Raw genomic sequence first — 174661 nt, 5'->3', positions numbered from 1 at the left:
CCGGGTACCCACGTTGAGCACGGTGCCGAGGGTGATCTGGGGCGGGATCGAGAAGCCATTGCGCTTGTCCCGCAGCCGAGCTCCCGCGACCGGGGTGTCGACGGTGAAGAAGAGGGTGTCGAAGTCGTTGGTAGCGGCGCGTTCGACCAGTTCGTAGCTGATCTCGCGCTGTTTCATCACGTAGAGCTGGAACCAGTTGCGGCCGTTCGGGTTGGCCGTCTTCACGCCTTCGATCGAGGTGGTGCCCAGCGTGGACAGGCAGAAGGGGATGCCGGCGGCACCGGCTGCACCGGCCCCGGCGATCTCGCCCTCGGTCTGCATCAGTCGGGTGAAGCCGGTCGGGGCGATGCCGAAGGGCAGGGCCGAGCGTCCGCCGAAGATCTCGGTGGACGTGTCGACGTCGGCTACGTCGCGCAGGACCTGGGGGTGGAACTCCACGTCCTCGAAGGCGCGGCGGGCGCGGTCCAGGGAGAGCTCGCTCTCGGCGGCGCCGTCGGTGTAGTCGAACGCGGCGCGTGGGGTGCGGCGCTTGGCGATCTTGCGGAGGTCGTAGATGGTCAGTGCCTTGTCCAGGCGGCGTTTGCGGCCGTTGAACTCGGGCTTCTTGAACTGCATGAGCTCGAAGACCTCAGCGGGCTTCGGGAACTGGCGTTGGACCACCGTGACTCCTCCATGGCGCGACGTTGCGCGAGAATATTATCGATAGGAGCTCCTGACCAGGAGTCCCCCGGGCGAACCAATCGCCCGGGGGACCCGCTTTCAGCGAAGGCCGAGCTTGGTGCTGAGCGGAAGTGACCGGGACGAATCGCCCACCTGCACGCGATAGGTGCCCGCGGGCGTCTGCCATTGGTGCTTCTTGCTGTTCCAGACCGACAACGGACGATCGCCCGCCTTCTCGTCGATCGTCACCGAGATCGTCTGGGCGGCTCCCGGCTTGAGGCTGACCTGGTCGAAGGCGACCAGGCGCTTACCCGGCTCCTGGGCTGCCGACGGCAGGGTCAGGTAGACCTGCGGCGTCTCGGTACCCGTCCGTTCGCCCGTGTTCCGGACCCGGAAGGTGACCTTGATGCCCTTGCCACTCACCGACGTCCTCAAGTTGTCGTACTTGAACGAGGTGTAGGACAGGCCGTGACCGAACTCGAACAGTGGGTCGATGTTCTGGCTGTCGTACCACTTGTAGCCCACGGCCAGGCCCTCGCTGTAGTCGACCTGGCGGATGCCGTTCTCGACCACTCCCGGGTACTGCTCGGGGGTGCGGGTGGGCAGGTCGGCCTCGGACTTCGGGAACGTCATCGGCAGCTTCCCGGTGAAGTTCACGTCGCCCCACAGCAGCGCGGCCAGTGCGTTGCCCTGCTGCTCGCCCGGGTACCAGGCCTGCACCACGGCCTTGACCTGCTTCAGCCAGGGCATGGTGACCGCGCTGCCGGTCTCCAGCACCGCGACGGTGTTCGGGTTGGCCTTGGCCACGGCGCTGATCAGGGCGTCGCCGTTCTGCTGCAGCGACAGGTTCGTCAGGTCGGCGAACTCGCCCATGCCGGACCAGCCGAACACGAGGACGATGTCCGCCTCCTTGGCCAGCTGGGTCGCCTGGGCGATGTCGTCGCCGTTGGAGTAGGTGACGGTGCTGCCGTTCTTCTGGGCCCTGGCCGTGATGCCTTCCAGGGGAGAGATCGGGGTGCAGGTGACGGCGGGGGTGGTGCGGAAGAGCATGGAGCAGGTGCTCTTGGCGCTGATCCCGTTGGCGTTCGGCTCGTTCGAGGCGGTCGGGCCGATCACCGCGATCTTCTGCTTCTTGCTCTTCAGGGGCAGGGCGCTGCGGTCGTTCTTCAGCAGCACCGAACCCTGCTCGACCACCCGGCGGGCGATCGCCTGGTTGGCCGGGGTGGAGGCGTCGGCGACGGGCTCGGCCGGTAGCGGGTTGTCGAACAGGCCGGCCTCGAAGTAGCTGCGGACCACCCGGAACGCGGCCTCGTCGATCTCCTTGCGGGTGGTGCTGCCGTCGGCCAGGGCGGCGTTGATCCGCTCGGGGGTGAACCAGATCGGGCGGTTGAGCTCTTGGTCCAGGCCGGCGTTCAGGCTGGCGGCGGTGGAGTGCACCGAGCCGAAGTCGGACATCACGTAGCCCTTCCAGCCGGTGTCCTGCTTCAGCTGGTCGAGGATCTCGTTCTCGCACGCGTACACGCCGTTGACCTGGTTGTACGAGCACATCACGCTGGCTGGGCGGGCCTTGAGGGCGATCTCGAACGGCAGCTGGTAGACCTGCCGGAAGGTGCGATCGTCCAGGTTGGAGGAACTGGTCTGGCGGTCGAGTTCCTGCTCGTTGGCCACGTAGTGCTTCAGCGTGGCGCCGACCTTGCCGTCCTGCTGGATGCCCTTCACCCCGGCCGCGGCCAGCGTTCCGCTCAGCAGCGCGTCCTCGCCGAGGTATTCGGGGGTGCGGCCGGAGAGCGGGGTACGGCCGCTGGCCAGACCGGGGGCCAGGAGCACGTTGCGGCGCTTGTTGAACGACTCTTCGGCCTGTGCCCGGCCTTTCTGCTGGGCGAGCTTTGCGTTCCAGGTGGCGGCCTGGGCGATCGGCGCGGCGAATGCGGTCACGCCGCCGGGGTTACGCACCGAGTCCGGGCCGTCGGAGTAGACGACCGTGGGCGTACAGGGCACCTGGACGGGGTAGGTGACGCCGTTGAACGTGGTCTGGGCGGGGCTGTTCGCGGCCTGCTCGTCCAGCCAGCGCAGGGTCTGCTCCAGGGTGCTGGCTTTCAGCAGCAGCCGGGCGCGTTCGTCGGCGGACTTGCGGGTGTTCATCCACGGGCAATCGGGTGCTGCCTGGGCTTCGGGTGCTGCTTGGGCCGGGCCGGCTGCCTGGGCCGGGCCGCTGAGGCCGAGCAGGGGAATGGCGACGAGTGCCGCGATGAGTATTCGGGAGTGACGGCGCATGGAGTGGGTCCTCTCCTCCTCGGGCCCGTCGTTGGGCCTTCACAGAAGATGTTTCGTTCCGGCGGGACGGGCCGGATAGGCCGCAAGGCGCCTGCACTAGGCCGAAATTGATCTGCCGACGAGAGGCTGGCCGTTCGGCGCGTTCCGCACCGGGGGTTTGTTGACTTGCCCGGATTGCCTACCTAGCGTGTGGAACGTTTCACTCAGGGCAGAGGGGGCTTCGGCCGTGCGGCTCGCGCAACCGCCGATAGAGAAGGTCGACGGGACGTTGGTGATCACCGACGGGTCGCCGGTGTGGTCCGGGCACTACCTGCACGAGCAGGACCACCCGGACCACACCCACAGCTTCGTCGAGATCGCGCTGGTGCTCGAGGGTTCCGGGATGCACCGATCTCCGGCCGGGCCACGCTTGCTGGAGGTCGGCGACGTGGTGCTGCTGCGGCCCGGGGCCTGGCACGGCTACGCGGACTGCTCCGGCCTGGTGCTGTACAACTGCTGCTTCTCGGTCGACCTGCTGCGTCAGGAACTGGCCTGGACCAGGGACGACCCACTGCTGGGGTATCTGCTCTGGACCGGGCCGTACGCCGATGACCGCCGCGGCATCATGGCCACCCACCTGCCCGAGCTGGCCGCCTGCCTACCGCACCTCGATGCCCTGAGCCTGCTGCGCGATCAGCCGGCCGGCTGGCACCGCGCCGAGATCATCGGCCGCCTCACCCTTCTGCTCGGCGTGCTGGCCCGGACCGTGGAGCACCCGGAGCCCGCCCGCGTCGCCCATCCGGCCGTGGCTCAGGCGCTGACCTTGCTGGAGGGCGATCCGGCGCATCACTGGACCCTCACCGAACTGGCCGCGCTGTTGCACGTGGCCCCGGCGTACCTGGTGCGGCTGTTCAAGGCCACCACCGGTCTGCCGCCGATGGCCTACCTGTCTCAGCATCGCCTGGAGAGCGCGGCCACCATGCTGGTGCGCACCCAGGACCCGATCACCTCGATCGCGCGGACCGTGGGCTGGCCCGACCAGAATCACTTCGCCCGGCGATTCCGCGCGCATTACGGGCTTTCGGCCTCCGAGTACCGGACGCGGTTCGGCCGGCCCGGCTGAGGATCAGTCGGCGGTGCGGCCGGCTTCGGTGCTGTCGGCTTCGGTGCTGTCGAAGGCGAGGGCGGTGCTGGCCAGGCTCTCGGCCCAGCGACGGGCCTTGACCAACTCGGCATCGGTGATCGGTCCGATCTTGCCCTTCACCGGGAAGGACCGGCTGTCCAGCACCCGGAGCCCGAGGCGCTGGAAGCGGCGCTCGATCGACCGGGCGGCCCGGCCCGGCAGAGAGAGGCTGACGTGCGTGTCGAAAGCGGCGGACAGCGTCCGGCCGGATTCCAGGCCGGCGAGCCACTCCCGCACACCGATGCCTTCCGAGCGGACGTGGGTCTCGGCTGCCGCGGCCATCATCTCGGCCTCACCGCGAGTGCTCGGACGGCTGAGCCCGTGGGCGTGGGTGGGTGCGCCGACCACCAGCAGATCGATGTCCGCGGCCAGGGTTTGCGGGGCTTCGCCGACTTCGCAGATCTCGGTCGGCATCACCGTGCCGATGCCTTGGGCGATTACCTCGGCCAGCTTCTCGGTGTTGCCGAACATCGATTCGTACACGACCAGCGCGCGCATCGCTATCCCTGAATCCGTTGTCTCGGGGGCGTTTGGTGGTGGTTTCAGGATCTGCCACGGATGTCGCGAACAGCAGGGGCGAACGTCCTGGGCCGGGTGTGCTCCCTCCCGGTCTCGAGGCAGTCGTTCGTCCCTGTTGTGCCTTCTCATCCCAACTTCGGGACCGCTCAGTTGCGCCCTGAGGATGAAGGCGCCACCCCGTCCTCAATGACCCCCTTGGCGCGTGCCAAGCCCGGTTCCGAGGGGCTTGCGGAGCCCACGTAGGCTCCGCCTCATGACTTTTCTCCCGACGCCGCGTGAACTGTCCCCGGCTCCGTCGCTGCGCTGGGGTCTGCTGGGCCCAGGCGGTATCGCCGCAAGCTTCGTCGACGCCGCCCATCGCCACTCCCAGCAGCGTTTCGTGAACGTTGCCTCGGGCAGCAGTCCCGAGCGGGCGGCTGCCTTCGCCCAGGCTCACGGTGTGACTCGCTCCTCCGCCACCTACGACGAGGTGCTGGCCGATCCTGAGGTCGACGCCGTCTACATCGCCACCACGCACGACAGCCACGCGAAGCTGGCGCTGCTGGCCATCGCAGCCGGCAAGCACGTGCTGGTGGAGAAACCGATCACGGTCACCCGGGCCGAGGCCGAGCAGGTGGTCGAGGCCGCGCGCGCCGCCAAGGTGTTCGCCATGGAGGCGATGTGGACGCGCTACCTGCCGCAGTCCGACGTACTGCGCCAGATCCTGGAGCGCGGTGACATCGGTGAGGTGCGGCTGGTCTCGGCCGACTTCGGTTTCCCGATGCCGTTCGACGCCTCGCACCGGCTGTGGGCGCCCGGTCAGGCCGGCGGCGCGCTGCTCGATGCGGGCGTCTACCCGGTCTCGTTCGTGTCCTCGGTGCTGGGCGCCCCCACGTCGATCCACACCGTGGGCACGCTCGCCCCGACCGGTGTGGACGAGCAGGCCACCGTGACCCTGGCCTACGAGAAGGCGCAGGGCGTCGCCTTCACCTCGCTGCGCAGCGCCTCGCCCACCCGGGCCACGGTGATCGGGTCCGAGGGCCGGATCGACGTCGAGGGCCCGTTCCTGGCGCCGAGCGCACTCTCGGTCACGCTGGGCCCGGGTTTCCCGGCGTCGGCGCAGAGCGCGCGGTTCTCCGGGGCGAACGGCCCGCAGGGCTCGGCCGCGCTGTTCTACGAGGCGGATGCGGCGGCGCGGTACATCGGCGAGGGCAGGCTGGAGTCGCCGGTACACCCGCTGGACGAAGTGGTTTCGGTGGTCGGCATCCTCGAGGATGCGCGTAAGCAGCTGGGTGCGCTCTAAATAGAGGACGCCGCCCGGCCCACCTTGGGTGGGCCGGGCGGCTTCATCCGGGTTCGGTCAGGCCTGTTCGGCCACCGAGGTGCAGGCCTCGGGGACGGTGGCCCGGGTGATGACCTCGTCCAGGCGGGCCCGGGTCTGCACGAGGTCGAGGATCTGCTGGTCGATCCGCTCGCGCTCGGCCCACAGCAGGCCCAGCGCCTCGTCGGTCGCCTCGGCGTTGTCCACGCACGGCAGGAGCACGGCGATGCTGCGGCTGGCCAGGCCGGCTGCGTACAGGCCCTGGATCATCTGCACGCGCTCGACCGCGGACTCGGGGTAGAGTCGCTGGCCGGCGGTGGTGCGCTCGGCCGGTAGCAGGTGGTGTTCCTCGTAGTACCGCAAGGCCCGGGTGCTGACGCCGGAGCGGCTGGCCAGCTCTCCGATGCGGATCATGTCTGCCTCTCACTTGCCCTTGACGCCAACGTCAGCTTTTAGCCTAGCCTGCATGCCGAACTCGCCCCTGGACCTGGAGCTGGCCGCCGTCCTGGCCCGGTTCACTTCTGATTCCCCCACGGATACCGGACCTTTGACGGTGGAGTCCATCCGCGCGTCCTCTGATCTGGCGGTTCGCACGTTCGGCGCCCTGGCTCCGGTGTTCCCGCAGGTTGAGCGCCGGGAGTTCACCATGATTGCCGACGATGGGGTGCCGGTGCGTCTGGTCTGGTTCAGCTCCACAGAAGCAGAGACGACCGGCTCGGCGGTGGTGCATGCCCACGGTGGCGGGCTGGTCTCCGGGAGTGTGGATCTCTTCGCGCCGTTCGTGAGCCGGTACGTGGCCCGATCGGGGGTGCCGTTCCTGTCAGTCGAGTACCGCCTGGTGCCAGAGGTTTCCGGTGACCGGCCGGTCCGGGACGTGTTCAACGCCCTGACCTGGCTGCACGAGCATGCTTGCGAGCTGGGCGTCGACCCGCAGCGAATCGGGGTGTTCGGGGAGAGCGCCGGAGGAACGCTGGCGGCAGGCACGGCGATCCTGGCGCGGGAACACGCAGTGCCCCTGCAGAAGCAGATCCTGGTCTATCCGATGCTGGACGACCGCACCGGGCCGAACCCGCCGATCGCGCCCTACGCGAGCTGGTCGCACGCGGGCAACGAGGTGGTCTGGGACGCGGTGCTCGGGTCGGGCGCCCGGAGTGCGCCGGTGGTTCCGGGCCGGCTCGTCGATGCCTCCGGGCTGGCGTCGGCGTACATCGATGTCGGCACCCTGGATCTGTTCTGCGGCGAGAGCATCGCCTACGCCGAGGTACTGAAGGCGGCGGGGGTAGAGGTGGAGCTGCAGGTGTACGACGGCGTGATGCATGGCTTCGACCAGGTGGCTCCGGACATCGAGGTGAGCCGGCGGGCCTTCGCGAACCGGGTCCGGGTGCTGAGCGCGCTGTGACCGGCCTTTTCGGAGTGATTTAGGGCGGTGCGGCGGGTTGATGACGTATGCCGGGATCGGGGATCGAAGATCAAGTTCTTCTTAGTGGCTGGAGAACGGCTCCCGGTGGGAAACGTGAAGATCCAACTATCGTTCGGGGTGCCGCGGGTCGGGTTCAAGGTGCTCTGTGGCATGAATAGGTTTGCTGGACAACAGTTTTCGATCAGAAGAAGCTGAATTGGACGCTTGTTCTTGAATGTCATTGGCCGGTGGTGGTTTTCCCGGACGGGTGGCGGGTGGTCACCGGATCTTCGCCGAGAGTCGTTAGGAACGGCTTAATGCCCAAACGATCTCCGGATATCCGGGACAGCGATTCGGTGGTGCTGCGTCACTGATCGGCGGCCCGACCTGCCGCCGTGAAAGCCCTGAATCGGAGGACAAGGAAATGGCTCTCACCAAGGCCCGGTGGAACACGATGACCCGCCGCCGCTGGATGTATGCCACGATCCCGGTCGCCACGGTCATCGTGGTCGGTGCTGCCCTGGTCGCCTCCCCGGCGACCGCGCAGATGGCGGGCGGCAGCGATGCCCCCGACACCACCGAGACCACGGCGCCCGCGCCGAGCAGCACGAGCACCGCCGAGACCGGCACCGAGGAGTGCGCGGTCGGCTCCGAAGGCTCCTCCGCCCAGCTGACCGACCTGCTGTCCGGCTCGCTGGGATCCCTGAACTCGCTCGGCAACCTGGGCCAGCTGACGTCGCTGACCCAGGCCGGTTGCGACGGTGACGTGGCGGTCTACTTCGACGACGCGCTGAGCCAGCTGCCGGCCGACCAGACCGCCTGGACCACGCCGTTCGCGTCCGAGGTCTTCGAGCACGTCACCACGTCGTTCGGCGGCGACTCGGCGTCTGCCCTGCCCGGCCTGTTCATGCTGCACGAGAACAAGCTCGACGCGGGCCTGCTCACCGAGGTGCTCGGTGGCCTGTCCGGCGTGGGCAGCCCGGTGGACGCGGTCTACGGCGACGCGCTCGGCGGCAACCTGCTCAGCGGGGCCACGCTCGACAGCGGGGCGGGCGCCGGCGAGGGTCTGCAGACCCAGCTGCAGGACGTCATCGTCAAGGAAGCCTGCGGCCAGCTGGTGGAGTCCGTCACCGAGCAGGCACAGCTACCGACCATCCCGGGCGTGGGCGAGGTCGGCTGGGAGAACTTCTGCGCCTTCGACTTCTACAACAGCACCGACCGCACCGAGGACGCCGACCGGATCAAGGCTGCGCTGACCGAGGCCGGCGGCACCGACGCAGCCGTGGTCAACGACTGGTTCCTGCCGCTGTCGGAACTGAGCGCGGGCACCGGCAGCGCCGGCGAGCTGTCGGCACTGACCGAGTACTTCAGCCTGACCGACGAACTGCTGCCCACCCAGGGCGACGCGAGCAAGCTCAACCTCGGCGAGCACGTGCTGTTCGCCAGCGCGGCGGCCGGTACCGACCTGACCGGCAAGGCGAAGGAAGCGTTCGGCAGCAAGTTCGACCTGGCGCAGTTCACCCAGGCCCAGAAGGACTTCCCCCAGCTCACGTTCTGAACAACGACGTTCGGCCGGTAGCCGGTCAGGGATGAAGCAGCAGCCGGCCCACGACGAGGTGGGCCGGCTGCTGCTTTGCGGGAAAAGAGTGCGGCTATGGGAGGCGAGCGCCCGCTGGGACCCGACCGCGAGCGTCCATTGGTTCATCGTTGTCCTTTCGATGCTGGTTCGCGAAGGAAGGACGACGGCCTTGACCGACCGTTCCCCAGTTGGCGCCCTGATCCACGGCAGCACCCCACCGGCCGAGCTGGCCGGGGCCTGCCGCGCGGTGGAAGACCTCGGCTTCGGCGAACTCTGGCTGGCGGAGGACTATTTCCTGCTCGGCGGCGTGGCCAGCGCGGCGATCGCGCTGCAGGCCACCCGCGAGATTCCGGTGGGCCTGGGGGTGGTGTCGGCGGTGGTGCGGCATCCGGCGGTCACCGCGATGGAGATCTCGACGCTCAGCCAGGCTTTTCTGGGCCGGTTACGGGCGGGCATCGGTCACGGGGTGCCGTTCTGGACCGGGCAGATGGGCCTGTACCCCAAGTCGCCCCTGAAGTCTCTGCGCAGCGTTCTGGAGAATGTCCGGGCCCTGCTGGACGGGAAGACGCTGAGCATCGAGGAGGGGCCGTACCACTTCGACCAGGTCGCACTCACGCATCCCGGCCCGGCCGAACTCTACGCCGGGGTGGTCGGGCCGAAGTCGCTGCAACTGGCCGGAGAACTGGCCGACGGCACCATCATGTCCGCGCTCACCTCGCCGGAGTACCTGCAATACGCCCGTGAGCAGATCGCGGAGGGCGCGGCGAAGGCGGGACGGGATCCGCAGGGCCACCAGCTGCCGACCTTCACGATCTTCAGCGTGCACGAGGACCGGGAAGTGGCGCGGGGCCGGGCTCGTTCGGCGCTGGCCTTCTATCTGCTGGCACTCGGGCCGACCGCGCTGACCGCAGTGCACGGCATCACCGAAGAACTGGCCGAGATCCTTGCTCTGCAGGACCTTTCCCAGATCGAGGCGGCGCTGCCCTCGGGGTGGGTCGATGCCTTCACCGTGTGCGGGAACCCGGCCGACTGCATCAAGCGGATCCAGGAGCTGCTTGATGCTGGGGCGACGTCCGTGGTTCTGGCGCCGTTCCCGGCCGAGGCCAACGACGAGATCCTCCAGCTGACCGCCGCGCAGATCCTGCCTCACTGGTCGAGCTGAACCTAGGAACCGGGCGGACTTCTGCGGTTTGATCGACACCACCCTTAAGGGACTGAACTCGCGATTTTTGGTGCATACCGGGCTCGAAGATGCACGGTCAGTTCTAGGATCGCGGTGTGGCTATCCCCTCGGAGTACGAGCGCGCGGCTTGGGACGACATCCAGCGGTTTCAGGGGCGCCCCCTTTCCCGGGTCATGCGGGCCGCCGGTGAGCAGGTGGCCAACGGCGCGGCGGGGATCGGCAAGCGCGCAGGCCAGTATCTGGAGAACCACTCGCGGGCCCAGGCGACCGTTGCGCGCGGACAGGCGATCGCAGCCAAGGGTGCGCAAAAGCTCGGCGCCGGCGCTCGCGGAGCTGGTGAAGCCCTGCCGGGCTGGAGCGCCAACGCGTTGCGGTCGGTACGGCAGACAGTCGGGCGGGTTTCCCGGGCCGGTCTGTCCTCGCAGCGGGTGGTGAAACTGCACCGCAAGCGGGGGCACGAGGTCGAGGTGCTGTCCGACGTCCGCCGGCTTGACCTGCAGCAGGTGGATGCGGTGCGTGGGCGAGGGGCCAGCTGGTACTACCCGGCCATGGCCGGGCTCTCCGGAGCGGGCGCGGGCCTGGTCATTTCCGGCGGTGAGCTGGCCACTGCCGTTTCGGCCGGGGCAGCGGCGGCGCCCTCGGGTGGTGCCATCGCCGGGGCGTTCATTGCCGACGCCGCCTTCGTCCTGGGGCTTGCGTCCCGGTGTGTCGGTCAGGTCTCGCTGACGTACGGCTACGACCCTGAGGAACCGGCCGAGAAGCTGTTCGTGATGTCGGTGGTCAACTTCGGCACGGCCTCAACCGCTGCAACGAAGACCGCTGCCATGTCCGACGTCTCGCGGCTGACGCAGGCGCTGGTACGGGGCAAGACCTGGGAGAAGCTCAACGAGTCGATCGTTTCCCAGGTCGCCGTGCGGTTCGCGGACGCCTTCGGGGTGAACCTGACCAAGAAGGGCCTGGGCAAGGCGGTTCCCGCGGTCGGGATCGTGGTCGGCGGCGCGCTGAACTGGACCACGCTGGAGGGCATCGTGGATGCCGCGGACATGGCCTACCGGCGCCGGTTCCTGCTGGAGAAGTACCCGCAGCTCGATTCCGAAGAAGTCGTCGTCGAGGTCGAGGATCTGGAAGAACCGGAAGAAGGTTTCAGCGTGATCGCCGAGATCACCGATGCGGGTGGCCCCGACCTTCGTTGATCCGGGTCGTCCGGCCACTCGCGAGCTGTCGGCCTGGTTTTCGGGAGGAGCGAGTACCTTGCCAGGGCTGTTCGTTCTCCGGGAAGGTGCTCACATGCATCGTCGCGCTTCCGTCGTCCTTGGCCTGGCGGCCGTTCTGCTTGCCTCGTCGATCGGTACGGGCCCGGCTCGGGCGAGTGCCGAACCGCAGGCGCTTCAGACGGCTGCGGCTCGCACCACCACGGGCAAGGCGTTGCTGGGCAAGCTCAAGGTGCAGCCCGAGCACCGGGGTGACTACCAGCGCGCGAAGTTCGGCGAAGAATGGCGCGACGTGGACAGGGACTGCCAGGACACCCGCTCCGAGGTCATGCAGCGAGACTCCAAGGTCAGGGTCACCTTCTATTCGGCCAGGAAGTGCGCTGTGCGCACCGGCAAGTGGACGTCCCCGTACGACGGCCGTACCTGGACCGACGCACAGAAGCTGGAGATCGACCACGTGGTGGCGCTCAGCGAGGCCTGGAAGTCCGGCGCCGCGAAGTGGAAGAAGGGCAAGCGCCTGAACTACGCCAACGACCTCGGCTACGTCTGGACACTCAAGCCGGTCACTCGCAGCGTCAACCAGGACAAGGGCGATCAGGACCCGGCCGAGTGGCTGCCCGCCAAGAACCGCTGCACGTACGCCCGGCAGTGGGTGGCGATCAAGTACCGGTGGGGCCTGAGCATCGACACCGCCGAGAAGCGGGCGCTGACGAAGCTGCTGGCCGGGGACTGCGGGCGGCTGAAGATGAAGCTCCCGGCCCGGGGCAAGTGATTCACATCGTGCGCGCGACCCATTCCGCCACCGGTAACCCGTAGATCTCGCCGGCGCCGCCCACACTGCCGATCGACAGGACCGAGCCGACCGAGCCGATGGACAGCACCGAGCCGACCGAGAAGGCCGACGCAAGGCTGCCGACACTGGCCACGGACGTGACGCTGAACAGCGACGCCGCGCTGAAGCTGCCCGCTAACGACAACCAGCTGAACACCGACAGCGCCGAATTGGCCGAGGCGAAGGAAGCCAGGGAACGGTGCGACTTCGGCAACCGCTCGTGGCGCTGAGGCTGACCGGCGGCTTCGGGCGAGCCGTACTCGGGTTCAGGGGTTTCGGTCATCGAGGTCTCCTCCGTGAGGTGCCGGACTGGAGAAAGTATGACCTGAGGACGTCGGCGGGCGGCTGGGCGGCTAGGGGCGGAGTTCGATGCGGCGCAGGGAAGGCACCCGCGAGGTCACCAGCATGACGCTCGCCGCCACCAGCCCGCCGCACAACGCGACGCCCGGCGCCCCGAACAACGCGGCCAGGAGCGGTGCGCTCAGCTGACCGGCGGGGAAGGACATGGTGGACCAGAACTCGTCGTGCGCGCCGACCCGGGAGAGCAGGTGCTCGGGGATGAGGGTGTTGTTGACGGTTTCCCAGACCACGGTGAAGAAGTCGACGGCGATTCCGGCCAGGAACGAAGCGGCGACCAGCGCCCAGAGACCCGCCCCGGCTCCGAGCAGGATCAGCGGCAGCGCGGCCAGGGCCATCGCGGACAGGGCTGTGCCCATCGGCCGGCGCATCATCGGCACGCGCACCAGGACGACGGTGGCGCTCAGGGCCCCGACGCCCTGCGCGCTGAGCACCAGTCCCCAGCCGCCGGCACCGAACGTGTCCTGCGCGATCACCGGTCCGAGGATCAGCCAGAAGCCGCGGTTGGTGGCGTTGAAGACGGCGAAGGCCAGAGTCACCGCCCAGATCCAGGTGTGGGAGTGGAAGTAGTGCCACCCTTCGCGTAGCTCATCGGCCATGCTCGTGGTGGTGCGATTGCTCAGGCCTGGCAGTGCGACGCGGGCAAAGCAGGCGGCCGCCAGGAGGAACGAGGCGGCATCGATCGCGACCGCCCATCCGGCGCCCACGGATGCCGTCAGGACTCCGGCGGTTGCCGGCCCGACGATGCGCCCGAGGTTACGGGCCGAGGCGAGCAGGGAACTGGCCTGCTGCAGGCCCGGCCCGCGGGCCAGGTTGGCCAGGATGCCGCGCAGGGCCGGGGTGCTCAGCCCCTGCATGACTCCGTTGACGGCGGCGAGCGGCAGGATCAGCGCCGGATGCTGGTGGGTGAACAGCAGGACGGCGATCCCGGCCTGGGCCAGGCCGGAACCGAGACTGGCCCGGGTGAGGATGGTGTCGCGGCGGTAGCGGTCGGCGATACCACCGCCGAGCAGCATGGTGGCGACCATCGGGATCAGGACGGACGTAGTGACGGCGGACAGCCAGGCGGCGCTGTCGGTCAGCTCCAGGACCCCGAAGGCGATCGCGACCGGCGACATGAAACTGCCCAGCAGCGAGACCGTGCGGCCGGCGAAGAACCAGCGGAAGGCCGTCGAGCGCAGCGGATCGTCCCCGGACACGACGTGTCACCTTGCCAGCCAGGCACGGCCCGGACAACTAGGCGTGACGCTGCGTGTGCGACTCCTGCTTAAGATCTACGGCAAGTTCGCCCCGTCGCCGGATGTGCTCCCGCTTCGTGCTGGCGCACAATGAGACTCGTGAACTTTTCCGATGCCGGACCAGCCGGTCGAGACGTCCCGGAGCCCGCCACCGGCGACGGGCTGACGGTGCGTTCGCACGAACTGAGGCACGTGTTCACGCGCTACCCCTGGATGGAGGAGGAATGGCAGCAACTGCCGGAGAGCTCCCGCCAGGCGTACGACGGGTGGGTGTCGGACAGCCGTACGAAGTACCAGGCCTCGCATCGCGCGAATGTGGTGGCCCGGCGAACCTACGTCGGCAGGCCCTGGACGAAAAGCCGTTTCGTGCGTCTGCGGCAGGGTTTCGCGGACTTCTTCAACCAATCCCCGGACACCAGTGGGAACAGTGCCATGGGTGGTGTTTAGGGCTGGCCTGATCAGGGCTGCATCCGCACCAGGGTGGCCCGGGTGGCGCGGGCGACCAGCACGTCGTCCTGGTTGTGGCCGACGTGCTCCAGGGTGACGATTCCCTCGCCCGGGCGCGAGGTCGACTCCCGCTTGTGGACGATGTTGGTGGAGGCGTAGAGCGTGTCTCCGATGAACAGCGGCCCCGGGAAGGCGATCTCGCTGAACCCGAGGTTGGCCACGAGCGTTCCCTCGGTCAGCTGGGCCACTGACAGGCCGACGATCGTGCTCAACGTGAACATCGAGTTGACCAGGCGCTGGTGGTACGGCTCCTGGGTGGCCGCAAAAGCCGCATCCAGGTGCAGCGACTGGGTGTTCATGGTGAGCGTGGTGAACAGGACGTTGTCGGCCTCGGTGATGGTGCGCCCGGGCCGGTGCAGGTAGCGCGCACCCACCTCGAACTCCTCGAAGTACAGGCCACGCTGCTCGATCTCACGCGTCACGCAGGCATCCTCAGGCCGGCCGGCGCTCGCGGCGCCAGAGACATAGGGGAGCGATCCCGACGGCTGGATCGACCCGTCCTGGTTCGCCCGTTCTGGTGATCAGGCCGTCCGTCCACGAACTCAACGGTACCCAGATCACGTTGCCGCGGGCTACATTGTCCGTGATCCGCCTCACCCGGGGGATCAACGGCACCATCCGCGGGCATCGTGACGGCCACCCCTCGTCGCGGCGCCCAGCACCAGACCTGGTGATGGATGCAGTGGAGGATGCAATGGAGCATTTTGCGCACGTCGGCGGCCAGCTACGAAGTACCGAGCCGGTCGGTCTCCTCGCCCCGGACGGTGGGCTGAGCGAGACCACGGACTGGCCCCCGGACCTGGTGCCGCATCTCGACGTCACCCCGGAACTGGTGCGTGACCTGTATCGATGGATGCGGCTGACCCGTCGGCTGGATTCCGAGGCATTCGCCCTGCAACGTCACGGCGAGCTCGGCCTGTGGGCGCCGAGCCTGGGGCAGGAAGCCGCGCAGGTCGGTTCGATGACCGCGCTCCGGGCCACCGACCAGGTCTTTCCGAGCTACCGCGAGCACGCGGCCTGCCTGCTGCGGGGCGTCACTCCGGCGCAGATGCTGGAGCAGTGGCGCGGGGTTTCCGGCTGCGGGTGGGATCCGGCCGAGCTGCATCTGAACTCGTACTCGGTGGTGCTGGGGGCGCATCTGCCGCACGCCACCGGCTATGCCATGGGTGTGCAGCGCGACGGTAGTGACGAGGTGGTGGCGGCGTACTTCGGTGACGGTGCTTCCAGTCAGGGCGATGCCAACGAGGCCTTCAACTGGGCGGCTGCTTGCGGTGCGCCGGTGCTGTTCTTCTGCCAGAACAACCAGTACGCGATCTCCACCCCGACCCGGCTGCAGATGCGTACCCCGGTGCATCAGCGGGCTCGCGGCTTCGGCCTGGAGTCGTTCCTGGTGGACGGCAACGATGTGCTGGCGGTGCACGCGGTCACGAAACTGGCGGTTGGGCAGATCCGTTCGGGGGCCGGGCCGGCGCTGATCGAGGCGGTGACCTACCGGATGGGTGCGCACACCAGTTCGGACGACCCCACCCGGTACCGGGATCAGGCCGAGAGCGATGCCTGGAAGCTGCGGGATCCGATCGCCCGGGTGGAAAAGCTTTTGGACGCTCGTGGCTGGGGATCGCCGCAATGGCGAGCTGAGCTGGACGAAGAATGTGATCGGCTGGGTGCGGAACTTCGGGACGCCTGTCAGTCGTTCGGAAACGTAGAGCTGGGTGGGATGTTCGACACTGTGCTCGGGCGGCGGACGGATCTGCTGTCGGCGCAGAAGGCTGAGTACGCCGATTTCGTGGCCAGTTTCGACAGGGTTGACGGCGCGGCCGAAGCTGAGGGGGTGGCGTGATGGCCCGGCTGAGTCTTTCGGCGGCGTTGAACTCCGGCCTGCGGCAGGTGCTGGAGGACGACCCGAAGGCGGTGATCCTGGGTGAGGACGTCGGCCCGCTGGGTGGGGTCTTCCGGGTCACCGACGGGCTGAGCAAGGACTTCGGGTCGGACCGGGTGATCGACACGCCGCTGGCCGAGTCCTCGATCGTGGGCACGGCGATCGGGCTGGCGATGCGCGGCTACCACCCGGTCTGCGAGATCCAGTTCGACGGCTTCGTCTACCCAGCGTTCAACCAGATCGTCTCGCAGCTGGCCAAGATGCGGGCCCGTACCGGTGGCCGGGTGCCGTTGCCGGTGGTGGTGCGGATTCCCTGCGGGGGCGGGATCGGCGCGGTCGAGCACCACAGCGAGTCCAACGAGGCCTACTTCGCGCACACCGCCGGGCTGCGGGTGGTGATCTGCTCGGACCCGCAGAGCGGGCACTGGATGCTGCGGCAGGCGATGGCCTGCGGGGATCCGGTGATCTTCTACGAGCCCAAGCGCCGGTACTGGGAGAAGGGCGAGGTCTCGGCCGACCTGGCGCTGGCTCCCGCCTTCGACCGTGCGGTGGTGGCCCAGGCCGGGTCCGACGCCACGGTGGTCTGTTACGGCGGCATGGTGGCCACCTGCCTGGAGGCCGCGGCGATCGCAGCCGAGGAGGGCCGGTCGCTGGAGGTCGTCGACCTGCGTTCGCTGTCACCGCTCGACCTGGACACGGTGTGTGCCTCGGTGCGTAAGACCGGGCGGTGCGTGGTGGTGCACGAGGCGCCGGGGTTCGCGGGGCTGGGCGCCGAGGTGGTCAGCGGGGTCACCGAGCGCTGCTTCTACGAGCTGGAGGCGCCGGTGCTGCGGGTGACCGGGTTCGACCTGCCGTATCCGCCGGCCAAGTACGAGAACCAGTACCTGCCGGACGCCGACCGGGTGCTGGCCGCCGTCGACAAGCTGCTGGAGTTCTGATGGGTGTGGCCACCGGTCGTCAGTTCCTGCTTCCGGATGTCGGGGAAGGGCTGACCGAGGCCGAGATCGTGAACTGGCGGGTGGCGGTCGGTGACCAGGTGAAGGTCAACGATCCGCTGGTCGAGATCGAGACGGCCAAGTCGCTGGTGGAGCTGCCGTCGCCGTACGCCGGGGTGGTGGGTGAGCTGCTGGTGGCGGCGGGTGAGCTGGTGCCGGTGGGTACGCCGATCGTGACCATCACCGAAGATGGGCAGATGGCCAAGCCCGAGAAGCCAGCTGATCCCGGTATCGGCAAGCCCGACGACGAGCGGCCGCCGTCCACGTTGGTCGGCTACGGGCCCAGCCACAGCCGCGGGCGCAGCCGCCGACGTCCGCCGTTGCCGCCCTCCCGTCAACCGCAAGCCGCCGCCCCGAGCCCAGCAGCTACGTCCCCCATTGGATCTGGACCGCAGCCTGCGGCGCAAAGCCAGCCATCCACGTCCCCTGTTGCTGCGCGGGCGGAGGGGGAGCGGCCGCGCGCCAAGCCCCCGGTCCGCAAACTCGCCAAGGACCTGGGGATCGACCTGGGAGCAGTGATGGGCAGCGGGCGCGAGGGTGTGATCACCCGGGAGGACGTGCTTTCTGCCTCCGAGCGGCCGGCGCAGGTGAACGGGTCGACGGATCTGGCCCCCAGCGATTCGGCCGAGTGGAAGGTGGAACTGCCAGCCGCGGCGCGCACCACGCACGACGACGAGCACATTCCGGTGCGGGGTGTGCGAGCGGCGACCGCCGCGGCCATGACGGCCAGCGCGTTCACCGCCCCGCACGTCACGGTCTTCCACACCATCGACGTGACGAAGTCGGTCAAGCTGGTGGACAAGCTGCGGCGGGACCAGGCGTTCGAGGGCTCACGGGTCACGATCATGCTGCTCGCCGCCCGTGCCCTGTGCCTGGTCGCACATGAGTATCCCGATCTGAACGCCACTTTCGACCAGGCCGCCAAGGAGATCGTGCTGCATCACCGGGTGAACCTCGGCGTGGCGACGGCCTCGGAACGCGGTCTGCTGGTCCCGACCGTGGAGGATGCCGGAGCGAAGGGCCTGCCGGCGCTGGCCCGTGAGCTGACCAGGGTGACGGAGCTGGCGCGGGCGGGTACGGCGAGCCCGGCGCAGTTGACGGGAAGCACCATCACGCTGACGAACATCGGTGTGTTCGGCGTTGATTCGGGCACCCCGATCCTGAACCCGGGGCAGAGCGCGATCCTGTGCCTGGGGTCGGTGCGGCGTGCTCCGGCCGAGCACAAGGGCCGGGTGGAGCTGCGCTGGACGACCCAGCTGGCGATGTCGTTCGACCATCGCATCATCGACGGGCAGCAGGGGGCGAAGGCGCTGGCCCGGATCGGGGCGATCCTGCGCAACCCGAGGCGGGAGTTGCTGCTGGTGTGAGCGCGATCAGGCTCGGGCGTCGACCACCAATGCGGACTGCTGAGGAAAGCCCAGCCGGAAGTCGGTTTCGTGCTTCACCCGGGCCTCGGCCCGGTAGCGGCCGGGCGTGCGGCCGTGAGCCCGGGTGAAGGCGCGGGTAAAGGCCGGGACCGATCCGTAGCCGACGCTCGCCGCGATGTTCTCCAGCGAGTCATGGGTATCGCGCAGGTGAACCGCCGCCAGATCCATCCGCCACACCGCCAGGTAAGCCGCGGGCGTCGTCCCCACCGCAGCGGGAAAGCGCCGGGAGAGCGTTGCCCGCGAGACCGAAATGGCCTGCGCCAAGGACGAGGTGGTCCAGGATGTGGCCGGGTCCTGATGCAGGTGCTGCAACGCCCGGCCGACGACCGGGTCGTAGAGTGCGCCGAGCCAGGTGCCGAAGCATTCCGGTGGGCTCTCAGCCAGCCAGGCCCGCAGCATCTCCACCAGCACGATGTCCACCAGGCTCTTCAGGACGGCGGCGGTACCGATGCGCGGCTGAGCCACCTCACGGGCCAGCATGCGCACGGTGTCGTTCAGGCCCGCCGTCCCGTTGTCGGCTCGCACATGCACGAGTCCCGGTAGCCTCGGCAGGATCTGGGTGAGGGTGGCCGGATCGCTGTCGTAGTGGATCGTGACGATGCGGGTGGTCGCGGGCGAGGTGCCCAGGCTGATCACGTCGCCGGAGCCTCGTCCCCGGGCTGTCGCGTACTCGCAGCCCTTGCGCCCGTCTCCCGGTTCGTTGCCGAGACCGTGCGGGGTACCGGCCGGGAGCAGGACCACATCTCCGGCCGCCAGTTCCACCGGCTCACTTTCCGGCGTGCTCAACCAGGCGCTGCCCGCGGTGATGACGTGCAGAGCCGTGCCCGGATAGTCGTCCAGCACGACGGCCCAGCTCCCGCCCGCCTCGATCCGGGTGCTCAGAGCTCCCCGGACCCCGGAGATGGCCAGGACATCGGCAAGAGGATCCACCCGCAGGAGTGTACGGCGTGAGGCAGACGATCAATTTATCGACGCTTGTGGGCATGGATGGCGTCTACGGCTGCGGCTTACGGTCCATAGGCCGCGAGAGATCGTCTCCCGCGGCCTATGGAGAAGGAGCACCACATGGACTACAACGCCTGGGCCGGAATCCACGTCACGGTGACCGACGGGGTGGCGACCGTGACGCTGGACCACCCGCCGCTGAACCTGATGGACGGGGTGCTGCTGCCCTCGCTGCGAGGCTTCGTGCACCAGGTGCGGGCCGACGCCGACGTGCGCGTGATCGTCTTCCAGAGCGCCGACCCGGAGTTCTTCAGCGCTCACGGGGACATGGCGTACGTGACGGACCCGCAGGCGCTGCCCGCTGCCACCCAGGCCGCGATCGATGCGGCGCCGGGCGCCGAGATCCCCGAAGGCATGAACATCCTCGAGGCGCTGAGCGAGGAAGTGCGCAGCCTGCCCCAGGTCACCATCGGCAAGCTCGCCGGTCTCGCCCGGGGCGCCGGGAACGAGTTCCTGATGGCCCTTGACCTGCGGTTCGCGGCCATCGGACGCTCCGGTCAGGCCCAGCCCGAGGCCCACCTCGCGATCGTTCCCGGCGGGGGTGGCACCCTGAACCTGACCCGCCTGGTCGGCCGGGCCCGCGCCCTGGAACTGCTGGTGGGCGGCCAGTTGGTCGGGGCCGAGGTGGCCGAACGCTACGGCCTGGTCAACCGTGCTCTGCCGGCCGACGAGATCGACGAGTTCGTGGACACCCTGGCGCGACGCATGGCCAAGGTGAAGCCCGATGTCGTGGCCGCGCTGAAGACGACCGTCGAGACCGTGGCCCCGGCCGTCCCGCACCAGGCCTACGCCGTCGAGAACGCCTCGCTGTACTCGCTGTTCACCGAGGACATGGTCGATCTCGCGCACCGGCACCTGGCCGCCGGGGTCCAGACCCGCGAGGGCGAACTGAACTACGAGGCAGTCGTCGACACCCTCTGACGCAGGTCGCGAGTACCGGGCCGGGATCGTGGACGCGCGAGCCCGGCCCGCTCCGCCGGGAACGGCATTGGAAAACGCTGATGCGCAGGAACTCTCAACGCCTTCGGCCAAGGGTCCGCTACGCGGCCGGTGCCGGGCGGTCTAGGCTGAGGCAGTTCGGGCGTAAGGGCGACAATGGGGGCGTTGCGGCAATGACGGACGAAGACCTTCCCGAGTGCTTTAAGGGGGCCGACCGGGCCTCGCTCGCGGGGCAGAAGCTGACGCTGCGCTACACCGCGCTGCGCCTGGGAGGAAGTCTTCTGGCCGCGCTCGGCGGCGCCGGATCGTTCGCCGCCGGTGACGTCGATCTGGCGGCGATCCTGATCCTGATCGGCTTTCTGGTGGCCGCCGGTGCTGAACTGGCGCTGTGGGCCCAGGGGCCGGAGCGCCTCTGGTACCAGGGGCGGGCGCTGGCCGAGTCGGCCAAGACGCTGGCCTGGCGTTATGCCGTCACCGCCGATCCCTTCCCGGCCGACCTGCCGGACCAGGCCGCGCGAGACCTGTTGCGGGCGCGGATCGGTGACCTGTGGCGGCAGATCCCCGATGTTCTGGTGGAGATGGCCAGCGGCCCGATGGTGACGCCGAAGATGCAGGAACTGCGCGAGGCCTCGTTCGAGCAGCGGCGTGCGGCCTACGTCGAAGGGCGCACTCAGGAGCAAGCCGCCTGGTACCGGCGCAAGGCCCGGCACAACCTCCGGCGTACCCAGGCCGCCCGGTTCGGATTGCTGGCGCTGGAGGCGTTCGCGGTGCTTTTCGCCGCGCTGCGGCTCTTCGCCGGCTGGAACTTCGACGCCGCCGGATTCGTCGGCGCGCTGATCGCCGCCGGCACGGCCTGGATGGCGATCAAGCAGTTCGGGACGCTGGCCGCCTCCTACGCCGTGGCCGCCCGGGAACTGACGTTGCAGGCCGATCGGCTGGGCGAGGTCGAAGAAGCCGAGTGGGCCGACACGGCCGCTGATGCGGAGGAAGCCATCAGCCGGGAGCACACCATGTGGCTGGCCTCGCGCAGCAGCACCGCCACCGTCTGAACAGTTCAGCCGGCCTCCTCGACCCCGGTGGCCAGGAGTTCGTCCTTGATCTCTTTCACCCACGACAGGTCGGTGTCGGTCATCAGTTCCTGCAGCAGACTGAGGGTGTCGACGGTGGTCTGGCGTTGCCAGGCCTCCGAGGGAACGGCGCAAGCGGCCGACGCGACTTCCAGGGCGCTCTCCTGATCTCCTTGGAGAACCGCCAGTTCGAGGCGGGTGGCCCTGACCCAGTAGTCGTTCGTGTCCAGGTGAGCCGCCCGCTCGACGCTGAACCGGACCACCGGCAGGAGTTTGGACTGTTCGTCCAGAGCTGATGGGGTTCCCTTGGCCAGCAGCAGGATGAGTGCGTTGATCCCGGGGTAGAAGTCACGGGGATCGGTTTCGAAGCCCTTGCGGTAGGCGTTCAGCGCATCGTCGAGCAGGCTTCCCTTTGACAGCCGATGAGCCTCCCGGGCTTCTCTCCAACGCGCCTTGTAGATCCGCCCGCGCAGTCCGTAGGTCTCCGAACTGGGGCCCTCGTCCTTCTCCACCTCTGCGAGCAGGCGCAGCGCTTCGTCTCGCTTGAAAGCACGTTCCGGGTCGTCCTGGTCCTCGGACAGCCGACCGTAGGCGAACGCGAGTAACTGCCGGGCCTTTACCTGCTGCTGAATCTCCCCGGAAAGTTTCTGGAAGACCTTGACCATCTCGGCCCAGTTGCCCAGGGAGCGATGGGCCAGGAGTAGCGCCATCGTCACTCCGTCGGGGGTTTCGTCTGGCAGTGAGGAAACTCCGAGGGCATCCAGTTCCCGGCGGGCCTGCGGTCTGGTGCTCTCTGAAGCAGCCAGCAGACGCACTCTGGTGAGAGCGTCGATGGTGGAGCGAGTGACCTCCGCCTGGGTATAGAAGCTGGCAGCGGCCTCCTCTGGCAGCTTTGCCGGCTTCCATTCTTCGATCAACTGGAACAGGGGACTGTCCAAAGCGGCCCTGCGAGCGGCACCCTTCCTGTCGATCACCGGCATCCGGCGTTGGGCTCGCTTTTCCTTGAGTCGCCGGCCGACCTCTTGCCTCAGGGCTTGAGAGGCCTCGTCACTGAACTGGTTGTCCGCGCCCAGTTCGTAGCCCAAGGAGCGCAGCGGAGCGACGTCGAAGGGCAGCGGCCTGCCCATGGCGTGGACGAGCAGGGTGCTGTACGGCCGGGCGGTGTGCCGCACCCCCAATTCGTACAGCACGTTCGCATTGGCGGCGGTCAAGTCGGCCACGGCGTAATCACAGATCAGCAACCGCTCGAACATCGGCTTGTGAATGATCCCGCCCAGGGCCTCCTCATCGGCCCGGATCGGCAACAGACCTGCGTCCTCGATCCCTGGTTTCAGGGCGCGCTCGTACACGGCGTCGAAGTCGAGTTCGGGTCCACCCGCCGGAACGGGCTTCTTTCCGAACGGCATCAGGACGAAACACAGCGGCGCCCCCGCAGGCGTGGTCTGTTCTGCATCTTTGCCGGTCATACCCCGTGACCTCCCCTGGGCAAGAAGGTCTACACCCTAGATGCCAGGTCTCCTCCCCGAGGGCAATATCGTCGTTGTATGGCTGGTATTGGCTCAGCGGTAGGAAAAGCAGCAATGCCCGAAGTGGCACAGGTGAACGACTGCGACGAGGCAGCAAGGGTGTTGTCCGGCTGGGGTGTGGCCGAGTCGCGTCCGGTGCTCGTCTGTGTCGGCGGCGCACAAGGCCTGGAAGACGAACGCCAGAACGCCGTGCGTCGTCTGCTCAGCGAGCACGTCCTGCCGGTTCTGGAGCGGCGTGGGGCCGTGGTGGTCGACGGTGGCACCAACGCGGGCCTGATGCGCCTGCTCGGAGAGGCAGCGGTGGTCAGTCGGACCGCGGTGCCCCTGATCGGGGTGGCGGCGGCCGGGACCGTGCTGCTGCCCGGCCGCCCAGCACTGATCGAAGACGCCGCTGAACCCGACCCGAACCACACCGGGCTCCTGCTCTTCCCCGGCGCTCAATGGGGTGACGAGGTCCCGTGGATCGATGACGTCGCCGCCCTGATCGCCGGAGCTTGCCCAAGCGCCACCCTCATGATCAACGGAGGCGAAATTGCCTACCGCGACGTGCAAACCAGCGTCAGCGCCGGACGTCCGGTCGTAGCCGTCGCCGGTACCGGAAGGGCCGCTGACGCCATCGCCCAGGCTTCGCGCAGCGAGCGCGAGGACGGGCCGGTGGCCGACCTGGCGGCCTCCGGTCTGGTGCGCACGGTCGGCATCGACGATCCGGAAGCGGTCGGCGTCCTGGTCGATCGGCTCCTATCGGCCTGACGCCGATCCTCCCGAGTGTTCCTGGGCCCGCCGCCGCGCGCGGTAGTACTCGTCGGCCTCGGCCTGGCGGGCCCGGGCGTCGGTCTCGCGCTGCTGGCGAGCCCGGTCGAGAGCCTGCTGGTTCAGTTTCTGGGACCGGGCGATCTTCGGGCCCAGCCAGATGCTCAGCGCCGACGTGACCGTGAAGTACCCGGCGTAGTACAGCGCCTTCCAGGCCGGCTCGTCGAAGAACACCACGAGCACGCCCCCGAACAGGGCGCCCGTTGCCGCCGCGATGGTGAGCAGGACCCAGGTGCGCCGCATTCGTCAATGATCCGGGCCCGGGCGAAGCGTGCAATCCGGGGCAGCTGTGACCAGCGTTGTCTCGTGCCGGGGCGAGTTCAGCCGATATCGTGATCAGCTCATGGACACGGACCGGCGGTTGAGGATCGCGCTGCTGTCGTATCGCAGCAAGCCGCACAGCGGTGGGCAGGGCATCTACGTGCGCCATCTGTCCCGTGAGCTGGTCACTCTGGGGCATCAGGTCGAGGTGTTCTCGTCCCCGCCGCTGCCCGAGCTGGACCCCGGCGTGAAGCTGACGCACATCCGCAACCTGGACCTGTATCGCGAGCCCGACCCGTTCCGTACGCCGCGCCTGCGCGAGTTCCGCTCCCCGGTGGATGCGCTGGAGTGGGGGCTGATGTGCACGGCGGCGTTCCCGGAGCCGCTCACGTTCTCGCTACGGGCGTGGCATCACCTGCGCTCGCGGCTGGACGAGTTCGACGTGGTGCACGACAACCAGTCGCTGGGGTACGGCCTTCTCGGTCTCCGGGAGGAGCTCAAGCGGCGGGGGATTCCGCTGGTCGCCACGGTGCATCACCCGATTACGGTCGATCGCGATCTGGAGTTGGCGGCGGCGCGCCAAGCGGGGGACCGGTGGAAGCAGCTGTCGTTGCGGCGCTGGTACGCGTTCTGCCGGATGCAGGCGCGGGTGGCCCGGCAGCTGCCCTGGCTGACCACGGTGTCGCAGGCATCGCGGGACGAGATCGTGCGGGCGTTCGGGGTGCGGGCGCAGCGGTTGCGGGTGATCGGCGTCGGGGTGGACGAGGAGACGTTCGCGCCGGGCTCGTCCGACGAGGCGGTGGCCGGCCGAGTGGTGGCGGTGGCCAGCGCGGACGTGCCGTTGAAGGGTCTGAACGACCTGATCGAGGCAGTGGCCAAGGTAGCTGCGGAGCGGCCGGTCGAGCTGGTCGTGGTGGGGGCGCCGCGCCCGGGTGGGGCGGCGGATCAGGCGATCACGCGGCTCGGGTTGAGCGGGGTGGTCCGGTTCGTTCAAGGGCTTACGGACGAGGCGCTCGCGGCTTTGTTCCGCAGCGCCCAGGCCGCGGTGGTTCCCTCACGCTACGAAGGGTTCTCGTTGCCGGCGGTGGAGGCCATGGCCTGTGGCAAGCCGCTGGTGGTGACGACGGCGGGGGCGTTGCCGGAGGTGGTGGGGCCGGACGGGCTGGCGGCGCTGCACGTTCCTTCGGGGGATGTGGATGCTCTGGCGCGTTCGATCGGAAGGCTTTTGGACGACGGCGAGCTCGCCCGGCGTCTGGGGGAGGCCGGGCGCAAGCGGGTCGTGGAGCAGTTCACCTGGCGCTTGACGGCCAGCCGGACGGCGCAGTGGTACTCCGAAGCGGTGGATTCGACGAATGGTAGGGCGGGTTAGTTGCTGACGCTGGACTACGACCGGCTGGACGTCCGGGCCGGGATGGATCTGCTGGATCTGGGCTGCGGAGAGGGCCGGCACACGTTCGAGGCGTATCGCCGCGGCGCGCATGTGGTTTCGCTGGACCTTTCGCACCGGGACCTGGCCACCACCCGCACCTGGACGGGTGCCATGGATCTGGCCGGGGAGACGCCGGCCGGCACCCGAACTGCCCCGGTCGTCGGTGACCTTCGCACCCTTCCGTTCCCCGACGCGTCCTTCGACCGGGTCATCGCCTCTGAGGTCCTGGAACACATCGAGGACGATGCGAGTGCGGTCTTCGAGTTGGCCCGGGTCCTGAAACCGGGCGGGCTGGCGGCGATCACGGTGCCGCGCTGGCTGCCGGAGCGGATCTGCTGGGCGCTGTCGGACGAGTACCACGCCAACGAGGGTGGGCACGTGCGGATCTACAAGGCCTCGGACCTGGCCGCGCTGTGCCGGGACGCCGGGCTGGAGCACACCTCGACCAGTCATGCCCATGCGCTGCACAGCGTGTACTGGTGGCTGAAGTGCGCGGTCGGGGTGAATCGGGACGCGGCGGTGGTGCGGGCGTATCACCGGCTGCTGGTCTGGGACATCGTGAAGAAGCCGGCGTTGACCAGGGTGCTGGAGTCGGCGCTGAACCCGCTGATCGGTAAGAGCGTGGTTCTTTACCTGCGTAAAGCCGCGTGAGCCAGTCGCTTCCGTCGCCGGTCGAGGTCAAGGCGACGGCCGACAGTATCGCGCTGGTCCAGCTTCCCGGTGGCGCGGTGCCCTGGGAGGACGGCGGGCACGTGGATGTCTGGGATCACGTCGAGTGCCTGATGGCGCTGGACGTGCGGGGTCACCGGACCCGAGCCCGGGCCGGGTACGAATGGCTCAAGCGGGAACAACGCGCGGACGGCAGCTGGGCGGCGCGATATGCCTCCGACGGCTCGGTGCTCGATGCGACCGCGGAGAGCAATCACGCGGCGTACGTGGCAGTCGGGGTGCTGCATCACTGGCTCAGTGGTTACGGCGACGAGTGCCTGGAAATGATGTGGCCCACCGTGCGGCGGGCCCTGGATTTCGTTCTGGGACTGGCCAATCCGGACGGGACGATCGGCTGGGCCCGTTCACCCGAAGGCTCACCGGACCCGGCCGCGCTGCTGACCGGATGCTCGAGCATTCATCACGCGTTGCGGTGCGGCGTGCGGATCGCCCTGGTGATGGGTCGTCCGGACATCGCGGGGGAGTGGGAACGCGCGGCCCACAGGCTGGCCGAGGCCATTACTGCGCACTGCGCCGGCGCATCGGTGACATCGTTCGCAAAGGTGCCCACACCGTCCGTTTTTATTGATCGTGACCGTTATTCGATGGACTGGTACTACCCGGTGCTCGGTGGCGTGCTGCGCGACAAGGATGCCGACGAACGCTTTGCCGCCCGGTGGGAACGGTTTGTTGTGCCGGGGAAGGGAATCCGTTGTGTGGACGACCGACCGTGGGTGACCGGCGCCGAGACTTGCGAACTAGCGCTGGCTCTGGCGGGGGTAGGCGATCTGGAGCGGGCGACCGAGATGGTCGCGGCCATGCAGCATCTGCGTGAGCAGGACGGTTCTTATTGGACGGGTCTGGTTCTGGAGGACGGGAAGCGCTGGCCGGTGGAGCGCAGCACCTGGACCGGCGCGGCGATGGTGCTGGCCGTAGATCTCATTCAAGGGGGTAAGGCCACCGGTGAGGTGTTTGGTCACCGGTGGGCCGAGGACGACGACCTAGGGCTTCTTGCGTAGCAGGCGCAGCGAATCGGTGCCGGGAAGCTCCTCGTAGTCACCGGTTTCCACTGCTGTCTGGTACATCCGGAACGGCGCCTGACCCCCGTCGTTGGGGTCGGGAAAGACGTCGTGAATGGCCAGAGTGCCGTTGGGAGCCAGGTGCGGGGCCCAGCAGGCGAGGTCGCGCTGGGCCGACTCGTCGGTGTGGCTGCCGTCGATGAACAGGAAGCTCAGCGGGGTGCTCCAGAGCGCAGCCAAGGTCTCGCCGCGGGTCACCACGGCGACCACCACGTCCTCGGCGTCGGCCTGGGCGATGGTGCGGCGGAAGATCGGCAGCGTGTCGATCCGGCCGGTGACCGGGTCCACCAGCTGGGGGTCGTGGTACTCCCAGCCGGGCTGGTGTTCCTCGGAACCGCGGTGATGGTCCACCGTGACCACCTGGGTCTCGCGCTGCTGGGCGGCCGCCGCGAGGTAGAGCGCGGACTTGCCCATCCAGCTGCCGACCTCGAGGAAGGGCCCGGTGACCAGGGTGTCCAGGGCGGCCTGGTAGAGCGCCCGGCCCTCGTGGGGCGGCATGAACCCAGGAGCAGCCTGAGCCGCAGCGAGCAACGCGGTGGGGGAAGCCATGGCTGTGAGGATAGGTGGCTGCGAATAGGCTTCGGCCCATGGCTGGGAACTTGACACGGGACGAAGCAGCGCGGCGTAGCCAGTTGCTCACCGTCCACTCGTACGACATCGAACTCGACCTCACCACCGGGCCTGAGGCGTTCCGCTCCACCACCGTTGTGCGGTTCGCCTGCTCCCAGCCCGGCGCGACCGTGTTCATCGAGACCACCGACGCCACCGGTCACCAGATCGACCTGGACGGCACCCCGCTGAGCGCGGACGCCGACGGCCGGATCACGTTGCCGTACCTGGCGGCCGAGAACACGCTGCGGGTGGTCGCGGACTTTGCCTACTCCGGTACCGGGCAGGGGCTGCACCGCTTCGTCGACCCGGTGGACGAGCGGGTCTATCTGCACAGCCAGTTCGCTACTGCGGACGCGCAGCGGGTGTTCGCCTGCTTCGACCAGCCCGACCTGAAGGCGCGGTACACGCTCACCGTCACCGCCCCGGCCGACTGGGAAGTGGTGTCCAACTCCCCGGAACTTGCGGTGCAGGACGTGGAGCCGGGCCGGCGCTGGAAGTTCGCCGAGACCGAGCGGATCTCGACCTATCTGGCCGCGATCGTCGCCGGGCCGTACCACGTGGTCTCCGGCGAGTACCGCGACGACCAGGCGGTCATCCCGCTGCGCGCGCTGTGCAGGCAGTCGCTGGCCCCGCACTTCGACGCCGAGGAGATCCTGGAGATCACCCGGCAGGGCTTCGGCTACTTCCACACCACGTTCGGGATGGCCTACCCGTTCGGCAAGTACGACCAGGCCTTCGTGCCCGAGTTCAACCTCGGCGCGATGGAGAACCCGGGCTGCGTCACCTTCACCGAGACGTACGTGTTCCGCTCGCGGGTCACCGACGCCGAGCGGGAGAACCGGGCCGCGACGATCCTGCACGAGATGTCGCACATGTGGTTCGGCGACCTGGTCACCATGCAGTGGTGGGACGACCTGTGGCTGAACGAGTCGTTCGCCACCTACGCGGCGGCCAGCGCCCTGGTCGGCAGCACCCGGTACAAGGACGCCTGGGTCACTTTCGCGGACAACGCCAAGGCCCGCGCCTACCGGCAGGACCAGCTGTCCACCACGCACCCGATCGCGGCCGACATCGTCGACATCCGTTCGATGGAGGTGAACTTCGACGCGATCACCTATCACAAGGGCGCGTCGGTCCTGAAGCAGCTGGTGGCCACGATCGGCCCGGACACCTTCTTCGCGGCCCTGCGCCGCTACTTCGCCCGCCACGCCTGGAGCACCGCCACCCTGGCCGATCTGCTGACCGCGCTGAAGGAGGAGACCGGCCGGGACCTGACCGGCTGGTCGGCGGACTGGCTGGAGACCACCGGGCCCAACACGTTGCGGGCCGAGTTCACGGTGGACGAGTCCGGCACCTACTCCAGCTTCGCGGTGGTGCAGACCGCGCCGGCCGAGCACCCGACGCTGCGCCCGCACCGGATCGCGGTGGGGCTGTACGAGTTCAAGGGCTCGGAGCTGCTGCGCCGGCACCGGGCCGAGGTGGACATCGCCGGGGCCCGGACCGAGCTGACCGAGCTGATCGGGCAGGCGTCGGCCGACCTGGTGCTGGTCAACGACGACGACCTGACCTACGCCAAGGTCGATCTGGACGAGGCCTCGCTGGGCACGGTGCTGGCGAGCCTGGGCCAGATCAGTGATCCGCTGGCTCAGGCGATCTGCTGGACGATTCTCTGGGACCTGCTGCGGGACGCCCGTCTGCACCCGAGCCGCTACGCCGCACTCGTGCTGCAGCACGTGGCGGCCATGCCCAACGCCACGGTTCGTCGCACCCTGCTGAACCAGGCCGTCGCTGCGGCCAAGCAGTATCTGCCGGCGGCCGAGCGGGTCGGCACGCTGAGCACCCTGGCCGATGGCCTGCTGAACCTGGCCGCTGCGCAGACGCCGGGATCACCGGAACAGCTGGCCTACGCGCGGGCGTTCGTGGCCTCCGCGACCTCGCCCGAGCAACTGGCGGTCCTCCAGGCTCTGCTCGAAGAAGGCTCAGATGCGGTGCCGGGCGTGGTGGTCGACGCCGATCTGCGCTGGAGCCTGCTGCTGCGCCTGGTGGTCACCGGTCAGGCCGCTCAGGAACAGATCGACGCTGAGCTGCAGCGGGACCCCACAGACAAGGGCCGGCTGAACGCGGCCGCCTGCACCGCGGCGCTGCCCACGCCCGAGGCGAAGGCAGCCGCCTGGCAGGCGATCGTCGGCGGGGAGCAGCCGCTGGGCACGCTGAAGGCGGCGCTCGGTGGGTTCGGGGCGCCCGAGCACGTGGCCCTGGTCGAGGACCGGGCCCAGGCGTACTTCGACGTCCTGACCACAGTGGTGGACACCTGGCCGAGCGAGCGCACCCAGTCGTTCGCCACGGCGGCGTTCCCCTCGGCGCTGGGGTCGGCGGACCTGCCGGCGATGACCGAGCGCTACCTGGCCGAGGCCCAGCCGCCGGCCTGGCTGCGACGCCTGGTGCTGGAGGGGCGCGATGAGGCGGTCCGGGCCCGGACAATCCTCGCGAACCCGGTGCTCGGCGCATAAAGGCTGGTGGGAGCCGGTTCGTACGTGCCCGTAGGCTTCGCCCATGCTGGGCAGGCTCTTGAGCAGATGGAAGCGTGCGGACCGGGTTCTCCCGGCGGTACTGACGGGGGCCAGGCCTTCGATCGATCGCCGCCCCGAGGGGGTCTGGCCGTCCGACAACCCGAACCTCACCTGGTCGGCGCCGGACAAGCCGTGGCCCGGCTGGGACGGGTACGAGCAGATCCGCTCGGAGTCGGGGCTGATCGATCCGCAGCTTCAGCTGCGCTGCATCGTCGGGCTGGCCCAGGCCGACGCCCCGCCGGGGGTGAAGGCGTTCACGTTCTACGGGTACCTGGTGGGCGCGCAGTTCGTGGAGTGCGAGGCCGAGTACGAGCAGGCCGACGGCAGTACCGGGATCTTCCTGCCGACCGTGCACTGGGGCTACCTGTACCGGCTGCGCGAGGCCCTCTACCTGCCCGGCAGCGGGGCCTGGTACTCGATCCGGATCACCGTGACCGAGGACGGCCGGTTCGAGGCGGACTACGACTACGAGCACGAGCCGACCTTCTCCGGCCCGCGCCAGCCCAGCACCTACGACTACCGTTGCGACACTGCATGGTTCACCCGTGACGACGAGCACACCCCGGACTGGCTCTGGCACCGGCTGCGCGGGCGGTAGCAGAGCGGGCGGTGACGAAGGGGTAGCCCTGCGTGCGGGCCGACCGTTAGCGTTCCTCTGGCCAAGAGTGAGTTCAGCGTCGACTCATAGGGGAACGCATGTCCGTACGCTCGTCGTCCCTCAGCGCTCTCGCCGTTCTGGCGGCGATCGGTCTGCCCCTGGTCGGGATACAGGCGCTGGACTCGCCATCGACACCACCGGCAGCCGGTCCGGGCCGTTCCGACGTGATGGCGAACCTGTTCCAGTGGAACTGGACCTCCGTGGCCACCGAGTGCACCGACGTCCTCGGCCCGGCCGGTTATGCCGGGGTTCAGGTCTCCCAGCCGGCTGACTCGCTCAAGCGCACCGAACTCGGCAACGGCAGCGACACCGTCCTTCATCCGTGGTGGGAGATCTATCAGCCGGTCTCGTACGACCTGGCCGGGCGGATGGGCACCGAGGCCGAGTTCCGGGCCATGGTGAAGACCTGCCGCCAGGCCGGGGTCAAGGTCTACGTGGACGCCGTGGTCAACCACATGACCGGGCAGGGCGCGATCTCCTACGGCGGGCGCAAGTACTCGCACTTCGAGTACCCCGGCCTGTACGACGCCGCGGACTTCCACCAGAAGGGCACCGACTGCCCGTCCACGACCGGCGGCATCGACGACTTCAACAACCTGCAGCAGGTGCGCAAGTGCGAGCTGGTGGGCCTGGCCGATCTGCGCACCGACCGGCCCAAGGTCCAGAACGAGCTGGCCGGCTACCTGAACAAGCTGATCGGCTGGGGCGTTTCCGGGTTCCGGGTGGACGCGGCCAAGCACGTCGGGCAGGCCGACATGATCGCCCTGCAGAAGAAGCTGCGCAACACCGTGGACGGCTCCCGGCCGTATGTGGCGCTGGAGATCTTCGGCGGCGGGCCCGGCTACCTGTCCCCGCAGGCCTTCACCAGCGCTGGTTCGGCGGTGCTCGGCCTGGACGGCGACATCCAGCTCAAGAACGCGTTCAAGAGCTACCCCGTCGACGCCCCCGGCAGCCTGGCCACGTTGCAGGGCTTCGGCGAGGGCTCCGGCCTGACCCCGAGCGAGAAGACGCTGAGCTTCGTGCAGAACCACGACACCGAGCGCAACGGCGACTCACTCAACTACAAGGACGGAGCCACGAACGTCCTGGCCCAGCAGTTCCTGCTCGCCTACGGCTACGGAACGCCGCAGGTATACAGCAGTTTCGCCTGGGATGCCACGGACGCCTCCCCGCCCTCGGACCAGGACGGGTACATCACCGACACGGACTGCGCCTCGAAAGAATGGGTCTGCGTGCACTCGGACCCCGCGGTCACGGGCATGGTCTCGTTCCACAATCACGTGGGTAAGGCACCGGTGAAGAACTGGTGGGACGACGGCGGAAACCTGATCGCGTTCAGCCGGGGTAACGCGGGATGGGTGGCTCTGAACAACGACAAGGTAGACAAGACAGCCACTTTCAGCACTGGTCTGCCCGCCGGAACGTACTGCAACGTCACCACCGGAGTGGCCAAGAAGGGTAAGTGCTCGGGGCCGACCGTGACGGTCGGCGCCAACGGGAAGGCCAAGGTCACCGTCAAGGGCAAGAGCGCGGTGGCGTTCACCAAGGCCGACCGGGTGTAGGGCCTGTCGGCACGGACCCGCCGGCGCGTGACGGCGCCGGCGGGTCCGTGTCCTTCAAGAGGGCTTGCGGACGCGTGCGGGCCAGATGGACGCGACCGGTACTGTTGGGCCGCGTGGTGACCGAAACAGGGGAGGCCGTACTCGTCGCGGTACTGGGCCCTGTCGTCGTCCGGGGTCCACAGGGGGAGATCCCTACCGGGTCGCCGCAGCAGGAAGCCCTCCTGGTTGCGCTCGCTCTGCGCCGAGGGAAACCGGCCGGCCCGGCCGAACTCGTCGATGAGTTGTGGGGCCCGACTGCACCCGCCACCGCCTCCACCATCGTCCGCACATACGTCCACCGTTTGCGTCGTTCGGGGTTGGCCATTGAATCGGTCGCCGGTGGGTATCGCCTCGAAGTCCGACTGGACCTCGACGAGTTCGACGCTCTGGTGCTGGCCGCCGAGCGGACCGGAGACCTGATCGCGGCCGCGCAGACCCTCCAAGAAGCGCTCGGCCGGTGGAGGGGACCAGCGCTGGCCGGAGTGGTCGGCCCCGGAGCCGAGTTGAGGCGTTCGGGGTTGGAAGCCCGGCACCGGAACGCCCGGATCGCGAAGCTTGAGATCGACCTGCGACGCAGACGGGCGCAGGCGATCGAACCGGAACTGCGCGAACTGCTTGCCGCCGAACCGCTCGACGAACAACTGTGCCGGCTGCTCGTCACCGCGCTGTACCAACTCGGGCGTCAGGCCGAGGCGCTCGCGGTGTATCACGCCTGCCGCGAGCGGATCGCCGCGGAACTGGGGCTCGAGCCCGGACCGGAGCTGCGGGAACTGTACGCCCGTATCCTGAAGGCTGATCCCGGCCTGATCCGGACGTCTCTGAAACCGGCTCAGCTGCCCTCAGAGCCAGCGGTTTTCGCCGGCCGTGACCATGAACTTCAGCAGGACGCCGGGCCGTCAGGGATCCTGATCGTCACGGGAATGGGCGGGGTCGGCAAGACGGCGCTGGCGCTGCGGTGGGCTCATCGGCAGAGCTTCCGGTTCACCGACGGTCAGCTCTACGCCGATCTGCGGGGCTACGATCCGAGCCTGGATCCGGCTGATACCGCGGACGTTCTGCATGGATTCCTGCTGGCACTGGGGGTGGCGGCGGGCGATGTCCCGCTACGGCAGGCCGACCGGGCGGCCCGGTTCCGCACCGAGCTGACTGGCCGAAAGATGCTGATCCTGCTGGACAATGCGTCCACGTACGAGCAGATTCAGGATCTTCTGCCGGGCGCGGGCGAATCCGTGGTCCTGGTGACCAGCCGAAGCACCCTGTCCGGCCTGGTCGCTCGTGCCGGTGCCCGGGTGCTGCCGCTCAAGCCACCCTCGACCGGAGAGGCCGAGAACATCCTGGCCGATCGGCTGGGCCGGGATCGGGTCGCGGCCGAGCCCGCCGCAGTGCGCGAGATCATTGACTATTGTGGACGTTTACCCCTCGCCTTGGTCGTGGTGGCCGCCCGGGCGGCGATCAACGGGCACGTTCCTCTGGCCGCGATCGCGGCGGAACTGCGCGATGCTCATCTGGACGCGTTGCGCACCCCGGACAATGTGCTGGACGTCCGCGCGACCTTGTCCTGGTCCGCAACCGCCCTCAAAGACGATACTGCTGAAGTATTCTGGAACTTGAGTGCCCATCCGGGCCCTGAAATAACCGCCCCCGCCATGTCTGCCGTGCTGGGTCGTCCGGTGGGCAGCGCCCTGGCCGAGATCGCCGCGGCACACCTGCTCGAGGAACATGCGCCGCAGCGCTACCGCATGCACGACCTGGTTCGGGCTCTGGTGGCCGAGGCCGAACCGGAACCGACGGCGGTGCAGCGGCTTCTGGACTACTACTTGCAGACGTCCTACGCGGCCGGTGTCCGTGATTTCCCGGCCCGGTATCGGGTGCGCATCGACGCTCCGGCGCCGGGGAGCGTCCTCAATGATCCTCCGGCCCGTTGGTTCGAGGACGAGCGGCCGGTGCTGCTGGCGGTTCAGGAACACGCGTTCCGGCTGGGGTTCGATCGGCATGCCTGGCAGCTGGCCTGGGTGATGCGCGATCACCTGAACCGGCGTGGTCTTTGGCATCAACTGCAGGCCACGCAGGAGATCGGGATGGCTTCGGCCGAGCGCCTCGATGATCAGGAGGCGATCGCTCACACCTTGCGGGGCCTGGCCCAGGTGGACACGGACATGCGACGTTTCGCGGCCGCGCAGGAGCGTTTGCGGCGGGCGCTGAGGATTTTCGAGGCCGCTGGGGATCGGGAGGCCGTGGCTGACTGCCGTCGTCAGATCGCGTACGTGCTTGATACGCAGGGCGATGCCGAGGGTTCGCTGGCCGAGTCCGAACGGGTGCTGGAGCTGTATCCGCGTGGCCATGAACCCCGATGGCGTGCAGCCGCTTTGAATGCGGTCAGCTACAGCCAGGCTCAGCTCGGCCGGTTCTCGTCAGCTTTGGAGAACGTCCTGGAGGCCATTGCCCTCGGGGATTCTCTCGGCCCGTACGCGTTCGCCGACACCCTGCAGACCCTCGCGTTCATCCAGGCGGGGATGGGGGATCGGGACGAGGCCGAGGTCAACTACCGCCGGGCCGCCGACCTCTACATCCCGCACGGTGCGCTCGTCCTGGCCGCGCAGGCGCTGTGCGCACTGGCCGAACTGACCGGAACCGAGCGTGCCGCCCCGATCTACCAAGAGGCGCTGAACCTGATCGAAGACGCCGACGACCCCCGGGCGCCCGCGCTGGCCGCCCAGTTACGCGGGCGTCTACAGGACGTTTACGAATTGTAGACGTCCCTACGTCCAGTCTGTCGGGATGAACGAACCGCAACCCCCTAGCGTCCTCATGAACCAGATGCTGGCCGGATTCCAGGTCTCGCAGGCGCTCTACGTCGCGGCCAAGCTCGACATCTGCACCCTGCTCGACGACGGCCCGCTGGCCGTGGACGAACTGGCCGAGCGCACCGGCGCCCAGCCCCAGCCGCTCAGCCGGCTGATCCGCACCCTGGGCATGCTCGGTCTGTTCCGCACCACCGAGGACGGCCGGGTGGCCTCGACCGAGCTGGGCGCGACCCTCTCGCGTAACCACCCGCAGACCCAGACCAACATCGCGCAGATGTGGATGGAGCAGCAGTACCTGCCGTTCAGCGACCTGCTGCACGCGGTCCGCACCGGCGAGAACGGCACCGAGCACTACCTCGGCCAGGACCCCTTCAGCTGGATCGCCGCCGACCCCGAGCGCGCCGCCCTCTTCGGCCGGGCCATGGCCGACGTCACCGGCTTCTCCCGCCGAGGCCTGTTCGACGGCTACGAACTGCCCGAAGGCAAGGTGGTCGCTGACCTCGGCGGTGCCAACGGCAGCGTCCTGGCCGAACTTCTGGCCAGCCACCCCGACCGGCACGGCATCGTTTTCGACCTGCCCGCCGTGGTGCCGCTCGCCGAGGCCGCGATGAGGGAGCGCGGCCTGAGCGAACGCGTCGAGACCGTCGGTGGTGACTTCTTCACCGAGGTCCCGGCCGCGGACGTCTACCTGCTCAGCTTCGTGCTGCACGACTGGGACGACGAGTCGGCCACCCGCATTCTGCGAACTGTCCGCCGGGCCGCCACCAACGGTTCCCGGCTCCTGGTCGTCGAGGGCATCGTGCCGGCCGACGACACCCCGCACCCGACCAAGATGATCGACCTGGTGATGCTGGGCGGAACCTCCGGCCGCGAGCGCACCGCCCAGGAGTACACCGAGCTTCTGGCCGCCGGCGGGTTCCACCTCGACCGGATCGTCGGGCGCCCCTCGCCGTTCTCCATCATCGAGGCATCCCCGATCTGAGGACCGCTCCAGGGCTGGTGAGCCCGGCCCGGGCTCACCAGCCCTGAATGCGCTCCCAGACGTTCTCGACCACCAGATCGGCCTGCGAGCTGATCACTGTGTACTGCCGATGCTGAGCGGCGGTGGCACAGGCGTGGTTGGGGAGAATCCGCAGGCGTGTGCCGATCGGCAGGTTGGGTAGAGGGTACGGGGAGCCCGGGCGGAGGCTGAGGGTGCCGTGCTCCTGGCTGGCGTCGCTCATCAACAGGTCCGGGATCAGTGTGCCGTCCAGTTCCGCGACGAGCCCGTATCCCTGGTCGATCGGCTGACGCGCAGTGCCGCGGTCCCGGGAGGTGGCCATCCAGCCTCCGTCTGTGAGGATCTGGCCGCGTGAGGTCTGGTGGCCGATCACCGTGACGACGACCGACAGCGCCAGATCATCGACCGTGCAGACCCCGATCCCGGCCATCACCAGGTCGAAGAAGACGTAGTTGCCGGCCCGGACCTCGGTGATGCCGCTCAGATCGATGTCGGTGGTGAAGGCGTGCGCGGTCGGCGTGGAACCGATGCTGACGGTCGGCACGTCCAGGCCGGCCTGGCGAAGGGTGGTGGCCGCCCGCCGGGCGACGTCTGCTTCGTTGACGGCCGCGGCCTTCAGCTCCTGCGGGGTGTAGGCGAAGTAGGACTCACCGGCGTGCAGCAGAATCCCGGCCAGAGAACCCGATTCGGTCAGGACCTGGCCGATCTGAGCCAGTTCGTCACCGGTGGCTGAGACTCCGCCTCTATGACCGTCGCAGTCGACCTCGATGAGCGCTGGAATGCCGGCCACGGCCTCGGCTTGCTCCACGCTGTCGAGAAGCACGGTCACTACGACGCCCCGTTCCTGCAGAGCCCGAATCCGGGGCAGCTTCTGGGCGGTGATCCCCACGGCGTAGGTGATGTCACGAAACCCCTTGTCCGCGAACGCTTCAGCCTCGGCGAGGGTGGAAACCGTGATCGGCCCGGGCCGCCCGTCGAAGATCAGCTCGGCCACCTCGGTCGACTTTGCGGTCTTCACGTGCGGGCGGAGAACGACGTTGTGCGGCGCCAGTCGCTCGCGCAGCCGCGCGACGTTGGCCAGGACCCGGGAACGGTCGACGACGGCGAAAGGGGTGTCCAGGTCGTGCAGCGTACGCATCAGAAATCTTTCTCATCGGGGACGGCGGCGACGGCCGCGACCTCTACGGCGCACCCGAAGTGCAACCGGGCTACTTCGGCGACGATCCGGGCCGGGCGGTGATCACCGAGCCAGGCGCCGTACAACTCGTCGAACAGCGGCCACTGCTGAATATCGGTGACGAAGACAGTCGTGGACAACAGATGTGCCCGATCGCTCCCCGCCGCGCTGAGGCACCGGTCCAAGTTGTCCAGGACCTGGCCCACCTGCTCGGCGAAAGGCAATTCAGGAAGCGGATCACCGTCTCGGCCGATCGGAAGCTGACCGGCGACATACGCGATACCGCCATGAACAGCGGCATGGGAGTAGTGGCCTTTCGGCGGGATCAGCGCCGGGCTGTTGCGCAGTTCCATCAGTGATCCTGCTTCGCATAGTTGTAGACCGTTGCCCGCGAAACTCCCAGCAGGTCGGCGATGGTCTGGGCGGTACTGCCGGACTCGAAGAATCCCGCCTGGTGCAGTTGCCGGACCAGATCCTTCTTGTGCTCGCGGCCCAGCGCCCGTGGTGTGCTGGAGAGCCGGGCCGCGAAAGCATCAACGGACGATCGAAGTTCCCGATCGGTCCGGTCACGGAGCGTCTCCTGAACCGCATGACTTGAAGACGGGTTGCTGAGCGTCGTGGTCTGGGTGGCGACCAGATTGGCCAGGGTCAGGGCCATCGGCGACAGCGTCGAGACGTCAAGGTTCAGGCACAGCGCCGCGATGTAACGGCCTTGGCTGTTCTTGAGCCCGATCGACGTGCTCTTGGCCGGCCGGCCGTCGGGGAACTGGTTGGGGTAGTTCTGGACCACGCTGGGAAAGTCCGGATCCGCAATCCGCCGCAGGCCCAGTTCCGTGGCTGAGTCGCCCACTCGCCTTCCCGACAGGTTGTTCTCGATCGCCCGGATGGCGTTGTCCGGTTCGCGTAGATCGTGCAGCACCACCTCGCATACGCCGGGGAACATCCGGCCGATCGCCACCGCGATCCGCTCGGCCTCGGCGATCAGGTGCTCGTCCTCGTCACTGCCGTCCTGGTCGGTCATCATCACTCCTTCGCCCCGACTCTAGACCAGGAGTCCAGATTTGGAAACTGGGTCTACTCGTTGGGGCGATGGCCGCAGGTGCCGAACTCTTCGGTCGGTGAATTCGGCATTCTGCAAGGGCTGCATCATCACGGTCAGACTTTGCATCCGAGATAACGCTCAATTGCACCGCAAAATAATGGAATTGAAGGGGTTTTCCCTCCATGACACGGTGCGTCACAGCTGTTTACCTAGGTGAACCGCCCAGTACGCAATCCGGCAAGGGGTAAAGCGTGGCCAATTATCGAGCGTGGCAACTTATCAGCCTGGGTTTTCTTTGCATCGGCGTGAGTGAACTGATCCTGCGCGGGCTCGTGGCCGGATCCCGGGCCGGGCTGGCCATCGGCACCGTCAGCCTGATCGCCTCGGCCTGCGGCTTCTGGGAAGCGTGCGCGCAGAAACGCACCACCGAAGCTCGCCGGGCGCAGATCGAGCGGGACTCCGCGAACTGGGCGCAGGCCAGTCACATTCACTAGCTCGTCCCCGTGGCTCGGCCCATTCTCAGGAGTTGACCGTGCGGCCCGAGCTCCCGTTTGACCCTCTCCCCAGGCGAGACCGGAATCTTTTCGCAGTCTTGAACTGTCGGCCTCAGACGCCGGTGAAGACGATCCGGTTACCGTCGGGGTCGAAGACCTGCAGGATGCGCTGACCGCCGCCCGGCGCGGGGTCCGGATGCTCGATCCCGGCCTTCGTCAGCCGGGCGGCCAGGCCTTCGAGGTCGCTCTCGTTCAGCACGATCGTGGAGAGGCCCGCCCGTTCGGGCTCGGCCCAGACCTGAACCCCGTACCCCGGGCCGAAATGCCATTCCAGTAACCCGGCCATCGGACGGTCACTGGGCTCGACGCCGAAGAGCTCGTGATACCAGTTCTCGGCATTGCCCAGGTCGCGGACCGTGGCCTGCGCCAGTACTCCCTGCACACTCACGAGAAGGTCCTTTCGGGGAGAGTGAAGTCAGTTCCAAGAAACAGACCCCCTCACCCTCGAAAACTCATCGCCCGGCGTCGATGGTGGAACCGCCGTCAACCATCAAGGTGTGCCCAGTGATGTAGCCGGCGGCCGGGCCGGCCAGGAAGACCGCCACCGAAGCGATGTCGTCGGCCGTGCCCAGCCGTCGCAGGGGGTTGAAGCTGGCGGCCTGCGCCAGTTCTTCCTCGCTCTTGGTCTTCCAGTGGCTCATCGAGGGGGTGTCGTAGGCGGCCGGGCAGATGGTGTTCACCCGGATACCGTCCGGACCCCATTCGTTGGCGCCCGCACGGGTGGTGGCGCGGATCGCCTCCTTGGTGACGGCATAGGAGTAGTAGCTGGCCAGACCGCGCACTCCGGCGGCCGAACCGATATTGACGACCGCGCCCGCGGTGTTCTTCAGGTGCGGGTAGGACTCCTGCATGAAGTAGAAGGTGCCGAACAGGCCACTGCGCAGGCTGCGCAGGAGGTGCTCGTCGTCGGTGTCCAGCAAGGTGGTCTTGACCTCGCGCAGGTCGTGGGCGTTGTTCACCAGGATGTCCAGGGATCCGAACTCGGCGACGGTGCGCCGGAGGGTCTCCCGGACCTGGGCGCGGTCACCGACATCGCAGGTGACGGCCAGGGCCCGGCCGCCGGTCTCCTGGATCTGCGCGGCCACCTTGGCGGCGTTGTCCCCGTTGATGTCCACGATTGTGACGGCGGCGCCCTCGCGGACCATGGCCTCGGCGATGGCCCGGCCGATACCTCCGCCGGAGCCGGTGATGACGGCGACCTTGCCGGCCAGTACCTGAGCGTTCTTGTCGGGCATGACTCTCCTCAGCTGGTGACTCGCCAGAGCGTGATGTCTTCTCCGGGGATGTCTTCGAAGGCGATCGAGACTTCCATTCCGATGTGCAGGTCCTCGGGCGCGATCCCGGTGGTGTTGGCCAGCACGACGCAGGCGGTGGGGTCCTCGACAAGGGCGGCGGCGACGATGGCGTAAGGCACGTCGGCGGCGAAAGCACCGGCTCCCCGGTGCACAAGGGTGTAGCTGTAGATCGTGGCGCGGCCGCTGACGGCCACCCATTCGAGGTTCTCGGACTGGCACTTCCGGCAGGCGGGGTAGGGGATCCAGCCGTAACGGCCACAGTCGTTGCAGCGGGGGACCAGGAACTCCCGGCGGCGCAGTCCGTCCCAGAACACGTGGGTTGCGGGCGTGGGAAGCGGCTTGAGATACATGGGTTCCTCTCCCTAGTCCACCGCGAGGATGGCTGCGCTGGTCAGACCGTGCACCGCGTAGCCCTGCTGATGGGTGAGCCCGATCTTGGCGTCGGGCACCTGCCGGGCCCCGCACTCGCCGCGCAGCTGGCGGACCACCTCGACGATCGGCAGGCCGGAGGGATCGCCGCAGTGGCTGCCGGACAGCAGCCCGCCGTCGGTACTGGTCGGCAGCTTCCCGCCGAGACGGGTGTGGCCCTCCTTGACGAAGGCCGCTGCTTCACCCAGCTCGCAGAAGCCCATCTCCTCGTAGTTGCGCAGTGCGGTGATGGTGAAACAGTCGTAGCTGCCGAACACGTCGATGTCGTCGCGGGACACCCCAGCCAGAGCGAAGGCGTCGTCGGCGGCCCGGCGCACGGATCGGCCCTGCGGCGGGAACCAGTCCCCGTCCTGGCTGAGGTACAGATCGGTGTGCACGGCCTCGGCCCCACCCAGCACGTAGACCGGCTTCTTGGCGCCGTCCCGAGCGCGCTCGGCCGTGGTCAGCACCACGGCGTAGCCGCCGTCGTTGTCCAGCGAACAGTCCAGCAGGTGCAGCGGATCGGCGATCATCCGGGAGCCGACCACGTCCTGCACCGTGATCTCGCCCTTGCGGCCCATCACCGACTCAGGGTTGAGCGTGGCGTGGTAACGGTTCACCACCGCCACCTCGGCCAGATCCTCGGCGGTGACCTTGAATTCGTGCAGGTAGCGCTGGGCCCAGAGCGCGTAGAAGGGCGTCATGTAGGCGCCCTGCACGGTCCAGCTCCATTCCGGGACCCGAGGAGCGGCCGTGGGAACCGTGCTGCCCCCGGGACCCAGACGCTGACCGGCCCGGCCGTAGAACAGGACAGCCACCTCGCACAGGCCGGCCGCGATGGCGGCGGACGCCTTGGCGATCTGGCCGGACGAGCCGCCGAGCGAGATGTAGCGGATCGGCCGCCCGCCCAGTTGCTCGGCCCAGAACTGGTGGGTGTCGGTGGGCGAGCCGGCCTGGGCCTGGTGATGATTGGAGCCCGAGAGGGTCATCAGGCCGTCGATGTCCGACAGCTGCATCCCGGCCTCGGCGATCGCCCCCTTGATCGCTTCGAGCTGGAGCGAGAAGGCGCTGCGGTCGGGCAGTTTGCCCTGGGCGGTGCGGTAGACACCGGCAATGGCCGTCTGACGTCGGGGAAAGGGCATGCGAAGCCTCCGTGCGAGCTACGAGCGGGCCAGGAACAGCGCGTCCACCGCCAGGAAGCCGTCAGACGTCACCAGAAGCGGATTGATGTCCAGGGATTCGAGCCAGTCCCGGGAACCGGCCGCGAGATTGCCGATCCGGACGAGGATGTCGGTCAGGGCGTCCAGGTCCCAGGGCGCCGAGCCCCGGAAACCGTGCATCAGCTGGGTGTCGTCGAACTCGGCGATCAGGGCCCGCGCGGTATCGGGCGTGAACGGCGCCATCCGGCCACCGACCCGCTTGAGCACCTCCACCAGCACCCCGCCCAGACCGAACACCACCAGCGGGCCGAGCTCCGAGTTCTGCACGCCGACAAAGACTTCGCCCTGGGCCGCCACCATGGGCTGGACCGCGACCGTGGCCGCCAGTCCATCCCGTCGGGCGATCTCCCGCAGCCGATCCACGGCAGTGCTCAGCTCGGCAGGCGCCACGTTCAGCAGCACCGCGCCGTGCTCGGTGCGATGCCCGACATCGGCCAGCTTGACCACGAAGGGCCCGGCGAACGAAGGCGAAGAAGCTGGTTCTGCTACGCCGATCAGATGGTAGGGGGCGACCGGGATGCCCTGAGAAAGAAGAAGGTTCATGCTGTCGGCGAAGGACAGCAGGCCGTCCGAAGCCGGCCGGGGCAGCAGCGGCGCCGCCACCGGCTCGATACCGACCGAACGCTGGGCCTGCACGAAATGACCAAGACTGGCCAGCCCGCGCAGAGCCGCGCGGGGCCCGTGGCCTTCGGCCGCGCTCGGAGTCCCGGCCACCGCCTGCCGGGCGGATTCGCCCAGCGCAGCGGCACAGTTGCTGACGATGAACGGCTTTCGATGAACGGCGGACGAGTCCAGGTACGGTTTCAGGGTCATCTCCACCGATGAGCTGTCCGCGTCGGAGAGCGGGTGCACGAAGAGCGCCGCATCGACATGCTCCGACGAGCCGTACATCTCCAGGATCTCCGGCCATTTCGCGCCGCCCAGGCCGGTGGTGTCCAGCGGGTTCGGCACCGAGGAGCCGGGCAGGTTCTGCGCGACCCAGGGCCGGAACTCCTCGAGGGCAGGCACCGTGACGCCCTCGTCGGTGGCCACGTCCATGACCATCGAGGCGTAACCACCGGAGTAGGTCAGCACCGCCAGTTCCCGGGCCTCGCTCCAGTAGGCCGGGTCCAGCTGTTCCATCAGGGCCAGCCGGTCGATCAGCTCCTCGCAGTCGAAGGCGATCTCGATGCCGTGCTGCCGGAAGGCCACCTCGTAGACCCAGGCGTCGCCGGTCAGGGCGCCGGTGTGGGAGGCCGCCATCTCCTGAGTGCGGGCGCTGCGGGCCAGTTTCAGCGCCACCACCGGCTTGCCGTTGCGCAGCGCCTTGCGGGCGGCCGCGAAGAACTCCGGCGGCCGGCGGATCTGCTCGATGATCAGCGCGATCGAGCTGGTCTCGGGATCGTCGGCCAGGTAGTTGAGGTAGTCGGCCAGGTCCACGTCCGCCTCGTTGCCGGAGGAGACCAGGACGTTCAGCCCGACCGACCCGCGCTCCCAGGCCGCCATGGCCACGCCGTTCATCAGGGCGCCGCTCTGCGAGACCACCGAGATCCCGCCGGGCCGGCGCCGGTGATCAGCCGCGATCGTCAGGCTGATCTGGTGGCGCACGTTGACCACGCCCATGCAGTTGGGCCCCATCAGACGGTAGCCACCGGCCTTGGCCGCGGCCAGGAGCTGCTGCTGGCGCTCGATGCCGGGCCCGCCGACCTCGGCGAACCCGCTGGCGACTGCGATCAGGCCGCCAATCCCCAGACCGGCTGCTTCCGAGGCAATTTCGAGGGTCCGAGGGCCGCTGACCGCGCAATAGACGGCATCCACCGGCTCGGGCAGGTCGCTGAGGCTTGGGTACGTCGGCTGCCCCAGGACCGAGGCGTGCCGGGGATTGACGAAGTAGACGCCTGCGTCGCCGTGCTGCACGGTGCGGGCCACCGAGTTGGCGAAGGGGGTTGCGTCCTTGACCCCGACGATGGCGATCGTCCGGGGTGCGAGCATCCGGCGAAGTTCGGGCTGAACGGGAGCGGAGACCATCGCGAGCAGCTCCTAGCAGTGGCGGCGACGTTGCCTGACGGCGCTCGATCCGGGATCAGAAGCAGAAGCCCGCGCGCCCAACAGTAAGGCTTACAGTTAGGAGCGGCAGGCGTCAACGCCCCTGGGGCGATCCGAATCGTTCGTGCGGTGAAGGGATTTGCGCCTTCCAGATTTACCGTTGTTCTTACAGTATGGGTCTGGACTGTTGTCGACCCGAGAGCAGGTGGCCGTGGAGTCCGGCAGCACCTTCGTGACACCAGACATGCAGGCAGCCGTGGGCACGCGGATCTTGCGGCGGGTGAGTTACCCGGTCACTGCGTCGGACATCCGGCGCTGGGCGATCGCCGTCTACTGGCCGCAACCGCCCCCGCAGCGCTATCTGGACGAGGACGTGGCGCCCGCGGAATTCAATCCGTTCGCCTGGGCGGTGGCCGACCAGAAACGCCATCCGGCCTCCGAGGGGGTGGAAGGCAACGATCCCGATCGCACCGAGAAGCAGATCGGGGTGGCCGGACCGGGCCTGAAGTTCCAGCTCAACGGCGGTATCTCGGAGGACTACGGCGTGCCGGTGCGCTCCGGCGACGTGATCACCAGCGAGAGCTCGCTGGCCGGGTACACCGAACGGGACGGGCGGCTGGGGCGGATGCTGCTGAGCACAACTGAGGACGTGTGGCGTAACCAGGGCGGTGAGCTGGTCAAACGCTCTCGGTTCACGCTGATTCGATACTGACGCGATCCCGACGCGGGAGGGCATTGTGAGAGAAGGCGATTCGATCGGGCAGTTCCGGCGCCGCACCGGCTTCGCCGCCTGGAACCGCTACGCGGCGGTGAACAGCGAGTTCGTGCCGATCCACATGGACCATGAGGCGGGCCGGGCGGCCGGGATGCCGGGCGCCTTCGGGATGGGGAACCTGCAGGTGGCCTACCTGCACTGCCTGCTGCGGCAGTGGCTCGAGGAGCAGGACCGCAGCGGCCGGGTCGGCGGCCTGTCGGTGCAGTTCCGCAGCCCCGACACCGGCGGCGAGGTGACCGCCACCGGCGAGATCACCCAGGTCGGCGCCGAACGGGTCGAGATCGCCCTGACCGTGCTCGACCAAGAGCAGCAGCGACTGGCCACCGGCACCGCCACCGTCGAACTGGATCACTGACTCCCGAGCAGGATCTGCTCGGCCCGGTCGAGCACCAGGTCCAGGCCGAACTTGAAGCTGTTGTCGCCGGTCAGGTCCAGGATCACCGGCTCCCGGCCGACCAGTTCGGCCAGCAGCGGCGTCGAATCAACGTCGAGCAGGCCCAACTGCTGACGTCCGACCGGGGGAGCGCCGTTCCGGAGCCTCTGGGTCTCGTTGAGGACGAAGCCGTTGACGTACAGGGTGATCGAACAGTACACGTACCAGCCGGTTTCGAGACGGAAGCCGGCGGCGGTCAGGTAGGCCAGGATCTTCTCGTAGTTGCGGAAGACATGGGCGGTGGCCTCCTTGCCGTAGATGCCCACCCGCAGCCGGGTGATCTCGGCCAGCAGCCCGGCCTCGGAATGCACCTGGCGGAACGTGGTGGCGTACTCGTGCAGGAAGGCCCGCCACTGCTGCGGGTCGCGGCCGTCGAGGCCCGGCATCCGGCTGCCGACCGTCTCCATCGCCCGCAGGGCCATCCGGCTGAGCAGTTCCTCCTTGCTCCGGAAATGCCAGTAGATGCTGGTCACGCCCAGGCCGAGGTGAGCGGCCAGGCTCGGCATGGACAGGTTGTCGAGCCCGTCGCGCTCGGCCAGTTCGAAGGCCCCGTCGAGAATCTTCTCCGGGTCGATCGAACCTCGGGGACGCCGCGACCGGGCCTGCGGGCCGCTCACGGCTGCCGGCCCGGCCGGCGGAGGGCGGTGCGGCTGCTGGGTTCGGCCTTCACGGTGCCTGCCTTCTCTCTGCTCCGGTGCCGCTCCGGGCCCGGAGCTGCAGATTTACTGTAATCGCAACGGTAGCAACCGTCATCAGCGGCCGCCGCGGCCGGACCGTTCGTCCCCGGCCCGGCTCGCAACCCTGTCGCCGACGTAACTGTGAGCCTTACAGTAATGGCGACCGAATCGTCCGGTTCCGGAGGTCTGGAATGGCGAGTGCAACGGCGCGGTCCACCGAGCTGAGGATGTTCCTCGACACCACCCGCAAGTTCGCCGAGGCGCAGGCCTCGACCACCCAGCTACGAACCTGGTGGCGGGAAGGACAGGGGCTGGACCGGCCCTGGTGGCGGCAGGTCACCGAGCTGGGCTGGACCTCGCTGCTGGTGCCCGAGGAACACGGCGGCGGCAGCCTCACCGGCGAAGCGCTGCTCGACCTTTTCGCCCTCACCGAAATCCTCGGTGAGCTGGCGGTTCCCGGCCCCACGAACGTCCTCAATTCCGTGCTGGCCGCCCTGGTGCACCCGAAAGCCCAACCCGGGGTGGACGTCCGTTGGTTGTCGGAACTGATGGCCGGCGAGCGGGTGGCGACCTGGGCCCACCCACCCGCGACGTCGTTGTCGGCGCAGCCGGGCCGGGACGGATTGCTGCTGAACGGCACCGCACTCGCAGTGGAGTTCGGCGCTCACGCCGACCTGGTACTGGTGCGAGCAGCCACCCAGGAAAGACCCGTGCTCGTGCTGATCGACACCCATGCGCCGGGCGTGACCGTCAGGCCGACGCAATCCATCGATCCGGCCAGGCCTTTCGCCGATCTTGCGGTGAACGACGGCCGGGGAACCCTGGTGGCGCAAGGGCCTGACGTCGAACCGATCGTGGCCCGGTTGCAGCAGGTTCTGAACGTGTTGCAGGTGGCGGAGACGGTCGGCGGTAGCGGGCGGGTACTGGATCTGGCCACCCAATGGGCTTTCGAGCGGTACTCGTTCGGGCGTCCGCTGGCCTCTTATCAGGCGCTGAAACACCGCTACGCCGACCTGGCCACCCATCAGCACGCGGCCCGGGCGATCGCGCTCAGGGCGGCCAGAGCCGTGCAGGACACCGAGGCAGACGCTGCTCTGCTGGTCAGCGCGGCCAAATCGTATGTGGGGGAGGTGAGCCTGGAGATCATGCAGGACTGCGCCCAGCTGCTCGGAGGCCTGAGCCAGACCATGGAACACGACCTGCACCTGTATCTGCGGCGGGCGATGCTGGCCCGCCAGACCTACGGCACACCGTACGAGCATCGCCAGGTGGTGGCGTCCTTGCTGCTGGATCGGGAGGCGGCTGCGTGAGCGAGAACCTGGAACAGTTCCGGCTGCGGGCCCGGGAGTGGCTGGCAGCCAATCTGCCCAAGGCTTCAACGGAGGGCGAGTTCGACTGGGATCGCGGCCGGCAACTGCAGCGACAGCTGTACGAGGGCGGCTTCGCCGGGCTCTGCTACCCCCGGGAGTACGGCGGGCAAGGACTGACGCCGCAGCACCAGCGGGTTTTCAACGAGGAGGCACTCGATTACGAGATGCCGGTGCGGCTGAACTTTCCCACGCTGACGATCTGCGGTCCTACCTTGCTGGACACCGGTTCCGAGGAGCAGAAGAAGGAGTTCCTGCCGGCCGCGATCGCCGGGGAACTGCTGTTCTGCCAGTTCCTTTCGGAACCTTCCGGCGGCTCGGACCTGGCCGGGGTGCTCACCCGGGCCGAGCGCACCGCGGACGGCTGGCTGCTGAACGGGGCCAAGACCTGGTCCTCCAGCGCCGACACGGCGGACTGGGCGATGGTGCTGGCCCGCACCGACTGGGACGTGCCCAAGCACCAGGGCCTGACCATGTTCCTGATGCGGATCCGGCAGCCGGGGGTGCAGGTCAACCCGATCCAGATGCTGAACGGCAGCCACGAGTTCTGCGAGGAGTTCTTCGACGACGTGCGGCTGCCCTCCTCGGCGGTGCTGGGCGAGGTGAACGGGGGCTGGGCCGTGGCCACCCGCCTGCTCTACCACGAGCGGGCGGCCGTGGGCGGGGCCTCGCCTTTCGTCAGCGGGGTCCGGCAGGGACAGATGACCCGCGACGGCACCCTGACCGACCTGGTGCGGGAGAGCGGCCAGGCCGATTCGGAACGGGCTCGCGACCTGCTGGCCCGCAGCGAGGTACTGCACCTGGTGCACTCCGCGCTGGCCGAGGACCTGACCCAGCGGCTGGTCGACGGGGAACTGCCGGATGCGGCCATGTCGTACATCCGCCTGTTCCACGCCGAGGCCCAGCAGGCGGAGATCGACTGCGGGCTCGAGCTGGCCGGGCCCGCCGGGGTCACCGACTCCGGCTCGTGGGCGTTGCGCTACCTGGGCCGGCAAGGGCTGAGCCTGGGCGGCGGCAGCACCGAGATGGCCCGCAACGTGATCGCCGAGCGGGTGCTCGGCATGCCGAGGGAAGCCTCCGCCGACAAGGGTGTGCCGTTCCGTCAGGTGCGGCAGGGCCCCACTTCTTAATGGCGCTCCATCAATGGCGAGGACGACCATGACCGAGAAACCCACCCAGACCGCCGCGGCCGACGATCCGGCCGACGCCCTCGAGCAGGCTCGCCGGCACACCGTCGACGAGGACGCCGGACGGCTCGTCAACGCCTCCCGAGCCCGGCTGGTGGCGGTGATGGTCTCGATCATCCTGCTCACCGAGGTGGTACCGCTGCAGATCGGGATGACCTCGATCATCCTGCCCGACCTCGGCCTGGCCTTCGGGCAGAGCGCCGGCAACCTCAGCTGGGCGGTCAGCGTGACCGGGCTGATCGGCGGGGCCACGATCGCGCTGATCGGCAAGTCCGGCGACCTGTGGGGCAAGAAACGCCTGCTGCTCACCTGTGCCGGGCTGTTCATCGTGGGCTCCCTGCTGTGCGCGGTCACCACCTCGTGGCCGGTCTTCCTGGCCGGGCGCGGACTGGAGTCGGTCGCCCTGGGGATGACCGTGATCAACTACGGCCTGGTGCGAGACCTGCTGCCGCGCACCTGGATCCCGGTCGCGGTCGGGTTCATCGGCACCGGCCTGGCGGTGGCCGGGCTGCTCGGGCCGATCCTGTGCGGGGCCCTGACGGATGCGTTCAGCTGGCGCTCGGTGTACTGGTTCATGTTCATCTACATGATCGTCACCGCGGTCGTGCTCTTCTTCGTGGTGCCGGAGTCACCGGTACGGGTGCGCGACCGGCTCGACGTGGTCGGGGCTGCGTTGTTCGGGACCGGGGTGGCCGGGGTGCTGGTATACCTCAGCCGGGGCTCCACCTGGGGCTGGACCGATGCCGCAGCCCTGGCCTTCCTGGCCGGCGGGCTCGTGCTGATCGTGGCCTTCCTGGCCTGGGAGGCCCGGGTCCGGGTGCCGATGATGCCGCTGACCCTGCTGCGCTCACCCCAGGTGCTGCTCGTGATGTGCTGCATCTTCCTGGTCACCGGGGCGCAGAGCGCGATCGGGGTGAACACGGCCTTCATCTTCCGCACCCCCGAGGAGCCGGAACTACGGGCCTCGATCCTGGAACCGATCGCGGCCCAGGCCGGCACCAGCGTGGACGCGCTCGGCTCGAGCGTGCGGCTGGAGGGCGCGGTGAGCTACGGCAGCGGCTTCTCGGTCATGCAGCTGGCCCTGCTGGTGACCATCTGGCTCAGCCTCTTCGCCGTGGCCTTCGCCCCGCTCGGCGGTTACATCGCCCGCCGCTACGGGGCCCGGCTGCCGCTGCTGATCGGCACCGCCTCGGCTGCCCTGGCCTGCGGCCTGTGGTCGGTCTGGCACGAGCACTGGCAGCAGCAGGCCCTGATCGGCATCCTGTTCGGCCTCGGCGCCGGGTTCTTCTACGCCGCCTGGCCCAACCTGATCATCGACTCGGTACCGGCCGGGCTGCAGGGCGTGAGCACCGGCATGGTGCAGTCGTTCAGCTCGATCGGCCTGGCCGCCTTCACCGCCCTGCTCGGATCGCTGCTCGCCGCCCACCCGCTCCGGCTGATCAGCGCGCTGCCGGACGGCGGGGAAAAGGTCTCGGAGATCGCGAGCATCCACACCCAGGACGCCTTCACCCAGTCCTACCTGCTGCTGGGCGCGCTGCCCTGCCTGATCGCCTTCGGGATCGGCCTGGCCCTGCGCTCGGGGCGCACCCCGGCCCGCGGCGGGGCCCATGTCTAGAGAAGGGACGAGCATGCAGCGCTCACCTCTGGCCGACCGGATCAACCGGATCGCCTACCTCGTGGTCAACGTCTCCGACGCCGAACGCTCGCGCGCCTTCTACGAAAACCTGACGCCACTACGCGTCCTCACTTCGATCGACGCCCCGGAGCAGACCTTCCACAGCCTCGGCATCGCCGAGGGATCGTTCCGCGGTTACGCCCTGGACGACCGCTCCGGCGCGCTGCCCATGCAGGTGCACCTGATCGAATGGACCAGCCCGAGGCCGGTGGGCCAGGCCTACCCGGTGTTCTGGCACGTGGGCCTGGCCAAGATGGCCTTCATCACCACCAGCGCCCGCAGCAAACTCCAGCAGCTCAAAGGTGCCGGAGTCGAACCGTCCAATCATTTGATCTACCGCGGCTATACGAGCATCCAGGACCCGGACGGGGTGATCATCTCCTTCCCCGCCCAGCAGATCGAGGAAGCGACCGAGATCCACGAGACGCTGATCCACACCAACCCCTCGGTGCGCGACATCGAGCGCTCGATGGACTTCTACAGCAACGTTCTCGGCCTGCACCTGGCCAGCGAGAGCGTGCCGCCCCAGCCGGTCGAGAGCTCACAAGGGCCGGGCTCGGTGCTCAGCCAGTGGGACAGCCACCTGTACACCGGGCGGGCCGGCGGGCCGTTCCACATCGACCTGTCGCAGTTCCACCACCCCGCCCCGACCCCGGACACCCTCACCCCGTACGAGCAGGCCAACAACCTGGGCATCGCCCGGATCGGCTTCGAGGTGGACGACATCGAAGCCTGCCGGGCGATCCTGGGAGCCGGCGAGATCGAGGAGTGGGACTACGGGCCGGGCTGGAAACCCCGCCGGACCTTGTGCTTCCGCGACCCGGACGGCATCCGGCTGGAACTGTTCGAGAAGGACTTCACCGTGCAGCGCCACCGTTCCGACGGCGCGAACCCGCCTCCGCTCGATCCGCAGGGGCAGTCAGCAACCCCGTGACCGCATCGGTCAGCGCCTCACCGATATCGGGCCAGTCGGCCGGGACCCCGCTCCCGGCCGACTGGCGTTCGTACTCGGCGCAGGTGTGCACCACGGTCAGCCGGAGCATCTGCCGGCGCAGGGTGGCGTGCTCGTCGGAGATCGGGCCGTGCGCGGCCAGCAGCTTGGTCAGGCTGACGTTGACCTGATCGATCACGTCCGGGTCCTGGTGCACCTCCCGGCTGAACACCGGGTCGGCGGCCAGCTGGGCGGTGAACCGGGCGAACCAGCTGGGATGCCCGAGCCCGGTCAGGTGCATCGTGTAGGGCTGGACGATGGCGGCGACCACCTCACGGGCGTTCTGCTCGTCCCGCACCGCGTCCAGCTTGCGCCTGGTCAGGCCGGAGATGACCTCTCCGTGCGAGCGGGCAATCGCACGGAGCAGGTCGTCCCGGGTGCCGACGTGGTACGCCAGCGCCGAATTGTTGCCCACCCCAGCCGCTTCGATGATCTGCCGGCTCGACACCGCGGCCAGCCCGTTCTCCGCGTACAACCGCTCCGCCGTGGTCAGCAGGAGCTCACGCGTGGCCTTGGCCTGCTGCCGGCGGGGCACTCGCGGCCGCTGGGAATCCGTCATGGGCAACATCATCGTTCACCAGCGCACCGGTACTGCCTCCAGCCCACCGACCATCAGGCCCTTGCGCAGTTCCAGATCCTCCGGCGGGACCGCCAGCGCCAGCGTGGGCAGCCGTTCCAGCAGCACCGAGACCACGGTCTGCAGCTCGACCCGGGCCAGCGACTGGCCCAGACACGAGCGCGGCCCCACGCTGAAAGTCAGGTGCGGATTCGGGTTACGGTTCAGGTCCATCTCCTCCGGTCGCTCGAACGCCTGCTCGTCCCGGTTGGCCGCAGACGTGGAGATCACCACGGTGGTGTCGGGTTTCACGGTCGTCCCGGCCAGTTCGGTCTCCTGGGTGACGTGCCGGTGCAGGCCGACGGTGAGCGTGGTGTCCATCCGCAGGCCTTCTTCGATCGCGTTCGGCACCAGCGAAGGGTCGGCCACCAGCTGTTCCCAGCGGCGGTGGTCGGCCAGCAGCCGGGCGACGATCTTGCCGATCATGTTCGAGGTGCTCTCGTGCCCGGCGATCAGCAGAGTCTGCGCGGTCTGCACCATCTCGGCCTCGGACATCCGGCCGTCCTGCGCGTCCACCACGGTGATCAGCTGCGAGATCAGGTCGTCCCCGGGATCGGCGCGCTTGATCCGGACGTGCTCGCGCATGTACTCGACCATCTCGGTCATCGCCGCGGTGACCTGCTGCGGGGTGTACTTGGACACGCTCAGGAAGTAGTCCGACCAGCTGGAGAACTGGGCCCGGTGCTCGTGCGGCACGCCCAGCAGCTCGCAGATCACGTACACCGGCACCGGAAAGCCCAACGACTTGCGCAGATCCGCCGGTGAGCCACCGGCGATCATGTCGTCGACCAGCTCGTTGGTCAGCTCGGTGATCCGCGGGCGCAGGGCCTGCATCCGCTTGGCCGTGAACAAGCGGCTCAGCAGCCGGCGCCAGCGCATGTGCCCCTCGTCGCTGGCCAGCGACTCCAGCTGGGCTCCACGCACGCCGCTTTCGCCGGGCGCGGCCTTACGCCAGAACCGCCCGTCGCTGAGCAGCGCACTGACGTCCTCGTACCGGGTGATCAGCAGCGAGTCGTCGTACAGGTCGGAATGGATGCTGGCCACCGGGCACTCGGCCCGCAGCTGGGTCCACTCGGCAGGCGGTACCAGCGCGGAGTCCGGCACGAAAGGCCATTCCAGGGTGCCGTGAACCGGACAGCCGCTCTCGGCGGAGGCTTCGGCGCGGTGGGGGCTGTTGCTCGGCATATGTCCACCTTCTAAGATGAGTGCCTGAGTTGTTTAGACCGTACGTAAGCCGGAAAACGGGCGCAAGGTCTCTCCCCGCCCGTCCGTGGACGTCGGCAGGAGTCAGCGATGAAGCTTTCAGCAGATCAGGACAAGTGCATCGGTGCCGGGCGCTGTGTTCTGGTGGCCCCCGAACTTTTCGACCAACGGGACGATGACGGGGTGGTCGAGATCCTGCAGGAGCAGCCACCGCCCGCTCAGCTCGAGATCGCCCGCAACGCAGTGGCTCTCTGCCCGGCGGCGGCACTGTTCGCCGAGGACGCCTGATGGCCTCGCGCACTTCGCGCACGGTGATCGTCGGTGCCGGGGCAGCCGGTCTGGCCACGGCCGAGGCGCTGCGGGCCGGTGGTTTCGAGGACGAGCTGGTGCTGCTGGGCGACGAACTGCACGATCCCTACGACCGTCCACCGCTTTCCAAGCAACTGCTTTCGGGATCATGGACGGACGATCGGGCTGTGTTACGTACCCGGGAGCAGTTGCGGAGCGCGGGCGTCGCCTACCGGCCGGGAGTACGGGCGACCGGGCTGAACACTGCTGAACAGGCGCTTACTCTGGACGATTCGGCTTCGGTGGAGTACGACGCGCTGGTGATCGCCACCGGCATGACGCCTCGCCGTTTGCCGTTCGGGCATGATCTTCGGGGCGTGCACCTGCTCCGAACCATGGACGATCTGGTTGGTTTACGCTCGGAACTGCGGCCCGACAGCCGGGTCGCGGTTGTCGGGGGTGGCTTCCTGGGGTGCGAGATCGCCGCCACCTGCCGTCTTCTCGGGGCTTCGGTTGCGCTGGTCGAGCCCATGGAGTTGCCGCTGCGCAATGTCATTGGAGACGATCTGGGCGCCTTGGTCGCGGATCTGCACCGGGAGCACGGGGTCGCCTGGTACCTCGGCCGGTCGGTGGCCGGATTCTTGTCGGTGGACGGTCGGGTGAGCGGGCTGCGGCTGACCGACGGCCGGGAGTTGGACGCAGACGTCGTGGTGGTGGCGATCGGCGCGGTGCCGTGCGTGGAATGGCTTGATGGTTCGGGGGTCTTGCTCGCCGAGTCCGGCGGAGTGCGGTGTGACGAGCACGGCCGGGCCCAGGACGGGGTCTGGGCGGTCGGCGACGTTGCGGCCTGGTACTCGCCCCGGCACGCGCGTTGGATCCGGGTGGAGCATCGGTTCACCGCCAATCAGCATGCCCAGGTGGTCGCGGCGGACATCCTGGCGCGCCGGCCCTTCATCACCACGGCGGCTGCTGCGGCCGAGCCGATGGTGCCGTACTTCTGGAGCGACCAGTACGACTTCAAGCTTCAGGTGCACGGTGTTCCCAGCGGTGCTTTCGAGGTGGTTGAAGGATCCTTGGACGAAAGGCGTTTCGTTGGCCTGTACGTGGACGACGGGCGGGTGAGCGCGGTTGCCGGAGCCGGTATGGCCAAGGCTCTGCGGAGATGGCGCCAGGCGGTGGTCGACCTGACGCCGGTTACTGATCTGCCCGGCTGGCGCTCAGCCGTGTGAGGGGTTCTGAGGTGAGCGCGGCCAGGCCCGTGGCGATGACGGCGATGCAGCAGATGAACAGCGTCAGGGCCGGTCCGGTGAAGGTGGCGAGGTTGCCCAGGACGTTGTTCATCAGCAGCAGGGGCAGGCTCTGGACCAGGGTGAGGAGCGCCTGGATCCGGGAAAGATGGCTCTGCGGGGTCACGGTCATGATGAGCGGGGCGATGTGCGAGGCGAACAAGCCGTTGCCCACACCGATGAGGAGGCCGGCGGCCAGGGCCGCGCCGGGGCCCGGAGCTGCGGTCAGGGCCCCAATTCCCAGGCCGGCCAGCAGGAGTCCGCGGCAGGCGACCAGACCGGGGCGGCTGAACTGCCCCCGGCGCACCACGGTCAAGGTGACGGCCACCATGCCCAGACCCTGTGCTCCCACCACCAGGCCGGTGGCGGTGGCACTCCAATCGTGCTGCCGGGCAAGCAAGGGCAGGAGCAGCGACATGATCGGCAGCAAGAAGCCGGCTGCGGCACCGACCAGCAGCAGGGCAGGCCGCAGGATCGGGTCGGCGACGCCGAGGCGGATTCCGTCGGCAGCTTCGCGCAGGACGGGCTGCCGGGCGTGCGCCGGGGGCAGTTCCTGGTTCGGTCGCACGACGATCAGGATGACCAGGACGAGAGCGAAGGTGACGGCGTTGACCAGCGCGGTTCCGGCCAGACCGGCTGCGCCGACCAGGATTCCGCCCAGCGGGCCGGCCCCCATCGAGATCAGCTGGGACCCGCTCTGGCGCAGGGCCAGGGCCCGCGGAAGACCTGCGGGGCCGACCAGCCGGCGGGGCATCGATCCGGAGGCCGGCAGGTAGAAGGCGTCCACGGTTCCGATCACGACACCCACGCCGATCAGCAGCCAGGGTTCGGCGCCCAGGTGATAGGCGAGCGCCGCCAGCAGTACGGACGCCACGAGCATGACGCTGTCACCGGCGATCATCACCCGGCGCGCCCCGAGACGGTCACCCAGCGCCCCACCGACCAGCAGGAGCATGACGCGCGGCAGGTTGATGGCCGTCAGGACCAGCCCGGCGACGGCTCCGCCGTGCGCGGTGGCGGCCCAGGCCAGCGCGAAATACAGCATGGAGTCGCCGATCAGGGAGGCCATCGCGCCGCCGAGCCAGAGGTAGTAGGTGCGGGGCAGGGAGGGGAGGTGACGCGCATCGGTGAGCACAACGTCCATTATTTCGACAGCAACGACTCCGCGTGGTCCCACCGAGCCGACCCGAGCGTCTCGTCGTTGGCTTGTCGGTCGGCGCGGATGGGCTGGACGCTGGTGGGTGCGTTCCGTTGGTTTTGGTGACGAACGGTTAGTGGTAGGTTCGAACATATGTCCCGGTTCCGGCTGTACCCGACTGCGGCGCAGCAGGTGCTGTTGCTGGAGGCGTGTGGGCATGCCCGGTACGTGTGGAACCTGGCGCTGGAGCAGCGGAACATGTGGCGCCGGGACCGACCGCATACCCCGAACTACGTGGCGCAGGCTCGGCAGTTGACCGAGGCGCGTCGTGAGTTTGCCTGGCTGGCGGCTGGTTCGGTCACGGTGCAGCAGCAGGCGCTGCGTGACCATGGCCAGGCGTGGCAGAACTTCTTCGCCGGTACCCACGGTAGGCCGACCTGGCGCAAACGCGGCCAGCATGAAGGTTTCCGGATCGTCGGCGCCGAAGCGCAGCGGGTGCGGCGGGACAACGGTCGTTGGTCGGCGGTGAATGTGCCGAAGGTGGGCTGGGTACGGTTTAAACGTTCCCGTGCTCTGCCTGACTTCAAGTCGTATCGGGTGACCCGGGATCGGGCCGGGCGCTGGCACATTGCGTTTGCTGCGGTCCCTGACCCGGTCCCGGCGCCGGGCACTGGTGATGTGGTGGGCGTAGACCGAGGTGTGAAGGTCGCCGCGGCGTTGTCCACGGGTGAACTGTCGTCCCCAGCCGGCCTGCGGCGCCGGGAGGCGCAGCGGCTCCTCAGACTTCAGCGGCGTCTGGTCCGGGCCCGGAAGGGCTCCGGTCGGCGTGAGCGGGTCAAGAGGCAGATCGCCCGCTTGCGGGTCCGTGAGGCTGACCGGCGTAAGGACTGGGCGGAGAAGACCAGCACTGGTCTGGCCCGCGGGTTCGACGTGATCGGTGTCGAGGACCTGAACGTGAAGGGCATGACCGGCTCGGCGCGCGGCACCATGACCAAGCCAGGCCGTAACGTCCGGCAGAAAGCGGGGTTGAATAGGGGCATCCTCGCTGCCGGATGGGGCCTGCTGGTGGCTCGTCTGGAACACAAGGCACCTGGGCGGGTCGTGAGGATCGACCCGGCGTTCACGTCGCAGACTTGTCACGCCTGCGGGCACCGCGCACCGGAGAACCGCAAGAGGCAAGCGGTGTTCCGGTGTGTGGCCTGCGGGCATCAGGCGCACGCTGACGTGAATGCTGCTCGTAATATCAGGAGTATCGCCGCAGGGCTTGCGGTGACAGCGCGTGGAGACAGGGTGAAGTCGGCCCGGTCGGTGAAGCGTGAACCTCAACGAAAACGCGTCCCCACGGTCGCGTGAGTCGTTGGAATCCTGGCTCTTCAGGGCCGGGAGGATGTCAACTCGGACGCGTCGATCAGGAAGAACTGGGCGCCCGCGGCTGCGACGAAAATGCCGATGCAGATGGCCGATCCCGTGAGCAGACTCAGCAGGAGCAACAGGATGTTCTCCGGGGTGAGGGGCACGTCGTTGGCGAGGACGGCCACGACCAGCACGGTGACCCCGACGCCGACCCGGCTCAGGCGCCGCAGGCTGATGTCGCTGGTGATCAGCTGGGCGAGCAGGGGTTGCGGTCTCAGACAGAAGACGTCGAACGTCCCGGCGCGGAGGTACTGCGGCAGGGTGTCCACGTGCCCGACCAGGAGATCGGCGATGCTGAAGGCGGTGTCGGCCAGGCCGAACACCAGAAGGGCGGAGGTCAGGTCCAGGCCGCCGATCCCGTCCACCGCGCGATACAGCACCCAGACTTCGGCCAGTTCCACCAGCCCGATCAGCAGCGAGGTGACCAGGTCGAGCGCGAAACTGGCCCGATAACTGTGCTGGGCCCGGACCCGAGCACCCAGAAGCACTCGATAGGGCCGCAGGAGCTCAGCCACCCTGCACCTCCAGGCGGCGCCGGCCGGCACGGGTGATCAGCTGCCCGAGCACAAGCGCTCCCGCGATCCAGGCCAGCTGAACGGCCACCACCGACATGGCCGACAGCCCTTCCAGCCGACCGGAGACGACGTCGATCGGGGTCTGCAGCATGGACGGGAAGGGCGTGGCCCACGCCAGCGTGAGCAGCCAGCCGGGAAAGAGCGTCACCGGCACGAAAAGACCGGCCAGAAAATGCGCGGTGATCATGTACGCGGTCTGGAGTCCACGCGTCTCAACGATCCAGAAACCGGCGATGGCAACGAGATACACCACGAGAAAGGACAGCGTCGTCCCGGCCAGAATGCTGAGCGCCCCCAACGCCAGGCTCACCCGATCGATCGGCAGGCGCATTCCGCCGACCAGCACGCCGAGGGCGATCAGCGGGATGCCGCGCGGGAGCAGGGCGAACAGCGCCCGCCCCACCTCCTGAGCAGTACTGGCAGTCTGCAGATCCACCGGGCGCAGCAGGTCCACGGCGATGCTGCCGTCCTTCATCCGGACCGCCAGATCACTGCGACCGGAGAGGTTCACCGAGCCCAGGAAAGCCTGCGACAGCCAGGTGTAGGCGGTGATCGATGCGGCGTCATAGCCTCCGAGTTCACCGCCGCCGGCCCGGACTGCAGCCACCAGGACGCTGGCCTTGAGAAAACCGAACGTAGCGTTCGCGATCAGCCCGCCCAGTGCCGCCGCCCGGTACTGGGATCCGCGCCGCCACCCGGCTACGAACAGGCGCCGGTGGATGCGAAACCATACCCGAGCAGACATTACTCCGGAATCCTAGCGGTTCGCCCGACGTCTGCGCCTGCTCGTCACCAGCCCGGCCAGCAGGAGGACGGTGCCGATGACCATCAGGCAGATTCCGATACCGGCGACACCGTCGGCCATTGCAGCGCTCCCGGCCGAGGTATCGGTCGGTACCACGTGCGCCACCAGAACGGCGGACAGGGCTGCCCCGATGTACTGCGCGGTGCGGTAGAGGCCGCTGGCGCTGCCGGCCGCCTGTGCAGGTGAACCTTCGTGCAGGACCAGCTGGTTGCCGAGATTGTTGAAGCCGGTGGGGATGCCGAGCAGGGCGTTGGCCAGGACCAGCAGGAGCAGATGAGTGTCCGGGCCGGCGATCAGGGTCAGGAGCAGGCCGGTCACGATGAGCGCCGAATTGCCCAGGAGCAGAAGGCGGTGCGGACCCCAGCGGGAGGACAGGCGGGTGGCCAGGACGGTGGAGAGCACCCCCACGCCGAAGACCGGGAACATCAGCAGTCCGGCCTCGGCCGGGCCGAGGCCGCGACCCACCTCCAGCCACTGGGGCAGGCCGTAGAAGACGGTGTAGAAGGCGATGAAGGTGACCATGCCGCGCAGGCAGGTGCTCAGGATCCGAGGATGCTCGGCGAGCAGGCGCAGGTCGAGAAAAGGTGTGGTGGCGCGTCGTTCGCGCAGCACGAGCAGAACCACGAGGAGCCCGCAGACCGGCAGGAGCCACCAGCGCAGGCGCTGGCCGAGGGACAGCAGCATGAACATGGCCAGAGCCAAGGCAGCGACGAAGAGCGCGGCGCCGGGCAGATCGACCTGACGCAGGGCGGCGCGCGGCCGGGGCCGGGGCGGGTCGGCCGGAACGGCGCGCCACACCCAGAACGCAGAACTGGCCACCAGCGGCAGGTTGGCCCAGAAGATGCCCTGCCAGCCGGCCAGAACCACGATCACACCACCCAGCGTGGGCGAGAGCGCGGCGCTCGTCTGCCCGCACAGGGCGATCACCCCGATCGCACCGGAGACGGTACTGCCGCGCCGGTCGGCCTCACGCCGGATGATCGCCATGGCGGCCGGGAACTGCAGCGAGGTCCCCAGGCCGAGCAGCACCCGGTCGGCCACCAGCCACTCGGCCGACGGGGCGAAAGGTCCTAGCAGTGAAGCGATCACGATGATCAGCAGGCCGACCTGGTACACCCGGCGCGGGCCGAACAGGTCGGCCAGCCGCCCGCCGGTGGGGGAGCCCACCGCGGCCGCGATGTACAGGCCGCTGACCAGCCACGGGATGGCCGCAGAGGTGCCGTAGTGCTCGGCGATCGGGATCAGGGCGACCGCGATCACGGCGGAGTTGAGCCCCTGCAGGATCGTTCCACTGCCCAGCGCCCAGGCGAGGGAGCGGGGTAGCTGGGTGGCGGCGGCCGGGGTGGGAGTTTCGGTCACTCCCACGACGGGACGTTCGGGTCGGGTTTGTGGTTCATGTTTCCCCTCAGGGATTTTGGGCGCGGATCAGGGCGGTCAGGCGGGCAGGCCGCCGCGCCAGCCGAGCCTGCGCGAAATGGTGTCCGCGGCCGTCCGGACCAGCGGGGCGAGCTTCTGGCGAGTCTCGTCGTCGACCCGGGGCGTGGGACCGCAGACCGAGATGGACCCGATGACGGAGCCGTCGACCCCGAACACCGGCGCGGCGACCGCTCCGGCCCCGAGCTGACGCTCACTGGCTGAGGTGGCGTAGCCCTGCTCGCGGATCTGCGTGAGGCGCTCGCGCAGGGTGTCGGCGTCCAGAATGGTGCGGTCGGTGAGCGCGGTGAACTCGGCGGTGAGGATGTCCTCCCGCTCGCGCTCGGCCAGGAAGGCCAGAATGCAGTTGCTGGAACTGCCTGCGTGCAAGGGGTACCGGCGGCCGACCTCGACGGTCATCTTGATCTCCTGGGAGCTCTCGATCTGGTCCAGGTAGACCCGGCCGTCGGCGACCCGGGCCGATACGGTGGCGGTTTCGCCGGTGACCTGGCTCAGCTCCCGCAGGACCGGCATCGCCTCGGCCCGCAGCCGGGACTCCCGTAGCGCCCGGGCTCCCAGGGCAGCGGCTCCCGAGCCCAGTCGGTAGCCGCGCACGCCGGGGTCGGTGGCCAGCAGGTGGCGATCGACCAGCGTGGTGAGGATGCGGTGCACCACGGCCTTGGAAAGGTCGAGCTGACGGGCGACCTCGGTGACCCCCAGCGACTGCGGGCCGTCCGCGAACAGCAGCAGCACGTCGGCCACCCGCCCCGCCGCTTCGGTGCCTGAGGCCTCCGCCATCGCATACCTCTCTCTGTTCCCGGCCCGGGCGCCGGCCCGACCGGAGATGTCCCGGAGCAGGGACAGTAGCAGCGTTCCTCTGTGCGGAACATGACTCGAAGGCTCGGCAGGCCAGGAAAGTTCCGGAAATCCATTGTTTACAGAGTTGACCAGGAACTCCCTTGTTGAACCGACAACTGTGGTGCCAGAGTTCTGGGCCATTGGCTGTTCCGTTCAGAGGAACAAGTCCCCGAGGCTCACCGCCGGGAGATACCGATGAGAACCCCCTGGAGTGCGGCGCTGCTGTGCGCCTTCCCGCTCGTGCTGGCCGGCTGCAGCGGATCGCCGTCGTCCTCGGCGGGCGCGGCCGGGACCGCGTTCACGATCGCCACCGACGCCGTGACCACCACGCTGGAACCCTCGAAGTACGACAACATCTCGCACCGCTTCGCCCACGACCCGGTCAAGGCGACCCTGCTGCAGTACCAGAGCTTCGACGAGACGAACGGGCAGGTGCCCGGCCCGGACGACCTCAAGCCCGCGCTGGCCACGGACTACCGCGTGGCCGACGACGGCATCACCCTGCAGCTCGGCGAGGCTCGCAGCGCGGCCGGCAACACCCTGAGCGCCGACGACGTGGTCTACACCTTCGATCGCATTCTCGGTCTGGAGGACCCGATCGCCCTGTCGCTGATGACCAACGCGGGGATCGACCCGAAGAACCCGGTGACGGTCCTCGGCGAGCACGAGGTGAAGATCAACGCCAAGGTCAACGCGCTGTCGGCGCAGACCCTGGACTCCTACCGCTTCTCCGTCCTGGACTCCGAGGCGGTGCAGGCACACGCCACCGACGCCGACCCGTGGGCCACGGACTGGCTGTCCGCGAACACCGCCTCCTACGGCCCCTACCAGGTCAGCGCCTTCACCCCGGGCACCAGCATCACGCTGAAGGCCAACCCGAACTACGACGGCGAGATCGCCTACCCGACGGTGAACGTCCAGGCGGTCGCCGATCCGGCCGCCCGCGTGGTGATGGCCAAGACCGGCCAGGCACAGATGGTCTCGGGCCTGCCGCTGAGCACGATCAGCACCCTGGCCAAGGACCAGAACGTCCAGGTGCTCGACATGCCCTCCCAGGCGCAGGACATGCTCGAGCTGAACAAGGACGTCAAGGCGTTCCAGGACCCGGTGGTACGCCGCGCCATCTCCCAGGCCGTCGACCGCGCGGCCCTGCTGGCCGGCCCCTACTCCGGCCTGGGCACCGTCTCCACCTCGCTGGTCTCCACCAAGATCCCGGCGCAGAACTCCACGTCGGAGTACTTCGAGCACGACGCCGCCGCGGCCCGGCAGGCCCTGGCCGAGGCCGGGTACAGCGACCTGTCCTTCACCATCACCACCAACCAGGCCTCGATCAGCCCGGTTCCGGCCGAGTCCCTGCTGACCGCCCTGAAGCAGCAACTGGCCGCGGCCGGGATCAGCGTCGAGGTGGCCACCGTCGCCAGCGCGGCCGACTTCACCGCCGCCTATCACGAGGGCAAGTACGAGGCGTTCATCCGGCTGGAGGCGCCGCTGGTGGCCGACCCGGTGTTCTTCCTCAACGCCTTCCACTCCACCGGTGGCCTGTCCAACTACATGAAGGACTCTGACGCCGGCGTGGACGCGGCGGTCAAGGAAGCGCTGAACCTCACCGGTGAGGACCGGCTGGCCGCGATCGCCCCGGGGATCCGCAGCGCCAACGACAACATGATCGACATCCCGCTGGTGGAGTCGAGCAACCAGTACGTCTACCCGGCGTCGGTCTGCCCCGGTCCGATGAGCATCGCCCGCTACTTCGACCCGGCCACGGCCGCACCATGCTGAAGACCCTGAGCCAGGGTGGTGGCCGGGCCGGATATGTCGGCCGCCGCCTGGCGATGATCCCGATCGGCGTCCTGATCGTCGTCACCGCCACGTTCTTCCTGATCAACGCCATCCCCTCGGACCCGGTCGGGGCCCGCCTGGGCGATCTGGCCACCCCCGAGCAGATCGCCGCCGAGCGGGCCGCGCTGGGCCTGGACCAGCCCCTGCTCGTGCGCTTCCTCGACCTGCTCGGGGGCATCTTCACCGGCGCCCTCGGCACCAGCTACTACACCGGCGCCGACGTCTCAGGCGAACTGCTCGGGCACGTCACCAGCACACTGGTCCTGGTCGTGCCCGGCTTCCTGCTGGCCGCCGGCCTCGGGATCGGCCTGGGAATCCTGGCGGCCCGCGACAACCTCAGCCGCTGGGTCCGCCTGATCGTCACCGTCCTGCAAGGACTTCCGGTGTTCGTCCTGGCCGTTGCGGGCATCCTGCTGCTGGTCGTGCTCGTACCGGTCCTGCCCTCGCCGACCGGTCAGCTCGACGCGAACATTCCGGCGCCGCCGGTGCGCACCGGGGCGGTAATGGTGGACGCGGTGCTCGCCGCGCGCTGGGACGCCATGGGGAACGCGGTCGCTCACCTGGTGCTCCCGGTGCTCTCGATCGGCCTGATCGCGTCGGTGCCGTTCGCCCGGATCACCGCCAGCGCGATGCGCTCGGCCCTGGCCGCCGAGTTCTCCGCCTTCGGGGACGGCAACGGCCTGGCCCGCCGCACCGTGGTGCGCAACGCGCTGCGCACCGCCCGCCCCGGCATCGCGACCGTCGGCGGGATCGTCGCCGCCGAACTGATCGGAGGATCCATGCTGATCGAACAGGTCTTCTCCTGGAACGGCATCGGGCAGTGGGGCCTGAACGCGATCACCCAGAACGACCTGCCCGTCGTCCAGGCGTTCGTGCTCTTCGCCGCGGTCGGCACGATGGTGATCTACCTGCTGGCCGACATCGTCGCCGTGCTCCTGGACCCGCGGACCGCATCGTGAGCGCCCCGACCACGGTGACCACACCGTCCATCATCGACGCCCCGGCACCACCCCCGAAAGCCAGATCCACAAGGATCTTTCGGGATCCGGTGATCCTGGGCTGCCTGGGCTGGATCGTGTTCCTGGTCGGCTGGTCGCTGAGCGGGCTCTTCCCGCACAGCCCGACGGTCGCCGATCCGGGCGTCCTGCTGCACGCACCCGGCGGCGGCTACCTCTTCGGCGTCGACCAGGACGGCTACGACGTGCTGTCCCGCACCGTCTACGCCGCGAAGTTCGACGTGCTGATGGCGCTGTCCGGCGCCCTGGTCGCAGCCGTGACCGGCACCTGGCTGGGCATCCTGATGAGCAGTGAAGGAAGGCTTTCCGCGCTGGCGACCCGGGGCCTGGACGTCTTCCAGGCCGTGCCGCTGCTCGTCGTCGCCGTCGCCGTGATCGGACTGGTCGGCACGTCCCGCACGATCCTGGTCGTCATCATTGCGGCGATCAACACGCCACTGTTCATCCGCCTGGTCCAGGCCGAGGCCCGGCTGGTCCGCAAGCGTGGATACGTTGCGGTGGCCAGGGTTTACGGGGTCAGTGAGCGGACGATCCGGTGGCGGCACATCCTGCCCAACGTCACCGGAGTGCTGTTCCCGCAGTTCTCGCTGTCGGTCGGCTACGCCATCGCCTCGGTCGGCGCGCTGAGCTTCCTGGGCCTGTCCGAGCCGGGCAGTGCCAGCTGGGGATCGATGATCAAGGCCGGCATCCCGCTGCTGCCACTGAACCAGTGGTGGATGGTGGTCTTCCCCTCTCTGGCGCTGTTCACCGTCGTCCTGGCCTTCAGCGAACTGTCACACCGCCTGCAGGGCCACGTCGAGCAGATCCGGGGAGGATCCCGATGAATCCGGAACCCATCGTCGACATCGACAGCCTGACCGTCAAATACCACTCCCGCCAGGGCGAAGTGACCGCCCTGCGCGATGTGAACCTGCAGATCGGCCGGGGCGAGGTGCAGGCGATCGTGGGGGAGAGCGGTTCCGGCAAATCGACTCTGCTGGCATCGCTTCTGGGGTTGCTGCCCGCTTCCGCCGCGGTCGAGGGCAGCATCTCGGTCCGGGCCGGCGATCAGCCGTTCGACCCGGTCCGGGCACCGGCGAAAGAAGCCACCCGGTGGCGTTTTCGGCAGGTGGGCTACGTTCCGCAGCTGACCCAGCGTTCACTGGTTCCGGTCCTGACCGTGGGCGAGCATTTCCGGCAGTTCGGTTTCGGTAGCGACTGGCGGGCCGAGGCGGTGCGCGCGCTGACCGATCTGGGGCTGCGGGAGCCGGAATCGGTGCTCAGGCGTTACCCGCACGAGCTCAGCGGTGGGATGGCGCAGCGGGTGTGCATCGCGCTGGCCACGTTCGCCGGAAAGCCGCTGCTGGTGGCGGACGAGCCCACCTCGGGCCTGGATCCGCTGGTCACGGTCCGGGTGGCGGATCTGCTGCTGGAGTCGCAGCGCCGCACGCAAGCCTGCCTGCTGCTGGTCACGCACAATCTGCAGTTGGCCCGGCGGATGGCCACCCGGATCGCGGTGTTCCGGTCCGGCGTCCTGGTCGAACACGGACCCGCAACCGCAGTTCTGGAGGATCCGCTGCATCCGTACACCCGCAGCCTGATCGCCGCGGTTCCTCGGCCGGGACATCCGCTGGCGCTGCCCGAGCCCGGCCCGGATCCGTCGGGCGGACTGATCGAGAAGGCGCCCGGCCACTTCGTCGCGATGGTGGGGGCGGCCTGATGATCGAACTTGAGGACGCGCGGATGGTCTACGGCGCGAATGTCGCCTTGGACGGGGTCAGCCTGCGGGTCGGGTCGGGGGAGTGCCTGGCCGTGATCGGAGAGAGCGGCTCGGGCAAGTCCACGCTGGCCCGGATCATGCTCGGACAAGAACGCCTGACCTCCGGAGCGTTTCGCCGCGATGGGCAGACCCGGACCGCGTACGTCGCACAGGACCCGGCCGACTCGCTGAACCCGCGGATGAGCGTGGCCCGGATTGTCGCCGAGCCCCTGACCGTGGGTAAGGTGGAGGGTGATCGGGATGCCCTGATCCGGTCGGCGATCCGGGCCGTGGCCCTGGACGAGGCCGTGCTGGAGCGGCGGCCGTCGGCGCTGAGCGGTGGTCAGCAGCAGCGGGTGAGCATCGCCCGGGCGCTCGTCGCCCAGCCGGACCTGCTGGTGCTGGACGAGCCGACCTCCGCCCTGGACCCGTCGGTGCAGGCCCAGGTGCTGCGCCTGCTGCAGGATCTGCGGGCCGAGCGCGGGCTGACCAGTGTCCTGGTGACGCACGACCTGCCCGCGGCGGCGTACCTGGCCGACCGGATCGCCGTCCTGCACCGAGGCCGGCTGGTGGAAATCGGCCCGTCCCAAGCAGTCTGGGACGAAGCCCAGCACCCGTACACCCAGGCTCTCCTGGCCGCCGCCGTGGGCGACCCGCTGCCCGAACCAGCCATCCGTGAGCACGCCTGCTCACTGGGCCCGTACTGCACGGCGGAGGTCTCGCCGTGTCCTGCGACCACGACCGTTCCCACCCTGACCGAGGTCGGGCCGGGACATCTGGTCATGCCTTCCTGCACCAAGATTCAAGGAGCGTCATGAAACCCCGTATCCCGATCGTCGACGTCCTGGTTCCCGTCACCCCCGAGGGCGCGGTCAAGGACATCAGCGAGGTGCCCCCGCACCTGCGCGTGCCCAGCATCCTGAACCCGCTCTCGCTGGAGCAGCTGCTGCAGCGGATGGATCACTACGGCATCGGCCAGTCGGTGATCCCGGCCCGCAAGTACGGCCAGCACTGGGGCATGTCGTACGAGTTCCTGCGGGACTTCGTGGCCAAGAGCCCGAACCGGTTGTTCGCCACGGCCGGGATCGACCCGCTGAACAAGATGCCCGGCGTCCGGCTGTTCGAGGAGGCGGTGCGCGACTGGGGTTTCGTCGGCGCGCACACCTACTCGTCGTGGTCGCAGGTGCCGGCCGACGACCGCCTCTACTACCCGTACTACGCCAAGGCCGAAGAACTCGGCGTGCCGTTCCAGGTCGAGTGCATGGCCGCCAAGGCGCCGCGCTCGATGGGGCACCCGCAGTTCTTCGACCGGGTGGCCGCCGACTTCCCCGACCTGAAGCTGGTGGCCACGCACTGCGGCTACCCGTGGGAGCGGGAACTGATGGCCTACGCCGAGTTCCGGCCGAACTTCTACGTCGGCGCCGACGGCTTCCCGACCGAGCTGTGGCACGAGGACCTGATCCGCTTCATCAAGGGCACCGGCTTCGGCGGTCAGCACCCCTGGTCGAAGGACCGCTCGGACAAGGGCAACCCGAACTTCAACAGCACCAGCAACCGGGCCGTGTTCGCCACCAACTACCTGAGCATGGACCTGGAACAGACCTTCGCCGACATCGACGCGATGGACCTGTCCGACGAGATCCGCGACAAGCTCTTCGCCCACAACGGCCGTCGCCTGTTCGGCCTGCCCGAGCTCGAGCACGAGATGCCGGCGCCCGGAACCGTTCCGCTCCCCACCGTCTGAAAGGCCCGATCGTGGACACCGTCATCAAGAACGTCACCGTCGTCCGTCCCGACGCCGGCCCGGACTCCGGGGAACTGCTCGATCTGGGGATCGCGGACGGCAAGTTCGTGAAGATCGAGGCCGGCCTCGACGTGGAGGGCGTGCCGAACGTCGTGGACGGCCAGGGCCTGCTGGCCTTCCCCGGTGTGGTGGACGCCCACCAGCACTGGGGCATCTACAACCCGCTGAGCGACGACACCGCCACCGAAAGCCGCGCGAGCGCCCAGGGCGGCGTCACCACCGGCCTGACCTACATGCGCACCGGCCAGTACTACCTGAACCAGGGCGGGCCCTACCGCGAGTTCTTCCCCAAGGTGCTGGCCGCCGCGCAGGACCGCTCGTACATCGACTACGCCTTCCACCTGGCGCCGATGATGAACCAGCACATCGACGAGATCCCGGCGCTGATCGAGGAGTTCGGGGTCTCCTCGTTCAAGATCTTCATGTTCTACGGCTCGCACGGCCTGCACGGGCGCTCCGCCGACCAGTCCAGCTTCCTGATGACCCCGCCGGACGAGCGGTACGACCTGGCCCACTTCGAGTTCGTGATGCGGGGTGTGCAGGCGGCCCGCGAGCGTTTCCCCGACCTGGCCGACGCGATCTCGTTGTCCCTGCACTGCGAGACCGCCGAGATCATGAGCGCCTACACCAGGCTGGTCGAGCAGGAGGGCACGCTGTCCGGCCTGGCCGCCTACAGCGCCTCCCGCCCGCAGCACTCCGAGGCGCTGGCGGTCAGCATCGCGGCGGTGCTGGCCGACGAGACCAACCTGGCCAACATCAACCTGCTGCACCTGTCCTCGGCGAAGGCGATGCGGGCGGCGATGCTGATGGCCAACACCTTCCCGCACCTGGACTTCCGCCGGGAGGTGACGATCGGGCACCTGCTGGCCGACATCGACACCGCGGCCGGGATCGGCGGCAAGGTCAATCCGCCGCTGCGCCCGCGCGCCGACGTCGAGGCGCTCTGGGAGCACCTGCTGGCCGGTGACGTCAGCTGGGTGGTCAGCGACCACGCCTGCTGCAAGGACGAGAAGAAGTTCGGTGACCCGCGCGAGGACGTGTTCGCGGCCAAGTCCGGCTTCGGGGGAGCGGAGTACCTGCTGCCCGGGCTGGTCGGCGAGGGCACCAAGCGGGGACTTTCGCTGCGCCAGATCGCGGCCCTGACCTCCTGGAACCCGGCCCAGCGGTACGGGCTGGGGAACAAGGGGACGATCGCGGTCGGCTACGACGCGGACCTCGCCTTGGTCGACCCGAACCGTTCCTTCACCGTCGACCCGGCCGAGTCCGAGTCCACCCAGGAGTACACGCCGTTCGACGGGTTCGAGGTCGGGGCCACCGTCACCGACACCTTCGTGCGCGGAAACCGGGTGCTCACCCGGGGGACGGTCACCGGCACACCGATCGGACGGTACGTGGCCCGGCCCACCTCCGTCACCGCACCGGCCGCCCGATGAACAACGCCTCGGCCGGTGAATCGTCCCTGATCCCCGGTGACCCACCGGTCGAGGCGACCCGCCCACCCGGGCGCCCAGGCCCGTCCCCAGTTCTGCTCTTGTCCTTGCTGGCCCTGGGCGCCGGAAACTTCTCGGTGCTGCAGTCACTGGTCAACCCGGCCCTGGGAACCATGGGGGCCGACCTCGGCGCCGACCCCGCGATCGCCAGCTGGGTCCTGACCGGGTACCTGCTGTCGGCCGCCGTCGCCACCCCGCTGGCCGGTCGGCTGGGCGACCTCTACGGACGGCGTAACCTCCTGCTGGCCGTGCTGTTCCTCCTGGCGGCCGGGGGCGTGGTGGCGGCCGCCGCGCCGAACATGGGGGTGCTGATCGCGGGGCGCATCATCCAGGGGGCGGCCGGATCCCTGTACCCGCTGTCGTTCGGCATTGTCCGCGACGAGCTTCCGCCCGAGCGGGTGGCGCCGGGTATCGGCCTGCTGTCCGGGACGTTGGGCGTCGGGGGTGGTATCGGCATCGTGCTGGCCGGGCCGATCATCCAGACTCTTGGCTGGCGCTGGCTCTTCTGGATTCCGGCCCTCCTCACTCTGCTGGTCCTGGCCGGTGCCTGGTACTGGCTACCTACCTCACGAACCCGGGCCCGCGGCGCGATCTCCCCCCTGCCGCCGATCCTCCTGACCGGATGGCTCGTCTGCCTCCTGGTGGGGCTGAGCCGGGCCGGGACGTGGGGCTGGACCAGCGCACGCGTCCTGACCCTGCTGGCCCTCGCCGGAGCGTTGTGCATGGTCTGGTGGCTGAGCGAGACCCGCGCGCCCCACCCCCTGATCGACCCACGGGTGCTCAGGCAGCGGGCCGTGTGGGCGACCAACCTGTCGGCCCTGTGCATCGGCTTCTCGCTGTTCGGCAGCTTCTTGCTCATCCCGCAGCTGCTGACCGCGCCCACCCCGACCGGATTCGGCGAATCCGTCACCGTGGCCGGACTTTTCCTGCTGCCCTCGGCCGTGACCTCGCTGCTGTGCGGCCCACTTTCCGGCCGGATCAGCCGCCGCTACGGCAACCGGCTGCCGATCGTTCTGGGAGCCGTGGTCGTGGCCGTCTCGATGGCCCTGCCGGCGGTCGTGCACTCCCAGCACTGGCACCTGCTGGCCTGCAGCTTCGGCCTGGGCACGGGGATGGGGCTGGCGTTCGCGGCCCTGGCCAACGCCACCGTCGAGCACGTCAGCCCCGACCGGATCGGCATCGCGACCGGGGTGAACACGCTGGCCCGATCGCTCGGCGGCAGTCTCGGCACGGCCCTGGTGGCCACTGCCCTGGCCGCATCGTTCTCGAACGGGGCACCAGGTCCGGGCGGTTTCACCAGCGGCTTCTGGATCTGCGCCGTGGCTGGGCTGGTCTCCGCCCTGGCCGGCCTGGCCATCCCCCGGCGAGCCGCGCTCAGCCGGGCCCCTTCCGGGCCGGTCGGCAAGGTGGGCCAATCCGGCCCAGGATGATCGCTGCGCAACCTGCGAAGTTGGTTGACGTCTCCACAACCGGTGGAAACACGAACGAGAGCAGGGTTCAGCGATGAAGGCAGTGCGTTTCCACGAGGTCGGCGGTCCCGAGGTCCTGCGTTACGAGGACATCGAGCAGCCCACCCCCGGCGCCGGGCAGGTTCGGCTGCGCGTGGCGGCTTCGGCATTCAACGCGGCGGACAACGGAATGCGCGCCGGCTTCCTGCCGATCCCGGTCGTCCTGCCGCACGTGCCCGGCTACGACGTCTCCGGCACGGTCGACGCGCTCGGCGAAGGCGTGGACGGCCTGCAGGTGGGCGAGGAGGTGATTGGTTTCCTGCCGATGGAGCGTGACGGTGGCGCCGCGGAATACCTGATCACCCCGGCCGACCGGCTGGTCACGGCCCCGACCAAGATCCCGCTGGCCGACGCGGCAGCTCTGCCGTCGGTGGCGTTGACGGCCTGGCAGGCCCTCTTCGACGACGGTGATCTGAAGGCCGGACAGCGGGTGTTCATCAATGGCGCCGGCGGCGTGGTCGGCAAGTACGCCATCGCCCTGGCCAAGCGGGCCGGCGTGCACGTCGTGGCCACCGCCACCGCTCGCAGCGTCAACGCAGTCCGGGCCGCCGGAGCCGACGACATCATCGACTACACCACCACCGACGTCCTCAATGCGGTTACGGAACCGGTCGACGTGCTGCTCAACCTCGCCCCGATCACCCCCGAGCAGTTCACCGCGTTCGTGGCCCTGGTCCGCGACGGCGGCAAGGTGGTCAGCACCACCGCGTTCATGGCCACCCCAAGTGACGAGGCCCGCGGCGTCAGCGCAGCCACCGTGTTCGTCCGGCCCAACCACGAGCGCCTGGCCGAGCTGGTGTCCCTGGTCGATGAGCAGGCGCTGACGGTCGAGGTCACCCGCCGGATCCCGCTGACCGAACTGCCTGCCCTGCACACCGAGGCTGCGGCCGGACGCATCGCCGGCAAGGTCATCATCCTGCCGGCCTGAAGCCCGGCGGCGGCTTCCGATGAACACCTCGGTTGCCGCCGCTGGGCCGGGATTCCCGAAAACCCCCAAGCATTGATCCGTCTCTGAGCACACTGGGAGCTCGGAACTTCAGAGGCGGGGGCCTGGTGGCAGAAATGACCAGCGGCAGCAATGAGGAAGCCGAACCGGAAGAACCGCCGCCGTGGACGGTGACGCGGCATTGGCGGCTTCCGTTCAGTAATTGGGGACGCTGGGCCGTGGCAATAGCGGTCACCGTTGGTTTGGTCGCGGTGTTGCCTTCGGGGGTCGAGGCGGGCTCTCTGGGGGAGTGGGTTTCCGGGGTAGGGACCTTTCTGGCGGTCGTCGTCGCGTCCCGGCAGTTCGTCGCCACCGGGAAAGAGAACACGTCGCTGGAGCGGCGGACCGAAGCTCTGAAGATCTCGTCCTGGGTCGAGTACGGGAAACCGGATACCGACGACTACGAGATCGTCCTGGCCAACGCCGGGCGCGTCCCGATCTACGCCTGGCAGCTCCACCTCGTCCCGGCCCAAGGCTGGGACGTGCACTTCGAGCAGTCCTCGCAGTTCTCGGTCCTGGCCCCCGAGAGCAGGCTGAACTTCGTCCTGGACGCCCCGGTCCGCACCGCGGTCGTCGACGGCCGCCGAAGAGTTCCGGCCGGCCAGGCCGGGGGCTCGGTGCGGTTCCTGTGCCTGGAGTTTGCCGATGCCTGGGGGGACGTCTGGGTGCGGGCCAACAGCGATCTGCAGCAAGTTCCCCGGCAGAGCCGCTACTGGGACCGGGTGGTCCACCTGCGCAGCTCGGGCATGACCTGGGCCGGCGTGATCGACGAGGCGGTCTGGGCCGTCTTCGTCGAGACGGTGGGCCACCGGGCGGGCCTGAGCCCGGTCTTGTCCGACCTGTTCAAGGACTGCGCTCGCTGGATGCCCCGCACCGGGCCGCAGGGATTCGAGCGCTACGCGGAACTGGTCTGCGGCTTGCCCCGGCCGATCCTTCCCCGCCGCGCCCACGTCTTCGTGCACACCCGGCGGGGCGTAGAACGGACCATCCAGGTGGACGACGCCTACCGTCAGGTCACCAGGTTCTTCCGGCAGATCGTGCGGGGCCAGACCGGCACGATCATGCTGTTCGACCGGGACTGATCTGAGCCGGTGCGGAAATCCGCCAACGCCGTCCAGCCGAGTGTCAGAGGGACTGTCCACCGGTTACCGGCAGCACCACGCCGGTGACGAAGGAGGACCGGTCACTCAGCAGCCAGGCGGCGGCCTCAGCCATCTCCTCGGGCCGGGCCGGACGTCCCAGCGGGATGGCCGCCGTACCGTGCTCGATGATCCCGGGCGTGGCCTTCTCCCAGTCCTCGATCATCTGGGTCATCGTCAGCCCGGGCGCGATCGCGTTGATCCGGATGCCCTCGGCCGCGTACTGCACGGCGGCGCTGGCGGTCAGGCTGTTCACCGCCCGCTTGGCCCCGCCGTACGCAGGCAGGGCCGGATTGGCCAGCAGACTGCCGATGCTGCTGGTGTTCACGATCGTCCCGCCGCCACTGGCCCGCATGGCGCGCACCTCGGCGGCGACCGCGAAGTAGACGGCCTTGTAGTTGACCCGCGTGACCCGGTCGAAGACCTCCTCGGTGGTGTCGGCGACGTTCGCGGGCGGCTCACCCATTCCGGCGTTGTTGAACGCCGCGTCCAGCCGGCCGTGCCGCTGCAGAACCGTGGCCACCAGGCGCTCGATGTCCGGCACTTCGGCCATGTCCGCCACCACGTACGAAGCCTGCGAACCGATCGAATGGGTGACGTCTTTCAGCGCGGCTTCGTCTCGTCCGCTCAGGACCACGGTGGCCCCCTCGGTGGCGAACAACCGGGCGGCCGCCGCGCCGATACCCCTGCTCGCCCCGGTGACCAGGGCGATCTTTCCGTCCAGCAATGTGCTCATGTCTGAATCCTGCGCAGCCCGGTGAGGAACAGGCAGGCCTAGGCTGTACCCCTCACACCGGACCTTTCAGCGTTCATCATTGAAGACGTGGACCACAGAGAACTCGGCGCGTTCCTGCGCCTGCACCGCGAACGCCTGACCCCGGAAGATGCGGGCCTGCCGGCGACCGGCCCGCGCCGCACGCCCGGACTGCGCCGCGAAGAGGTTGCCGGGCTGGCCCACATCTCGACCCAGCACTACACCCGGCTGGAGCAGGGCCGCGGCTCGATGCCCTCGCGCCAGGTGCTCGCCGCCCTCGCCCGCGCTCTGCGTCTGGACGATCAGCAGCGCCGTCACGCCTACGCCCTGGCCGGAGAAGCGTTCAGCGTGCCGCCCGGCCCACCCGCCGACGTGCCCGACCACATCCACGACCTGATCGAGCGTCTGCCCGACACCGTGGCCGTGGTGCACGACGCGAAGTATGACGTGCTGGCCTGGAACCACCTCGCCGCCGCGGTGCTGGGTGACTTCACCGCACTGCCGACGGGCGAGCGCAACCTCCTGCGCTACTACTTCCTGCCGGAGGTTCGAGATCGCCTGAACGGTGCAAACATCCTGCACGACAACCACTTCGCCAGCCACGCCGCCGGCCGGCTGCGCACCACCGTGGCCCGCTACCCCCAGGACCAGGCCACTCAGCACCTGATCCAGGACCTCCGCCGTCGCAGTCCAGAGTTCGCCCAGCACTGGCAGGCCGCAGAGGTCGTGGGCGTGCCCAACCACCTGAAGACGTTCGTCCACCCCGCGGTCGGCCGCCTGGAACTGCGCTGCGACGTGCTCGCCGTGCCCGAACGCGACCAGCACGTCGTGCTCTACACCGCCGGTCCGGGTACCCCCGAGCTCGAAACCCTCAAGCTGCTGGGCGTGATCGGCACCCAGCGGATGGACGCCTCCGACCTCGGCTGAACGGTTCCCCTCCGCCGACGACTTTGAAGACGGCACCGATCCCACCGCGAGCGCTACACATGCGCTCGGGGCCGCTGGAGATCACCGTGAGCGTGTCCTACTGGACACCCGAAACCCTGGCCGCCATGGCCCTACGCTATCCCTAGCTTGATCTTGCGCCCTGGAACTCTCCGGCCGCCCAGCTGTAGGTGACCGCTCAAGGCGAGCACCCCGTCCATTGCTCGACTCCGGATCCACGTCGCCCGGATTGGTGCATTCCATCGGGAATCACCGTCGTCACCCGTCCTGAGATCCCCGAAAAACGTTCATCCGGCCTGCAACATACGCAAGGGCCAGGACGTACGGACTGTCGAGAGGTCACTCCCGGCCGACGAAAGTCAGGGAGGCTGAAATGACCGAACGCAAAGACCATCAGACCGAAATCCTCCTTCGTCGGGCACTGGCTTCTGACCCTTTGGAGGCTCAGGACGTCCCGGAGCCGATCGTGCGGGATGCTGTGCGGCGGGGCCGTCGACGCCGACGGTTGCGACGGGCGGGGGTCGCGGTCATCGTCGTGGTGGTGGCAGCGGTAGCGACCGTGGTTTCGATCCAGGTCTTTGCTCCGGAGCCGGAGGATCAACCGACCACTGCACAACGGACGCTGGTGTGGGAGCGGGCGGCTCGGTCACCTTTGTCTCCTCGGAGCAACCCCACGCTGGTGCAAGTGGGAGACGTGGTCGTGGTCTTGGGCGGTAGCGCCGCCGACCCGTGCCCGCCGAGCGCTGGGTGTGTGGCGCCTCAGGGCGATGGGCTCAAGGACGGAGCCGTGTACGAGCCTGATCGCGATACCTGGCGCAGCATCGCCCGGGCGCCGATCGGGATGGCCAACATCTCGGCCGCGTCCTCCGGCACCACGATCTATGTGCTCACCCGGCCCCGGCCCGTTGGCGAACCGCAGCTTTGGGAGTATTCACTCTCTCAGGATCGGTGGGCCCGGCTGCCGGCTCCGCCGCACTCGGTGGACACCGTCCGAGCGGTCGGTACGGATCGCCTGGTCGCCTATGCCGGGGCACACGCCAAGTCCTGGACGGCAGACCAGTTCTACGACATCGCTTCCCGAACGTGGTCGTCTCTCCCGCGTGACCCTCTGGCCCCGTCCCAGGACCGCAACCTTCTGGCCACCGATACCGGGGACCTCGTGCTCCTGGCCGTCGGGCCTTACGGGCACGACGATCAGGGCTGGGCCCCCTGGGGCGCGGCGCAGTGGAAGGCGAAAACCAAGACCTGGGAACGGGTGGCGACGTCCGGCATCGTCGACTCCGAGCCGACCTGGTGGTGGGAAGGCGGCCGAATCGTCAACCCCTCTACGCAAACGGTCGATCAGGACGGCTCGGTCAGCGCAACCGGGGGAATTCTCGACCCGGTGACCAAAGCCTGGAAGCGCGTGCCGGACATGAACCGGCCATCCGGGCTGGCCCGCGTCCATCCGCAACTCGAGGCCGCTGGATCGGGGAAAATTCTGGACAGCGGTCAGATCCTGGATGTCGCTTCGCGGGTCTGGACCTCGATACCTCAACCGCCTGAGGGTTTCCCGACCCAGGATGCGGCTGCCATCATCATCGATGATCAGGTGATCACTTTCGGCGGAGCCTCCTTCAAGTCCTACCGCGGCACTTTGACGAATGACACCTGGGTTCTGCGTCTTCCCTGATGGCAAGGGACATTCCCGGGACTGTCGGCCAAGAGCACGCTCAGGCGGCGTTTGATCTCAGGACAGGCAGGATCACCGTGTCGACGAACGCCACGATGTGCTGCGGGGTGGGGCGGGTGCCTTTGGTCAGGATCTCGTGGAGCAGGAACGAACGGCTCAGCTCGGCGACCGCTTCGGCCGAGGCAGCCGTCCTGAGCTCACCGCGGTCCACTGCTGCCGAGAGGATCTCCCGGCAGCGGGCCGTCTCGTGCCCGGCGAGAACCGCCTGCGCGCGCTCTCCGAGATCTCCCGTCGTCCGGGCCGCCCGGAGCAGGCCTTCGACCAGTCGGGGGCCGGCGCGTTCCGATCGGGCGTGCGCCTGGAGATTCTCGACCAGGTCGGAACGCAGGTCTCCGGCCTCGATCACGGCGATCGGGCGCTGGAGTTCACGATCGACGGCGTGGATCAGGACGGCCGCGGTCAGAGTGGTCAGGTCGGGCCAGCGGCGCAGCACGGTCTTGGAACTGGCTCCGGACGCCGCACAGACCGCGGCGAGAGTGAAGCCGTCGAAGCCGGCCCGGCCGAGGACCGCCAGGGCAGCGTCCAGCACGGCCGCCTCACGTTCCGGGGTGAGCTTGCGGGCCCGTTCCCGAACCGCGCGCTGGTGACGCGGGAGAGGGGCCCGACCACTGTCGGTGGTAGATGGTGGTGACTGCAAACCGACCTCCTCGAGACGGGCAGCCTAGTGTCATGGGCGCCGATCCTCCATGGCCCTTGAGGTCAGGGATGAGGTTGTGGCCGCAGCCCGGCGCAGCACGCCGGAGTCGGAGGCCGCCGGTGCGGCGGACGAGTGCAGGGACGACGGTGACCGGGCGTACTGCTCCGGAGGGCGTCAATCCGGGCCGCAGCTCACCAGTAGGGTTGCCGCAGTGGACCCGAAAAGCACCAACAGCAAGACCAGTAACACCCGCCCCCGGATCACGGTGGGCCGAATCGTCCATCTGGTGGTTTCTTGTGCCGTTCTGGGCGCGGGGGTGGCGCTGTTCCTGCTCGCATCTCTGGGTTCGGACGGCTACTCCACCCTGATCAGCGGGATCACTCTGACCACGGGTGCGCCCTTCGCCGTGGTCAACATCTGCGTCGGGGTGTTCTTCGTGATCATGGCCTGGCTGCGCGGGCAGAAGCCCGGGCTGGGCACCCTCACCCAGCCGATCGTGGTCGGCTTCACGGTGTCCGCGCTGATGAGTGTGCTGGAGGCGCCGGACCATCTGGCTGTTCGCGTGGTCCTGCTGGTGGCGGCCGTGCCGGTGCTGGCGATCGGGGTGGCCGGATACCTGGGCAGCGACACCGGAGCCGGTCCGGCCGAGGCGGCCGCCCTGGCCTGGGATCCGCCCCTGCCGTTCCGCTGGAGTTACAGCGTGCTGCAGGGCTCGGGCGCGCTGGTGGGCTGGCTGCTGGGCGGGGCGGTGGGCCCGGGCACGATTCTGACCATCCTGGTGCTGGGCCCGGCCATCGACTTCGCCAAGCAGCGGATGCCCTTCCTGACCATCCGCCCCTGAGCCCGGGCCTAGGTCGTTCACGTGGTGGACGCCTTCGACCGGTAGGGGTTCTCGGCGGCACCGATGGCGAGCAGGACCAGACCGCACAGGACGACGATCACCCAGCCGGGTCGCATTGCGGCGCCGAGGGTTTCCGGAGTGTGGCCGGTGAAAAGGCCTCCGGCGACGGCGATGCCGAGGCTGGCGCCCACCTGCCGGGCGGATGAGGTGATGCCACCGGCCACTCCGGCTCGTTCCCGAGGCAGGCTGTTCACTGCGGCGTTGGTGATCGGGGCGTTCGCGAAGCCGACTCCCACGCCGATCAGGGCATTGGCGCACAGGAGCATCGTCGTTGCCGGAGCGCTGCCGGCCGCCAGCAGGATGACGCCACCGGCAGCGAAGGCCCCGCTGGCCAGGTAGAGGGGAGGCCGGGCGCCAATGCGGGCGACGAGGTGACCGGCCAGGGGAGCACAGACTGTGGCGCAGATGGCGAGCGGCAGGCTGACGGCCCCGGCCTTGAGCGGCGACCAGTCCTGGGCGACCTGGAGGTAGAACGTGATCAGGAAGAGCACGATGTTCAGGGCCACGAAGACGGCCAGGGCACCGATTCCGGCGGCGGCGAAACCAGAGTGGCGAAACAGCCGAGGGTCGATCACCGGGTAGGCCCGCCGTGACTCCACTCGGGCGAAGCCGGCCAGCAGCAGGGCGACCACCAGGTAGCCGGTGAGGATCGGCGGTGAGCCCCAGCCCAGTTCCGGCGCCTCGATCAGGACCCAGACGGTGCCGACGATCAAGGCGATCAGCAGGACCTGGCCGGGCGGGTCGAGCCGTCGGCCGGTGGCGGGGCGCGACTCCGGGACGATCCACAGGACGAGCGCGATGGCTGCGGCGGCCGTGGGGACCACCACCCAGAACACCGAGCGCCAGCCGAAGGCCGTGGTCAGGGCGCCACCGAGGACCGGACCGGTGGCCATGCTCAACCCGAAGACCGAGGCCCAGATGCCGATCGCCCGGGCTCGCTCGCGGGGATCGGGCATGGCGTTGACCACGATCCCGAGGGCGACCGGGCCCAGCATCGAGGCCCCGACGCCCTGCAGCACGCGAAACCCGATCAGGGATCCCAGCGAGGGCGCCACCGCACATCCCACCGATGCCAGCCCGAACGTCGTCAATCCGATCAGGAAGACGCGCCGCCGCCCGAACCGGTCGGCCAGCGCACCCGCGCTGATCAGCAGGCCGGCGAAGACGACGGTGTAGGCGTCGACGACCCATTGCAGGCCGGAGGTTGTGGCCGTCAGGCCGCGGCCGATCTCGGGCAGGGCCACGTTGACGATCGTGGTGTCGAGGCCGACCAGGAACATGGCGCTCGCGCAGACGGCGAGGATGCTCCAGCGCCGGGCCGCGCTCAAGGAAGTAGCGGTGCTCATGGACGGTGATCATCGGGATCACCGCCCCAGGTTCTCCAGGGAAGTTGCGAGAACTGCAAAATGCTCGTCATGGCCGTCGACGTGAACACGATCCTGGAGGGCATCGGGCCGAGGCTGCACTCGGCCCGCAAGGCGCGCGGGCGCACGCTGAAGTCCCTGGCCGAGGAGACCGGCCTGTCGGTGAGCACCCTCTCCAGGCTCGAGAGCGGCCTGCGCCGGCCCACCCTGGACCTGCTGATCCCGCTGGCGCAGGCCCTGCACGTCGCGCTGGACCAGCTGGTCGCGGCTCCGGCCTCGGGCGATCCCCGGATCCACCTCGAACCGCGCCACCACCGGCAGGGCAGCGTGCTGGTGCCGATCACCCGCTACCCGGGCCGGGTGCAGGTGTTCAAGCAGCTTCTCGGCCCGCGCGAGCGCCGGCTGACCAGTCATCCAGGCTACGAGTGGCTGTACGTGCTGGCCGGGCGACTTCAGTTGGTCCTCGGCGAGCACGAATACCAGCTTGCTCCTGGGGAACTGGCCGAGTTCGACACCGCAAAGCCGCACTGGTTCGGGCCAACCGGCGACGAGGCGGTCGAGATCCTGCACCTGTTCGGGCCGTTCGGTGACCAGGCCGTCAACCGGACGTCGCCGCAGCCTTGACGGGTTTACTTCTTGAGGCGCCGGCTTCCGGCGTGCCAGTCCTCGACCCGGCCCGGTTTTTGCGTGGTGACCCCGAACGACGGCAGCTGAGGCTGTTCCCGCAGGCTGCGCTTGAGCTCTGCGAAGCCGGGGAAGCGGGCCAGACCGAGGACGTGGTCCCACAGCACCGCGGCCTGATCCTCGTCCGGCAGCCGACTGATCACCGGCCCGAAGAAGGCGACCCCCTCGGGCGGCTCGAAATGCACGATCGGCGTACCGACGTCCTTACCCGTCAACGACAGCGCCTCGTCCGACTCGGCCTGGATCTCGGCGTCTCGGGAGACGTCGTCCAGGTACTCCGTGAACGAGACCGGCAGGCCGGCCTCAGCCAGGGCGTCGGCGGCCAGCTCGGGGGCGCCCTGCCAACCCGGCTTGCGGTTCTCGTTCGGCAGCGTCTCCAGGATCCGGGCCCCGAACGCGGCGTACAGCGGGCCTATTGCGGCGCGGCCGTGCTGTTCGCGGGCCGCCGCGGCCACGCGCAGGAGCCGCAGGCCGGCCGTGTGCTGGGCCTCGTACTCCGGCGGGAAGTGGCTGTCGTAATCGATGTGGGCGTTGATCAGGCGCAGGGAGATGAACCGCCAGTCGACGGTGTAGTCGCGCTGGGCCTGGACCATCCGGATCCATTTACTGGTCATCCAGGCGAACGGGCAGATCGGATCGAAATAGAAGTTGATGTCGGCGGTCGCAGTCGCGCTGAGGTTCATCGAAGCCATTTCTCCTTCTGGTCGCGGGCTACCGGCCGGCTCGTGGGGGAGCCGGCCGGGACGTCTGCCGGCTCAGCCGATCTTGCGGGACAGGAAGTCGTGGATCAGGGGGAACACCTCGTCAGCCCGATCCTCCAGCAGGAAATGGCCGCTGTCGAAGAGATGGAACTCCAGGTCCTTCAGGTCGCGCTTGTAGGGGTGGGCGCCCTCGGCCGGGAAGATGACGTCGTTGGCGCCCCAGACGATCAGGGTGGGCGGCTGCTTGGCCCGCAGCCATTCCTGGACGGCCGGGTAGATGCCGGGGTTGGTGCCGTAGTCCAGGAAGTAGTCGAGCTGGATCTCGTCGTTGCCGGCGCGATCCAGCAGCGCCTGGTCGATGACCCAGTTGTCCGGGGAGATCCGCTCGAGGTGCGCCATCCCGTCCGTGTACTGGAACTTCGTGGTCTCCGGGGTGATCAGGGTTCGCAGGGCGTCCCGGTTCGGCTGGTTCGGTTCGGCCCAGTAGCGCTTGATCGGTGCCCAGAAGTCGTTGTCGAGCCCCTCGTCGTAGGCGTTGCCGTTCTGGACGATCAAGGCGGTGATCGCGTCCGGGTCGGCCAGAGCCAGGCGCCAGGCGGTCGGGGCCCCGTAGTCGAAGACGTTGACCGCGTAGCGGGTGATGCCCAGTTTCTGCAGCAGCCGACGGACGTACAGGGCGGCGTTGTCGAACGTGTAGCCGAACTCGGTGTGGTCCGGGGCCGCGCTCTGGCCGTAGCCGGGCAGGTCGGGCGCGATGACGTGGAAGCGGTCGGCCAGGTGGGGGATCAGGTTGCGGAACATGTGCGACGAGGTCGGGAAGCCGTGCAGGAGCACGATCGCCGGGGCATCGGCCGGTCCGGCCTCCCGGTAGAAAATGTCCAGACCGTCGAGGTTTTCGGTCTTGTACTGAACAACAGGGGACGTTGTGGTGGCCATGGCTGGTCTCCGTTTCCGGCTCGGGGGCGAACGTCTTCGACCATACATACCTCTAGGTATGGCGGCAACCCTCAAGGTAGGTATGGTGCGGTGCTAGGGTCCCGCCATGGACAACAGGCGCAGGATCGTCGACTCGGCCAAGCGGATGTTCTGGCGCAACGGCTACTCGACGACCAGCCCGAAGCAGGTGATGGCGGATTCAGGGGTTGGCCAGGGCAGTTACTACCACCACTTCCCGTCCAAGACCGGGCTCGGCAAGGAGGTCGTGGACGAGAACGGCCGCGACCTGCTCGAGGCGGTCCAGGCGGCCATGGCTGGACTGCCCACCGGCAGGGAGCGCTTGTTGGCGTTCCTCAAATCCGCAGACTCAGCGCTCGAGGGCTGCCGGGTGGGCGGGTTCGCCTATGACGCCGGCGTGCTGGCCGATCCGGAACTCCAGAGCTCGCTGAGGGTGGCGTTCACCGAGTTGGCCGACCTGCTGGAGAACGTGGTTCGTGAAGGGCAGGAGGACGGGTCGCTGCCTTCGTCGCTGGACCCGGTCAGTACGGCAGCTGCATTGCTCGCCGTGGTCGAGGGCGCCTTCATCCTGGCCCGAGCTACGGGGCAGCAAAGTTCGGCGGACGCGGCCACCGCCGGGGCGAAAGCGCTGCTCACTGGGCTGTGAGCGCCTCTGCTAGAGGTGCGCTCCTTCTCGCGGAAGAGCAGATTCCAGGGAGCTTTCGGAGCGTCAGGTGCCAGTGTTGGCAGACCCGTGGTGGCGGTTGTGTGGGCTTGCCCTGCTGGTTGCCCGGCACGCTCATCGTGGCGATGGCCTCAGTCGCCTCCTCCTCCGCCATCCCCACCACCGTCGCCACCGCTGGAGCTGCTGTGGTTCCCGGCCGAGGCAGCGTCGCGGGCGATCGAGGACACACACGCCGCCACGGCTGCGCTGATCACTCCCGAGCCCCAGTCACCCTTCTGGATCTCCCGGGCCCGCTGCCTGACCTCGGTTGACCAGGGCAGGCCCTGATCCTTGAAGACTCGTTTGAGGGAGCCCGCGGCGGACAGCAGGGCAATCAGGGCGGCGATGTGGGGCCGGGCGGTGAGTCCGTGCTCCAGTACGCCTCGGATCTCGTTGCGGACGGCCTGTTTGCGGGTGACGTCGACGCTGGGGTAGATGGTCTGGGAGATGAAGCGCAGGAGCGTTTTCTCCTCTTGCCGGACCAGACCGCGCTCGACGAGCCGGACCGGTACCTGCTCATCCAGGCCGTCCTCGAGCTTGTTCACGATCGACTGCGCGGGCCGAGGCTTGTGGGCCACCTCGTCGAGAGCTTGCTGCAGCAGCGGATTGGATAGCCGGCCCTGGCCGCGGGGTAGGAGCTTGCGCTGTCTGAAGAGGCCTTCCTTCGGGCCCAGCTCAATTCGCTCCAGCAGGGCCAGATCGGACAGTAGGGCACCGGCCAGCAGGTACGGCGCTGCTCCTCCACCGATGATGGTGCCCTTCGTGTCGTCGAGCAGGAGGAGCATCAGGTCCTCGGCGATCAGGAACTCTTCGGGCCGGTGGCCGGCGGCCATGATGCCTCCACAATCTCTGTAGAACCTGACTCAGGTGTGAGCTGTGCGGGCAGCGTGGGGTGCCCACACCGTCCTCAATTTCGGTTCGAGATCAGAAATATCCCATGGCGAGCCGCTGGTTGCGGAATTCCTCGGGGGTCCAGGCCAGTCCGGCGAGGGCGCAGATGGTCCGCAGGCCCTGATAGGTGTCGAAATCGTTCTCGTCCGGGTGGACGCCGGCGGCCTCGGCGGCCGGGCGCAGGGGCGGCGGGAATTCCTCCGGGGGCAGTGTGTCTGTCCAGGCGAGGCGGAACATCGAGTCCTCGCTGCCATCCGAGAACATCAGGTGCTCGTCGCCGTTGACGCTGCAACTGAACAGGGCTCGGGTCAGTGGGCCGGGCGGCAGCTGGGCGACGATCTTGGCCCGAAAGGTGCTGCCCGGCATGCCCGGCAGGTCGAACTCGTCGTCCATCGCGGTCAGGCCGCTGAGGTCGAAGGCGAAGGACCAGCCCGATGTGCCCTGGCCGGCCAGGATCAGGGCGCCTTCGTCGGTCGTGCCCGTGGCCTGATGCAGAACATTCAGCCAGTTCCCGTCAGGGCGAGCGGGCAGTTCGCCCGGATCCAGCTCCCGGACGAACTTGCCGCCCACCATGACCAGGGCCTGGCGGGGCTCGAGATCGCGAACCACGTGCAGGCCGAAACCAAGGCTCTGCGAGGCCTGGGTGGCCCAACGGACACCGCCGGTCTCGTCCAGCACCTCTGGTCGGAAAACGGCTGCAGGCACGACGAACTCCTCGATCCGGGAACTGAGGTCCCGGACTCTCGCAGGCCTTCCGGAGATCGTCAACCGGCTGCTGTTTGTCCTGGTCAGTTGCATTGGCCGCGATTTTGTCGGACCCCGTGGCTAGGGTTCCCCAACGTATCGACGAGGCGCTTCTCAGGCGGAGGATCCAGGACCATGCGTGACTTCGAGTTCAGTGCTGGCTGGCAGCGTCAGTTGTCGTCCCGGCGAGGCAGTCTCGGGGTGGGGCCGTTCACCCCGGTCGCCCAGCCGCGGCACATGGTCCAGAGCGCGCTCGGCCAGGACCTTGAGGACCTGAGGCCGGCGTTGGGCCGCAGCCAGGCCCCTGAGCTGGGTGAGGCCGGGCTGGCCTGGCTCGACGACCGGGCCGACGCTACGCCGCTGGGGGCCGCAGTGGTGGCGACCGCACTGCTCGACCGGCACGGCGTGGACGTCCGCAAGGTGCCGTTCGCCGACCTCTGGATCGCCGAGCGTGGGCTGGCTTTCGCGGCACATGCGGTGGTCGAGCTGATGGCGCTGGCGGGGGATGGCCGCGACGCCGCCAAGATCTACCCGATGCGACCGGGACAGGACCGCAACCACTGGTGGCAGGGCTTTCACCTGGCCTACCTGTTCCGGGTGCGGGCTGCACTGGCGGCCGCGGAGCCCGAGGAGTACGCGGGGGTGGTGAGCGAACTGGCCAAGCATCGTCACCGGCATGAGTATCACCGGCTGGCCACCACCTTGCTGGCGCCCGGGGAACCCGACTGGGTCGAGGAGTGCGTGGCCGCGACCGTCGCCACGCAGAACGACGTGTACCGGGCGGTGGCGCTGACTCAGGCGGTGACCGAGGTGGAGCAGCTCAATCGGCTGGACGCGGTGTACCAGCCCCGGTGGGGGTTCCGCTGGCGGGTCACGGATACCCACACTCAGGTCGCGACGCTGCTCGACGGGGTCGGGGCCGAGCTGCTGGACACGCTTCTGGACTGGTACGAGGACACGCACATCGACAGCGACCGGGAGCGTCGGCTGCTGTTGGCCGTGGCCCAGATTCCCTCGGATGAGGCGATGCGGGCGCTGATCGAGCGCTTCGGTAAGCGGTACGTGCCGCAGGCCCTGCAGGAAGCCTTGACGCGCTATCCGGAGCGCGGGGTGCGGTTGCTGGCCGAGGCCGGACCCGAACTGGGGCAGTTGCTGCGGGCCCACCTGCTGGGGCACCGCGACCTGGCCGCCGCACTGATGCCGGACTTGCCGGCCCAGGCAGCGCAACGAGCTCAGGGTCTTCTGGACGATGCCGCGACGACGGTTGAGGCCGCCGCGGATGCCCTTCCTTCGCTGCTGGTTTCGCCGCCGTGGCTGAACCGGGTCAAGACCGCCAGGCCGAAGGTGATCACCGGGCTGGTCTGCCTGGCCCAGCCGGCCGTGCACTGGCGAGACGGGGAACAAGAGGCATTCGCCGAAGTGCCGCGCGGGTACCTGACCTACCGCAGTGATCCGGCAACGCTCGGCAGCTGGGAGGAACGAGCGGCAAGAATCAATGAACACGGGGGCTACTGGTACGACAATCTCTCGTTCTTGCTGGAGGCCCCCGAAGACCTGGCCCGGCGGGTGCTGCCCGGTTACGCACCGGACAACTGGGTCGGCTGGAACGAACTGGCCCCAATCGTCGCCCGGTTCGGCGCCGATGCCATCGCGCCCATGATCCTGCGGGTCGAGGCTCGCCCGGCCGACACGTATCGCGTTCTGGCGCCGCTGTTCTCCCCGGAACTGGCGGTGAAGACGGCCGAGTGGCTTGCCCAACGCAAGAGCGCACGAGGAGTGGCCACCACCTGGTTGCTGCGGCACTCGGCCGACGCCTCGCTCGCCCTGGTGCCGCAGGCTCTGGGGAAAGCTGGGGTGGCCCGCCGACAGGCCGAGGCTGCGCTGGTACTGCTGAACACGCGAGGCGAAGGCGCGGCCGTGCGGGAAGCCGCGCAGAGCTACGGGGCCCCCGCGGCCGCGGCAATCGATGAGTTGCTGGCGCGGGATCCGCTCATGGTGCTGCCGGCGAAGGTGCCGGATCAACCGGTCTGGGCCCTGCCCGGGCTGCTGCCGTCGGTGCGGGTGAAGGATGGCTCCTCGGTGTTGCCGGACACCGCCGTCACGTACCTGATCACGATGTTCGCGTTGAGCCGGATGGACCAGCCGTACGCCGGGCTGGACATGGTCAAGGAGACGGTGAACACCGACGACCTGGCCGCCTTCGCCTGGGCCCTGTTCGAGGGCTGGCTCGGTGCCGGGGCCGAGCCCAAGGAGAACTGGACGCTCGATGCCGTGGCCCTGGCCGGTGACGACGAGGCGGTGCGTCGGCTGACCCCGATGATCCTGGCCTGGCCCGGAGAAGGTGGCCACCAGCGGGCAGTCGCCGGGCTGGGCGTGCTGGCGACGATCGGCACCGATGTGGCGCTGATGCACCTGCACACCATCGCGCAGCGGGCCAAGTTCAAGGGCCTGAAGACCAGGGCCCAGGAGAAGATGTCGGAGGTCGCCGACGATCTCGGCCTGACCGCCGATCAGCTGGCCGACCGCCTGGTCCCGGGGCTGGGCCTGGCGGACGACGGCAGCCTGCGCCTCGACTACGGGCCCCGGCAGTTCGTGGTCGGGTTCGACGAGCAGCTGAAGCCGTTCGTCGCCGACGCGGCCGGCAAACGGCTCAAGACGCTGCCCAAACCAGGCGCCAAGGACGACCCGGAACTGGCTCCCGCGGCGTACAAGCAGTTCTCCGCGCTGAAGAAGGACGTTCGCCGGGTCGCGACGGACGTGATCGCCCGCCTGGAGTTCGCCATGGTGAACCAGCGCCGGTGGAGCGGTGCAGAGTTCCGTCAGCTCTTCGTCGCTCATCCGCTGCTGCGGCACATCGTGCGGCGGCTGGTCTGGGGGCTGTACGACGAGCAGGGCCGGCTGACCGGCTCGCTGCGGGTGGCCGAGGACAGCAGCTTCGCCGACGTGAGCGACGAAGAGGTCGTCCTGGCCGATGACGCCGTGCTGGGCGTCGTGCATCCGAGGCATCTGGACGACGTGTCCGCCTGGACCGAGGTTTTCGCCGACTACGAGATCCTGCAGCCCTTCGCGCAGCTGTCCCGTTCGGTGTTCACCCTGAGCCCGGGCAGCGCCGAGTCCGGCCACCTCGAGCAGTTCGAGGGGCTGAAGGTGCCGGCCGGCAAGCTGCTCGGCCTGGAACGACGGGGATGGCAGCGAGAGAGCCCGATGGACGCCGGTGTGCAGGGCAGCATCGAGGTCACCTTCGCCTCCGGAACCTCCTGCACGGTGGTACTGGATCCGGGCTTCATCATCGGGATCCCGACCGAGTTCGAGGACCAGCAACTCCACTCGGTGCTCCTGCGCAGCAACGGCGACGTGAAGGGCCCTGATCCGGTCGCCGTTTCGGAGATCCTGCGCGATCTCGGCGAAGTCACCGGCGTCACCGCATAACCCGTTGGCGGCGGCGGGAGGTCACTCCTCGCCGCCGCCAGGGCCGTTGCGGACCGGATCGAGTAAGCGAACCGGTCCGGCTGCACGCCCACCGCGTTCATCAGGTGAACTACTCCCTGCTGGTGAACCAGACCGGCTGGGGCCCGGAACAGTTCTGCCAGTGGCTGGCCGCATCAATTGCGGGAGTGGGTCAACGGCGGACGAGTGCGACCAGGTCGTCCAGCGAGGCGATGACGGATTCGGTAGGGGGCGATGTCAGGCTCCGGTCCAGCGTGACGGCCTGGAACCCGAGGTCGGCCGCGGCCTGTGCGAGGGCCGGATCGTCGTCGATGAAGAGGCACCGGTCGGCGGGCAGGTCCAGACAGCGGCGCCCGGCCTCGTACATCCGGGGGTCGGGCTTGTTGCATCCCAGATCCTCGGAGATCACGAATTCTTCGAAATAGTGCGCAATTCCGAGCTCGGCAAACATCTCGGCCATACCGGCCGCCCAGTTGTCCGAGACGACGCACATGCGCACGTCCCATTGGCGCAGCTGATCGAGAGTGCGCAGTACGTCGGGGAACAGTTTCAGCACCGGCCCGGCCGCGGGCGCCTCGAGTTCGTTCAGCAGGGGCAACGACGGCTGCGGCATTCCGAGTTCGCGCAGCATCGTACGGTGATACTCGGACCGGGCCGGGGTCGTGGCGCCGGAGGCGAGGAACCGATCGCCGGCCGCGATGGCGTCGGGGAACCGGTCGGTGGGGGTGTCCGGCGCATGCGCCATCACGATGGCCTCGAAGTCGTACCGCGGATTCCAGCGACCACCGATCGGGCCGGTCAGCACCCCGCCGGAATCGAACATCACGCCCTGAACCGCTCCGAACGTGGGCACGTTAGGCGAGGATGTTGTGGTTGGAGCGGAACATGTTCTGTGGATCGTATTTCTGCTTCACGATCAGCAGCCGCTCGTACACCTCCGGCCCGTAGATGGCGGACAGTTCGTCACGGGTTCCGCCTTCGTCCGGGGACAGGAACGTGAGAAGTCGCCGCTCGTCGGCCCACGGCGTCAGTTCGTCGATGCACCGAGCCAGGTAGGCACGTAGGCCGGGTGCATCTTCCGGTCCGCCGACGCCGAAAGCGAACCATTGGTAGGCCAGCCCTCGGCTGGACACCGCGTCCGCTTGGGCCGGGGGACGGTCCAGAGCGCCGCCCAGGGCCCGCAACTCCACGCTGGCCAGCGGGCAGTCCGAGTCCGGGCCGGCCAGGCCGATCAAGGTGTTCAGGGTCTGGTCGGACAATTCGCGCAGGCCGATGCTGCGGTCGCAGTACGGCACCGGTAGCGCCGGATCGCTGTGGATCGCGCCGACAGCTGCGTACGGCATGACCCCAACCGTGTCGATCAGAGCAGGTCCCAGGTCGCGCATCGGTGCGAGCAGGGCTGCCCCCTGGCCGGCGTCGCCGACGTAGGAGAACCGGATGTGCACCACGAATGCACCCTGCAGCGGCGGCGGAAGGTCCGGCAACGGGGGCAGACGCTGGATCGCTACTGAGGTGGACGCCGCCTCCGGCAGAGTCTCGGCCCAGTCGCGCCAGGCAGGCAAAATCTCGGCGAGGCGTTCGCCGGGCAGATACAGGCCTCCGCCGTAGATCTCGCTCACCGGGAACAGGGTGAACTCCACCGCCGTGACCACGCCGAGGTTGCCCTTGGAGCCGCGCAGCGCGAAAAAGAGCTCGTGCTCGGCCGTGACGACCTGGAGTTCGCCGTCCGCCGTGACCATTTCGATCCGGGTGACGTGGTCGGAGCCGTATCCGTGAGACCGGCCCAGGACCGGGCTCTGACCACCGCCGAGCAAGTAACCCACGACGCCGACGGTGGGCGCCGAACCGCAGACCGGGGCCAGGCCCGACCCGGACGTTGCATCAAGAACGTCCTGCCAGCGCGGAGTGCCGGTGATCCGGGCCGTCCGGGTCTCTGGTTCGATGACAACGGAATTCATTGCATCCAGGGTGATCAGGACCGCCGACGAGGCCGGATCGGGCTGAACGTGCCCACCACCGCGGACCGCAACACCGAGGGCATTATCGGCCGCGAACCGCACAGCTGCCTGGACGTCCTGCGGACTGCTCGCCGCCACCACGACGGCCGGATTCAGCGGAGTCAGCAGGTTGAAAGTGAAGGCCTCGATGTCGTGCCCGGGCTCACCCGGCAGCAGCACCTGGCCGCTCACCTGGGCACGAAGTGCGACAACGTCTGCTGCGGACACCATGGACAACTCCTCCTGAGTTCCAGTTCAGGTGCACGGAGCCCAGATGTGTTTCCCGATCCGGATGTCAACCCGAACCTGACCGCGATGGGCGAGGCGGACGTCGACAATTCTGATCGGCCCGGTGGAGGCCGCAAGCCCAGGCGATCATCGCAGGGACGGCGGCCGGGTCGAGAGGGGCGAGCGCCCCTCTCGACCCGGGGCGCTCAGGCCTGGAGGAACTGCAGCAGTGCCTGGTTGACGTCGTCGGCGTGGGTCCAGAGCAGTCCGTGCGGAGCGCCTTCGAGTTCCACGTAGGTCGCCGAGGGGACAGCGGCGGCGAACCGGCGGCCGGTGACGTCGACCGGCAGGATCCGGTCGCCGGTGCCGTGCAGGATGAGAGTCGGCTTGCCGGAGTCCTTCACCGCCTCGACATCCTTGCGGAAGTCCTCGAGCCAGGCCGGCACAACCGCGTACGCGGCGACCGGGGCGCTGCCGACGGCGGTGTTCCAGCTGGCCCGCACGGCTTCTTCGGAGATCCGGGAGCCGAGAGTTTCGTCCAGGTTGAAAAAGTCGTTGAAGAACTGGGTGTACCAGGCGTACCGGTCGGTGCGGGCGGCGGTGACGATGCCGTCGAAGGCGTCCTGCGGCACACCCTCGGGGTTGTCGTCGGTCTTGAGCAGGAACGGCTCCAGCGAGGCCAGGAAGGCCAGCTTCGCCACCCGGTCGCTGCCGTGGCGGGCGACGTAGCGGGCCAGTTCACCGGTGCCCATGGAGAATCCGACCAGCACCACGTCGCGCAGGTCCAGTTCGGTGAGCAGGGCGTTCAGGTCGCCGGCGAAGGTGTCGTAGTCGTAGCCCCCGGCCGTCTTGGACGATCCGCCGAACCCCCGGCGGTCGTAGGTGATCACCCGGTAGCCCGCCTTGAGCAGCGCCGCGGTCTGCTTCTCCCAGCTGTTGCCGTCCAGCGGGTAGCCGTGGATCAGCAGGACCGGCTGCCCTTCGCCCTGGTCCTCGTAGTGCAGCTCGATGTCGGTGCTGTTCTGCTGCCCGACCTTGATGGTGCCCATCTTGGAGTTCCTTCCCTCGATGTTGCCCAGAGCCGTCGTGCCCGGACGATCATCCGGGCACGGCCAGCTCAAGCACGGACGGCGGCCAGATATTTCCGGCCGCCGCCGCGTCCTCAACGGGCCTTGTCCGGGCCGGCCAGCGACGTCAGATGTCTCAGAGAGCGCGCAACCGTGGAATGAAGAACGGGTGGATCGTCCAGGGCGCGGGCGAGGATCAGTGCTCCCTGAACGGTGGCCACGAAATCGGTTGCCAGTGCTTCGGCTTCTTGTGCAGGGCCGGGAAGCGCCTCGGTAATGGCCTGAATCCAGGCGGTGAAATAGCCCGCGATCTGCTGCGCGAATCGTTCTCGCTCCTGACCCAGGGCGAAGGACCCGTACAGGCAGACCAGATGCCGCGATGAGAAGTACTCCTCGACCGCGCCCGCCATGGAGGTGAGACGTTCGGCAGCTGGGACGTCCTGGTTCTGTAATGAACGGTAGACGTGGGTTTCGAACCAGAGGCCCACCTCGTCCAGCACGGCGTTGGCCATTTCCTCCTTGCCACCGGGAAAGAAGTTGTAAAGACTTCCCTTTCCGAGACCGGTGTGCCGGGTGATCGCCGCCAGGCTGGCCCCCTCGTACCCGTGCAGGCGAAACGCCGTGGCCAAACCCGGGATGGCGTCGGCTCGCCCGGTGATCACTTACAGTCCCAGATCGCTCAGGCCAGGGTGGTCTTCGGGGCGAGGGCCCGAGCGGTCCCAGAAGAACTTGCGCTCGTCCTCGGAGATGGCCAGGTCGTTGATGCTGGCGTGCCGCTCACTCATCAGGCCCTCGGCGTCGAAGGCCCAGTTCTCGTTGCCGTACGAGCGCATCCACTGGCCCTGCGGGGTGTGCCACTCGTAGGCGAAACGGACGGCGATGCGGTTGCCGGTGTGCGCCCACAGCTCTTTGATCAGCCGATAGTCGTTCTCGTCGGACCACTTCTGAGTCAGGAAACGGACGATCTCCGGCCGGCCGGTCAGGAAGACATTCCGGTTCCGCCAGCGGCTGCCTTCGGTGTAGGCCAGCGACACCCGCTCGGGATCGCGGCTGTTCCAGGCGTCTTCGGCGAGTCTCACCTTGACGGCGGCCGACTCGTTCGTGAACGGGGGCAGGGGAGGACGAGACATGACCATGACGCTACGCGCCTTTACCGATCGGTACAAGTGGTCGAGGCGGCTCCAACGGTAGAAGCTCGGAGTGCACTCCAGGACAGCCGTCCTTGATAGGTTCCCCGGATGACGCACACCGGCTATTCGCTTGCCCAGTTCAAGGAACGGTTTCGCCAGGTGGCAGCTGAGCGCGATGCGTCGCAGGCCGTGGTCGAGAGCTACCTGAGCACCCTGCGTCCCCGGGTGGCACTGCACACCGAGGCCAATGACGCTGGGGTCGTCTTCCGTTACGGAGGCGATCCGCGGTTGCCCGCCGAGATCGAATGGCCCGGCGAGCTGGCGTTTCTCGGTGCGCTCGACTGCTCCGCGATTCCCCGCGAGCACCTGGATCTGCCCTATCCCACGGGCGGGGAACTGCTGTTCTTCTGGGATGGCTGGGACACCCCGGACACCGACGAGGGCCGCGTCATCCACGTGGCGGATCCGGCCGCGGCCGCACCTCGGTCCGGGCCCGGCGACGCCTACGAGCGAATCGACTACTACGCCACCCCGCGGATCGAAGCAGCCTGGGACAGCAGCTATTTCCCGGACGACGAGTTCGAAGACTTCCGCCGGCTCCACGACGCCGTGCAGCAGGAGGAGAGCCCTGTGCACGACGTCTTCGCGTTGGGCGGTTACCCGAACGGCGAGATGACACCCGAGTGGGAGATGGCCGAAGTTCTCGGCCAGGGGCAGACCTTCGAGCAGAAGCAGGAGATCGAGGCCCGCCTGCACAACGAGTGCCGGGTGCTGCTGTCGGCCAACAGCGACCCGGCCGAGGAATACCGGCTGACGTACGCGATCCTGACCCAGGACCTGTCCGCCGGCCGGCTCGACGCCGTGCGGGTGAGCGCCAACGTCAACGACTGATCAGCTCTTCTTGGCGGTCGCCTCGAGGTGCGCCTTCGTGACGTCCCACAGCTGGTCCACGCTGGTGACCTCGGTGGCGTCGAGCACGTCCTGACGCACCTCGGGGCAGCCGGTGCGCATCTGCGCGTCGAGCTGCACGTCCTCGAACGACACATCCTCTCCCGGGTCCGCCTTCTTGCTCGCCCAGACCGCGTCGTACCAGAACGATCCCAGGAGCATCGCCTGGTCCTCCGGTGTGTTCTCCGCGAGGCCCGGCAGCACGACCGGCATCACCTGACAAGCAACTGCCCCGATGCCTTCCGGCCCTGCCTCGACCGCCCAGGCGTCCAGCTCGGCGAAGAGCTCGTCCTGCCGCCCGGAGATCTTCTCGAGGTTCTCCAGACCCTCGGCGCTGTCCAGCAGCTGCGTGATGTCAGCCTGAATCTTCTGGACCTCGGCCAGATGAGTGGAGGACGGCGATGCGGCGGATGCCGCCGACGAGTCACTCCCGCTGCAGCCCGCCAGCAGAACCCCTGCCAGGCCGATGATTCCGAACCGTGTGACGCTCAGCATTGCGCAGTTCCCTGTTGTCTTTTGAAGAGCGATGAAGGGTGCAAAGGGTATAAGCGGGACGGTTAAAAGCACGAATCAACGGACGTCGGCGGCCCGGTGGTGCCGGAGCCGGCCTTTCGGCCGGATCGGCCAACGTATCGGCCCCCACTCGCCGAAGGTACAGCTATCGATGAATACATTGAGGCGTGTACTATCGGAGCATGGAGGTCGTCACCCACAGCCAGGTGCTCGCGCGCTTCGGCCATGCCCTGTCCGACCCGACCCGTTCGCAGATCCTGATGGCGTTACGCAACGGCCCGGCTTACCCGGCCGAACTGGCCGAGTCGATCGGCGTCACCCGGCAGTCCTTGTCCAACCACCTGACCTGTCTGCGTGGATGTGGCCTGGTCGTCGCCGCCCCTGAGGGTCGGCGGGTGCGCTACGAACTCGCCGACAGCCACCTGTCCCACGCCCTGAGTGAACTACTGGACGTCGTCCTGGCTGTCGATGCCGACGCCTGCATGTCCGCCCGCGAAGGCAAGGACTGCTGCTGATGGCCCTGGCCCTGGTTGAGCGCGCGACCCTGACCCACCGGGTAAGACTGCTGGTCGCGGCCACCATCATTTACAACGTGGTCGAGGCAGTGGTCGCCCTGTCCGCCGGCGCGGCCGCATCCTCAAGCGCTCTGATCGGTTTCGGACTGGACTCGATCATCGAGGTGTCCTCGGCCGCCGCGGTGGCCTGGCAGTTCTCGGCCCGCGACCACGCCGTACGCGAAGCCCGCGAGCACACCGCCCTACGAGTCATCGCCCTCTCCTTCTTCGGCTTGGCCACCTTCGTCACCATCGACGCGGTACGAGCTCTCACCGGTGCGCAAGAGGCCAGCCACTCAACCGTCGGCATCGCGCTGGCCGCCATCTCGTTGGCCGTGATGCCCTTCCTGTCCTATGCCCAGCGCCGTACCGGCCGCCAACTGGGCTCAGCCTCGGCCGTGGCTGACTCGAAACAGACCCTGCTGTGCACCTACCTGTCTGCGGTTCTGCTGCTGGGCCTGCTGGCCAACTCGCTGCTGGGCTGGTCCTGGGCCGACCCGATCGCAGCCCTGGTCATCGCGGCCGTGGCCGTGCGCGAAGGCATCAATGCCTGGCAGGGCAATGACTGCTGCCCGCCCACCACCGCCCTGGCGTTCGAAAACGAAGCAGGGGCAGCCCAGCCGAGCTGCTCCTGCTGCTCCTGAACCCGTAACGGCAGCTAGGGGTCAGTTCGGCGAGTGCTTCTGGATGAAGATCTGGACCAGATCGTCCTGTTGCTGTTCGGTGGCGTGGGAGAGCTCGAGTACGTCGCCGTCCAGCTCGATCCGGACCTCGCGGCCTTCGCCCTGCCCCTGGCTGAGCCACATGCGGATCACCTGCACGGCCTGCCCAAGGCTGGGAAGTGCCTCGGCCAGGGTGATGACGAGTGCCCCGGCCGTTGCGAGGTCGACGCCGCGTGAACCGGCTGGAGCGGCCAGTTCCGAGGCCAGGCGGACATCAACGACGTCGGTGCCGAGCAGACGGGTTCGCAGCTGCCGGGTCAAGGTGTCCAGCCGCTCCGGGTCAGCATCCCGCTCGGAGAGGAACAGGACCAGGTCACCAGGCATACCGAGCACAGCACGTCCTCTTCTTCGGGCGTCTTGACCGTTGCGTTCGGAGGGTCAGGCCTCCGGACTTGAGGGAATTATGCCCGGTTCTGGGGCGATCAACGGCCGGTGGCACCGTCGAATTCCTGGTGGGTGAGCGCGAACTGAGTCTGCTCCGGAGATTGCCTGACCATGCGCATGCCGAGGCGTTTCATCAGGCCCCAGGATGCGGTGTTGGGGGTGTCGCAGGTGGCGGTGACCGTCTCGACGTCCATGGTCTCGAAGACGTGAGGCAAGAACGCGTGCATGGCTTCGCGAGCGTAGCCCTGGCCGTGGAAACCGGGATGGAACTGGAAGCCGACGTCCCCGGTCCTGGGTGGTTCTTCAGCCAGCCAGATGCCGACGTCGCCGATCACCCGTTGTTCGCCGGCATGTTCCACGGCGTAGGCGTGCCAGGCGTTCACCGCGTGCTCGTCCAGGGCAGCCTGCACAGCGAGATAGGAGGCGGCCTGCCGTTGCGACATCGGCTCACCCGGGATGAAGCGACGCACCACGGGATCGGCCTGGTAGGCCAGGAAGTCACTCAGGTCGCTCGTGGTGAACCGGCGGATGATCAGGCGGTCGGTCCGGGTCAGGATCTGTTGGTCGGTCACACGCTTTCCAGAAGTGGGATGATCGCACGCTCGACGCTGCTGGGGTCGTCGCCCAGGTCAGGACGGACGGGTGGCGGCTTCGATGTGTTCGACCACGGTGCGGGGGTTTTCGACTTCGAGAACGAGACGGTCGTAGCGTTCACCGGTGAGCTGGAGGACGACGACGCGACTGCGGTTGTGGACGTCCCAGAACGTGCGCTCGCCGTCGCGGTAGAAGGTGCCGAGGGTCAGCACGCCGGGAATGTAAGTGCCCGGGGAGCGCAGGCCTTTGGGTTCGCCGGCGGCCCCGGGGTCCATGGTCGCGCCCCGTACGTTCTCCAGGGGGATAGTGAACCCGGTTGAGAGCGAGAGGATCTGGCGCCAGAGCGGCAGTTTCACGATCACATGGTCAGCGGTGATCTGGATCTTGGCCATGTCGATCTCCTTCGGTGGAGTCAGGTAGCGGTTTCGGGGTGGGGCGGGGAACCGGCGAGCTCGCTCAGAGCCGGTGTGCTGACCCCGGCTCTGGTGCGGACGCGGCGTCCCAGGGCGGCTGCCGTCAGCAGCCCGCCGAGTTCCGCATCCAGCCAGGTCAGGGCGCGAGCGACCTCGGCCGCGACTTCCTCGTCCACCGGTGCTCGTTCGACGGCGGCGAACAGGAGCAGATCGAGACGTCCGGCCTCGATCGCCTCCAGCGCGGGCTCGCCGTGAGTCAGAGGGCGGACGTCCTGGTCGAGATGCCGGCGCAGCGCGGCCAGATAGAGGCCCCGCTTGCTGCCGAACGTCTTGTAGAGGCTGTTGCGGTGTACGCCCAGGTGGGTGACCAGGTCGTCCACCGACACCGAGTCGTAGGAGCGGCTCGCGAAAAGCGTTATCGCCGAAGCGATCACCTGATTCTCGTCGAAGCTGCGGGGTCGTCCCATGACCCGAACCTATCCAATTAAGGAACGGTCAGTCAAGAACGAGCGTTCCTTAACTTTTGTCGTCCTTCCTGCTGTGCGAAAGTTGCCGGATGGAAGAAGCGCTCGACGTCGCCGCGTTCGATCAGGCCTGGACGAGGCACTGGCCCAACTCTGAACCTTTCGGCCACCGGTTGCGCACATCGGCGTCGCCGACGTGGGTGCGGTTTCACAGCCTTCCCGAGTCCAAGCGGTATGCCAGCGACGACATCGAGTACGAAGAGGTGCTGCTGCGCCATCGGACGCTGCTGCGTGAACTCTGTGCCACCACCGCCACGTCGACGGACGATCTGCGGGTGATCACCCTCTCCGGTTCGGAAACGCCGGAGCCGGCCGAGCGAGACGGAAGACTGGCTGCGGCGTTTCCGAGGGCTGAGCACTGGAAGTCGCTGCCCTATGACAACGGCGTGCCCGTGGACGACGGGTGGCTGGTGCACCTTTATCTGACCAGTACGGCGCTCGACGCCGACGACTTGCGCGCCCTTCTGTTACTGGTCGCCGACGACGTCACCGAAGGCGTCATCATCGCCCCGCCGGGCGTCGAGTGGCTGTATCACCCCTACGACGGGGGTGGCGACGTCATCGCGCCGGACGTCGCCACCCGGCTTCGTCTTCAAAAGCGTCATGCTGCATGGCTTCCGTCATAGCCGGACGATCCTGTGGTCGTACTTCGCAGGTCAGACATCGACGTGTAGCCAGGTGTCCCCGGCCCGCAGCCAGAGGACCCCGTCGCGTCCCTGGTGGGAGTGCAGATGGACGGCGCCGGGCAGTTTGACGTTGTGGTGGTCGGTCTCGACCCAGAGTCCGTCCCACAGGCGGGCTCGGGTCAAGGTCAGGATCGTCGGATCGTTGCGGTGGCGGGTCGAGAACAGGGCGCGGGTGCCGCGTACCGCAAAACCGCTGTAACGGTGGGCCTCGGTGGGGTAGCTGATGACATCACCGGTGGCGGGGGTGACGCGGGCGGTGTGGATGGGTGCGCCTGCGTGGTAAAGCGCCCAGACGTAGTCGTTCTCGGTGGCAAGACTGATTCCGTTGCCGACGCCGGGCATGCGGCCTTGGGGCGTCCAGAAGTGGCGGCCGTCGGGGTGCCAGCCGACCAGGCCGGGCTGCGACCAGGGCTCGAAACCGAAGATGCCCTGGTCGCCGTGCAGCGTCCAGAGACGGCCGCCGGTGTCTCCGATGGCTGCGGGGATGTCGCTGCCGAAGCCGTGGGGGTCCACGGTCCGGCCGGCCCCTCCGACCGAGCCCTCGATTGCCGTCGGGTGACCGCGCCGGTCCGGGTCGGTCCAGAGGCTGCCGGTCACGACGAATCGGTCCTGGGCCAGCAGCGTCAGCTCGAAAGGATTGAAGTCGAGATCGGGTAGCGGGGTTTGCCGTGCACCTTTTTCGGTCACGATGAGCAGGCTTGCCTCGAACGGCAGCCGGGGCCGGGGTGATGTCCAGCCGGGGGATTCTTCGGGTGGGTACAGGAATCGCTGGTGAACCAGGACGATCCCGAGATGTCCTTCGGGGCTGATGGACCACCACAGCGCACGGGAGTCGGACTGTGGCAGGGACCAGAACTCGACCGGAACGGGGGCCGGCCGGGTCATGCTTCCTGGACGGCGTCCGTCCGGGTCGATGAAGTCAGCGTCATGGGGGACAAGGGTAGTGCAGTACGACGACCGTCCGAAGATGTGGCGTTGACTTACCCGGCGGTCCTTACTGTAGTCCTTACGGTAAGGACCGGTCACAGGAGGGATCCGCATGAGCGACAACGATCGGACGGCGTTGTTCCCAACCCGGCTCATCATCGGTGACCAGCGGCCGGACCGGGCCTCCGGCGGCTGGTACGAGCACGTCAGCCCGGTCACCGGACGTGCTCAGGCCGGTCTGTCGCTGGCCGGGACGGCCGAGGTCGACGAGGCGGTCGCTGTTGCTCGCGCTGCGCTGGCCGGCTGGCGTCGGTGGGATCCGGTCGAACGGCGGCGGGTGCTGATGCGTTTCGCGCAACTGATCCGTGAGCATGCGCAGGAGCTTTCTACCATCGCGGCGCTGGAACTGGGCCAGCCGAAAGCATTCACGGGCTATCTGCCGGTGGGCGGGGCCGCCTGGCTGGAGGAGGCGGCGGGCTGGGCGGACCGGCTGCACGGGCAGGCCTCGCCGTTGAGCGAACGGGGAGTGCTGGAGTACACCGCGATCGAGCCGTACGGGGTGGTGGCCGCCCTCTCGACCTGGAACGGCTCGGTGAACGCGTTCTGCATGAGTGTCGCCGCGCCCCTGGCCGCCGGCTGCACTGTCGTTGCCAAGCCCTCGGAGCTGGCGCCTTTCTCGTCCCTGCGGGCAGCGGAACTGGCGCTGGAAGCGGGACTGCCGGCGGGCGTCCTCAATGTACTGGTCGCCGATGTCAAAGTGTCGCAGGCCCTGGTCTCACACCCCGGGATCGACAAGATCACCTTCACCGGGAGCCCCAACTCGGCCCGCCAGATCGCTGCCGCGGCCGCCCCGCAACTTACGCCCTGCGTCTTCGAATTGGGTGGTAAGTCAGCTGCTCTGGTGTTCGAGGACGGGGATCTGGACCGGGCGCTCGAGGTTGCTTCCGCGTTGATGCTGAATGCCGGGCAGATCTGCACTTTGGGTTCGCGGATCCTGGTTCAGCGTTCGGTGCATGAGCAGTTCGTCGAGCGGTTGAGCGAACGGGTGGCTGCTGCTCGTCCCGGGGATCCGTTCGAGGAGGGGGTCACGATGGGGCCGGTGATCAGTCAGGCCGCGCTGGACCGGATTCTTGGAATGATCGGCAGGGCAAGGAATTATGGGACGACGGTGACCGGCGGTCAGCGGATCGGCGGTGCTCTGAGCGATGGGTACTTCGTTGCCCCGACGGTCGTCCAGCTGCGGGACAACACCGGAGAGCTGGCCCGGGACGAGGTGTTCGGGCCGGTGGTCGGTGTTCAGGTCTTCGACGACGAGGACGCTGCGGTCGGGATTGCGAACGACACCGATTACGGTCTGGCCGGCTATGTTTTCACCGCTGAGATCGGCCGGGCGCATCGGGTGGCGGCGGCCTTGGACACGGGGAACGTCGGGGTCAACGGGGGAGTGGCGCCGGCTGGTCCGCATCTGGGTTTCGGTGGACGCCGGAACAGTGGCTACGGGCGGCAGGGTGGTCTGGGTGGCGTGATGGAGTTCGTGAGCCCCAAGACGGTGCAGATTCGTCTGTAGATCGTGGACACCCACCGCCAGACACTCCAGGCGCTCAGCGGCCTCTTGACGGCACTGTTCATCTCGACGCTGAGCGCCACGGTCGTCACCACCGCGCTGCCCGGCATGATCGGTTCGCTGCAAGGTTCCCAGACCGCGGCCACCTGGGTCGTGACGGCAACTCTGCTCACCACCACGGCCACCACCCCGATCTGGGGAAAACTGGCGGATCTGTTCAGCAAACGTCTACTGGTCCAGTGCGCGACGGTGATCTTCGTGCTGGGTGCGGTGGTGGCCGGCCTCAGCCAGAGCGTGGGTGTTCTGATCGCCGGTCGCGCTGTTCAGGGCGTGGGGGCGGGTGGCCTGCAGACCCTCGTCCAGATCTCGATCGGCGCGATGATCGCTCCCCGGGAACGCGGCCGTTACGCCGGCTACCAGAGCAGCGCGACTGCCCTGGCCACGATCGGGGGGCCGCTGCTGGGCGGGCTGATCGTGGACACGCCCTGGCTGGGCTGGCGCTGGTGCTTCTGGCTCAGCCTGCCGATCGCGGTGGCGGCCCTGACCATCCTGCAGTTCACCCTGCACCTGCCGGTCGTCCGCCGCGGCCCGGTGAAGATCGACTACCTCGGGGCCACCCTGATCTCGGGCGCAGTGAGCGCGCTGCTGATCTGGGTGTCTTTCGTCGACGACAGCTACGCCTGGCTCTCCTGGCCCAGCGCCGCTCTGGTCGGCGGTGGGGTGGTGCTGCTCGCGCTGGCCGTGTGGGTGCAGACGCGGGTGGCCGAACCGATCGTGCCCCTGCCCATTCTCGGTCAGCGCCCGGTCGCCCTGGCCATCCTGGGATCGCTGGCCTCCGGGACCGCGCTGTTCGGCGGAACGGTCTTCCTGAGCCAGTACTTCCAGCTGGCCCGGGAGTACACCCCCACGCAGTCCGGCCTGCTGAGCATTCCGATGATGATCGGCATCCTCATCGCCTCGCTGATCGGCGGCCACCTGCTGAGCCGCTCCGGGGCGATCAAACCGTTCCTGATCACCGGGACCGCGCTGCTGACCCTAGGATTCCTGGGGCTGAGTCAGATCGACCGCTCCACCCCGCTGCCTCTGCTGTCCGCGGCGAGCCTGATGGTCGGCGCCGGGGTCGGCCTGACCGCGCAGAACTTCATCCTGCTGGTACAGAACTCGGTGCACCTGAAAGACATCGGCGCGGCCACCTCCACCGTGACTTTCTTCCGCTCGCTGGGCGGCACCATCGGACTGGCCGTCCTGGGTGCGGTGCTGGCGCGGCAGGTGAGCAGCCGGGTCTCGGAAGAGCTGCCCAACGCCAACGTGGTCGGTGCTCTGCAGGACCCGGCCACGCCCGAACCGGTGCGAGACATCCTGAAGGTTGCGTACGCGGATGCGACCGGTCAGCTCTTCTTGATCGCGGCTGCGGTGGCGGCGCTCGGGGTCCTGGCCGTGCTGGCGCTGAAACCCATCAGCCTGCGTACGAGTGTGGATCTGCCGCAGAACCCGGTCGACGTGCCCGAGGCTCCGGTGGTGTCTCCGGCCGGGGAGAGGCCTGCTCGCCCCGAAACGGTTAACCAAGGTCAGGATCGAACCGATGCCTCTGGTTGGTACCGCGCGAAGAGCCCGGTGGAGGGGAACCCAGGGTGATGGAGAGGGCTGCACGGCAGTTCTTCGGGTCCCAGGGGGTTCGTCCTTCCGGCCGCGGGGTGCTGGGTAGCCTGGCGTTCGCGGTGGTCTTCGCCGTGGCGGTGTTCCTGGGCCGGCTGACCGTTGCCGAGGGAACCAATCTGAGCCTGGTCTGGCCGGCGGCTGGTGTCGCCGCGCTGTGGTTCGCCGCCCAGCGGGACGCCGGCACCCGCCGCCTGGACTGTGCCCTGCTGGCCGTCCTGACCTTCGCCATCAACCTGGCCACGGGAGCATCCCCGATGCTGGCGGTGTGCTTCGCCGCGGCCAACATCGTGCAGGTGCTCCTGCTGCATCACCTGCTGCACCGGTGGAACCCGAGGCTGTGGGGCGCCGGCGGTGATCAGCCGCTGACCGGGATGCACCAGCTGTCCGGTCTGCTGACGGCCTCGGTGCTGGCGACCGCGGCCGGTGGCCTGCTGGGCCCGCTGGCGGTCGGGGCGCTCACCGGGAACTGGTCGGTGCTCTCGGCCGTGGTCTGGATGGTCCGCAACACCGTCTCGGTCGTGCTCATTCTCGGGCTGGGCCTGCGGGTGGGCTACCTGATCAGCGCCCACCGAAGACACGCGGAATCCGGGGGTGCCGGCCGAGGCGTGATGCTGCCCTTCAAGCGGCTCACGGCGGCCGGGCGGCTGGAGCTCGTCTGCCTGGTGGTGGTCTCGGTTGCGGCCTATCTGACCGTTTTCGTGTTTCTGCCCCAGCTGCCGATCGACTTCCCCCTGATCGCGCTGACCGTCTGGGCGGCGCTGCGGTTCGACACCACCATCGTGGTGATGCACGACTTCCTGGCCGGCACGGCGGCGGTCATGTTCACCCTGGCCGGCCACGGGCCCTTCACCTCGGTGGACGACTACGCCACCCGGGCGCTGATCGTCCAGGCATTCGTCGGCCTGGTCGCGGTGGTCGGGCTCTCCCTGGCCCTGGGTCGCGACGAACGTGAAGTGCTGCTGTTCCAGATGCACCACCGGACTCAGGAAGCGGTGGCCGCGACCGAGGCCAAGTCGGCGTTCCTGGCCACGATGAGTCACGAGATCCGGACCCCGATGAACGCGGTGATCGGGATGTCGGGCCTGCTGATGGACACTCCCCTGAACGGGCAGCAGCGGGAGTTCGCGCAGACGGTCCGCGACAGCGGTGAGGCTCTGCTGACCGTCATCAACGACATTCTGGACTTCTCCAAGATCGAGTCCGGCAGCCTGGAACTGGAGGAGCACCCGTTCGAGCTGGAGGACTGCGTCGACAGCGCCGCGGCCGTGGTCGCCCTGGCCGCCACCCGCAAGGGCCTCGAGATGATCGTGCAGGTCGACGGGGAATGCCCACCGGTCCTGATCGGTGACGTGACCCGGTTCCGGCAGGTGATCGTCAATCTGCTCGGCAACGCGGTCAAGTTCACCAGCGAGGGCGAGGTGGCCGTCGAGGTGTCGGTGGCCGAAGAAACCGCGGACGGGGTGCGGCTGCAGGTTTGTGTCCGGGACACCGGCATCGGGATCGCTCCGGAGCGGATGGATCGTCTCTTCCAGGCCTTCACCCAGGTCGATGCCTCCAACACCCGGGTCTATGGAGGGACCGGGCTGGGGCTGGTGATCAGCCGCCGCCTGGCCACGGCCATGGGCGGAGACCTGTCTGCGCAGAGCCGGCCGGGGGAAGGGTCGATCTTCACGTTCACCACGCAGATGCGCCGGGCGCCGCAACGCCGTCAGGAGGACGGCGTCCTGTCGGCCTCTCTGGCCGGGCGCCGGGCCCTGATCGTGGACGACAACACGACGAACCGGCGGGTGCTGCACGTGCTGCTGCGCCGCTGGGGCCTGAGCAGTACCGAAGCAGCCGGTGCGCAGGCCGCGCTCGACCTCGTCGCGGGCGGCCTGCAGGTGGATGTGGCGATCATCGACCAGCACATGCCGGGGATGACCGGCACCGAGCTGGTGACCCGGCTGCGCTCGCTCGCGGCCCTGCGGGACGTGCCGGTGGTGCTGCTCAGCAGCCTCGCCTCGCACTCGGCGGAGGATGACCCGACCTGCGCCGCGATCGTCACCAAGCCGGTACGGGCCAAGCAGCTGCGCACCCACCTGGAGCAGATCTTCGCGCCCGCGCAGTCCGCGCTGCGAACGATCGAGTCCACCGGAGGGCGCCGGGCCGCGGACCCTCAGCTCGAGCCCGATCCATCGACGCGGGCCCTGAAAGTACTGGTGGCCGACGACAACCAGATCAATCTCAAGGTCGCCCGGGTCATGCTGATGCAACTGGGACATCAGGTCGACACCGTCGGCAACGGCCTGGAAGCGGTCGAGGCGGTGGAGCGGATCGCCTACGACGTGGTGCTGATGGACGTGCACATGCCCGAACTGGACGGTCTGGACGCCACCCGCCGGATCCGTGGGCAGGCCCGGCCCGACCGGCGGAACGTACCGATCATCGCGCTGACCGCGAGTGCGCTGACCGAGGACCGGGACGCCTGCCTGGAGGCGGGCATGACGTCGTTCCTGAGCAAGCCGATCCGCAAGGCCGAACTGTCGCAGGCCCTGGAGCAGACACAACCCCAGCCACCCGTCCCCAGTAGCCGAAAAGGGTGACCGGATAGTCCGGTTCGATCGGATGAGCAGCAGAGCAAACGGACGCCGGCCCGCGCCGCCCAGCGGAGGTTTCCTGGCGGACCGGCCACCTATGAAAGGTGACCGGTCCGCTCGGCCGCGGCGAGCGTCCCCAGTAATTGCAGGCTGTCGTGCGCCGGAGTGCCGGGTTCGGCGAAATACATCAGCCAGAAGACCTCGTCGTTGCTGACGATGCTCAGGTATTCGTATTCGAGGTCCAGATCGCCGACCTCGGGATGGCGAAAGGACTTTCGCCCGGACGTCAGCGGCTGAACTTCGTGCGCCGCCCAGCGAACCCGGAAAACGTCGCTGCGCAGGGAAAGTTCGCCGACCAGATCGGTCAGGCTCTTGTCGTACGGATTACGTCCGGCCGCTCTGCGCAGGAGACCCACCACGGTCTCGGCCACGCTCTCCCAATCCCGGTGAAACATCCGCGCGGACGGGTCGAGAAAGATGAAGCGGGGCATGCTCACTGCTGCATCCGTGAACATCGGGGAGTACAGAGCCCGGCCGAGTGCGTTGGCGCCCAGCACGTCTCCCTTCTCGCTGATCATGAGCACGGCCGCATCGGTGACGGTGTGCAGCAGGGTCTGCAGTTCGGGGCGGGTCGACGGCACTGCGGTGCGGGGCCGGGAGGGCTTACGGGCCGGGCCCACCGCCCGGGCCAGGTCGAACAGGTGCGCTCGTTCGGTCTCGTTCAGCTGCAGGGCTTTCGCGATGCTGATGAGCACCTCCTCCGAGGCGCCCTTGGCCCGCCCCTGCTCCAGCCGGGTGTAGTACTCGACGCTCACACCGGCCAGATAGGCGACTTCCTCCCGCCGTAGGCCCGGTACCCGCCGACGGCCTCGCACCTGGGTGACCCCCGCCTGAGCAGGCTGAATCCGGCCACGGCGGGTGGTGAGGAAGTGCGTGAGCTCGGCCGGGGCGTCCATGGCGCCACTCTAGGCAGAGGACGCCGACCGTAAACAGGTTCTGCCAGTACTAGGCGTCGAACAGGTGCCTTTGCTCGCCGTCAGGCACTGTTCGGGTGGGCGGCGCGGCCATCTCCTGGTCGCGGGTGATCAGTTCCCAGCGCATCGCGTACTTGTCGTGCCGGACGACGCCTTCACGGGCCAGCTGGTTCAGCGAACGGCTGACCTGGTCGCCGACCAGCAAGACCTCCCAGGACGAACGGACGTCCGTGGGGATCTGCTCCCACAGCCGCTGACGGATCTCGCGCAGGGTCATCCCGGCCGGGCCGGCGGCGAGGCACGCCAGGATCCAGGTATCGGTCTGAGCGCTGAGCAGCTTGCTGTCCACCGTCGATATCAGACCACATTTCTGAACTCTTGCTGACGGCGCGACGGTTGCCTGGGGTGGTGGGGCGCCCGCTCGGTACGGGCGCCCCACTCAAAGTCAGCGGATCGAGACGATGGTGCCCGGGCCGTCCTCTGATCCCATGGTGCCGGCGTAGAGGTTGCCATGGGCGAACTGCAGGGACAGGGCGTTCGGCAGGTCCACGTACTTGGAGACCTTGCCGTCGGTCACCTTCGAGATCCGGCCCGCACCCAGCTCGGCCACGTAGATGTTCCCCTTCGGGTCGACGGTCAGGTTGACCGCGCCCTGCAGACCACCGGCCACCGTGGTGACCTTGCCCTTCCAGTCCACGTGGACGAGAGAACCGCGGGCCCCGGCGACGGGATCGTGTGAACCGCCGGGCAGCAACGTGACCAGCAGGCCGTCCTTCGTCACCGCGACGTCGGTCGGGACCGGCTCGAAGTTGTAGACGGCGCCGACCACGCAGTCCGGCATCCCCATGTGCTCGGCGGCCACGGCGGTGATCGGTGCGGGCTGACGCGGCAGGACGGCCAGGGTGCTGATGTTGCCCTTCGCATCGACCTTGAGCAGGTTGTTGCTGCCCGCGTCGGCCACCACCCACGACGTCTTGTCCAGCGGCGCAACGGCATACGGGTGCGAGTCGACCCCACCCGGGTAGTTGGCCCCACCGAAGTCCTTGAGCGCTGCTTCCTGGCAGGGCGTGGGGTTGTCGATGCCGTACTGATTGACCTGGTCGGGGTTGTTCTTCTCGTCGTAGGCCAGCAGGTCTGCGGTCGTCGTGGTCTTGCGGGACTTGATCACCAACTCGGCCCTGGTCGTCGCACCGCCGCTTTCGGCGTCCCCCTGCTGAATGCCGTAGGCGATGTCGCCGCGCGAGTTGATCCCTACGGCGCTGAGACCGTCGGGGGTGGTGAAGAGCGGGTTCAGCTTCTTCTTGGACAGCTTGTACACCGTGGACGTGGCACCGTCCGAGACCAGGGTCTGCTTCTTGCCGTAGGCGAACTGGAACGGCGCCCCGACCGAGCTGTTCAGGACCTTGATCTTCGGAGGACGGGGTCCGGCCTGGTCGGCGGCGAAGGCCGTTGCGGACGAGACCATCAGGGCTGCTGCGCTCGCTGTTGCGCAGGCCAGGAGCATCATTGCCGGCCGTGAACGCGTCATCGTTTCGTTCCCCCAAATAGACGTGCGGTCGGGCAGGGCACGTCGGATGCTGGCACGTCCCGTTCTTGCCGGTGGGGCGGATGCTGCGATCTCAGTCGTTGGGTGGGGGACGGATGGGCTGGTTGGTCCTGACGGGAAGGGTGATCGGAGGGCTGACCCTGGGTGCTCAGTGGAGCTGGATCCGGCCCACACCACCGAAGAGGTAGACCTCGGTGGGCGGGTCTGTCTCCTCGTCCTCGGGTCGCCAGCGGGAACAGGAGACCACGCCGGGTTCCAGCAGGTCGGTGGTCTTGAAGAAGACTGCGATCTCACCGGGGTTGCGGGCCCGGATCGGGGTACCGCCGCGCTGCGTGGTCTCGTGCATCACCTCGAGCATCGCGTCGCCGTGGATCTCGGCGGTGGAGTGGGTCAGGACGAGGTAACTCCCGGCCGGCATGGCCGAGACCAGCTGGGCGACGGCGTTCTGGGCCTGACCGTCGTCCATCAGATGGTTGACGACCCCCAGCAGCATCAGCCCGACCGGCCGGCTGAAGTCCAGGGTCCGGGCCGCAGCGGTCAGGATCGCCGCGGGCTCGCGCAGATCGGCCTGCACGTAGTCGCTGGCTCCCTCCGGCGTGCTGACCAGCAGGGCCTGGGCCTGCTCCAGGACCAGTGGGTCGTTGTCGACGTAGACCACGCGGCAGGCCGGATCGAGGGACTGGGCAACTTCGTGAGTGTTGTTCTCGGTGGGCAGCCCGGCCCCGATGTCCAGGAACTGGCGGACGTCCGCCTCGGCGATCAGGAACCGGACCACCCGCTGCAGAAAGGCACGATCGGCCCGTGCTCCGAGGGCGATGTCCGGGATGCGGGCCAGCACCTCGTCCCCGGCGGCCCGGTCGGCCGCGAAGTTGTTCGTGCCACCGAGCCAGTAGTTCCAGATCCGGGCCGACTGCGGAACGCCGGAGTCGATCGTGGTGTCGGCGGAGAGCCGAGGATCAGTCATGGACGCGACCTCTGTTTCTCGGATGACGGCGGCCGGATCATTCTGGCGCCCGATCGTGACATATCGCCACCAATCGCCCGCAGGTCCCGGAAAGCGGGACGGTAGGACGGTGTCCCGCCGGCTGCTGCTCAGGTTCGGGGCGCCGCGCTCCGATGCGGCAGACATGGCCTGGGTTCGATCTTTGCGTTTAGGCGTGCGGCTGGTGTCTGCGTTCGCCGTGGTGGCGCTTCTGCTGTGCGTCGTGGTCGTCGCAGGCCTGCTGGCGATCGACCGGCAGAGCGCGGCCTCCAGGAAAGTCGCCTCGGCCGGTGCCCTGGTGTCGGACGTGGGGACGGCGACGTATCGGACTGCGGACTTCAACGGCTGGCAGACCGCCTATGCATTCGACATCGCTCGCAACACCCCGGACGCGACGTCCGACTCCGGTAGCTCGCGCAAGGCGTTCCTGGCCTCCACCGCAGCGTTCACGCAAGACCTGGCCCGACTGCGTCAGCACGATCTGAGCGCCGAGGAACGCCGGATGCTTGACCGGACCTCGACGGCGTTCCAGGAGTTCATGAACCTCGACGCCGACATCATCGCCCGGTATCGGCAGGACACCCCGACTGCTCGCGCAGCGGCCGACGAACTGGTGCTGGGGCGGGCCATCGAGCTGTTCCAGGCCGTCACCACCCAGTTGTCCGACCTCACCGCCGACGTGAACCGCAGCACCGCCACGACCATTGCCGCTGCCGAGTCGGCCGCCACCCAGGCGAAGGTCCTGATGCTGGCCACCGGTCTGGTGGCGCTGCTGCTGGCCGGAGCGCTGGCCGCGCTGATCACCCGATCGGTCACCCGGCCGATGCACCGGCTCGTCGTCGACCTTGACCGGCTGGCCGGCGGTGACCTGCGCGGACGCCCGCAGATCGAAGGGCGTGACGAGATCACCGACCTGGCCCGCTCACTGGCCCAGGTTCTGGAAGTCACCCGGGCGTCGATGGCCATGATCGGACGCAACGCCGACTCGCTGGCCGCTGCCGCCGAGCAACTGACCGCAACCACGACGTCCATTCGCTCCTCGGCGCTCGACACCTCCGCGCAGGCTGAGGTGGCCGGCGGATCGGCGGCCGAGATCACCTCGAGCATCCAGTCGGTCTCGACCGCTGCCGGTGAGATGAGCGGCGCGATCCGGGAGATCGCCGACAACGCGGGGCGCGCCTCCACCGTGGACAAGCTCGGCCGCTCGTCCACCGAGATCAGCGACGTGATCAACACGATCACCGCGATCGCCGCCCAGACCAACCTGCTGGCCCTCAACGCCACGATCGAGGCGGCCCGCGCCGGTACCGCCGGCAAGGGCTTCGCGGTGGTCGCCGACGAGGTCAAACAGCTGGCTCAGCAGACCGCCGAGGCCACCGCCCAGATCACCGGACGGATCGACACCCTGCGCCTGGACGCGGCCGGCGCGGTGGACGCGATCACCGACATCACCCAGGTGATCTCGACGATCAGCGACTACCAGACGATCATCGCCTCGGCGGTCGAAGAGCAGTCCGGCACCACCAGCGAGATCAACACCTCGGTCGCCCTGGCCGCCGACGCGTGCGCCCAGGTCGACCACAACATCAGCGGCGTCGCCAGCAACGCCACGCTGACCACTAGCGGCGTCACCGACGCCGAGCGGGCCACCCTCGAACTGGCCCGGATGAGCGCCGAACTCAGCACCACGGTCGCACGCTTCCAGATCTGACCCCGCTGGCACAAGATCGTGTTTTTTCGTCTTGGTAGGCGATAAAGCGACTGAGCATCGGAATTTGCGTATTCTGAACGCATGGACCATCTGCCGTTGGCGTCAGCGAAACAGCGCGAGCTTTGTAGAACATCTCGTTCTACGATTGCGCTCATGCAGCAAATCGGGATTCGGGAGCTGAACCAGAACACCAGCCAGGTTCTGGCCAGGGTCAGCGGCGGCGAGTCGCTGGAGATCACCGACAGAGGACGTCCGATTGCCCGGCTTGTGCCGGTCACCGATGATCAGGCTGCTCTGGCTCGGCTGGTCGCCTCCGGGAAGGCCAGTCCGCCGACCACCACGGGGCCCTTGCCTCTGCCGCCCGCGTGGGGCGACGGTGGGATCGACGTGTCCGACACGCTCGCGGCAATGCGTGACGAGGAGCGCTGGTGATCTACCTGGATTCCGCCGCCGTCGTGAAGATGGTGCGGCAGGAGACGCACAGCAGCGACCTGATCGGCTGGCTCAACAAGCACGACGGCGTGCCGCTGGTCTCTTCTGCTCTCGTCGAGGTGGAAGTACCTCGTGCGCTCCGTCGTTCGGCCCCCGAAGCCTTGATCGGAGTGCCGTCGGCCATCGGGCGGATCTTTCGCGTCGAGATCGATGCGACCGTGCGCGATACTGCGGCTGCGTTCACCGATCCGATGGTGCGCAGCCTGGACGCGATCCACCTGGCTACTGCCCGGACTCTGAGCAATGCTTCCGGAGGTGACCTCACTGCCTTCGTGACTTACGACCAGCGACTGCTGGCGAGCGCAGCGGCCTCGGGACTGCCGGTGGCAAGCCCAGGCCGGGATTGAACCCTGCTCGACCAGACCTGGAACGGCTTCGAGGAACGGCCGGTGCTCGGCCCGGAAGACATTTCGTACGACGAGCAGGCCGCAGTTCTGTCCGAGGTGCTTGGCCGCGAGGTGCGTTACGAGCAGATCCCGATCGAGACGCACCGGGCCAACCTGCTTGCCCGAGGCACCTTCGAGGCCATGGCCCAAGGCGTGATCGACATGGCCCTGGCCAAGAACGCGGGCCTCGACGCCGGGGTCGTTCGCACCCCGGAATTCAGCACCCCGACCACGTTCCGCCAGTGGTGTCAGGACGTCCTGGTGCCCGCTACCGCTTGAGAATCCGACCTGAACGAGTCGCTGAAGGACAAGGTCGTCAGGGTCGCGCCCCGCGGACGAACTGCTCCACGGCGGTGTCGACCAGGCCGTCCAGGACCTCGACCGGGGCCAGGCCGCCGTTGATCACCGTCGCGATGCCGTGCAGCGTGGCCAGCAGCACCGTCCCGATCCGCTCAAGATCGCCGGCCTGTAGTTCGCCTTCCGCCTGGCCTTGGGCGAGCACGCTGGCCATCAGGGCGAACGAGGGGTGGGCGGCCTGGACGAAGCGTTCGGAGTCGTGCTTGCGGCGGAACATCAGTTCCAGCAGGGCGACGTCACCGCTGGCGAAGTTCACGTAGGTGTCGGCGATCGCCTGCAGGCGGGAACGGAAGTCGGGGTCGGCCGCATCAGTGGCCGTTCGCAGCTGTTCGTGCAGTTGCTCGAAACCGGAGATGGTCAGGGCGTCGATCAGTTCCTGGCGGTCGGGGAAGTGGCGGCGCGGCGCAGCGTGGCTCACCCCGGCCCGCCGGGCCAGATCCCGCAGCGACAAAGCATCGACGCCGCTCTCGCGCAGGGTCTCCTGGGCGGCCTCGAGCAGGGTCGTGCGCAGGTTGCCGTGGTGGTAGCGCTCGTCGGTCACCGGGGCAGCCTACCTCGATGTAGGCGTTGACTACTTATGTTGGCGATGTCTACATTGTTGTCTGTGACTACATTCGAAGCTTCCGACGTCCCGTCCCAGGCCGGCCGGACCGTCGTCATCACCGGCGCCAGCAGCGGGATCGGCCGGGCCGCGGCCGAAGTCTTCGCTGCCCGAGGCGCGTTCGTCGTGCTCGCGGTGCGCAACGTGGCCAAAGGGCGGGCGGTCGCCGATGCCCTGCCCGGCCGGACTGAGGTGCGTCGACTCGAGTTGGGTGACCTGGCGTCCGTCCGTGAATTCGCCGACGGTCTCGACCTCACCGTCGACATCCTGATCAACAACGCAGGGGTGATGATGCCGCCACTCGGGCGCACCGCCGACGGTTTCGAGACCCAGTTCGGCACCAATCATCTCGGTCACTTCGCGCTGACCAACCTGCTTCTACCCCAAATTGTGGGACGCGTGGTGACGGTCTCGTCGGGCGGCCACCGGCGTGGCCGGATCGATTTCGAAGACCTGAACTGGGAACGCCGCTCGTACGATCGCTTTTCGTCCTACGGTCAGTCGAAGCTGGCCAATCTCCTGTTCACCAAGGAATTGCAGCGCCGGCTGGAGGTAGCCGGGAGCGACGTGATCGCGACGGCGGCCCATCCCGGCCTGGCGGACACCAACCTCGATCACTCCTCAAGAGGGGCCAGTCGTTCTCTGGACCTGCTGTTCGGAGTGCTGCGGCGCACCCTGGCCCAGACCGGGCCGGATGGTGCCAGGCCCACGTTGTATGCCGCAGTGGGAGATATCCCGGGCAACAGCTTCGCCGGGCCGCGCGGCCTGCTGCAGCGCGGGCCGGCCACGCTCGTCGGCCGGTCAAAGGCGGCACAGGATGCAGACGTGGCCCGCCGCCTCTGGGACGTGTCGGAGGAGCTGACCGGCGTGCGGTTCCCGCTCACACTGACGGCAGGCTGACCGGGCAGTCGGGACGATACGTCATAGTCTGCCGTCGTGACTGATTTTCAGCGTTTGATTCCCCTGGCCATCGAGAGGTTCGGGGCCCGGGTGCACGGTGTGCGCGACGGTCAATGGGACGACAAGTCGACCTGCACCGAGTGGACGGTTCGGGAACTGACGAATCACCTGGTCGGGGAGCATCTCTGGGCTCCGCACCTGCTGGCCCGGGAAACCTTGGAGAACGTGGGCACGCGTTACGACGGCGATCTCGTGGGCGCCGATCCGTCCGGTGCCTGGGACGCTGCGGCGGCGGGATCGGCGCAGGCCTGGAGCGGCGCTGACCTGGCCGGCAGGGCACAGTTTTCCTTCGGAGAGGCCCCGTTGTCCGAGTACGCCACGCAGATGCTGCTCGACCTGACCGTGCATCAGTGGGACCTGGCTCGCAGCACTGGCCAGGACGAGGCGCTCGACCCTGAGGCGGTCGCGGTCAGCCTCGAGTACGCGCGAACGAACGTGGAGAAGTGGCGTGACTTCGGCATCACCGCCGCACCCGTGCCTACCGACAGCACTGACCTCGCGGTCCAGCTCATTTGCCTTACCGGGCGACAGGTCTGAGTGTCCGGTCGCGGACAGGGTTTATGCCCGCGACCGGACGGGGATCAGGCTTCCTGGAAGATCCACAGGTGGTCGTCGTCGGGTGCGCAGGGGTACAGCGTGATGTGCTGCCCGTCGGCCTGGTTCGAGCCGTCGCTCTGCCAGCCCGAGACATCCAGGCAGTCGCCCGAGAGGGCATTCTTCACGTAGTACTGCACGTGGCCGTTCTTGACCTTGCCGCTGTCGACGAGCTTGAACTCCTGGTTGTCGCCGGAAGCGGGCTCAATACAGGGAACGGCGCCGATCGCGACAGCGCCTTCGTTGGCGGTGCTGCCGGGCGGGTCGAGGCACAGGCCGGAGCCGGAGGAGCGGATCCAGTACAGCGGCATGCCGTCAGCCGTGCGGGTGCGCTCGAGCCGGACCGAAACCGCGCCGTTGCAGGCGGTCTGCGTACTGACCTGCTCAAAGGCGATCGTTCCCAGGCACTTGCCGGTCGCGACGTTGTGGAGCTGGTAGGGGACGTTCACGGCCGGGGTCTTCGGCGGGGCCTTCTTCTTGGTCTTCTTGGGCTCCGGTTCGTCCTGCTCGTCCTCGGCCGGGGCGTCCTGGGTGGCGGTGACCGTCTTGGTCTCCTGCGGCTTTTCCTGCTCGGCGGCCGCCTTCTCCGTCTTCGGCTTCTCGGCCGTCGGCGTGGGAGTGGGGGCCTGGGTGGTGGTGATGACCGGGGCCGGCGGCTGTTCCTGGATCTGGCCGGCCAGGGTGATCTCGTCGGCGGTGCCGGAGCCACGGCTCTGCAGGGCGCCGGCGGTCACCGCGACGGCCCCGGTGACCAGCAGGGCGGTACCACCGATGATGGCCCAGGAGAAGGACTTTCCACCTTTGGCGGGCGGCGGGGTCGGAGTGTGGTTGCTCATCGGATTCCTGTCGGAGAGGCCAGGCTGTCGTTGACCTGGGCGGTGATGCCGAGCACGCCGGTGTCGAGCTTGCCGCCGGGGCGCAGGGCGAATCGCCAGCGGGCGGCGGGCACCCGGCCGACGATGACGATGGTCCAGTTCGCGTCGGGCTGACTGGCCAGGGCTTGCAGGTGCTCCAGGTCGTGGTCGCGGAATCGGCCGGCCACGATCAGGATTGCGGGCCGGGGTGCGGCGACGCTGCCGCCGCCCCGCACGGCCTCGGACATGGTGCCGCTCTCGGACCAGCCGATCGCGGTGAAAGCTTCGGGCAGACTGGTGAAGTGCTCGGCCCGGTCGGAGGCGGGCGGGGAGACCGCCGGGGCCAGGCCCACGGTGACCACCCGGACGTGCTCGGCCCAGGGGGCGGCGACGAGCTCACCGATCCAGCCGAGCAGCAGGTTGTGGACGTTGGCCACGGTGCCCTCGACCGAGATCACGCCGGTGGCCTGGCCGAGGTCGACCAGGACCCGGGCCCCGCTGTCGGTGCCGAGCGTGACCAGGCGGGGACTGGGCGAAGCCAGGCCGTCTTTCAGCGGCAGCGCCTGCAGGGCGCGCAGCGGGGCGGACCAGGTACGGCCGTCCTCATCACTGCCCCAAGGGGCAGGAGCCTCGAAGTCGGGGGCGGCCAGCCGCAACTGCATCCACTCCCGGTCCATGACCACCGCGTAGAACGGCGGCACCTGACGCCGGGCGTCGTGGGCCATGCCGCTGAGCGAGCGCAGGCCCCGGTCGACGGTCCAGGCGCCCGCTGCGTCGAACGGGCGCACGGCGAGTACTTCGGTGGTGTTGCGCCGGAAGAAGTTTCGCCGAGGCGCGGGCGTCTCGTCGGGGGCCTCCGGGGCGGCGCTCTGCCCGAGACGGCTGGGGGCGCCCGAGGCGGGCCCGCGTGGCGCCGGTGGCGTACGGCGCGGCGGCGGGGTGGGAGCCGGTTCGGGCTCCGCGGCGGCGCGCCGGCGGGCGATCATTGCGTAACCGATCAGGCCGGTGCCCAGCACCAGGGTGCTCGCCCCGATCACCCAGTACAGGGTGGCGGACTCGGGCTCGGACGGTGCAGCGCCCGGGGCCGGAGCAGGAGTGGCCGGATTGGTCGGTGCGGCGCTGACTTCCGGCAACGGGCCGGTGCGCACCAGCTTGCCCTTGGCGTCCGCGGGCAGCACCAGCACCCAGCCCGCGGTGATCGAGGCCGGATCGGTGAGCCGTCCGCCGTCGGCCTGCGGGCGGTCCTTGTTCAGCTCCAGGATCTCCGGCCAGCGCTCCCCGTCCTTGAGGAATCGCTCGGCGATGGAGAAAAGGAACTCGGGCTCGCCCTTGTAGGCCGCCCGCACGACGTAGAACTTCACCTCGCCGCCGGTGCTGCTGCCCGGAGTCGCTGCTGAGCGCTCGGACCCGTGACCGTCGGTGGCGGCGGCCGTCCGGGCCGGAAACCAAATCGTTATGAGAACAAGGGAAATGGCTGCGCCGGAACGGATTGCACGACGAAACGACTGCGTCCCACGGGGGATCGCTGGAAGAGGCAAGGGATTCTCCGGCGGCATGAAGGCACAGACTACGCATTCAATGCGTAAACGGTACAACCCTAATGCCCAAAGGGTACAAATACTGGATGCAGCTCTACTTGACCGCCGTCGACACCCGCACGGGTGAGTCGGCCGACGTCATCCTGGACACGGACGACGGCACCCAGATCGCGGCCATCGCCTGGACGCTTGAGTCACTGTTCCGTGACCGTTCGCAGCGTACTCCCGCCGGTGCGGCGCTCTACCTCGGTTCCCGGCCGCTCGACCCGGCCCTCAGCGTCTTCGATTCCCCACTGGTCGAGGGCGGGCTGGTCGGCCTGGACGGGCCGGTGCCGGGATATCCGAGCGAACGTCCCGGGCTGGTCGAGCTACGGGTCGTCGGAGGACCGGCCGCCGGCGCGGTTTTTCCGCTGGGGGTCGGCAGCGGTGAGCTCGGGTCGCAGCGCCGGGCCTGGGTGCGGATCCCGGACGCCTCGGTGCCGCCGGTGGCGGCCAGGCTCGATGTGGACGGGGCGGCGCAGTGCTGGCTGGAACCGGAACCCGGGGCGCCGGAGATGGTGCTGGAGACCATCGCGGGAGAGAGCACGCTGCCGGTGGGCCGGGTGCGCTGGGACACGGGCCGGCAGCTGGTGATCGGTGAAAGCATCCTGGAGGTGATGCCTTACGTCTCGCCCGATGCCGCCCTGGTGATGTCGGCCGACGGTGCGGGCCTGGACTACAACCGGCCGCCGCGGATCCTGCCGCCGCGCCGGGAGACCAAGTTCCGCCTGCCCAGCCCGCCCAAAGAACCGGCCCGGGGCGCCATCCCGATCCTGATGGCGGTCGTCCCGATCGTCGGCTCGCTGGCCATGTACATGCTCACCAACAACCCGGCCACCTTGCTGTTCGCCGCGCTCAGCCCGATCTCGGTGATCGCCGGTTACGTGAACAGCCGCCGCAACGGCCGTCGTTCGTACACGGAGTTGCTGCGCGAATACCATGAGCGAAAAGCCCGGGTGGAGGCCGACGTCGAGCATGCGGTCGACCTGGAGCTGGCCGAGCGCCGGATCTGGGTGCCCGACCTGGCCTCGGTCGCCGTGATCGCCTCCGGCCCGCGCCGCCGGTTGTGGGAAAGACGCCGCCGCGACGGCGACCATCTGCTGCTGCGGGTCGGCACCGCGCAGTTCCCGTCCGAGGTGATCGTCGAGGACCCGGAGCAGGAGAATCACCGGCGCACCAACCCGCGGATACTGCCGGAGGCGCCGGTGACGGTGCCGCTGAGCCAGCGCGGGGTGCTCGGCATCGCCGGGCCGGGAGACACCGCCCGGGGGATCGGGCGCTGGCTGCTGATCCAGGCAGCCGTCCTGCACAGTCCCGCCGACCTGCAGATCGTGGTGCTGACCGACGCCACCGGCCGGGAATGCTGGGACTGGCTGCGCTGGCTGCCGCATGCGCGCCCGGCCGACGGTTCCGGCAGCGCGGTGCGGATCGGCACGGACGCCGATACCGCGGGCCGTCAGGTGGCGGCCGTCCTCGATCTGGTCGGGCAGCGCACCTCGGCCAAGTCCAAGGCCCGCGACGCGGTCTTCCGGGACCCGGACGTCATCCTGCTGCTGGACGGATCGCGGCGGATGCGCTCGATGCCGGGCGTGGTGCAGATCCTGCGGGACGGCCCGCAGGTCGGGGTGTACGCGATCTGCCTGGACGCCGATGAGCGGTTCCTGCCGGCCGAGTGCCAGGCCGTGGTCCGGGTCGAGACGGCCGGACTGACCGTCACCCAGGCCGACTCCGACCCGGTGCCGGGCATCCGCCCGGAGTTCGCGCACCCGGACTGGTGCGCCCGTCTGGCCAGGTCTCTGAGCCCGATCCGGGACACCAGCGACGAGGGCGACGATGCCGCGTTGCCGTCCTCCAGCCGGCTCCTGGACGTCCTTTCCATCGACCCACCGTCCGGGGACGCGATTGCTGCGCGCTGGGCCGCCCGTGGCCGCAGCACGGTCGCGGTGGTGGGGGAGTCGTTCGACGGCCCGTTCGAGATCGATCTGCGGCGCGACGGCCCGCACGGCCTGATCGCCGGGACCACCGGTTCCGGGAAGTCCGAGCTGCTGCAGACCGTCGTGGCTTCGCTGGCAGTGGCCAACCGGCCCGACGAGATGACCTTCGTGCTGGTCGATTACAAGGGCGGTAGCGCCTTCGCGGACTGTGTGCGGCTGCCGCACACCGTGGGTATGGTCACCGACCTGGACGAGCACCTGGTCGGCCGGGCGCTGGAGTCGCTGTCGGCGGAACTGCGCCGGCGCGAGCACATCCTGGCCGACTTCGGGGCCAAGGACATCGAGGACTTCCAGCGTCTGCCCGAGACGTCCAAGCCGGCGCTGCCGCGGCTGCTGATCGTGATCGACGAGTTCGCCTCGATGGTGCGGGACCTGCCCGACTTCGTCACCGGACTGGTCAACATCGCCCAGCGCGGCCGGTCCCTGGGGATCCACCTGCTGCTGGCCACCCAGCGGCCCAGCGGGGTGGTCTCCCCGGAGATCCGGGCGAACACCAACCTGCGGATCGCTCTGCGGGTGACCGACGCGTCCGAAAGCTCTGACGTTCTGAACGCCCCTGACGCGGCGAAGATCTCCAAGAGCACGCCCGGACGCGCGTACGTGCGCCTGGGTCACGCTTCCCTGGTCCCGTTCCAGGCCGGCCGGGTGGGTGGCCGCCGTCCCGGGCGGACCGCCGGTCCCCGGCGCGCACCGATCGTGGTGCCGCTGAACTGGTCGGACCTCAGCAAGCCGGTGAACATCCCGCGCCCGAAGGCGGTCGGCCCGGTGGAGGAGGACGAGACCGACCTGCGCGACCTGGTACTCGCGGTGCGCGAGGCAGCCGAGCTGGCGCAGGTACCCAGCCAGCTCAGTCCGTGGCTGCAGGCCCTGCCCGATGCCATGACTCTGGACGAGCTCGAGCCGGTGGCCGGCCCGCACCTGCCGCCGATCCCGTTCGGCCGGGAGGACCTTCCGGCCCAGCAGGCCCAGCGCACCGCCGCGCTCGACCTGTCGGTCTTCGGGCACCTGCTGGCCGCGGGCGCCCCGCGCACCGGTCGTTCCCAGTTGCTGCGGGCAGTCGCCGGTTCGGTGGCCCAGAGCCAGTCCAGCGGCGACGTGCACCTGTACGGCCTGGACTGCGGCAACGGCGCCCTGCTGCCGCTGGCGGACCTGCCGCACTGCGGGGCGGTGGTGATGCGCACCCAGGTCGAGCGGGCGGTGCGGCTGCTGAAGCGGATGGCCGAGGAGATCCGCCGACGCCAGGAAGTGCTGGCCAACGGCGGGTACGCGGACATCACCGAACAGCGTGCCGCGGCGCCGTCGGTCACCGAGCGGCTGCCGCACCTGATCCTGATGATCGACCGCTGGGAAGGATTCCTCACCTCCCTGGGCGAACTCGACGGCGGTGCCCTGGTCGACCAGGTGTTCGCATTTCTGCGCGAAGGTGCCAGCGTCGGCGTGCACGTCATCATCACCGGCGACCGGACCCTGCTGAGCGGGCGCATCTCCACCCTGACCGAGGACCGGATCGCCTTCCGCCTGTCCGACCGGGCCGACTACTCGCTGATCGGCCTGCGGCCCCGGAACATGCCCGAGAACGTGGCGCAGGGGCGGGCGTTCCGCTCCGAGAGCGGGATCGAGCTGCAGGTGGCCCTGCTGGCCCCGGACGCCTCCGGCCCGGCCCAGGCGGCTGCGCTGAGCGCGATCGGCAAGGCAGCCCGGGAACGGGACAGCGACGTGCCCCGCGAACTTGCCCCTTTCCGCCTCGGAGAACTGCCCTCGAAGCTCGGGTTCGAGGAGGCCTGGCCGATGCGCGAGCAGCACCCGAGCCCGATGTGGGCGCTGGTCGGCGTCGGCGGCGACCAGCTCACGGGCTTCGGCCCGGACCTGGCCGACGGGGTACCGGCCTTCGTGATCGGCGGCCCGGCCAAGTCCGGCCGCAGCACCACCCTGGTCACCATGGCCCGTTCGTTCCTGACCCGCGGGCAGCAGGTGATCGCGTTCGCCCCGCGCAACTCGCCGGTGCGCAGCCTGGCCGGGGCCGCGGGCGTGGTCGAGGTCTTCACCGGCACCGATGTCTCGGCCGAGGAGTTCACCCAGGCCCTGGGCCGGATCACCGGCCCGGCCGTGATCGTCGCGGACGACGCCGAGGCGCTGCGTGAGGTCTCGGCCGCCTCGGAACTGAAGCAGGTGATCAAGACCGGGGCCGCGCGCGGGCTGGGGGTGGTGATCGCGGGCAACCCGGACGAGCTGAGCGTGGGTTTCAGCGGCTGGCTGGTGGATGCCCGTAAGTCCCGCCGGGGTGCGCTGATGTCCCCGCAGAGCCGTACCGACGGCGACCTGATCGGGATCAAGCTGCAGCGCACCGCGGTCGGGCAGCCGATCCAGGCCGGCCGGGCCCTGCTGCACCTCGGCGACGGCACCGCGTTCGCGGTCCAGGTGCCGCTCAGCGTGATGTGAGACGACGACGAGGGCCGGTCCTCCCGAAACCTCGGGAAGACCGGCCCTCGTCGGGACGGACGGGCCTACTTGTTGATCGCGGAGGCCAGGTCGGTGTCGGCCTGCTCGAACGCGTCGGCCGCGGCCTCGAGGTAGCTGGCCAGGCCCTCCAGGCCCTCCGCCATCTTCGTTGCGCCGTCGTTGAACTCGGTGTAGTTCTCGTCGAACTTCTTGCTCGACTTGTCGGTGACGTAGCCCTCGTTCACCAGGGTGTTGATCATGTTCTTCAGCTCGGAGAGCTTGCCGAGGATGTCGTCCTTGCCCGCGTTGAGCTTGTTGCTCGCGGTGCGCATCTCTTCATAGGTCACATTGACGTTGCTCGCCATGGTGCTGTCCTCTCAGACCGTGCGGACGACCCGTGCCGCACGGTTGCGGACGGGAGGAAAGGGAGAGCCGGAATCAGTTCTCGAGGAACCGGAAGGTCGAGGTCACCGCGTCGAAAAGGTCGATCAGCTCGGTGCTCAGCGCCAGGATCGGGCTGCTGCAGGTGACCAGGGCGACCTTACCGGCCGAACCCGGGACGGGGACGAACGTCTGCATGATGACCGAGCGGATCCAGCCGGAGCCCTCGGGCATGGTGATGTCCTCGACCCCCTGGGTGCGCGGAACCCGGCCGATACCGGGCAGTTCCGTGCTGGTGACCTCGCGCCAGACCGGATCCTCACCGGCGCCGCGGGGGATCTCCGCCAGGTGCGCCACGATCGTCTCGGAGGCGTTCTCCTCGTTCGGCGCCTCGACGATGCTGATCGTCACGTTCGCCGCGATCACCGCGTCCTCGATCGGCTGGATCATGCTGGCGGTGTAGGCCGCCCCGGCGGCGTGCGCACTGCGCGCGGCGCTGCGCAGCGCCCGTACCAGGGCCGCGCGGTGCTCGCGCAGCTCCGGGACCTCCTTGACCTGACGGGTCACCAGATCGTTGATCGAGGCGTTGCGGGAGTCGGGGTGCAGGTCCACCTCCAGCCAGCCGTCCGGGACGCTGATCGCGAATCCGGTGGCCCGGGCCGTACTCGGGCTCACGCCGTCTCCCCGCTCTGCACCAGCTGTTTCTCGAGATCCTCGTCGGCCTTGCGGATGTTCTCCACCGCCTGGTTCACCAGCTTGACGAAGTTCTCGCAGTTCTTGTCCACCCGGCCGCGGCCGTCGCTCCAGTGGCTCTCGAAGTGGTTCACCGCGCCGTCCACGTCGTCGCCACCGAGTTCGCCGTCGAACTGGCGCATCCAGGAACCGGCATCGGCCATGGTCGCGCGGATGATACCCAGGTCGGACGAAAAACTCTCCAGCCCGTCGAGATCGACGGACAACCGGTCGGCCATCGATGACCAGCCCCTTTCTCGATCGGCGCACACCCTATGCACCATTCAAGAGCCTTGTCATCTCTGCCCTTGTATATGGTTTATTGGTGGCTGTCCTTCCGGTCGGCCGTGAGGTAGGCCGGGTGGCAGGCACTTTGAGTGAGGACGGCAACACGCGGCGCCAGGTGCGCTGACGGTGCCGGAGTGCTCACGCACCGGCACGGCCGATGAGAACGCGCCCCGAGGAACAGAACTGAACCACCCGCAGGACGACGCGAACGGCGGCTCTCGCCACCCGGGCGCGCGGTTCGGCCGGTGAGCCTGACGTGTCAGTGAGAAGCACCGCGCAGCAAGGAGAATGCCGTGGCCCGGCCGAGTGACTGGTACGTCCTGGACCTGGACGGGGACCCGACCCCGGGCGACCCGGCCAACGTGGAGACGCTGGCCGGGCGCTTCCTGGACTTCGCCGACACCGCCGAGCGGTGCTACCGCCAGGTGACCTCGATGGCCGGGGACAGCGCCGTGATGACCTGGGTGGGGCAGTCGGGCGACGCCTTCCGCAATCAGTTCGGCGAGTTCCCCGAGCAGTTGCGCAAGCTCTACACCTCGCACGAGATGTGTGGTGAGGCACTGACCCGCTTCGCCCCGGTGCTGGAGCAGGCCCAGGGGCAGGCCGACCGGGCGCTGGCCGACGGCCGCGAGGCCCGGGCCTCGCTGAGCAGTGCGACCGCGGCCCTGGCGGCGGCCACCGACGATGCCGGTGCTGCCTCGAAAAACGCTGACAAGCTGCAGAATCCGGAGAAGGACGCCCCCGAGCCGGACAAGGACCAGGTGGCCCAGGCGGTGCGCGACGCGCAGGCCGCCCAGCAGCGCCAGTCCGATGCCCAGGGGGCGGTCGGCGCCGCGCAGAGCGCTCTGGACGCAGCCAAGCGGATGGCCGAGCAAGCCCGGCAACTGCGCGAAGGGGCAGCAAAAGAAGCGGTCCGGGCGATCGACGAGGCCTCCGACGCAGGCATCCGCCCGCGCAGCTTCTGGGAGAAGCTGGCCGACTTCTTCAAGGGCCTGTGGGAGATCATCTGCAAGATCGCCGAGGTGCTGGCGATCGTGTTCGGGGTGCTGGCGATCATCTTCGGCGGCCCGTTCGCCTGGATCGCGCTGATCGCCGGCGCGATCCTCCTGGTGAAGGCGATAGTCGACTTCGCCCAGGGCAAGGGCAACATCATGGACCTGGTGTTCGGCCTGCTCGGGGTGATTCCCGGGATCAAGGGCCTGACCACCATCGGCAAGGTCTCGGCGCTGTTCAAGCAGGGCGGTCTCAAGGCGATCGGCAAGGCCGCCCTGACCGGCGCCAAGGACATCCTGAAGAACCTGGTCGCCAACATCAAGAGCCTCGGCGCCGGTCTCAAGGACATCGTGAAGAAGGGCCTCGGCGGCCCGATCGGCAAGATCAACACCGTCCCGAAGATCACCTCGAAGGACATCAAGGGCATCCCCGCCTGCGGTGACCCGGTGGACGTGGCCACCGGGCGGATGTTCATCGACCAGAGCGACCTGCACCTGCCCGGCCGGCTCCCGCTGCACCTGCACCGGGCCCACCTCAGCGACCACCGGTTCGGCCGCGCGTTCGGCCCGACCTGGGCCTCCTGGCTCGACCAGCGGCTGATCGTGCAGGGCGACACGGTGCACCTGATCAGCGCCGCCGGGATGATCCTCAGCTACGCGATGCCCGGCGAGACCGGTCGGGAACTGCCGGTGCACGGCGCGGCCGCCCCGCTGCGCCGGACCGAGGAAGGTTTCGCGATCGACAATCCCGACGGCGCCGGCAGCCTGTTCTTCGGTGCGGCCGACGAGGAGGGTGAGGCCCCGCTCCTGGCCGTGGCCGGCCGGCACGGCCAGCGCATCGAGGTGGACCGCGACGAGTTCGACCGGATCACGCTGATCCGGCACTCCGGGGGCTACCGGGTGGGAGTGGAGCACAACGAGGCCGGTCTGGTCTGCGCTCTGCGGATGCTCCCGCGAGCCGACGCGCCCACGGACGTCCACGGCGATCGTCCGTTGCTGGTACGTACGTTCGCCTATGACGAACGGCGCCGCCTCACCGCGATCGGTGACTCCGAAGGGCGCCTGCTGCACTACGACTACGACGACCAGGGCCGGATCGTGCGCTGGCGTGACCGCAACGACATGTGGTTCCGCTACGAGTACGACGATCAGAACCGATGCGTGCGCACGGAGGGCAAGGACGGCTACCTCTCCTACGGCTACGACTACGCCCCCGGGGCCACGAAGGTCACCGACTCTCTCGGCAATGTCACCACTTTCACCCTGAACGACGAGCTGCAGCTGGTGGCGCAGACCGATCCGCTGGGCGGCACCGTCCGTTCCGAGTGGGACGTGCAGCACAACCTGCTCTCGCGCACCGACGCCCTCGGCGGGACGACGCGTTTCAGTCACGACGCGAACGGTGACGTGGTCGCGATCGAGTCGGCGGACGGCCGCCGGATGACGTTCGAGCACTCCGCCCCTGGCCAGGTCTCCCAGGTGACCCAGCCGGACGGAGCCGTCTGGCGGCGCGAGTACGACGAGAACGGCCGGGTGGTCAGCGAGTCGACCCCCTCGGGCATGGGCTACGGGTACGACTACGAGGGCTCGGGTGAGCTGGCGGAGAACGTGAGCGAGTCCGCCGAGTGGGATGCCGCCGGCCTGCCTACTCTGGTCAGCAATGCGCAGGGGCAGACGCTGCGGTTCGTCCGGGACCGGTTCGGCCGTACCACCGAGGAGATCGACGACCAGGGCAACCGCACGACCTACCGGTACACCGTGGACGGCGAGCTGACCGAAATGGTAGACCCGACCGGCCTGATCCAGCGCTGGGTCTACGACGGCGAGGGCAACCCGGTCTCCTACACCGACGGCGCCGGCCGGACCACGACCCACAGCTACACCGGGTTCGACCTGCTGGAGGAGACGGTCGAACCGGACGGCGCCCGCACCCGCTACCGGCACGACACCGAACTGCGGCTGATCGAGTGGACCAATCCGGAGGGCCGCAGCTGGCGGTTCGAGTACGACGCCGCCGGAAGGCGGATCGCCGAGACCGATTTCGACGACCGCCGCACCGAGTACCGGCATGACGCGGCCGGCAACCTGATCGGCGAGCGGGACCCCTCGGGCGAGGTGACCGACTACGCCTGGGACGCCCGGGGCAACCTGGCCGCCCGGCGCAACAGTGCGGGTGAGACCCGGTACCGGTACGACGCGATGGGCCGGATGGTGCAGGTCATCGGCACCCACGCCAAGGTCACCCTGGAACGGGACGCGATGGGCCGGGTGATCGCGGAGACCGTCAACGACCGCACGGTGCACACCAGTTACGACGAGAACGGCCGTGTGGTCGGGCGTCTGACTCCGGCCGGCGGCGCCGCGGTCTGGGAGTACGACGTGGTGGGCCGGCCGATCATGCTGCACACCGCCCGGCACCGGCTGGACATCGGCTACGACAGCAACGGTTACGAAGCCTTCCGGCGGCTGGACAACCGGGTGTTCTCCGCCCACACGGCCGACGCGATGGGCCGCTCCCTCGACCGGCTCGTGCTCAGCGGTGACGTCACGAACCCCGCGAGCATGAAACCGGTCTACTGGCAACGCACCGCCTACGGCCCGGACAGCGATCCGGTCCAGGTCAGTGACCCGAACGGTGAGCGCCAGATCGAACTGGACCTCACCGGAAGGGTTCTCGCGGTACGGACCGAGGAAGGCACAGCCGTCGAGACGTACGCCTACAACGGCAACGGCGACGTGGTGAACGCGGACTGGGCCGGAGCCGGTGCGGTCGGCGGAGCCCGTGAGTACAGCGGCAGTCGCGTCGTGCGCGCCGGGCAGACCTGGTACGACTACGACGCCAACGGACGCACGGTGTCACGGGAGCGCTCGTCGGCCGAGGGGCAGCGCTACACCTGGAACGCCGACGGCCGGCTGACCGGGGTGACCACGTCGGACGGGCAGCGCTGGCGCTACGTGTACGACCCGCTGGGCCGGCGGATCGCCAAGGACCGGCTGGAGCCGGCCGGCCAGCGGGACCGGGTGGTGGAGCGCACGGAGTACATCTGGTCGGGCGCCATGCTGGTCGAGGAGATCCGGACCGACCGGGCCGGGCGCTCGGACGCGCGGACCTGGCACGGTCTGAGCGTCGCGAACGGGCCGGTGGCCCAGTACGAGCAGCACGCCGACCGGGAGGTGGTGCTGGGGCAGAGCCTGACCATGGTGGTGAACGACGTCATCGGCAACCCGGTCGCGCTGGTCGACACCGCGGGCGAGGTGCGCTGGCAGCGCCGGGGCACGATCTGGGGCCGGGACGCCGAGGGGACCGAGCACGGTAGCGGCAACGGCATCCCGATCCGGATGCCCGGGCAGTACCTGGACCCCGAAACCGGTTTCCACTACAACAACCAGCGCTACTACGACCCGGAGACGGGCCGTTACCTCAGCCCGGACCCGCTCGGTCTGGCCCCGGCACCCAACCCGGTGGCCTACGTCCGCAATCCGATGGTCTGGATCGACCCGCTCGGTCTGGCCGGGAAGGCCTGCAAGCGCAAGCGGGTCGAGCCGGAGAACTACCGGGAGGCCTGGGACCAGTTCAGCACACCGGCCGCGGCGAAGAATCCCGACGACCTCTCGGAAGCGGCCAAGCTCCTGGGGCAGCGGGACATGACGTACGGCGGCAAGTTCCCGGACTCGAAGGGCTACGTCCAGGCGGTCGGGCCGCACAAGAACGTGAAGGAGTTCTCCCTGGACAAGAACTGGGAGAGCGAGCACGTGATGCCGATGAAGGCGACCGAACTGGGCGGCTGGCGAGGCAAGAACCGGGACGGGGAGGACGACGAGATCGCGATGAGCATCCCGTACGGCGCTCACCGCGCGGGCCAGGACGGCATGGGTCTGGGCATCACCTCCACCGGCAGCGGCGAGACGGCCTCCCAGTGGGCGAAGTGGCTGGGCGACAAGATCAAGGCGGGTGACAGCTACGGTGCCTACAAGGAGGTGGTCAACGACGCGATGGCGGTCGACAAGCGGGCCGCCGGTGGGCTGATGCACTATCTGGACGACATCGGCAAGCACTATCCCGAGCGGCTGAACCAGAGCCAGGTCGACAGCCTCAAGGCCCACGTCGAGTACACGTACAAGAACGTGCATTTCTTCCGGGACTTCGGCGACCACTCGGCCTCCGACGCGGCGGGTGAACGGCTCTACAAGAAGCTGAAGCGGGAGGCGGCCAAGGAGGCGGCGGCAGCGGACTCCTGACCGCCCGCTGTTACCGGTCGCTCTCCCAAGCCGCCCACAACCTGGCATACACACCGCCGGCGGTGAGGAGTTCGTCGTGCTGGCCGGTCTCGATGATCCGGCCTTGCTCCATCACCACGATCTGGTCGCAGGTTGCTGCTTGGGAGAGTCGGTGGGCGACCACGATGGCGGTGCGCCCGGCAAGAACCGCGTCGGCAGCCCGGTCGAGTTCGCCGGCGTAGGTGGATCCGGCTTCGGCGGTGGCCTCGTCGAGGATCACCAGGTCTGCGTCGGCCAGGAGGAGGCGAGCGAGGGCGAGTTGTTGTGCCTGCGCTTCGGTGATCGGGTGCCCGTTCACCCCCAGTATCGTGTCCAGGCCGTTCGGGGCGTGGTCGAGGATCTCGACGGCGCCGGTGGCTGCCAGTGCGGCCTGGATCTCACGGTCGCCGGCCTCGGGGGCGGCGAGGGTGAGGTTGTCTCGCAGCGTGCCCGCGAAGACGTGGATCTCCTGGGTGATCATCGCGGTCCGGCGGGGGCGGATCACGGTCCCGCTCTCGGGTAGGTGGGTGCCGGCGACCAGACCGGCGAGGGTGGTCTTGCCTGCTCCGGAGACGCCGACGACGGCCAGGTGCTGCCCGGGCGGGACATTGAGGACGATGTGGTCCAGTACCAGTGGTCCCTGGCCGTAGCGGAACGAGACTTGGTCGAGTTGCACGGCGCGGCCCGCGGTCTGCTGTGAATTGCCCGGCGGGACCGGCACTGTCGTGACGGCGCCGAGCATGCGGCTCAGCGAGGTGAGGGCGGACTGGAGGGTGTCGACGACCAGCAGCAGCTGGTTGAGCGGTCCGAGCAGACGCAGCACGAGCAGCATGGCGGTGGTGGCGCCGCCGACGGTCGATGCCTCGAGTCGGATGAGCGCGAAGCCGACGACGAGCACGGTGGCCAGGCTCAGGTATTCCCCGAGGTTCAGCCGGGCGTTGAGCATGCTGAGCACGGTGCGGGCGCGCAGCGACTGCACGGCGACCCGCCAGGAGTCCGTCATCACGGCCTGATGACGTTGCTCGGCGATCCCGAAGCCGAGCACGGTGGCGTAGCCACGCTGGGACTCGAGGATCTGCTGGGCCCGCGCGCTCATCGCCGTGCGCTCGGCCCGGTAGACCCCCGGCCCGGTGCGCAGGAACCACCGCACGGCCAGCAGGTAGACCGGTAGCGCGACGGCGAAAGAGGCTGCGTAGGGCCATTCCAGTGCAGCGAGCCCACCCAAGGAGACGACGATGGTGAAAACGGTGACGGTGATGGCCGGGATCACGGTGGGAGCGGCATCGGCGACCGCGTTGACGTCGTCGCTGGAGCGGGAGATCAGGTCACCGGTGCCGGCCTGCTCGACGAGGTGCTGCGGGAGCGTCATCGTGTGCTCGACGAGTCGCTCGCGCAGTGCGGCCAGGAGCGAGTGGTACACGTGGGTGGCGAGCACGATCGTCAGTGCGGTGCCGCTCGCGCCGAGAACTGCGGAAAGGGCCATCACGGCCGTAACCGTCAGCACGGTGGCCAGATTCGCGGTGCCTGCCTGAGCGCGGTCGACGAGGAATCCGATGGCTACGGGAACGACCAGGTCGGCGCCGGTGCTGAGGAGCCCCAGCGCTCCGGTCGCGGCGAGCCGGAGCCGGTAGCCGCGGCTGAGCTGCCACACCTGAATGGCCGTTTCCCGGCCGCCGGCAACCGGCAGTCCTTGGTTCACGGCACCGACCCGGCGGCCGGAAGGTCCACGACACGGTCGCAGGCAGCCAGGAGCGCCGGGGCCGAGGCGATCAGCAGGGTCGAGCGGCCCGCCCGGACGGCAGGCAACCGGCTCGCGATCGCGTGCTCGGTGACTGAGTCGACCGCGGTGGTCGGGTCGTGCAGCACGAGCACCGGCGCGTCGCCGGCCAGGGCGCGGGCGAGCGCGACCCGCTGACGTTGGCCGCCGGAGAGCCGGTTGCCGCCCTCACCGACCGAGATGTCGAGGTCGGTCGCGAAGTCGTCGCAGCTGGCGGCCCGTACCGCGGCATCCACTCGGGCCGGCGAGCCCTGGGCTACGTTCTCGCGCAGGCTGCCGCTGAACAACGTGGCGCGTTGCGGGGCAACGGTGACCCGGGAGCGGTATTCGTCCGGCGACAGCTCGCGCCCGGAGATCCCGTCGAGGCACACCCCGACTCCTGTCTCGGCCCGCGGGTTCACCAGCGCCTCGACGATGCGGGCGGCGGTACGGTCGTCGGCCCGCAGGCCCACGAGTTCGCCGGGCTCAACGCGGAATGTCCGACCGGCAGGCAGATTTACGTCCAGTGCCGGTATCGCCCTGACGTCGTGCGGTTCGGCAGGAGCAGTTGCCGACGTGGTGTGCTCCTGCAGCAGGTCGAGGATTCGCGCGGATGCGGCGTGGGCGCCGGCGTAGTTGGGGATGGAGACGTTCGCGATCGCCTGGATCTGGGGCAGCAGGGCCTGGGTGAGACCGACCGAGGTGATCAGCCCGCCGATACTCAGTTGCCCGTCCACGGCGAACCAGCCCGCCAGCCCCAGCACCGCAGCGACGAACGTGCCGTTGATCAGGCCCGAGCCGGCCAGGAAACGTCCCAGCAGGCTCGCGTTGCGTCGGGCACCGGCCAGAGTCTCCTGGCTGGCCTGCCGGTACCGGCGGGCTGCCTCGGCCTCGGCGTGCATCCCCTTGATCACCCGGTAGCCGGTGACCAGGTCAGTGGCCCGCCCGACCGTGGAGGCGAGCAGCGCCTGGTACTCGCGGGTGTCGCGGGACAGCCGGGCGCTGAGGGCACCTGTGGACCAGACCACAGCCGGCGCCCCCACAAGCACCACGAGCCCGAGAATCCAGTGCGTCACCAGCAGCGAGGCCGCGATGAAGCCGATCGACGTGATCCTCGAGACCGGGATGACCGTCAGGATCACCCCGTTGGCCAGGCGCATGACGTCGGTGGTCATCATCGAGACCACGGCGCCGTCCGGTGCCCGGGCATTGGCGCCGATCGGGTGCAGCACGCGGGTGGAAAGGGCGCCACGCAGTCGGTGCTGCAGCACCTGCACCGCATAGGCAGTCAGCCGCAACGAGAACCGCGCGGCCGAGGTCAGGGCGATGTAGAGAGCGGCCAGCACTCCGAGCCACAGACCGAGCTGCTGGGCATCGCCGGTCGCCAGAGCCCGGTCGATCGCGAGTCCCATGACCACCGGAACCGCCGACTCGCCCACCTGCCAGACGATCGCGAGCAGCATCGCGGGAACACTGAGGTGCCGCACCGAGAAGATGACGTGCAGCAGGAACCGTCCAGGAGTGGTGCCTGGCCCGGTCCCGAACGTCTGAGCAGTGGGCGGTTGGGCCGGCGCCAGCAGGAAGACCGGCAACCAGCGGGTCAGCGGTCCTCGCCCCAGCCCCGCAGTGTCGCTCATCCGCCTCGCTCCGCCTTCCGGGGGAAGCACCAGAGCAGGGCGTCCGCAAAAAGGCCACGCCACCAGGCGTAGTCGTGTCCACCGGCGAACTCGCGGTAGACGGTGTCGTAGCCCTTGCTGGTGAGGACCTGATCCAGCCAGCGGCTATGGGTGTTCGAGCTCTCCAGCTCACCGACATCGTGGAAGATCCGGATCGGTGCCGTTCCGGCCGCCAGGAAGTCGGCGATCAATGTCGGTACGGGGTTGCGGCGCAGCAGTTCAGCCGCTCCGGTGCCCCACGTGAGGTCAGGGTGGTACCCGCACGAGGGGGACTGAAGGATGGCGTTGCCGAACGTTGCCGGGTGATGCAGAGCGGTCCATCCGGCGCACAGCCCCCCGAAACTCTCGCCGGCCAGGGCAACGTCGGCGGGGTCGGAAGAGAGCGGGTAGCGCTGGCGGAGCCAAGGCAGCAGCTCGTCCACCAGCATCTGGGAGAACTTGGGGTTGCAGAGCAGTTCGTCGTTACGTTGCGCGCCGAGTTGATCGACCAGGACCACCACACAGGGCCGGATCAACTCCGCCTGTACCAGGACGTCCCTGATGCTCGGTGCGCTGTGGTCCGATGTCCCGTCCAGGTGCACGACAAAGGGAAGGACGCCCGGGTCTGCGATCGGGGGCATCGAAACCCAGATGCGGCGCTCGTTTCCGAGGATCTTGCTGGTGAGAACGGTCGACTCCAGTGCCGGGGGCAGCTGTAGGGCGGCCTGGTCGAGCCAGGGCAGCGGATCGGCGTCGGGGAGGACGGCCACCGAAGCCCCGGAGAACCTCGGCACCGAGCACTCGGAGAACCTGGGCGGGGGATTGAACGGGTCCGGAACCTGTTCGTCTCTACGGGTGAACACGTACGAGAAGCGCAGATCCGAACGCATGCGCAGCTTGAGAACGTGAAACGGCCTACCGGGTAACGGAGTGAATGTCTGCGGGATCGGGTTGAAGCCGATCCTGGGACCGATGACGACCGAGAGGGTGACCGTCGCGTCGTCCCCGGGCTCGTCGACGAACGTCACGTCGACCTCGTCCGCGGAAACTCGCTCAATGAGAAGGGATCCGGTCTTCTCGGGGTGCTGCCTCACAGCTGCCGTTCCCGAGGGCGAAGCCGGGATCGTTCGCGGCCCAGCGGAACCACCTGCGGGCTGCCGGCCACCGGATCGGGTACCACCAGGCAGCGCAGCCCGAAGACCTCCTCGACCAGTTCGGCCGTGACCACCTGCTCCGGCGCTCCTTCGGCCACCACCTGGCCGTCCTTCATGGCGATCAGGTGGGTGCCGTAGCGGGCGGCCTGGTTCAGGTCGTGCAGCACGGCGACCAGGGTGTGCCCGGCCTCGTGCAGGTCGACGAACAGCTCCATCAGCTCGATCTGGTGGGTGATGTCGAGGAAGGTGGTCGGTTCGTCGAGCAGCATGATGCCGGTGTCCTGCGCGAGCGCCATCGCCACCCACACGCGCTGGCGCTGCCCGCCCGACAACTCGTCCACCAGGCGCCCGGACAGGTCGGTGACCGCGGTCCGGGCCATCGCCTGGGCCACCGCCTGCTCGTCGGTCTCGGTCCACTGCCGGATGAACCCCTGGTACGGATACCGGCCGCGAGCCACCAGGTCGGCCACGGTGATGCCCTCGGGAGCGATGGAGGTCTGCGGCAACAGCCCGATCTGCCGCGCCACCTCCTTGGTCTTGTATGTCCTGATGTCGGCGCCGTCCAGGACCACCTGCCCGGCCGAGGGTTTCAGCAGCCGGGAGAGGCTGCGCAGCAGGGTGGACTTGCCGCACGCGTTCGGGCCGACGACAACCGTGAACGACTGGTCGGGGACCGCCACCGAGAGGTCCTCGGAGATGATCCGCCGGTCGTAGCCGATCGTCGCCGATTCCAGATGAAGGCGCGCACTGCGGTTCACAGTCGTCTCCTGGCTTCGGTGAAGAGCAGATATCCGAGGTACCCACCGCCGAGCATGACGGTGATGATGCCGACCGGCAGCGGAGTGGGAGCGACGTGCTGGGCGAGGTAGTCGGCCCCCAGGCACAGCAGGGCGCCGACGAAAGCAGCCGGGGCGAGGGTGATCCCGGCGGTGCGGGCGAGGCGGCGCCCGATCTGCGGGGCGACCAGGGAGACGAACACGATCGGTCCCGACGCGGCCGTGACGGCCGCGGTCAGGGCCACGCCGACCACGACCAGGGCGAGACGGGTCGGCGACACGCGCACCCCCTGGGAGGAGGCCGCGTCGTCGCCCAGTTCCATCTGCCGCATCGCCCGGCTCAGCAGCGCGGCCAGCAGCAGGAGGACCGCGATGCAGGCCCCGCCGCCGACGACCTGGTCCCACGAGACGCCGTTGAGTGAACCGGCTCCCCATGCGGCGGCCGCCATGGCCTGGTCCAGATCGGCCCTGAGCATCAGCCAGGTGTTCACCGAACCGAGCATCGCCGAGACTCCGATGCCGACGACGATCAGCCGGAACCCCTGAACCCCGTGCCGGTAGGCGAGCGCGTAAACGGCCACGGCGGTGGCCATCCCGCCCAGCAGAGCTCCGCCGGCCAGCTGCGTGTAGCTGCCGTTGACGACCAGGATCACGATCAGGGCGCCGGTGTAGGAACCCTGGGCGAACCCGATGACGCCGGGGTCGGCCAGCGGGTTGCGCAGCAGCGACTGGAACACCGCGCCGCTGACGCCCAGCGCCGCTCCGAAGACCAGCGCGGCGGCCACCCGGGGAAGCCGCCAATGAAGGACGATCTCGCGGACGATTCCGCTCTCCCCACCGAGGAGGGTGGAGACCACCTGTCCAGGACTGAGCTCGTAAGAGCCGGCCATCAGGGCCAGCACAGCCAGAGCGGCGAGCACGACGGCCAAGAGGGTGCAGACGACGACCGATCGCCACTCCAGCCGAAGCGCGATCCTGCGGCGCCGTACCACCAGCACCGGCCGTCCGAAGTCGACCCTCGATGTGCTCACAGCCCGCTCGCTTCCTTCCGCCGCACCAGCGCGATGAGGACGGGGGCACCGACGAAGGCGGTGACGATGCCCACGGGCACCTCGCCGGGCCGCAGGACGAGGCGGCCGAGGATGTCGGAGGTGAGCAGCAGACTCGGGGCCAGAAGCATGCTGTAGGCGAAGATCCAGCTCTGGTGGGGTCCGACGATCCAGCGGGCCACGTGCGGCACCATGAGCCCGACGAAGGCGATCGGCCCGGCGATCGCGGTGGCGCCGCCGGCCAGCAGGGTGAGCGCGATCACCGAGAGCACGCGGGTGCGCCCCAGACGCACGCCCTGGGCTACCGCGAGCTCGTCGCCGAGGGCCATGGCGTTCAGCGAACCGGACACGGCGAAGGCCAGGACCAGGGCCACTGCGAAGAACGGCAGGATCGGCCAGACCACCTCCAGCGGGCGGCCGGTGACCGAACCGGCGTTCCAGGATCGCATCGCGTCGAAGGCTTCCGCATTGGTCAGCTGCAGGGCCTCTCGGGCACCTCCGAGAACCGCGGTGACGCAGACCCCGGCGAGGACGACGACCACGGGCGAGCGGCCTTGCCGGGTCGAGCCGAGGGTCAGCACCATGAGGGTGACGATCAGGGCTCCAGCGAAGGCGAACCACTGGTAGGCCTGGATGTCGCGAATGCCGAGCAGTCCCACGGCGAGGGTCACCGCGAAGGACGCCCCGGCATGGACGCCGAGAATGCCCGCATCGGCCAGCGGGTTACGGGTGATGGCCTGGATCAGTGCGCCCGAGAGGCCGAGGGCGACGCCGACGACCAGGGCCACGATCGTGCGCGGCAGCCGGAAGTCGCGGATCGCGTACTGGTCGAGGCCGGGGGACGGGTGGAACAGGGCGTCCCACACCACCGATGGCGCGATCGCGGTCGAGCCGATCATGACGCTGAGCATCAGCAGGGCGGCCAGCAGCACCAGGGCGGCGACCAGTCCGATGAGACGACGACGCGGTCCGGGCGCCGTCGCGGCGCCCGGACCGACGGGTCGGCGGGTGAGGGTCGTCATTCCTGGGCGGGGAGCTTCGCCAGTGCGCGCTCGAGCGACTCCAGGTACTGAAGGACCGGCCCGTAGGAGTTGTTGCCGGGGCAGAAGACCCCGAGGGCCTTACCGTCGGTCACCGTCGGCAGTGCCTTCCAGGTGTTGGTCTCGACCACGGGTGCGAAGGCCTCGGTCGGCTGGCCGTCGGCCTCGACGGGGTAGGTGATCACGTCGTACTCGGACAGCTTCCCGATCTGCTCGAACGGAAGGGACTCGTAGGCCAGGGGATCCTGGCCGGCCGCTGCCTCGGGAAGGTCCAGACCGATGTCGTCGCGGGCGATCTCGGAGCAGCCGATGTCAGCGATGTAGAACGTTCCGGGATCGTTCCAGTCCCCGCGGGAGACGTCGACGAATGTGCTGCCGTCGATGAGCTTGCCGTACTTCTCCTGAACGGTGCTGACCCGCTGGGCGAACTCCGTCTTCTGGGCGCTCAGGTTCTGCGTCAGGTTGCCGGCCTCGGCGAGCTTGTCGGCGAAGGCTTTCCACTCGGTGTCGAGGCCGTAGAACAGCGTCGGTGCGATCGTCTCCAGTTGCTTCTCGATCGCCTCGAACTCGTCGTCGGGCAACTGCACCAGGATGAGGTCCGGCGTGAGGCCGGCGACCTTCTCCAGGTCGACCTCGCCACCTTCGGGCCCGACGATCGTGGCGGCCGCAAAGGTGGCCTGCTGATCCTCGGGCAGCTTCTCGAGAGTGGAGGCGGCGACCTCGGTGATGCCCACCGGCTTGCCGCCGAGGTCGACGATCGGCTGGCCCGTGTTCCCGATCGTGACGATCCGCCGGGGAGCGGCGGAAACCTCGATGCTGCCGTTGTCGGCGGTGACGGTGCGGGTCTCGGAGGTTTCCGCGGTCTGGGTCGACGCGGCGCCGGTGTCGTCTGCGTCGTCGCTGCCGCAGGCGGTCAGGACGATCGTGGCGCTCAGGAGTCCGGCGGCCAGGGCCGCGCCGTGCCGTCGCAAGTTGGTCATGGTTGGGTTCTGCTTTCTCTGGCTTCGTTCTCGGGGGACAGGAGTTCGTGGACGGTGATGCCCCAGCCGACGGTGTGCGCGGCGCGGCGGACGAGTCCCGCTCGGGTGATCACGGCGTCGAGTTCGGCGGCGGTGCGTAGGCCGGAGCCGTGCACGGTGAGCGCGAGCAGGTCTGCCTCGCCTTCGTGCTCGTCCAGGTCGTCGGCATCGAGGACTTCCTCGATCAGCAGCACCCGGCCTCCGGGCCGGAGGTTCTCGGCGGCCCGGCGCAGGGCGTGGGCCGCGTCGGCGTCGGGGAGGTTCTTGAAGGCCCGGCTGACGAGCACGGCGTCGGCCGCCGGACCAGGCTCGAAGACGGACTGTTCCCGCACGCTGACCTGCGCGCGCTGCTGCTCGTCAGGAATCGTCTCGGGCAGGTCGCGGCGTAGCCAGTCGGCCTGGGTGGGCAGGGCACAGATCGTCACCTGCAGGCGGTCATGGACGGCGACGAATTCGCGGGCCTGGGCGCCGGCGCCGCCGGAGTGGATCACCAGGTGCTGAACTCCGGCGAGCAGATCGGACTTGGCGATCGGCTCGGCCAGGGCAGGCTGGAATTTAGCCAGCCGCTCGAGGTACCGGTTCTCGTAGTCCGGTTCGGCGTGCACGTCGGTGAACATCTGACCGGTGATGGACCGGTAGGCGGCCCGGCCGGTGCGGATCGACTCGGTGAGGCCGAAGAGCCCGAGCCTCTCGCGACCGACCACGCCATCGGGGTGAAGGCTGTCCGCGATGAATTCCAGAGTGAGGACGTCGCCGACGGGAGTGAGCGCGTAACGGCCGGTTTCGGTCTGGGTCAGGATCTCCAGGGCGTGCAGGTAACGCAGCAGCTTGCCCAGGGCACGCTCGTCGGCGCCGCTCCTGGTGGCCAGTTCGCTCACGCTGCTCACGCCGCGGGAGATCAGGTCGGGCACGCCGAGTTCGACGGCGCTGCGGATCGCGAGCGGTGCGGTGAGCTCGGTCAGGTTGTGGAGCTTCTGGAACGGGGTCAGCGACTTCTCGGGGTCAGGCAGCGCCCCGTCGGCCTCCAGAGCGACGACCGCGGAATGCCGCCAGTATCCGGCGAAATCGATGTCCGCCTTGGGCACGTCGCGTTCTTCGACCAGGTGGCGGCGAATGTCGCGGACAGCGTTGTGCTCCCCGGCCAGCCACGCGAACACCTGGCCCGGCCACCACTGCGCTGAGCGGACGGCCTCGGTCAGCAGCGCAACGGTCCCGGCCGGGGCACCGTTACGGACCAGCCAGGTCACGTCCACGCCCGGCCGTTTTCGCAGGTCCTGGCGGTGGACGTCGTCGGAGACCTCGATGAAGACCTGGGCGCGAGCGTCGTCGGGCAGTTCCTCGAGCAGACGGCTGATCGCGGGCAGCGCGGTGTCGTCGCCGGCCACCAGCAGCCAGGCGGCGTCGGCGGGTAGCGCCTTCGACGTGCTCGGCCCGCTGAAATGCACGCGGTCGCCCAGCTGCGCGCGGTAGGCCCAGGTCGTCCCCGTGCCCACGCCATGCTTGACGAAGTCCACGTCCAGCTCGCCGGTCTCGGGGTCCCAGCGGCGAACCGTGTAGGCCCTGGACAACGGCCGGGGATCCCGGGGCACGGTCAGCCTGGCCTCTCCCTGGATCGGGAGCACTGCGGCGCTCTGGCCGGGGTACGGGAAATAGAACGTGATGTCGTCGTCGAAGCCGGAGGATGCGAACGCCGGGCGCGCCGTGCCGTCGGGCGAGCTGAACCCGCCCAGCTGGTCGCCGGCCAGCGTGATCCGCCGCATCCCCGGGGTGAGGTCGAGGACCCGGACCACTTCGACCTCGCGCAGGGTCGGCGGGTGCACGGTGAGCCGACGCGAGGTCTTCGGCATAGGAGTAGCCAGCTTTCTGGTTGCTTCATGGGCTCGGGCCGCGGAACGGCGCGTTGCTAAGGTTAGGTAAACCTCACCTATCGTGGCGTGCGCAAACTGCCGCATAGTTAGGACATGGTCTTCACCGCCGGCCCGGTCGACCCGCCGCCGATACCGCCTTCGCGGTGGAGCGCGACCGGCCCGTCCGTTCGGCCGCTCCTGATCTGGGTCCGCACCGGCACGGCTCATGTGCACCTCGACGACACGGCGGTGATCCACCTCCAGGCCGGCCAGGGCGCCTGGATCCCCGCAGGTGACTGGGTCGAGCGCGCGATCACCACGGAACCCGGCACCGTCGCCTTCCCGCTGTGGCCCCACGCCGGCGCCGAAGGGCCTTGTGCCCCGACCCACTTCGAGGTTCCTGGTGACTGGCAGGACTGGCTGATCCAGCTCTTCAATCTGCAGGTCACCCCCTACAGCGGCCGCGGGTACTCGCTGGAGACGATCACCGAGCTCCTGCACCGTCCCGGTTCGCGTCCCTCGGCGCCTACCGAGGGCGACCCCAGTCCTCTGGGGATGGCGGTCCCGGCGATGCCGCGCGCTCGCGGTGCCCTCGCCGTCGCCGAGGAACTGATTCGCGATCCCGCATTGGATCTCACCGTCGCGCAGTGGGCGGCGCGAGTGCTCTCCAGCCCGCGCACCCTGCGCCGCGACTTCCTCACCGGCACCGGGCTCACGTTCGAGCAGTGGCGGCTTCTGTGCCGCCTCGGCGCCGCCGTGGAGTTCCTGGCCGGCGGCTACGACGTGGATCAGGTGGCCCTGCGCGTGGGCTTCGCCAGCCGCAACGGCCTGACCCGGGCCTTCAAGAACCGATTCGGAACGACTCCCCACGAGTTCGGCCGGGAGATCAGCGCCCGGCCCGGGGAAGGCAAGCTGACGCAACGGGCGGCAGCGGCCCGCCAGGCCGACGACCTGATCCGGATGATGCGCACCAGCGGCGCCCCGGCAGCGCCCGCGATGCTGCCGGCGGCCAGCACCCCCTGGCACACCAACGACATCCACGTGCTCAGCTGGATGTACCGAGGCAGCGGCTACTTGGACCTCGGCGGCCGGCACTACGAACGCGAGCGCGGGGTGGCGACCTGGATCCCCGCCGGACTCGAGCACATCACCGGCCTGCGCGAGAACTCGGTCTCGCTGCCCCTCGGGAACGCCACCACCGGGGATCTTCAACTGAGCGAGCCGCTTCAGGTCCGGTTCTCACCCGCCTGGGACGACCACCTGATGTTCTGCTCCATCAGCGCGCGCTCCGGGCTGCGCCCCGACAACCACGACCCCCGCCGGATCCTGCAGCTTTTCGCCGAGCAGGTCGCCTCCCAGCGTGCGCTGTCAGTCCCGATGCCCGTCGATGCGCGGGCGCGGGCAGTTGCCCTGGACCATCTACGTCGGCTCGGCGAGCCGGGCCCCATCAGCGAGACCGACGTCCCCACTGCTGTGCACCGTGCTTTTCGCGACGAGACCGGCATGACCCTGGGCCGCTGGCGCTACGCCGCCCGGATGCGCATCGCCCGGGACCTGCTTGCCGGGGGCGCCCAGCCCAGCGTCGTGGCCCGCCGAACCGGCTACGCCCATCTGCCGACCTTCAGCGCTGCCTTCTCTCGCTTCCACGGACTCTCGCCCCGCCAATTCCAGCAGCGCCATGCCGAGGGGAACCCGCCGCGACCCTGAACAATGTTCTCGGCGCCTGCCGGTGATTCATCTGATGCGCCAGTTGGCGGCGCGCTCGCGGTCTTTCCACATCCGGGCGTACAGGCCGTCGGGCCGGGTGATCAGCTGATCGTGGGTGCCGCGCTGGGTGATCCGGCCTTCGCGCAGGACCAGGATCTGCTCGGCGTGGCGGATGGTGCTCAGGCGGTGGGCCACGACGAGAACGGTCCGGTTGCGCATGAGCTCGCCCAGGGCTTCCTGGATCGCCCGCTCGTTCACCGGGTCCAGGGCGGAGGTGGGCTCGTCCAGCAGCACCACGGGGGCGTCCTTGAGGATGGCCCGGGCGATCGAGAGTCTCTGGCGTTCGCCGCCGCTGAGGGTGAGACCGCCTTCCCCGATCCGGGTTTCGTACCCGTCCGGCAGCGCGGTGATGAAGGTGTGGCAGCGGGCCGCGCGGGCGGCCCGCTCGATGTCCGCAGCGGTGGCCTCGGGCCGGCCGAGCGCGATGTTGTCGCGGATGCTGCCCTGGAACAGGTACACATCCTGGAACACGATGGTCACCGCGTCGAACAGTTGGTCCTGGGTCAGGTCGTTCAGGACGACTCCGCCCAGGCGAACGGTGCCGCGGTCGGGGTCGTAGAACCGGCTGGCGAGGGACAGCAGAGTGGACTTGCCCGCGCCCGAGGGGCCGACCAGGGCCGTGGTGGTGCCGGCGGACGCGGTGAAGCTGACGTCGCTCAGCACGGGCCGTTCGGGGTCGTACCCGAACCGGACTGCCTGAAACTCCAGGTCGTGCTCCAGCGGCCGGGCGATCTCGCGATCGCGGAACGCCTGCGGCGCAAGGGAGTGCAACCGGGCAATGCGTTGCAGGGCGGCGTCGGTCAGGCGCAGGCCCTCGGCCTCCACCGCCACCGAGACCAGCGGGGTGTAGACCCGCAGTACCACGACGAGGAAGACGACGGCGGTGAAGGCATCCACCTGCCCGTCCAGCAGCCCGTAGCCGCAGACCGCGATGACCAGAGGCACGCCCAGGAAGACGACACCGATCGAGACGTACGCCAGCGGTGTGATTTTCACGGCCAGGGCGTCGTTGACGGCACGCATCCGGGCCACCGCCTCGCGGTACCAGAGCAGCTTGGGGCCGACCTGGTGGTACGAGCGGGCGGTGGCGATGCCCTGGACGTACTCCACGATCCGGCCGTTGGCCTCGGCGAGGGTGTCGGCCCGCTGCAGCGACTGCTGCACGAAGGCCCGGTTCACGAGCAGGAAGACCGGGGCGGCGACGACGATGCTGACCGCCACCACCGCGGCCATCAGCGGGTCGATCACGGCCAGGCCGATGAGCGTGGCGATCGGCAGCGCGGCCCCGCCGACCAGGTTCATCAGCCCCTGGTGGGCGTAGATCGCGACCTGTTCGTGGTCGGCGCCGAGGACCGCGCTGATGTCGCCGGAACCCTTGCCCGCCACCGCGCCCACCGGAAGTTTCTCGACGTGCCGCAGAGCGTTGATCCGGCCCTCGCCGACCGCCTGGAAGGTGTTCACCCAGGCCAGGTGATTGGCCCCGAACCAGAGCGCGTACTGGAGGGACACCGCGACCACCACGACGGCCCCGGCACCGACCGCGCCGCTCTCGTCGAGCGTCCCGGTCCGGATCGCCTCGACGCTCCAGACGATCACCGCCACCGGGACCCCCATCGCGGCCGCGGCCAGAGCACGCAGAACAACAGCCAGGACCAGAGGACGTCGGCGCTCACCGAACACCGACCACAGGGCTTTGAGCGGGGAGACCGCAGCAGTGTTCAACGGGTCTTCTCCGTGATGTCGATCGAGGGCTGCAGGGCCTCGCCGTCGAAGGCGTCCCAGAGCCGGGCGTACAGGCCGTCGGCCGCGACCAGCTCGCTGTGCCGGCCGCGTTCCACGATGCGGCCGGCGTCCATCACCAGGATCTGGTCCGCGCCCACGACCGTCGAGAGGCGGTGCGCCACCACGATCAGCGTTCGTCCCTGGACCAGGCTGGACAGAGCCTCCTGCAGGGCGGCCTCGTTCTCCGGGTCGACGTAGGCGGTGGCCTCGTCCAGCACGATGATCGGCGCGTCCTTCAGCAGGGCCCGGGCGATCGAGAGGCGCTGCTGCTCACCGCCGGAAAGGCGGGCGCCGCGGGAGCCGATCCGGGTGCGGTACCCCTCGGGCAGCGCGGTGATGAAGTCGTGGGCGCGGGCGGCCCGGGCGGCCTCGTGCAGTTCCTCCGGCGTGGCGTCGGGCCGGGCCAGGCGCAGGTTCGCCTCGATGGTGTCGTCGAACAGGAAGGTGTCCTGCAGAACGAAGGCGATCTGGGACATCAGCTGGTCGAAGGGCATCTGCCGGACGTCGGCCCCGCCGACCGACACCTGCCCCTCGTCGACGTCCCAGAACCGGCAGATCAGCGAGGCCAGGGTGGACTTCCCGGCCCCGGAAGGACCGACGATCGCGGTCATGGTGCCGGGCTCGGCCCGGAAGGAGACCCCCGAGAGGGCCTGATGCGGGCGTCCTTCCATGTCGAGGTGGGCGAAATGCACGTCGGTGACCTCGACCTGCGGCCTGCCCAGCGGCGCGGCCTCGGCCGGCTGGGGCAGGACCGGCAGGTTGCCCAGATCGGTGATCATGGCCGCCCCGAGGCCGAGCCGGCCCAGCTGGGTGACCAGCTGCATCAGCTTCATCAGCGACGAGGTGTAGCCCAGGCCGACGATCAGGAACAGCAGGAGGTCGGCGGTGCCGAGCGATCCGGCCTGCCACATCCAGAGCCCGGCCGGGACGATCACCACCACATTGCTGGCGAGCAACGTGTAGAAGAGCGTGTACGTGGGAACCAGCTGACGTCCCCACTCGGCCTGGAAACCGGTCGCGGCGCGGATCGCCGCGGACGTCTCGGCGAAGGGGTCGCTGCTGCGGTGGAACGTGCGGATCACCGGCAGGCCCCGCACGAACTCGACCATCGAGCCGTTCATCGTGGCCATCGCCGCACCGTAGGCCGCGGTCTTGTCGGCCCCCAGGTTCGCCCCTCGGATCATCAGCGGCAGGGAGACCACCACGACCGACAGCGAGACCAGACCCATCCGCCAGTCCACCCACAGCAGCCAGGCGGTGGTGCCGAACAGGACACCGGCCGTGGAGATCAGGTCCGGGACGGCGTGGGCCAGGAACGACTCCAGGCGCTCGACGTCGTCGTTGACGACCCGCTGGATCTCTCCCGAACGGCGACGGGTCAGCTGACCGAGCGGAACCCGCCCCAGCCGCTCACCGATGCTCAGCCGCAGATGCTCCAGGGTCGCGAACGCGGCCCGGTGCGAGGTCCAGGTCGCAGCTCCCAGCAAACCGGCCATCCCGACCACACCGCCCAAGGCGAGCAGGACGTCCGTACGTAGTTGCTCGTGGCTGGTGGTGCCCTGAACCACGGCGTTCAGGGCGTGGTAGATCGCCCAGTACGGGATCAGTTGACACACGGTGCCGGCGAAGGCGAGTGCCGCGGAGGCCAGGAAGAAGCTGCGCCCGTGGCGGGCCAGCGGCCACATCAGCCGCAGGCCCTGCCCGGGCGAGGGGGTGGTTCTCGACACCTGTGGTTCCTCATCTGCTGTCCGATGCTGCCTGCTGCGCACCCCTGACCAGCGGTAGCAGCCGACGGACAGCCTATTGCCAACAGTTCGCAACGGCCGTACGCGGGGAGCACCGGGTCTAGGGTGGTCTCTCTACGTCGTGTAGAGAGAGGGAGGGCGAGCGGCATGACCCGGCGCGACCATCTGGAACGAGCTGTGCTCGAGTGCCTCTGGGACCACCCGGACGGCCTGACCGCCCCCGAGGTGGTGGACCTGCTCGCCGAACGTCAGCCGGCCCTGACCACCGTGCACACCGTGCTGGACCGCCTGCGCGCCAAGGACATGGTGCTGCGCGAGCGCGACGGCCGGGTCTACCGCCACCGCGCGGTGCGCAGCCGCGAGGAGATGACGGCGCAGGCGATGCTGGCGGTCCTGCAGGACAGCGCCGACCACCACCTGGCCCTGTCGATGTTCGTGCGCTCGGTGTCCTCGGCCGATGCCGAGTCGCTGCGTAAGGCGCTGGGTGCGGGCGAGAAGGACCGCCCGACGCGCCGGCGTCCTTCGTGAGTCCGGAGCTGGCCGGGCGGATCCTGATGCCGCTGGCCGTCATCGCCCTGCTGTGGCCGGTTCCGGTCCTGCTCTCGCGGGCCCGCTGGACCAGCCGGGCCCCGCGCGCGGCCGCCGTCACCTGGGTGGTCTACGCCCTGGTCACCGCGTACGTGCTGCTGCTCACCCTGGCCCTCAGTGCCGACTCCTGGCTGATCGCCGGGTTGCTGCTGCTGTGGATGCTCGGGCGGCTGTTGCAGACCGTGTACACCTTGCGCGGGTCGCAGCGCCGTCACCAGGATGCCCTGGCCATGGTGGCGATCTACGACCCCGAGCTGCGGGTGCACATCATCGACGACGACCGGGCGCTGGCCTACTGCCTGCCCAACGGGTCCCAGCCGATGGTGGTGGTGACCCGCGGGTGCCTGGAACTGGCCGACGACACCGAGTTGCGGGCGATTCTGGCGCATGAGCGCAGTCACGCCCAGAACCGCCACGACCTGCTGGTCGCCGGTTTCCTGGCCTGGCAGCGGATTTTCCCGTTCGTGCCCTCGTGCCGGGTGGCGGCCGCTGCGGTCGGCGCGGCCACCGAGGCCTGGGCCGACGACGAGGCCGCCGCCCACGTCAGCCACGACGTGACCCTGCGGGCCATCATGCGCCTGGGCTCCGGCGTGCCGGGTGGGCTGGACGGTGTGGGCTGGGAGCCGGATGCGGCCACCCTGGCGCGGGTGCGGCGGCTGCTGAGCCAGATGCCGGAAAGTCGCCGGTTCGCCCTCCAGAATCCCTAGCCGAAGAAGCGTCTCAGGAAGCGGCGCACGATTCAGGCCGCCGGATCGGACGAGCTTGTTCTACGACACGTAGAGATGTGTGTAGGGTTCATTTCTACGTGACGTAGAAACGTCGTGCTGCCTGGATTCCTGACGCGCGAGGAGTGCTGTTGTGACCCTGCCTGCCGACCGGACGGAAGATCCGTCGATCGAGGACCCCCACGTCCTGACGGCGGTGGTCGAGGACGAAAAGCCACGCCCAGTAACACGACGGAGCCCTTGGGGTGCGCTGATCCTGCGGCTGCACTTCTATGCCGGGGTGTTCATCGCCCCGTTTCTGGCGGTCGCCGCGCTCACCGGGCTGGCGTACGTCTTCAGTCCTCAGCTGGACAGCATCGTCTACCGCGACGAACTGCACGTGGATCCGCAGGGTCGGACCGCGCTGCCGGTGGCCCAGCAGATCGCCGCCGCCCGGGCCGCGCATCCGGAAGGCGATGTCGCTCAGGTCATTCCGGGCAGCACGGCTGAAGACACCACTCAGGTCACGCTGAACGTCCCCGAACTCACCGACGACCGCCAGCGCACGGTCTACGTCGACCCGTACACCGCCGAGGTGCGCGGTGAGCTGACCACCTGGGCCGGATACACCCCGGTGCGTACCTGGCTGGACGACACCCACCGCAATCTGCAACTGGGCGACTGGGGCCGCTGGTACAGCGAGACCGCCGCCAGCTGGCTGTGGGTCGTCGTGCTCGGGGGCCTGTTCCTGTGGTGGCAGCAGCTGCGCCGCCGCACCCGCGACTCCCGCGGATTTCTGCGCCGCGCCCTCACCCCGGACCTGGCCGCCCGTACAGGAGTCCGGCGCACCCGCAGCTGGCATGCGGCCCTGGGCGTCTGGCTGGCCGTGGGTCTGCTGTTCCTGTCTGCCACCGGCCTGACCTGGTCACGCTGGGCCGGCGGCAACTTCGGCGAGGTTCTCACCGCGCTGAACAGTAACTCCCCGGAGGTCTCCACCTCCCTCGAGGCATCCGGTTCCACGGCTGCCACCGGCCACGAAGGTCACGGGATGTCGGAAGCGCCGGCTCCGGTCTCCGACGAAGCCCAGTCGCTGGACCGGGTGGATGAGGTGATCGCGGCCGCCAACGGCGCGGGGCTGAACGATGCCGTCCGGCTCACCCCGCCGGCTGCCGAGGGGGAGGGCTGGCTGGTGGTCGAGAAGGACCGCAGCATCCCGGTCCACTTCGACAAGGCCGTGGTGGACCCGAGCACGTCCGAGGTGGTGAGCGTCAGCCGGTTCGCCGATTGGCCGTTCCTGGCCCAGGTCACCAGCATCGGGATCGCGGCGCACATGGGGCTGCTCTTCGGCCTGGCCAACCAGCTGCTGCTGGCCGGGCTGGCGGTCGGCCTGCTGTGCGTGATCGTGTGGGGCTACCGGATGTGGTGGCAGCGACGGCCCACCGGCAAGCGTTTCGCCCTCGGCTCGGCCCCGAAACCGGGCGCCTGGCGCGCGGTACCCCCGGTGCAGTTGCTGTTCGCTGCTGCGATCGCCGCCGCAGTGGGCTGGTTTATGCCCGTTCTCGGGGTCACCCTGATCGCGTTCCTCGTCGTGGACGCCGCCGTCGGCCTGGCCCGGAACCAGCGCAAGGGCGCCGGAACAGTTTCGAGTGCGAGCCGCTGAGCGATCCTCGGCCGAGGTCAGTCGATGGGCGCGCCGGACCCTCCCGCGGTGCCGGACGTCGTCCCGGTGTACTAGTTTGCTTATTGCTAAGTCTTCGCAATAGGAGGAACTTGTGGCTGACTACTCGCTTCCGGAACTGCCGTACGACTACTCCGCCCTGGAGCCGTACATCTCCGGCACGATCATGGAGTTGCACCACTCCAAGCACCACAACGCCTACGTGACCGGCGCCAACACCGCGATCGAGCAGTTCGCCGAGGCCCGGGAGAAGAAGTCGTTCGGCGCCATCGGGACCCTGGAGAAGAACCTGGCCTTCCATGTGGCCGGGCACGTGAACCACTCGGTGTTCTGGCCGAACATGTCCCCGGACGGTGGCGACAAGCCGACCGGTGAGATGGCCGCCGCGATCGACGAGTTCTTCGGCGACTTCGACGCCTTCCAGGCCCACTTCACCGCCAACGCCCTGGCGATCCAGGGTTCGGGCTGGTCGATCCTGACCTATGACGTGCTGGCCAGGCGGCTGTACATCGTGCAGCTGTACGACCACCAGGGCAACGTGCCCACCTGCCAGGTGCCGCTGCTGATGCTGGACATGTGGGAGCACGCCTTCTACCTGCAGTACACCAGCGACAAGGCCAGTTACGTGAAGAACTGGTGGAACATCATCAACTGGGCCGACGTGCAGTCCCGCTTCGAGCGCGCGCGCAGCCAGACCGCCGGGCTGCTCGTCCCGTGACCTCCTCGCCGCACGAGGACCGCCGCGCCGAACTTCTCCAGCTCGTCGATGCTGCCCAGCGTGTGGCCGGAGTCGTCGCAGCCCGCGACCGGGGCGACCGGGACGATGCGGCGCACCTGCTCAGCACTCTGCACGACGACGGGATGCTCGGCCAGGGAGCGCTGCTGCTGACCGACGTGCTCCTGCGCCTGCATCAGGAACGCACCGGGGAGAGCCTCCAGACCACGCTTCAGCACCTGAGCGTGCAACTGGAGGCCTCACTCCGAGCGGCCTGAGACAAGACCCTACGCGTCGGCTTAGCGCGTAGGTCCGACGGGGAGCGGCGCCGCGTTCATGGGTACCGGCGCCGTTCTCCGTTGTTTGGCCCTGGCCATCAGCGGACAGGCTCGGGTTCCCGGTGCTGGACGTCGGCCGCAGCTGCCACCAGCCGGGAGACGGTCTCGGCCGGCCCGGGACGGCCGAAGTGGTAGCCCTGGGCCAGCTCGCAGCCGAGACCGCGCAGCGTGCTGATCTGCTGCGGGTCCTCGATGCCCTCGGCGATGGTCTCCAGGTTCAGGCTCCGGCCGATCTGCACGATGCTCTCGACCAGGCCGTTCTGGGCCTGCGGGTCGGACAGGCGCTGCACGAACGAGCGGTCGATCTTGAGGATGTCGACCGGGAAGTGGTGCAGGTAGCTCAGGGAGGAGTAGCCGGTGCCGAAGTCGTCGATCGCGATCCGCACCCCGGTCTCCCGCAGGGCCCGCAGCGTGCGCAGGGTGATCTCGGTGTCGTTGACCAGGACGCTCTCGGTCATCTCGAGCACGAGCCGGTGCGCCGGGAAGCCGCTCTCGCGCAGCACATCCTGCACCTCCTCGGCGAAGTCGGTGCGCTGCAGCTGCTTCCCGGAGACGTTCACCGCGACGGTCAGTGCGTTCTCCGGCGACATCGCCGCCCACCGCTGGCCCTGGAGGCAGGCCTCCCGCAGGACGAGGAGCCCTACTTCGTGGATCATGCCGGTCTGCTCGGCCAGGGGGATGAACAGGTCGGGACGGACCATGCCCCGCTCGGGGTGCTGCCAGCGGACCAGGGCCTCGACGCCGACCATCTCGCCGGACTCCAGCACGATGGTGGGCTGGTAGTGGACCTGGAGCTCGTTCTCGGCCAGGGCCCGGCGCAGGTCGCTCTCCAGGGCGGCGCGCTCGAGCAGGTCGCGGTGCAGACTGGGGTCGTACACGGCGGGCTGCCCGTCGCGACGTTCCTTGGCCTGGTACATGGCCAGGTCGGCGTTGCGGATCAGCTGCTCGACATCGATCGAGCCCACCTCGGAGCAGGCGATCCCGATGCTGGTGCCGACGAACAGGTCCTGCTCGCCGATCCGGAAGCCCGGCTCCAGGGCCTGGTGCAGACGCATCGCCAGGTCGACGAACTCGCTCTCGGTGTGGCCGCTCTCGACCAGGATGGCGAACTCGTCGCCGCCCAGGCGCGCGATGGTGTCGCTGGGCCGCAGGCAGGCGGTGAGCCGCTGGGCGACGGCGACCAGCAGGGCGTCCCCGGTGCCGTGGCCGAGGGTGTCGTTGACCGTCTTGAACCCGTTGAGGTCGAGGAACAGGACACCGATCAGCTCAGGGTGCCCGGCGCCGGAGCGGCGGCGCAGGGCGTGCTGGACGCGGTCGTTGAACAGCGCCCGGTTGGCCAGGCCGGTGAGGGTGTCGTGGAAGGCCTGGTGAACCAGCTTGTCCTCGAGCTTGCGGCGGTCGGTGATGTCGCGGGCGTTGATCACGTAGGCCTGGACCGCCGGGTCGTCGAGCATGTTGGTGATCACGTCCTCCATCACCATCTGCTGGCCTCCGGGCAGGGTGACCTGCAGCTCCACGACCTCCCGGGCCATCGGCTCGGCCGCGGTCCGGTCCATCGCGCTGCGCATGACCTGGCGTGACGCCTCGTCCAGGAGGTGGCCGACGTCCACCCCCATCAGCCCGGCGGCCGGAACTCCCAGGACCCGCTCCGAGGAGGTGCTGACGTAGCCCAGGACTCCGTCGCGGTCCATCGTCGCGATCACGTCGGAGCTGTTCTCGACCAGGGCGCGAAAGCGCTTGTTGCTGGCCTGGAGCTCCTCGGTGCCGGCCACGACCTTCTGCTCCAGCCGCTTGGTCAGCAGACGGTTCTCGCGCCGGGCCTGGTACTGGTGGGCGATCAGCAACAGGATCAGGCCGGTCCGCAACCAGGTAGTGATGTCGTCGGTGAACCCGGTGGTCATCGAGACCAGGGTGGAGGAGAGGACGGCCAGGACGGTGAACGCGGTCGGGACGGCCTCGCCCAGCCGTTGCAGGGGCAGACTGCGCGCGGTGGCCGTGCCCTGGTCCGGCAGCAGGGCCCCGAGCAGGAAGCAGGACGCGCCGACCAGCCCCAGGGCATCGATCGGGGTCCCGGTCCGCACCGTGCCGGTGAGGGTGCCGTAGGCGAGCGTGACCTCCATGACCCCGCCCGCGAAGACCAGCCCGAGCATGCCCCACCAGGGCACGACGGACCGCATTCCGCTGGTGCCCAGGCCCGCCACCAGGTACAGGCACATGATGACGGCCAGCACGATCGCGCCCATGTACATGATCGGGGCTGCGGCCCGGGCCAGGGACACCTCCAGGCGGGACAGCGCCGGGCCGAGCACGATCACCCAGGCCATCAGCGCCACCGCCCAGCTGACCACCACGGTGCCGAGCAGGGTCCGGGCCAGTGACCCCGGCGACTGCTGGGGCGTCTTGCGCATGATCTTGGTCATGCCGATGATGAACTGCGTCGCCGTCACCAGGATCCCGAACCAGGTCAGCATCTGCAGCTGGGTGTGGGCGGACGAACCGGGGTCGGCCAGCGCAACCCCGAGCAGCGCCAGGTGGCTGCCGCTCCAGGTGAACATGGCCGACCCGAACAGGTAACCGATGCGCCGGTCCTGCTCGTCACCGTCCCAGTGCCGCCCCCGGACGATGCAGGCCCAGCCCGACAGGGCGGCGCAGACCGCCAGCGAGCCCGAGGCCACGCAGGACAGGAACCGCGGTGATCCGAGCTGGAGCACCAGGACGGCGCCCAGGACGACGGTGACACCGACCGCCAAAGCCGCGAGAGGCTGGATCCGGGCGGCAGGGGTCAGGGTCATGGTCTGAGTAGTCGGCTGGGCTCATCCTGCGTTGAGAGCCCATTGGGGTCACGTTCTGCGACCCCGCACGGATCGGCTCGCCGCCTATCGGGTGACCAGGGGCGGCCGAACAAGCCCTGACGGTGACAAATTCAGCACGAGCAACCGGCCTGCCGACTGCAGAACGCTGATGTCCGCGAGGCGATGTTCGCGTTCCATACCGGCGGTCGCGCGCCGGATGTGTTGGCCACCACATACGCCAGAATGCCTGACATGTCAGCGAAAATCCTTTTTGGAACGCTGTGCGGCGCCGGTTTCCTTCAGGCCCTGGTGCTCTGGCCCCTCACCGGCCAGGCGGGCGTCACCGCGGTTGCCGTGACCTTCGCCTGGTGCGCCGCGCCCCTGCTGATCGTGGCCACGCCGAGCCGAGCCTGGGTCCTCGGCGGAAGCCTGCTGACGGTGCTGGGCGCCTACCTGACTTACCGTTGGGACGCCCTGCGACCGCTCCGGCGCGGCTTCAGCGAGTACCTGATTCTGTCCATGACCCGGGACATGGCGGCGGTGGGGCTCACCGCGGTCGGCCTTGCTCTGGTGCTCGGTGGTCTCGCGGGGCAAACCGGCGGGCGCCGGATCGGCCGGGCGGCGACGGTCTTCGCGATGCTGTGCTCAGGCGTGTGGGCGCTCGGGCTCCTGGGCGCGGCTGTGTTGCCGAGCGCCTACAGCGAGGGAGAAGTGGTGGGCTCGCTGATCCTTGCCAGTTTGCTCGTCGTGCTCGCCGGCGTACTGATCCCAACCGCTGTGGTGCGCCGATCGTCCCCCATCAAACCGGCCCCGGGCAGGGTCGTGCTCGCCGTACTGACGCTGCTGCTCGTCTCTGGGGTCTGGACCTATCTGCGGACGGCGGAGCGTTTCGTCCCGGTCGAGGCGTTCCCGGACCGGGGGTTGGCGGTCTGCGTCGCGGAAGCCCTGCACCTCGACGGTATCGATGACGGGTTCTCACAGCTGGATCTGGACGCAGTGAACGAGATGGAGTGCGGCCGGAACCCGATCAGCTCGCTGGAGGGGGTGGAGCGTCTGGGCAACCTGCGCGTGATCTTCATGCCCTCCACCCGGCTCAGCGATCTGACACCGTTGAGCCGGGTTTCGAGTCTGGAGGAGGCCTACGTCGGCGGCAGTGATCTTTCGCAGCTGAACGGGGTCACCGAACTACGAGCCCAGGGAGTCGACATCAACGGGGACGACTGACGTCTCAACCTTTGGGTGGGGTCAAAGCGTTTATCCAGGTATGACAACCGTAATAGCACCGGGGGCCGTCCGATGAAACGTCCCGAGGAGGACGAGGACGGATTCCGGGCCCTGGTCCAGCAGGAGTGGGTCTCCCTGACCCGGACGGCGTTCCTGCTCACCGGGGACCGTGACTACGCGGAAGACCTGGTCCAGGCCGCGCTGGAGAAGACGCACCGACGCTGGGGTTCGGTTGCGCACCTGGATTCGCCCCGGGCCTACGTGCGCCGGGTGATGATCAACACCGCGACGTCGTGGCGGCGCCGGCGCAGCTTCGGCGAACTGCCGCAGGAACCCACCGAGGCGGTGTACCTGCCGGGCGGCTTCGAGCAGGTCGAGCAGCGTCAGCAACTGCTCGCGGCCCTGCAGCTGCTGCCCCCGAAGATGCGGGCGGTGCTGGTGCTGTCCTACTTCGAGGACCTGCCGGACCAGCAGATCGCCGAGGCCATGGGCAGTTCGGTCGCGACCGTGAAGAGCCAGCGCTCGCGGGGACTCGGTCGGCTGCGTGAGCAGATCGGCGTGAGTCCCCTTTTCGACACCGCGGTTCAGGAAGGCTGATCATGGACGTGGAAGCGCAGTTACGGATCGGCCTGAACGAGAAGGCCGTCACCATGCACGCCCCGGTGGACCCCTACGCGTCCTTCCTGCGCCGCGAGGAGCAGAACCGGCGCTCCCGCCGGATCCGGACCGGCGTGGTGGCGCTGGTGGTGGCCGGTGTGGTGGGGGTCTCCGGCGCGGTCGGCCTGAATCTGGCCGACCGGAGCGAGCGCTCGAGTCCGTCGGACGGGATGCACGGCCAGGAGAACTGGGTGCCGGTGCCGGAACCGACCGGATCCGACTCTCCGGAGGACATCGCCGCCGCCACCGAGGCGCTGCTGGACAGTCCGGTGCGGGGGTCGCTGGCCGGAGACCAGGAATGGCTCGAGCGGATGCGGACCTACGTGGCCGGCGAGGCCGCCGCCCGCCTGCGCGAGAACGTCGTCAGGCCGGTCGAGGAGAAGGACGTGCAGTTCCTGTACGCCGGTGAGATCGGAAACACCCGCCAGGTGGCTGCTTACGTTCCGGCGACGACCAAGGGCGGCAACGATGCCTCCAGGGTCTACTGGTTCCAGGGTGAGGCGGGGGAGGACCGGGTCAAGCAGATGATGTACGGCACCAGCGCTGACCCGATCGGGGACGCCACGGCGGCCTTCAGATGGGAGTACTCCGCGAACGACGAGGACGGGTACCTCCTGGCCCTGGGACCGGTCGGCAGCACGGTCACGGCCGGGACCGAGCTGACCTTCCGGGCCGACGGTACGGCCACCCGGACCATCGAATCGGGCCAGGAAGGCAGCGGTTTGCTGGAGCTTGTCGTCCCGCCGCAACCTGGTGGCCGCGCTGACATCGCCGTGACCATCACTCGTGACGGCGAGACCCGGAACATCACCAGCGGGACGCTGACCTCGGGAATGGGCGGCCTGGACGGCCGGGTGTTCCAGGACGTCGTCGACGAGGCGATGGGGGAGCGGACCGCCGAGCAGGTCTGGGGTGAACGCGGCCCCACCGACCTGCCGCCGACCGCGAACTGGCTGCGGGAGAGCCTGACCGAGGCCAACCTGTCGCTGGACTCGGCTGGTCTGGAGATCCCCTGGGCCGGGCTGATCGACGGCGAGCCGGCCTTGGTCTTCACCGTGCAGGCACCCGGCGAGGGAGTCCTGGCGTTCGCCTGGCGTGGCACCCTCGGCAGTCTTGACCGGAACGACTACCGGGTGCTGATGCCCGCGCAGGGGGCGGCCCAACGGCCGATCGCCTACCGGCTGGCGACGTTGGAGGGTGAACAGACCAACGGCATCAACGTCATTGCGCCACCGGGCACCGTTCGGCTGGAACTGAAGGCGGACGGGCAGGACGCGCAGAGCCTCGATCTGGACGAGTCCCGCCGTGCCGAGGCAGAACTGGACCCGCAACAGGCCGCCACGGTGACCGCGTACGACGAGGCCGGCGACGAGATCGGTTCTGCGCCGGTGCTTCCGTTCGCCGGTAAGGGATCGGTCGGTGAGGCGGAGGGGACGCGGCTGGTGCCCTGACCGTCGTTGGGGGCGGGATCATCACGGCTCGGTCAGGTCGAGCCGTGATGATCCCGCGCCACAAGGTAGCGTGTCGGACCGTGGCTTCCTCGTTCAGCACCTTCGTGCGCCGGTGGGACGAGGTGATCGGCAAGGACTATCCGTTACCGACGTTCGCCCCGGCGACCATCAGCGGATGGCGAGGGGCGGACCCGCTCGCCCGCCTCGACGACGTCATCGTCAGCCGGGTGGCCGGTGCCCCCGGCATCACCACCACGGACATGCCCGAGGACACGGCCGGGCGGGTCCGGCTGTGGATCGTGCGGGCGGGCGGCTGGACCCTGCGCGACCCGCGGCGCGAGGGTGTCTACACCGTTCGCGCTGGGCAGTTCCTGCTGCATCACGGCCCGGCCGAACGCTTCGTCTCGCAGCCGCACACCAGTTCCCTGCATGTGGCGATGCCGGCCGAGGGCATGACCGCGCGGTCGGCCCGCGGTTCGGTGATGACGCCCGAGATCCGGCTGGTCGCAGCCCACGCCGAGACGCTGCACCGGGTTCATCCCGGGCTCAGCCCGGCCGGGCGCCGGGCCGCGCGGGACGCTCTGGTGGAGCTGACCAGGGCGGTGCCGCGGGGCGGATTCGACGACACCGAGCCCCGGCTCGCCCCGGCTCTGGCCGAGGCCGCGAAACAGCTTGCCGGAGAACGGCTCACTGACCGCGACCTCACCCCGGCGATGCTCGCGCGCGAGTTCGGCGTCTCGCTGCGTACCCTGCAACGGGCGTTCGCCGGGACCGGGACGAGCGTGGCCTCCTACATCCGCGACCAGCGGCTCGAGCAGGCCCGCCGTGACCTTGGTGCCGGGCTGAGCGTCACAGAGATCGCTGCGCGCTGGTTCTTCGCCGACAGCAGCCATTTCGCGCGGGTCTACAAGCGCCGGTACGGTCATCCGCCGAGCTCGGCCGTGTCTCAGTCCGAGTAGCGGTCCGAGAGCGTCACGGGGCCGTCGCTGAGGTCCTCGTAGTAGAAGTCCGCCTGGTCGCGCGCGACATGCAGCTTCCAGTACTCCTCGGCGATGGCGTCAGGTTCCGAACCGGGACGGCCCTGGCCGATATTGGCGGCGATCGAGACATGTGCCGCGTAGACGCCGGTCCCGGCCAGCCCCGCGTTCAGGTTGAGCGCGTACGAGCGCAGCGCACTGACCGCGATGCTCACGTTGGTGATGCCGGGGACGACCATCCGGCTGGACACCGCGCCCGCGGTCAGCAGGACGGTGCCGGCTCCGCGTTCGATCATGCCGGGCAGGACCTGCTGAACGGCTGCCACGCTGCCGTAGAGGTGCAGTTCGACGTGGGGCGCCAGCGTCTCCACCGTCGTCCCGATTGCGTCGGTGAAGGGAGAGACGGCCAGGTCGGCCGGGCGGGGCGTCGGCGAGAACTCCAGCACTTCGATCGGGCCGAGGGATTCCTCCGCCTCGGACAAGGCCTGGCTCAGGGCTTTTCGATCGGTGATGTCGGCCGGGAAGATTCCCGTCCGCACGTCCGGGATGTCGTCCGCGATGCTCTTCAGGGCGCCCGGATTGCGGGCGATCAGGGCGACGTCGAAGCCGCCCGCGGCGAAACGTCTGGCGATGGCTCGGCCCATCAGCGAGCCGGCGCCGACAATTGCGATGACACTCATGGCCGGAACCCTAGAAGGACGATGCCGGTCCAGGCATGGACGTCAGCGTCACGGTGCCGGGACATTCGCGACAGCCGACCCGATGAAGGTGCGCGAGGGTGCCCGCGTCCAGGCGCTCGCCGTCAGTCGTCTTGACCGCGCCTGTCAAGGGCATCATCAATTCGGGGTAAAGCTTTTCCTGGCAAGGGCTTACCGTGATTCGGTCGGGTGTCCGGGCTGTAGGCCGCAAGGCGGAAACCCAACCCTGACTGGAGAGTTCCGTGTCATCACACCGTCGCCCCCGCCTGATCGCGCTCTTTGCGGTCCCGATCGCCCTTCTCGTGCTGGGGGCCCTGTTCCTCGGGCGGTCCTCTGCGACCGCCGCCCCGGCCGGCTCGTCGTCCTCCGGAGCAGCCTCCGCCGGCGCCTCGTCGTTGTCCGCCGCCGCGACCGCGCAGTCGAAGAAGAAGATCGCGAAGCAGAAGAAGCTGCGGAAGAAGGTCATCCAGTTCACCAACGCGACCCGCAAGGAGAACGGCTGCAAGCCGCTGAAGAAGAGCAAGGCGCTGATGCGGGCCGCGCAGAAGCACTCCCGGGTCCAGGCCAAGAACCAGAAGCAGGGCCACCAGTTCCCCGGTGAGGACGACCTGGGCACGCGCATCGCCAAGGCGGGTTTCAAGAACGCGGGTGGTGTGAGCGAGAACGCCGCCGGGGCCGCCGGGGGCGGCTGGTTCGTGAACGCCCGTCACGTCATGTACGGCGGCACGGCTACCAAGAACGGCACGGGCTTCACCTCGATCGGCTGGATGGAGTCCAAGGGTCACAAGGCGAACATCCTGAACTGTTCGTCCACCCACATCGGGGTCGGCGCGTACATCGACGGCAAGGGCGCCATCTGGTGGACCCAGAACTTCGCCGCCAAGCGATGAGACAAGCGCTCGGCGCCCCGAAGGCCAGGGGAACGGGTGCAGAGAGGGCAGGACTGGTCGGCGGGTGCCCCGCAGTAGGCAAGATCCGCAAGACAGGCCCTGACCACTTCGACTCGGGCTGCCGAGGTGCCGGGTACGGCCGCACCGGAGCCCGGGCTCGGCCTCGGTCCCCGGGCAGGCGCGGTTCCCGCGTCACTGGCCGTCGGAACGTCCAGGTCAAGCACCAGATTGTGCATGGCCGACGACCCTGGAGGAAGATACTTTCGCTACCGTGACAGTCTTTTCACGCATCCAGCTGCCGGCCGCCACCGCCGCCCGCCCGGCGCCCCTGCAGATGGGCGAGGGGTCCATCGCGGTCACCACTCGCTCGCTGACCTTCGGCGGGCAGCCCTGGGTGCCGGTGATGGGGGAGTACCACTTCAGCCGGGACCGGCCGGAGCGCTGGGAGCGCGAACTGCGCAAGGTCCGGGCCGGTGGGATCGACGTGGTCTCGACCTACCTGCTGTGGATCCTGCACGAACCCGAGCCGGGCGCCCTGCGCTGGGACGGGCACCTGAATCTGCGCGAGTTCGTCCAGGCCGCCGACCGGGCCGGGCTGAAGGTGATCATCCGGATCGGGCCCTGGGCGCACGGCGAGACCCGCAACGGCGGCTTCCCGGACTGGCTGCAGGCCCTGCCGATCAAGCACCGCACCAACGACCCGCAGTACCTGGACCTGGTCCGCGCCTGGTACACCGGCATCGCCGAGCAGGTGCAGGGCCTCTTCCACAGCGCACAGCACCCGGCCGGCCCGATCGTCGGGATCCAGGTCGACAACGAGCTGTACGACGAACCCGGGCACCTGGCCACGCTGCGTGAGCTGGCCGAGTCGGCCGGGATGAAGGCTGCGCTCTGGACGGCCACCGGGTGGGGCGGCGCGCAACTGCCCGAAAACCGGCTGCTGCCGGTGTATGCGGGCTATTCGGACGCGTTCTGGGAGGAGTCCACCACCGGCTGGCCGTCGTTCGGGCCGATGCACTTCACCTTCAGCACGGTCCGCGACGACCTGAGCGTGGGTGCCGACCTGCGCGACGTTCCGCTGGAGGGCACCGGCGTCTCGGCCGAGCACGACCCCTGGCCGTTCGCGACCTGCGAGCTCGGCGGCGGCATGCAGGTGGCCTATCACCGGCGGCCCCTGGTCGAGCCGCACGACGTGGCGGCGCTGGCCCTGACCAAGATCGGCAGCGGTTCGTCCTGGCAGGGCTACTACCTCTACCACGGCTGCACCCAGCTGCCCGGTACCCAGGAGTCGCACGCCACCAGCTACCCCAACGACCTGCCGGTGCGCGACTACGACTTCGCCGCCCCGATCGGCCTGGCCGGCACCCTGCGCCCGCACTACCACCTGCTGCGCCGCCAGCACCTGTTCCTCGAAGCGTTCGGCCGCGAGCTCGCGCCGCTGCCCTCGGTGCTGCCCATTGGGGAGGATCCGGTGCGCTGGGCGGTCCGGGGTGAGGGCGAGGCCGGGTACCTCTTCGTCAACAATCATCAGCCGGCGCTGGCCCCACTTGAAGACGTCGGTGGCGTGCGCTTCGAGGTGGCGGCCGGTGAGCGGGTGGTCGGGATTCCGGTCAACCCCGTCCGGGTGCCCGCCGGCGCCTACTTCGCCTGGCCCCTGCGTCAGCGCTTCGGTGACATCCCGGCCCTCACCGTCACCGCTCAGCCGATCACTCAGATCGTGGCGGACGGGCGGACGGTGGTGCTGTTCGCCGCCACGCCCGGGATCGACGTGGAACTGCAGCTGGAAGGCGTTGCTGTTGAGCTTGTTTCCGGCGCTGAGCTCGAGCCTCGGGGTGCGGAGCTGATCGCCCGCCCGCACGGCGAACCCGGCCTCGGCTGCGAGGTCACGGTCGGCGCCACCACACTGGTCTTCCTCGACGAGGCCGGGGCGAACACCGTCTGGAAGGGCGAGATCGACGGCCGCGAGAGCCTGGTGCTCTGGGACGGCACCGCCTGGTTCGACGGCGGCCTGCACATCGAGGTCCCGCAGACCGACCAGCCCATCGCCGTGTTCCCGCCGCTGGCCGAACGTGAGCAGAAGCTTTCGCCCGGAACAGTCTTCACCAGCTACGTAGTCACGGGTGAGGCGACCCTGCACGCCGTTCCCGCCCCGCAGTTCCACGAAATCCGCAGCGCCCCAGTGCGGACCGGGGGCAGCATGAACCGTTTCTCTGCTCCCACCGATGCCGATTTTGCCGCTCTTCCTGCCGTTCCGGTGGAGGTCCCGGTCCAGGCGCTCACCGGTGAAGGGCCGGCGTTGTTGCGCCTGACCTGGGTCGGGGACGTGATCCGGCTGTATGCGGGCGACCGCCTGGTCGCCGACCAGTTCTGGTCGGGCCGCCCGCTGGAGGTCGACCTGTCGGTCCACCGCGACGAGATCGCCCGTGCTGGGCTGTGGGCTCGGGCGTTCGCCTGGGCGCCGGAGTCCGGCGTCTACGTGGATGCCCGGGTGCGCCCGGCCGGCAGCGAACCCGTGCTGTCGGTACAGGAGGCCTCGCTGCAGCGGATCCGCACGAGAATCCTGCGCTAGCTTCACCAACTTCTTCGACCCAATGGGGACGTTCGTGGGCACCTTGTCCACGAGCGTCCCCCATTTGTTATTGGTTCGGCTTCCCACCGGCCTCGGTGCTGCGGGCGGCCTGCCGGAACTGGGCGGGTGACTGGCCGACGACCTTCTTGAACTGGCGGGAGAAGTAGAACGGGTCGCCGTAGCCGACGGCCGTGGCGATCTCGGCCACCGGCTGGTCGGTGGCACTGAGCAGGAACCGGGCCCGGGCCATGCGTAACCGTTTCACGTACTCGACCACGCCGACGCCGGTGTCCCGGCGGAACGCGGCGCTGAAGTGCGAGACCGACAGCTGGGCGCGGCGGGCCAGTTCGCTCACATCCGTGGGCTGGTCGATATGGGTGCGCAGGTGCTCGCGGACGGCGGTGATCGCGTCGTGCGTGCCGCGCGAGCGGGAGGGGGCGGCGACCACGTTCAGGGCGGACAGGACGTGCCAGGCCGCGCCGCAGGCGGCGATCAGGCTGGCCCGGGTCTCATCGCGGTCCAGGGCACTGACCACAGCATCGAAAAGTGGTTCCAGCGCGGTGCTGTCGGTGGCCAGCACGTGCGAGTGGCCCAGCCGCTCCTGCAGCGAGTCCAGCAGTGCGGGCACGTCACTGCCCACGGCGTGGAACCACCAGATCGACCAGGGATCGGCGGCGTCGGCGCCGTAGGAGTGGGCGGTGCGGGCGGGCAGCACCAGCACGTTTCCCGGTTCGAGGGTGAGGTCCACCTCGCCGGCGCGGAACCAGCCGGACCCGGTCGCCACCAGGATCACGATCAGCTCGTCGGCGCCGGTGGGCCGGATCCGGGCGTGGTGCGCGGCCCGGGGGAAGTAGCCGGCGTCGGTGACCAGCAGGCGCTCGGTGAGGGGCTGGCCGCGGGCGGCGGCGACCAGCGGCCGGGGCAGCACGTGCATCCGTTCGCCGGGAAACCCGTCACGCAGCTGGAGCATCCCTGGAGTGTGGCCCAAGGATCAGAGATTCGTCCAGGTTGATCAAGGATTCGGCTATGTTCCGCAGGCCACCAGGTTTCTAGCGTGGTGCCCGTGAACGATGACGTCCAGCCACTGGTGCTGCCCGAGGCCCCCGACCCGATCTCCGGCCGGGCGGTGCGGGCCTGGCGGCAGAGCGTGGTGATGGGGACCTACGACACCGGCGAGCCGATGGACTACCCCGCCTACCTGTCCCGGCGGGTGTACCAGGGTTCGTCCGGCGCGGTCTACCCGTTGCCCTTCCACGAGCACGTCGGCACCGAGCGGCAGGAGCGTTCCTGGGCCGCGGTGCATCTGGAGAACGAGCACGTACGGCTGATGCTGCTGCCGGAACTGGGCGGGCGGATCCACGTCGGGCTGGACAAGAACACCGGGTACGACTTCTTCTACCGCAACGACGTGATCAAGCCCGCCCTGGTCGGCCTGACCGGGCCGTGGCTGGCCGGCGGCGTGGAGTTCAACTGGCCCCAGCACCACCGTCCCGCCACCTACCTGCCGACCAGTTGCGAGATCGAGGAGGAGGCGGACGGCGCGGTCACCGTCTGGTGCAGCGACCACGACCCGTTCACCCGCATGCAGGGCACCCACGGGGTCCGGCTGCGCCCGGACAGCGCCCTGATCGAGTTGCGGGTCCGGCTGACCAACCGCAGCGAGACCGTACAGACGTTTCTCTGGTGGGCCAACGTCGCCGCCCGGGTGAACGACGACTACCAGAGCTTCTTCCCGACCGACGTCGCCGCCGTGGCCGACCATGCCAAGCGCGCGGTGATCGGCTTCCCGGCCGCCGACGGTACCTACTACGGCGTGGACTACGCCGCTCGCGCGGCCGAGCATCCAGCCGGGAACGCCGAAGCCTGGGTGAGTGCTGAGGAGGTGGACGGCTTCGCGCCGCCGCCCCGGGACGATGCCCCGGACCGGATCGACTGGTACCACAACATCCCGGTGCCCACCTCGTACATGATCACCGGCACCCGGGACGACTTCTTCGGCGGCTACGACCACGGGCGCCGGGCCGGATTCGTGCACTGGGCCGACCACACCATCGCTCCGGGCAAGAAGCAATGGACGTGGGGCAACGCACCTTTCGGTCATGCCTGGGACCAGAACCTGACCGACGGCCCCGGCGGGGCCTATGTCGAACTGATGGCCGGCGTCTTCACCGACAACCAGCCCGACTTCAGCTTCCTGGCGCCGGGGGAGACCCGGGCCTTCTCGCAGTTCTGGTACCCGATCAACGAGATCGGCCCGGTGCACCAGGCCACCCGCGACCTGGCCGTGCGTCTGGATGCCGCACGACCGGCGCACGGTGCGACCGTGGTGCGCGTCGCCGTCGCCGCAACCCGCAGGTTCTCCGGCGCCCAGGTGACAGTGACCGGGGCGAACGGGCAGATGCTGCTGGACGACAAGGTGGACCTGGCTCCCGGCCGGCCGTTCGTGCTGCGTCGAGAACTGGCCGGTGCGCATGACCGGGAGTCGCTGCATCTGAAAGTGGTTCACGAAGGGCAGCCGCTGATCGAGTGGCAGCACCGTTCGGGACCGGACACGCCCGAAGTCCTGCAGGCGGCGACCGAGCCGGCGCCGCCCGAGGAGATCGAGTCGGTGGACGAGCTCGTGGTGACCGGCCTGCACCTGGCCCAGTACCGGCACGCCACCCGCAGCCCGGAGCCGTACTGGCGGGAGGCACTGCGACGCGATCCGGGCGATGCCCGGGCGCACACCCAGCTCGGCCTGCGCGCCTACGCATCTGCCCGCTACACCGTTGCTGTGGAACACTTCTCGGCCGCGATCCAACGTCAGACCCTGCGCAACCCGAACCCGCAGGACAGCACAGCCAGCCACATGCTCGGCCTCGCGCTGCGCCGTCTGGGCCGGCCGCGGGAGGCTCTGGAGGCGTTCGGGCGAGCGGCCTGGAACCTGGCCTGGCAGCGCCCGGCCGTGCTGGAGCGGGCCCGCACCCTGGCCGCGCGCCGTACCCCGGCCGGCGACCAGGCAGCTCTGGAACTGCTACTGCCGCTACTGGAGCAGGCGCCGAACGATGCACAGGTAGCGGCGGTCACCGTCACCCTGCTGCGCCGATCGGTGCATCCGGCCGGCGATCTGGCCGCGAACATCCTGGCCCGGGCCCGGACCTCGAATCCGCTCGATCCCTGGACCCGCTGGCTGGGCACCCAGGAAGCCGGGGCCGATGCCCAGATCTGCCTGGACCTGGCCTACGAGGCCCGGTCGGTCGGTGACCTGGAGGGCGCCCTGATCCTGCTCGAAGCCGCAGAAACAGCTGACCGAACCCGTGCGGTCGGTGCCCCGGCCGTGAGGCCACTGACCGGCTACGTCCGCGCCGACGTCCTCCATCAACTCGATCGTGGCGGCGAAGCCGACGCGGCCACGACTGCCGCTCGACAGGATTCGGCTCGCTGGTGTTTCGTCTCCCGTCTGGACGACATCGACGTCCTGACCGCCGCGCTCGAACGATGCCCCGAAGACGGCCGGGCCGCAGCCCTTCTGGCGCAGTGGCTGTACGCCAAGGACCGGCCGGAAGAAGCGTTGTCCTACTGGCAGCGGGCCGTGACTGCTGACCCTCAGGACGCGGTTTCGTGGCGCAACCTGGGGCTGGGCAGCTTCGACGTGCAGGGCGATGCGCAGGCTGCGGCCGAAGCGTACGACCGGGCGCTGGCTCTGCGCCCCGACGATGCTCGTCTGCTGTTCGAGCGGGACCAGTTGGATCAGCGCACCGGAAGTTCACTGGCTGCGCGGCTGGAACGGCTGGGGCAGCACCGGGCCCTGGTTGCCGAACGGGACGACCTCACCGTCGAGTACGCCGATCTGCTCACCGCCACCGGATCTGCCCAGCAGGCCCGGGATGTACTGAGCAACCGGCTGTTCCACCCCTGGGAGGGTGGGGAGGGCCGCGTGCTGGGAGCCTGGACCCGCGCGGCCCTGGAGCTGGCCGGCCGTCACCTGGCCGCCAACGAGCCGGAGCTGGCGCTGGCCAGAGTGCGTGAAACCCTGGAACCGCCGCAGAACCTGGGGGAGGCCCGGCACCCATTGGCGAACACCGCCCAGATCCACCTGCTGCTGGGTGACGTTCTGGCCGCGCTGGACCGGCCGCAGGAGGCCCGGCAGGCCTGGCAGATCGCAGCTGGGCAGTCAGCGGACTTCGTCGACATGAGCGTGACCAGCTACAGCGACCAGAGCGTGGCCGCCCTGACCGCCTTGCGCCGCCTCGGCGAACCGGCCCAGGCCCAGGCGCTGCGGGAACGCCTGCTGTCCGGTCTGGCCGAATCTGCCTGCACCCCGGCCCGGGTCGACTACTTCGCCACCTCGCTGCCCACTCTGCTGCTGTTCGACGAGGACCCACAGGCCCGCCGCGACCGCGAGGACCTGCTGGTGCGGGCCCAACTGGCGCTGTTCGACGGCGACCCGGCCACCGCCTCGGCGACCCTGGCCACCCTGCTGGCCCAGGACCCGTCCCACATCGGTGCCGCACTGCTGGCCCACCACATCTGAATCCTGCGCACCGCGCTTCAATGACGAAGGGTGAACATGTCCGATCCGACACGAAGGCAAGTGCTCTGGGGGTTCGGGGCGCTCGGCGCCGCGGCCCTGGCGGGATGCTCCAGCGCCTCGGCCACCCCGATCACCCAGGGTGAGGTCCAGCTGAACTTCTGGGCCCACGACCCGGGCTACGACGCGACTTTCGCTGCGTCGGCGGTGGACCCGGCGATCCAGCAGGGCAGCCGCTGGACCTACGAACTGGAGATGACCGCGGCGAACGCCGGTGACCTGGTCTCCCGGGCGATCACCCAGGCGGTGGCCCGCCGGCGGGGGCCCGACCTGATCGGCGTGGTGGTCGACCAGTTCCCGCGGATGATGAAGAGCCGGATCGCCCAGAACATGCTCGTTCCGCTGGACGACCTGATCCAGCCGTTCGGTGACCAGTTGCTCAAGCAGGGCTCCTACACCAGCGACGGATCGGTCTACGGGCTGGAGTCCGACAACAGCATCTCGGTGCTGTACTACCGGCAGGACGTGTTCCAGGAGAACGACATCCCGGAGACCGTGGGCAGCTGGGAGGAGCTGGCCGAGGCCGGCACCCGGCTGGCGGCCACCACCGGTCAGGCGATCGGGATGGTCTCCACCGGCGACCCGGGAGCGGTGTTCAACAGCTTCCTGCAGTTCCTTCTGCAGCGCGGCGGCAGCGTCTTCGGCGCCGACGGCAGCCTCACCCTGGACAGCGACGAGTCCCGCGAGGTACTGGCTTTCATGCGCAAGGGGGTGCAGGACGGCTTCCTGATGCCGCTGGCCGACCCGTACGGCGGGGCGGTCGCAGCCGCACTGAAGAACTCGGAACTGGTCGCCACCGTGATGCCCAACTGGTACCGGGCCTACGGCCTGGAGGCCAATGTGCCCGACCAGGAAGGCCTGTGGAAGATCCGGACGATCCCACCGTTCCAGGCCGGAGGGCACATCGCCTCCACGCTCGGTGGGACCGGGTTCGCGGTGGCCAGTGACACCGCCCGGTCGGACGCCGCGGTGGAACTGCTACGCCGTACCTACCTGACGCCGGAAGGGCAGTTCCTGCGCTACCAGAAGGGCGGTTACCTGCCGACGCTGGCTCCGCTGTACCAGGAGCCCCAGTTCCTCGAAATCACTGATCCCTTCCTCGGTGGGCAGCGGATCTTCGAGGTGTACGGCGAGGCCGCTCTCGACATGCCGGCCTTCGACCAGCACGTGGGGATGCAGGTGATGACCACCACGCTGGGTGGCCCGGTGCTGGACGCGGTGATGGGCCGCAGCACCCCCGACCAGGCGATCGCCGCGGCCGTCGCCGCCTACCGGAACCAGGTGCGCCAGTGAGTACCGTTTCAGCTCAGCCCAGTTGGTGGCGCCGCAACGAGGTCAGGCTGGCCCCGTACCTGTTCATCGGCCCGTTCTACGTGCTGTACGCGCTGTTCATGATCATCCCGATCGGGGCCGGGGTCTACCTCAGCTTCACCGACTGGGCCGGCCTGGGCGCCCCGCAGTGGATCGGCCTGGAGAACTACCGCTACCTGCTGCAGGACAACAGCTTCTGGACCTCGCTGGGCAACACCGTGTTCTACATGAGCTTCACCATGCTGGTGGTGCTGCCCGCCTCACTGCTGCTGGCCAGCGCGCTGAACGCGCGCGGGCTGAAGCTGCGCGACACCTTCCGGATCATCTTCTTCGTACCGGTGGTGATCTCGCCGATCGTCGTGGCCCTGGTCTTCGGGCTGATCTTCGACGGGCAGTTCGGCCTGATGAACGCCCTGCTGCAGGCCGTGTTCGGGTTCGGCGGGATCGAGTGGACCACCGACCCGCTCTGGGCCCGGGTGGTTGTCGTGGTCCTGGTGCTGTGGCGCTGGACCGGGTATCTGACCATCTTCTTCCTGGCCGGGCTGCAGAACGTACCGCGGGAGCTGTACGAGGCGGCCGCGCTGGACGGGGCCGGGGCGGTGCGCTCGTTCCTCTCGGTGACCCTGCCCGCGCTGCGCCCGGTGACCGCCTTCATCGGGGTCACCGTGCTGGTCAGCACCGCGCAGATCTTCGAGGAACCGTTCCTGCTCACCCAGGGCGGGCCGGGCGAGTCCACGCTCTCGATCGCGATGTTCATCTACCGGGCGGCCTTCCAGCGCCAGGAACTCGGCTACGCCGCTGCGGCCGGCGTGCTGATGTTCGCCGCCGTGTTCACCATCGGCCGGATCGCGCTGCGGCTGTTCCAGGTCGGGAGGAACGCATGACCAAGCAACGTGCCGGGCTCTACACCGCGCTGACCCTGCTGGCGGTGCTCTTCCTGATCCCGATGATCTGGGGTGTCTCCAGCGCCTTCAAGGCCCGCAGCGACATCTTCGAGTACCCGCCCCGGCTGTTCCCGGCCGAACCCACCCTGGAGAACTTCCGGGCGATCCTGGACGGCCAGCCGTTCTGGTCGTGGCTGCTGGTCTCCACGCTGGTCGCGCTGGTCTCCACGGCGGTCGCGGTGTTCCTGTGCTGCCTGGCCGGATTCGGGTTCGCCAAGTACCAGTTCCGGTTCAAGAACGCCCTGTTCGACGTGCTGATCTCGTCGCTGGCGGTGCCGTTCGCGGTGATCATCGTGCCGCTGTTCATCCTGCTCGCGGTGACCGGCACGCTGAACGTCTGGTTCGCGCTGATCGTGCCCTGGGTGGCCCCGGCCTTCGGGATCTTCATGATGCGCCAGTACGTCGAGCAGTCGGTGCCGGACGAACTGCTGCACGCCGCCCGGATCGACGGGGCCGGGGAGTTCCGGATCTTCCTGTCGGTGGTGCTGCCGCTGCTGCGCCCGGCGGTCGGGGCGCTGGCCGTGTGGAACTTCCTGAACAGCTACAACAGTTTCCTCTGGCCGCTGATCGTGGTCAGCGACCCGGACCAGTACACCCTGCCGCTCGGTCTGCAGGCGCTGTTCGGCGCCGAGGGCCGGCAGTACGACCTCGTGCTGGCCGGGTCGGTGCTGGCCGCCATCCCGAGCCTGATCGTCTTCTTCGTCCTGCGCAAGCAACTGCTGGACGGACTCACCGCAGGAGCCGTCAAATGATCATCGACCTGTCCGGCCCCTGGCAGGCCGCCCTCGACCCCGAGGGCACCGGCGAGCACGAACGCTGGTACCAGCCGGACGCCCTACCCGCCGCCACCGAACTCCAGCTGCCCGGATCGGTGCAGGAACAGCGTCTGGGGGATCCGGTCTCGCTGGACACCCAGTGGACCGGACTGGTGGTGGACCGCTCGTTCTTCACCGACGAGCGCTACGCGCCCTACCGCGGCCCGGGCGAGGTCTCGGTGCCGTTCTGGCTGCAGCCGCACACCTACTACCGCGGCGCGGCCTGGTTCCAGCGCAGCATCGAGATCCCGGACGACTGGGCCGGGCGGCGCGTGGTGCTGCACCTGGAGCGGGTGCACTGGGAGTCCACGGTCTGGCTCGGCAACCGCCGGATCGGCAGCGAGCGCAGCCTGACCACCCCGCACCGCTTCGACCTCGGCCCGATCCAGCCCGGCCGGCACACGCTGACCCTACGGGTGGACAACCGCACCGTGGTGGACGTCGGCCCGAACGCGCACAGCATCAGCGACCACACCCAGGGCAACTGGAACGGCGCGATCGGGGCACTGCGCCTGGAAGCCGTTGCGGCGGTGGCGATCCGGTCGGCCACCGTGGTGCCGGACCTCAAGAATCGGTCGGCCCGGGTGAAGATCGACATCCACAGCGACTCCCGGGGCGTGGGCCAGGGCACGGTGACGGTGTCGGCCCGCCGGTTCAACGTGCCCGGTGAGCACCTGGTCCCGGCGGTGGTGGCCGAGTTCGACGACGAGCGCGAGGCCGACCTGACCGAGCGCGGCATGATCGGCGGCAGTCAGCACCTCGACCTGGACCTGCCGCTCGGGGACGATGCCCAGACCTGGGACGAGTTCCACCCGGCGTTGTACGAACTCACCGCGGAACTGGGCGGGCAGACCTTCACCACCGTCTTCGGCCTGCGCGAAGTCGGCACCGAGGGCACCCGGATCACGGTCAACGGCCGGCCCACCTTCATCCGCGGCACGCTGGAGTCCTGCGTGTTCCCGCTGACCGGTTACCCGGCCACCGATGTCGAAGCCTGGCGGCGGATCATCCGGATCAACCGGGCGCACGGCCTGAACCTGCTGCGCTTCCACTCCTGGTGCCCGCCGGAGGCCGCCTTCCGGGCTGCCGACGAGGAAGGGTTCTACTTCCAGGTGGAGGGGCCGATCTGGGCCAACCAGGGCGCGGGCATCGGCCAGGGCCGGCCGGTCGACGCCTACCTGTACGAGGAGACCGACCGGATCCTGCGGGAGTTCGGCAATCATCCCTCGTTCATCGCGATGGCCCACGGCAACGAGCCTTACGGCCGGGACGAGGAGTTCCTCGGCGCGTGGGTGGCGCACTGCCGCAAGCGCGACCCGCGCCGGCTCTACACCAGCGCTGCGGGCTGGCCGGCGATCCCGGAGAACGACTTCGACAACATCCCCGACCCCCGCACGTATCGCTGGGGCGAGGAGCTCGCGGCCCGCTACAACTCCCGCTCACCGGAGACCGAGACCGACTACAGTGCCTGGGTCCAGGCCAACCCGCGCCCGATCGTCAGCCATGAGATCGGCCAGTGGTGCGTCTACCCCGACTTCGCTGAGATGGCCAAGTACACCGGTCTGATGCAGCCGAAGAACTACGGCATCTTCGCTGAATTCCTGCGCCAGAACGGGATGGCCGATCAGGCCGAGGAGTTTCTCTTCGCCTCCGGGCGGCTGCAGCTGCTCTGCTACAAGGAGGAGATCGAGGCGGCCCTGCGCACTCCCGGCTTCGGCGGGTTCCATCTGCTCGGAGTGAGTGACTTCCCCGGTCAGGGAACCGCTTTGGTCGGCGCTCTGGACGCCTTCTGGGACGAGAAGCGTTACAGCAGCGCGGCTGCCTGGGCCCGGTTCTGCGGGCCGACCGTTCCGCTGGCCAGGTTGCCCAAGCGGGTCTGGAGCACCGACGAGCAGCTCACCTTCGACGTTCGGATCGCCCACTTCGGTGCTGTGCCGCTGGAGGCCGAGGTCGCCTGGCGGCTGACCTTCAGCACCGGTTCCGGAACCGGCGAGACGGTGGCGGAAGGGCTGGTCGGTAAGGGAACGGTGGCGGTCGGTAACGGCGAGATCTTCGGATCCGTCGCGCTGGCGGCGGGTTTCAACTTGAGGACGCGTCGACTCAAGCTCCTCGTCCAGGTCACCGAGGCCGGTGGTCAGGTGTACGAGAACGACTGGGATCTGTGGTTCTTCGCCCCGGCTGCGGCGCTTGCCACTTCGGTGCTGGAGACCAGCAACGTGCAGGAGGCGCTCGAACAGGCGCAGCGGGGTGCAACCGTTCTGCTCACCGCCGCCCCGGGGACGGTGGAAACCGACGTGGTGACGGGATTTTCCACCGTGTTCTGGAACACCGCCTGGACCAAGAACCAGGCCCCGCACACCCTGGGCATCACACACGAGGTGAGTCACCCCGTCTTCAGGCACTTTCCTTCTGAAGGCCACACCGACTGGCAGTGGTGGGAGCTGCTGCACGGCGCCCAGGCGATGCTGCTCGAAGGCCTGCCCACCGGGCTGCAGCCGATCGTCCAGCCGATCGACACCTGGTTCTCGGCCCGTCGGCTCGGCGCCCTGTTCGAGGTGAGGGTGGGCGCCGGTCGGCTGATGGTGTGCTCGCTCAATCTGACCCCGGTGGTACCGGGCGATCCGGTGACCGGGCAGTTCCGGCAGGCCCTGCTGGAATACCTCACCGGCGACGATCTCGCACCCGCGGTCCGCGTCGAGCCGGAGGTGATTGCCGGGCTGTTCCAGCGGTAGCGGGTTCCGGGAGAACCATCCGAACGTGGTATCAACGGATCATGATGGGTTTTCGGGACAGGCTTCGGGTACGCCGCGCGAGGAAGTCATCACCATCCGTCGAGATCGCAGTCCCCGAGACCCCTGAAATTGCTGAGTCTTCCGATCGGCGCCGTTTTGCGGTGCTCAACCTCGGACGGTCGGGTTCCGGTTCCGTGCAAGCCGTGGAGGTGGCCGTCGTCACCACCGACTTCGCGGGCCGGATTCTCGACGAGTGGCAGGCCGGGCTGGAGCCGGGGCTCATCGAGCGCCTGAACGAGCGCCTGGCCGGGGCCGTGGTCGTGGCCCACAACGCCGAGTTCGACCTGGCCCGGCTCAGCACGGAATATCGGCGGGCCGGCTGGCAATTGCCGCAGCTGCCGATGCTGAGCCTGGTCGAGGCGGCCGGCCGGCAGCGGCCGGAGTTGCCCCGGCGACGCCCGGACGACCTGTGCCTGGCCTTCGGGCTCACGCCGGCCTTGTCCACCTCGACGCTCGACCAGGCTCGCGCGTCGGCTGGTGTGCTGGCCCGGATCATCGGGCCCGACCTCACGGCCGTCCTGGAGACACTGCAAGAGCGGGCGCGCGAGGTCACCTGGCCGGTCGGGCCCACGGTGGATCCGGCTGCGCCCGATACCAATACCGATGCCGAGGATCTGACGGTCGCGGTGTCGCCCGCGCTCGTCGAGCGTTTCTCGCTTCTCGACGCCTTGGACGAAGGGGCCGGTATCGGCACTCTCGCCTACCTGGAGGAGCTGGCCGAGACCATTGAGGACGCGCCGGTCGCCGCCCGGCAGATCTCGCTTCTGGCTCGGGTCGCCTTTGCCGAAGAACGAACCTCCATCGACATTTCCCGCGCCAACGAGGCTTTCGTGCGGACCCTGACCTACGCCGCGCTCGATGCCGAGGGCGCCGTGGCCTACGACGAGCGCGCCGGCCTCTTCGACCTGGCCAGGCTTCTCGGGGTTGCCGCCCAGGTGGTCCTGGGTATCGACGACGAATCCGGGAAAGCCTACGAGGCGCGCCTTTCCACCCGCCCGAAGGGCCTGCCGGTGAAGTGGAGCGGAGGCGAACCGTTGCGGGTGGGGGACAAGGTCGTCTTCACCGGGTGCGACCCCGCAGTTCGCGAACAGCTCGAGAATCGTTCGCTGCGGCTGGGAGTCCGGATTCTGGATACTGTCTCGGAGACGACCACCCTGCTGGTCTCGGACGAAACCGCTCACGGCAGCAGGGCCGCCCGCGCTCGTGAGCTCGGCACGCGCACGGTGACGCCGGCCGACTACGCCTACCTGCTGAAGCACCTGCAGCCGTCGGCCCGTTGGGCTTCTCAAGAGGACGCGGCCAATCCGGAAGGCTCCGAGAACCAGGAACCGACGTCCGCCGAAACGCCTGAGCCAGAACCTGAACCGACGCCCACTCCGAAGCCCAGAACCGCGCAGGTGCGCGCCTGGGCGCGGGCCAATGGGCACCCGGTCTCGGCGCGAGGGGCGCTGCCCAAGCAGGTGATCGTCGCCTACCTGGCCGCCCAGGACGAGGCTCTGAACCGGCCGGATCCGGCCGCCGATCAGCCAGATGTCGCACCGCTGCCGACAGTTGAGCCGCTCGCCCAGGCTGAGGCTCAGCCGTCCACGTGACCGCGGGCAAGGATGTCGGTGGCCCGCAGACAGTTGTCGATAGGGTGACGAGCATGCCCCGCAGCCTGCTGAGTCACCTGTCCCTGCGTAGCTGGCTGGAACGCTGGAGCCAGGAAGCGATCGAGCAGGCCGAGGCGATCGGGCTGAACGTCACCGACGAGATGCGGGCCAGCGGCTGGATCGGCGCCGAACCCGCGAGCGCACCGGCCGTGGCCGCCGCCGAAGCGCGACTGGGGCGGGCGTTGCCCCCGTCGCTACGGGAATTCTACGCGGTGACGGACGGCTGGCCGGTCCTGTCGATGGACTTCGGCGGCATCCGCCCGGTCGGAGAGATCGGCTGGACCCGCGACCTGGACCCGGACCTGATCGAGGCCTGGCCGGCCGATCAGGAGCCGGATGCCGACGACGGTGCACCCCTGCTGCGGCGAAGCCTGCTGCTGAACACCGGTCCGGACCGTTTCCTGCTCGACCCGGCCCACGTCGAGCAGAACGAGTGGGCAGCCGTCAGCTTCACCAGCTGGTACCCGGGCGCGGGGGAGCAGCAGCCGTCGTTCCGGGCCGAGCTGGAAGATCACTACGCAACGTTCGTGAACTTCGATGTGCCGCGCAGCCAGACCCGCGCCGAGATCGCCGACCAGGTCGAGCACGCCTACCGATCGCTGCTGGCCGGCCGGCGCGAGGAGGAAGACATCTTCGAGCAGGCCGGGCGCTTCGGTGACGAACGTGCCCAGGTGCTGGCGATCCAGGTGAACGCCCTGACCGGCGCTCCGGCCGATCATTCGGACCTGATCTGGCGCTCGCGAGCGGTCACCGGGGACGCGGCGGTGCAGAACGATCTGTTGCCCTTGCTGGTCATCGGAGCACTGGATCCGGCGGCGGGAGAGGAACACCGGATGACATCGTTCTCGCAGAGCGCGCCGCCCGAGTTCGCTTCCCAGGCCAGGCAGCTGGCGGTTCGTTACCGTTTCGAGCGGGGACTGACGGCGAGCTTCTCGCGGACTCCGGTCTTTGCGCGCGCGGTCGATCAGGCGCGGGCGTTGATTCAGGCCGGGCGCGAGAACGAGGCCTTCGACGTGGTGCTGGGCGGCCTGCGTCCCTGGACGCCGGAGAGCGGGATGCATCTGGCGCCGCTCGGGCTGTTGTGGGACAAGGAGCTGGGTCCGCTGATGACCGCTGAGCGGCGCCGGCGGTTGCTGGCCTCGCCCCGCGCGACCGAGCTGCGATCTTCATAGCCCAAAGACGAGGCGCCCGGTCAAAGTGGTAGCACCATGGCGCGCTCGGCGCGCGGCTGTCCGGTGGCCGGTGCGGTGAACTCGAACCCGTGCCGTAGATAGAGCCTTTGAGCAGAGAGGTTGTCCTCGAAAACGCCGAGCTCGACCCGGTTCACCCCCGGCTGCGAGCCGGACCAGTCGAGCACGGTCTGAACCAGGATGTCGCCAACCCCCTGCCCTCGGGCGGCCGCGGAGACATACAGCGACATCAACTGGGCCGAACCGTCGCCCGGTAGCGAGCAACTGATCAGCCCGACAGGAATGTCGCCGTTCAGGGCCAGCCAGTTTCCTGCCACGTTCTGCAGTCGCTGCCGCCACTGTTCCTGCGGGGCGTCCACCCAGGATTCGTACCGGCTGGCGAACGCCTCCGGTGCGCGCTGCAGGCATTCGAGCCGGACGCGCGCAAATTCCTCCCAATCGTCGGGAGAGAGTTGTCGGACGGTGAAGGTGGGGCCCATCGCTGCACATTACGGCAAGGCGGCGCGGAATCAGGGCGCTCGCGATCGGTAAGGAGGATCTTTCCACGAAGACGTTGATCTTCCTGCTGTCTCTTGACGGTCAGGTCAGGGTCTCAATGAATTCGTCACTCGTGAAGACGGTTCCGATACGCGGGAACACGTAACTCGTGGAGAAATCATGAGCCTCGCTATGAAGCCCGGACATGGCGTCGGTGAGAAACAAGGTGGAGTACCCATGTTCGTCGGCGGCTCGGCCGGTGGATTCGACGCCGAACGTGGTGGCTATCCCGCCCAGGGCGACGGTGGTGACGTCGCGGGCCCGTAGTTCCTCGTCCAGGTGGGTGCCGTGGAACGCACTCCAGGTCGACTTCACGATCTCCAGGTCACCCGGGCCCGGTTCGCATCCGGAGGCCAGTTCGCCCCCGGGTGGCTGGGTGTCCACGCCGGGATGCTCGGAGCGGACGAAGACCACCAGACCGCCACGGCTGCGCACGGAATCCGCTGTCCGAAGGCAAGTTTGAAGGACTTGGGCGGCTGGGTGCGGGGCTGTGTCGGCGGCGACCACGCGCGTCATCAGGTCGACCAGAACGAGTGCGGTGCGGGACGCGTCGAGGCGGTGGATCGTCACGGACGGAGCCTAAGGCATGGTTCTGCCGGATCGTGAGGCGACGCAATGTGACCGGAACTACACGGTCTGCCCACGGCGCCTCTTGCGCCAAAAAGGACATAAGTGTTGAATTACTGAGGCCCCGGTCGGGGCTTGGAAGCTCGGAGGGGACGTCGTGCGTTGGAATGCGCCTGGGGGCAGTTCTTGTCGTGGGTCTGGTTGTCATCTGCCTGAGACTCTCGCGCCTGATCTCCAGATCCGGTAACTGACCCGGCGGACCTACACGCTTTCAGCAAGATCTCCTGTTCGGTCCCCGCCTTGATCGGCATGTGTGCTCGACTGCCCGATCGGGCTGCTGACCATGTCCGGACGGGGGTTCAAGGTGACCATCTGTCAATCATTGCCTTTAGAGGCTGCATTTCAGGGGGACTTTCATGCCTGTCGTCATCTTCCTGCCCTTCGCCGGTGGTGGTGCTTCCGTGTTCCGGGGCTGGGTCGAGCATGTGGCCGGCCGATTCGATTTGCTGGCGGTACAGTTGCCCGGCCGTGAGGAGCGGTTCGTGGAGGAGCCCCTGGCTGACGTCGCCTCCGCCGCGGACGACGCCCTGGTGCAGATCCGCCGGAACATCCCTGTGGGAGAACGAGTCGCGGTCTTCGGGCACAGCCTGGGCGCGGCCCTGGCTTTCGAGGTGGCCCGGCGTCTGGAGGCCGGCGGGCAGTACGAGCTGCTCCAGGTGTTCGCCAGTGGTGCTCCCGGACCCTGGAACGGCCGCCAGGAGCATGCGACCGGGCTGGACGACGACGCGTTCCTGCTACAGGTCAAACGCTTTGCCGGGTACGACCATCCGGCGCTGGCCGTACCGGAGATGCGCGAGCTGCTGCTGCCCATGCTGCGCGCGGATGTCCGGATGCACGAGGAGTACGCTCCCGTCGATCGCACGCCGCTGCGGGCGCCGGTGGTGGCCCTGCGCGGGGACGCCGACGACCTGGTCACCGCCGAGCAGGCTGGTCAGTGGGCGCAGGCAACGCTCAGCTCCTTCGTCTCCCACGAGCTGGCCGGAGGCCACATGTATCTCGTGGACCACCCCGCCGCGGTCGTGGACCTTGTCGCCGGTGAACTCGACCGGGCGCTGACCCGGTGAGCAGACTGCGGAACAAGGTCGCCTTCGTGACCGGCGCGGCCCGAGGGCTGGGGCGGGCCACCGCGGTGCGTTTCGCCCAGGAGGGCGCCGACCTGGTCTTGACCGACATCGCCGCTGATCTGGAGGGCGTGCCCTACGCCCTGGGAACCAGCAGCCAACTCGAGGAGACGGCCCGCCGCTGCCGGGAGGCAGGCGCGGCGGTGCTCGTGCGCTCGCTCGACGTGCGCGATGCCGCCCGGGTCCGGGAGGTCACCGGTGAGGCCATTGCTCGCTTCGGTGGTGTCGACGTCCTGGTCAACAACGCGGGCATAGCCTCTCCCTCCGGTAAGGCCGTGCATGAGATCTCCGACGAGGAATGGATTCTCATGCTCGATGTGGACCTGTCCGGTGCGTTCCGGCTGATCCGGGCTCTGGGGGGCCACATGAGCGGGCGCCGCAGCGGGAGCGTCGTCAACATCTCCTCCACCGCCGGCCTGGTCGGCTACCGTCACTTTGCCGGTTACGTCGCGGCCAAACACGGCCTGATCGGCCTCAGCCGCGCGGCCGCACTCGACTACGCCCCGTTCAAGGTGAGAGTGAACGCGGTGTGCCCCGGATCGGTCCGGGACGTGCCCGACGTCGAGGGCACCATGCTCTCCCAGATCGCCCAGGCGCTCGACGTTCCGGTCGAGGAGCACGAGGAGCTCTTTCTGCAGTCACAGCCGAACAATGCGCTGGTCGATCCCGAGGACATTGCCGACGCCGCGCTCTGGCTGGCCTGCGACGAGTCCCGGCACGTGACCGGAAGCGTGGTCACCGTCGACGGTGGCTTCTCCGCACGCTGATCCTTCTGCCCTGTTCTCCGAAAGAGGCCCTATGTCACGTGTGCTCGCCGTACCCCGGCGCTTTCCCAGGCCAGTCCCCGACGGCATCACCCATGCAGTCGTTGTCCCCGTCGGCTCGTCGATCGATCTACCCGGCGCGACCTGGGGCCGTGACTGTCCCGCGCCTCGTGGATCGGCAGAGGCCGAGCGGATCGTCGGGGCTGAGACCCGGCGTCCGCTCGAGGACGGGCAAGCCTCGCGGGCTGTCGTGGTGACCTACCCCGACTCCGACCGTGACCTGATCCTCGTCGGCGACCGCGACGTTCTGGACGGGCCCGCCCTGCTGCGGTACGCCCGGGCGTTGGCCTCTGGGCAGAATCCCGGGCCTGCCTCGGGCACCCGGCCGACCGGGCCCGATCCCGTTGTGCCGGTGACCGTTCCCGGTGAGGGAGTCAGCCCGTTCCTGGCCACAAACCCCAGCGGTGGGCCAGATCTGGAGCTGCGGCAGGAGTGGGGGGCCACGACGACCGAGCTCCTGGTAGCGGCGGTGGCCGTCGTGCTGGGCCGGCTGGGCCGTTGCTCGCGCCCCACCGTGGCCGCGCACGTCACAACCGGCGCGGGCGAGGGCACAGTGCTACTCGCGCCCTGCGTTGATGACGACGTCAGCGTTACCGGCCTTCTCACCTCGGTCCGTAACACCCTCGGCGACCCCGCGATGCTGCTGCCGCCCGCCGCCCGGCTGGACCCGTCCGAGGCCAGGATCGGGATCGGGATTCTCGACATGCTGGAGGCCGGACCCGGAGAACGCGCAATGCCTGCCCTGAGCGCACCCTTCCCGCTCACGCTGGCACCGGTGCGGCTCGAGGACGGGGTGGAGATCACGGCGCTGGCTCGTGCCGAGAGTGGCGACCTGCCTCAGCTGGAGGGTCTTCTCGCGACCATCCGGCACGTTCACAGGCAGATTGCAGCCGGTCACGGCGACCTGGGCGACATCAGCCTGGTGGCCCACCCGGCACCGGAGATTCCCGAGATCACGGAAATGCCGGCAGGCCGGTCCCTGCACGCGGCCTTCGCGGACGTTGCGGCGAGACGCCCCGAGGAGATCGCCCTGAGCGACGGGGAACGATCGGTGACCTACTCCGAACTGGACCGGGAGGCATCTCTCCTCGCTGCCGGCCTGCGGGCCGCGGGCGTGCTCGTGGGCGAGCGCGTCGGTATCTGCCTGGAACGCTCGAGCGACCTGATCGCCACGATGATCGCCGTCCTAAGAGCCGGCGCCACCTACGTCCCGATGGATCCGGCCTACCCGGACGAGCGTCTGAGCTACACGAGCCGAGACGCCGGTCTACGGCTGGTCGTCTCGACTCGCACGTCGTTCCCCGCTGACGGTGAACTCATCGTCCTGACTCCCGACGAGGTGCGCTCCTGGGCCGCGCAGACGCCGGACCTGATGGCACCGGGCACCGGCGATCCGAGTGGTCAAGGCGGCCAGGGCCCGGCGTACGTCATCTACACCTCCGGTTCGACCGGCAGGCCTAAGGGTGTCGTCGTGGCGCACACCTCGGTGCTGGCACTCATCGAAGGAACCCGGGCGGACCTCGCACTGAGCCCGGACGACACCTGGACCCTGTTCCACTCCAGTGCCTTCGACTTCTCAGTGTGGGAGATCTGGGCCCCGCTGCTGACCGGAGCCCGGCTTGTGCTCGTGCCCTATTGGGCCACGCGCGATCCCGAGGAGTTCTGGGACCTGCTGCGTCGTGAGCGGGTCACCGTGCTGAACCAGACGCCCTCGGCATTTCGTCAGCTGGACGCCGTGGACAGCACCCGGGCTCAGCGCCTGGCCCTGCGCCTGGTGGTCTTCGGTGGTGAGTCGCTGGACACCCGGCGGCTCACG

The 174661-nt window shown here is 68.8% G+C and carries 155 protein-coding genes (1 of these 155 running past the window's edge); 85 read left to right on the top strand and 70 right to left on the bottom strand.

Going from position 1 to position 174661, the window contains the following annotated elements; all coding sequences use genetic code 11:
* Positions 1–660 (bottom strand): alpha-hydroxy acid oxidase (locus LR394_RS26730; protein ID WP_231447082.1); only part of this gene is annotated, 660 nt, incomplete at its 3' end.
* A gap of 99 nt (positions 661–759) precedes the next feature.
* Positions 760–2934 (bottom strand): beta-glucosidase, encoded by a 2175-nt coding sequence (locus tag LR394_RS26725; protein WP_231447080.1) that lies wholly within the window; start codon positions 2932–2934, stop codon positions 760–762.
* Positions 2935–3160: 226 nt separating this feature from the next.
* Between LR394_RS26725 and LR394_RS26720 the strand changes: the two genes are divergently transcribed.
* Positions 3161–4036, top strand: coding sequence for an AraC family transcriptional regulator (locus tag LR394_RS26720; RefSeq protein WP_231447078.1), 876 nt, complete (start codon positions 3161–3163; stop codon positions 4034–4036).
* A gap of 3 nt (positions 4037–4039) precedes the next feature.
* Here the strand turns inward: LR394_RS26720 and LR394_RS26715 are convergent, their stop codons facing one another.
* Entirely contained in the window at positions 4040–4594 is a 555-nt protein-coding gene (locus LR394_RS26715; protein WP_231447076.1) for a flavodoxin family protein, read from the bottom strand.
* Between the two features lie 274 nt (positions 4595–4868).
* Between LR394_RS26715 and LR394_RS26710 the strand changes: the two genes are divergently transcribed.
* Entirely contained in the window at positions 4869–5897 is a 1029-nt protein-coding gene (locus LR394_RS26710) for a Gfo/Idh/MocA family protein (RefSeq protein ID WP_231447074.1), read from the top strand.
* A gap of 57 nt (positions 5898–5954) precedes the next feature.
* On the opposite strand, the gene LR394_RS26705 is transcribed toward LR394_RS26710, so the two are convergent.
* Positions 5955–6329 (bottom strand): MerR family transcriptional regulator, encoded by a 375-nt coding sequence (locus LR394_RS26705; RefSeq protein ID WP_231447073.1) that lies wholly within the window; start codon positions 6327–6329, stop codon positions 5955–5957.
* A 52-nt stretch (positions 6330–6381) separates the two neighbouring features.
* Between LR394_RS26705 and LR394_RS26700 the strand changes: the two genes are divergently transcribed.
* From LR394_RS26700 to LR394_RS26680, 5 genes are all read left to right on the top strand, one after another.
* Entirely contained in the window at positions 6382–7314 is a 933-nt protein-coding gene (locus LR394_RS26700; protein ID WP_231447071.1) for an alpha/beta hydrolase, read from the top strand.
* Between the two features lie 424 nt (positions 7315–7738).
* Entirely contained in the window at positions 7739–8872 is a 1134-nt protein-coding gene (locus LR394_RS26695; RefSeq protein ID WP_231447069.1) for a hypothetical protein, read from the top strand.
* A 190-nt stretch (positions 8873–9062) separates the two neighbouring features.
* The gene (locus tag LR394_RS26690) at positions 9063–10055 is read left to right on the top strand and encodes an LLM class flavin-dependent oxidoreductase (protein ID WP_231447067.1); all 993 of its coding nucleotides are present in this window, start codon (positions 9063–9065) and stop codon (positions 10053–10055) included.
* 116 nt (positions 10056–10171) lie between these two features.
* The gene (locus LR394_RS26685) at positions 10172–11269 is read left to right on the top strand and encodes an EcsC family protein (RefSeq protein WP_231447066.1); all 1098 of its coding nucleotides are present in this window, start codon (positions 10172–10174) and stop codon (positions 11267–11269) included.
* A 94-nt stretch (positions 11270–11363) separates the two neighbouring features.
* A complete protein-coding gene (locus LR394_RS26680; protein WP_231447065.1) occupies positions 11364–12059 on the top strand; it encodes an HNH endonuclease family protein in 696 nt (231 codons plus the stop codon).
* A 1-nt stretch (position 12060) separates the two neighbouring features.
* On the opposite strand, the gene LR394_RS26675 is transcribed toward LR394_RS26680, so the two are convergent.
* Both LR394_RS26675 and LR394_RS26670 read right to left on the bottom strand, forming a co-directional pair.
* The gene (locus LR394_RS26675; protein ID WP_231447064.1) at positions 12061–12402 is read right to left on the bottom strand and encodes a hypothetical protein; all 342 of its coding nucleotides are present in this window, start codon (positions 12400–12402) and stop codon (positions 12061–12063) included.
* Between the two features lie 70 nt (positions 12403–12472).
* A complete protein-coding gene (locus LR394_RS26670) occupies positions 12473–13675 on the bottom strand; it encodes an MFS transporter (RefSeq protein ID WP_231447063.1) in 1203 nt (400 codons plus the stop codon).
* 138 nt (positions 13676–13813) lie between these two features.
* Here LR394_RS26670 and LR394_RS26665 point away from each other — a divergent pair, with 138 nt between their 5' ends.
* Complete coding sequence (locus LR394_RS26665; protein WP_231447062.1) at positions 13814–14161, top strand: hypothetical protein; 348 nt, start codon at positions 13814–13816, stop codon at positions 14159–14161.
* Between the two features lie 11 nt (positions 14162–14172).
* On the opposite strand, the gene LR394_RS26660 is transcribed toward LR394_RS26665, so the two are convergent.
* The gene (locus LR394_RS26660; protein WP_231447061.1) at positions 14173–14643 is read right to left on the bottom strand and encodes a MaoC family dehydratase; all 471 of its coding nucleotides are present in this window, start codon (positions 14641–14643) and stop codon (positions 14173–14175) included.
* Positions 14644–14894: 251 nt separating this feature from the next.
* Between LR394_RS26660 and LR394_RS26655 the strand changes: the two genes are divergently transcribed.
* Genes LR394_RS26655 through LR394_RS26645 form a run of 3 tightly spaced genes read left to right on the top strand, consistent with a single transcriptional unit; the run spans position 14895 to position 18462 of the window.
* Positions 14895–16061, top strand: coding sequence for a thiamine pyrophosphate-dependent enzyme (locus LR394_RS26655; RefSeq protein WP_407937133.1), 1167 nt, complete (start codon positions 14895–14897; stop codon positions 16059–16061).
* The gene (locus LR394_RS26650; protein ID WP_231447059.1) at positions 16061–17038 is read left to right on the top strand and encodes an alpha-ketoacid dehydrogenase subunit beta; all 978 of its coding nucleotides are present in this window, start codon (positions 16061–16063) and stop codon (positions 17036–17038) included. The genes LR394_RS26655 and LR394_RS26650 overlap by 1 nt, the downstream gene beginning before the upstream one ends.
* Complete coding sequence (locus tag LR394_RS26645) at positions 17038–18462, top strand: dihydrolipoamide acetyltransferase family protein (protein ID WP_231447057.1); 1425 nt, start codon at positions 17038–17040, stop codon at positions 18460–18462. The genes LR394_RS26650 and LR394_RS26645 overlap by 1 nt, the downstream gene beginning before the upstream one ends.
* Positions 18463–18468: 6 nt before the next feature.
* On the opposite strand, the gene LR394_RS26640 is transcribed toward LR394_RS26645, so the two are convergent.
* Positions 18469–19452, bottom strand: a complete 984-nt coding sequence (locus LR394_RS26640; protein ID WP_231447055.1) for an AraC family transcriptional regulator — start codon at positions 19450–19452, stop codon at positions 18469–18471.
* A 135-nt stretch (positions 19453–19587) separates the two neighbouring features.
* On the opposite strand from LR394_RS26640, the gene LR394_RS26635 reads away from it, so the two are divergent.
* A complete protein-coding gene (locus LR394_RS26635) occupies positions 19588–20448 on the top strand; it encodes an enoyl-CoA hydratase/isomerase family protein (protein WP_231447053.1) in 861 nt (286 codons plus the stop codon).
* Between the two features lie 191 nt (positions 20449–20639).
* Positions 20640–21515: a DUF4231 domain-containing protein gene (locus LR394_RS26630; RefSeq protein ID WP_231447050.1), complete on the top strand. Its 876-nt coding sequence runs from the start codon at positions 20640–20642 to the stop codon at positions 21513–21515.
* 5 nt (positions 21516–21520) lie between these two features.
* Here LR394_RS26630 and LR394_RS26625 read toward each other — a convergent pair whose 3' ends face one another.
* Entirely contained in the window at positions 21521–22999 is a 1479-nt protein-coding gene (locus tag LR394_RS26625) for a TRAFs-binding domain-containing protein (protein ID WP_231447049.1), read from the bottom strand.
* A 114-nt stretch (positions 23000–23113) separates the two neighbouring features.
* On the opposite strand from LR394_RS26625, the gene LR394_RS26620 reads away from it, so the two are divergent.
* Positions 23114–23809, top strand: a complete 696-nt coding sequence (locus LR394_RS26620; RefSeq protein WP_231447047.1) for a hypothetical protein — start codon at positions 23114–23116, stop codon at positions 23807–23809.
* On the opposite strand, the gene LR394_RS26615 is transcribed toward LR394_RS26620, so the two are convergent.
* Complete coding sequence (locus tag LR394_RS26615) at positions 23798–24112, bottom strand: TolC family protein (protein WP_231447045.1); 315 nt, start codon at positions 24110–24112, stop codon at positions 23798–23800. The two genes, LR394_RS26620 and LR394_RS26615, sit on opposite strands and share 12 nt — an antisense overlap.
* A 118-nt stretch (positions 24113–24230) precedes the next feature.
* Between LR394_RS26615 and LR394_RS26610 the strand changes: the two genes are divergently transcribed.
* The 3 genes from LR394_RS26610 to LR394_RS26600 are packed head-to-tail and all read left to right on the top strand — an operon-like array spanning position 24231 to position 27286.
* Complete coding sequence (locus tag LR394_RS26610) at positions 24231–25499, top strand: glycosyltransferase family 4 protein (RefSeq protein WP_407937132.1); 1269 nt, start codon at positions 24231–24233, stop codon at positions 25497–25499.
* On the top strand, positions 25500–26210 hold the full coding sequence (locus LR394_RS26605; protein ID WP_231447041.1) for a class I SAM-dependent methyltransferase: 711 nt from the start codon (positions 25500–25502) through the stop codon (positions 26208–26210).
* A complete protein-coding gene (locus tag LR394_RS26600; RefSeq protein ID WP_231447039.1) occupies positions 26207–27286 on the top strand; it encodes a prenyltransferase/squalene oxidase repeat-containing protein in 1080 nt (359 codons plus the stop codon). The genes LR394_RS26605 and LR394_RS26600 overlap by 4 nt, the downstream gene beginning before the upstream one ends.
* Here the strand turns inward: LR394_RS26600 and LR394_RS26595 are convergent.
* Positions 27269–27895, bottom strand: coding sequence for a class I SAM-dependent methyltransferase (locus LR394_RS26595; protein ID WP_231447037.1), 627 nt, complete (start codon positions 27893–27895; stop codon positions 27269–27271). The genes LR394_RS26600 and LR394_RS26595 overlap by 18 nt on opposite strands.
* Before the next feature lie 38 nt (positions 27896–27933).
* Here LR394_RS26595 and pepN point away from each other — a divergent pair, with 38 nt between their 5' ends.
* The 5 genes from pepN to LR394_RS26570 all read left to right on the top strand — a co-directional run bounded on the left by pepN (position 27934) and on the right by LR394_RS26570 (position 36573).
* Entirely contained in the window at positions 27934–30468 is a 2535-nt protein-coding gene (pepN, locus tag LR394_RS26590) for an aminopeptidase N (RefSeq protein ID WP_231447035.1), read from the top strand.
* A 43-nt stretch (positions 30469–30511) separates the two neighbouring features.
* Positions 30512–31126 (top strand): hypothetical protein, encoded by a 615-nt coding sequence (locus LR394_RS26585; RefSeq protein ID WP_231447032.1) that lies wholly within the window; start codon positions 30512–30514, stop codon positions 31124–31126.
* 98 nt (positions 31127–31224) lie between these two features.
* On the top strand, positions 31225–32748 hold the full coding sequence (locus tag LR394_RS26580; RefSeq protein WP_231447030.1) for an alpha-amylase: 1524 nt from the start codon (positions 31225–31227) through the stop codon (positions 32746–32748).
* Positions 32749–32861: 113 nt separating this feature from the next.
* Positions 32862–35540: an AfsR/SARP family transcriptional regulator gene (locus LR394_RS26575; protein ID WP_231447028.1), complete on the top strand. Its 2679-nt coding sequence runs from the start codon at positions 32862–32864 to the stop codon at positions 35538–35540.
* A 25-nt stretch (positions 35541–35565) separates the two neighbouring features.
* Positions 35566–36573: an acetylserotonin O-methyltransferase gene (locus LR394_RS26570; RefSeq protein ID WP_231447026.1), complete on the top strand. Its 1008-nt coding sequence runs from the start codon at positions 35566–35568 to the stop codon at positions 36571–36573.
* A gap of 34 nt (positions 36574–36607) precedes the next feature.
* Here LR394_RS26570 and LR394_RS26565 read toward each other — a convergent pair whose 3' ends face one another.
* The 3 genes from LR394_RS26565 to LR394_RS26555 are packed head-to-tail and all read right to left on the bottom strand — an operon-like array spanning position 36608 to position 38789.
* Complete coding sequence (locus tag LR394_RS26565) at positions 36608–37729, bottom strand: alanine racemase (protein WP_231447024.1); 1122 nt, start codon at positions 37727–37729, stop codon at positions 36608–36610.
* Entirely contained in the window at positions 37729–38121 is a 393-nt protein-coding gene (locus tag LR394_RS26560; protein WP_231447022.1) for a RidA family protein, read from the bottom strand. The genes LR394_RS26565 and LR394_RS26560 overlap by 1 nt, the downstream gene beginning before the upstream one ends.
* A complete protein-coding gene (locus tag LR394_RS26555) occupies positions 38121–38789 on the bottom strand; it encodes a helix-turn-helix transcriptional regulator (RefSeq protein WP_231447021.1) in 669 nt (222 codons plus the stop codon). The genes LR394_RS26560 and LR394_RS26555 overlap by 1 nt, the downstream gene beginning before the upstream one ends.
* A gap of 326 nt (positions 38790–39115) precedes the next feature.
* Here LR394_RS26555 and LR394_RS26550 point away from each other — a divergent pair, with 326 nt between their 5' ends.
* On the top strand, positions 39116–39304 hold the full coding sequence (locus LR394_RS26550; protein WP_231447020.1) for a hypothetical protein: 189 nt from the start codon (positions 39116–39118) through the stop codon (positions 39302–39304).
* Between the two features lie 112 nt (positions 39305–39416).
* Here the strand turns inward: LR394_RS26550 and LR394_RS26545 are convergent, their stop codons facing one another.
* The 5 genes from LR394_RS26545 to LR394_RS26525 all read right to left on the bottom strand — a co-directional run bounded on the left by LR394_RS26545 (position 39417) and on the right by LR394_RS26525 (position 44294).
* Positions 39417–39752 (bottom strand): VOC family protein, encoded by a 336-nt coding sequence (locus LR394_RS26545; protein WP_231447019.1) that lies wholly within the window; start codon positions 39750–39752, stop codon positions 39417–39419.
* Between the two features lie 64 nt (positions 39753–39816).
* Positions 39817–40599, bottom strand: a complete 783-nt coding sequence (locus LR394_RS26540) for an SDR family NAD(P)-dependent oxidoreductase (RefSeq protein ID WP_231447018.1) — start codon at positions 40597–40599, stop codon at positions 39817–39819.
* A gap of 8 nt (positions 40600–40607) precedes the next feature.
* Positions 40608–41009: a Zn-ribbon domain-containing OB-fold protein gene (locus LR394_RS26535; protein ID WP_231447017.1), complete on the bottom strand. Its 402-nt coding sequence runs from the start codon at positions 41007–41009 to the stop codon at positions 40608–40610.
* Between the two features lie 12 nt (positions 41010–41021).
* The gene (locus LR394_RS26530; protein WP_231447015.1) at positions 41022–42209 is read right to left on the bottom strand and encodes a thiolase family protein; all 1188 of its coding nucleotides are present in this window, start codon (positions 42207–42209) and stop codon (positions 41022–41024) included.
* 18 nt (positions 42210–42227) lie between these two features.
* Positions 42228–44294, bottom strand: a complete 2067-nt coding sequence (locus tag LR394_RS26525) for an acetate--CoA ligase family protein (protein ID WP_231447013.1) — start codon at positions 44292–44294, stop codon at positions 42228–42230.
* A 205-nt stretch (positions 44295–44499) separates the two neighbouring features.
* Here LR394_RS26525 and LR394_RS26520 point away from each other — a divergent pair, with 205 nt between their 5' ends.
* Positions 44500–45024, top strand: coding sequence for an FAS1-like dehydratase domain-containing protein (locus LR394_RS26520; RefSeq protein ID WP_231447011.1), 525 nt, complete (start codon positions 44500–44502; stop codon positions 45022–45024).
* A gap of 25 nt (positions 45025–45049) precedes the next feature.
* Complete coding sequence (locus tag LR394_RS26515; RefSeq protein WP_231447009.1) at positions 45050–45442, top strand: MaoC family dehydratase; 393 nt, start codon at positions 45050–45052, stop codon at positions 45440–45442.
* On the opposite strand, the gene LR394_RS26510 is transcribed toward LR394_RS26515, so the two are convergent.
* Positions 45436–46137 carry a TetR family transcriptional regulator gene (locus LR394_RS26510; protein ID WP_231447007.1) on the bottom strand — a complete coding sequence of 234 codons (702 nt, stop codon included), beginning with the start codon at positions 46135–46137 and terminating at the stop codon, positions 45436–45438. The two genes, LR394_RS26515 and LR394_RS26510, sit on opposite strands and share 7 nt — an antisense overlap.
* A 251-nt stretch (positions 46138–46388) precedes the next feature.
* On the opposite strand from LR394_RS26510, the gene LR394_RS26505 reads away from it, so the two are divergent.
* From LR394_RS26505 to LR394_RS26490, 4 genes are read left to right on the top strand one after another with little or no spacing between them, the layout of a single operon-like run.
* Entirely contained in the window at positions 46389–47507 is a 1119-nt protein-coding gene (locus LR394_RS26505) for an acyl-CoA dehydrogenase family protein (protein ID WP_231447005.1), read from the top strand.
* Entirely contained in the window at positions 47504–48694 is a 1191-nt protein-coding gene (locus LR394_RS26500) for an acyl-CoA dehydrogenase family protein (protein ID WP_231447003.1), read from the top strand. The genes LR394_RS26505 and LR394_RS26500 overlap by 4 nt, the downstream gene beginning before the upstream one ends.
* A 28-nt stretch (positions 48695–48722) precedes the next feature.
* Positions 48723–50366, top strand: coding sequence for an MFS transporter (locus LR394_RS26495; protein ID WP_231447001.1), 1644 nt, complete (start codon positions 48723–48725; stop codon positions 50364–50366).
* A gap of 13 nt (positions 50367–50379) precedes the next feature.
* Positions 50380–51360: a VOC family protein gene (locus LR394_RS26490; protein ID WP_231446999.1), complete on the top strand. Its 981-nt coding sequence runs from the start codon at positions 50380–50382 to the stop codon at positions 51358–51360.
* Here LR394_RS26490 and LR394_RS26485 read toward each other — a convergent pair.
* Both LR394_RS26485 and LR394_RS26480 read right to left on the bottom strand, forming a co-directional pair.
* A complete protein-coding gene (locus tag LR394_RS26485; RefSeq protein WP_231446997.1) occupies positions 51284–51976 on the bottom strand; it encodes a TetR/AcrR family transcriptional regulator in 693 nt (230 codons plus the stop codon). The genes LR394_RS26490 and LR394_RS26485 overlap by 77 nt on opposite strands.
* Before the next feature lie 15 nt (positions 51977–51991).
* A complete protein-coding gene (locus tag LR394_RS26480; RefSeq protein WP_231446995.1) occupies positions 51992–53218 on the bottom strand; it encodes a cytochrome P450 in 1227 nt (408 codons plus the stop codon).
* A 108-nt stretch (positions 53219–53326) separates the two neighbouring features.
* On the opposite strand from LR394_RS26480, the gene LR394_RS26475 reads away from it, so the two are divergent.
* Positions 53327–53524: a ferredoxin gene (locus LR394_RS26475; protein WP_231446993.1), complete on the top strand. Its 198-nt coding sequence runs from the start codon at positions 53327–53329 to the stop codon at positions 53522–53524.
* Positions 53524–54753 carry an NAD(P)/FAD-dependent oxidoreductase gene (locus LR394_RS26470; protein ID WP_231446992.1) on the top strand — a complete coding sequence of 410 codons (1230 nt, stop codon included), beginning with the start codon at positions 53524–53526 and terminating at the stop codon, positions 54751–54753. Before LR394_RS26475 ends, LR394_RS26470 begins: the two co-directional genes overlap by 1 nt.
* On the opposite strand, the gene LR394_RS26465 is transcribed toward LR394_RS26470, so the two are convergent.
* Positions 54719–55954 carry an MFS transporter gene (locus tag LR394_RS26465; RefSeq protein ID WP_231446990.1) on the bottom strand — a complete coding sequence of 412 codons (1236 nt, stop codon included), beginning with the start codon at positions 55952–55954 and terminating at the stop codon, positions 54719–54721. The two genes, LR394_RS26470 and LR394_RS26465, sit on opposite strands and share 35 nt — an antisense overlap.
* 147 nt (positions 55955–56101) lie before the next feature.
* Here LR394_RS26465 and LR394_RS26460 point away from each other — a divergent pair, with 147 nt between their 5' ends.
* Positions 56102–57301 carry an RNA-guided endonuclease InsQ/TnpB family protein gene (locus LR394_RS26460; RefSeq protein WP_231446988.1) on the top strand — a complete coding sequence of 400 codons (1200 nt, stop codon included), beginning with the start codon at positions 56102–56104 and terminating at the stop codon, positions 57299–57301.
* Between the two features lie 20 nt (positions 57302–57321).
* Here LR394_RS26460 and LR394_RS26455 read toward each other — a convergent pair whose 3' ends face one another.
* The 4 genes from LR394_RS26455 to LR394_RS26440 all read right to left on the bottom strand — a co-directional run bounded on the left by LR394_RS26455 (position 57322) and on the right by LR394_RS26440 (position 60952).
* The gene (locus LR394_RS26455) at positions 57322–57876 is read right to left on the bottom strand and encodes an ABC-2 family transporter protein (RefSeq protein WP_231446986.1); all 555 of its coding nucleotides are present in this window, start codon (positions 57874–57876) and stop codon (positions 57322–57324) included.
* Positions 57869–58681 (bottom strand): ABC transporter permease, encoded by an 813-nt coding sequence (locus tag LR394_RS26450; RefSeq protein ID WP_231446984.1) that lies wholly within the window; start codon positions 58679–58681, stop codon positions 57869–57871. The genes LR394_RS26455 and LR394_RS26450 overlap by 8 nt, the downstream gene beginning before the upstream one ends.
* Positions 58682–58693: 12 nt before the next feature.
* Positions 58694–60106 (bottom strand): MFS transporter, encoded by a 1413-nt coding sequence (locus LR394_RS26445; RefSeq protein ID WP_231446981.1) that lies wholly within the window; start codon positions 60104–60106, stop codon positions 58694–58696.
* A gap of 69 nt (positions 60107–60175) precedes the next feature.
* Positions 60176–60952: an IclR family transcriptional regulator gene (locus tag LR394_RS26440; RefSeq protein WP_231446979.1), complete on the bottom strand. Its 777-nt coding sequence runs from the start codon at positions 60950–60952 to the stop codon at positions 60176–60178.
* 255 nt (positions 60953–61207) lie between these two features.
* Here LR394_RS26440 and LR394_RS26435 point away from each other — a divergent pair, with 255 nt between their 5' ends.
* The 10 genes from LR394_RS26435 to LR394_RS26390 all read left to right on the top strand — a co-directional run bounded on the left by LR394_RS26435 (position 61208) and on the right by LR394_RS26390 (position 72474).
* Positions 61208–62791, top strand: a complete 1584-nt coding sequence (locus LR394_RS26435) for an ABC transporter substrate-binding protein (protein ID WP_231446977.1) — start codon at positions 61208–61210, stop codon at positions 62789–62791.
* Positions 62785–63810, top strand: a complete 1026-nt coding sequence (locus tag LR394_RS26430) for an ABC transporter permease (RefSeq protein ID WP_231446975.1) — start codon at positions 62785–62787, stop codon at positions 63808–63810. Before LR394_RS26435 ends, LR394_RS26430 begins: the two co-directional genes overlap by 7 nt.
* Positions 63807–64691, top strand: coding sequence for an ABC transporter permease (locus LR394_RS26425; protein ID WP_231446973.1), 885 nt, complete (start codon positions 63807–63809; stop codon positions 64689–64691). Before LR394_RS26430 ends, LR394_RS26425 begins: the two co-directional genes overlap by 4 nt.
* Positions 64688–65566 carry an ATP-binding cassette domain-containing protein gene (locus tag LR394_RS26420; RefSeq protein ID WP_231446971.1) on the top strand — a complete coding sequence of 293 codons (879 nt, stop codon included), beginning with the start codon at positions 64688–64690 and terminating at the stop codon, positions 65564–65566. The genes LR394_RS26425 and LR394_RS26420 overlap by 4 nt, the downstream gene beginning before the upstream one ends.
* Positions 65566–66423, top strand: a complete 858-nt coding sequence (locus LR394_RS26415) for an ABC transporter ATP-binding protein (protein WP_231446969.1) — start codon at positions 65566–65568, stop codon at positions 66421–66423. Before LR394_RS26420 ends, LR394_RS26415 begins: the two co-directional genes overlap by 1 nt.
* Positions 66420–67349, top strand: a complete 930-nt coding sequence (locus LR394_RS26410) for an amidohydrolase family protein (protein ID WP_231446967.1) — start codon at positions 66420–66422, stop codon at positions 67347–67349. The genes LR394_RS26415 and LR394_RS26410 overlap by 4 nt, the downstream gene beginning before the upstream one ends.
* An 11-nt stretch (positions 67350–67360) precedes the next feature.
* The gene (locus LR394_RS43230; protein ID WP_231446965.1) at positions 67361–68842 is read left to right on the top strand and encodes a dihydroorotase; all 1482 of its coding nucleotides are present in this window, start codon (positions 67361–67363) and stop codon (positions 68840–68842) included.
* Positions 68839–70329, top strand: coding sequence for an MFS transporter (locus LR394_RS26400; RefSeq protein WP_231446963.1), 1491 nt, complete (start codon positions 68839–68841; stop codon positions 70327–70329). The genes LR394_RS43230 and LR394_RS26400 overlap by 4 nt, the downstream gene beginning before the upstream one ends.
* Before the next feature lie 73 nt (positions 70330–70402).
* Complete coding sequence (locus LR394_RS26395; RefSeq protein ID WP_231446961.1) at positions 70403–71335, top strand: NADP-dependent oxidoreductase; 933 nt, start codon at positions 70403–70405, stop codon at positions 71333–71335.
* Positions 71336–71571: 236 nt separating this feature from the next.
* Complete coding sequence (locus LR394_RS26390) at positions 71572–72474, top strand: hypothetical protein (RefSeq protein WP_231446959.1); 903 nt, start codon at positions 71572–71574, stop codon at positions 72472–72474.
* A gap of 43 nt (positions 72475–72517) precedes the next feature.
* Here the strand turns inward: LR394_RS26390 and LR394_RS26385 are convergent, their stop codons facing one another.
* Positions 72518–73267, bottom strand: a complete 750-nt coding sequence (locus LR394_RS26385) for an SDR family NAD(P)-dependent oxidoreductase (RefSeq protein ID WP_231446957.1) — start codon at positions 73265–73267, stop codon at positions 72518–72520.
* Between the two features lie 87 nt (positions 73268–73354).
* Here LR394_RS26385 and LR394_RS26380 point away from each other — a divergent pair, with 87 nt between their 5' ends.
* Complete coding sequence (locus LR394_RS26380) at positions 73355–74212, top strand: helix-turn-helix transcriptional regulator (protein ID WP_231446955.1); 858 nt, start codon at positions 73355–73357, stop codon at positions 74210–74212.
* 805 nt (positions 74213–75017) lie between these two features.
* Entirely contained in the window at positions 75018–75902 is an 885-nt protein-coding gene (locus LR394_RS26375; RefSeq protein WP_231446953.1) for a Kelch repeat-containing protein, read from the top strand.
* Between the two features lie 40 nt (positions 75903–75942).
* On the opposite strand, the gene LR394_RS26370 is transcribed toward LR394_RS26375, so the two are convergent.
* Complete coding sequence (locus LR394_RS26370) at positions 75943–76599, bottom strand: TetR-like C-terminal domain-containing protein (RefSeq protein WP_231446951.1); 657 nt, start codon at positions 76597–76599, stop codon at positions 75943–75945.
* A gap of 211 nt (positions 76600–76810) precedes the next feature.
* Between LR394_RS26370 and LR394_RS26365 the strand changes: the two genes are divergently transcribed.
* Entirely contained in the window at positions 76811–77440 is a 630-nt protein-coding gene (locus LR394_RS26365) for a hypothetical protein (RefSeq protein WP_231446949.1), read from the top strand.
* Between the two features lie 17 nt (positions 77441–77457).
* Here the strand turns inward: LR394_RS26365 and LR394_RS26360 are convergent, their stop codons facing one another.
* Positions 77458–78846, bottom strand: a complete 1389-nt coding sequence (locus LR394_RS26360) for a DHA2 family efflux MFS transporter permease subunit (protein WP_231446946.1) — start codon at positions 78844–78846, stop codon at positions 77458–77460.
* A gap of 69 nt (positions 78847–78915) precedes the next feature.
* On the opposite strand from LR394_RS26360, the gene LR394_RS26355 reads away from it, so the two are divergent.
* The gene (locus LR394_RS26355) at positions 78916–79488 is read left to right on the top strand and encodes a helix-turn-helix domain-containing protein (RefSeq protein ID WP_231446944.1); all 573 of its coding nucleotides are present in this window, start codon (positions 78916–78918) and stop codon (positions 79486–79488) included.
* A gap of 5 nt (positions 79489–79493) precedes the next feature.
* Here LR394_RS26355 and LR394_RS26350 read toward each other — a convergent pair whose 3' ends face one another.
* Together LR394_RS26350 and LR394_RS26345 are read right to left on the bottom strand one after the other, a co-directional pair.
* Entirely contained in the window at positions 79494–80231 is a 738-nt protein-coding gene (locus LR394_RS26350) for a mycothiol-dependent nitroreductase Rv2466c family protein (protein WP_231446943.1), read from the bottom strand.
* A gap of 72 nt (positions 80232–80303) precedes the next feature.
* Positions 80304–81185: an alpha/beta fold hydrolase gene (locus tag LR394_RS26345; RefSeq protein ID WP_231446941.1), complete on the bottom strand. Its 882-nt coding sequence runs from the start codon at positions 81183–81185 to the stop codon at positions 80304–80306.
* 106 nt (positions 81186–81291) lie between these two features.
* On the opposite strand from LR394_RS26345, the gene LR394_RS26340 reads away from it, so the two are divergent.
* Positions 81292–81849: a TetR/AcrR family transcriptional regulator gene (locus tag LR394_RS26340; protein ID WP_231446939.1), complete on the top strand. Its 558-nt coding sequence runs from the start codon at positions 81292–81294 to the stop codon at positions 81847–81849.
* 149 nt (positions 81850–81998) lie between these two features.
* Here the strand turns inward: LR394_RS26340 and LR394_RS26335 are convergent, their stop codons facing one another.
* Together LR394_RS26335 and LR394_RS26330 are read right to left on the bottom strand one after the other, a co-directional pair.
* On the bottom strand, positions 81999–82739 hold the full coding sequence (locus tag LR394_RS26335) for a GOLPH3/VPS74 family protein (RefSeq protein ID WP_231446935.1): 741 nt from the start codon (positions 82737–82739) through the stop codon (positions 81999–82001).
* Between the two features lie 91 nt (positions 82740–82830).
* A complete protein-coding gene (locus LR394_RS26330; RefSeq protein ID WP_231446934.1) occupies positions 82831–83502 on the bottom strand; it encodes a hypothetical protein in 672 nt (223 codons plus the stop codon).
* Positions 83503–83676: 174 nt separating this feature from the next.
* Between LR394_RS26330 and LR394_RS26325 the strand changes: the two genes are divergently transcribed.
* Entirely contained in the window at positions 83677–86970 is a 3294-nt protein-coding gene (locus tag LR394_RS26325; protein ID WP_231446932.1) for a DUF4132 domain-containing protein, read from the top strand.
* A gap of 190 nt (positions 86971–87160) precedes the next feature.
* Here LR394_RS26325 and LR394_RS43225 read toward each other — a convergent pair whose 3' ends face one another.
* The 5 genes from LR394_RS43225 to LR394_RS26300 all read right to left on the bottom strand — a co-directional run bounded on the left by LR394_RS43225 (position 87161) and on the right by LR394_RS26300 (position 91416).
* The gene (locus LR394_RS43225) at positions 87161–87841 is read right to left on the bottom strand and encodes an HAD family hydrolase (RefSeq protein ID WP_231446931.1); all 681 of its coding nucleotides are present in this window, start codon (positions 87839–87841) and stop codon (positions 87161–87163) included.
* Between the two features lies 1 nt (position 87842).
* Positions 87843–89216, bottom strand: a complete 1374-nt coding sequence (locus LR394_RS26315; protein ID WP_231446929.1) for an FAD-binding oxidoreductase — start codon at positions 89214–89216, stop codon at positions 87843–87845.
* Between the two features lie 203 nt (positions 89217–89419).
* A complete protein-coding gene (locus tag LR394_RS26310) occupies positions 89420–90262 on the bottom strand; it encodes an alpha/beta fold hydrolase (RefSeq protein ID WP_231446926.1) in 843 nt (280 codons plus the stop codon).
* Between the two features lie 113 nt (positions 90263–90375).
* Entirely contained in the window at positions 90376–90942 is a 567-nt protein-coding gene (locus LR394_RS26305; RefSeq protein WP_331283106.1) for a TetR/AcrR family transcriptional regulator, read from the bottom strand.
* Positions 90943–91416, bottom strand: a complete 474-nt coding sequence (locus LR394_RS26300) for a nuclear transport factor 2 family protein (protein WP_407937131.1) — start codon at positions 91414–91416, stop codon at positions 90943–90945.
* Between the two features lie 102 nt (positions 91417–91518).
* Between LR394_RS26300 and LR394_RS26295 the strand changes: the two genes are divergently transcribed.
* A complete protein-coding gene (locus tag LR394_RS26295; RefSeq protein ID WP_231446920.1) occupies positions 91519–92301 on the top strand; it encodes a DUF1963 domain-containing protein in 783 nt (260 codons plus the stop codon).
* On the opposite strand, the gene LR394_RS26290 is transcribed toward LR394_RS26295, so the two are convergent.
* Positions 92302–92853 carry a hypothetical protein gene (locus tag LR394_RS26290; protein WP_231446918.1) on the bottom strand — a complete coding sequence of 184 codons (552 nt, stop codon included), beginning with the start codon at positions 92851–92853 and terminating at the stop codon, positions 92302–92304. It lies immediately after the preceding gene.
* A 200-nt stretch (positions 92854–93053) separates the two neighbouring features.
* Here LR394_RS26290 and LR394_RS26285 point away from each other — a divergent pair, with 200 nt between their 5' ends.
* The gene (locus LR394_RS26285; protein ID WP_231446916.1) at positions 93054–93386 is read left to right on the top strand and encodes an ArsR/SmtB family transcription factor; all 333 of its coding nucleotides are present in this window, start codon (positions 93054–93056) and stop codon (positions 93384–93386) included.
* Positions 93386–94069 (top strand): cation transporter, encoded by a 684-nt coding sequence (locus LR394_RS26280; protein ID WP_231446914.1) that lies wholly within the window; start codon positions 93386–93388, stop codon positions 94067–94069. Before LR394_RS26285 ends, LR394_RS26280 begins: the two co-directional genes overlap by 1 nt.
* A gap of 21 nt (positions 94070–94090) precedes the next feature.
* Here LR394_RS26280 and LR394_RS26275 read toward each other — a convergent pair whose 3' ends face one another.
* From LR394_RS26275 to LR394_RS26260, 4 genes are all read right to left on the bottom strand, one after another.
* The gene (locus LR394_RS26275) at positions 94091–94480 is read right to left on the bottom strand and encodes a hypothetical protein (protein ID WP_231446912.1); all 390 of its coding nucleotides are present in this window, start codon (positions 94478–94480) and stop codon (positions 94091–94093) included.
* Between the two features lie 89 nt (positions 94481–94569).
* Positions 94570–95103, bottom strand: a complete 534-nt coding sequence (locus LR394_RS26270) for a GNAT family N-acetyltransferase (protein ID WP_231446910.1) — start codon at positions 95101–95103, stop codon at positions 94570–94572.
* Between the two features lie 57 nt (positions 95104–95160).
* Positions 95161–95517 carry a hypothetical protein gene (locus LR394_RS26265; protein WP_231446909.1) on the bottom strand — a complete coding sequence of 119 codons (357 nt, stop codon included), beginning with the start codon at positions 95515–95517 and terminating at the stop codon, positions 95161–95163.
* A 20-nt stretch (positions 95518–95537) separates the two neighbouring features.
* Positions 95538–96005 carry a TetR/AcrR family transcriptional regulator gene (locus tag LR394_RS26260; RefSeq protein WP_231446907.1) on the bottom strand — a complete coding sequence of 156 codons (468 nt, stop codon included), beginning with the start codon at positions 96003–96005 and terminating at the stop codon, positions 95538–95540.
* Positions 96006–96094: 89 nt separating this feature from the next.
* Between LR394_RS26260 and LR394_RS26255 the strand changes: the two genes are divergently transcribed.
* A complete protein-coding gene (locus LR394_RS26255; protein WP_231446905.1) occupies positions 96095–96688 on the top strand; it encodes a DUF3885 domain-containing protein in 594 nt (197 codons plus the stop codon).
* A 30-nt stretch (positions 96689–96718) separates the two neighbouring features.
* Here the strand turns inward: LR394_RS26255 and LR394_RS26250 are convergent, their stop codons facing one another.
* Positions 96719–97633 (bottom strand): hypothetical protein, encoded by a 915-nt coding sequence (locus LR394_RS26250; protein ID WP_231446904.1) that lies wholly within the window; start codon positions 97631–97633, stop codon positions 96719–96721.
* Between the two features lie 154 nt (positions 97634–97787).
* Here LR394_RS26250 and LR394_RS26245 point away from each other — a divergent pair, with 154 nt between their 5' ends.
* The 3 genes from LR394_RS26245 to LR394_RS26235 are packed head-to-tail and all read left to right on the top strand — an operon-like array spanning position 97788 to position 103480.
* Positions 97788–99242 carry an aldehyde dehydrogenase family protein gene (locus LR394_RS26245; RefSeq protein ID WP_231446902.1) on the top strand — a complete coding sequence of 485 codons (1455 nt, stop codon included), beginning with the start codon at positions 97788–97790 and terminating at the stop codon, positions 99240–99242.
* Positions 99243–99245: 3 nt separating this feature from the next.
* On the top strand, positions 99246–100874 hold the full coding sequence (locus LR394_RS26240) for an MFS transporter (RefSeq protein WP_231446900.1): 1629 nt from the start codon (positions 99246–99248) through the stop codon (positions 100872–100874).
* Positions 100874–103480, top strand: a complete 2607-nt coding sequence (locus LR394_RS26235) for a hybrid sensor histidine kinase/response regulator (RefSeq protein ID WP_231446898.1) — start codon at positions 100874–100876, stop codon at positions 103478–103480. Before LR394_RS26240 ends, LR394_RS26235 begins: the two co-directional genes overlap by 1 nt.
* 89 nt (positions 103481–103569) lie before the next feature.
* Here the strand turns inward: LR394_RS26235 and LR394_RS26230 are convergent, their stop codons facing one another.
* The 4 genes from LR394_RS26230 to LR394_RS26215 all read right to left on the bottom strand — a co-directional run bounded on the left by LR394_RS26230 (position 103570) and on the right by LR394_RS26215 (position 106958).
* Positions 103570–104430 carry a helix-turn-helix transcriptional regulator gene (locus LR394_RS26230; RefSeq protein ID WP_231446896.1) on the bottom strand — a complete coding sequence of 287 codons (861 nt, stop codon included), beginning with the start codon at positions 104428–104430 and terminating at the stop codon, positions 103570–103572.
* 49 nt (positions 104431–104479) lie between these two features.
* On the bottom strand, positions 104480–104797 hold the full coding sequence (locus LR394_RS26225; RefSeq protein ID WP_231446894.1) for a hypothetical protein: 318 nt from the start codon (positions 104795–104797) through the stop codon (positions 104480–104482).
* A gap of 96 nt (positions 104798–104893) precedes the next feature.
* Positions 104894–105976 (bottom strand): ScyD/ScyE family protein, encoded by a 1083-nt coding sequence (locus LR394_RS26220; RefSeq protein ID WP_231446892.1) that lies wholly within the window; start codon positions 105974–105976, stop codon positions 104894–104896.
* A 166-nt stretch (positions 105977–106142) separates the two neighbouring features.
* Positions 106143–106958: an SAM-dependent methyltransferase gene (locus tag LR394_RS26215; RefSeq protein WP_231446890.1), complete on the bottom strand. Its 816-nt coding sequence runs from the start codon at positions 106956–106958 to the stop codon at positions 106143–106145.
* Between the two features lie 193 nt (positions 106959–107151).
* Here LR394_RS26215 and LR394_RS26210 point away from each other — a divergent pair, with 193 nt between their 5' ends.
* The 4 genes from LR394_RS26210 to LR394_RS26195 all read left to right on the top strand — a co-directional run bounded on the left by LR394_RS26210 (position 107152) and on the right by LR394_RS26195 (position 109844).
* Positions 107152–108687, top strand: coding sequence for a methyl-accepting chemotaxis protein (locus LR394_RS26210; RefSeq protein ID WP_231446888.1), 1536 nt, complete (start codon positions 107152–107154; stop codon positions 108685–108687).
* 153 nt (positions 108688–108840) lie between these two features.
* Entirely contained in the window at positions 108841–109119 is a 279-nt protein-coding gene (locus LR394_RS26205) for a type II toxin-antitoxin system Phd/YefM family antitoxin (protein ID WP_231446886.1), read from the top strand.
* The gene (locus LR394_RS26200) at positions 109116–109526 is read left to right on the top strand and encodes a type II toxin-antitoxin system VapC family toxin (RefSeq protein WP_231446884.1); all 411 of its coding nucleotides are present in this window, start codon (positions 109116–109118) and stop codon (positions 109524–109526) included. The genes LR394_RS26205 and LR394_RS26200 overlap by 4 nt, the downstream gene beginning before the upstream one ends.
* 42 nt (positions 109527–109568) lie before the next feature.
* Positions 109569–109844, top strand: coding sequence for a Rossmann-fold NAD(P)-binding domain-containing protein (locus LR394_RS26195; RefSeq protein WP_231446882.1), 276 nt, complete (start codon positions 109569–109571; stop codon positions 109842–109844).
* A 37-nt stretch (positions 109845–109881) separates the two neighbouring features.
* Here the strand turns inward: LR394_RS26195 and LR394_RS26190 are convergent, their stop codons facing one another.
* The gene (locus LR394_RS26190; RefSeq protein ID WP_231446880.1) at positions 109882–110463 is read right to left on the bottom strand and encodes a TetR/AcrR family transcriptional regulator; all 582 of its coding nucleotides are present in this window, start codon (positions 110461–110463) and stop codon (positions 109882–109884) included.
* Positions 110464–110526: 63 nt separating this feature from the next.
* Between LR394_RS26190 and LR394_RS26185 the strand changes: the two genes are divergently transcribed.
* Together LR394_RS26185 and LR394_RS26180 are read left to right on the top strand one after the other, a co-directional pair.
* Positions 110527–111423, top strand: a complete 897-nt coding sequence (locus tag LR394_RS26185) for an oxidoreductase (protein ID WP_231446878.1) — start codon at positions 110527–110529, stop codon at positions 111421–111423.
* Between the two features lie 36 nt (positions 111424–111459).
* A complete protein-coding gene (locus tag LR394_RS26180) occupies positions 111460–112020 on the top strand; it encodes a TIGR03086 family metal-binding protein (protein ID WP_231446876.1) in 561 nt (186 codons plus the stop codon).
* Positions 112021–112064: 44 nt separating this feature from the next.
* Here LR394_RS26180 and LR394_RS26175 read toward each other — a convergent pair whose 3' ends face one another.
* Both LR394_RS26175 and LR394_RS26170 read right to left on the bottom strand, forming a co-directional pair.
* Complete coding sequence (locus LR394_RS26175) at positions 112065–112913, bottom strand: RICIN domain-containing protein (protein WP_231446874.1); 849 nt, start codon at positions 112911–112913, stop codon at positions 112065–112067.
* Positions 112910–114292 carry a LysM peptidoglycan-binding domain-containing protein gene (locus LR394_RS26170; RefSeq protein WP_231446872.1) on the bottom strand — a complete coding sequence of 461 codons (1383 nt, stop codon included), beginning with the start codon at positions 114290–114292 and terminating at the stop codon, positions 112910–112912. Before LR394_RS26170 ends, LR394_RS26175 begins: the two co-directional genes overlap by 4 nt.
* 263 nt (positions 114293–114555) lie before the next feature.
* Between LR394_RS26170 and LR394_RS26165 the strand changes: the two genes are divergently transcribed.
* On the top strand, positions 114556–118941 hold the full coding sequence (locus tag LR394_RS26165) for an FtsK/SpoIIIE domain-containing protein (protein WP_231446870.1): 4386 nt from the start codon (positions 114556–114558) through the stop codon (positions 118939–118941).
* Between the two features lie 65 nt (positions 118942–119006).
* On the opposite strand, the gene LR394_RS26160 is transcribed toward LR394_RS26165, so the two are convergent.
* From LR394_RS26160 to LR394_RS26150, 3 genes are all read right to left on the bottom strand, one after another.
* On the bottom strand, positions 119007–119306 hold the full coding sequence (locus tag LR394_RS26160; protein ID WP_231446869.1) for a WXG100 family type VII secretion target: 300 nt from the start codon (positions 119304–119306) through the stop codon (positions 119007–119009).
* 73 nt (positions 119307–119379) lie between these two features.
* Entirely contained in the window at positions 119380–119997 is a 618-nt protein-coding gene (locus LR394_RS26155; RefSeq protein ID WP_231446868.1) for a hypothetical protein, read from the bottom strand.
* Positions 119994–120293, bottom strand: coding sequence for a hypothetical protein (locus LR394_RS26150; protein WP_231446867.1), 300 nt, complete (start codon positions 120291–120293; stop codon positions 119994–119996). The genes LR394_RS26155 and LR394_RS26150 overlap by 4 nt, the downstream gene beginning before the upstream one ends.
* A 342-nt stretch (positions 120294–120635) precedes the next feature.
* On the opposite strand from LR394_RS26150, the gene LR394_RS26145 reads away from it, so the two are divergent.
* Positions 120636–125573 (top strand): RHS repeat-associated core domain-containing protein, encoded by a 4938-nt coding sequence (locus LR394_RS26145; protein ID WP_231446866.1) that lies wholly within the window; start codon positions 120636–120638, stop codon positions 125571–125573.
* Positions 125574–125583: 10 nt separating this feature from the next.
* Here the strand turns inward: LR394_RS26145 and LR394_RS26140 are convergent, their stop codons facing one another.
* The 8 genes from LR394_RS26140 to LR394_RS26105 are packed head-to-tail and all read right to left on the bottom strand — an operon-like array spanning position 125584 to position 135887.
* Entirely contained in the window at positions 125584–127290 is a 1707-nt protein-coding gene (locus tag LR394_RS26140; RefSeq protein WP_231446865.1) for an ABC transporter ATP-binding protein, read from the bottom strand.
* Positions 127287–128984 (bottom strand): ABC transporter ATP-binding protein, encoded by a 1698-nt coding sequence (locus LR394_RS26135; RefSeq protein ID WP_231446864.1) that lies wholly within the window; start codon positions 128982–128984, stop codon positions 127287–127289. Before LR394_RS26135 ends, LR394_RS26140 begins: the two co-directional genes overlap by 4 nt.
* Positions 128981–130096: an alpha/beta hydrolase-fold protein gene (locus LR394_RS26130; RefSeq protein ID WP_231446862.1), complete on the bottom strand. Its 1116-nt coding sequence runs from the start codon at positions 130094–130096 to the stop codon at positions 128981–128983. The genes LR394_RS26135 and LR394_RS26130 overlap by 4 nt, the downstream gene beginning before the upstream one ends.
* Entirely contained in the window at positions 130093–130914 is an 822-nt protein-coding gene (locus LR394_RS26125) for an ABC transporter ATP-binding protein (protein ID WP_231446860.1), read from the bottom strand. The genes LR394_RS26130 and LR394_RS26125 overlap by 4 nt, the downstream gene beginning before the upstream one ends.
* The gene (locus LR394_RS26120) at positions 130911–131963 is read right to left on the bottom strand and encodes a FecCD family ABC transporter permease (protein WP_231446858.1); all 1053 of its coding nucleotides are present in this window, start codon (positions 131961–131963) and stop codon (positions 130911–130913) included. Before LR394_RS26120 ends, LR394_RS26125 begins: the two co-directional genes overlap by 4 nt.
* Positions 131960–133003, bottom strand: a complete 1044-nt coding sequence (locus tag LR394_RS26115) for a FecCD family ABC transporter permease (RefSeq protein ID WP_231446856.1) — start codon at positions 133001–133003, stop codon at positions 131960–131962. The genes LR394_RS26120 and LR394_RS26115 overlap by 4 nt, the downstream gene beginning before the upstream one ends.
* Positions 133000–134001, bottom strand: coding sequence for an ABC transporter substrate-binding protein (locus tag LR394_RS26110; RefSeq protein ID WP_231446853.1), 1002 nt, complete (start codon positions 133999–134001; stop codon positions 133000–133002). The genes LR394_RS26115 and LR394_RS26110 overlap by 4 nt, the downstream gene beginning before the upstream one ends.
* Positions 133998–135887 (bottom strand): siderophore-interacting protein, encoded by a 1890-nt coding sequence (locus LR394_RS26105; RefSeq protein ID WP_231446851.1) that lies wholly within the window; start codon positions 135885–135887, stop codon positions 133998–134000. The genes LR394_RS26110 and LR394_RS26105 overlap by 4 nt, the downstream gene beginning before the upstream one ends.
* Positions 135888–136001: 114 nt before the next feature.
* Here LR394_RS26105 and LR394_RS26100 point away from each other — a divergent pair, with 114 nt between their 5' ends.
* On the top strand, positions 136002–137594 hold the full coding sequence (locus LR394_RS26100) for an AraC family transcriptional regulator (protein WP_231446849.1): 1593 nt from the start codon (positions 136002–136004) through the stop codon (positions 137592–137594).
* A gap of 27 nt (positions 137595–137621) precedes the next feature.
* Here LR394_RS26100 and LR394_RS26095 read toward each other — a convergent pair whose 3' ends face one another.
* Together LR394_RS26095 and LR394_RS26090 are read right to left on the bottom strand one after the other, a co-directional pair.
* Positions 137622–139376 (bottom strand): ABC transporter ATP-binding protein, encoded by a 1755-nt coding sequence (locus LR394_RS26095; RefSeq protein ID WP_231446847.1) that lies wholly within the window; start codon positions 139374–139376, stop codon positions 137622–137624.
* Complete coding sequence (locus LR394_RS26090; protein ID WP_231446845.1) at positions 139373–141163, bottom strand: ABC transporter ATP-binding protein; 1791 nt, start codon at positions 141161–141163, stop codon at positions 139373–139375. The genes LR394_RS26095 and LR394_RS26090 overlap by 4 nt, the downstream gene beginning before the upstream one ends.
* A 165-nt stretch (positions 141164–141328) precedes the next feature.
* On the opposite strand from LR394_RS26090, the gene LR394_RS26085 reads away from it, so the two are divergent.
* From LR394_RS26085 to LR394_RS26065, 5 genes are all read left to right on the top strand, one after another.
* Positions 141329–141709, top strand: a complete 381-nt coding sequence (locus tag LR394_RS26085) for a BlaI/MecI/CopY family transcriptional regulator (protein WP_231446843.1) — start codon at positions 141329–141331, stop codon at positions 141707–141709.
* Positions 141706–142476: a M48 family metalloprotease gene (locus LR394_RS43220; protein ID WP_231446841.1), complete on the top strand. Its 771-nt coding sequence runs from the start codon at positions 141706–141708 to the stop codon at positions 142474–142476. The genes LR394_RS26085 and LR394_RS43220 overlap by 4 nt, the downstream gene beginning before the upstream one ends.
* Before the next feature lie 151 nt (positions 142477–142627).
* Entirely contained in the window at positions 142628–144133 is a 1506-nt protein-coding gene (locus tag LR394_RS26075; RefSeq protein WP_231446839.1) for a PepSY-associated TM helix domain-containing protein, read from the top strand.
* A gap of 112 nt (positions 144134–144245) precedes the next feature.
* Entirely contained in the window at positions 144246–144869 is a 624-nt protein-coding gene (locus LR394_RS43215; RefSeq protein ID WP_231446837.1) for a superoxide dismutase, read from the top strand.
* Positions 144866–145144, top strand: a complete 279-nt coding sequence (locus LR394_RS26065) for a hypothetical protein (RefSeq protein ID WP_231446835.1) — start codon at positions 144866–144868, stop codon at positions 145142–145144. Before LR394_RS43215 ends, LR394_RS26065 begins: the two co-directional genes overlap by 4 nt.
* Positions 145145–145242: 98 nt before the next feature.
* On the opposite strand, the gene LR394_RS26060 is transcribed toward LR394_RS26065, so the two are convergent.
* Positions 145243–147996, bottom strand: coding sequence for an EAL domain-containing protein (locus LR394_RS26060; RefSeq protein ID WP_231446833.1), 2754 nt, complete (start codon positions 147994–147996; stop codon positions 145243–145245).
* 252 nt (positions 147997–148248) lie between these two features.
* On the opposite strand from LR394_RS26060, the gene LR394_RS26055 reads away from it, so the two are divergent.
* The 4 genes from LR394_RS26055 (at position 148249) to LR394_RS43210 (ending at position 152287) form a co-directional block, all read left to right on the top strand.
* Positions 148249–149220, top strand: a complete 972-nt coding sequence (locus LR394_RS26055; protein WP_231446831.1) for a hypothetical protein — start codon at positions 148249–148251, stop codon at positions 149218–149220.
* A 72-nt stretch (positions 149221–149292) separates the two neighbouring features.
* Positions 149293–149817, top strand: a complete 525-nt coding sequence (locus LR394_RS26050; RefSeq protein ID WP_231446829.1) for a SigE family RNA polymerase sigma factor — start codon at positions 149293–149295, stop codon at positions 149815–149817.
* 2 nt (positions 149818–149819) lie between these two features.
* Positions 149820–151328: a hypothetical protein gene (locus tag LR394_RS26045; RefSeq protein WP_231446827.1), complete on the top strand. Its 1509-nt coding sequence runs from the start codon at positions 149820–149822 to the stop codon at positions 151326–151328.
* An 80-nt stretch (positions 151329–151408) separates the two neighbouring features.
* Positions 151409–152287 carry a helix-turn-helix transcriptional regulator gene (locus tag LR394_RS43210; protein ID WP_231446825.1) on the top strand — a complete coding sequence of 293 codons (879 nt, stop codon included), beginning with the start codon at positions 151409–151411 and terminating at the stop codon, positions 152285–152287.
* On the opposite strand, the gene LR394_RS26035 is transcribed toward LR394_RS43210, so the two are convergent.
* Positions 152275–152985, bottom strand: a complete 711-nt coding sequence (locus LR394_RS26035; protein WP_231446823.1) for an SDR family NAD(P)-dependent oxidoreductase — start codon at positions 152983–152985, stop codon at positions 152275–152277. The two genes, LR394_RS43210 and LR394_RS26035, sit on opposite strands and share 13 nt — an antisense overlap.
* Positions 152986–153245: 260 nt before the next feature.
* Between LR394_RS26035 and LR394_RS26030 the strand changes: the two genes are divergently transcribed.
* Together LR394_RS26030 and LR394_RS26025 are read left to right on the top strand one after the other, a co-directional pair.
* Positions 153246–153893: a CAP domain-containing protein gene (locus LR394_RS26030; RefSeq protein ID WP_231446820.1), complete on the top strand. Its 648-nt coding sequence runs from the start codon at positions 153246–153248 to the stop codon at positions 153891–153893.
* A gap of 271 nt (positions 153894–154164) precedes the next feature.
* Positions 154165–156462, top strand: coding sequence for a beta-galactosidase (locus LR394_RS26025; RefSeq protein WP_231446818.1), 2298 nt, complete (start codon positions 154165–154167; stop codon positions 156460–156462).
* Positions 156463–156529: 67 nt separating this feature from the next.
* Here the strand turns inward: LR394_RS26025 and LR394_RS42040 are convergent, their stop codons facing one another.
* Positions 156530–157432, bottom strand: a complete 903-nt coding sequence (locus tag LR394_RS42040) for an AraC family transcriptional regulator (RefSeq protein WP_269329799.1) — start codon at positions 157430–157432, stop codon at positions 156530–156532.
* Positions 157433–157525: 93 nt separating this feature from the next.
* On the opposite strand from LR394_RS42040, the gene LR394_RS26010 reads away from it, so the two are divergent.
* The 7 genes from LR394_RS26010 (at position 157526) to LR394_RS25980 (ending at position 169718) form a co-directional block, all read left to right on the top strand.
* Entirely contained in the window at positions 157526–160975 is a 3450-nt protein-coding gene (locus LR394_RS26010) for a DUF5107 domain-containing protein (RefSeq protein ID WP_231446816.1), read from the top strand.
* 36 nt (positions 160976–161011) lie between these two features.
* Positions 161012–162325 (top strand): ABC transporter substrate-binding protein, encoded by a 1314-nt coding sequence (locus LR394_RS26005; protein WP_231446814.1) that lies wholly within the window; start codon positions 161012–161014, stop codon positions 162323–162325.
* Positions 162322–163227: a carbohydrate ABC transporter permease gene (locus LR394_RS26000; protein ID WP_231446812.1), complete on the top strand. Its 906-nt coding sequence runs from the start codon at positions 162322–162324 to the stop codon at positions 163225–163227. The genes LR394_RS26005 and LR394_RS26000 overlap by 4 nt, the downstream gene beginning before the upstream one ends.
* Positions 163224–164039: a carbohydrate ABC transporter permease gene (locus tag LR394_RS25995; RefSeq protein ID WP_231446810.1), complete on the top strand. Its 816-nt coding sequence runs from the start codon at positions 163224–163226 to the stop codon at positions 164037–164039. The genes LR394_RS26000 and LR394_RS25995 overlap by 4 nt, the downstream gene beginning before the upstream one ends.
* The gene (locus LR394_RS25990) at positions 164036–166834 is read left to right on the top strand and encodes a sugar-binding domain-containing protein (protein WP_231446808.1); all 2799 of its coding nucleotides are present in this window, start codon (positions 164036–164038) and stop codon (positions 166832–166834) included. The genes LR394_RS25995 and LR394_RS25990 overlap by 4 nt, the downstream gene beginning before the upstream one ends.
* Positions 166835–167028: 194 nt before the next feature.
* Entirely contained in the window at positions 167029–168486 is a 1458-nt protein-coding gene (locus tag LR394_RS25985; RefSeq protein ID WP_231446806.1) for an Lsr2 family DNA-binding protein, read from the top strand.
* A 53-nt stretch (positions 168487–168539) separates the two neighbouring features.
* Positions 168540–169718, top strand: coding sequence for a hypothetical protein (locus LR394_RS25980; RefSeq protein ID WP_231446805.1), 1179 nt, complete (start codon positions 168540–168542; stop codon positions 169716–169718).
* A 20-nt stretch (positions 169719–169738) separates the two neighbouring features.
* On the opposite strand, the gene LR394_RS25975 is transcribed toward LR394_RS25980, so the two are convergent.
* Together LR394_RS25975 and LR394_RS25970 are read right to left on the bottom strand one after the other, a co-directional pair.
* Positions 169739–170215: a GNAT family N-acetyltransferase gene (locus LR394_RS25975; protein WP_231446803.1), complete on the bottom strand. Its 477-nt coding sequence runs from the start codon at positions 170213–170215 to the stop codon at positions 169739–169741.
* A gap of 100 nt (positions 170216–170315) precedes the next feature.
* Complete coding sequence (locus tag LR394_RS25970; protein ID WP_231446801.1) at positions 170316–170843, bottom strand: isochorismatase family protein; 528 nt, start codon at positions 170841–170843, stop codon at positions 170316–170318.
* A 413-nt stretch (positions 170844–171256) separates the two neighbouring features.
* Here LR394_RS25970 and LR394_RS25965 point away from each other — a divergent pair, with 413 nt between their 5' ends.
* The 3 genes in view from LR394_RS25965 to LR394_RS25955 are tightly spaced (at most 31 nt apart) and all read left to right on the top strand, a layout consistent with a single transcriptional unit that may run on beyond the window.
* Complete coding sequence (locus LR394_RS25965; protein ID WP_231446799.1) at positions 171257–171964, top strand: thioesterase II family protein; 708 nt, start codon at positions 171257–171259, stop codon at positions 171962–171964.
* Positions 171961–172788, top strand: coding sequence for an SDR family oxidoreductase (locus tag LR394_RS25960; protein WP_231446797.1), 828 nt, complete (start codon positions 171961–171963; stop codon positions 172786–172788). Before LR394_RS25965 ends, LR394_RS25960 begins: the two co-directional genes overlap by 4 nt.
* 31 nt (positions 172789–172819) lie before the next feature.
* A protein-coding gene (locus LR394_RS25955) for an amino acid adenylation domain-containing protein (protein ID WP_231446795.1) crosses the window boundary here: on the top strand, positions 172820–174661 show its 5' portion. It continues 984 nt past the right edge of the window; only the first 1842 of its 2826 coding nucleotides appear in the window; the start codon lies at positions 172820–172822; its stop codon lies off the right edge, out of view.

Origin of the sequence: Kineosporia babensis, assembly GCF_021129305.1 — a bacterium.
Lineage (GTDB): Bacteria > Actinomycetota > Actinomycetes > Actinomycetales > Kineosporiaceae > Kineosporia > Kineosporia babensis.
Note: the sequence above shows the minus strand (reverse complement) of the source record. Positions and strands in the feature narration are given on the sequence as shown.

Coding starts and splice junctions, on each gene's coding strand:
- LR394_RS26725 (WP_231447080.1), bottom strand. CDS start 2,934: ATGCGCCGTCACTCCCGAATACTCATCGCGGCACTCGTCGCCATTCCC.
- LR394_RS26715 (WP_231447076.1), bottom strand. CDS start 4,594: ATGCGCGCGCTGGTCGTGTACGAATCGATGTTCGGCAACACCGAGAAG.
- LR394_RS26710 (WP_231447074.1), top strand. CDS start 4,869: ATGACTTTTCTCCCGACGCCGCGTGAACTGTCCCCGGCTCCGTCGCTG.
- LR394_RS26705 (WP_231447073.1), bottom strand. CDS start 6,329: ATGATCCGCATCGGAGAGCTGGCCAGCCGCTCCGGCGTCAGCACCCGG.
- LR394_RS26700 (WP_231447071.1), top strand. CDS start 6,382: ATGCCGAACTCGCCCCTGGACCTGGAGCTGGCCGCCGTCCTGGCCCGG.
- LR394_RS26695 (WP_231447069.1), top strand. CDS start 7,739: ATGGCTCTCACCAAGGCCCGGTGGAACACGATGACCCGCCGCCGCTGG.
- LR394_RS26680 (WP_231447065.1), top strand. CDS start 11,364: ATGCATCGTCGCGCTTCCGTCGTCCTTGGCCTGGCGGCCGTTCTGCTT.
- LR394_RS26675 (WP_231447064.1), bottom strand. CDS start 12,402: ATGACCGAAACCCCTGAACCCGAGTACGGCTCGCCCGAAGCCGCCGGT.
- LR394_RS26655 (WP_407937133.1), top strand. CDS start 14,895: ATGGATGCAGTGGAGGATGCAATGGAGCATTTTGCGCACGTCGGCGGC.
- LR394_RS26650 (WP_231447059.1), top strand. CDS start 16,061: ATGGCCCGGCTGAGTCTTTCGGCGGCGTTGAACTCCGGCCTGCGGCAG.
- LR394_RS26645 (WP_231447057.1), top strand. CDS start 17,038: ATGGGTGTGGCCACCGGTCGTCAGTTCCTGCTTCCGGATGTCGGGGAA.
- LR394_RS26635 (WP_231447053.1), top strand. CDS start 19,588: ATGGACTACAACGCCTGGGCCGGAATCCACGTCACGGTGACCGACGGG.
- LR394_RS26630 (WP_231447050.1), top strand. CDS start 20,640: ATGACGGACGAAGACCTTCCCGAGTGCTTTAAGGGGGCCGACCGGGCC.
- LR394_RS26625 (WP_231447049.1), bottom strand. CDS start 22,999: ATGACCGGCAAAGATGCAGAACAGACCACGCCTGCGGGGGCGCCGCTG.
- LR394_RS26620 (WP_231447047.1), top strand. CDS start 23,114: ATGCCCGAAGTGGCACAGGTGAACGACTGCGACGAGGCAGCAAGGGTG.
- LR394_RS26615 (WP_231447045.1), bottom strand. CDS start 24,112: ATGCGGCGCACCTGGGTCCTGCTCACCATCGCGGCGGCAACGGGCGCC.
- LR394_RS26595 (WP_231447037.1), bottom strand. CDS start 27,895: ATGGCTTCCCCCACCGCGTTGCTCGCTGCGGCTCAGGCTGCTCCTGGG.
- pepN (WP_231447035.1), top strand. CDS start 27,934: ATGGCTGGGAACTTGACACGGGACGAAGCAGCGCGGCGTAGCCAGTTG.
- LR394_RS26585 (WP_231447032.1), top strand. CDS start 30,512: ATGCTGGGCAGGCTCTTGAGCAGATGGAAGCGTGCGGACCGGGTTCTC.
- LR394_RS26580 (WP_231447030.1), top strand. CDS start 31,225: ATGTCCGTACGCTCGTCGTCCCTCAGCGCTCTCGCCGTTCTGGCGGCG.
- LR394_RS26570 (WP_231447026.1), top strand. CDS start 35,566: ATGAACGAACCGCAACCCCCTAGCGTCCTCATGAACCAGATGCTGGCC.
- LR394_RS26565 (WP_231447024.1), bottom strand. CDS start 37,729: ATGCGTACGCTGCACGACCTGGACACCCCTTTCGCCGTCGTCGACCGT.
- LR394_RS26560 (WP_231447022.1), bottom strand. CDS start 38,121: ATGGAACTGCGCAACAGCCCGGCGCTGATCCCGCCGAAAGGCCACTAC.
- LR394_RS26555 (WP_231447021.1), bottom strand. CDS start 38,789: ATGACCGACCAGGACGGCAGTGACGAGGACGAGCACCTGATCGCCGAG.
- LR394_RS26540 (WP_231447018.1), bottom strand. CDS start 40,599: ATGCCCGACAAGAACGCTCAGGTACTGGCCGGCAAGGTCGCCGTCATC.
- LR394_RS26535 (WP_231447017.1), bottom strand. CDS start 41,009: ATGTATCTCAAGCCGCTTCCCACGCCCGCAACCCACGTGTTCTGGGAC.
- LR394_RS26530 (WP_231447015.1), bottom strand. CDS start 42,209: ATGCCCTTTCCCCGACGTCAGACGGCCATTGCCGGTGTCTACCGCACC.
- LR394_RS26525 (WP_231447013.1), bottom strand. CDS start 44,294: ATGGTCTCCGCTCCCGTTCAGCCCGAACTTCGCCGGATGCTCGCACCC.
- LR394_RS26505 (WP_231447005.1), top strand. CDS start 46,389: ATGGCGAGTGCAACGGCGCGGTCCACCGAGCTGAGGATGTTCCTCGAC.
- LR394_RS26495 (WP_231447001.1), top strand. CDS start 48,723: ATGACCGAGAAACCCACCCAGACCGCCGCGGCCGACGATCCGGCCGAC.
- LR394_RS26490 (WP_231446999.1), top strand. CDS start 50,380: ATGCAGCGCTCACCTCTGGCCGACCGGATCAACCGGATCGCCTACCTC.
- LR394_RS26485 (WP_231446997.1), bottom strand. CDS start 51,976: ATGACGGATTCCCAGCGGCCGCGAGTGCCCCGCCGGCAGCAGGCCAAG.
- LR394_RS26480 (WP_231446995.1), bottom strand. CDS start 53,218: ATGCCGAGCAACAGCCCCCACCGCGCCGAAGCCTCCGCCGAGAGCGGC.
- LR394_RS26475 (WP_231446993.1), top strand. CDS start 53,327: ATGAAGCTTTCAGCAGATCAGGACAAGTGCATCGGTGCCGGGCGCTGT.
- LR394_RS26470 (WP_231446992.1), top strand. CDS start 53,524: ATGGCCTCGCGCACTTCGCGCACGGTGATCGTCGGTGCCGGGGCAGCC.
- LR394_RS26465 (WP_231446990.1), bottom strand. CDS start 55,954: ATGGACGTTGTGCTCACCGATGCGCGTCACCTCCCCTCCCTGCCCCGC.
- LR394_RS26460 (WP_231446988.1), top strand. CDS start 56,102: ATGTCCCGGTTCCGGCTGTACCCGACTGCGGCGCAGCAGGTGCTGTTG.
- LR394_RS26450 (WP_231446984.1), bottom strand. CDS start 58,681: ATGTCTGCTCGGGTATGGTTTCGCATCCACCGGCGCCTGTTCGTAGCC.
- LR394_RS26440 (WP_231446979.1), bottom strand. CDS start 60,952: ATGGCGGAGGCCTCAGGCACCGAAGCGGCGGGGCGGGTGGCCGACGTG.
- LR394_RS26435 (WP_231446977.1), top strand. CDS start 61,208: ATGAGAACCCCCTGGAGTGCGGCGCTGCTGTGCGCCTTCCCGCTCGTG.
- LR394_RS26430 (WP_231446975.1), top strand. CDS start 62,785: ATGCTGAAGACCCTGAGCCAGGGTGGTGGCCGGGCCGGATATGTCGGC.
- LR394_RS26420 (WP_231446971.1), top strand. CDS start 64,688: ATGAATCCGGAACCCATCGTCGACATCGACAGCCTGACCGTCAAATAC.
- LR394_RS26415 (WP_231446969.1), top strand. CDS start 65,566: ATGATCGAACTTGAGGACGCGCGGATGGTCTACGGCGCGAATGTCGCC.
- LR394_RS26410 (WP_231446967.1), top strand. CDS start 66,420: ATGAAACCCCGTATCCCGATCGTCGACGTCCTGGTTCCCGTCACCCCC.
- LR394_RS26400 (WP_231446963.1), top strand. CDS start 68,839: ATGAACAACGCCTCGGCCGGTGAATCGTCCCTGATCCCCGGTGACCCA.
- LR394_RS26395 (WP_231446961.1), top strand. CDS start 70,403: ATGAAGGCAGTGCGTTTCCACGAGGTCGGCGGTCCCGAGGTCCTGCGT.
- LR394_RS26385 (WP_231446957.1), bottom strand. CDS start 73,267: ATGAGCACATTGCTGGACGGAAAGATCGCCCTGGTCACCGGGGCGAGC.
- LR394_RS26360 (WP_231446946.1), bottom strand. CDS start 78,846: ATGAGCACCGCTACTTCCTTGAGCGCGGCCCGGCGCTGGAGCATCCTC.
- LR394_RS26355 (WP_231446944.1), top strand. CDS start 78,916: ATGGCCGTCGACGTGAACACGATCCTGGAGGGCATCGGGCCGAGGCTG.
- LR394_RS26350 (WP_231446943.1), bottom strand. CDS start 80,231: ATGAACCTCAGCGCGACTGCGACCGCCGACATCAACTTCTATTTCGAT.
- LR394_RS26345 (WP_231446941.1), bottom strand. CDS start 81,185: ATGGCCACCACAACGTCCCCTGTTGTTCAGTACAAGACCGAAAACCTC.
- LR394_RS26340 (WP_231446939.1), top strand. CDS start 81,292: ATGGACAACAGGCGCAGGATCGTCGACTCGGCCAAGCGGATGTTCTGG.
- LR394_RS26335 (WP_231446935.1), bottom strand. CDS start 82,739: ATGGCCGCCGGCCACCGGCCCGAAGAGTTCCTGATCGCCGAGGACCTG.
- LR394_RS26325 (WP_231446932.1), top strand. CDS start 83,677: ATGCGTGACTTCGAGTTCAGTGCTGGCTGGCAGCGTCAGTTGTCGTCC.
- LR394_RS26315 (WP_231446929.1), bottom strand. CDS start 89,216: ATGGTGTCCGCAGCAGACGTTGTCGCACTTCGTGCCCAGGTGAGCGGC.
- LR394_RS26310 (WP_231446926.1), bottom strand. CDS start 90,262: ATGGGCACCATCAAGGTCGGGCAGCAGAACAGCACCGACATCGAGCTG.
- LR394_RS26300 (WP_407937131.1), bottom strand. CDS start 91,416: ATGGTCATGTCTCGTCCTCCCCTGCCCCCGTTCACGAACGAGTCGGCC.
- LR394_RS26295 (WP_231446920.1), top strand. CDS start 91,519: ATGACGCACACCGGCTATTCGCTTGCCCAGTTCAAGGAACGGTTTCGC.
- LR394_RS26290 (WP_231446918.1), bottom strand. CDS start 92,853: ATGCTGAGCGTCACACGGTTCGGAATCATCGGCCTGGCAGGGGTTCTG.
- LR394_RS26285 (WP_231446916.1), top strand. CDS start 93,054: ATGGAGGTCGTCACCCACAGCCAGGTGCTCGCGCGCTTCGGCCATGCC.
- LR394_RS26280 (WP_231446914.1), top strand. CDS start 93,386: ATGGCCCTGGCCCTGGTTGAGCGCGCGACCCTGACCCACCGGGTAAGA.
- LR394_RS26265 (WP_231446909.1), bottom strand. CDS start 95,517: ATGGCCAAGATCCAGATCACCGCTGACCATGTGATCGTGAAACTGCCG.
- LR394_RS26260 (WP_231446907.1), bottom strand. CDS start 96,005: ATGGGACGACCCCGCAGCTTCGACGAGAATCAGGTGATCGCTTCGGCG.
- LR394_RS26255 (WP_231446905.1), top strand. CDS start 96,095: ATGGAAGAAGCGCTCGACGTCGCCGCGTTCGATCAGGCCTGGACGAGG.
- LR394_RS26250 (WP_231446904.1), bottom strand. CDS start 97,633: ATGACCCGGCCGGCCCCCGTTCCGGTCGAGTTCTGGTCCCTGCCACAG.
- LR394_RS26245 (WP_231446902.1), top strand. CDS start 97,788: ATGAGCGACAACGATCGGACGGCGTTGTTCCCAACCCGGCTCATCATC.
- LR394_RS26235 (WP_231446898.1), top strand. CDS start 100,874: ATGGAGAGGGCTGCACGGCAGTTCTTCGGGTCCCAGGGGGTTCGTCCT.
- LR394_RS26230 (WP_231446896.1), bottom strand. CDS start 104,430: ATGGACGCCCCGGCCGAGCTCACGCACTTCCTCACCACCCGCCGTGGC.
- LR394_RS26220 (WP_231446892.1), bottom strand. CDS start 105,976: ATGACGCGTTCACGGCCGGCAATGATGCTCCTGGCCTGCGCAACAGCG.
- LR394_RS26215 (WP_231446890.1), bottom strand. CDS start 106,958: ATGACTGATCCTCGGCTCTCCGCCGACACCACGATCGACTCCGGCGTT.
- LR394_RS26205 (WP_231446886.1), top strand. CDS start 108,841: ATGCAGCAAATCGGGATTCGGGAGCTGAACCAGAACACCAGCCAGGTT.
- LR394_RS26175 (WP_231446874.1), bottom strand. CDS start 112,913: ATGAGCAACCACACTCCGACCCCGCCGCCCGCCAAAGGTGGAAAGTCC.
- LR394_RS26165 (WP_231446870.1), top strand. CDS start 114,556: ATGCAGCTCTACTTGACCGCCGTCGACACCCGCACGGGTGAGTCGGCC.
- LR394_RS26160 (WP_231446869.1), bottom strand. CDS start 119,306: ATGGCGAGCAACGTCAATGTGACCTATGAAGAGATGCGCACCGCGAGC.
- LR394_RS26150 (WP_231446867.1), bottom strand. CDS start 120,293: ATGGCCGACCGGTTGTCCGTCGATCTCGACGGGCTGGAGAGTTTTTCG.
- LR394_RS26135 (WP_231446864.1), bottom strand. CDS start 128,984: ATGAGCGACACTGCGGGGCTGGGGCGAGGACCGCTGACCCGCTGGTTG.
- LR394_RS26115 (WP_231446856.1), bottom strand. CDS start 133,003: ATGACGACCCTCACCCGCCGACCCGTCGGTCCGGGCGCCGCGACGGCG.
- LR394_RS26110 (WP_231446853.1), bottom strand. CDS start 134,001: ATGACCAACTTGCGACGGCACGGCGCGGCCCTGGCCGCCGGACTCCTG.
- LR394_RS26105 (WP_231446851.1), bottom strand. CDS start 135,887: ATGCCGAAGACCTCGCGTCGGCTCACCGTGCACCCGCCGACCCTGCGC.
- LR394_RS26100 (WP_231446849.1), top strand. CDS start 136,002: ATGGTCTTCACCGCCGGCCCGGTCGACCCGCCGCCGATACCGCCTTCG.
- LR394_RS26085 (WP_231446843.1), top strand. CDS start 141,329: ATGACCCGGCGCGACCATCTGGAACGAGCTGTGCTCGAGTGCCTCTGG.
- LR394_RS26060 (WP_231446833.1), bottom strand. CDS start 147,996: ATGACCCTGACCCCTGCCGCCCGGATCCAGCCTCTCGCGGCTTTGGCG.
- LR394_RS26055 (WP_231446831.1), top strand. CDS start 148,249: ATGTCAGCGAAAATCCTTTTTGGAACGCTGTGCGGCGCCGGTTTCCTT.
- LR394_RS26050 (WP_231446829.1), top strand. CDS start 149,293: ATGAAACGTCCCGAGGAGGACGAGGACGGATTCCGGGCCCTGGTCCAG.
- LR394_RS26045 (WP_231446827.1), top strand. CDS start 149,820: ATGGACGTGGAAGCGCAGTTACGGATCGGCCTGAACGAGAAGGCCGTC.
- LR394_RS26035 (WP_231446823.1), bottom strand. CDS start 152,985: ATGAGTGTCATCGCAATTGTCGGCGCCGGCTCGCTGATGGGCCGAGCC.
- LR394_RS42040 (WP_269329799.1), bottom strand. CDS start 157,432: ATGCTCCAGCTGCGTGACGGGTTTCCCGGCGAACGGATGCACGTGCTG.
- LR394_RS26005 (WP_231446814.1), top strand. CDS start 161,012: ATGTCCGATCCGACACGAAGGCAAGTGCTCTGGGGGTTCGGGGCGCTC.
- LR394_RS25995 (WP_231446810.1), top strand. CDS start 163,224: ATGACCAAGCAACGTGCCGGGCTCTACACCGCGCTGACCCTGCTGGCG.
- LR394_RS25990 (WP_231446808.1), top strand. CDS start 164,036: ATGATCATCGACCTGTCCGGCCCCTGGCAGGCCGCCCTCGACCCCGAG.
- LR394_RS25980 (WP_231446805.1), top strand. CDS start 168,540: ATGCCCCGCAGCCTGCTGAGTCACCTGTCCCTGCGTAGCTGGCTGGAA.
- LR394_RS25975 (WP_231446803.1), bottom strand. CDS start 170,215: ATGGGCCCCACCTTCACCGTCCGACAACTCTCTCCCGACGATTGGGAG.
- LR394_RS25965 (WP_231446799.1), top strand. CDS start 171,257: ATGCCTGTCGTCATCTTCCTGCCCTTCGCCGGTGGTGGTGCTTCCGTG.